This window comes from Stenotrophomonas sp. CC22-02 (assembly GCF_004365115.1).
GTDB classification, from domain to species: Bacteria; Pseudomonadota; Gammaproteobacteria; order Xanthomonadales; family Xanthomonadaceae; genus Stenotrophomonas; species Stenotrophomonas forensis.
Genome location: NZ_SOCO01000001.1, coordinates 1075782 through 1299245, shown reverse-complemented (window position 1 = coordinate 1299245; position 223464 = coordinate 1075782). Strand labels below are relative to the sequence as shown.

The 223464-nt window shown below is 66.7% G+C and carries 217 protein-coding genes, 7 tRNA genes, 1 other RNA gene and 1 riboswitch (1 of these 226 cut by a window edge); of the genes, 86 read left to right on the top strand and 139 right to left on the bottom strand.

Annotation, left to right across the window (positions count from 1 at the left end):
• Both N440_RS06240 and N440_RS06235 read right to left on the bottom strand, forming a co-directional pair.
• Positions 1-87: the 5' end (the start) of an ATP-binding cassette domain-containing protein gene (locus N440_RS06240; RefSeq protein ID WP_133934434.1), read on the bottom strand. Its footprint begins 1794 nt before the window's first position; the window shows 87 of its 1881 coding nt (coding positions 1-87); it begins with the start codon at positions 85-87; its stop codon lies beyond the left edge, outside the window.
• Between the two features lie 435 nt (positions 88-522).
• Positions 523-1398, bottom strand: coding sequence for a LysR family transcriptional regulator (locus N440_RS06235; protein WP_133934433.1), 876 nt, complete (start codon positions 1396-1398; stop codon positions 523-525).
• 102 nt (positions 1399-1500) lie between these two features.
• On the opposite strand from N440_RS06235, the gene N440_RS06230 reads away from it, so the two are divergent.
• Together N440_RS06230 and dbpA are read left to right on the top strand one after the other, a co-directional pair.
• Positions 1501-2580 (top strand): YeiH family protein, encoded by a 1080-nt coding sequence (locus tag N440_RS06230; RefSeq protein ID WP_133934432.1) that lies wholly within the window; start codon positions 1501-1503, stop codon positions 2578-2580.
• A gap of 84 nt (positions 2581-2664) precedes the next feature.
• Positions 2665-4041, top strand: a complete 1377-nt coding sequence (dbpA, locus tag N440_RS06225; RefSeq protein ID WP_133934431.1) for an ATP-dependent RNA helicase DbpA — start codon at positions 2665-2667, stop codon at positions 4039-4041.
• A gap of 78 nt (positions 4042-4119) precedes the next feature.
• Here the strand turns inward: dbpA and N440_RS06220 are convergent, their stop codons facing one another.
• The 4 genes from N440_RS06220 to N440_RS06205 all read right to left on the bottom strand — a co-directional run bounded on the left by N440_RS06220 (position 4120) and on the right by N440_RS06205 (position 7930).
• Positions 4120-4656 (bottom strand): adenine phosphoribosyltransferase, encoded by a 537-nt coding sequence (locus N440_RS06220; RefSeq protein WP_133934430.1) that lies wholly within the window; start codon positions 4654-4656, stop codon positions 4120-4122.
• A 594-nt stretch (positions 4657-5250) separates the two neighbouring features.
• A complete protein-coding gene (locus N440_RS06215) occupies positions 5251-6816 on the bottom strand; it encodes a YdiU family protein (RefSeq protein WP_133934429.1) in 1566 nt (521 codons plus the stop codon).
• Between the two features lie 32 nt (positions 6817-6848).
• Positions 6849-7538 carry a glutathione S-transferase gene (locus N440_RS06210; protein ID WP_133934428.1) on the bottom strand — a complete coding sequence of 230 codons (690 nt, stop codon included), beginning with the start codon at positions 7536-7538 and terminating at the stop codon, positions 6849-6851.
• Between the two features lie 182 nt (positions 7539-7720).
• Entirely contained in the window at positions 7721-7930 is a 210-nt protein-coding gene (locus N440_RS06205) for a cold-shock protein (protein ID WP_004153307.1), read from the bottom strand.
• Between the two features lie 301 nt (positions 7931-8231).
• Here N440_RS06205 and N440_RS06200 point away from each other — a divergent pair, with 301 nt between their 5' ends.
• A complete protein-coding gene (locus N440_RS06200; RefSeq protein ID WP_049457318.1) occupies positions 8232-8720 on the top strand; it encodes a YaiI/YqxD family protein in 489 nt (162 codons plus the stop codon).
• 6 nt (positions 8721-8726) lie between these two features.
• On the opposite strand, the gene N440_RS06195 is transcribed toward N440_RS06200, so the two are convergent.
• Positions 8727-9605, bottom strand: a complete 879-nt coding sequence (locus N440_RS06195) for a pseudouridine synthase (RefSeq protein WP_133934427.1) — start codon at positions 9603-9605, stop codon at positions 8727-8729.
• Between the two features lie 124 nt (positions 9606-9729).
• On the opposite strand from N440_RS06195, the gene N440_RS06190 reads away from it, so the two are divergent.
• The 3 genes from N440_RS06190 (at position 9730) to N440_RS06180 (ending at position 13617) form a co-directional block, all read left to right on the top strand.
• On the top strand, positions 9730-10278 hold the full coding sequence (locus N440_RS06190; protein ID WP_049457316.1) for a YaeQ family protein: 549 nt from the start codon (positions 9730-9732) through the stop codon (positions 10276-10278).
• Positions 10275-11459 (top strand): NAD(P)/FAD-dependent oxidoreductase, encoded by a 1185-nt coding sequence (locus N440_RS06185; RefSeq protein WP_133934426.1) that lies wholly within the window; start codon positions 10275-10277, stop codon positions 11457-11459. The genes N440_RS06190 and N440_RS06185 overlap by 4 nt, the downstream gene beginning before the upstream one ends.
• Positions 11460-11547: 88 nt before the next feature.
• On the top strand, positions 11548-13617 hold the full coding sequence (locus N440_RS06180) for an EAL domain-containing protein (RefSeq protein WP_040009725.1): 2070 nt from the start codon (positions 11548-11550) through the stop codon (positions 13615-13617).
• A 71-nt stretch (positions 13618-13688) separates the two neighbouring features.
• Here N440_RS06180 and fabV read toward each other — a convergent pair whose 3' ends face one another.
• From fabV to queA, 6 genes are all read right to left on the bottom strand, one after another.
• Complete coding sequence (gene fabV / locus N440_RS06175; protein ID WP_133934425.1) at positions 13689-14948, bottom strand: enoyl-ACP reductase FabV; 1260 nt, start codon at positions 14946-14948, stop codon at positions 13689-13691.
• A 694-nt stretch (positions 14949-15642) separates the two neighbouring features.
• The gene (gene secF / locus N440_RS06170) at positions 15643-16623 is read right to left on the bottom strand and encodes a protein translocase subunit SecF (RefSeq protein WP_049456823.1); all 981 of its coding nucleotides are present in this window, start codon (positions 16621-16623) and stop codon (positions 15643-15645) included.
• Between the two features lie 15 nt (positions 16624-16638).
• Complete coding sequence (gene secD, locus N440_RS06165) at positions 16639-18495, bottom strand: protein translocase subunit SecD (protein ID WP_133934424.1); 1857 nt, start codon at positions 18493-18495, stop codon at positions 16639-16641.
• Between the two features lie 61 nt (positions 18496-18556).
• Positions 18557-18901, bottom strand: coding sequence for a preprotein translocase subunit YajC (gene yajC, locus N440_RS06160; RefSeq protein ID WP_006434333.1), 345 nt, complete (start codon positions 18899-18901; stop codon positions 18557-18559).
• A 133-nt stretch (positions 18902-19034) separates the two neighbouring features.
• Complete coding sequence (gene tgt, locus N440_RS06155) at positions 19035-20165, bottom strand: tRNA guanosine(34) transglycosylase Tgt (protein WP_006434331.1); 1131 nt, start codon at positions 20163-20165, stop codon at positions 19035-19037.
• 139 nt (positions 20166-20304) lie between these two features.
• A complete protein-coding gene (queA, locus tag N440_RS06150) occupies positions 20305-21372 on the bottom strand; it encodes a tRNA preQ1(34) S-adenosylmethionine ribosyltransferase-isomerase QueA (protein WP_133934423.1) in 1068 nt (355 codons plus the stop codon).
• A gap of 211 nt (positions 21373-21583) precedes the next feature.
• Between queA and N440_RS06145 the strand changes: the two genes are divergently transcribed.
• Both N440_RS06145 and N440_RS06140 read left to right on the top strand, forming a co-directional pair.
• Positions 21584-23080 (top strand): aminotransferase class III-fold pyridoxal phosphate-dependent enzyme, encoded by a 1497-nt coding sequence (locus N440_RS06145; protein WP_133934422.1) that lies wholly within the window; start codon positions 21584-21586, stop codon positions 23078-23080.
• Between the two features lie 101 nt (positions 23081-23181).
• On the top strand, positions 23182-23775 hold the full coding sequence (locus tag N440_RS06140; protein ID WP_006434211.1) for a TIGR00730 family Rossman fold protein: 594 nt from the start codon (positions 23182-23184) through the stop codon (positions 23773-23775).
• 20 nt (positions 23776-23795) lie between these two features.
• Here N440_RS06140 and N440_RS06135 read toward each other — a convergent pair whose 3' ends face one another.
• The gene (locus N440_RS06135) at positions 23796-26639 is read right to left on the bottom strand and encodes an EAL domain-containing protein (RefSeq protein WP_133934421.1); all 2844 of its coding nucleotides are present in this window, start codon (positions 26637-26639) and stop codon (positions 23796-23798) included.
• A gap of 247 nt (positions 26640-26886) precedes the next feature.
• On the opposite strand from N440_RS06135, the gene N440_RS06130 reads away from it, so the two are divergent.
• The 5 genes from N440_RS06130 to N440_RS06110 all read left to right on the top strand — a co-directional run bounded on the left by N440_RS06130 (position 26887) and on the right by N440_RS06110 (position 31091).
• Positions 26887-27405, top strand: a complete 519-nt coding sequence (locus tag N440_RS06130; protein ID WP_239684266.1) for an RNA polymerase sigma factor — start codon at positions 26887-26889, stop codon at positions 27403-27405.
• On the top strand, positions 27402-28418 hold the full coding sequence (locus tag N440_RS06125) for a hypothetical protein (protein WP_133934420.1): 1017 nt from the start codon (positions 27402-27404) through the stop codon (positions 28416-28418). The genes N440_RS06130 and N440_RS06125 overlap by 4 nt, the downstream gene beginning before the upstream one ends.
• A gap of 40 nt (positions 28419-28458) precedes the next feature.
• A complete protein-coding gene (locus N440_RS06120) occupies positions 28459-29055 on the top strand; it encodes a YigZ family protein (RefSeq protein WP_133934419.1) in 597 nt (198 codons plus the stop codon).
• Positions 29048-30820 (top strand): ABC transporter transmembrane domain-containing protein, encoded by a 1773-nt coding sequence (locus tag N440_RS06115; RefSeq protein ID WP_133934418.1) that lies wholly within the window; start codon positions 29048-29050, stop codon positions 30818-30820. Before N440_RS06120 ends, N440_RS06115 begins: the two co-directional genes overlap by 8 nt.
• 76 nt (positions 30821-30896) lie before the next feature.
• The gene (locus N440_RS06110) at positions 30897-31091 is read left to right on the top strand and encodes a hypothetical protein (RefSeq protein WP_005416191.1); all 195 of its coding nucleotides are present in this window, start codon (positions 30897-30899) and stop codon (positions 31089-31091) included.
• A 274-nt stretch (positions 31092-31365) separates the two neighbouring features.
• Here N440_RS06110 and N440_RS06105 read toward each other — a convergent pair whose 3' ends face one another.
• The 3 genes from N440_RS06105 to N440_RS06090 all read right to left on the bottom strand — a co-directional run bounded on the left by N440_RS06105 (position 31366) and on the right by N440_RS06090 (position 35130).
• The gene (locus N440_RS06105; protein WP_133934417.1) at positions 31366-32490 is read right to left on the bottom strand and encodes a prephenate dehydrogenase; all 1125 of its coding nucleotides are present in this window, start codon (positions 32488-32490) and stop codon (positions 31366-31368) included.
• On the bottom strand, positions 32487-33395 hold the full coding sequence (gene pdxY, locus N440_RS06100; protein ID WP_133934416.1) for a pyridoxal kinase: 909 nt from the start codon (positions 33393-33395) through the stop codon (positions 32487-32489). Before pdxY ends, N440_RS06105 begins: the two co-directional genes overlap by 4 nt.
• A gap of 538 nt (positions 33396-33933) precedes the next feature.
• Complete coding sequence (locus tag N440_RS06090; protein ID WP_133934415.1) at positions 33934-35130, bottom strand: MFS transporter; 1197 nt, start codon at positions 35128-35130, stop codon at positions 33934-33936.
• Positions 35131-35202: 72 nt separating this feature from the next.
• On the opposite strand from N440_RS06090, the gene N440_RS06085 reads away from it, so the two are divergent.
• The gene (locus tag N440_RS06085; RefSeq protein WP_133934414.1) at positions 35203-36000 is read left to right on the top strand and encodes a helix-turn-helix transcriptional regulator; all 798 of its coding nucleotides are present in this window, start codon (positions 35203-35205) and stop codon (positions 35998-36000) included.
• Between the two features lie 144 nt (positions 36001-36144).
• Positions 36145-36528, top strand: a complete 384-nt coding sequence (locus tag N440_RS06080) for a hypothetical protein (protein WP_133934413.1) — start codon at positions 36145-36147, stop codon at positions 36526-36528.
• A gap of 63 nt (positions 36529-36591) precedes the next feature.
• Here the strand turns inward: N440_RS06080 and dnaJ are convergent, their stop codons facing one another.
• The 4 genes from dnaJ to hrcA all read right to left on the bottom strand — a co-directional run bounded on the left by dnaJ (position 36592) and on the right by hrcA (position 41625).
• On the bottom strand, positions 36592-37719 hold the full coding sequence (dnaJ, locus tag N440_RS06075; RefSeq protein ID WP_133934412.1) for a molecular chaperone DnaJ: 1128 nt from the start codon (positions 37717-37719) through the stop codon (positions 36592-36594).
• A 154-nt stretch (positions 37720-37873) separates the two neighbouring features.
• Positions 37874-39799 (bottom strand): molecular chaperone DnaK, encoded by a 1926-nt coding sequence (dnaK, locus tag N440_RS06070; protein ID WP_006434175.1) that lies wholly within the window; start codon positions 39797-39799, stop codon positions 37874-37876.
• Positions 39800-39981: 182 nt separating this feature from the next.
• Positions 39982-40497 carry a nucleotide exchange factor GrpE gene (gene grpE, locus N440_RS06065; RefSeq protein WP_008267012.1) on the bottom strand — a complete coding sequence of 172 codons (516 nt, stop codon included), beginning with the start codon at positions 40495-40497 and terminating at the stop codon, positions 39982-39984.
• A 63-nt stretch (positions 40498-40560) separates the two neighbouring features.
• A complete protein-coding gene (gene hrcA, locus N440_RS06060) occupies positions 40561-41625 on the bottom strand; it encodes a heat-inducible transcriptional repressor HrcA (protein ID WP_008266321.1) in 1065 nt (354 codons plus the stop codon).
• Positions 41626-41739: 114 nt separating this feature from the next.
• Here hrcA and recN point away from each other — a divergent pair, with 114 nt between their 5' ends.
• Entirely contained in the window at positions 41740-43401 is a 1662-nt protein-coding gene (gene recN, locus N440_RS06055) for a DNA repair protein RecN (protein ID WP_133934411.1), read from the top strand.
• Between the two features lie 131 nt (positions 43402-43532).
• Here the strand turns inward: recN and N440_RS06050 are convergent, their stop codons facing one another.
• Complete coding sequence (locus tag N440_RS06050) at positions 43533-44450, bottom strand: LysR family transcriptional regulator (RefSeq protein WP_133934410.1); 918 nt, start codon at positions 44448-44450, stop codon at positions 43533-43535.
• Between the two features lie 97 nt (positions 44451-44547).
• Here N440_RS06050 and N440_RS06045 point away from each other — a divergent pair, with 97 nt between their 5' ends.
• On the top strand, positions 44548-45792 hold the full coding sequence (locus tag N440_RS06045) for an SGNH/GDSL hydrolase family protein (RefSeq protein WP_133934409.1): 1245 nt from the start codon (positions 44548-44550) through the stop codon (positions 45790-45792).
• Positions 45793-45850: 58 nt separating this feature from the next.
• On the opposite strand, the gene fur is transcribed toward N440_RS06045, so the two are convergent.
• A complete protein-coding gene (gene fur / locus N440_RS06040; protein ID WP_005409235.1) occupies positions 45851-46258 on the bottom strand; it encodes a ferric iron uptake transcriptional regulator in 408 nt (135 codons plus the stop codon).
• A 103-nt stretch (positions 46259-46361) separates the two neighbouring features.
• Between fur and bamE the strand changes: the two genes are divergently transcribed.
• Positions 46362-46754: an outer membrane protein assembly factor BamE gene (gene bamE / locus N440_RS06035; RefSeq protein WP_006434042.1), complete on the top strand. Its 393-nt coding sequence runs from the start codon at positions 46362-46364 to the stop codon at positions 46752-46754.
• A gap of 36 nt (positions 46755-46790) precedes the next feature.
• Here bamE and N440_RS06030 read toward each other — a convergent pair whose 3' ends face one another.
• Entirely contained in the window at positions 46791-47048 is a 258-nt protein-coding gene (locus N440_RS06030) for an RnfH family protein (RefSeq protein WP_008268432.1), read from the bottom strand.
• A 3-nt stretch (positions 47049-47051) separates the two neighbouring features.
• Positions 47052-47477 carry a type II toxin-antitoxin system RatA family toxin gene (locus N440_RS06025; protein WP_032959119.1) on the bottom strand — a complete coding sequence of 142 codons (426 nt, stop codon included), beginning with the start codon at positions 47475-47477 and terminating at the stop codon, positions 47052-47054.
• A 57-nt stretch (positions 47478-47534) separates the two neighbouring features.
• Here N440_RS06025 and smpB point away from each other — a divergent pair, with 57 nt between their 5' ends.
• Complete coding sequence (smpB, locus tag N440_RS06020; protein ID WP_040007975.1) at positions 47535-48038, top strand: SsrA-binding protein SmpB; 504 nt, start codon at positions 47535-47537, stop codon at positions 48036-48038.
• Between the two features lie 117 nt (positions 48039-48155).
• On the opposite strand, the gene N440_RS06015 is transcribed toward smpB, so the two are convergent.
• The 3 genes from N440_RS06015 to N440_RS06005 all read right to left on the bottom strand — a co-directional run bounded on the left by N440_RS06015 (position 48156) and on the right by N440_RS06005 (position 50068).
• Positions 48156-48728, bottom strand: a complete 573-nt coding sequence (locus tag N440_RS06015) for a hypothetical protein (protein WP_133934408.1) — start codon at positions 48726-48728, stop codon at positions 48156-48158.
• A gap of 229 nt (positions 48729-48957) precedes the next feature.
• Positions 48958-49260, bottom strand: coding sequence for a hypothetical protein (locus N440_RS06010; RefSeq protein WP_133934407.1), 303 nt, complete (start codon positions 49258-49260; stop codon positions 48958-48960).
• 7 nt (positions 49261-49267) lie between these two features.
• Positions 49268-50068: a hypothetical protein gene (locus N440_RS06005; protein WP_133934406.1), complete on the bottom strand. Its 801-nt coding sequence runs from the start codon at positions 50066-50068 to the stop codon at positions 49268-49270.
• 1243 nt (positions 50069-51311) lie between these two features.
• Here N440_RS06005 and ssrA point away from each other — a divergent pair.
• From ssrA to N440_RS05965, 8 genes are all read left to right on the top strand, one after another.
• Positions 51312-51704, top strand: a transfer-messenger RNA (tmRNA) gene (gene ssrA / locus N440_RS06000).
• Between the two features lie 303 nt (positions 51705-52007).
• Complete coding sequence (locus N440_RS05995; protein ID WP_133934405.1) at positions 52008-54017, top strand: alpha/beta hydrolase; 2010 nt, start codon at positions 52008-52010, stop codon at positions 54015-54017.
• An 84-nt stretch (positions 54018-54101) separates the two neighbouring features.
• The gene (hchA, locus tag N440_RS05990) at positions 54102-54974 is read left to right on the top strand and encodes a glyoxalase III HchA (protein ID WP_133934404.1); all 873 of its coding nucleotides are present in this window, start codon (positions 54102-54104) and stop codon (positions 54972-54974) included.
• 5 nt (positions 54975-54979) lie between these two features.
• Positions 54980-55684 (top strand): PA1136 family autoinducer-binding transcriptional regulator, encoded by a 705-nt coding sequence (locus N440_RS05985; protein ID WP_133934403.1) that lies wholly within the window; start codon positions 54980-54982, stop codon positions 55682-55684.
• Positions 55685-55771: 87 nt separating this feature from the next.
• Positions 55772-56005 carry a hypothetical protein gene (locus N440_RS05980; protein ID WP_133934402.1) on the top strand — a complete coding sequence of 78 codons (234 nt, stop codon included), beginning with the start codon at positions 55772-55774 and terminating at the stop codon, positions 56003-56005.
• 118 nt (positions 56006-56123) lie between these two features.
• Positions 56124-56363 (top strand): hypothetical protein, encoded by a 240-nt coding sequence (locus tag N440_RS05975; protein ID WP_243831290.1) that lies wholly within the window; start codon positions 56124-56126, stop codon positions 56361-56363.
• A 25-nt stretch (positions 56364-56388) separates the two neighbouring features.
• On the top strand, positions 56389-56634 hold the full coding sequence (locus N440_RS05970) for a hypothetical protein (RefSeq protein WP_133934400.1): 246 nt from the start codon (positions 56389-56391) through the stop codon (positions 56632-56634).
• Between the two features lie 137 nt (positions 56635-56771).
• Positions 56772-57626, top strand: coding sequence for an endonuclease/exonuclease/phosphatase family protein (locus N440_RS05965; protein WP_133934399.1), 855 nt, complete (start codon positions 56772-56774; stop codon positions 57624-57626).
• 18 nt (positions 57627-57644) lie between these two features.
• Here N440_RS05965 and N440_RS05960 read toward each other — a convergent pair whose 3' ends face one another.
• The 7 genes from N440_RS05960 to N440_RS05930 form a co-directional block, all read right to left on the bottom strand.
• Entirely contained in the window at positions 57645-57908 is a 264-nt protein-coding gene (locus N440_RS05960; protein WP_008264756.1) for a hypothetical protein, read from the bottom strand.
• Positions 57909-58156: 248 nt separating this feature from the next.
• Complete coding sequence (locus N440_RS05955) at positions 58157-59578, bottom strand: efflux transporter outer membrane subunit (RefSeq protein ID WP_133934398.1); 1422 nt, start codon at positions 59576-59578, stop codon at positions 58157-58159.
• Positions 59572-60309: an SDR family oxidoreductase gene (locus N440_RS05950; protein ID WP_133934397.1), complete on the bottom strand. Its 738-nt coding sequence runs from the start codon at positions 60307-60309 to the stop codon at positions 59572-59574. Before N440_RS05950 ends, N440_RS05955 begins: the two co-directional genes overlap by 7 nt.
• Positions 60310-60373: 64 nt before the next feature.
• Positions 60374-63544, bottom strand: coding sequence for a multidrug efflux RND transporter permease subunit (locus N440_RS05945; protein ID WP_049456792.1), 3171 nt, complete (start codon positions 63542-63544; stop codon positions 60374-60376).
• Between the two features lie 126 nt (positions 63545-63670).
• Positions 63671-64894, bottom strand: a complete 1224-nt coding sequence (locus N440_RS05940; RefSeq protein ID WP_040008003.1) for an efflux RND transporter periplasmic adaptor subunit — start codon at positions 64892-64894, stop codon at positions 63671-63673.
• A gap of 91 nt (positions 64895-64985) precedes the next feature.
• Positions 64986-65756, bottom strand: a complete 771-nt coding sequence (locus N440_RS05935) for an SDR family NAD(P)-dependent oxidoreductase (protein ID WP_133934396.1) — start codon at positions 65754-65756, stop codon at positions 64986-64988.
• Entirely contained in the window at positions 65753-65980 is a 228-nt protein-coding gene (locus tag N440_RS05930; protein WP_049456214.1) for a hypothetical protein, read from the bottom strand. The genes N440_RS05935 and N440_RS05930 overlap by 4 nt, the downstream gene beginning before the upstream one ends.
• A gap of 147 nt (positions 65981-66127) precedes the next feature.
• Between N440_RS05930 and N440_RS05925 the strand changes: the two genes are divergently transcribed.
• Positions 66128-67159: a LysR family transcriptional regulator gene (locus N440_RS05925; protein WP_005416157.1), complete on the top strand. Its 1032-nt coding sequence runs from the start codon at positions 66128-66130 to the stop codon at positions 67157-67159.
• 91 nt (positions 67160-67250) lie between these two features.
• Here the strand turns inward: N440_RS05925 and N440_RS05920 are convergent, their stop codons facing one another.
• Positions 67251-68141 carry a LysR family transcriptional regulator gene (locus N440_RS05920; protein ID WP_133934395.1) on the bottom strand — a complete coding sequence of 297 codons (891 nt, stop codon included), beginning with the start codon at positions 68139-68141 and terminating at the stop codon, positions 67251-67253.
• 118 nt (positions 68142-68259) lie between these two features.
• Between N440_RS05920 and N440_RS05915 the strand changes: the two genes are divergently transcribed.
• On the top strand, positions 68260-68985 hold the full coding sequence (locus N440_RS05915) for an SDR family oxidoreductase (RefSeq protein ID WP_133934394.1): 726 nt from the start codon (positions 68260-68262) through the stop codon (positions 68983-68985).
• Positions 68986-69340: 355 nt separating this feature from the next.
• On the opposite strand, the gene N440_RS05910 is transcribed toward N440_RS05915, so the two are convergent.
• The 6 genes from N440_RS05910 to N440_RS05885 form a co-directional block, all read right to left on the bottom strand.
• The gene (locus tag N440_RS05910) at positions 69341-70036 is read right to left on the bottom strand and encodes an OmpA family lipoprotein (RefSeq protein ID WP_008267948.1); all 696 of its coding nucleotides are present in this window, start codon (positions 70034-70036) and stop codon (positions 69341-69343) included.
• Between the two features lie 140 nt (positions 70037-70176).
• Positions 70177-71592 carry a deoxyribodipyrimidine photo-lyase gene (locus N440_RS05905; RefSeq protein ID WP_133935980.1) on the bottom strand — a complete coding sequence of 472 codons (1416 nt, stop codon included), beginning with the start codon at positions 71590-71592 and terminating at the stop codon, positions 70177-70179.
• 88 nt (positions 71593-71680) lie between these two features.
• Positions 71681-72295, bottom strand: a complete 615-nt coding sequence (locus N440_RS05900; RefSeq protein ID WP_133934393.1) for an inorganic diphosphatase — start codon at positions 72293-72295, stop codon at positions 71681-71683.
• A 10-nt stretch (positions 72296-72305) separates the two neighbouring features.
• A complete protein-coding gene (locus tag N440_RS05895) occupies positions 72306-73655 on the bottom strand; it encodes a metallophosphoesterase family protein (protein ID WP_243831366.1) in 1350 nt (449 codons plus the stop codon).
• A gap of 11 nt (positions 73656-73666) precedes the next feature.
• Entirely contained in the window at positions 73667-74782 is a 1116-nt protein-coding gene (locus N440_RS05890) for a phytase (protein ID WP_133934391.1), read from the bottom strand.
• On the bottom strand, positions 74782-77343 hold the full coding sequence (locus N440_RS05885; RefSeq protein ID WP_133934390.1) for a TonB-dependent receptor: 2562 nt from the start codon (positions 77341-77343) through the stop codon (positions 74782-74784). The genes N440_RS05890 and N440_RS05885 overlap by 1 nt, the downstream gene beginning before the upstream one ends.
• A gap of 156 nt (positions 77344-77499) precedes the next feature.
• Here N440_RS05885 and upp point away from each other — a divergent pair, with 156 nt between their 5' ends.
• On the top strand, positions 77500-78132 hold the full coding sequence (upp, locus tag N440_RS05880) for a uracil phosphoribosyltransferase (RefSeq protein WP_049457648.1): 633 nt from the start codon (positions 77500-77502) through the stop codon (positions 78130-78132).
• 60 nt (positions 78133-78192) lie between these two features.
• Here the strand turns inward: upp and N440_RS05875 are convergent, their stop codons facing one another.
• Together N440_RS05875 and N440_RS05870 are read right to left on the bottom strand one after the other, a co-directional pair.
• Positions 78193-78672: an SRPBCC family protein gene (locus N440_RS05875; RefSeq protein ID WP_133934389.1), complete on the bottom strand. Its 480-nt coding sequence runs from the start codon at positions 78670-78672 to the stop codon at positions 78193-78195.
• Positions 78653-79012, bottom strand: coding sequence for a metalloregulator ArsR/SmtB family transcription factor (locus tag N440_RS05870; protein WP_133934388.1), 360 nt, complete (start codon positions 79010-79012; stop codon positions 78653-78655). Before N440_RS05870 ends, N440_RS05875 begins: the two co-directional genes overlap by 20 nt.
• Before the next feature lie 126 nt (positions 79013-79138).
• On the opposite strand from N440_RS05870, the gene N440_RS05865 reads away from it, so the two are divergent.
• A complete protein-coding gene (locus tag N440_RS05865) occupies positions 79139-79432 on the top strand; it encodes a PsiF family protein (protein WP_133934387.1) in 294 nt (97 codons plus the stop codon).
• Positions 79433-79504: 72 nt separating this feature from the next.
• Here the strand turns inward: N440_RS05865 and N440_RS05860 are convergent, their stop codons facing one another.
• The 6 genes from N440_RS05860 to rsmD all read right to left on the bottom strand — a co-directional run bounded on the left by N440_RS05860 (position 79505) and on the right by rsmD (position 84349).
• Positions 79505-80392, bottom strand: a complete 888-nt coding sequence (locus N440_RS05860) for an MBL fold metallo-hydrolase (RefSeq protein ID WP_133934386.1) — start codon at positions 80390-80392, stop codon at positions 79505-79507.
• A 120-nt stretch (positions 80393-80512) separates the two neighbouring features.
• The gene (gene ggt, locus N440_RS05855; RefSeq protein WP_133934385.1) at positions 80513-82243 is read right to left on the bottom strand and encodes a gamma-glutamyltransferase; all 1731 of its coding nucleotides are present in this window, start codon (positions 82241-82243) and stop codon (positions 80513-80515) included.
• Positions 82240-82521 (bottom strand): YfhL family 4Fe-4S dicluster ferredoxin, encoded by a 282-nt coding sequence (locus N440_RS05850; RefSeq protein ID WP_004153175.1) that lies wholly within the window; start codon positions 82519-82521, stop codon positions 82240-82242. Before N440_RS05850 ends, ggt begins: the two co-directional genes overlap by 4 nt.
• Before the next feature lie 131 nt (positions 82522-82652).
• Positions 82653-83144, bottom strand: a complete 492-nt coding sequence (locus N440_RS05845; RefSeq protein WP_006433096.1) for a hypothetical protein — start codon at positions 83142-83144, stop codon at positions 82653-82655.
• A gap of 60 nt (positions 83145-83204) precedes the next feature.
• The gene (gene coaD / locus N440_RS05840) at positions 83205-83714 is read right to left on the bottom strand and encodes a pantetheine-phosphate adenylyltransferase (RefSeq protein WP_006433094.1); all 510 of its coding nucleotides are present in this window, start codon (positions 83712-83714) and stop codon (positions 83205-83207) included.
• A 26-nt stretch (positions 83715-83740) separates the two neighbouring features.
• Positions 83741-84349 carry a 16S rRNA (guanine(966)-N(2))-methyltransferase RsmD gene (gene rsmD, locus N440_RS05835; protein WP_343133950.1) on the bottom strand — a complete coding sequence of 203 codons (609 nt, stop codon included), beginning with the start codon at positions 84347-84349 and terminating at the stop codon, positions 83741-83743.
• A 647-nt stretch (positions 84350-84996) separates the two neighbouring features.
• Between rsmD and htpG the strand changes: the two genes are divergently transcribed.
• On the top strand, positions 84997-86889 hold the full coding sequence (gene htpG / locus N440_RS05830) for a molecular chaperone HtpG (protein ID WP_133934383.1): 1893 nt from the start codon (positions 84997-84999) through the stop codon (positions 86887-86889).
• A 232-nt stretch (positions 86890-87121) separates the two neighbouring features.
• On the opposite strand, the gene N440_RS05825 is transcribed toward htpG, so the two are convergent.
• Positions 87122-87421: a hypothetical protein gene (locus N440_RS05825; protein WP_133934382.1), complete on the bottom strand. Its 300-nt coding sequence runs from the start codon at positions 87419-87421 to the stop codon at positions 87122-87124.
• 129 nt (positions 87422-87550) lie between these two features.
• On the opposite strand from N440_RS05825, the gene ftsY reads away from it, so the two are divergent.
• From ftsY to N440_RS05810, 3 genes are all read left to right on the top strand, one after another.
• On the top strand, positions 87551-88852 hold the full coding sequence (gene ftsY, locus N440_RS05820) for a signal recognition particle-docking protein FtsY (RefSeq protein WP_133934381.1): 1302 nt from the start codon (positions 87551-87553) through the stop codon (positions 88850-88852).
• 82 nt (positions 88853-88934) lie between these two features.
• The gene (gene mutY / locus N440_RS05815; protein ID WP_133934380.1) at positions 88935-90059 is read left to right on the top strand and encodes an A/G-specific adenine glycosylase; all 1125 of its coding nucleotides are present in this window, start codon (positions 88935-88937) and stop codon (positions 90057-90059) included.
• Between the two features lie 5 nt (positions 90060-90064).
• On the top strand, positions 90065-90334 hold the full coding sequence (locus N440_RS05810) for an oxidative damage protection protein (protein ID WP_004153160.1): 270 nt from the start codon (positions 90065-90067) through the stop codon (positions 90332-90334).
• 73 nt (positions 90335-90407) lie between these two features.
• On the opposite strand, the gene N440_RS05805 is transcribed toward N440_RS05810, so the two are convergent.
• The 10 genes from N440_RS05805 to N440_RS05760 all read right to left on the bottom strand — a co-directional run bounded on the left by N440_RS05805 (position 90408) and on the right by N440_RS05760 (position 97389).
• The gene (locus tag N440_RS05805) at positions 90408-90866 is read right to left on the bottom strand and encodes a DUF6491 family protein (protein WP_049457522.1); all 459 of its coding nucleotides are present in this window, start codon (positions 90864-90866) and stop codon (positions 90408-90410) included.
• Between the two features lie 153 nt (positions 90867-91019).
• Positions 91020-91733: a lipoprotein-releasing ABC transporter ATP-binding protein LolD gene (lolD, locus tag N440_RS05800; RefSeq protein ID WP_006433035.1), complete on the bottom strand. Its 714-nt coding sequence runs from the start codon at positions 91731-91733 to the stop codon at positions 91020-91022.
• On the bottom strand, positions 91726-92967 hold the full coding sequence (locus N440_RS05795) for a lipoprotein-releasing ABC transporter permease subunit (RefSeq protein ID WP_006433034.1): 1242 nt from the start codon (positions 92965-92967) through the stop codon (positions 91726-91728). Before N440_RS05795 ends, lolD begins: the two co-directional genes overlap by 8 nt.
• 23 nt (positions 92968-92990) lie before the next feature.
• Entirely contained in the window at positions 92991-93440 is a 450-nt protein-coding gene (locus N440_RS05790) for a hypothetical protein (RefSeq protein WP_133934379.1), read from the bottom strand.
• Positions 93391-93639: a succinate dehydrogenase assembly factor 2 gene (locus N440_RS05785; protein ID WP_005409080.1), complete on the bottom strand. Its 249-nt coding sequence runs from the start codon at positions 93637-93639 to the stop codon at positions 93391-93393. Before N440_RS05785 ends, N440_RS05790 begins: the two co-directional genes overlap by 50 nt.
• A gap of 73 nt (positions 93640-93712) precedes the next feature.
• Positions 93713-94498: a succinate dehydrogenase iron-sulfur subunit gene (locus N440_RS05780; protein ID WP_005409079.1), complete on the bottom strand. Its 786-nt coding sequence runs from the start codon at positions 94496-94498 to the stop codon at positions 93713-93715.
• Positions 94499-94564: 66 nt separating this feature from the next.
• Positions 94565-96355, bottom strand: a complete 1791-nt coding sequence (sdhA, locus tag N440_RS05775; RefSeq protein ID WP_053449391.1) for a succinate dehydrogenase flavoprotein subunit — start codon at positions 96353-96355, stop codon at positions 94565-94567.
• Between the two features lie 31 nt (positions 96356-96386).
• On the bottom strand, positions 96387-96773 hold the full coding sequence (sdhD, locus tag N440_RS05770) for a succinate dehydrogenase, hydrophobic membrane anchor protein (protein ID WP_006432981.1): 387 nt from the start codon (positions 96771-96773) through the stop codon (positions 96387-96389).
• On the bottom strand, positions 96770-97162 hold the full coding sequence (gene sdhC / locus N440_RS05765) for a succinate dehydrogenase, cytochrome b556 subunit (protein WP_005409076.1): 393 nt from the start codon (positions 97160-97162) through the stop codon (positions 96770-96772). Before sdhC ends, sdhD begins: the two co-directional genes overlap by 4 nt.
• 56 nt (positions 97163-97218) lie before the next feature.
• Positions 97219-97389: a DUF1674 domain-containing protein gene (locus tag N440_RS05760; protein WP_005409075.1), complete on the bottom strand. Its 171-nt coding sequence runs from the start codon at positions 97387-97389 to the stop codon at positions 97219-97221.
• Between the two features lie 39 nt (positions 97390-97428).
• Here N440_RS05760 and N440_RS05755 point away from each other — a divergent pair, with 39 nt between their 5' ends.
• Positions 97429-98304, top strand: a complete 876-nt coding sequence (locus tag N440_RS05755) for a folate-binding protein YgfZ (RefSeq protein WP_133934378.1) — start codon at positions 97429-97431, stop codon at positions 98302-98304.
• Positions 98305-98394: 90 nt separating this feature from the next.
• Here N440_RS05755 and ugpC read toward each other — a convergent pair whose 3' ends face one another.
• The gene (gene ugpC / locus N440_RS05750; protein WP_133934377.1) at positions 98395-99477 is read right to left on the bottom strand and encodes a sn-glycerol-3-phosphate ABC transporter ATP-binding protein UgpC; all 1083 of its coding nucleotides are present in this window, start codon (positions 99475-99477) and stop codon (positions 98395-98397) included.
• Positions 99478-99830: 353 nt separating this feature from the next.
• On the opposite strand from ugpC, the gene zwf reads away from it, so the two are divergent.
• The 5 genes from zwf to N440_RS05725 all read left to right on the top strand — a co-directional run bounded on the left by zwf (position 99831) and on the right by N440_RS05725 (position 105866).
• Positions 99831-101267: a glucose-6-phosphate dehydrogenase gene (gene zwf, locus N440_RS05745; protein WP_008264947.1), complete on the top strand. Its 1437-nt coding sequence runs from the start codon at positions 99831-99833 to the stop codon at positions 101265-101267.
• Positions 101264-102271 carry a glucokinase gene (gene glk / locus N440_RS05740; RefSeq protein ID WP_006432897.1) on the top strand — a complete coding sequence of 336 codons (1008 nt, stop codon included), beginning with the start codon at positions 101264-101266 and terminating at the stop codon, positions 102269-102271. The genes zwf and glk overlap by 4 nt, the downstream gene beginning before the upstream one ends.
• Positions 102268-102993 carry a 6-phosphogluconolactonase gene (gene pgl, locus N440_RS05735; protein WP_006432894.1) on the top strand — a complete coding sequence of 242 codons (726 nt, stop codon included), beginning with the start codon at positions 102268-102270 and terminating at the stop codon, positions 102991-102993. The genes glk and pgl overlap by 4 nt, the downstream gene beginning before the upstream one ends.
• Before the next feature lie 58 nt (positions 102994-103051).
• Positions 103052-104968 (top strand): phosphogluconate dehydratase, encoded by a 1917-nt coding sequence (edd, locus tag N440_RS05730; protein WP_049457514.1) that lies wholly within the window; start codon positions 103052-103054, stop codon positions 104966-104968.
• Positions 104969-105206: 238 nt separating this feature from the next.
• Positions 105207-105866 (top strand): bifunctional 4-hydroxy-2-oxoglutarate aldolase/2-dehydro-3-deoxy-phosphogluconate aldolase, encoded by a 660-nt coding sequence (locus N440_RS05725; protein WP_133934376.1) that lies wholly within the window; start codon positions 105207-105209, stop codon positions 105864-105866.
• A 334-nt stretch (positions 105867-106200) separates the two neighbouring features.
• Here the strand turns inward: N440_RS05725 and N440_RS05720 are convergent, their stop codons facing one another.
• The 3 genes from N440_RS05720 to ispG all read right to left on the bottom strand — a co-directional run bounded on the left by N440_RS05720 (position 106201) and on the right by ispG (position 109044).
• Entirely contained in the window at positions 106201-106848 is a 648-nt protein-coding gene (locus tag N440_RS05720) for a response regulator (RefSeq protein WP_006432784.1), read from the bottom strand.
• A 200-nt stretch (positions 106849-107048) separates the two neighbouring features.
• Positions 107049-107798, bottom strand: a complete 750-nt coding sequence (locus N440_RS05715; RefSeq protein WP_133934375.1) for a phosphatase PAP2 family protein — start codon at positions 107796-107798, stop codon at positions 107049-107051.
• Positions 107779-109044 carry a flavodoxin-dependent (E)-4-hydroxy-3-methylbut-2-enyl-diphosphate synthase gene (gene ispG, locus N440_RS05710; RefSeq protein WP_040008026.1) on the bottom strand — a complete coding sequence of 422 codons (1266 nt, stop codon included), beginning with the start codon at positions 109042-109044 and terminating at the stop codon, positions 107779-107781. Before ispG ends, N440_RS05715 begins: the two co-directional genes overlap by 20 nt.
• Positions 109045-109158: 114 nt before the next feature.
• Here ispG and N440_RS05705 point away from each other — a divergent pair, with 114 nt between their 5' ends.
• The gene (locus N440_RS05705; RefSeq protein WP_053449382.1) at positions 109159-110385 is read left to right on the top strand and encodes an ATP-binding protein; all 1227 of its coding nucleotides are present in this window, start codon (positions 109159-109161) and stop codon (positions 110383-110385) included.
• Positions 110382-110951: a response regulator transcription factor gene (locus N440_RS05700; RefSeq protein ID WP_008265983.1), complete on the top strand. Its 570-nt coding sequence runs from the start codon at positions 110382-110384 to the stop codon at positions 110949-110951. The genes N440_RS05705 and N440_RS05700 overlap by 4 nt, the downstream gene beginning before the upstream one ends.
• 21 nt (positions 110952-110972) lie before the next feature.
• Here N440_RS05700 and N440_RS05695 read toward each other — a convergent pair whose 3' ends face one another.
• The 9 genes from N440_RS05695 to pcnB all read right to left on the bottom strand — a co-directional run bounded on the left by N440_RS05695 (position 110973) and on the right by pcnB (position 120539).
• A complete protein-coding gene (locus N440_RS05695) occupies positions 110973-113873 on the bottom strand; it encodes a type 2 lanthipeptide synthetase LanM family protein (RefSeq protein WP_133934374.1) in 2901 nt (966 codons plus the stop codon).
• A gap of 80 nt (positions 113874-113953) precedes the next feature.
• Positions 113954-114160 (bottom strand): DUF6229 family protein, encoded by a 207-nt coding sequence (locus N440_RS05690; RefSeq protein WP_049423517.1) that lies wholly within the window; start codon positions 114158-114160, stop codon positions 113954-113956.
• A 281-nt stretch (positions 114161-114441) separates the two neighbouring features.
• Entirely contained in the window at positions 114442-115956 is a 1515-nt protein-coding gene (pgi, locus tag N440_RS05685) for a glucose-6-phosphate isomerase (RefSeq protein WP_133934373.1), read from the bottom strand.
• A complete protein-coding gene (gene panD, locus N440_RS05680; RefSeq protein WP_008268179.1) occupies positions 115953-116333 on the bottom strand; it encodes an aspartate 1-decarboxylase in 381 nt (126 codons plus the stop codon). Before panD ends, pgi begins: the two co-directional genes overlap by 4 nt.
• An 87-nt stretch (positions 116334-116420) precedes the next feature.
• Entirely contained in the window at positions 116421-116918 is a 498-nt protein-coding gene (locus tag N440_RS05675) for a hypothetical protein (RefSeq protein ID WP_133934372.1), read from the bottom strand.
• Positions 116919-116984: 66 nt separating this feature from the next.
• Positions 116985-117824: a pantoate--beta-alanine ligase gene (panC, locus tag N440_RS05670; RefSeq protein ID WP_133934371.1), complete on the bottom strand. Its 840-nt coding sequence runs from the start codon at positions 117822-117824 to the stop codon at positions 116985-116987.
• Positions 117821-118636 carry a 3-methyl-2-oxobutanoate hydroxymethyltransferase gene (panB, locus tag N440_RS05665; RefSeq protein ID WP_004153072.1) on the bottom strand — a complete coding sequence of 272 codons (816 nt, stop codon included), beginning with the start codon at positions 118634-118636 and terminating at the stop codon, positions 117821-117823. The genes panC and panB overlap by 4 nt, the downstream gene beginning before the upstream one ends.
• Before the next feature lie 34 nt (positions 118637-118670).
• The gene (folK, locus tag N440_RS05660; protein WP_133934370.1) at positions 118671-119156 is read right to left on the bottom strand and encodes a 2-amino-4-hydroxy-6-hydroxymethyldihydropteridine diphosphokinase; all 486 of its coding nucleotides are present in this window, start codon (positions 119154-119156) and stop codon (positions 118671-118673) included.
• 3 nt (positions 119157-119159) lie between these two features.
• Positions 119160-120539, bottom strand: coding sequence for a polynucleotide adenylyltransferase PcnB (gene pcnB / locus N440_RS05655; RefSeq protein ID WP_049457499.1), 1380 nt, complete (start codon positions 120537-120539; stop codon positions 119160-119162).
• Positions 120540-120591: 52 nt separating this feature from the next.
• On the opposite strand from pcnB, the gene N440_RS05650 reads away from it, so the two are divergent.
• Positions 120592-120666: transfer RNA gene (locus N440_RS05650), tRNA-Glu, on the top strand.
• 449 nt (positions 120667-121115) lie between these two features.
• On the opposite strand, the gene N440_RS05645 is transcribed toward N440_RS05650, so the two are convergent.
• The gene (locus N440_RS05645; protein WP_133934369.1) at positions 121116-122540 is read right to left on the bottom strand and encodes a sugar porter family MFS transporter; all 1425 of its coding nucleotides are present in this window, start codon (positions 122538-122540) and stop codon (positions 121116-121118) included.
• A 191-nt stretch (positions 122541-122731) separates the two neighbouring features.
• Between N440_RS05645 and fdxA the strand changes: the two genes are divergently transcribed.
• Positions 122732-123055, top strand: a complete 324-nt coding sequence (gene fdxA, locus N440_RS05640) for a ferredoxin FdxA (RefSeq protein ID WP_005409054.1) — start codon at positions 122732-122734, stop codon at positions 123053-123055.
• A gap of 220 nt (positions 123056-123275) precedes the next feature.
• Here the strand turns inward: fdxA and N440_RS05635 are convergent, their stop codons facing one another.
• Complete coding sequence (locus tag N440_RS05635; protein ID WP_006432432.1) at positions 123276-123791, bottom strand: hypothetical protein; 516 nt, start codon at positions 123789-123791, stop codon at positions 123276-123278.
• A gap of 32 nt (positions 123792-123823) precedes the next feature.
• Entirely contained in the window at positions 123824-124717 is an 894-nt protein-coding gene (gene dapA / locus N440_RS05630; RefSeq protein ID WP_133934368.1) for a 4-hydroxy-tetrahydrodipicolinate synthase, read from the bottom strand.
• 164 nt (positions 124718-124881) lie between these two features.
• Here dapA and N440_RS05625 point away from each other — a divergent pair, with 164 nt between their 5' ends.
• The 11 genes from N440_RS05625 to N440_RS05575 all read left to right on the top strand — a co-directional run bounded on the left by N440_RS05625 (position 124882) and on the right by N440_RS05575 (position 130911).
• Positions 124882-125442 carry a glycine cleavage system protein R gene (locus tag N440_RS05625; RefSeq protein ID WP_005409051.1) on the top strand — a complete coding sequence of 187 codons (561 nt, stop codon included), beginning with the start codon at positions 124882-124884 and terminating at the stop codon, positions 125440-125442.
• Positions 125443-125533: 91 nt separating this feature from the next.
• Positions 125534-126013, top strand: a complete 480-nt coding sequence (locus N440_RS05620; RefSeq protein ID WP_133934367.1) for a peroxiredoxin — start codon at positions 125534-125536, stop codon at positions 126011-126013.
• 84 nt (positions 126014-126097) lie between these two features.
• Entirely contained in the window at positions 126098-127498 is a 1401-nt protein-coding gene (locus N440_RS05615; RefSeq protein ID WP_006432428.1) for a PhoH family protein, read from the top strand.
• Positions 127495-128001 (top strand): hypothetical protein, encoded by a 507-nt coding sequence (locus N440_RS05610; protein WP_133934366.1) that lies wholly within the window; start codon positions 127495-127497, stop codon positions 127999-128001. Before N440_RS05615 ends, N440_RS05610 begins: the two co-directional genes overlap by 4 nt.
• Positions 128002-128013: 12 nt before the next feature.
• A complete protein-coding gene (locus N440_RS05605) occupies positions 128014-128682 on the top strand; it encodes a YoaK family protein (protein WP_133934365.1) in 669 nt (222 codons plus the stop codon).
• 65 nt (positions 128683-128747) lie between these two features.
• Positions 128748-129557 (top strand): bifunctional hydroxymethylpyrimidine kinase/phosphomethylpyrimidine kinase, encoded by an 810-nt coding sequence (thiD, locus tag N440_RS05600; RefSeq protein WP_133934364.1) that lies wholly within the window; start codon positions 128748-128750, stop codon positions 129555-129557.
• Entirely contained in the window at positions 129554-130480 is a 927-nt protein-coding gene (locus tag N440_RS05595; protein WP_133934363.1) for an alpha/beta fold hydrolase, read from the top strand. The genes thiD and N440_RS05595 overlap by 4 nt, the downstream gene beginning before the upstream one ends.
• Positions 130471-130547 (top strand) — tRNA-Arg (locus N440_RS05590). Before N440_RS05595 ends, N440_RS05590 begins: the two co-directional genes overlap by 10 nt.
• 69 nt (positions 130548-130616) lie before the next feature.
• A tRNA-Arg gene (locus tag N440_RS05585) sits at positions 130617-130693 on the top strand.
• Between the two features lie 32 nt (positions 130694-130725).
• Positions 130726-130802 (top strand) — tRNA-Arg (locus N440_RS05580).
• Between the two features lie 32 nt (positions 130803-130834).
• Positions 130835-130911: transfer RNA gene (locus N440_RS05575), tRNA-Arg, on the top strand.
• 594 nt (positions 130912-131505) lie between these two features.
• Here N440_RS05575 and N440_RS05565 read toward each other — a convergent pair.
• The gene (locus N440_RS05565; RefSeq protein WP_133934362.1) at positions 131506-132426 is read right to left on the bottom strand and encodes a LysR family transcriptional regulator; all 921 of its coding nucleotides are present in this window, start codon (positions 132424-132426) and stop codon (positions 131506-131508) included.
• Between the two features lie 140 nt (positions 132427-132566).
• On the opposite strand from N440_RS05565, the gene N440_RS05560 reads away from it, so the two are divergent.
• Positions 132567-133268 carry a pirin family protein gene (locus N440_RS05560; protein ID WP_049457850.1) on the top strand — a complete coding sequence of 234 codons (702 nt, stop codon included), beginning with the start codon at positions 132567-132569 and terminating at the stop codon, positions 133266-133268.
• A 56-nt stretch (positions 133269-133324) separates the two neighbouring features.
• Here N440_RS05560 and N440_RS05555 read toward each other — a convergent pair whose 3' ends face one another.
• Positions 133325-135529, bottom strand: coding sequence for a TonB-dependent siderophore receptor (locus N440_RS05555; protein ID WP_133934361.1), 2205 nt, complete (start codon positions 135527-135529; stop codon positions 133325-133327).
• A gap of 145 nt (positions 135530-135674) precedes the next feature.
• Positions 135675-136370 carry an alpha/beta hydrolase gene (locus tag N440_RS05550; RefSeq protein WP_133934360.1) on the bottom strand — a complete coding sequence of 232 codons (696 nt, stop codon included), beginning with the start codon at positions 136368-136370 and terminating at the stop codon, positions 135675-135677.
• A 185-nt stretch (positions 136371-136555) separates the two neighbouring features.
• Here N440_RS05550 and N440_RS05545 point away from each other — a divergent pair, with 185 nt between their 5' ends.
• Entirely contained in the window at positions 136556-137695 is a 1140-nt protein-coding gene (locus N440_RS05545) for an MFS transporter (RefSeq protein WP_133934359.1), read from the top strand.
• An 84-nt stretch (positions 137696-137779) separates the two neighbouring features.
• On the opposite strand, the gene N440_RS05540 is transcribed toward N440_RS05545, so the two are convergent.
• Entirely contained in the window at positions 137780-138931 is a 1152-nt protein-coding gene (locus N440_RS05540) for an alpha/beta fold hydrolase (protein WP_133934358.1), read from the bottom strand.
• Positions 138932-139116: 185 nt separating this feature from the next.
• Between N440_RS05540 and N440_RS05535 the strand changes: the two genes are divergently transcribed.
• Both N440_RS05535 and N440_RS05530 read left to right on the top strand, forming a co-directional pair.
• Complete coding sequence (locus N440_RS05535) at positions 139117-140463, top strand: cytochrome c (protein ID WP_133934357.1); 1347 nt, start codon at positions 139117-139119, stop codon at positions 140461-140463.
• The gene (locus tag N440_RS05530) at positions 140460-141386 is read left to right on the top strand and encodes a c-type cytochrome (RefSeq protein WP_133934356.1); all 927 of its coding nucleotides are present in this window, start codon (positions 140460-140462) and stop codon (positions 141384-141386) included. The genes N440_RS05535 and N440_RS05530 overlap by 4 nt, the downstream gene beginning before the upstream one ends.
• A gap of 12 nt (positions 141387-141398) precedes the next feature.
• Here N440_RS05530 and N440_RS05525 read toward each other — a convergent pair whose 3' ends face one another.
• On the bottom strand, positions 141399-142928 hold the full coding sequence (locus N440_RS05525) for an OmpA family protein (RefSeq protein ID WP_133934355.1): 1530 nt from the start codon (positions 142926-142928) through the stop codon (positions 141399-141401).
• Between the two features lie 150 nt (positions 142929-143078).
• Here N440_RS05525 and N440_RS05520 point away from each other — a divergent pair, with 150 nt between their 5' ends.
• Together N440_RS05520 and N440_RS05515 are read left to right on the top strand one after the other, a co-directional pair.
• A complete protein-coding gene (locus N440_RS05520; RefSeq protein ID WP_133934354.1) occupies positions 143079-145457 on the top strand; it encodes a TonB-dependent receptor in 2379 nt (792 codons plus the stop codon).
• A gap of 8 nt (positions 145458-145465) precedes the next feature.
• On the top strand, positions 145466-147574 hold the full coding sequence (locus N440_RS05515) for a phospholipase C, phosphocholine-specific (RefSeq protein WP_133934353.1): 2109 nt from the start codon (positions 145466-145468) through the stop codon (positions 147572-147574).
• Between the two features lie 102 nt (positions 147575-147676).
• On the opposite strand, the gene N440_RS05510 is transcribed toward N440_RS05515, so the two are convergent.
• The 4 genes from N440_RS05510 to N440_RS05495 form a co-directional block, all read right to left on the bottom strand.
• Positions 147677-149272: an alkaline phosphatase D family protein gene (locus N440_RS05510; protein ID WP_133934352.1), complete on the bottom strand. Its 1596-nt coding sequence runs from the start codon at positions 149270-149272 to the stop codon at positions 147677-147679.
• A 10-nt stretch (positions 149273-149282) separates the two neighbouring features.
• A complete protein-coding gene (locus N440_RS05505; protein WP_133934351.1) occupies positions 149283-152216 on the bottom strand; it encodes a TonB-dependent receptor in 2934 nt (977 codons plus the stop codon).
• Between the two features lie 140 nt (positions 152217-152356).
• A complete protein-coding gene (locus tag N440_RS05500; RefSeq protein ID WP_133934350.1) occupies positions 152357-153382 on the bottom strand; it encodes a FecR domain-containing protein in 1026 nt (341 codons plus the stop codon).
• Positions 153379-153894: a sigma-70 family RNA polymerase sigma factor gene (locus N440_RS05495; protein WP_133934349.1), complete on the bottom strand. Its 516-nt coding sequence runs from the start codon at positions 153892-153894 to the stop codon at positions 153379-153381. Before N440_RS05495 ends, N440_RS05500 begins: the two co-directional genes overlap by 4 nt.
• 274 nt (positions 153895-154168) lie before the next feature.
• Here N440_RS05495 and aceE point away from each other — a divergent pair, with 274 nt between their 5' ends.
• Positions 154169-156844, top strand: a complete 2676-nt coding sequence (gene aceE, locus N440_RS05490; protein ID WP_133934348.1) for a pyruvate dehydrogenase (acetyl-transferring), homodimeric type — start codon at positions 154169-154171, stop codon at positions 156842-156844.
• A gap of 56 nt (positions 156845-156900) precedes the next feature.
• Here aceE and N440_RS05485 read toward each other — a convergent pair whose 3' ends face one another.
• From N440_RS05485 to N440_RS05475, 3 genes are all read right to left on the bottom strand, one after another.
• Positions 156901-157383 carry a LuxR family transcriptional regulator gene (locus N440_RS05485; RefSeq protein WP_133934347.1) on the bottom strand — a complete coding sequence of 161 codons (483 nt, stop codon included), beginning with the start codon at positions 157381-157383 and terminating at the stop codon, positions 156901-156903.
• A 123-nt stretch (positions 157384-157506) separates the two neighbouring features.
• Complete coding sequence (locus tag N440_RS05480; protein ID WP_133934346.1) at positions 157507-159678, bottom strand: TonB-dependent siderophore receptor; 2172 nt, start codon at positions 159676-159678, stop codon at positions 157507-157509.
• A 111-nt stretch (positions 159679-159789) separates the two neighbouring features.
• A complete protein-coding gene (locus N440_RS05475; protein ID WP_133934345.1) occupies positions 159790-160719 on the bottom strand; it encodes a helix-turn-helix transcriptional regulator in 930 nt (309 codons plus the stop codon).
• A gap of 139 nt (positions 160720-160858) precedes the next feature.
• Here N440_RS05475 and N440_RS05470 point away from each other — a divergent pair, with 139 nt between their 5' ends.
• Positions 160859-163189, top strand: a complete 2331-nt coding sequence (locus N440_RS05470; RefSeq protein WP_133934344.1) for a TonB-dependent receptor — start codon at positions 160859-160861, stop codon at positions 163187-163189.
• Between the two features lie 11 nt (positions 163190-163200).
• Positions 163201-163758, top strand: coding sequence for a DUF4189 domain-containing protein (locus N440_RS05465; protein ID WP_243831289.1), 558 nt, complete (start codon positions 163201-163203; stop codon positions 163756-163758).
• A 90-nt stretch (positions 163759-163848) separates the two neighbouring features.
• Here N440_RS05465 and N440_RS05460 read toward each other — a convergent pair.
• The 15 genes from N440_RS05460 to rlmE all read right to left on the bottom strand — a co-directional run bounded on the left by N440_RS05460 (position 163849) and on the right by rlmE (position 179199).
• Positions 163849-163941 (bottom strand) — tRNA-Ser (locus tag N440_RS05460).
• Positions 163942-164019: 78 nt separating this feature from the next.
• Positions 164020-164223, bottom strand: coding sequence for a carbon storage regulator CsrA (csrA, locus tag N440_RS05455; RefSeq protein ID WP_004152909.1), 204 nt, complete (start codon positions 164221-164223; stop codon positions 164020-164022).
• Positions 164224-164371: 148 nt separating this feature from the next.
• Positions 164372-167020, bottom strand: a complete 2649-nt coding sequence (gene alaS / locus N440_RS05450; RefSeq protein WP_133934343.1) for an alanine--tRNA ligase — start codon at positions 167018-167020, stop codon at positions 164372-164374.
• 109 nt (positions 167021-167129) lie between these two features.
• Positions 167130-167621, bottom strand: coding sequence for a recombination regulator RecX (gene recX, locus N440_RS05445; RefSeq protein WP_133934342.1), 492 nt, complete (start codon positions 167619-167621; stop codon positions 167130-167132).
• Between the two features lie 110 nt (positions 167622-167731).
• Positions 167732-168769 (bottom strand): recombinase RecA, encoded by a 1038-nt coding sequence (recA, locus tag N440_RS05440; RefSeq protein ID WP_053449352.1) that lies wholly within the window; start codon positions 168767-168769, stop codon positions 167732-167734.
• Between the two features lie 204 nt (positions 168770-168973).
• Positions 168974-169609, bottom strand: a complete 636-nt coding sequence (lexA, locus tag N440_RS05435) for a transcriptional repressor LexA (protein ID WP_005412936.1) — start codon at positions 169607-169609, stop codon at positions 168974-168976.
• A gap of 208 nt (positions 169610-169817) precedes the next feature.
• Positions 169818-171500 (bottom strand): 2-polyprenylphenol 6-hydroxylase, encoded by a 1683-nt coding sequence (gene ubiB, locus N440_RS05430; protein ID WP_133935978.1) that lies wholly within the window; start codon positions 171498-171500, stop codon positions 169818-169820.
• Positions 171501-171534: 34 nt separating this feature from the next.
• A complete protein-coding gene (locus N440_RS05425; protein ID WP_133934341.1) occupies positions 171535-172029 on the bottom strand; it encodes a nicotinamide-nucleotide amidohydrolase family protein in 495 nt (164 codons plus the stop codon).
• 122 nt (positions 172030-172151) lie between these two features.
• On the bottom strand, positions 172152-173462 hold the full coding sequence (gene hflX, locus N440_RS05420) for a ribosome rescue GTPase HflX (protein ID WP_049457707.1): 1311 nt from the start codon (positions 173460-173462) through the stop codon (positions 172152-172154).
• Between the two features lie 14 nt (positions 173463-173476).
• The gene (hfq, locus tag N440_RS05415) at positions 173477-173752 is read right to left on the bottom strand and encodes an RNA chaperone Hfq (RefSeq protein WP_004152891.1); all 276 of its coding nucleotides are present in this window, start codon (positions 173750-173752) and stop codon (positions 173477-173479) included.
• A 96-nt stretch (positions 173753-173848) separates the two neighbouring features.
• Positions 173849-174802 carry a tRNA (adenosine(37)-N6)-dimethylallyltransferase MiaA gene (miaA, locus tag N440_RS05410; RefSeq protein WP_133934340.1) on the bottom strand — a complete coding sequence of 318 codons (954 nt, stop codon included), beginning with the start codon at positions 174800-174802 and terminating at the stop codon, positions 173849-173851.
• Complete coding sequence (folP, locus tag N440_RS05405) at positions 174802-175698, bottom strand: dihydropteroate synthase (protein ID WP_133934339.1); 897 nt, start codon at positions 175696-175698, stop codon at positions 174802-174804. Before folP ends, miaA begins: the two co-directional genes overlap by 1 nt.
• Before the next feature lie 576 nt (positions 175699-176274).
• Positions 176275-176460 (bottom strand): hypothetical protein, encoded by a 186-nt coding sequence (locus N440_RS05400; protein WP_008265807.1) that lies wholly within the window; start codon positions 176458-176460, stop codon positions 176275-176277.
• 102 nt (positions 176461-176562) lie between these two features.
• Positions 176563-178497: an ATP-dependent zinc metalloprotease FtsH gene (ftsH, locus tag N440_RS05395; RefSeq protein WP_014036751.1), complete on the bottom strand. Its 1935-nt coding sequence runs from the start codon at positions 178495-178497 to the stop codon at positions 176563-176565.
• Positions 178498-178566: 69 nt separating this feature from the next.
• Positions 178567-179199: a 23S rRNA (uridine(2552)-2'-O)-methyltransferase RlmE gene (rlmE, locus tag N440_RS05390; RefSeq protein WP_006431652.1), complete on the bottom strand. Its 633-nt coding sequence runs from the start codon at positions 179197-179199 to the stop codon at positions 178567-178569.
• A 65-nt stretch (positions 179200-179264) separates the two neighbouring features.
• Here rlmE and yhbY point away from each other — a divergent pair, with 65 nt between their 5' ends.
• Both yhbY and N440_RS05380 read left to right on the top strand, forming a co-directional pair.
• The gene (gene yhbY, locus N440_RS05385; protein ID WP_133934338.1) at positions 179265-179570 is read left to right on the top strand and encodes a ribosome assembly RNA-binding protein YhbY; all 306 of its coding nucleotides are present in this window, start codon (positions 179265-179267) and stop codon (positions 179568-179570) included.
• Positions 179571-179583: 13 nt separating this feature from the next.
• Positions 179584-179958, top strand: a complete 375-nt coding sequence (locus tag N440_RS05380) for an Mth938-like domain-containing protein (protein WP_133934337.1) — start codon at positions 179584-179586, stop codon at positions 179956-179958.
• 27 nt (positions 179959-179985) lie between these two features.
• Here N440_RS05380 and N440_RS05375 read toward each other — a convergent pair whose 3' ends face one another.
• The 5 genes from N440_RS05375 to surE form a co-directional block, all read right to left on the bottom strand.
• Entirely contained in the window at positions 179986-180474 is a 489-nt protein-coding gene (locus N440_RS05375) for a hypothetical protein (protein ID WP_133934336.1), read from the bottom strand.
• Between the two features lie 333 nt (positions 180475-180807).
• The gene (locus N440_RS05370; RefSeq protein ID WP_133934335.1) at positions 180808-181596 is read right to left on the bottom strand and encodes a peptidoglycan DD-metalloendopeptidase family protein; all 789 of its coding nucleotides are present in this window, start codon (positions 181594-181596) and stop codon (positions 180808-180810) included.
• A complete protein-coding gene (locus tag N440_RS05365; protein ID WP_133934334.1) occupies positions 181593-182207 on the bottom strand; it encodes a YqaA family protein in 615 nt (204 codons plus the stop codon). Before N440_RS05365 ends, N440_RS05370 begins: the two co-directional genes overlap by 4 nt.
• 18 nt (positions 182208-182225) lie before the next feature.
• Positions 182226-182903: a protein-L-isoaspartate(D-aspartate) O-methyltransferase gene (locus tag N440_RS05360; RefSeq protein ID WP_006431541.1), complete on the bottom strand. Its 678-nt coding sequence runs from the start codon at positions 182901-182903 to the stop codon at positions 182226-182228.
• Positions 182900-183679: a 5'/3'-nucleotidase SurE gene (gene surE / locus N440_RS05355; protein ID WP_008266466.1), complete on the bottom strand. Its 780-nt coding sequence runs from the start codon at positions 183677-183679 to the stop codon at positions 182900-182902. The genes N440_RS05360 and surE overlap by 4 nt, the downstream gene beginning before the upstream one ends.
• A 209-nt stretch (positions 183680-183888) precedes the next feature.
• Here surE and N440_RS05350 point away from each other — a divergent pair, with 209 nt between their 5' ends.
• Together N440_RS05350 and N440_RS05345 are read left to right on the top strand one after the other, a co-directional pair.
• On the top strand, positions 183889-184428 hold the full coding sequence (locus tag N440_RS05350) for a Smr/MutS family protein (RefSeq protein ID WP_049458012.1): 540 nt from the start codon (positions 183889-183891) through the stop codon (positions 184426-184428).
• Positions 184429-184615: 187 nt separating this feature from the next.
• Positions 184616-184939, top strand: a complete 324-nt coding sequence (locus N440_RS05345) for a hypothetical protein (protein WP_133934333.1) — start codon at positions 184616-184618, stop codon at positions 184937-184939.
• Between the two features lie 103 nt (positions 184940-185042).
• Here N440_RS05345 and truD read toward each other — a convergent pair whose 3' ends face one another.
• The 10 genes from truD to N440_RS05295 form a co-directional block, all read right to left on the bottom strand.
• Positions 185043-186077 (bottom strand): tRNA pseudouridine(13) synthase TruD, encoded by a 1035-nt coding sequence (gene truD / locus N440_RS05340; protein ID WP_133934332.1) that lies wholly within the window; start codon positions 186075-186077, stop codon positions 185043-185045.
• The gene (ispF, locus tag N440_RS05335) at positions 186074-186571 is read right to left on the bottom strand and encodes a 2-C-methyl-D-erythritol 2,4-cyclodiphosphate synthase (protein WP_005409005.1); all 498 of its coding nucleotides are present in this window, start codon (positions 186569-186571) and stop codon (positions 186074-186076) included. The genes truD and ispF overlap by 4 nt, the downstream gene beginning before the upstream one ends.
• Positions 186572-186605: 34 nt before the next feature.
• The gene (gene ispD, locus N440_RS05330; RefSeq protein WP_053449344.1) at positions 186606-187304 is read right to left on the bottom strand and encodes a 2-C-methyl-D-erythritol 4-phosphate cytidylyltransferase; all 699 of its coding nucleotides are present in this window, start codon (positions 187302-187304) and stop codon (positions 186606-186608) included.
• Positions 187301-187654, bottom strand: a complete 354-nt coding sequence (gene ftsB, locus N440_RS05325; RefSeq protein WP_133934331.1) for a cell division protein FtsB — start codon at positions 187652-187654, stop codon at positions 187301-187303. The genes ispD and ftsB overlap by 4 nt, the downstream gene beginning before the upstream one ends.
• 4 nt (positions 187655-187658) lie before the next feature.
• The gene (gene eno, locus N440_RS05320; RefSeq protein WP_008266559.1) at positions 187659-188951 is read right to left on the bottom strand and encodes a phosphopyruvate hydratase; all 1293 of its coding nucleotides are present in this window, start codon (positions 188949-188951) and stop codon (positions 187659-187661) included.
• Positions 188952-189047: 96 nt separating this feature from the next.
• Positions 189048-189377, bottom strand: a complete 330-nt coding sequence (locus N440_RS05315) for a hypothetical protein (RefSeq protein ID WP_133934330.1) — start codon at positions 189375-189377, stop codon at positions 189048-189050.
• Complete coding sequence (locus N440_RS05310) at positions 189377-189724, bottom strand: hypothetical protein (RefSeq protein WP_133934329.1); 348 nt, start codon at positions 189722-189724, stop codon at positions 189377-189379. The genes N440_RS05315 and N440_RS05310 overlap by 1 nt, the downstream gene beginning before the upstream one ends.
• Positions 189721-190551 (bottom strand): 3-deoxy-8-phosphooctulonate synthase, encoded by an 831-nt coding sequence (gene kdsA, locus N440_RS05305; RefSeq protein WP_014036736.1) that lies wholly within the window; start codon positions 190549-190551, stop codon positions 189721-189723. Before kdsA ends, N440_RS05310 begins: the two co-directional genes overlap by 4 nt.
• 89 nt (positions 190552-190640) lie before the next feature.
• Positions 190641-192305 (bottom strand): CTP synthase, encoded by a 1665-nt coding sequence (locus N440_RS05300; protein WP_014036735.1) that lies wholly within the window; start codon positions 192303-192305, stop codon positions 190641-190643.
• Positions 192306-192705: 400 nt separating this feature from the next.
• Positions 192706-192939: a hypothetical protein gene (locus N440_RS05295; protein WP_133934328.1), complete on the bottom strand. Its 234-nt coding sequence runs from the start codon at positions 192937-192939 to the stop codon at positions 192706-192708.
• A 171-nt stretch (positions 192940-193110) separates the two neighbouring features.
• Between N440_RS05295 and parE the strand changes: the two genes are divergently transcribed.
• The 3 genes from parE (at position 193111) to N440_RS05280 (ending at position 197339) form a co-directional block, all read left to right on the top strand.
• On the top strand, positions 193111-195000 hold the full coding sequence (gene parE / locus N440_RS05290) for a DNA topoisomerase IV subunit B (protein WP_133934327.1): 1890 nt from the start codon (positions 193111-193113) through the stop codon (positions 194998-195000).
• Between the two features lie 153 nt (positions 195001-195153).
• Entirely contained in the window at positions 195154-195732 is a 579-nt protein-coding gene (locus N440_RS05285; protein WP_133934326.1) for a GNAT family protein, read from the top strand.
• A gap of 110 nt (positions 195733-195842) precedes the next feature.
• Complete coding sequence (locus N440_RS05280; protein WP_049458021.1) at positions 195843-197339, top strand: S10 family peptidase; 1497 nt, start codon at positions 195843-195845, stop codon at positions 197337-197339.
• Positions 197340-197696: 357 nt separating this feature from the next.
• Here the strand turns inward: N440_RS05280 and N440_RS05275 are convergent, their stop codons facing one another.
• Both N440_RS05275 and N440_RS05270 read right to left on the bottom strand, forming a co-directional pair.
• Positions 197697-198818 carry an inorganic phosphate transporter gene (locus tag N440_RS05275; RefSeq protein WP_006431323.1) on the bottom strand — a complete coding sequence of 374 codons (1122 nt, stop codon included), beginning with the start codon at positions 198816-198818 and terminating at the stop codon, positions 197697-197699.
• A gap of 13 nt (positions 198819-198831) precedes the next feature.
• On the bottom strand, positions 198832-199458 hold the full coding sequence (locus N440_RS05270; protein ID WP_004152833.1) for a DUF47 family protein: 627 nt from the start codon (positions 199456-199458) through the stop codon (positions 198832-198834).
• Positions 199459-199750: 292 nt separating this feature from the next.
• Between N440_RS05270 and N440_RS05265 the strand changes: the two genes are divergently transcribed.
• Both N440_RS05265 and N440_RS05260 read left to right on the top strand, forming a co-directional pair.
• On the top strand, positions 199751-201055 hold the full coding sequence (locus N440_RS05265) for a hemolysin family protein (protein ID WP_133934325.1): 1305 nt from the start codon (positions 199751-199753) through the stop codon (positions 201053-201055).
• Positions 201039-201698: an exopolysaccharide biosynthesis protein gene (locus N440_RS05260; RefSeq protein ID WP_133934324.1), complete on the top strand. Its 660-nt coding sequence runs from the start codon at positions 201039-201041 to the stop codon at positions 201696-201698. The genes N440_RS05265 and N440_RS05260 overlap by 17 nt, the downstream gene beginning before the upstream one ends.
• Positions 201699-201790: 92 nt before the next feature.
• Here the strand turns inward: N440_RS05260 and N440_RS05255 are convergent, their stop codons facing one another.
• The 4 genes from N440_RS05255 to N440_RS05240 all read right to left on the bottom strand — a co-directional run bounded on the left by N440_RS05255 (position 201791) and on the right by N440_RS05240 (position 204883).
• Positions 201791-202288, bottom strand: a complete 498-nt coding sequence (locus N440_RS05255; protein WP_006431271.1) for a pyridoxamine 5'-phosphate oxidase family protein — start codon at positions 202286-202288, stop codon at positions 201791-201793.
• A 68-nt stretch (positions 202289-202356) separates the two neighbouring features.
• Positions 202357-203352 carry an LLM class flavin-dependent oxidoreductase gene (locus tag N440_RS05250; protein WP_133934323.1) on the bottom strand — a complete coding sequence of 332 codons (996 nt, stop codon included), beginning with the start codon at positions 203350-203352 and terminating at the stop codon, positions 202357-202359.
• Between the two features lie 127 nt (positions 203353-203479).
• Entirely contained in the window at positions 203480-204247 is a 768-nt protein-coding gene (locus N440_RS05245; RefSeq protein ID WP_133934322.1) for a sulfurtransferase, read from the bottom strand.
• 270 nt (positions 204248-204517) lie between these two features.
• Positions 204518-204883, bottom strand: a complete 366-nt coding sequence (locus N440_RS05240; protein WP_049456388.1) for a DUF6164 family protein — start codon at positions 204881-204883, stop codon at positions 204518-204520.
• A gap of 70 nt (positions 204884-204953) precedes the next feature.
• On the opposite strand from N440_RS05240, the gene N440_RS05235 reads away from it, so the two are divergent.
• Together N440_RS05235 and N440_RS05230 are read left to right on the top strand one after the other, a co-directional pair.
• Positions 204954-205388, top strand: a complete 435-nt coding sequence (locus tag N440_RS05235; protein ID WP_133934321.1) for an FKBP-type peptidyl-prolyl cis-trans isomerase — start codon at positions 204954-204956, stop codon at positions 205386-205388.
• Positions 205375-206622 (top strand): TIGR03862 family flavoprotein, encoded by a 1248-nt coding sequence (locus tag N440_RS05230; RefSeq protein WP_133934320.1) that lies wholly within the window; start codon positions 205375-205377, stop codon positions 206620-206622. Before N440_RS05235 ends, N440_RS05230 begins: the two co-directional genes overlap by 14 nt.
• An 81-nt stretch (positions 206623-206703) precedes the next feature.
• On the opposite strand, the gene N440_RS05225 is transcribed toward N440_RS05230, so the two are convergent.
• The 4 genes from N440_RS05225 to N440_RS05210 form a co-directional block, all read right to left on the bottom strand.
• The gene (locus N440_RS05225; protein ID WP_133934319.1) at positions 206704-207165 is read right to left on the bottom strand and encodes a GNAT family N-acetyltransferase; all 462 of its coding nucleotides are present in this window, start codon (positions 207163-207165) and stop codon (positions 206704-206706) included.
• A gap of 84 nt (positions 207166-207249) precedes the next feature.
• Complete coding sequence (locus N440_RS05220; RefSeq protein ID WP_133934318.1) at positions 207250-208872, bottom strand: FMN-binding glutamate synthase family protein; 1623 nt, start codon at positions 208870-208872, stop codon at positions 207250-207252.
• 55 nt (positions 208873-208927) lie between these two features.
• Positions 208928-210214 carry a nucleotide sugar dehydrogenase gene (locus N440_RS05215; protein WP_133934317.1) on the bottom strand — a complete coding sequence of 429 codons (1287 nt, stop codon included), beginning with the start codon at positions 210212-210214 and terminating at the stop codon, positions 208928-208930.
• 141 nt (positions 210215-210355) lie between these two features.
• The gene (locus tag N440_RS05210) at positions 210356-210790 is read right to left on the bottom strand and encodes a BLUF domain-containing protein (RefSeq protein WP_133934316.1); all 435 of its coding nucleotides are present in this window, start codon (positions 210788-210790) and stop codon (positions 210356-210358) included.
• Between the two features lie 131 nt (positions 210791-210921).
• Between N440_RS05210 and N440_RS05205 the strand changes: the two genes are divergently transcribed.
• Together N440_RS05205 and N440_RS05200 are read left to right on the top strand one after the other, a co-directional pair.
• Positions 210922-211008 (top strand) — tRNA-Leu (locus tag N440_RS05205).
• A 56-nt stretch (positions 211009-211064) separates the two neighbouring features.
• Positions 211065-211532 carry a hypothetical protein gene (locus tag N440_RS05200; protein WP_008267471.1) on the top strand — a complete coding sequence of 156 codons (468 nt, stop codon included), beginning with the start codon at positions 211065-211067 and terminating at the stop codon, positions 211530-211532.
• Between the two features lie 4 nt (positions 211533-211536).
• On the opposite strand, the gene hemN is transcribed toward N440_RS05200, so the two are convergent.
• Both hemN and N440_RS05190 read right to left on the bottom strand, forming a co-directional pair.
• Positions 211537-212946 (bottom strand): oxygen-independent coproporphyrinogen III oxidase, encoded by a 1410-nt coding sequence (gene hemN, locus N440_RS05195; RefSeq protein ID WP_133934315.1) that lies wholly within the window; start codon positions 212944-212946, stop codon positions 211537-211539.
• Positions 212947-212990: 44 nt separating this feature from the next.
• On the bottom strand, positions 212991-213431 hold the full coding sequence (locus N440_RS05190) for a group III truncated hemoglobin (RefSeq protein WP_133934314.1): 441 nt from the start codon (positions 213429-213431) through the stop codon (positions 212991-212993).
• A gap of 178 nt (positions 213432-213609) precedes the next feature.
• Here N440_RS05190 and N440_RS05185 point away from each other — a divergent pair, with 178 nt between their 5' ends.
• Both N440_RS05185 and N440_RS05180 read left to right on the top strand, forming a co-directional pair.
• Positions 213610-213897 (top strand): hypothetical protein, encoded by a 288-nt coding sequence (locus tag N440_RS05185; protein ID WP_133934313.1) that lies wholly within the window; start codon positions 213610-213612, stop codon positions 213895-213897.
• The gene (locus tag N440_RS05180; protein WP_133934312.1) at positions 213894-214943 is read left to right on the top strand and encodes a 4Fe-4S dicluster domain-containing protein; all 1050 of its coding nucleotides are present in this window, start codon (positions 213894-213896) and stop codon (positions 214941-214943) included. Before N440_RS05185 ends, N440_RS05180 begins: the two co-directional genes overlap by 4 nt.
• A gap of 1 nt (position 214944) precedes the next feature.
• Here N440_RS05180 and N440_RS05175 read toward each other — a convergent pair whose 3' ends face one another.
• Together N440_RS05175 and N440_RS05170 are read right to left on the bottom strand one after the other, a co-directional pair.
• Positions 214945-215181: a hypothetical protein gene (locus N440_RS05175; protein WP_008267971.1), complete on the bottom strand. Its 237-nt coding sequence runs from the start codon at positions 215179-215181 to the stop codon at positions 214945-214947.
• Between the two features lie 353 nt (positions 215182-215534).
• Entirely contained in the window at positions 215535-215786 is a 252-nt protein-coding gene (locus tag N440_RS05170; protein WP_133935977.1) for a hypothetical protein, read from the bottom strand.
• Positions 215787-215817: 31 nt separating this feature from the next.
• Between N440_RS05170 and N440_RS05165 the strand changes: the two genes are divergently transcribed.
• Entirely contained in the window at positions 215818-216219 is a 402-nt protein-coding gene (locus N440_RS05165) for an XRE family transcriptional regulator (RefSeq protein ID WP_040008084.1), read from the top strand.
• 22 nt (positions 216220-216241) lie between these two features.
• Positions 216242-216305, top strand: a riboswitch (Fluoride riboswitch).
• Positions 216306-216387: 82 nt separating this feature from the next.
• Positions 216388-216780, top strand: coding sequence for a fluoride efflux transporter CrcB (gene crcB / locus N440_RS05160; RefSeq protein WP_006430497.1), 393 nt, complete (start codon positions 216388-216390; stop codon positions 216778-216780).
• Between the two features lie 3 nt (positions 216781-216783).
• Here the strand turns inward: crcB and N440_RS05155 are convergent, their stop codons facing one another.
• Positions 216784-217617, bottom strand: coding sequence for an AraC family transcriptional regulator (locus N440_RS05155; RefSeq protein ID WP_133934311.1), 834 nt, complete (start codon positions 217615-217617; stop codon positions 216784-216786).
• A gap of 221 nt (positions 217618-217838) precedes the next feature.
• Here N440_RS05155 and N440_RS05150 point away from each other — a divergent pair, with 221 nt between their 5' ends.
• The 3 genes from N440_RS05150 (at position 217839) to N440_RS05140 (ending at position 220089) form a co-directional block, all read left to right on the top strand.
• A complete protein-coding gene (locus N440_RS05150) occupies positions 217839-218915 on the top strand; it encodes a hypothetical protein (RefSeq protein WP_133934310.1) in 1077 nt (358 codons plus the stop codon).
• A 90-nt stretch (positions 218916-219005) separates the two neighbouring features.
• Positions 219006-219206, top strand: coding sequence for a hypothetical protein (locus tag N440_RS05145; RefSeq protein ID WP_040008088.1), 201 nt, complete (start codon positions 219006-219008; stop codon positions 219204-219206).
• Positions 219207-219324: 118 nt separating this feature from the next.
• Positions 219325-220089 (top strand): thioesterase family protein, encoded by a 765-nt coding sequence (locus N440_RS05140; RefSeq protein ID WP_133934309.1) that lies wholly within the window; start codon positions 219325-219327, stop codon positions 220087-220089.
• A 15-nt stretch (positions 220090-220104) separates the two neighbouring features.
• Here N440_RS05140 and N440_RS05135 read toward each other — a convergent pair whose 3' ends face one another.
• Both N440_RS05135 and N440_RS05130 read right to left on the bottom strand, forming a co-directional pair.
• Positions 220105-220374 (bottom strand): hypothetical protein, encoded by a 270-nt coding sequence (locus tag N440_RS05135; protein WP_133934308.1) that lies wholly within the window; start codon positions 220372-220374, stop codon positions 220105-220107.
• Positions 220375-220499: 125 nt separating this feature from the next.
• Positions 220500-221204: a winged helix-turn-helix domain-containing protein gene (locus tag N440_RS05130; RefSeq protein ID WP_133934307.1), complete on the bottom strand. Its 705-nt coding sequence runs from the start codon at positions 221202-221204 to the stop codon at positions 220500-220502.
• 105 nt (positions 221205-221309) lie between these two features.
• On the opposite strand from N440_RS05130, the gene N440_RS05125 reads away from it, so the two are divergent.
• The gene (locus N440_RS05125; protein WP_133934306.1) at positions 221310-221951 is read left to right on the top strand and encodes a flavin reductase; all 642 of its coding nucleotides are present in this window, start codon (positions 221310-221312) and stop codon (positions 221949-221951) included.
• 8 nt (positions 221952-221959) lie between these two features.
• Here N440_RS05125 and N440_RS05120 read toward each other — a convergent pair whose 3' ends face one another.
• The 3 genes from N440_RS05120 to N440_RS20320 form a co-directional block, all read right to left on the bottom strand.
• On the bottom strand, positions 221960-222505 hold the full coding sequence (locus N440_RS05120; RefSeq protein WP_133934305.1) for a DUF4124 domain-containing protein: 546 nt from the start codon (positions 222503-222505) through the stop codon (positions 221960-221962).
• A 110-nt stretch (positions 222506-222615) separates the two neighbouring features.
• Positions 222616-223113, bottom strand: coding sequence for a GNAT family N-acetyltransferase (locus N440_RS05115; RefSeq protein ID WP_133934304.1), 498 nt, complete (start codon positions 223111-223113; stop codon positions 222616-222618).
• A 51-nt stretch (positions 223114-223164) separates the two neighbouring features.
• Complete coding sequence (locus tag N440_RS20320) at positions 223165-223341, bottom strand: hypothetical protein (RefSeq protein WP_166671535.1); 177 nt, start codon at positions 223339-223341, stop codon at positions 223165-223167.
• Positions 223342-223464: the final 123 nt, after the last annotated feature.

The following is a 223464-nucleotide window of genomic DNA, read 5'->3' as shown; positions in this document are numbered from 1 at the left end:
GCCCGGCTCGATCGACAGTTCGGCCTTTTCCAGCAACAACGGGCCGCCGACGCTGAAGTCGACGTTCTGCAGAGTAATCAGAGGCATCCGGATATTGTACGGGTTGGGGGCGTCGGCCGGGTTGCACCCGGCACCCGCAGAGGCAACGGCCGCAGCCAAAGCAACGTCAAAAGCGACTTGCGGTGGCAGGCGGGGCGGTGTGGGGCTGCAGGACACGCCGTAAACCCCGCTCCGCGGTCCGGCCCAGCCGCTGGCGGCTGTGCGTTCGGGCGCTTGCGAAGCAGTGCTTCGCAAGCAAAGCGCCCTCACCCCTGGGGGCTCGATGGCGCCATCCATGGCGCCAACGGTCCTGCAGCCCCACACCGCCCCGCCTCTGACGGTTCATCGCGATCTGTCGGAACGGCATTCTGCTCTGGTGGGTGTCAACCCTGGTCGACACGGTAGATCCACGCCCTGCGTGGATGAGCGCTACAAAAGCTACAAAAAGTGTCGAGGGATGGAATCGGCCGGGCGTCTGATGGCTTACCCCACTTCCCCCAGCAACGCCTGCAAGCCCGGCAACCAGTGCTTGCCCGGGTGGCGTACCAGCCACAGGGTGCGCTGCAGAGTGGGCAGCGGGGTCTCCAGCACGCGCAGGCGGCCGAGAGCCAGCGGCTCTTCCAGCGCGTGGCGCGAGAGGCAGGCCAGGCCGAGGCCGGCGATGGCGGCCTGCTTGATCGCTTCGGTATTGCCCAGCTGCAAGGTCTGGGCGAATCCGCGCAGGTGCGGCAGCAGGGCCTGTTCGACGGCTTCGCGGGTGCCGGAGCCGGGTTCGCGCAGCAGCCAGCGGGCGCTGCGCAGTTCATCCATCGTCCATCGCGCCGGGGCGTCGGCGGCCGCGACAATCACCAACGGATCCTGCTGCCAGGCGGTGACCTGCAGGCCACGCTCGTGGCACGGGCCCTCGATCAGGCCTGCGTCAACGTCCAGCCGCTGCACGGCAGCGACCACGCCGGCACTGTTGTCGATGCGCAGGTCGACCTCGGCCTGTGGCGCCTGCCGCAGCAGCTCGGCGATGCGCGGCGGCAGCAGGTAATTGCCGATGGTGGTACTGGCGGCCAGCACCAGCCGCAGCGGTGCACCCTGCGCCGGGTCGCCGCCCGCGGCCAGCTGTCGCTCCAGGTCGGCGGCATTGACCAGCAACGCGCGCGCCGGCTCCAGCAACGCTCGGCCGTGCCCGTTCAGGGCCAGGCGACGGCCGATGCGGTCGAACAGCGGGGTGCCGAAATGTGCCTCCAGCTCCTGCAGGGCGGCGCTGCTGGCCGACTGCGAGAGCGCGATGGCCTGGCCCGCAGCGGTGGTGCTGCCGTGGTCAGCGATGGCGACGAAGACCTGCAGCTGGCGCAAGGTCAGGCGCATGACAATTACCCGCTTTATAGGTAGCTTTCACCCATATTATTCGTTTTACAGGTCAATCACACAGGCGCACGCTGGCGCCATTACTTCAGCCCCGCCCCCGTCATGAATGCCCCTGCCCTCTCCCCCTGGTCCCTGCCCGCCCTGCGCCAACGCTGGCAACCGCGCCTGCCCGGCCTGTTGCTGGTCGGCCTGATCGCAGCGGCGTCGCTGTACCTGGCCGAGCTGCCCTGGCTGCAGGCGCACGGCCTGAGCGCGCTGACCGTGGCCATCGTCGCCGGCATCGTGGTCGGCAACTCCCTCTACCCACGGCTGGCGCCGAGCAGCGCGGCCGGCGTCGGCTTTTCCAAGCACTGGCTGCTGCGCGCCGGCATCGTGCTGTACGGCCTGCGCCTGACCTTCCAGGACATCGGCCATGTCGGCGTCAGCGGCGTGCTGATGGACGTGCTGGTGGTCGCCAGCACGTTCGGCCTGGCCTGCTGGCTGGGCGTGCGCGTTTTCAGGATGGAGCGCGAGGCGGCAATGCTGATCGGTGCCGGCAGCGCAATCTGCGGCGCGGCGGCGGTGATGGCTGCCGAGCCGGTGGTGCGCGGCCGTGCGGCGCAGGTCACCGTCGCGGTGTCGACGGTGGTGGTGTTCGGCACGCTGGCGATGTTCCTGTACCCCGCCCTGTATGCACTGGTGCAGTCGCATGGCTGGCTGGCCATGGACGCACGCCAGTACGGCCTGTTCGCCGGTGCGACGGTGCACGAAGTGGCCCAGGTGGTGGCCGCGGGCCGCGCGGTCAGCGAAGCGGCGGCCGATACCGCAGTGATCACCAAGATGGTACGGGTAATGCTGCTGGCACCGTTCCTGGTCGCACTGTCGCTGTGGCTGGCGCGCGGCGGCAAGGCCAGCGCCGATGGCAGCAAGGCGCGCATCGTGGTGCCGTGGTTCGCGTTCGGTTTCGTGGCGGTGGCCGGGTTCAACTCGCTGCACCTGCTGCCGGCCCGCCTGCAGGCCGGGCTGGTGCAGCTGGATACCGTGCTGCTGGCGATGGCGATGGCCGCGCTTGGCCTGACCACCCACGTCTCGGCGCTGCGCCAGGCTGGGCTGAAGCCGCTGCTGCTGGCGCTGATCCTGTTCGCCTGGCTGCTGTTCGGTGGGCTGGCGATCCACCAGGGCGTGCTGGCGGTGCTGGGCTGAGCAGGAGCGTGCCGACCCAGGTCGGCACCCACATGGATGAAGGCGCCAGGACGGGAGCTGCCGCGCGGACGGGTACAATGCGCCATGACTGACTTCTCGACCCTGCCGCTGAGCCCGGCCCTGCAGCCCGGCCTGGATGCCCTCGGCTACACCACCCTCACCCCTGTGCAGGCGCAGAGCCTGCCGGCCATCCTCGAAGGCCGTGATGTGATCGCACAGGCGCCGACCGGCAGCGGCAAGACCGCCGCCTTCGGCCTGGGCCTGCTGCAGTCCATCGACCCCAGCCTGATCCGCGTGCAGGCGCTGGTGCTGTGCCCGACCCGCGAACTGGCCGACCAGGTCGGCAAGCAGATCCGCAAGCTGGCCACCGGCATTCCCAACCTGAAGCTGCTGCTGCTGGTGGGCGGTGTGCCGCTGGGCCCGCAGCTGGCGTCGCTGGAAGGCCACGACCCGCACGTGGTGGTCGGCACCCCCGGCCGCGTGCAGGAACTGGCGCGCAAGCGCGCATTGAATCTGGGTGCGGTGCGCACGCTGGTGCTGGACGAGGCCGACCGCATGCTCGACATGGGCTTCGAGGAGCCGATCCGCGAGATCGCCGGCCGCACCCACAAGGACCGCCAGAGCCTGCTGTTCTCGGCCACCTTCCCCGACAGCATCCGCGCCATGGCACGCGACCTGCTGCGCGACGCGGTGGAAGTGACTGTGGAAGGCGCCGACCAGGCACCGGCGATCCGCCACCTGTTCTGCGAGGTGGAACCGGCCCACCGCCAGAAGGCACTGGCCGGCCTGCTGCTGAAGTACACGCCCGAATCGGCGGTGGTGTTCTGCAACACCCGCAAGGACGTGGACGAAGTGGCCAACTCGCTGCAGCAGTTCGGCTTCTCCGCCCTCGCCCTGCACGGCGACATGGAACAGCGCGACCGCGAGGAAGTACTGCTGCTGCTGGCCAACCGCAGCTGCAACGTGCTGGTCGCCAGCGACGTGGCCGCGCGCGGGCTGGACGTGGAAGAGCTTGCGGCGGTGATCAACTACGAACTGCCGACCGACGTGGAGAGCTACCAGCACCGCGTGGGCCGAACCGGCCGTGCCGGTGCCAGTGGCCTGGCGATCAGCCTGGTGGCCGGCCGCGAGAAGACCCGTGCCGAAGCGATCGAAGCGCAAATGGGTCAGCCGCTGGACTGGCAGAAAACGCCGCTGGCAACGTCGCGCCCGGCCGAACTGCCGCAGGCGGCAATGCGCACGCTGCGCATCGATGGTGGCAAGACCGACAAGCTGCGCCCGGGCGATATCCTCGGCGCACTGACCGGTGACGCCGGCCTGTCGAGCAAGTTCATCGGCAAGATCGCGATCTTCCCGACCCGCTCCTACGTGGCGATCGCCCGCGAGCAGGCCAACAAGGCCGTGGCGAAGCTGGAAGCCGGCAAGATCAAGGGCCGTCGATTCCGTGTGCGGATGATGTGATTGAAGCAACGTTGCCAACCACGGTTGGCAACGGCATGACCTGGCAGGTGCCAACCTTGGTTGGCACTCACCCTACGATCAGAACACCAGTTCGGTGTGCAGCGGCAGATCCGCTTCCCAGCGGGCACGGCCACCCAGGCCGTCCAGCTCGACCAGCACGCCGGCACCGACCACGTCGACACCCAGGCGGCGCACCAGCGACAACGCGGCGACCAGCGTGCCGCCGGTCGCCAGCACGTCGTCGATGATCGCGACGCGGGCGCCGGCCGGCAGCGCATCGGCGTGCACTTCGATGCAGTCGCTGCGGTACTCCAGCGTGTACTCCTCGCGCAGCACCTGGCCCGGCAGCTTGCCCGGCTTGCGCACCGGCACGAAGCCCACGCCCAGTTCCAGCGCCATCGCGGCGCCGAGGATGAAACCACGCGATTCAATGCCGACCACCGCGTCCAGCTTCTGGTCGCGCCAACGGTCGGCCATCGCGCTGATCGCACCACGGAAGTCCTCGCCGTGGGCGAGCAGCGGCATGATGTCCTTGAAGAGGATGCCGGGCTTGGGGAAGTCGGCGATGTCGCGCAGGCGGGAGGCCCACTGCGGAGCGACGAGGGCGTCGGTCATGTCACGTTGGCTATCTGATGGCGGCATAGGGTACCTGTTCCGGCCGTTGCCTGCCTGTTGAGGGGTATCGGCCGGGCTGCGCCCGGCACCTGCAGAGGCCACCGCGCAAGCAAAGGCGAAGGCAAAAGCCGCATTCCGAGGGATGGCGGGGTGGGTCAGGTTGCGGGAGACGCCGTAAACCCATCCTTGGGGGCTTGGCCGCGGCATCCATGCCGCGGACACTCCCGCAACCGGACCCACCCCGCCTTCGACAGATTTCTGCGATCTGCAGTAGATCCACGCCATGCGTGGATGAATCTCCGTCGGAATCGAATATTTCGAATTGGAATCGAAAAGCATCCACGCATGGCGTGGATCTACCGTGTCGACCAAGGTCGACACCCACCCACAGCAGCGGGAATCTGTCGGAGGTGGGGCGGTGTGGGGCTGCAGGACCGTTGGCGCCATGGATGGCGCCATCGAGCCCCCATGGATGGGTTTACGGCGTGTCCTGCAGCCCCACACCGCCCCGCCAGACCTTCAGCAATCCAGAGCCGCTTTGGCTTTGGCTGTTGCCTCTGCAGGTGCAGGGCGCAGCCCTGCCAACACCCATCCTCAGGAACTGCAGGACAGCATCGAGCAGCCCGCGCGGTTGTCGGCCCACGCCGGGCGCTTGCCGGCGAAGTATTCAAGCCCCGGGCGTTCGGTGTACGGGTCGCGCAGCACCTCCTGCAGTGCATGCACGCCACCGAGGTCACCCTGCTCCGCGCGGTCGATCGCCTCCTGCGCCAGCCAGTTGCGCAGCACGTACAGCGGATTTGCGGCGCCCATCTTCGCCATGCGTTCGCTGGCCGACAGCGGATCGGCGCGCAACCGCGTCGCGTAGTCCTGCAACCACTGCTGCAACGGCGCCCGCACCGCCTGCTGGCGCGTCTCGTCGTAGTACACCGCGTCCAGCACCGCCGCATCCGGCGCCGCCGGATCGATGCGCATCAGCGCGCGCCAGGCCAGGGTCATGTCCATCGCGCCGTCCTGCATCAGTTGCTGCCAGCGCAGGTAGAGCTGCAGGTCGTCATCGTCGGCCGCGGCCAGGCCGAGCTTGGCGGCGGCGTCGCGACGCGTGCATGCCACGAAGGTGGACTGGTAGGCGGCCAGACCGGCCTGCAGCGGTGCCACATCGGCAAACAGCGGCGACAGCGCCTGCGCCAACCGGCTCAGGTTCCAGTACGCCACCTGTGGCTGCGTACCAAAGCGGTAACGGCGGCCCTGCGCGTCGGTGGTGTTCGGCGTCCAGTCCGGGTCGAAGTCCTCGACCCAACCGTAGGGGCCGTAATCGAGCGTGAGGCCGAGCACGGACAGGTTGTCGGTGTTCATCACGCCATGCACGAAACCCACGCGCATCCAGTGCGCGATCATCTCGGCGGTGCGCACCGCAACCTGCGCGAACCAGTCGCCATGCAGCGCCTCGCCCTGCCCCTCCAGCTCGGGAAAATCGCGGGCGATGCAGGCATCGACCAGCTGCTGCAGCAACGCGGTTTCACCGCGCGAAGCCGGCAGTTCGAACGAACCGAAGCGCAGGAACGAGGGCGACACGCGGCACACGATGGCGCCAGGCTCGGCACGCGGGTGGCCGTCATAGAACATGTCGCGCACCACGTCTTCGCCGGTGCCGACCAGCGACAATGCACGCGTGGTCGGCACCCCGAGGTGGTGCATCGCTTCGCTGCACAGGAATTCGCGGATCGACGAGCGCAGTACCGCGCGACCATCGGCACCGCGCGAATACGGCGTCGGGCCCGCGCCCTTCAGCTGCAGCTCCCAGTGGCGTCCATCCGGCGCCACCAGTTCACCCAGTGAGATCGCACGGCCATCGCCCAGCTGCCCGGCCCAGTGGCCGAACTGATGCCCGCCGTAGTTGGCCGCCCACGGCTGCATGCCGGCGTACAGCGCATTGCCGCCGAACACGCGGGCGAAGCCTTCGCCCTCGACTTCAGCGGCATCGAAACCCAGCATCCTGGCCACCTCCGGCGACCACGCCAGCAGAGCGGGCGCTGCCACCGGCGTGGGCATTACCGGTGACCAGGCCGCGCCCAGCACTTCACGGCGGCGCGGGCCGGATTCGGAGTCACCCGGCAGACTGTGCAGCAAACGGTTGTCGAAACGGGGGGAGTCGGTATCCATGACCTTGAAGATGGGGGCGACCGCCGCCCGCCTCAATTGCCGCTGAGCGCCTGAAGATGGCCGCCGTGGGCCTCGGCGCGCTGGTAGGCCGGCCGCTCGCCGATGCGCTTGAGGAAGCCACGCAGCGCAGGTTTGTCATCGAGACCGCCGCCGCGCGCGGCCGCAGCCTGGATCGGGAAGCTCATCTGGATGTCGGCCGCACTGAACCGCTCACCCGCGAACCACGGGCTTTCGGTCAGGCGGCGCTCCATCCAGTCCAGGTGCAGGCGCCGCTGCGGGCCGATGAAACCCCGCTCGGCCTTGTCGGCAATGCTGCGCGCGATCGGGCGCGCGAAGAACGGCATCGGCGCGTTGCGGATGCGCCCCATCACCAGCGTCAGCAGCAACGGCGGCATTGCCGAGCCTTCGGCGTAGTGCAGCCAGTAGCGGTAGGCGATGCGCTCGGCGCCCTCGGCCGGCATCGGTGACGGCGACAGCTGGCGCTGGCTGTCGTAGCGGTCGGCAAGGTAGTCGAGGATCGCGCCGGACTCGGCCAGCACCAGCTCACCGTCCTGCAGCACCGGCGACTTGCCGAGTGGATGCACGTTGCGCAGCTCGGGCGGCGCCAGCAGCGTTTTCGGGTCGCGCGGATAGCGGCGCAGTTCGTAGTCCAGCCCCAACTCTTCCAGCATCCACAGCACGCGCAGCGAGCGGGAGTTTTCCAGGTGGTGGACGATGCGCATGAGGATGATCCTTGGAAAGACCTGCATCGTACCGCGCGGGGTGCATGCCGCTTGTAGAGTCGAGCTTGCTCGACTGCCGCTGAAAACAGTCGAGCAAGCTCGACTCTACAAAACGGCGGGCAATAAAAAACGCCGGAAGCTTTCGCTTCCGGCGTTCTGGCTACCTAACGGTAGCAGACGGATTAGACCGCCTGCACCTGGTCAGCCTGCATACCCTTCTGACCCTGGACGGCGATGAAGGTAACCTTCTGGCCTTCCTGCAGGGTCTTGAAGCCGGTGCCCTGGATGGCACGGAAGTGCACAAACAGGTCCGGGCCGCTTTCCGGGGTGATGAAGCCGAAGCCCTTGGCGTCGTTGAACCACTTGACGGTGCCGGTCTGACGATCAGACATTTGACTAACTCCTGAAACACATGTTGATAAAATCGCAGCCACCGGGTATCGGGGCCGAGACTGAGTTGCAGGCGTTGGTAAAGCGGATCGATGAGCGGATCGTGAGATCAACTGCACCAGGCCACGATTCACGGTGACCCTAGCAAACACAGTGGGACCAACGATACGCGTGTTTTCTGCAAAAAGCGATAGCCCGGACGTTCATGGGCAGGCCCTGCCCGCTAGGCGTGACAAGGGCTGGCAGCCGATCGTGGCTAACTCCGAGTCCCCATTCAGGTTTTTCCTACCCTACACTGGGTAAATGACTGAAGCTGAAACCCAAGCTGAACCCGCCCTCCCTCGCATCTGGGTGGATGCGGACGCCTGCCCCGGCGTCATTCGCGACATCCTGTTCCGGGCCGCTGAACGGGTCGGGATCGAGCTGACCCTGGTCGCCAACCAGTGGATCCGCACCCCGCCGTCGCGCTGGTTGCGTTCGATCCAGGTGCCACAGGGCCTGGATGTGGCCGACAGCGCCATCGTCGAGCGGGTTGCCGCCGGCGACCTGGTGGTCACCCAGGACATCCCGCTGGCCGCGCTGGTGCTGGAGAAGAAGGCCGTCGCGCTGAACCCGCGCGGCCAGCTGTACACCCCGAACAACATGGCCGAGCGGCTGTCGATGCGCAATTTCATGGAAGAACTGCGCGGCGCCGGGGTCCAGACCGGGGGCCCGCCGCCCCTCGGCCCACGCGACCGGCAGCTGTTCGCCGCCGAACTGGACCGTTGGCTGGCCCGGCGTCCCGGCCGCTGAACGGCGCTACTCCGCCTGATCCGGCAGGCACAGGCGGCGCTGGCTGCTGAACTGCCGCCGTTCCCCGCTGAGCGGATCATCGAAGGCCAGCCCCTGTGCCAGCAGCTGCAGCGGCGGCTCGACCGCCCCCTCCGGGCGCGACCTCAGTTGCGGATACAGGTCATCGCCCTCGATCGGCGCGCCCAGCGCGGCCATGTGCACGCGCAGCTGGTGCTTGCGGCCGGTCTCGGGCCGCAGCCGGTAGTGCCAGATCGATCCCTCCGCCTCGATCAGTTCGATCCGGCTCCGCGCATTGGGCTCGCCCGGCGCTTCGACCATGCGGAAGAACGGCTCGCCCGGCACCAGCCGGCTATGCCGCTGCAGTGGGAACGCCACGCCCGGCAGGGCCGGTGCCAGCGCCTCGTAGGTCTTCTCGATGCGCCGTTCGCGGAACAGCCGCTGGTAGGCATCGCGTGAGGCCGGCTGCGTGGAGAACAGCACCAGCCCGGCCGTCAGCCGATCCAGCCGGTGCAGCGGCACCAGCTCGGCGTTGCCGGTGCGGGTGATCAGACGCGCCAGCAGGGTTTCGCGCACGTGCCGGCCGGCCGGCGTCACCGGCAGGAAGTGCGGCTTGTCGGCCACCAGCAGGTGCGCATCCAGATGAACGATGGTCTCGGCGAACGGAATCACCGGCTCGTCGGCCACCTCGCGGAAGTACTGGATCTCCAGCCCCACCTGCCAGGGCAGGTCCGGCGCCAGCGCCCTGCCCTGCGCGTCCTGCACGCGACCACGGGCGAAGCGGTCCTGCCATTGCGCGCGGTCGATGCGCGGGAAACGCGCGCACAGGCCATCGAGCAGGCTGGGCCAGTGTCCGGGCGGCAGCTGCAACCGGCTGGGCGGGGTCATCGCGTCCATTCCTGCGGTGGATAGAGCGTGCAAGCGTGCCACGTTGACGCTTTGCCGACAGCCCGGCAACGGACACCCCTGGAGCAAACCTCTATCATTGTCCTCTTTAGTCCACGGATCCCCCATGGCTCTTACCGCCACCATCCGCAAGGCCGAACTGCAGATCAGCGACATGGATCGCGGCTACTACGCGACCCACAACCTGACCCTGGCCCAGCACCCGTCCGAGACCGACGAGCGCCTGATGGTGCGCCTGCTCGCCTTCGCCCTCAATGCTGGCGACCGCCTGGAATTTGGCCGCGGCCTGAGCACCGACGATGAGCCGGACCTGTGGGAACACGATTACACCGGCGACATCCTGCAGTGGATCGACCTGGGCCATCCGGACGAATCGCGCATCCGCAAGGCCAGCAATCGCAGCCGCCAGGTGCAGGTGGTGAACTACGGTGGCAACGCCTCCGAGATCTGGTGGACCAAGCAGGGCAAGGGCCTGGCGCGTTTTGACAACCTGTCGGTGGTCGACCTCGACGGTGCCTTCGTCGAGCAGTGGGGCCAGCAGATCCAGCGCGCCATGCGCTTCAGCGTGCTGATCCAGGATGACGAAGTGCAGATTCTCAATGATCAGATCCAGCTCGACATCATCCCGAACTGGCGCAAGCGCGCCAAGGCATGAGCACGATCCGCTGCGATGTGGTGGTCATCGGCGCCGGCGCGGCCGGGCTGATGACCGCGATCACCGCCGGCCAGCGCGGCCGCCAGGTGCAGGTGATCGACCATGCCAACAAGATCGGCAAGAAGATCCTGATGTCCGGCGGTGGCCGCTGCAACTTCACCAACACCGGTACTACCCCGGCCAACTTCCTGTCGGCCAATCCGCACTTCTGCAAGTCGGCGCTGGCCCGCTACACGCCCTGGCATTTCATCGAACTGGTCAGCAAGCACGGCATCGCCTACCACGAGAAGGAACTGGGCCAGCTGTTCTGCGATGTCTCATCCAAGCAGATCGTGAAGATGCTGGTGGACGAATGCCAGGCGGCCGGCGTGCAGGTCCGTACCGACTGCGGCGTGCAGCGCATCGAGCACGGCAGCGACGGTTTCCGCGTACACACCAGCCACGGCCTGTTCCACTGTGCCTCGCTGGTGGTCGCGACCGGCGGGCTGTCCATTCCCAGCATGGGTGCCACTGGTTTCGGCTATGAGATCGCACGCCAGTTCGGCCACGCGGTGCTGCCGACCCGCGCCGGGCTGGTGCCGCTGACGCTCAGCGGCAAGCATCAGGAGCGGCTGGCCGAGCTCAGCGGGGTCGCCCTGCCGATCGAGGCGCGCTGCAACGGAAAGAGCTTCCAGAACTTCATGCTGCTGACTCACCGCGGCGTCAGCGGCCCGGCAATCCTGCAGATTTCGTCCTTCTGGCAACCCGGCGACACGCTGGAGCTGGACCTGCTGCCCGACCACGATGCCGGCGAATGGCTGCGCCAGATGAAGCGCGAGCGGCCGGCCGCCGAGCTGCGCACGGTGCTGGGCGAGGTACTGCCCAAACGGCTTGCGCAGCGCCTGTGCGAACACTGGCTGCCCGACCGCCCGGTGCGCCAGCTGGACGAGCCGGTGCTGCGCCAGGCCGCGCAGCTGCTGGGCGCGTTCCCGTTGGTGGCCAGCGGCACCGAAGGCTATCGCACCGCCGAGGTCACCCTGGGCGGCGTGGACACCGCCGAGGTTTCGTCCTCGACGATGGAATCCAGGCGCGTGCCTGGCCTGCACTTCGTTGGCGAGGTACTGGACGTGACCGGCTGGCTGGGCGGCTACAACTTCCAGTGGGCCTGGGCCAGCGGCCACGCGGCCGGCGGCGTGGTGTGAACCACATCGCCGTTCGATGCGAAGGGGTGCGCGCATGGACGGTTCGGCGCGCATCGTGTATCTAGATTTGCAGATTGGGGAGCAGTGCATGCAGAACGCGAACGACATCACCATCCGCCTGCTGATCGTCGATGACAGCGGCGAGAATGCCGAAGCCATCGTCAGCGCCCTGCGCAACAGTGGCATCGCGGTGCGCCCGTGGCGCCCGCAGGATGCGGCCGAGCTGGCCCAGGTGCTGGACAGCCAGGCCATCGACCTGGTGCTGGCCTCGCCGTCGCCGGGCATTCCTCTGCCGCTGGTGGCCCAGCACATCGCCGCCAGCGGCAAGGATATTCCGCTGGTGCTGCTGGCCGAGCGCATCGATGAGGACGAGCTGGTGCAGGCCAGCAGCCATGGCATCCGCGCCCTCGCCCTGCGCCAGCGCCCCGAACATCTGCTGGCCGTGGTCCGCGACCAGTGGGTGGACCTGCAGGCCCGCCGTGGCCTGCGCCGCATCGAGGCGCAGATGCGCGAAACCGAGCGCCGCTGCGACGCGCTGATCGCCTCCTCGCGCGACCCCATCGCCTACGTGCATGAAGGCATGCATATCCGGGCCAACGACGCCTATCTGGAGATGTTCGGCTACGAGCACTTCGACGACATCGAAGGCATTTCACTGCTGGACATGGTCGCCGCGCAGCACGTGGAAGGCTTCAAGCAGCTGCTGAAAGGCCTCAGCCGTGGCGAAGCGCCGCCGCCGCAGTACCAGCTCGACGCCCGTCACGAAGATGGCAGCGCGTTCCCGGCAACGATGGAATTCACGGCAGCGACCTACGAGGGCGAATCCTGCCTGCAGGTGGTGCTCCGCCGCCGCATGGAATTCGATCCGGAGCTGGCACGCGAAGTCGAGGACCTGCGCCAGCGTGACCAGGTCACCGGCCTGCTCAACCGCCCGACCTTCATGCTGCAGCTGGAAAGCGCGGTGGCCCAGGCAGGTCGCAGCGAAGGCCAGTTCGGCCTGCTGTTGATCGAACCGGACCATTACGCGCGCCTGCTCCCGGACATCGGCCTGGCCTCGGCCGACGCGCTGATCGGCGCGCTCGCCGCCCTGCTGGCCGAGGTTGTCGGCGAGGACGCGCAGCTGGCCCGCTTCGGCGAACACAATTTCGCCGTGCTGCAGGCGGGGCCTTATGCGCAGACCGTCGCGTTGGCCGAGCGCATCCGCGAAGCCTACGCCGCGCACGTCTTCAGCATCGGCGCACGCTCGGCCACGGTGACGGTCAGCATCGGTGGCGTGCAGGTGGGCGAGAAGATCGCCAGCATCGGCCAGGTGCTGGCACGTGCCAGCGAATGCACGCAGGCCGCTGCCGAGCTGGGCAACACCTGCCGCATCTTCGACCCCGCAGCTGCCGACCGCGTGGAGGAAGAGCGCGTGCTGCGCTGGGTGGCACGCATCCGCGAAGCGCTGGCCGGCGACGGCTTCCAGCTGCACTACCAGCCGGTGCTGAATCTGCAGGGCGAGCCGCTGGAACTGTACGAGGCCTACCTGCGCCTGGAGCACAACGGCGAGCTGCTGAGCCCGACCGCGTTCCTGGGCATTGCCGAGGAGCACGGGCTGCTGGCCGATATCAACCGCTGGGTGGTTTCGCGGGCCATTGCGGTGCTGGGCCAACGCGCGCGCGAAGGCCACGCCACCCAGGTGCTGGTGAAGGTCACCCCGGAATCGTTCGACGATCCGCAGATGATCGCCACCCTGCGCCGCGAACTGCAGGCACAGGGCGTGCCGGGCGAACGGCTGTGGCTGCACGCACCGGAAGCGAAGGTGTTCACCCATCTGCGCAGCGCGCAGCAGTTCCTTGCCGAGGTCGCGCCCCTGGGCTGCCGCATCGGCCTGGAGCAGTTCGGTTCGGGGCTGGATTCGTTCCAGTTGCTGGCCCACTTCCAGCCGCAGTTCCTCAAGCTGGACCGCGGTTTCACCAGCGATCTGGCCGCCACCCGCGAGAACATCGACCGCATCAGCCAGATCACCGCGCGTGCGCAGGAAGCCGGTATCCGCACCATCGCCGAGTTCGTCAGCGACGCCAATTCGATGACCCTGCTGTTCAGTGCCGGCGTGGATTACGTGCAGGGCGACTTCGTCGGCCCGGCCTTGCCGGAGATGGGGTTCGAGTTTGGTTGACCCACGGGGCTGCCGGCCAGCGGCCGGCACTACCCAACGAAAAGGCCGGCTTTCGCCGGCCTTTTCATTGATCAGGTCATGTCGACCAGATTCTTGATCCTGACGTCCGGATTGACGTCGGCTTCGTAGTCGACACCGTCCACACCGAAACCGAACAGGCACAGGAAGTCGGCCTTGTAGCCGGCCAGATCGCTGATCTCGTACAGGTTCTCGTTGGTCACCTGCGGCCACAGCTTCAACACCTCTCCCTGCACCTCCGGGGCCATCTCCTTGTAGTCGGCACGCAGGCGGCCTTCCTCGTCCACCAGGGCGACAGTGCGGCCCTGGCCATCGACAAGGTCGTGGCGCAGGCGATCGATCGCCGCGCCGTCGGCCTTGCCGCCGTAGAGGATGTCGTACAGCACGTCGAGCTGCTCGATGCAGCCTTCGTGCGTGCCCTTTTCCTTCATCACCTTGAACAGCAGCGACAGGTACAGCGGCATGGTCGGAATGGCCGAGCTGGCCTGGGTGACCACGGCCTTCAGCACCGACACGCGCGCATCGCCACCGATCTTTGCCAGCTTCTCGCGCAGGCCCAGCACCTTGGTGTCCAGGTCCTTCTTGGCGGCACCGATCGAGCCGTTCCAGTAAATGGCCTGGGTGATCTCTTCGCCCACGTAGGTGAAGGCGGTGGTGGTGCAGCCATTGGCCAGCACACCGGCGTCGGCCAGCGCATCGATCCACATCTGCCAGTCTTCGCCACCCATGACCGCAACGGTTCCGGCGATTTCTTCGGCGGTAGCCGGCTGCAGGTGGGTCTCGGTCAGCACTTCCTTGTCGGTATCCAGGCCACGCAGGGTGATCGGCTCGCCGATCGGCTTCAGCGTGGAGCTGATGATCTCGCCGGTCTTCGGGTGCTTGCGGCGCGGTGCAGCCAGGCTGTAGACCACCTGGTCGACCTGGCCGAGATCGGCCTTGATCATCTCGATGGCCTTGGCCTTCACCTCATCGGAGAAGGCATCGCCGTTGATGCTCTTGGCGTACAGGCCGGCTTCGTCGGCGTACTTGTGGAACGCGGCCGAGTTGTACCAGCCGGCGGTGCCCGGCTTGGACTCGCTGCCCGGACGCTCGAAGAAGATGCCCAGGGTCGCCGCGCCGCTACCGAACGCAGCGGTGATGCGCGCCGCCAGGCCGTAGCCGGTGGAGGCACCAATGACCAGCACGCGCTTGGGGCCGTTCTGGATCGGCGGACGCGCGCGGATGTAGTCGATCTGCTGCTTGACCGCGGCCTCGCAGCCGGTCGGGTGGGTGGTGACGCAGATGAAGCCGCGGACGCGCGGTTTGATGACCATGGATACCTCGGGTTGGCAGATGCGGCGCACGGGGCGCTCAGCAGGAATACGGGTGCGCGCCTGCGCGCGCGAACCGCAGGATCGTAGTGCGCGGGGGAAGATTGCACAACCGACGCTGGCGTAGGGTGGGGGTTTCTTTCTGCAGGGCTTGCAGCCCTGCACCCGCTGCAATCAACGTCAACGTCAACGTCAAAGGCCGGCTATCCGGGGGTTGGCGGGGCGGGTCCGGTTGAGGGGGACGCCGTGAACCCGTCCATGGGGGCTTGGTCGCGGCATCCATGCCGCTCACACCCCCTCAACCGGACCCACCCCGCCTTCGACAGATTCCCTCGATCTGCCGGAACGGCACCCTGTTCTGGTAGGTGTCGACCTTGGTCGACACGGATGAATTCATTCGATATCTGACAGATGTGTCGACCAAGGTCGACACCTACCGACAGCGCGCGGTCCAACAGCCGCGTGAACCTGTCGAAGGTGGGGCGGTGTCGGAGTGCGGGGTGTCAGCCGCATGGATGCGGCTGCCAAGCCCCCAGGGATGGGTTCACGGCGTCCCCGCACTCCGACACCGCCCCGCCATCCCACGGAATGCTGCTCTGGCTTTGGCTTTGGCTTCTGCAGGTGCAGGGCTGCAAGCCCTGCAACACAAAAAACCCCGCTTGCGCGGGGTTCTCTGTGTACTGCGTGCAATCGGTGATTACGGGCGACGGGCCAGGGCCTCGACGTCCTTCGCCTTCGGCAGCAGGTCCTGCTTGCTGACGCGCAGGAAGCCGATCGTCAGCATCGGCACCGCCACCAGGATCGAGGACAGCACCACGATCACCGCACCGATCATGTGCGTCTCGGCCAGGCCTTCCATCGAGCTGCCGCCATACATGTACAGGGCAAGCGCCGACAGGAAGAACATCACCGCCGTGATCACCGTACGCGACAGCGTCTGGTTGATCGAACGGTTCAGCACTTCCATCGAGTCCACGCGCAGGCTGCGGAAGTTCTCGCGGACGCGGTCGAACACCACGATGATGTCGTTGATCGCAAAACCCATCACCGACAGCAGGCCGGCCAGCACGGTCAGGTCGAACTCACGGCCCAGCAGGGACACGTAAGCCACCGTCACGATCAGGTCGAACATCGCCACGATGCTGGCGGTGACCGCGAACTTCCATTCGAAGCGCACCGCGATGTAGATCAGGAAGCCGGCCAGCATGAAGATGGTGGCGTACAGGCCATTCATCGCCAGGTCCTTGCCGATCTGCGGGCCAACGAACTCGTTGCGCAGCACGGTGGCCTGGTTGTCGGCGGTGGACAGCGCCTTCACCACGGCCGCGGCGGTGGCCTTGTCCTCGGCAGCGGCATCACCGGTACCCGGAGCATGCTCGCCGTGCGGGGCCAGGCGGATCAGCAGATCGGTGTTGCCACCGACACTCTGCACCTGCGCGCCGTCAAAGCCGTTTTCCTCGAGCTTGGTACGCACCTGCTCGACGTCCACCGCCTTGTCGAAGCGGGCTTCGATCAGCGTGCCGCCGGTGAAATCCAGCGCATAGTTGAAGCCCTTGAAGCCGATGATGGCGACCGAGGCCAGGAACACCACGATGGTGACCGCCATGGCGACATGGCGCCAGCGCATGAAGTCGATCTTGGTGTCGTTCGGGAGGATGTGCAGCGGAAACAGTTTCATGTGCGTGTCGTCCCGTCAGATGGCCACGTTCTGGAGCTTCTTGCGGCTGCCGTAGATCAGCGTCGCCAGCGCACGCGACACGGTGATCGCGGTGAACATGGAGGCGAAAATACCGATGATCATGGTCAGTGCGAAGCCCTTCAGCGGACCGGTACCGAATGCGAACAGCGCCACACCGACGATCAGGCCGGTCAGGTTGGCGTCGAGGATGGTGCCCGAGGCACGCTCGTAACCGGTCACGATCGCGGTCTTGCCGGGCACGCCGGCACGCAGTTCTTCACGGATACGCTCGTTGATCAGCACGTTGGCGTCCACCGACAGGCCGACCGACAACGCCAGGCCGGCGAAGCCCGGCAGGGTCATGGTCGCGCCGAACATCGACATCACCGCCACCACGATCAGCAGGTTGAACAGCATCGCGATCGAGGTGATCACGCCGAACATGCGGTAGTAGATGCTGAAGAACACCAGGGTGAACAGGAACGCGAACACCACTGCGCGCATACCGTTCTTGACGTTCTCGGCGCCCAGGCTCGGGCCGACCACGCGCTCTTCGACGAAGTCCATCGGCGCGGCCAGCGAGCCGGACTTCAGCAGCTTGGCCAGGTCTTCGGCTTCCTTCTTCTGCAGGCCGGTGGTCTGGAAGTTCTTGCCGAACACGCCGTTGATGTTGGCCACCGAGATCACTTCCTCATTGACCTTGAAGCCACGCACTTCCTGGCCGTCGACGACGGTCACGGTCGGCACGCGCTCGGTGTAGACCACCGCCATCGGCTTGTTCACGTTGGCGCTGGTGAAGTCGAACATGCGCTGGCCACCGACATTGTTCAGCGTGACGCTGACCGCCGGCGAGCCGCTGTTCGAATCGGTCACCGCCTGCGCACCGACCATCTGGTCACCGGTGACGATCACGCGCTTGTTCAGCAGCACCGGGCCACCGCCATCACGGCGCTGGTAGACCTTCGCTTCCGGCGGGATGCGGCCAGAGGCGATCGCGTCCTGCGCATTGCCATCGACCACCGCACGGTATTCCAGCGTGGCGGTGGCGCCGATCATGCGCTTGGCTTCGGCGGTGTCCTGCACACCCGGCAGCTGCACGACCACGCGGTCGGCACCCTGGCGCTGGATGATCGGCTCGGCCACGCCCAGCTGGTTCACGCGGTTGCGCAGGGTGTTGATGTTCTGCTCGATGGCACCGTTGGCGATCTGGGTGATCTCGGCCTCGGGAATGGTCACCGTGATGCGGCTGCCGCTGACGTCGTAACCGAGGGTCGGCTGCGCCTTGACCAGCGCGGTACGGGCGAGCTGTGCAGCATCCTCACCAGCCGACGGGCTCAGGTTGGCCACGATGCTGTTGTCGGCACGACGCTCCACCGACTGGTAGGCGATGCGGGCGTCACGCAGCGTGCTGCGCACGTCTTCGGTGTAGGCGTCCAGGCGCTTGTCCAGGGCGGCCTTCTGGTCGACCTGCAGCACGAAGTGCACGCCGCCCTGCAGGTCCAGGCCCAGCACCATCGGACGACCGCCGAGGTTGGCCAGCCAGTCCGGCACGGTCGAGGCCAGGTTCAGCGCCACGGTGTACTGCTCGCCGATGGTGTCACGCAGGGCGTCGCTGGCAGCGGACTGCGCCTTCAGGTCCGGCAGGCGGACGATCAGGCTCTCCCCTTCCTTCTCGGCGCCGATGGGGGTGACACCGGCCTTGTTCAGGTCGGCCAGCACACGGTCGCGCAGCGCATCGTCGACCTGCCCGCCACGGTTGGCGGTGATCTGGATGGCCGGGTCCTTCTGGTAGATGTTGGGCAGCGCGTACAGCGCGCTGAGCGCCAGTACGATCAGGATGACGACGTACTTCCAGCGTGGAAATTCGAGCATTGCTTGGGTCCCGCGCGGCGCCATCCCCGGCGCCGCGGTTGTGCTTCGGAAAGGGAGTGGCTTACTGGGCCGACTTCAGGGTACCGGCCGGCAGCACGTTGCCGACAGCGCCCTTCTGCACGCGGATGCGCACGTTGTCAGCCACTTCGATGGTGATGAAGTTGTCGCCGATGTCGGTGACGATGCCGGCGATGCCGCCATTGGTCAGCACTTCGTCGCCACGCTTGATCTTCTCCAGCATGGCCTTGTGCTCCTTCTGCCGCTTCATCTGCGGGCGGATCATCAGGAAGTACATGATGGCGATCAGGATGATCGGGAACAGCAGCGTGGTCAGGCCCATGCCCTGCGGTTGGCCGCCGGCGGCCTGGGCGTGGGCGGCGGGAATCAGGAAGGCAAGCAGGTTCATCGTTGGTCCTTTGGTTGGGCGGCGCTTCGGCCCTTTCACGGGCACGAGGTGTCGACCGCGGATCTGGGTCAGCCTTGAAGTATGCCACGGCCCCGGGCGTTCGTCCTTGGGCCGTTTGGCAGGGGGTGTCCGGTTACAGGGGCGGCGCGACCGCCCCCCGTGCCGCGTAGAAGGACTCACGGAAGGCCAGGAAGGTTCCCGCCTCGATCGCCGCACGGATGTCGGCCATCAGCTTTTCGTAATAGAACAGGTTGTGCAGGGTGCCCAGCATCGGCGCCAGCATCTCGTTGCAGCGGTCCAGGTGGCGCAGGTAGGAGCGGGTGTAGCCGCCGGTGCAGGCCACGCAGCCGCAGCCCGGCTCGATCGGGTCCATGTCGCGCGCGTACTGGGAGTTGCGGATGCGGACGGTGCCGAACGAGGTGAAATAGTGGCCGTTGCGGGCGTTTCGGGTCGGCATCACGCAATCGAACATGTCCACGCCGCGTGCGACACCCTCGACCAGATCCTCCGGCCGGCCCACGCCCATCAGGTAGCGCGGGCGGTCGCCCGGCAGTTCCGGGTCCAGGTGGTCCAGCATGGCATTGCGCTCATGCTCCGGCTCGCCCACGGCCAGGCCGCCGATGGCGTAGCCGTCGAAGCCGATCGCCTGCAGGGCCTCGGCCGAGCGGCTGCGCAGGTCGGTGTGCACGCCGCCCTGGACGATGCCGAACAGGGCCGCGTCGTTGCCCAGCTCGTCATGCGCGTTGCGGCTGCGCTGGGCCCAGCGCAGGCTCAGCTCCATCGAGCGGCGGGCGACATCTTCGGTGGCCGGGTACGGGGTGCACTCGTCGAAGATCATCACCACGTCCGAATCGAGCACTTTCTGGATCTTCATGCTCTCTTCCGGGCCCAGAAACACCCGGGCACCATCAGTCGGCGAGGCGAAAGTGACACCCTGCTCGGTGATCTTGCGGCGGTGGGCCAGCGAGAACACCTGGAAACCACCGGAATCGGTCAGGATCGGGCCATCCCAGCGGCAGAAGCCGTGCAGGCCGCCGTGGTCGGCGATGATGTCCAGGCCCGGGCGCAGGTACAGGTGGAAGGTGTTGCCGAGGATGATCTCGGCGCCCAGCGCGCGCACCTGGTCCGGCAGGATGCCCTTGACCGAGCCATAGGTTCCCACCGGCATGAAGGCCGGCGTTTCCACCGTGCCACGCGGGAAGGTCAGGCGGCCACGGCGGGCACGGCCGTCGCGGGTCTTGAGCTGGAACTGCAGTCGGGACATGGAGCGGTCATTCAGGCAAATAGTCGCCCATTGTCTCCCAAGAAGGCGTGCGCACCAAGGTGCGCACCCACAGGGGCCTTGCCTTCCGAGGCTGCCCTCCTTCACAGAGCACCCTACCCTCCCAGGGTGCCCTGCCTCCTCAGCCCGCCTGCGGGAACAGCAGCATCGCGTCGCCGTAGCTGAAGAACCGGTAGCGCTGCTCGATCGCGTGCTGGTAGGCCTCGAACACGCGTTCTTTGCCGGCGAACGCGGAGATCATCATCAGCAGCGTGCTTTCCGGCAGGTGGAAGTTGGTCACCATCGCGTCGACGCTGCGGATGCGGTAGCCCGGGGTGATGAAGATCTGCGTCTCGCCGGCGAACGGCAGCAGCTCGCCATCGCGCATCGCGCTTTCCAGCGCACGCACCACGGTGGTGCCGACGCCGATCACCCGGCCACCGGCCGCACGCGTGCGCCGCACCTGCTGCACCAGTTCGGCACCGACATTCAGCCACTCGCGGTGCATCACGTGGTCCTTCAGGTCATCGGCACGCACCGGCTGGAAGGTGCCCGCGCCCACGTGCAGGGTGACGTGGCCGAAGTCCACGCCCTTCTCCTTCAGCGCGGCCAGCAGCGGTTCGTCGAAATGCAGGCCGGCAGTCGGCGCGGCCACCGCGCCCACTTCACGCGCGAACACGGTCTGGTAGCGCTCGCGGTCGTCCACGCCTGGCTCGCGCTGGATGTACGGCGGCAACGGCAGGCGGCCGGCGTGCAGCAGCCACTGCTCCAGTGACTCGGGCACATGGAACTGCAGCACGTAGAACTCGCCGTCGCGGCCCAGCACCTCGGCTTCGCCGCCGGCATCCAGCGCGATGCGGCTGCCGGACTTCGGCGACTTGCTGGCGCCCACCTGCGCACGCGCCTGCTGGCCGCCGAGCAGGCGCTCGATCAGGATCTCGACGCGGCCACCGCTGGCCTTCTGCCCGAACAGGCGGGCCGGAATCACCCGGGTGTCGTTGAACACCAGCAGGTCGCCCGGCTGCAGCTGCGACGGCAGGTCACGCACCTGCAGGTCGGTGAAGGCTGCCGGAGCGGGTGGCACCAGCAGCAGGCGGCTGGCGGAACGCTCGGCCAGGGGTGCCTGCGCGATCAGTTCGGCCGGCAGGTCGTAGTTGAAATCGGACTTCTTCAAGGCAGTGGGCGGCAACAGGTCGACAATGGCGCGCATTGTACGTCCAGCGTCTGCGAGCCGGCGCGCTTCGCGGCGAACGTCGCGCAAAATGCTGCTATGCAGCAGGTTTCTGCGGGGTTATCGCGCAAAAAAACAAGTGCTAGCATCGAGCCGGAAGTCCGCTGCACGAGCCTGCCCCCAAGCGCGCGTGATGACGCGCGTTTTGCTTTTGAAGACCCGTGCGACCCATTGTTTCAGGAGATCTGCAATGAGCTTCATCGAACGCCTCGCCCCCCTGCGCAACCAGCCCGGCACCCGCCTCACCACTGGCCTGGACGACGCCACCCTGACCGCCCTGTCCGCCCGCCATCCGCAGCTTGTCGCCGCGGTGGAGGCTGCCGCCGAGGAATTCGCGCGCGTGCAGGCCGACCTCGGGCCGCTGCTGGCGCAGGACGAGCAGGCCCAGATTGATGCCATGCAGGACGGCTTCGTCAATTTCTATGCCGATGATGCGGTGACCCCGTATGTGGCGCTGGCCGCGCGCGGCCCGTGGGTGGTCACCCTGAAGGGTGCCGTGCTGTACGACGCTGGCGGCTACGGCATGCTCGGCTTCGGCCATACCCCGGATGCCGTACTGGAGGCGATGGCCCGTCCGCAGGTGATGGCCAACATCATGACCCCGAGCCTGTCGCAGCAGCGTTTCATCACGGCCCTGCGCGCCGAGATCGGCCATCGCCGTGGCGGCTGCCCGTTCGCCCGGTTCATGTGCCTGAACTCCGGCTCCGAGGCGGTCGGCCTGGCGGCCCGCATCGCCGACGTCAACGCCAAGCTGCAGACCGACCCGGGCGCCCGCCACGCTGGCGCGGCGATCAAGCGCGTAGTGGTCAAGGGCAGCTTCCACGGCCGCACCGACCGCCCGGCGCTGTATTCCGATTCCAGCCGCAAGAGCTACATGCAGCACCTGGCCAGCTATCGCGGCGAAGACTCGGTGATCACCGTGGCGCCCTACGATGAGGCCGGCCTGCGCAAGGTGTTCGAAGACGCCGCACGCAACCACTGGTTCGTCGAGGCCGTGTTCCTGGAACCGGTGATGGGCGAAGGTGACCCGGGCCGTTCGGTGCCGCCGTCGTTCTATGACGTTGCCCGCGAGCTGACCCGTGCGCACGGCAGCCTGCTGCTGCTCGATTCGATCCAGGCTGGCCTGCGTGCGCATGGCGTGCTGTCGGTGGTCGACTATCCAGGCTTCGAAGGCCTGGACCCGCCGGACATGGAAACCTACTCCAAGGCACTCAACGCTGCGCAGTACCCGCTGTCGGTGCTGGCGGTGACCGAGCATGCCGCGCAGCTGTACCGCAAGGGCATCTATGGCAACACCATGACCAGCAACCCGCGTGCACTGGATGTGGCCTGCGCCACCCTCGCCCAGCTGACCCCGCAGGTGCGTGCCAACATCGCCGAACGGGGTGCCGAAGCGGTGCGCAAGCTGGAGCAGCTGAAGGGCGAACTGGGCGGGCTGATCACCAAGGTGCAGGGCACCGGCCTGCTGTTCTCCTGCGAGCTGGCCCCGCAGTTCAAGTGCTACGGTGCCAATTCCACCGAGGAGTGGCTGCGCCAGCACGGCATCAACGTGATCCACGGTGGCGAGAACTCGCTGCGCTTCACCCCGCACTTCGGCATGGACAGCGAGGAACTGGACCTGCTGGTGGGCATGGTCGGCCGCGCCCTGCGCGAAGGCCCGCGCCGCGAGCAGGCCGCCGCAGCGTAACGCCGCCCAACGCGTCATACTCCATGGACACCCCGCCCGCAACCGCTGATCCGGTTGCCGGCGGGGCGTTTTCGTTTCCGCACCAAGAGACAGGAACCCCCATGAAGTCCATCTGCGTCTACTGTGGCTCCAACGCTGGCAGCAAGCCGGCCTATACCGAGCGCGCCATTGCCCTGGGTGACCGCATCGCCCGCGACGGCCTGCGCCTGGTGTACGGCGGCGGCAACGTCGGCCTGATGGGAACCGTGGCCAACGCCGTACTTGCCGCCGGCGGTGAAGTAACCGGCGTGATCCCGCGCCAGCTGGCCGACTGGGAAGTGGCCCATCGCGGCCTGACCGAACTGGAGATCGTCGGCTCGATGCACGAGCGCAAGTCGCGCATGTTCGACCTGGCCGATGGCTTCGTTGCCCTGCCCGGCGGCTTCGGGACAATGGAAGAAATCTTCGAGATGCTGACCTGGCGCCAGCTGGGCATCGGCAACAAGCCCTGCGCGTTCCTCGATGTGGATGGCTTCTATGCACCGCTGATCGGCATGATCGATCGCATGGTGGAGGAGCGCTTCCTGCATCCGGACCAGCGCCAGGACCTGTGGTACGGCTCGGACATCGAAGAGATGCTGACCTGGATGCAGAACTACCAGCCGGCACAGGCCTCGAAGTGGATCGACGAGAAACGGCGCGCCGCGCTGCGTTGATGCCCCTTGCACGCGGCGGCTCAGGCCCCCGCGTGCACCCGGGGTGCAGGCCGGCCCAGCAGGTAGCCCTGGCCGTAATCACAGCCGAGTTCGCGCAGGGTCTGCCGCTGCGCCTCGGTCTCGATGCCTTCACCGATGGTCTCGATGCCCAGCGTGCGCGCCAGCGACAGCACGCCTTCCACCAGCGCGCGCGTGCTCTGCACTTCCGGACCGTGCAGGCCGGCGATGAAGCTCTGGTCGATCTTCAACGTGCTGATCGGGAAGCGGTGCAGGTAGGACAGTGCCGAGAAACCGGTACCGAAATCGTCCAGCTGCACCTGGATGCCACGCTCGCGCAGGCCCTGCAGGATGCGCAGCGTATGCGGGCCATCGTCCAGCAGCGCCACCTCGGTGATCTCCAGGCGCAGCCTGCGCGGATCGGCACCGCAGGTGTCGAGCAGGCCGAACAGGCGATCACTGAATTCCGCCGAACGGAAATGGCGCGGCGACACGTTCACCGAGACGTAGCCCTGGCCGCCCTTGCCCAGGCCAGCGATGACCTGCTCGTAGATCAGCCAGTCGACCTGTTCGATCAGGCCGCTTTCCTCGCCCAGCTCCAGGAACGCGCCCGGCAGCAGCAGGCCACGGCGCTCGTGCTGCCAGCGCAGCAGCGCTTCGTGCCCGACCACCTCGCCATCGGACAGGCGCACGATCGGCTGGTAGAAGGGAACGAAATCGCGGTTGTTGATCGCGCGGCGCAGATCGGCTTCCAGGTCGAGGCTGCGCATCGCCTGTTCGCGCATGTCCTCGTCGAAGATCGAGCAACGATCGTGGCCCTGCGCCTTGGCCCGGTACATTGCCGCGTCGGCATCGCGCAGCAGTTCTTCACCGGTGCGATAGCGCGGGTTCCACAAGGCGATGCCCAGGCTGCCCGACGGGAACAGCTCGCGCCCGGCGATCCACATCGATTCCTGCAGCGCCAGCAGCAACCGCTGACCGAAGTCCAAGGCCTGTGCCAGGCCCTGCGGGCACTGCAGCAGCACGGCAAACTCGTCGCCGCCCAGCCGTGCCACAACATCCTCGGGGCCGGCCATCGACACGATGCGCTTGGCCACTTCCACCAGCATGCGGTCGCCGGCGGCATGGCCGATGCTGTCGTTGACCAGCTTGAAACGGTCCAGGTCGAGGAACAGCACGGCGAACACCGGGCCGCCCTCACGCTTGGCCAGCGCCAGCGCATCCTGCAGGCGGTCGAGCAGGTGCAACCGGTTGGGCAGGCCGGTCAACGCGTCATGCATGGCCTGGTGGGTCAGGCGCTGTTCCGCGCGCAGGCGCTCGCCGATCTGGCCGAGTAGCTTTTCATTCACCTCGGCCAGTTCACGGGTGCGCTCCTCCACCCGTTTTTCCAGTTCGGCATGCGCCGAACGCAGACGCTGCTGGTCACGCTGGCGGGCCAGCCCGGTGCCGATGTTCTGCGCGACGAAGGTCAGCAGGCGCTGGTCGTGCACGCTGAACGTGCTGCTCTCGCTGTAGCTCTGCACCACGATCGCGCCCACCACTTCATCGTCGCGCAGCAGGGGCACACCCAGCCAGCAATGCGAGCGGGCGCCGGATTCGCGCACTTCGCCGGTGGCCAGCAGCGCGTCGATCTGCGCACGCGAGGCCAGCAGCGGGCGCCGGTTGCGCACCACGTACTCGGTCAGGCCGCGGCTGAACGGTCGCGGCGCACGACTGGCATTGTGCTCGTCCACCGAATAGACGAAATCCAGTCCGTTGCCTGCCGGGTTGACCAGCGCGATGTAGAAGTTGCGCGCATCAAGCAGGCGCCCGACCACGCCATGCACCTGCCCGTAGAACTGGGCCAGGCTGTCGGCCGACATCGCCATCTCGGCAATGTTGTACAGCGCGGTCTGCAGCTGTTCGGCGCGACGGCGCTCGGTCACTTCATCCTGCAGGCTGTGGTTGGCGCGCTGCAGTTCCTGCGTGCGCCGTTCCACCTGATGCTCCAGCCGTACCTGCGCCTGGCGCCGGTCCATGGCGGTCTGCACGTGCTGGGCCACGAACCCCAGCAGGGCCCGCTCGGCCTCACCATAGCGGGCAGCCTGTTCATAGCTCTGTACCACGATGGCGCCACATACGCGGCCATCGCGCAGCATCGGCACGCCCAGCCAGTCCAGGCTTTCCGGCCCGCGCTGCGGGTCGTGCTCCTGCTCCATCACCCGTGCCAGCAGCTCGCGCGATGGGCCACTGAGCGGCCTGCCATGGCGCAGCAGCGCCACGGTCAGGCTGCGTGGCATCTCGCTGGCGGCGTGGCTCTGCGATGGATCGGCGACGAAATCATCAACCTGGTCGGCGAAGTACAGGAAGCGGATCTGGTCCCGCACATCGTCGTACTCGACGATGTAGCAGTTCTCCGCGTACATCAGCGTGCCCAGCACGCCGTGCACGTGGCGCAGCATCTCGCCCATCTCAAGGTCGGCACCGGCCAGGTCGGCGATCTGGAACAACGCCTGCTGCAGGCGCTCGGCCTCTTCCAGCGCCTTGATCTGCCCGGCCTGGCGGCCACGCTGCAGGGCCAGCTCCATCGCCTGCCGGGCCAGCCCCCACCACGCGGGCGAGGGCGCCGCGCCGGCCACCGACAGCAGCAGACGCGCACCGTCGTACTCCCAGCCGTGCTGGCCGTCGCCGATGCCGGGCTTCCCGGATGCGCAATCCGTCACCGCCAGCAAGGGCCATCCGCCCTGGCCACAGCCCAGCTGCGGGTCGTCCCAACCCACGCGGACCACCGCCGACTCCGGCAACAGCGCATGCAGCGCGCGCACCAGCGCCGTGCTCAGCACGACCTCGTGTGGTGGCTCTTCCGCCGGTTCAGCATACGTGGACAAATGACAATCTCTTGGCGCCGTCTGTGCGTCGCCTCCCCTGAGCCGTCGAGCATAGCGCGCCACCCGGGGGGCAATGGAAGCCCGCAAACCCCGAATCGTGCGCCCGTACGTTTTTCCTGCTGTCCGTAGCCCCTTGCGCGCCATGAACCCTGCCCTGCCCGCCCTCGCCACCGGCTATGCGCCATCGCCTGCAGGCCTTACCCTGTACGCCGTGGAAGCCAGCGCATTGCCAACCGATGAAGCCTTGATGCTGGCCTGGGCCGGTGGCGATCTGCGTGCGTTCGAAAGCCTGTATGCGCGCCATCGCAAGCGACTGTTCGGCTTCCTGCTGCGGCAACTGCGCGACAGTGCGCTGGCCGAAGAGATCTTCCAGGACGTCTGGCAGCGGGTGATCAGCGCCCGCGCCGGCTGGCAGCCCGAGGCGGCATTCAGCACCTGGCTGTTCCGCATCGCCCATAACCGCTTGAACGATCACTGGCGTGCCGCCCGCCATCGTCCCGCCGCTCCGGCCGACGCCGACCTGCGCCTGGCCGCGATCGAGGATGGGCAGACCCCGGAGGCCGAACTGTCCGAATTCGAACAACGTCGCCGCATCCAGCTGGCGATGGAACAACTGCCGCCCGAGCAGCGCGAAGTGCTGCAGCTGCGGCTGGATCAGGAACTGAGCCTGGAGGAGATCGGCCAGATCACCGGCGTAGGCCGGGAAACAGTGAAATCGCGGCTGCGCTATGCGATGGACAAGCTGCGTGCGGGATTGAACGCATGAACCGAGACGAACCGCTGACGCCGGAAGAACGCGAGCTGGCCCGCCTGCTCGGCCGTCGCGCCGAACAGGCGCCGCCGGCCGCGCTCGACGCCGCCATCCTGGCCGCGGCGCGCGCCGCCGTGGACGCACCGGCCGCCGCAACCGCCGCCTCCCCGGAAGCACCCCGCGCACGGCGCTCACGCTCGCGCTGGCCGGCCGTGTTCGGTATCGCCGCCTCGATGGTGTTCGCCATCGGCATCGCCTGGCAGCTGCGCCCGGAACCACCACCGGTCCCGGCAGGTGAAGCAGCCGTCGCTGCCGCGCCTGCTGCTGCCGAGATCGCAGCCGACGCGCCGCCTGCTGCGGACGGTGCCGCGGACAGCATGGCGGCAACCGCAGAACCGGCCGCACCGCCGGCAACGCTCGAGGCTGCTCCGATGGCTGCTCCGATGGCCGCCCCCACGCCCGCAGCGGCTCCCGCCGCGCGTGCACCTGCAATGGCGGCAGCGCCCAAGCCTGCACCCGTGGACGCACAGGAACGCACCGCGCGCTCAAGGGCGGCAGAGGCCGCCGCCGATACGGCTTTTGCCACACCGTCGGCCGCTCCTGCAGCGGCGCCGCCTGCGCCCCCCGCCCCGGCGGCCTACTCGGCACCTGCTCCGGCATTCGCGCCCGCTCCGGCAGCGGCGCTCAAGGCACGCACGGCCGAAGCGGCCATGGACGACGCCGCAGCCAACGCCGAACCGGCGCAGGCACTGGATCGGGTACAGATCACCTCGATGAAGCGCGAGGCCGCCAGCCGTTCAGCCGCAGGCGTCATGCGCCGCAGCAGCGATGCCAGCCTGAGCGCCGATGCGGTGCAGGCCGAAGTCGGCGCCGACGCGCGCCTGCCACGCCGGCAATGGCTGGAAAAAATCCGTGACCGCCGCGATGCGGGCCAGCGCGACCTTGCCCGCGCCAGCCTGGAACGCTACATCGAGCAGTATCCGGAATCGCGCCTGCCGCGCGACCTGCGCCCGTTGCTGGACGACTGAGGCCCACGGAGGCCGGGCCCAACACCGTAGAATGGTGGAGATGCCCGATACCCTCGCCCAGCCGGTCAGCCACACGCTGGAAGTCAAACACAGCCGCTTCATTGCCCATGCCACGCCGATTGATGGCGCCGCGGCAGCGATGGCGTTCCTGCAGCAGGTTGCAGTGGCCGATGCCACGCACAACTGCTGGGCTTACCGCCATGGGCAGGACTACCGTTCCAGCGACGATGGCGAACCCGCAGGCACCGCCGGGCGCCCGATCCTGGCCGCCATCGACGGCCAGGGTTTCGACCGGGTGATGGTGGTGGTGACGCGCTGGTTCGGCGGCATCAAGCTCGGTGCCGGCGGCCTGGTCCGCGCCTACGGCGGTGCCGCCGCCGAGTGCCTGCGTACCGCGCCACGCCTGCCATTGGTCACCATGGCCCGCCTGCAGCTGCAGGCCGGCTTCGAGGACCTGGGCAGCCTGCACGCCACCCTGCCCGCCTTTGGTGCCGGGAAACGTGATGAACAGTTCGATGCCAATGGCGTGTGCCTGCGGGTCGAATTGCCTGCCGATCAGGTCGACGCATTGAAAATCCGCCTGCGCGACGCCACCCGTGACCGTATCCGCATACAAGACGACGACCAGGATGACTGACAAGGACGACGCCCCCGCTTCGACCCCGCCGCTGCGCCGCCTTGGCAGCCTGCGCACGTTATGGCCGTTCGTGCGCCGCCACAGTGGCCTGTTCACGGCCTGGCTGCTGGCCCTGGCTGTGTCTTCGGCAGCCACACTGAGCCTGCCACCGGCGGTGAAGCAGATGATCGACCACGGCTTCAGCAGCGGCGGCCAGATCAACCGCGCCTTCGCCCTGCTGATGCTGGTGGCGGTGGTGATGGCGCTGGGTACCGCGGCGCGCTTCTACTTCGTGTCGCTGCTGGGCGAAAAGGTCGTCGCCGACCTGCGCAGCCAGTTGTACGCGCATCTGATCCAGCTGGGCGCCGGCTTCCACGACCGCAGCCGCAGCGGTGAGCTGGTCTCGCGCCTGACCGCCGACACCGAACTGCTGCGCAGCGTGGTCGGTTCAACGATGTCGGTCGCCCTGCGCAGCAGCGTGACCGTGGTCGGCAGCCTGGCGATGCTGTTCGTCACCAGCCCGAGGCTGGCAGCGTGGTCGCTGCTCGGCATCCCGCTGGCGGTGCTGCCGATCATCATCGGCGCGCGCAAGTTGCGCACCGTCGCGCGCAACAGCCAGGACCGCATCGCCGATGCCAACAGCCTGGCCAGCGAGACCCTCGGTGCGGTGCGTACGGTGCAGGCCCATGCCCGTGAGCCTTACGAACGCGGCCGCTTCGACCATGCGCTTGGCGATGCGATCAAGGCCGCACGCCGCCGCATCGGCGCGCAGTCGCTGGTCACCGCCAGCGCCATCCTGCTGGTGTTCGGCGCCATCGTCGGGGTGCTCTGGCTGGGTGCACACGACGTGATCGACGGGCGCCTGAGCGCCGGCACGCTGGGTCAGTTCGTGCTGTATGCGCTGATCGGCGGTGGCTCGGTCGGCGCGCTGGCCGAAGTCTGGAACGAACTGCAGCGTGCGGCCGGTGGCATGGGCCGCATCGGTGAACTGCTGCAGGAAGACATCGAGATCCGTGCGCCGGCACAGCCGCACGCGCTGCCGCAGCCGCTGCGTGGCGAAATCCAGTTCGACGATGTGGTGTTCCATTACCCGCAGCGGCCGGACCAGGCCGCGCTGGATCATTTCAGCCTGCATGTGCGGCCCGGCGAGACCGTCGCCCTGGTCGGCCCGTCCGGCGCCGGCAAGAGCACGGTGCTGTCGATGCTGCTGCGTTTCCACGATCCGGCCAGTGGCCGCATCTGCGTGGATGGCGTCGACGTGCGCCGGGCCGACCCGGCCGAACTGCGCGCGCAGCTGGCGCTGGTACCGCAGCAGCCGACGTTGTTCGCGGCCAGTGCGCGCGAGAACATCCGTTATGGCCGCCTGCAGGCCAGCGACGACGAGGTCGAGCAGGCCGCGCGCGCGGCCGAGGCCGATGGCTTCCTGCGTGCGTTGCCGCAGGGCTACGACAGTGAACTCGGTGAGCGCGGCGCCCGCCTCTCCGGCGGCCAGCAGCAGCGCGTGGCGATTGCCCGTGCCCTGCTGAAGGACGCACCGATCCTGCTGCTGGACGAAGCCACCAGCGCGCTGGACGCGCAGAGCGAGTACAGCGTGCAGCAGGCGCTGGAGCGGTTGATGGCCGGCCGCACGACGCTGGTGATCGCCCACCGCCTGGCCACCGTACTCAAGGCCGACCGCATCGTGGTGATGGATCAGGGCCGTATCGTAGCCGAGGGCACGCACGCACAGTTACTGGCCGAAGGCGGTCTGTACGCTGAACTGGCTAGGCTGCAGTTCATCGATTGATGACGGTCGCCTAACATCGGCCGGACCAAGCTGGCGACCAAAAGCAGCGTTCGCAGTCCCTAGAAGGAGGTGCACGATGTCGTTCCGTCAGTTTCCCGCCGTCGACAGCAATGGCGAAAGCCACATCATCATCGAGTTCAAGCCCGAGGCGAATGGCAGCGGGCACCACTCCGAGGCCACGCCGCGCTACGAGCTGGATGATGGCCGCCAGCTGGTGCGCAACGGCCGCGAGTTCACCACCAGCGGCGGCGAACTGCGGTTGACGATCTGAGGTTTGCCGGGCATGGCCCGGCGCCACCGGATTCCGCATCGCCCTGCTCCGGGGATTCCGCATCGCCCCGCTCTGGGGATTCCGCATCGCCTCGCTCTGGTAGGTGTCGACCTTGGTCGACACGCTTTCTGCCAAGGGCAGTCGAGCATCGCTCGACGCTGCAAGAGGCGTGATCAATTTATCGCCAATCGTCTTGACAGCCTTGGCTGCCAAGGCCTGCGCGCGGTTATCCACACGTTTGCTCAGAAATCATCCACACTGCCTGTGGATGAATTCAGCCGAGCACCCGGCCGATGCCGCTGGCGTCCACCTCGGCCGCCGACGCAGCGATCGCCATCGGGTCGCTGCCCGCAACGAAACCGATTCGGAAATGCACTTCGCCGCCGGGCGTTCGCGAGGAGTGGATCGAGGCCAGGCTGATGCCGTGCTGCTCGAACACATTCAGCAGCTCACGCAGCGAACCGGGCCGGTCTTCCGGCAGATGCACCGACAGCGCATTGCGCTCGGTCAGGTCCGCCAGCAGGTAGCCCACGCGCTCGAAAGTGTAGTTGCCGTCGGCCAGTGCCCGCTCGCCGAAGGCAGCGCGGTTGGCCGACAACAGCTGCTCACGAAATGCCCCGCGTGCACCGTCGTCGCCCTGCCCGACCTGTGCCTGCAGGGCCTGCAACTGGCCGATCAGCCGCTCCAGCATCGGCGCCACGTACGGGTTGCCGAACTGGATGTCTTCGTAGATGGCCGGATTCAACGACAGAATGCGCGAAATGATCGCGGTATCCAGCTCGAACGACGCCGAACGATACGGCATCATCGCAGCCAGGTCGCCCAGCTGCGGCTGGTACTGGCGCAGCACGCCGGCCTGGGCCAGGTGGCTGGCATGCACCATCGCCTGTACCAGCGCCATCATCTGGTCGTGGTGCTGCGGGGTGGCGCGCACGCACTCGGCCTGCAGCGCCGCGCACAGCGCGTCGACCCACGGCTGCCAGTGCTGCAGCCGCGATTCGCAGACCACCATCACCCGGCCTTTCAGCGTCGGTGCCTTGGGCGGTGCGGTCATCGGATGCAGGCCGACCACTTCAGCCTGCGAGGCCAGCATCGCCTGCACCGGCGCTTCCTTCACCGACGTCACGTCCAGCCACAGGCGGTCTTGCTCGCGCCCCGCCGACTGCTGCACGTACTGGGCGATCAGCGCGGGCGTGTGCCGGATCGGTGCCGAGAACACCAGCACATCGGCCTGCGCCAGCAACTGCTCCGGCGTATGCGAGGCCGGGTCCGCGGGATCGTGGCCGATCACCTGCAGCTGCATGTGCTGCTGGAAGAATCGGCTCAGCCAGCGCCCGTAGGCGCCCGCGCTGCCGACAATGCCGACCGTGCGCGGCGTGCGTTCGTGCAGACCGCTCATGCCACGCGTTCGGCGCGGAAGCGCGTACCTTCGGCCAGCGCAGCTGGCGCCGCGGCGATCACGTCGAACTCTTCAAAGCCGTTGTCCAGGGTCGCCTCCAGCGCCGCATGGGTACCGGCAATGGCGCGCGAGATCGCCTGCTGCATCGATTCGCCGCGCAGCAGGAACGACACCACCAGTGACATCAGCACATCGCCGGTGCCGGCCACATCCACCGGCAGCAGCGGCGAGGTCCAGCGCCAGGTTTCCGTGCGGCCGACCGCCAGGGTCACCAGCTCGCCGGGGTTGCCGCCTACGCTGTGCGCGATCACCCACTGCGGACCACGGTCGAGCAACGTACGGGCGGCGGCGATGGCATCGGCCTCGGCCAGTGCGGGCATGCCGGTGAGGCGATTCAGTTCGAATGCGTTCGGCGTGACCAGCCACGCATGCGGCAGCAGGCGCTCGGCGAAGATGGCTTCCAGGCCAGGCTCGACATAGGGCCCGGTATGGGTATCGCCGATCACCGGGTCCAGGCAGTAGCGCAGCTGCGGGCAGGCCGGCAGGATCTTGTCCAGCCAGTCGGCGAACGCCGCACCGTTGGCGGTACTGCCGAAGTAACCGGACACCAGCATCCTGGCCCGCTGCGGCAGGCCGCGTTCGTAGGTACCGAGCAGCAGGTCGGCGAACCAGTCGGCGGGCAGCACGCGGCCGCGGGTGGTGTCGTAGAACGGCGCGTTGCTGAGCAGCACGGTCGGGATTTCCGCCACGCGCACGCCGAGCGCGCGCATCGGCGGGACGGCGGCGCTGTTGCCGGCGTGGCCGTAGACAAGTTGCGACTGGACCGAGATGACATCGATCGGCGACGGGCCGTCGGGCCGCTGGCGGCGGCCGTGGACCAGGTGGTTGTCAATGGATTCGCTCATGCCAGCATTCTACGCCCGGTGGAGGGTTCGGCAGGGCTTGCAGCCCTGCACCTGCTTGCAAGCCAGGTCAACGTCAACGTCAAAAGCGGGCATTCCGTGGGGTGGCGGGGCGGTGTCGGAGTGCGGGGACGCCGCAAGTACGTCCTTGTAGGCTTGGCAGCCGCATCCATGCGGCTGACACCCCGCACTCCGACACCGCCCCACCTCTGACAGATTCCGTGTGCTGTTGGTAGGTGTCGACCTTGGTCGACACATCTGTCAGATATCGAAATTCAAAATTGGATCCGACGCTGTGCCGACCAACGGTCGGCACCCACCATCAGCAGCAGGTCCCGACAGATCGCGAAAAACTGTCGAAGGCGGGGTGGGTCCGGTTGAGGGGGTGTGAGCGGCATGGATGCCGCGACCAAGCCCCCATGGACGGGTTTACGGCGTCCCCCTCAACCGGACCCACCCCGCCAACCCACGGAATGCAGGCTGTTGCTGTTGCTCTGGATTCTGCAGGTGCAGGGCTGCAAGCCCTGCAAAGCAAAACCCCTCAGTGCGCAGGCCGCGACGGCGGCAGCCAGGCCGCCACGATGCCAAGCAGCGGCAGGAACGCGGTCAGCTGGTAGACGTACTCAATGCTGGTCTTGTCTGCCAGCAGGCCGAGCACGGCCGCGCCCAGTCCGCCCATGCCGAACGCAAAGCCGAAGAACAGACCCGACACCATGCCGATGCGGTGCGGCATCATCTCCTGCGCGTAGACCACGATCGCCGAGAACGCCGAGGACAGCACGAAGCCGATCAGCACCGCCAGCACCGTCGTCCAGAACAGATCCGCATGCGGCAACATCAGCGCGAACGGCGCCACACCCAGGATCGACGTCCAGATGATCGGCTTGCGACCGATGCGATCACCCAGCGGGCCGCCGAGGAAACCACCTGCGGCTGACGCCACCAGGAATGCGAACAGGTGCAGCTGCGCCTGTGCCACCGGAATGCCGAAATGGTGGATCAGGTAGAAGGTGAAGTAGCTGCCGATGCTGGCCATGTAGAAGTACTTGCTGAAGATCAGCACCAGCAGGATCGCCAGCACCTTGGCCACGGTGCGCGGCGGATGCCGCGGCGCCATCGACGCGGTGCTGGCCGGACGCGGCGTGCCCAGGTGCAGCGCGTACCAGCGGCCGACATAGGTCAGCAGCGCAATGCCGATCAGGGCGGCACCGGCGAACCACGAGGCGGCGTGCTGGCCATACGGCACAATCACCGCAGCGGCGATCAGCGGGCCGAGCGCGGTGCCGAAATTGCCGCCGACCTGGAACACCGACTGCGCGAAGCCATGACGGCCGCCCGAGGCCAGCCGCGCGATGCGCGAGGCCTCGGGGTGGAAGATCGCCGAACCGATGCCGACCATCGCCGCGGCCAGCAGCACCACGGCGTAGCTCGACGCGAAGCCGAGCAGCAGCATGCCGCACAGGGTCGAGGCCATGCCGATCGGCAGCGAGTACGGCGCCGGGCGCCGGTCGGTGGCCATGCCGACCAACGGCTGGAAGATCGAGGCGGTGAGCTGGTAGGTCAGCGTGATCAGGCCGATCTGGGTGAAGCTGAGATTGAAGCCACCCTTGATCACCGGATAGATGGCCAGGATCAACGACTGCATCATGTCGTTGACCACGTGCGAGGTGGAAATGGCAGCCAGCACGCCGGGAGCCACCGGGCGTGAGGTCGTTGCGGGAGAAGCCAGGGCGGACATGGACGCAGTCAGGTTGGGGGCGAGCCACGCATGCTACGGTTGCCCTCCCCTCCCTTCTGCCGCGTTCGGGTCATGGCCTATCGCAAAAAGGACATTGCCAGCGACGTCGATCCGGCGGCGCCCTGGCGCGACGTCCCCCAGCATCGCCCGGTCACCTATCGGGTCACCCAGTACCCGGCCGGTAGCCACATCGCAGGCCACAAGCACCAGCGCCACCAGCTGGTCTATGCCATCTCGGGGCTGATGGTGGTGCGCTCGGAAGTGGGCCGCTGGGTGGTGCCCTCGACCCGTGCGATCTGGATGCCGGCCGGCATGGTGCACGCGGTGGACTGCATCGCCGCCGTGCACATGCGCAGCCTGTACATCGACCCGTTGTTCGCGCCGCAGCTGCCGGCCGAACCGTTCGCGGTACAGGTAGCCCCCTTGCTGCGCGAGCTGCTGCAGGCCGCCACGCTGATCAAGGGCGAGCACATCGAAGACAGCCGCGATGGCCGCGTGGTGCGCCTGCTGCTGGACGAACTGCATCGCATGGACGTGCTGCCACTGCATCTGCCTGCCGCGACCGACCCGCGCCTGCAGCGGATCTGCCAGCACATCCAGAAGCATCCCGGCGATGACGCCACGCTGCAGGACTGGGCGCAGGCGCTGGAGGTGGACGTGAAGACCATCCAGCGGCATTTCGGCAGCGAACTGGGCATGACCTTCGGCCAGTGGCGGCAACAGGCGCGGCTGCTGGCTGCGATGGAACGGCTGGCAGTGGGTGACAAGGTCATCGATGTGGCGCTGGCGATGGGCTATGACAGCCCCAGCGCGTTCACCAGCATGTTCAAGCGACAGCTGGGGCAGACGCCGGCGGCATTCTTCCGCTGATTCCTTGAACGACATCCACGCATGGCGTGGATCTACTGCCGTATCCGGGTAGTACTTTTGCCATTCGGCCGGAAACCGCGCACGTCGTCGCGGTTCTGCCGCGCAGGAGCATGTTCCGATGGTCTCCCCGAAAAGGAGACCGCCGTGAACAAGGCATGGATCGTCGCATCAGGATTCGCAGTTGCCGTAGTACTGGCGCTGGCTGCCATCAGCCTGCCCGCGCAGGCATCCGGCACACAGTTCAGCTTCTACTCGGACCAACAGAAGGACGGATTCCAGTTCTCCCTTGAAATCCAAGGACGCAACGACGATGGCTACATTCATGCGACCTGGACGGGAAAGGTGGACAAGGCACCACCACGTAATCCGTACTACGTCGAAATGAACCGGGACCAGAAACGGTTCTACGTCCGTCCACGCAAGCGCGATGGCCAGCCCTGGTTCGAGCTGGACGTCGTAGGTGATCGCGGGACGTTGCTGTTCCAGGGCCGCCGCATCCACGGCACTGCCGACTGGGAAATCAGGTAGCCGCCCGCAAACGAAAACGCCGGGCAGAGCCCGGCGTCATCGTTCAACATGCGCCTGGAGAACTCAGGACGTCATGCGGTCCCAGAAGCCCTTTACGCCATCCATGAAGGTGGCCGACTTCGGCGAGTGCTTGCGCGCTTCCTCGCCAACGAAGGTGGCTTCGAACTGCTCCAGCAGCTTGCGCTGATCGTTGGTGAGGTTGACCGGGGTCTCCACCACCACGCGGCAATACAGATCACCTTCGCTGCGGCTGCGCACCGAACGCACGCCCTTGCCGCGCAGACGGAACAGCTTGCCGGTCTGGGTCTCGGCCGGGATGCGGATCTCCGCCTCGCCACCCAGGGTGGCCACGCGCACGGTGTCGCCCAATGCGGCCTGCGAGATGCGGATCGGCACTTCGCAGTGCAGGTCGTCGCCATCGCGCTGGAAGATGGCGTGCTCGCGCACGCGCACTTCCACGTACAGGTCACCCGGCGGCGTACCAGCCGGGCCGGCCTCGCCCTCGCCCTGCAGGCGGATGCGGTCGCCGGTATCGACGCCGGCCGGCACCTTCACCGACAGCACCTTGTCTTCCTCGACACGGCCGTTGCCGTGGCAGGTCTTGCAGGGCTTGGCGATGATCTGGCCGCGGCCGCCGCAGTTGTGGCAGGCCTGCTGCATGGCGAAGATGCCGCGCTGGATGCGCACCTGGCCACGGCCATGGCAGACGTTGCAGGTCTCGACCTTGCCGTCTTCGGAGCCACTGCCATCGCAGTCGCCGCATTCGGCCAGGGTCGGGATCTCGATGCGGCGTTCGACGCCACGCACCGCTTCCTCCAGGTCCAGCTCCATCACGTAGCCGATGTCGGCACCGCGACGGGCCTGGCGCGGGCCGCCGCCTGCACCACCAAAGATGTTGCCGAAGATATCGCCGAAGATATCGTTCATGTCCGGGCCACCCGGACCGCCACCACCGCCCATGCCGTGCTCGAACGCAGCATGGCCGTGGCTGTCGTACATGCGGCGCTTGTTGCCGTCGGACAGCACTTCGTAGGCTTCCTTGCACTCCTTGAAGGAGGCTTCGGCCGCCGCATCACCCGGGTTGCGGTCCGGGTGGAACTTCATCGCGCAGCGACGGTAGGCCTTCTTCAGCTCGTCGTCGGTAGCGGTGCGGGCAACGCCCAGCACTTCGTAGTAATCGCGCTTGCTCATATCGTGGATCGCATTCCGGAAAGTCGGGATTCGTCAAAGCGGAAGAGCGGAACCAGGTCCGCTCTTGCGTCGGGCGCCCCGACACGCCAGAGGGCGGTCAGGACCCTGATACGACAACGGGACGCTGCCAGGCAGCGTCCCGCGTCGGTCCGGATCAGGACTTCTTGTCGTCCTTGACTTCGGTGAACTCGGCATCGACCACATCGTCGTTGCCCTTGCCAGCGTTGCCGGCGTCGGCGCCCGGGGCGGCACCGCCCTGGTCGGCCGAAGCCGCAGCGAACAGCGACTGGCCCGCTTCTTCCAGCACCTTCGACTTGGCTTCGATCTGTGCCTTGTCGTCACCCTTCATCGCGGTTTCCAGGTCAGCCAGGGCCGCCTCGACCTTGCCGATCACTTCGCCGCCGACCTTGCTGCCGTGCTCGGTGATCGCGCTGCGGGTGCCGTGGATCAGGGCGTCGGCCTGGTTGCGGGCCTGCACCAGCTCCTGGAACTTCTTGTCTTCTTCGCGGTTGGCTTCCGCGTCGGCGACCATGCGTGCGATCTCTTCCTCGGACAGGCCCGAACCGGCCTTGATCTCGACCTTCTGTTCCTTGTTGGTCTTCTTGTCCTTGGCCGACACGTGCAGGATGCCGTTGGCGTCGATGTCGAAGGACACTTCCACCTGCGGCAGGCCGCGCGGGGCCGGCTCGATGCCGGACAGGTCGAACTTGGCCAGCGACTTGTTGAAGCGGGCCTGTTCGCGCTCACCCTGCAGCACGTGCACGGTCACGGCCGACTGGTTGTCCTCGGCGGTGGAGAACACCTGCGAGGCCTTGGTCGGGATGGTGGTGTTCTTCTCGATGATCTTGGTGAACACGCCACCCATGGTCTCGATGCCCAGCGACAGCGGGGTCACGTCCAGCAGCAGCACGTCCTTGACGTCGCCGCCGAGCACGCCGCCCTGGATCGCCGCACCCAGTGCCACGGCTTCGTCCGGATTGACGTCCTTGCGCGGTTCCTTGCCGAAGAACTCGGTCACCGCCTGCTGCACCTTCGGCATGCGGGTCTGACCACCGACCAGGATCACTTCGCTGATATCGCTCGAACGCAGGCCGGCATCGTTCAGGGCGACGCGGCACGGCTCGATCGACTTCTTGATCAGGTCTTCCACCAGCGCTTCCAGCTTGGCGCGGGTCAGCTTGATGTTCAGGTGCTTCGGACCCGAGGCGTCAGCGGTGACGTAGGGCAGGTTCACTTCGGTCTGCTGGGCGCTGGACAGCTCGATCTTGGCACGCTCGGCGGCGTCCTTCAGGCGCTGCAGGGCCAGCGGATCCTTGCGCAGGTCGATACCCTGGTCCTTGTTGAACTCTTCAACCAGGTACTCGATGACGCGGTTGTCGAAGTCTTCGCCGCCCAGGAAGGTGTCACCGTTGGTGGCCAGCACTTCGAACTGCTTCTCGCCATCGACGTTGGCGATCTCGATCACCGACACGTCGAAGGTACCACCGCCCAGGTCGTACACCACGATCTTGCGATCCTTGTTGTCGCCCTTGTCCAGGCCATAGGCCAGCGCGGCCGCGGTCGGCTCGTTGATGATGCGCTTGACGTCCAGGCCGGCGATGCGGCCGGCGTCCTTGGTCGCCTGGCGCTGGCTGTCGTTGAAGTAGGCCGGCACGGTGATGACCGCTTCGGTGACCTTCTCACCGAGGAAGTCCTCGGCGGTCTTCTTCATCTTTTCCAGCACCTTGGCCGAGATTTCCTGCGGCGCCATCTTCTTGCCGTCGCTGGTCGACACCCAGGCATCGCCATTGTCATGGGCCAGGATGCCGTACGGGACGTGCGCGATGTCCTTCTGCACTTCGGCGTCGGTGAACTTGCGGCCGATCAGGCGCTTCACCGCGTAGAAGGTGTTCTTCGGGTTGGTCACGGCCTGGCGCTTGGCCGAGGCGCCGACCAGGACTTCGCCGTCCTTGGTGTAGGCGACGATCGACGGGGTGGTCCGATCGCCTTCCGAATTCTCGATGACGCGGGCCTTGCCGCCGTCCATGATCGCCACGCACGAGTTGGTGGTGCCGAGGTCGATACCAATGATCTTGCCCATGGGGGAGACTCCTGAGGATGCTTGTTGGGGTCAGTCCGGCCGTTCGGCCGGTGGATGAATACGATGTGGGGGAGGCTCGTGGAACATTCAAGCCATCTCCCGAACGCTGTGTTTCCGGTCGCCCGGCGCGTTCAGCGTCGGGCCGGGTCGCGGGTCATTCCCGCCTCCCGGCCCGGCACGGGTCAGTCGGCCGCCACGACCACCAGCGCCGGCCGCAGCAGGCGCTCGTTGAGCAGGTAGCCCTTCTGGAACACGGTCACCACGGTGCCGGGGGCGGCGCCCGGGGTCGGCACCTGGCTGATCGCCTGGTGGTGTTCCGGGTTGAACGGCTGGCCGGTCGGGTCCAGCAGGACCAGGCCGTTGTCGGCGGCGACCTTCAGCAGCTGCTTGTAGGTCAGCTCCAGGCCTTCGCGCAGCGGGTGCGGGTCATCGCCGGCAGCCTTCAGGCCGGCATCCAGGCTGTCGAACACCGGCAGCAGCTCGCCCAGCAGCTTTTCGTTGGCGAACTTGCGGGCCTGCTCGATGTCACGGGCCACGCGCTTGCGCTGGTTCTCCAGGTCGGCGCGCTCACGCAGCGCATCGGCCTTGATCTGCTCGACTTCGGCGCGCAGGCGCTCCACTTCGTCATTGACGCCGGCGGCGGCGGCCGCATCGGCGGCACTCTGCTGGGATTCGATATCTGGATGTTCGTGGTTCATGTCTGGGTCCCTGGCGGTCAGTCTCCGCCTCCACCCACCCTAGTGTGGGCGGGATGCTGCGTTTCAAGCGTCGGATGTTCCCGGCGTGCGCCCGGCCGGCGAAAAGGCCGCGCCCAGCACATCAGCGGTGGCCTGGACCAGCGGGATCATGCGGTCGTAGGCCATGCGCTTGGGCCCGATCACGCCCAGCACGCCCAGCACCTGGCCGTTGGCGGTATAGGGCGCCGTGACCAGCGAAACGCCCTGCAGCGGCATCATTCCGGTTTCCTCGCCGATGAAGATGCGCACGCCCGGCGCCTGGATGGTCCGCTCCAGCAGCTGCAGGATCTCGCGCTTGCTGGAGAACAGTTCGAACAGCTCGCGCAGGCGCTCCAGGTCGGACAGGTCCTGCACGCCCATCAGCCGGGTCTGGCCGGCCACCAGCATGTCGTCGGCCGCCGGCTGCAGGGCCTGCTCGGCCAGCTCGATGCTGTGCGCCAGCAGCTGTTCCAGCTCGGAGCGGGCGTCGCGCAGCTCCAGCAGCAGGCGGGTGCGGATCTCGGCCATCGGCAGCCCGGCGAAATGGGCGTTGAGGTAGTTGGCGACCTGCTCCAGCTGCCCCGGCGCGAATTCCTGGCGGGTCTCGATGACCCGGTTCTGCACCTCGTTGTCGGCGAACACCAGGATCGCCAGCACCCGGCGCCCGTCCAGCGCCACGAAATCGATCTGGCGGAAGGCGAACTGCTCGCGCCGTGGCGCGCTGACCACGCCGACGAAGTGGCTCATCGCCGACAGCAGCTCCGAGGCGCTGCCCAGCAGGGCCTGGGTGCTGCCGCCGCCGGCCAGCTCCTGGCGCAGGCGGGCCAGTTCGCCCTCGCCCGGCGGCTGCATCTGCAGCAGGCTGTCGACGAACACCCGGTAGCCATGCGCGGTCGGGATGCGCCCGGCCGAGGTATGCGGCGAGGCCAGCAGCCCCAGGTCCTCCAGGTCACCGAGGATGTTGCGGATGGTGGCCGGGCTGACCTCCAGGCCGGCCACGCGCGCCAGCGTCTGCGAGCCGACCGGCTCACCGTCCTGGATGTAGCGCGCGATCAGCGTGCGCAGCAGATGGCGCGCACGCGGGGCAAGCTGGTCGGGAGAACCGTGCATGGAATCAACCTGTGAGACACGAACACTAGATAATGGCGGCGCATTCCCTTGGCAAGTCATTGGACCTCCCTCGCCCGCGTGCTAGCGTTGCGCGGCTGCTGATACCTCTTACCCATGCTCAGACATCTTTCGATCAAGGATTTCGCCGTCGTCCGCGCCACCGAACTGGAGTTCGGGCCCGGCATGACCGTGGTTTCAGGCGAGACCGGCGCCGGCAAGTCGCTGATGGTCGACGCGCTGGGCTTCCTGTCCGGCCTGCGCGCCGACAGTGGCGTGGTCCGCCATGGCGCGGCCCGCGCAGAGCTTTCCGCCGAGTTCGCGCTGGACCAGCTGCAGGCCGCGCGCCAGTGGCTGGCCGACAACGAGCTGGACGATGAAGAGCAGTGCCAGCTGCGCCGGGTGATCCGCGCCGACGGCGGCTCGCGGTCCTGGATCAATGGCCGTCCGGTGACCCTCGCACAGCTGGCCGACCTGGCCGCACTGCTGGTGGAGATCCATGGCCAGCATGAACAACAGGCGCTGCTGACTCGTCCGTCGCAGCTGGCCCTCCTCGACGCCTATGCCGGCAACGAGGTGGAGCGCCGCCAGGTGCGCCGCGCCGCCGCCGCGTGGCAGGCGCTGGTCGACGAATCGCTGGCGCTGTCGCAACAGGGCGACGTCAGTGACCGGATCGGCTTCCTGGAGCACCAGCTGCGCGAACTGGACCGCGAGGACCTGGAACCGGAGTCGATCGCCGCGCTCGGCGCCAGCCACCGCCGCCAGGCCCATGCCAGTGCCCTGCTGAGCGCCTGCCAGGCGGCCAGCAACCAGCTCAACGGCGACGACGGCAGTTCCGCGCTGGACCTGCTGCAGCAGGTGCGCCACGAGCTGTCGCGCCTGATCGAACATGACCCGCGCCTGGGCGAGGTGGACGGCCTGATCGAGAACGCCTCGATCCAGCTGCACGAAGCCCTTTCACTGCTGGACCGCGTGCATGACGACCTCGACGCCGACCCCGAGCAGTTCGAAGAGAACGAGCGGCGCCTGGGCCGCCTGCACGACCTGGCGCGCAAGCATCGCGTGCCGATGGACGAGCTGGGCGCGCAGCGCGAACGCATGCATGCCGAAGTGGAGCAGCTGCGCGGCGCCGACGAGCGCCTGCAGCGCCTGGCCAGCGAGATCGACAAGGCCGCCGCCGCATGGCGCGTACAGGCCGAAGTGCTGACCGCGAGCCGTCGCAATGCCGCCGCCGAACTGTCGGCCACCACCACCGGCATCATCGCCGAGCTGGGCATGGGCGGCGGCCAGTTCCTGATCGAACTGGAGCCGCAGGACAACGGCAAGCCCGATCCGCAGGGTGCCGAACGCGTGGAGTTCCTGGTCGCGGCCAACGCCGGCCAGCCGCCGCGCGCCCTGCGCAAGGTCGCCTCGGGCGGTGAGCTGTCGCGCATCTCGCTGGCCATCGAAGTGGCGGCACTGGACCTGGATGCGGTGCCGACCATGGTGTTCGACGAAGTCGACTCCGGCATCGGCGGCGCGGTGGCCGACATCGTCGGCCAGAAGCTGCGCGCGCTGGGCGAGAAGCGCCAGGTGTTGTGCGTGACCCACCTGCCGCAGGTCGCCTCCAAGGGCCACGCGCATTACCGGGTCAGCAAGGCGCCGGTGGAAGGCATGACCCAGAGCGCGGTGGAGAAGCTGGACAGCAAGGCACGCGAGGAAGAACTGGCGCGCATGCTGGGCGGCGTGGAAGTGAGCAAGGAAGCGCGCGCCGCCGCGCGCAAGCTGCTGCAGGTCTGATGCCCGCACGCGTTCATCCACGCATGGCGTGGATCTACAACGCACCGTTTTTGTAGAGTCGAGCCATGCTCGACTGCTTCTGGCATCCGGCCAAAGGCAGTCGAGCATGGCTCGACTCTACAATCGCCGTTTCACCCCCGTGGCTGCGTCAGATCGACGTTCTCCACCAGGAAATCGAGGAAGGCGCGCACCCGCAGCGGCAGATAGCCACCCTGCCCCAGGAACACCGCGTGCACCTCCTCCAGGTCACCGGGATTGGCCTCTTCCAGTACCGGCAGCAGGCGCCCGTCGGCGATGTCGGCCTGCACCTGGAACGCGGCCAACCGCGCCATGCCCAGCCCGCCCAGCACCAGCTGGCGCAGCGCATCGCCATTGCTGGCACGGGCGTTGCCGCTGGGCAGCAGCATGCGCTCACGACCGTCCTGCAGCAGCGGCCAGCCCTGCATCGCCCGCGCATGCCCGATGTCCAGCCGGTTATGCGACTGCAGCTCCTCAGGATCGCGCGGCAGGCCGTGCCGCTGCGCGTAGGCCGGTGCGGCCACGATCATCATCCGCGTCGCGCCCAATCGCCGTGCCACCAGGCTGGAACTCTTCAGCGGGCCGGCGCGCACCGCCACGTCGGTGCGCTGCTCAAGCAGGTCGATCACCTCGTCGTTGAGGGTCAGGTCCACCCCCACCTGCGGGTTGCGCTCGAGGAACGCCGGCAGCAGCGGCAACAGGAAGTGCTGGCCGAACGGCACGTTGGAATTGACCCGCAGCCGCCCGCGCGGCTCGGCGTGGGCGCTGGCACAGCGTTCGGCTTCCTCCAGGTCGGCCAGCACGCGCAGGCCGCGCTCATAGAACGCGCAGCCTTCCGGGGTCAGCTGCAGCTGGCGGGTGGACCGCTGCAGCAGGCGGGTGCCCAGCCGCTGTTCCAGCCGCGCCACCAGCTTGCTGACTGCCGACGGGGTCATGTCCAGGGTGCGGGCGGCGGCGGAAAAGCCACCGGTCTCGATCACCCGCACGAAGACTTCCAGTTCGCCGGATCGGTTGATGTCGGGTCGCGCCATGGCGATGAATCCAGTTCACAGATGATTGTCCATGCGCAGTCTAGTTCACAGATGAGGGCGGAATCACCATGGCGGCTCCTTTCCCCGGAATCGCTCCATGGACCGCCTCCGCACGCTCACTGCCAGCGCCCTGCTCGCCCTGTCCGGCGCCGCCAGCGCCGCCCCTGCCCCGCACTGGGTGGCCAGCTGGCAGGCCAGCCCGCAACCGGTGTGGGGCGCAGACTTCCTGTTCCCGGCCCTGATCCCGGCATCGCTGCACGACCAGACCTTCCGCCAGACCGCGCGCATCAGCCTGGGCGGCCCGCGCCTGCGGGTAAGGTTGAGCAATGCCTACGGCACGCACCCCCTGCGGATAGGAGCGGCCAGCGTGGCCGCACGACCGGGCGCGACACCACAGCCGCTCCACTTCGACGGCCAGCCCGCCGTGCTGATTGGCCCGGGCCAGGAACGGCTGAGCGATCCGCTGGCCCTGCCCACCGGCAATCAGCAGGCCCTGCAGGTCAGCGTCTTCGTGCCGGGGCCGACACCGCTGCAGACCTTCCACTGGGACGGCCGCCAGACCAGCTGGATCGCCGGCGGCGACCAGAGCCAGACGCGCGACCTGGATCGGGCCACCCCCACCACCGCACGCCTGTTCCTGACCGGGATCGAGGTCGAAGCCGCCGCCAGCGCACGCAGCGTGGTGGTGATCGGCGATTCGATCACCGACGGCGCCACCGCCAGCCTCGACCAGGACCAGCGCTGGACCGACCATCTGGCCGCGCGGCTGGCACCCCGGGGCGTCGCTGTGGTCAACGCAGGCATCTCCGGCGGCCGGCTGCTGCGTGACGGCATGGGCGAGTCGGTTCTGGCCCGCCTGCAGCGCGATGTACTGGAACAGCCCGGCGTGGCCAGCGTGATCGTGCTGATCGGCATCAACGACATCAGCTGGCCCGGCACCGCCTTCGCCCGGCAGCAGGCACGTCCTACGCTGGCCGAACTGCAGGACGGCTATCGGGCGCTGGCCGAACAGGTCCATCGGCGGGGTCTACGCATCCTGGGCGCCACCCTGCCGCCCTTCGCCGACGCCCTGCCCGGCACGCCGCTGGACGACTACTACCAGCCTGACAAGGAGGCGCTGCGCCAACAGCTCAACACCTGGCTGCGCACGGACAGCCCCTTCGACGCGGTGATCGATCTGGACGCGGCCCTGCGCGACCCGGCCGATCCGTCACGGATGGCGCCGGCCTACGACTCCGGCGACCACCTGCATCCGGGCGATGCCGGCAACCAGGCAATGGCCGAGGCGGTGGATCTGGAGGTATTGATGGCGCCATCCACGCATGGCGCGGATCTACCGTGAACAACGAAAAACCCCGGGCAAGCCCGGGGTTCTGTCGCGTCCGGCTGGCCGGGACGGTTTACTTGCGCTTCTTGCGCACGTACAGCACCAGCGAGTGCTCTTCCAGCTCGTAGCCGTGATCGGCCGCGATCTTGCGCTGCAGCTCTTCGATCTCGTGGCTTTCGAACTCGATGATCTTGCCGCTGTCCACGTCGACCATGTGGTCATGGTGGCCGCCGCGGTCCAGCTCGTAGACGGCCTGGCCGCCTTCGAAATTGTGCTTGAGCACGAGGCCGGCAGCCTCGAACTGGGTCAGCACCCGGTAGACCGTGGCCAGGCCGATCTCGTCGCCATGCTCCAGCAGCTGGCGGTAGATGTCTTCGGCGGTCATGTGGTGCTGGGCATTGCGCTGCTCGAGCAGCGCCAGGATCCGCATCCGCGGATGGGTCACCTTCAGGCCGACTTTACGCAGGTCGTGGGTTTCCATAGGTCTCCGTTCATTGGCGATTTAGCGCCAGCTGCCTCGGATTGGGTCGCGGTGGCACGCCGGGAGTGTATCATCGGTTTGATTTCCCCAACCGCCAGTCCCGATGCGCAATCTCCTGTTGGTCGCCGCCGTCGCCCTGTCCACCACCGGGTGCGGCATCATCTACAAGCAACCCATCTATCAGGGCAACCTGATCCGGGAAGATGCCGTGGCCAAGCTGCAGGTCGGGCAGAGCAAGCAGCAGGTCACCGCGCTGCTGGGCACCCCGTCCATCCCCGACCCGTTCCACGCCCAGCGCTGGGACTACACCTCCAGCCAGCGCGTGAACCGCCTGGGCCGTACCGAGGTGAAGAATTTCGTCGTGTTCTTCGACAACGACACCGTGACCCGCTGGGAAGGCGACTACTTCCCGGGCAACGACAAGGCCCTGGCCCAGCAGACCGTGCGCCAGTTCGGCCGCAACCTGCCGAAGGACAAGAAGAAGAAGGGCCGCTGAGGCGCCCTGCCCGTCCACTCGGACGGGGCGCGGGCATCAACCGCCGAGCGCTCGCCGCCGGCGGTTGTCCTTGGGGTCGGCCAGCAACGGGCGTAGCAGCTCGATGCGGTCGCCTTCCTGCAACACCTGCTGCGGGCGCGCCAGCACGCCATGCACCGCCACCGCCGGGCATCCGGCAGTGCCGTCCAGCGCGGCGGCGGCGATGGCATCGGCCACGGTCGCGCCCTCTTCCAGCTGCAGCCGGCGCGACAGCACCCGCTGCGGCCAGGCCAGCACCACCTCGACCTCGATCATCGCTCAGCCCTCGTCGGCGACGCGGACGAAATCGTTGACCATCCGATCGGCCAGCCCCTGGAAGCCGATCGCCAGGGCCGGGCCCAGCAGGCGCGAACTGGGCTCGAACTCCAGGGTCAGGGTGACCTTGCAGGCATCTTCGGCCAGCGCATGGAATTCCCAGCGGCCGTGCAGTTGCTTGAACGGGCCATCGCGCAGCTGCATGTCGATGCTGTGCGGGCGTTGCAGGGTGTTTTCGGTCTGGAACCAGGTGCTGAACGAGCCCAGGCCCAGGTCCAGGCGCGCCACCAGCCGGTCTTCGCCCTGCTCCAGGATCTGGGCGGCCGAACACCAGCGGAAACGGCGCGGATAGGCCTGGACATCGTTGACCAGGTCGAACATGCGCGCGGCCGAATGTTCGACCAGGGCGCTACGGCGGATAGTAGGCATGAATACAGGACGTTTCGGCAATCGACCGGGCGGGCCCGAATCGGAGACAATACGGAAATGAGCAAGAACAGCGGCAAGGATAAAGCAAAGAGCGCGACGGCCAACAAGACCATCGCGCTGAACAAGCGTGCCCGCCACGAGTACCACATCGAGGATCGCTTCGAAGCCGGCCTGGCCCTGCAGGGCTGGGAGGTGAAATCGATCCGTGCGGGCCGCGGCAACATCGTCGACGCCTACGCCTACGTCAAGGATGGAGAGATCTTCCTGATCGGCGCGCAGATCACCCCGTTGATCCAGGCCTCGACCCATGTGGTGGCCAACGACCGGCGCGAGCGCAAGCTGCTGCTGCACCGGAGCGAGATCGACAAGCTGGTCGGCAAGGTCGAGCGCGATGGCTACACGATCGTGCCCACCGCGATGTACTGGAGCAAGAACAAGATCAAGCTCGAAGTCGCGCTGGCCAAGGGCAAGCAGACCCACGACAAGCGCGATGCCGCCAAGGACCGCGACTGGGCGATCGAGAAGCAGCGCGTGATGCGTCGCGGCAACCGCGACGCGTAAGCGGTTGCGCATGCCCCTGTAGAGTCGAGCTTGCTCGACTGCTTTGGCCTTCTGTAGAGCCGGGCCATGCTCGGCTTGGAGAAGAATCAGTCGAGCAAGCTCGACTCTACAAGCCGGTCAACCGGCCAGCGCGCCCAGCTTCCGCATTCGCGGGGCCAGCGCCGCGTGCATTACCGCCAGGTGCATCACCACCGCCAGTTCAGGCGCGTGGCGGTCATCGCCCGCGCGCCACTGCTGGGCGAGCCGGGCCGCATCATCCGGCAGCAGTGCCAGCAGCTGGTTATCGTCCAGCGCATCGGCCGCGCCCTGCAGCTGCCTGGCGACCTGCCGCGACTGCCACACATGCACGCCGATGCTCAGGCTGGCCAGCGACATCAGCACCACGGCCAGGCCGTGCTCGAACCACTGCGACAACACCTCCGGCCCCCACAGCAGGGCCGCCAGCACCGCCAGGCCCGGCAGTCGCCACCCCAACCAATGAGTGCGGCCGCGCTGCGCCCAGTGCACCACCACCGCACTGGCCACCAGCGCCGCCGCTGCCGTTGCCGGCAGTTCGGTCAGCCAGGTGGCTGCGAGCAGCAGCGCCAGCAGCGCCCAGACCCAGCCGGGGGGCAGCGCGCGCCGCTGGTAATCGGCACCGACCGGTCCGACCAGCTGTCGCAGGCTGCGTTGTTGGCTTGCCTCGGTCACCCACCGTCTCCGTGTCTGTCATGGCTCGGATGTTCGTTGCCAGTGTGTCGCAAATTCGTGCCAATGACGTTACCAATCCGCTATGGCCGCAGCACTACAACGCCCTGTGGATGGCCAAGGTGACTGTTCAGCTGTTCTGCCGTAGCGAGGAAGGCATTGGATTGGCGTGCTCTGGCCACAGCAGTGCCTGGCCGTTTCCCATCGATACCTTCCTGCGCCACCGACGGCACTACTGCTCCGGCCGACAAGCAGGGCGGCGAGCTTGCCTGGAATAGATGAGAACGGATATCACCGACGCAAGGAAACTGGCCACGTAGAGCAATCCAGCCAGAACTGCAACAGGAACATGCCGATTAAAATATGGCACGCCACTCACAACAAAAAACGCTGAAAAAACGGGAGCCAAAGACAGCAATACCAGCGCCGCGACGCCAGCAGAATACGCCCACCCGTGCCAATGACGAACGAGGGCGGGCATCGACATTATCACCACTGCCAAATGGAAAATAATCAGCACCACGAAGATCTGCATGTGCGCCTCACTTCAAGCCCGCGGTATTCCGCATACTTTTATAGCTGCTCATTACAGCATCTGAATCCATTGCCCCGACCTTGTTCGAATAAGCCTGAAGCAATGCAGCCGACCGGGCATCCCCCAAGTCACCGGCCACTGCAATCGCAGCAGCATAGGGGAACTGCATCCCACCAATCACTGCACTAGTATGCCCATACAAGTACGCAGCGAATGGACTGGGTTGGAACTTGAGAATCCCCGCAGCGGCGACCTGTGTATCGACAACCAACTGCTGGTACTCGCCCCGAGCGGCGGGCGAAGCTTGAAATACTTCACTGAGACTTTCAGCCCCGGAAGATGACAGCAGGTCCTCAAGCCTTGCTACGTTTCTGTCAACATAAAACGCCTTCGCCTTGACATCTCCACGCCGGGCCCTATCGAGTAGTTCGTCGTCCGTAAGATTCCTTGCATCCAGCCATTCCTCGGCAGTTGGGAACCCCAAAGCATCAACCTCGGCCTGCGGCTTTCCTTCCAGGCCGGTAAAGATATTGCTGTATCGGATCGAGAGATTGGCCAGATATCCACGCTGCTCAATGGTCAACGAAGAGCCATCACCCTCCCACTTGAACGTTGATCGCTTGCCCTCTTCGCTCCCCTTTTCAGGGGCCGCCTTTCCAGGAATCCCGCCTCCAGACCCGCGATCAGAGTCACTGGAACTCAGCTCCGGCTGGCTGCCCAATTGCTCCGGGGGCTGCCTGCAAGCAACCAGAAAAATTGAGGAAACTGCAATAGAAACAACCAATCCTACGCCAACCTTTGCTTTCATGGCGCACACCCATTAGCTTTCATGCCATAAACCCAAGCGGCGCACGAATTCTCATTAACGGCCCTTGCGTAAGCTTCATTTGACCCATTCGTAGTTGAAACGGCGCCGTGATACATCCCCGCATAACCCACACATACGTTATAGGATTCCGGAGTGGCCTGTCCCGAACAAGCGGAAGTCAGTGCTTCGCCGAATTGGATATCACATGAAGCTCGATGCATCGCGCTCCCCCAACAGGCGTCATGGCTATTGCATGCCGCCAGAAAACTCACGCCCGCGAACGGCGCGTTTAGATCTCCCGAATAGCTTGACGAATTAGACTGAGAAAGCGCGCGATCCAGAAACCAGTTCGCTCGAGGCCCAGTACCACACCCGTTCGGCACCCACCCAGGGCTGAATCCGGGCACAGATGGAGGGGATCCATAATCGCAGTTTGAAGGGCGGCTTGTGCGCATGGCTCTGCAGACTCGATCCTGATCTAGCTCTGGCGGCTCATCGGGATACCGTGCGTTCTCCTCAAGAAACCGCTGATGGGCAGCGAACGACTCCTGATTGACTGCGCTAGAACACGCAGTTCCGTGACAACTGAACTGACCACCACCCATTCGTGGCGCAGTCACCTTGACCGGCAGCAGAGTGACAGCCTGGGAGTAAGCCGAGAAAGACGTCACGCCAATCGCCACTGCCCGCAGGGCAATCCTTCCCTTCATTTGCATTCCTTATGCTTTGGCTGGAACTCATCGGCAAGGGGACTCCAAAAACTCTCCCTGCACTCCTTGCGACCTTGAATCCACCTCCCTTGACCCCTGCCCACCTTTACCAGCCCCAGGATGGCAGCGTCAATCGGTGAACGACCCGACTCTCGAACTGGCCCGCGCGCTTTCACCTCTGAAGCGGATCGAACATGAAAATCATGGGCCGGCAATTGGCACTGATAGTGCCGTAAGCGCCCAGGAGTGCTGATGCCAACGGGTTCGCACAACCGTACGCATGTCACCGATTGGCCGGGCGACACCGTCCAGCACTCACCAGATCTTGTCCGGGTTGAGGCGGCCCCCAACCTTGGCGGTGACACTGGCCCCGACCATCACCTCCTGCCCCCCTCCGACGCATGAGCTGCCGGCTGAATCGCCGCCGCGTGACTGTTCAGGAAGATTGCCGTACCATTCGCATCGTTAGGCGGGTTCTTGGTCGATCCATGATCAACCAAGGGCCTGAAAGCCTTGCAAGACTTGAAGAAACCGGGGGTGCATTGGTTTCGACGGGGGTTGTGAAGTCGCCTGGCGCATGCCGAGGGGGTAGCTTTCCTCGTAAATCCAGCTGCAAAACTCTAGTTGCCAACGACGACAACTACGCTCCGGTCGCTCTCGCAGCCTAAAAACTGCGGTGCGTGACCTTCTGCCGACTTAGGCGGAGCCTCGAAACTGCTTGTGTCCATGCTCGCAGCGTAGAGTCATTATCATGGAATCGCGCTGGGCGGCTGCCTGTCAGTCCGGCACTAGAACACAACAGGCTGGTTCCCGGATGCGCTTTGCACGCCGTGCTGTTCGGGGACGAGATTTAACGGCGAGCTAAGCATGTAGTGCTGGGGATGGAGTGCCTTCGGACGGCGGTTCAATTCCGCCCACCTCCACCATCTGTATGGCCTGTCGAGGCCGCAAGAAGCCGGATCTTCCATCAACGGGGTTCCGGCTTTTTTGTGCCTGTTTTTCATGCAGGCAGTGTGGCTGCATGATCCGGATGACGCACCCTCTCCTTTACCACGGCATAGCCGATGCCAACGCATCGCCGTCCTTGCATGCCTGCATTCACCGCAGTGTCACACGCGAATGCCTGAATCGCTTGCATGGCGGTGGTTTCAAGGCACAAACCGACCGCCCGGTATCTTCCGCTTTGACAGGCCGGACGCTAGAGTGGCGCCACCGCGCAGGAGGATCGTATGGCTACCACGGGCTTGGGCTTCATCGGCCGCACGACCCTCATCATCACCGTGCTGCTCAGCTTGGGCGGTTGCGCGACGCTGCGCCAGTTCGGGCCGTCGGTACAGGTGGCCTCGGTCACACCGGGGCAGTACATCGCCCTCAAGCGCGGCGACATCCTCACCTCCGGCAAGCTCAGCGCAGCGACCACCGAGACCCTGCGCGTGGCGGGCCTCGATGAGGGCGTCTGTGCCAAGCCCGGCCTGCCCTGCATCGAGGCGATGGAAGGCAGCATCGTGGTGCGCGAGGAAGACAAGCGTTCGAGCCTGGCCGAACTGTGGCTGCAGTACGCGATGACCCTGCCTGCCCCCAAGCGCGAGTACTCCGCGTCGGGCCGCGCCAAGACCGCGATCACCGAACTGGACGCCGACTTCCAACCTCGCCTGGATGCGTGGATGCAGGTCGCACGCCAGGCCTATGCCTATCTGTTCTTCACCGAACGCACCGCCAACCAGCGCGGCTTCGAAGACCGCCAGACGCAGGTGCGCGACTACTACAACCTGGCCGTGCAGGAAGCCTCGGTGCAGTTGTACAACGCCTACGCGACCGGCCGCGTGCACAGTGAGGCCAGTCATTTCCAGCTGGGCCGCTGGACCTTCGTGCTGGCGCCTTCCACCGAGGCGTCGCCGCTGGACACACGCACGCCGACCGAGCTGGTGCCGGCCGCTTCGCTGTCATTCACCGGCACGCTGCGCAGCGTGCACCGCCGCGACGGCTTCGGCGCCGAGCTGGTGGCGGTGATGGATGATCCGGCAGGCACCACAGCCACTTCGGCACCCGCCACGCACGCCGCCACTGCGACCACGCAGAGCTGGAGCGAGATGCCTTCGCCGTCGATGACGGTGCTGCTGCGCTTCTCCGGAAAGAATCTATGGGAAGTGCTGCACGACGACGAGCCGGAACTGGAGATCCACGACCCCTACCAGGTCACTGAAGTCACCCTGCACGGGCAGGAGGTACCGCTGGCGGCGAACTTCACCGCCGGCTACGCGCTGTGGCTGGCGAGATCCAACTTCAGCCACCAGTCGCTGCGCTCGCTGTTCGGCGGCAAGGGCGGCATCGACACGCCGCACCTGTACATGATGCAGCCTTATGATCCCAACCGCCGCGTGCTGTTGATGATCCATGGCCTGGCCAGCAGCCCGGAAGCCTGGGTCAACGTTGCCAACGAGCTGATGCGCGACGACGAGATCCGCCAGGATTTCCAGATCTGGCAGTTCTACTACCCGACCAACATGCCCATCGCGATGAGCCACGATGCGATGCGCCACACGCTGGCCGATGTGTTCAATCACTTCGACCCCAGCGGCAAGGCGCAGGCCTCGCATGACATGGTGCTGGTCGGGCACAGCATGGGCGGGGTGATCGCGCGGCTGATGGTCTCGTCGTCCGGCGACCACCTGGTCGATACCCTGCTGGCCACTGCGCAGATGACACCGGCGCAGCGCGAACTGCTGCGCACCCGCGGGGCGCCGGTACTGACCTTCCTGCCAGAACCGGAAGTATCACGGGTGGTGTTCATCGCCACGCCGCACCGTGGCACCGACGTCGCCGGCACCCGCCTGGGCCGCTGGATCGGTCGCCTGGTGCGGCTGCCGCTGACCGTGCTGGAAGACGTCGCCACCATCGCCAACGATGGCCAGGTCGACCGCAACGATGGCAAGCACGGCTACCAGATGAACAGCATCCAGAACCTGGACAAGGACGACGCGTTCGTCCGCGCCGTGGCTGACCTGCCGATGGCGCCCAAGGTGCAGTACCACTCGATCATCGCCCGCGCCAAGGCCGACGGGCCGTTGGAAAAGACCGATGACGGGCTGGTGCCGTACTGGAGCTCGCACCTGCCCAACGCCGTGTCGGAGAAGGTGATCGTGTCCGGGCACAGCGTGCAGGAAGCCACGCCCGCCATCATCGAGCTGCGGCGGATCCTGCACGAGGACATGCAGCAGCACGAGGCAGCCGCCAGATAGCCTCGGGCGACTGAGGGAAATCCCTCATCGCGCGTGCGCATCCGCGCTTCTATGCTGGCCTTACGTATCCCGCAGGAGGTCCGCATGAACACGCAAGAGCCCAGCCGCCAGCCCAGCCCCGATCCGGCCGAGCGCGATGCCTTCTTCCCGTCGCCGTACTCGCTGTCGCAGTTCACGTCGCCGAAGAGCAACCTCTCCGGTGCCGACTATCCGGACGCACGCCGCGATGGTCGCTGGAAGGTGCTGATGATCGCCGCCGACGAGCGCTACCTGCCTACCGCCAACGGCCATCTGTTCTCCACCGGCAACCATCCGGTGGAAACCCTGCTGCCGATGTATCACCTGGACAAGGCCGGCTTCGACATCGACGTGGCCACGCTGTCGGGCAACGCCGCCAAGTTCGAGTGGTGGGCCTTCCCGCACGAGGACAAGGAGATCGGCGGGCTGTACGAACGCTATGAAGAACGCTTCCGCCAGCCGCTGGCGCTGGACGACGTCGTGGCCGCACTGGGGGCCGGTTCGGACTATGCGGCGGTGTTCATTCCCGGCGGCCACGGCGCGCTGATCGGGCTGCCGCAGAGCCGCGCGGTGAAGGCAGTGCTGCATTGGGCGATGGCCGAGCAACGCCACATCATCACCCTCTGCCACGGCCCTGCGGCATTGCTGGCCGCAGGCGTCGACGAAGCCGATGGCGATTCGATGTTCCGCGGCTACCGCATCTGCGCCTTCCCCGATGCGATGGACCGGCAGACACCGGAGATCGGCTACATGCCGGGACAGCTGCAGTGGTTCTTCGGTGAGCGGCTGGCACAGCAGGGTGTGCAGATCGTCAACGAGGGCATCGATGGCAGCGTGCTGCAGGATCGCCTGCTGCTGACCGGTGACAGCCCGCTGGCAGGCAACGCGCTCGGCAAGCTTGCCGCACGCAAGCTGCTCGACGCACTGGCCGGGCGCTGATCGGGATGACCACACTGGTGCAGGCGCTGCTCGAGCTGGAACGCGCCCGCTCGCTGGACGCGGTGGGCGCGGTACTGCACAGCATCGCCGCACCACTCGGCTACGACCGCGTGCTGGTGTTCGCCACCGGCACCGGACTGGAGCGCGGCACGCAGCGCGTGTACTGGATCCACGGCGACTGGCTCGGCGAGAGCGGCGATGCCGACCTCGCCCGCTATCTGCATGCCTGCCCGGTCAATCGCCATGTGCTGGACAGCGACGCGCCGTTCTTCTGGAGCAAACGCCAAGGGCTGCGCGGTGAGCGCTACCAGGTGGTGAAGCAACCGCGTGGCGAAGGCCTGCATGGCCTGCAGGTGCCGGTGTTCGGTACCACCGGGCTGGAGGGTGCGATCAGTTTCGCAGGCACCTCCATCGATGCATCCGCCGGCGCACGCCTGCAGCTGGAGGCTGCTGCAACCGCAGCATTCCGCGCCGCACGCCGTCTGGCTGAAGTTCCCGCAGCGCTTTCCGGAAGCCTGCTGAGCACGCGCGAGCGCGAGGTGCTGCGCTGGGTCGCTGCCGGGCGTCGCCAGGCGGAGATCGCCGCCACGCTCGGGCTTTCCGCGCGCACCGTGGAAAACCACCTGCGCCATGCACGCCAGCGCCTGGGTGTGGCGACTACCGCGCAGGCGGTACGCGCTGCAACTCGTCGCGGCGAGATCGAGGACTGATCGTAGCGAGGCACTTCCGGTGGTCGGGTATCGCGTGATACACACCCCGTGCGCATGTGCGCGATTGCAGAAGCAAGGATGATGCTTATGAAACTGCAACTGGCCGCGATGGCCGCGTTGGTGGTGGCAAGTGCAACCCTGGCTCCGGTGGCGGACGCCAACACAGGGGTCCCGAGAGAGAATGTTTCCTGTGTGCCAGTGAATGTGGACCGCAACCGCGTCCACCACCATTGCACGGAAACGTACACCGATGAATTCGGCAACGTCTACACAGCCGAATATTGGATCGACGAGTACGGCAACCCTTACCTGCGCGACTGAGCCGGGGAAATGCGCCGGGTCGCCCATCGGGCCGGCGCGCATGCAGCAACTCCCACACGTCGCGGGACGTTGCACGACAACGCGCAGATGCGCGATTGCAGACACAAGGATGATGACCATGAAACTGCACCTGGCCTCGATGGCCGCACTGACCGTGGCGTTCGCCGGAATGATGTCGACTGGCAACGCCATTGCCGGGGTAACCAGCCCGCCGGGCAGCGTGACGCGCTGCGAACCGTTTGAAGTGGAGCGCTATCGCATCCACCAGCATTGCATCGTGACCCTGCCCGATGCGGACGGCGACATCTTCCTCACCGAATACTGGATCGACGAGTACGGCAATCCGTACCTGATGTAATCCATCATTGACAAGGAGCGTATGCATGAAGCTGCAGAAGATTCTGTCGGTCGGTTCATGGGTGGCCCTGCTGGCTCTGGCTTCGCTGGCCCCCGTCGCCACCACGACGGCCGCCGAAGTCGTCGAGGTCCAGGAAGAATGCGTGCCCTTCCGCTTCGCAGGCAACGTGTACCACCAGCGCTGTACGTCGTACGTGGTCTACGACGACGGCACCCGCGAGGCAACCGGGCATTACAACCGTGACGAGAACGGGATGATCTACGATCCCTGATCGCGCTCACGCGATCCGCCGGGCGGGGCCTTCAGCGCCCGCCCGGCATTGCCAGCCGCCCATCCCGGCATACCGCTGCCCTCGCCTTCCATGGCATGCTCTGTGAAACCGTTTTCATGGAATGGAGGGATTCCACGATGTTGCCGCGTTTCCACCGCCGGGCGCTGTGCGCGCTGCTGGCACTTGCTCTGCCTGCCTTCGCCTGGGCGGCCACGCCCGCGCCGCTGAAAGTGATGTCGTTCAATGTCCGCACCCCGGCCGATACCGAGCCTGGCAAGCGCTGGCCGGACCGTCGCGATGCGATGGTCAAGGTCATCCTCGATGCGCATCCGGCGGTGATCGGCACCCAGGAACTGGTGAAGGAACAGGCCGATTACCTGTCCGAGCACCTGCCCGGCTACCGCTGGTTCGGCGAAGGCCGCCGTGGCGGCAACGGCGACGAGCACATGGGCGTGTTCTACGACAGCAAGGTGCTGGCCATCGAGGCATCCGGCAATTTCTGGTTGTCCGATACGCCGGACGTACCCGGCAGCATCACCTGGGGCAACCTGTATCCGCGCATGGTCACCTGGGCGCTGTTCCGGCGCCTGGAGGATGGTCGTCGCTTCTACTTCATGGATACCCACCTGCCCTACCGAGACGAGGACGAGCCACGCCGGGTAAAGGGTGCCGAGCTGATCGGCAAGCGCCTGGCCACCCTGCCGGCCGACCTGCCGGTGGTGCTGACCGGCGACTTCAACAGCGAACCCGGCGGTGATACCTACAAGGCGTTCACCCGCGTGCTGCAGGACACCCGCACCCAGGTGAAGGCACCACAAGGCCCGCGCCTGACCTTCCATGATTTCACCGGCAAGGCCAGCGTGCAGCTGGACTGGGTGCTGGTGCGCGGCTTCCATGCACGCAGCTTCCTCACCGACGACCGCCGCATCGACGGCGTGCTGCCGTCGGATCATTTCCCGCTGGTGGTCGAGCTGGACTGGCCGAAGTCCTGAACCTGCACGGCAGCCGCGCTACGGTGGCGGCTGCCGTGACAACAGGCGGTACAGCGCCTGATGCTGGTCGCGTGCCTGGCAGATGCGAGCGCCGACGGCGAGAAACACGGCCACGCCGATCAGTCCCAGGCCGAGCAGCGGATCCGGCAGCCGGATGAATCCGATCGCTGCCGCCATCGCCGCCAGCACCATCAGCACCACCACTGCCACCGAAAGCCCTGCGCCGGGTGGCCCCGGATCTCCGAACAACATGCGCTGGGTATCCCGTTTGCCATCGGTCATCACCTGTCCTCCCAAGAGCCTGCCCCACTAGTTACACGGCGGACACGGCTTCCGGCAGAGTCAGAAACGTCATGACTGTGACAACGTCCACAGCCTGCATCGCGCTACCCGGCCCCGGTTGCCGAACTGCGGATTCAGCGGCGACGGCCAGCACCTGATCGCCGAAGACATCGGCCCCCTTCCCGGCTGTCGTTCACTGGCCCTGAACCAGGAAGGGGACGGACGCTACCGCCTCCGTCCCCTCGGGGTTACTGCAGCTGCGCCACGCTGGGCGCCTGCGGCGACTGTCCCCAGCCGCCCAATGCCTTGTACACACCCACCACGCTGACATTCACCTCTGCCTCGGCCGCAGCCAATGCATCGTCGGCGGCCAGCTGCGTGCGCTGCGCGTCCAGCAGGGTCAGGAAGTCTTCCGAGCCCTCGCGATAGCGGATCTGCGCCAGCGATTCAGCACGCCGCGCCGCCTGCGCCTGCTCGACCACGATCGCCAGCCGCGCCTGCTGCTTGGAGTAGCGGGTCAGTGCGTTCTCGGTGTCTTCCAGCGCCAGCAGCACCGCCTGCTCATACTGCGCGGCCACACCTTCGGCCTCGGCCTTGCTGGCACGCAGGCGTGCACGCACGGTGCCGAAATCGAACGCCGCCCAGCTCAGCGACGGGGTCAGCGACCAGGCCTTGTTGTTGCCGTTGACCAGACCGCTGGCATCGCCACCCAGGAAGCCGACGAAACCGGACAGCGACAGCCGCGGGAACAGATCGGCGGTGGCCACGCCGACACGTGCGGTCGCCGCCGCCAGTCGACGTTCGGCCACGCGCACGTCAGCACGCTGGCGCAGCAGTTCGCGGGTATCGCCCAGCGGCAATGCCTTGGCGAACGCCGGCACCTCGTGCGGAGCGAGCATCGCGGTGAGCACTTCCGGGCGCTGCCCCAGCAGCACCGCCAAGCGGTTGCGCGACTGTGTCTCGGCCACTTCCAGCAGCGGAATGTCGGCCTCGATCGCCTTCAGGCGGGCACGGCTGCTCTGCACGTCCAGTTCGCTGCCGGCACCCAGCTCCCAGCGCGCCTCGGTCAGCTTCTGCGTGTCGCGCAGATTGACCAGGGTGTGCTGGGCCACCGCAATGCGCTTCTGCGTACCGCGCAGCTCGAAGTAGTTGCGTGCTACCTCGGCGGCGACCAGCACCTGCGCGTCGGCCAGGTTGGCCTGCTCGGCATCGAGGTCGGCACGCGCGGCTTCTGCAGCGCGGCGCTTGCGGCCGAACAGATCCAGCTCCCAGCCGGCGTCGAAGCCAAGCTGGTAGCTTTCACTGAACACCCGCTGCCCACCCAGCTGCGGATCGGGTTGCTTGCGGCGGTCGTAGCTGCCGCCTGCGGTGATGTGCGGGGCCTGGTCGAAACGGCTTTCGACGAACACCGCGCGGGCCTGGCTGACGCGGGCCACGGCCACGCGCAGGTCGAGGTTGTCCGACAGTGCGCCATGCACCAGTTCTTCCAGCACCGGATCATCGAACTGCGCCCACCAGCTGGCCACCGGCGACGTGCTGGTGAACACCGGCTGCTGTGCGCCCTGCAGGACGACCGGTTCCTGCACCGGCGCCTTGTAGTTCGGGCCGACGCTGACACAGCCTGCCAGCACCAGGCTGGAGACGGCCATCGCCAACGTGCGGATCACCATGGCAGCACCTCGCCCAGGTAGGTGAAGCTGCCGCTGGCACCGGATTCGCCGATCAGCGCCATTTCCACGCTGGAGCGTGCGCCTTCGCTGATTTCGATTTCGCCGTTGCCACCGTTCATGTCGGTCTTCACGTAACCCGGATGCACGGTGTTGACCTTGATCGGCGTGTTGCGCAGTTCGTAGGCCAGGCTCAGCGTCCAGCTGTTCACCGCCGCCTTGGAGGCGTTGTAGGCCGGAATCTTGAAGTCGTAGATGCCCGACGCCGGGTCGGCGTGCAGGGTCTGCGAGCCGAGCATGCTGGACACGTTGACGATGCGACCGGACTTGGCCTGCCTGACCAGTGGCAGGAACGCCTGGGTCACGGCCACCAGCGCATACACATTGGTATCGAAGGTGCGCTTCCAGGTATCGAGCGACTGTTCCGAGGGAGCCTGCGCCGGGTTCTCGATCATGATGCCGGCGTTGTTGACCAGGATATCGAGGCGGCCATGGCGCTGGCGCACCTGCTCGACCGCCTCGGCGATGCTCTCTGCATCGGTCACGTCCAGCTGGATGGCTTCCACCGGCAGGCCTTCGGCCTGCAGCTTCAGCGCCTGCTCCACGGCGGTCTCGCGCTTGCGGCCGGCCAGCAGGGTGTGCACGCCGGCCTGCGCCAGCTGGCGCACGGTCTCGGCACCGATGCCACGGGTAGCGCCGGTAACCAGCGCGATCTTGTTCTGATGGGTGTTCATGGATGCATGCCTTGTGAGGGGAAAGCCGCCGCCGGCCTGTAACCGGCGGCGACGGGGTTCCATGTCAGTGATGGATGGTCGGCTCGCCGTGCTGCACCAGCTGGCCACCGCCGTTGCGGGTGACGAACTTGCGCAGGGCGACGTAGAACACCGGAGTGAGGAACAGGCCGAACAGGGTCACGCCCAGCATGCCGGCGAACACGGTGATACCGGTCACCGAGCGCACTTCGGCGCCTGCACCGTGCGACAGCACCAGCGGCACGGTGCCGGCGATGAACGCGATGGAGGTCATCACGATCGGGCGCAGACGCAGGCGGCAGGCTTCCAGCGCGGCTTCAACGATGCCCTTGCCGCCCATCTCCAGCTCTCTGGCGAATTCGACGATCAGGATCGCGTTCTTGCACGCCAGGCCCATCAGCACCACCAGGCCGACCTGCACGAACACGTTGTTGTCACCACCGGTCAGCCACACGCCGAACAGCGCCGACAGCAGGGTCATCGGCACGATCAGGATCACTGCCAGCGGCAGCGACCAGCTCTCGTACAGCGCGGCCAGCACCAGGAAGGCCAGCATGATCGCCACCGGGAACACGATGAAGGCCGCCTTGCCCTGGGTTGCCTGCTGGTAGCTCAGGTCGGTCCATTCGGTGGTCATGCCCACCGGCAGCACCTTGCCGGCAATTTCGGTCAGCTTGTTCATCGCCTCGGCCGACGACAGCAGGCGCGGGTCGGCTTCACCGGCCAGGTCCGCTGCCGGATAGCCATTGAAGCGCAGCACCGGGTCCGGGCCGAAGGTCTGCTTGATGGTGACCATCGAACCGATCGGCACCATCTCGCCACGGTCGTTGCGGGTACGCAGCTTGCCGATGTCCTCGACCGTCTCGCGGAACGGACCGTCGGCCTGGGCGATCACCTGCCAGGTACGACCGAACTGGTTGAAGTCGTTGACATAGGCCGAACCCAGGTAGGTCTGCAGGGTGTCAAACAGCTCGGTGAGCTGCACGCCCTGCGCCTTGGCCTTGACGCGGTCCACTTCCGCATCCAGCTGCGGCACGTTGGCCTGGTAGCTGGAAATCGGGAAGGCCATGCCCGGCGTCTGCGCAACGGTGCCCTGCATCGCCTGCACGGCATTCTGCAGTGCGCCGTAACCCAGGTTGCCGCGGTCCTCGATGAACATCTGGTAGCCGTTGCCGTTGCCCAGGCCGAGGATCGGCGGCGGCATCATCGCGAACGCGAAGCCCTCCTGCAGCCCAGCGATCTTCTGGTTGATCTCGGCATTGATCTGCGCGGCGGTACGGCCATGACGCTCGGCGAACGGCTTGAGCGGAATGAATGCCACACCGGTGTTCGGCGTGTTGGTGAACTGCAGCGCGTTCAGGCCCGGGAACGAAATGGTGTGGGCCACGCCGTCGGTTTCCTGGGCGATCTTGGCGACCTTGCGCAGCATTTCATCGGTGCGCGCGATCGACGAGCCTTCCGGCAGCTTCACACCGGCGATCAGGTACAGCTTGTCCTGGGTCGGGATGAAGCCCGGCGGCACCAGCTTGAAGATCACGCCGGTACCGACCAGCAGGATCGCGTAGACGACGAACACCGCGCCGCGACGGCCGAGGATGCGGGCCACGCCACGCTCATACTTCTCCGAGCTGGACTTGAAGAAGCGGTTGAACGGACGGAACACCCAGCCGAACAGGCGGTCGATCAGGCGGCTCGGGCCGTCCTTCGGCGCACCGTGGGCCTTCAGCAGGCGCGCGGCCAGGGCCGGCGACAGGGTCAGCGAGTTGATCGCCGAGATCACCGTGGAAATGGCGATGGTGACCGCGAACTGCTTGTAGAACTGGCCAGTGACACCGGACAGGAAGGCCATCGGCACGAACACGGCACACAGCACCAGCGCGATCGCCACGATCGGGCCGGACACTTCACGCATGGCCTGGTGGGCCGCCGCGGTGGGCGACAGGCCTTCCTCGATGTTGCGCTCGACGTTCTCCACCACCACGATAGCGTCGTCGACCACGATGCCGATCGCCAGCACCAGGCCGAACAGGCTCAGCGTGTTGATCGAGAAGCCCAGCAGGTACAGCGCGGCGAAGGTACCCACCACCGACACCGGCACCGCGATCAACGGGATGATCGAGGCACGCCAGGTCTGCAGGAACAGGATCACCACCAGCACCACCAGCGCGATGGCTTCCAGCAGCGTGGAGACCACGGCCTTGATCGAGTCGCGCACGAAGATGGTGGTGTCGTACACCGCTTCGTACTTCACGTCGGCCGGCATGGTCTTCTGCATCTCGTCCATCGTCGAGATGACCTGGTCACGGATCTCCAGTGCATTGGCACCCGGCGACTGGAAGATACCGATACCGACCGCGTTCTTGCCGTCCAGCTGCGAGCGCAGCGTGTAGTCGCCGGCACCCAGTTCCAGGCGGGCCACGTCGGCCAGGCGCACGATCTCGCCATCGACGCCGCTCTTGAGCACGATGTCGCCGAATTCCTTTTCGGTCTTCAGTCGGCCCTGGGCGTTGATCAGGGTCAGGAACTGGCTGTTCGGCAGCGGTTCGGCGCCGAGCTGGCCGGCCGAGACCTGCACGTTCTGCTCGCGCATGGCGCGCACCACGTCACTGGCGGTCAGGCCGCGCGACGCCACCTTGTCCGGGTCCAGCCAGGCGCGCATGGCGTAGTCGCCGCCACCGAAGATCTGCGCGTCACCCACGCCCGGAATACGCGCCAGCGCATCCTTGACGTGCAGGCGTGCGTAGTTGCGCAGGTACAGGGTGTCGTACTTGCCTTGCGGCGAGGTCAGGTGCACCACCATCAGGAAGGTCGGCGACTGCTTCTGCGTGGTCACGCCCTGCCGGCGCACGTCCTCGGGCAGGCGCGCCTGCGCCTGCGCCACGCGGTTCTGCACCTTCACCGCCGCCGCGTCCGGGTCGGTGCCCGGGCGGAAGGTGACGGTCATCTGCAGCACGCCATCGGAGCCGGCGACCGACTTCAGGTACATCATGCCTTCGACGCCGTTGATCGCTTCTTCAAGCGGCGTGGCAACAGTCTCGGCAATGACCTTGGGGTTGGCGCCCGGATACACCGTGCGCACCACCACCGACGGCGGCACCACTTCGGGGTACTCGCTGATCGGCAGGATTGGAATCGTGATCAGGCCTGCGGCGAAGATCACGATCGACAGCACCGCCGCGAAGATCGGCCTGTCGATGAAGAAACGGGAAAAGTCCATGGAGGAATTCCTGGGAAATGCCGTCGGCGGGCAACAGCCATCCTGCCCCTCGCCGATATGACGAAGGCAGGGAAGGCTGCCGCTGGCGCCGGCAGCTAAGCGGGGACGCGGATCAGGAGACGCGGATCAGTGGTTCAGTGCGGCGGTGGCATCGCGGCCCGGTGCCGGCGCGGCCTGTGGCTGCATCGCCACGGCCTTGGCCTGCACCGGCATGCCCGGCATGAAGACCTTCTGCACGCCGTCGATGATCACCTTGTCACCGGCAGCCAGCCCGTGCTCGACGATGCGCAGGCCTTCGGCGGTACGGCCGAGCTGGATGTCGCGGCGCTGCGCCTTGCCATCCTTGTCGACCACGTAGACGTACTTGCGGTCCTGGTCGGTCAGTACGGCCTTGTCATCGATCAGCATGGCCTGGAACTGGCCGCTGCCGAGCAGCTGCACGCGGGCGAACAGGCCCGGCGTGAACTGGCGGTCGGCATTGTCCAGCAGCGCGCGGACGCGGATGGTGCCGGTGCTGCGGGCCACCTGGTTGTCGAGGAAGTCGACCTTGCCCGAATGCGGGTAGCCTTCTTCACCGGACAGGCCGACCTTCACCGGCAGATCGCTGTCGCGCTCGCTCGGGCGCTCGCCCTTGCGTGCCATCTGTGCGTAACGCAGGAAGGTGCTTTCGTCGGCATCGAAGTAGACGAACACGGTATCCAGCGAGACCAGCGTGGTCAGCACACTGGCGCTGTCGCCGGCGGTGACCAGGTTGCCGGCGGTGACCATCGCGCGGCCGGCACGGCCGTCGATCGGGGCACGCACCTTGGTGAACTCCAGGTTGAGGCGGGCAGCGTCCAGCGCGGCCTGCGCCGCCTGCACGGCGGCACCGGACTGGTCGGCGGCAGCGCGACGCTGCTCGGCGGTCTCGGTGGAGATCGCCTGCTGCTCGGACAACCGCTTGGCACGCTCGGACTCGCTGCGGGCCAGCGTGGCCTGGGTGCGGGCGCGGGCCAGTTCGGCGGCGGCACGATCGTACTCGGCCTGGTAGCTGCGTGCGTCGATGGTGAAGAGCACTTCGCCCTTCTTCACTTCCTGGCCTTCGACATAGTTGACCTTGTCGATGTAGCCGGACACGCGCGGACGCAGTTCAACGCTCTGCACCGCTTCGACGCGGCCGCTGAACTCGTCCCACTGGCTGACCTGCTTGACCAGCACCGGCGCGGCACTGACCTGCGGCGGCGGCGGTGCACCGGCTTCTTCGGCATGGCCGCCGCTGCAGGCCGCAAGCACGGCCGCGGCGAGGATCGACACGCCGACCATCGCGATGCGATGGCCGAAACGATGTGGGGTGGTATTGGGGGAAGTCATGGCATGCATCCGTACGGAGGGGTGGTACAGCTATATGAAAAGGTGTTGCGAAAATCGGCGGCGCATACTGCAACCTCAACCATGGTCGAGGTCAAGCGACGCCTGCGGTATCGCGCCAGAGCGGGGGAACTTCCAGGTGCAGCAGGCCGCGCGGCAGTTCGGCATCGCTGCTGTCGCAACGAACGATGGCGCGGTTGTCGCGGCACCCGTCGAGCAGCGAGACCACGCGACGGCCAACCAGCAGCGAGCTGGGCCACTCGATGCAGGCGTTGGCCGCGTTGGCCGGGGTACAGACCGGGCTGCAGACTTCCAGCATCTGCGCACGCACGCCCAGCGCCTGCGCTTCCTGATGCACCACCTGCGCATACATGCGCAGCGCGGCGGTGGTGATCGAGGTCTCGCCGTAGCCCGCCCACGGCTTGGCATTGGCCGGGCTGCCGATCATCACGTAGCGGCGCGCGTGCACGTTGTCCTGCAGCAGCGGCAGCAGGTGGCGCACCGCATGCACGTGCGGCATCAGGTCGGCCTGCATTGCGCCCATCAGCTCGTCACCGTTGCGATCGGTCACGCGGCCACGGCGGTAGGGGCCGCCCATCGCAGCGATGACCGCTGCCAACGGACGCGGCCGCTGCGCGATGCGCTCGGCCAGCACCCGTGCCGAGCCGTCATCACTGAGCGAACCCAGCAGCGTTTCCAGGCCCGGCTCATCGGCGAACTGTTCGTGCAGTGCCGCCAGCCGGCCCGGATCGCGACCGACCACCAGCACCGGGCTGCCGGCTTCCAGCAATGCACCGACCACGCCCTGGCCTACGGCGCCGGTGCCGCCGAGGACCAGGACTTCGGGCGTCAGCATCCCATTCACGGGACATTTCCTCCCAAATCCGGGATAGTCCCAATTCGACGCAGTCGATCACCCTTGTGCGGGGCCAGGCGGATGACGCCGCCACGCTGCTGACGCATGGGCGCGGTAAACTCCCGGAAATCCTTGTGTACCAAGGAACTCGGACGGGCTTCAACGGTCATCGCCAGGTCCAGGGTGTTCTGGCCGGCGTTCCGGAGACGGGCAAGAATGTTGCGCAGGCTCATGGCGGACGGGCTCCAAATAACGAATGGCGCCACGATAGACCTCAAACCTTTACTTGATTAGTCCTGATTAAGGGGAATAATCATCCCGTTCCCGGTCCAATCGTTCTGTCACGATTGTCCCATCCCCGACGTCCAGGACCCCCGACCATGTCCCACGATCTCAACGAGACGCTGATCTTCGTCAAGGTGGTCGAGCAAGGCAGCTTCATTGCCGCTGCCAAATCGCTCGGCCTGCCCAAGACCACGGTCAGCCGCAAAGTGCAGGAACTGGAAACGCGCCTGGGCGCGCGCCTGCTGCACCGGACCACGCGCCGCCTCGGGCTGACCGAAGCCGGTTCGATCTACCACGAGCATTGCCAGCGCATCGCGCGCGAGCTTGAAGAAGCCGAGAGCGCGGTGAGCCAGCTGCAGTCCGGCCCGCGCGGCTGGCTGCGCTTCACGGTGCCCTATTCGATCGGCATTACCTGGATCGCCCCGCTGCTGGGCCAGTTTCATGCGCAGTATCCGGAGATCCGCCTGGACATGCACATGGGCAACGAGAAGCTGGACCTGATTGCCGGCGAAGCGGATCTTGCACTGCGCGTCGGCGCCTTGCCCGATTCCAACCTGGTCGCGCGCAAACTTGGCAGCCTGCGCACGCAGGTGTTCGCCAGCCCGGCCTACATCGAACGCTATGGCGAGCCGCTGCATCCGGAAGAGCTGCAGTTCCACCGCATCCTGGCGATGCGCAAGCCGTATCACACCGGCAACTCGCCGCGCTTTACCTGGCAGCTGGGCGAGAACGGCGGCGAACTGCGTGACTTCCCGGTCACGCCGCTGATGACCGCCAATGACATGTCCGCACTGAACGGCGCACTGGTGTGCGGCGAAGGCCTGCTGCTGACTGGCGATGTGATGGCCAAACCGTTCGTCGAGTCCGGTATGGTTCGCCGCGTGCTGGCCGGCTGGACCGGCCCGGAGGTGGACTTCAACGCCGTGTTCGCCGGCGGCCGCCTGGTCTCGCCGAAGGTGCGTGCGTTCGTCGACTTCCTGGTCGAGAAGCTCAACTTCGACGCCAACTACATGCTGGCGCAGTGCCCGGGCGCGAAGCTGGCACAGCAGCAGAAGGCGCAGGAAGACGCCGCGCTGGAAAGCAGCGGCAAGCGGATCCTGGAGAAGGTTGCCGCGTCGGCGGCATGATGCCGTCTGTAGAGTCGAGCCGTGCTCGACTGCGCCTATGTAGAGTCGAGCCATGCTCGACTTCCGGAAAGCAGTCGAGCATGGCTCGACTCTACAGTTCGGACAGCACGTGCTCGACCAGCGCGCGTAGTTTCGGCTCGGCCTGCCGACGGCTGGGGTAGTACAGAAAGAATCCGGCAAACCGCGGGCAATACGCGTCCAGCACGGACACCAGTTCTCCCCGTTGCAGCCAAGGCCGCCAGGTCTCTTCCATGCCGATGGCGAGGCCTGCGCCGGCCAAGGCCAGCCTGACCATCACCCCCATGTCGTTGCTGGTGATTTCCGGCTGCACATCGACACTGAACTCACGGCCCCATTCTTCGAACTCCCAGCGATACGGCGCCCTGCCCGGCGCACTGCGCCAGCCGATGCAGCGATGGCTGGCCAGTTCCCGTGGGTGCACCGGCAGCGCATGGGCATCACGATAGCCCGGCGAGCACACCACCAATTGGCGCTGCCGCGCCGATACCGGCACCGCGACCATGTCCTGGGCAATGACCTCGCCCAGACGCACGCCTGCATCGAATCCCGCGCCGACGATATCGAACGCTTCATCGGTCACGGTGATGTCCAGCTGCAGCGCGGGATAGCGCGCGGCGAATGCCGCCAGCATCGGGCCGGCCAGGAACGCCTCCGCAATGGAAGACACGGCAAGCCGCAGTTGCCCAGAGACGACGGCCTGGCGGCGCAGGCTGGCCTCGAGCGCATCGCCCAGTTCCGCCAGCGCAGGGCTGACCGAGACCAGCAGTGCCTGCCCGGCATCGGTGAGGCTGACGCTGCGGGTCGTGCGCAGCACCAGGGCGATGCCCAGCGACTGCTCCAGCTTGGCGATGGTCTGGCTGACCGCCGAACGGGTCACGCCGAGTTGATCGGCCGCGGCGGTGAAGCTGCGGCAGTCGGCCACCCGCTGGAACACGGCCAGAGCGTTGAGATCGACGGCCATTGGTTAGCAACTCTGAACAAGGTGATCAGCAGTCGCCATCTTATCGCGACAAGGTGCGCCGTCTACCGTGGCAACACCGGGCACACCCCGGCACTCCCTCCCCTTCAGAGACACCGCCATGGCCCTTTCCCGAACCATCCTCATCACCGGCGCCTCCAGCGGCATCGGCGCCGGCATCGCCCGCTCCCTCGCGCAACCGGGGGCACGCCTGGTACTGGGTGCCCGCCGCCTGGACCGTCTGCAGGCGCTGGCCGACGAGCTGCGCCAGCAGGGGACCGAGGTACTCGTGCATGCCCTGGACGTGACCCGGCGCGCGCAGGTGGAGGCCTTCGCCGAAGCCGCCCGGCAACGCTTCGGCGCAATCGACGTGATCGTCAACAATGCCGGTGTGATGCCACTGTCCCTGATGGGCTCGCTGAAAGTGGAGGAATGGGACCGGATGATCGACGTGAACATCCGTGGCGTGCTGTACGGCATTGCCGCCGTGCTGCCCGGCATGATCGCCCAGCGCAGCGGCCAGATCATCAACATCGCCTCGGTCGGCGCGCTGTCGGTCGTGCCGACCGCAGCGGTCTACTGCGCGACCAAGTATGCGGTGCGCGCGATTTCCGACGGCCTGCGGCAGGAGCACCGCGAGCTGCGGGTGACCTGCATCCATCCGGGCGTGGTGGAAAGCGAGCTGGCCGACAGCATCACCGATCCGGCCGCGGCCGAGATGATGGTCGGCTACCGCGCGATCGCCCTGCAACCGGATGCGATCGGCCGCGCCGTAAGATTTGCGATCGAGCAGCCTGCGGACGTGGACGTGAATGAGATCGTGGTGCGGCCGACGGCGACGGTGTGAGCCGAGCATTCCGCTCTGGTAGAGGTCGAGCTTGCTCGACCGCCTTCTGTAGAGTCGAGCCATGCTCGACTCCATACAAGCAGTCGAGCATGGCTCGACTCTACAAAAGCGAAAAGGCACGCGGTCATGCGGTGTTCCGAGCAAGCTCGGCACCTGCGGAAAATGCCGCCTGCAAGGGCGGCATTTTCGTTCCGGCGGGCAGACTTCGGTAGGTGCCGACCTTGGTCGGCGCTGCACGCACACGCAGCGACCGGATACGCTGTCGGTGTGCCGAGCAAGCTCGGCACCTACGGAAAATGCCGCCTGCAAGGGCGGCATTTTCGTTCCGGCTACGCCGGAACCGTAACGCTGCGCGTTACTGCTTGAGCGGAATCACGCGGATCTCGACGCGGCGGTTCTTGGCGCGGCCGGCATCGGTGCTGTTGTCGGCAATCGGGTACGACTTGCCGGCGCCCAGCGTTTCAATGCGCACGCTCTGCACGCCCTGGCCGATGAGGTACTGCGCGACCGAGTCGGCACGCTCCTTCGACAGGCGGTTGTTCACTGCGTCACTGCCGATGCTGTCGGTGTGGCCGACCACTTCGATCATGGTCTGGTTGTAGTCACGCAGCGTACCAGCCACGCCATTGAGCGAACCATAGAACTGCGGCTTCAGGGTTGCCTTGCCGAAGTCGAAGGTGATGCCGTCCGGCAGGTTCAGCATGATGTTGTCGCCCTGGCGTTGCACATCGATGCCGGTGTTGGCGGTGCGCTCGCGCAGTGCGCGTTCCTGGCGATCCTGGTACTGGCCGACAGCGGCGCCACTGAGTGCGCCGATACCGGCGCCGATCAGCGCATGCTGGCGGCGCTCGGTGGCACTGTCACCGGTCAGCAGGCCGGCGGCCACGCCGATGGCGGTACCGATCAGCGCGTTGCGGCCGGTGCGGTTCTGCTGCTCGGTCGGGTTGCCGTACTGGTCACTCTGCACATAGGAGCCGCCGGTGGCGCAGGCCGACAGGACGGCCGCACTCATCAGGGCCAGTGCGACGTTGCGGGTGGTGTTGCGGATCATGGGGTTCTCCTTGGTTTCCGGTCGGGCCGGCGGCTTGCGGGCGCAAAGAGAATAAACAGGCAAATGCGATGTCGGGATGATGATGCAGCCCGCCGACAGGGCCGCGTTCAGCTATCTGACCGGATCGCTCAGCTCGCGCTTTACGCTGCGCCGGACTGGCGGTAGGCCTGAAGCGCGGCGTCCCGGCCCACCGCCAGGTCCACCAGCGGCGTGCGTGGATAGCCCGGCGCATGCGCTGCCAACAGCAGCGGATGTTGCCACGGTGCGAAGCGGGCCTTCACCGGCAGTGCCGCCAGTTCGGGAACCCAGCGGCTGATATAGCGCGCCTGTGGATCGAACTTCTCGGCCTGGGTGACCGGATTGAACACACGGAAGTACGGCGCGGCATCGGCACCGGTTCCGGCCACCCACTGCCAGCCCATCGTGTTGTTGGCCAGGTCGGCATCGACCAGGGTGTCCCAGAACCAGCGCGCGCCGTGCAGCCAGTGTGCGCGCAGGTGCTTGCACAGGTAGCTGGCAACGATCATGCGTACCCGGTTGTGCATGTAGCCGGTGTGCCACAGCTCGCGAAGGCCCGCGTCGACGATCGGCACGCCGGTGTTGCCGCGCTGCCAGTCATGCAGTTGCGCCGCGCTGGGCGTGGCCCACGGGAAGCGGTCAAAGCGCGGGTTGAGATTGTCGGTGGGCGTCTTCGGGAAGTGGTGCAGCAGGTGGTAGGCGAAGTCGCGCCAGCCCAGCTGGCGCAGGTAGCCGTCGATGTCCGCGTCGGTGCCGGCACTGCGCAGGGCCTCCAGCGCATGGGCGATGCGCCACGGCGCGATCTCGCCGAAGTGCAGGTGCGGCGACATCCGCGACGTTCCGACGCGATCCGGCAGGTCGCGCTGCTCGCGATAGCCGCGCAACGCACCGTCCTCGAACACGGACAGCGCCTCCAGCGCACCGGCCTCGCCCGGCTGCCAGTGCTCCCAGAAACCGGCATCCCAGTCGAGCGTGGGTGCAAGCCGCAGCTCATCCAGCGCGAGGCTGTCGACCTTGTGCGCTGCCAGTGCCTTCGGTGCGGCCGTCAGCGCCGGCAGGCGCCAATGACTGAGCACGTTGCGCCAGTACGGAGTGAACACCTTGTACGGCTGGCCTTGCTGGGTCGCGATGTCCCAGGGTTCGAACAGCAGGCTGCCATTGCAGCTCTGCGCATCGATGCCCTGCTCGCGCAGCGTGCGCTTGATCTCCGCGTCGCGCGGCTGGGTGGCCGGTTCGTACTTGCGGTTCCAGTACACCGCCTCGGCGCCGGTCTGTTCGACCAGCGCCTGCAGCGTGGCCAGGCTGCCGCCGCGGCGCAGTACCAACGAAGAACCGCGCGAACGCAGGTCGGCATCCAGCGCCGCCAGCGAATGCTGGCGCCATGCATCGGAGGCGGCACCGGGAACCCAGTCGCCTTCCTCGTGCGGCGCGTGGATGTAGACCGGCACCACCTCGTGGCTTGCGTCCAGCGCGGCCTGCAGGGCCGGATTGTCCTGCAGCCGCAGATCACGACGGAACCACACCAACGCTACCGACACGTGCATCGCCTTCATTCTGGATGGCGCACATGATAGCCAGCGGCAGTGAAGGTGATGCGTGGGCGGGGCACCCACCCATGGCGTGGCTCTACCGGTTGAAGCGCTGCATCGCCTCGCTGATCAATGCCTGTGCTTCGGCAGCGTTGCCCCAGCCATTGAGCTGCACCGGGTTGCGGCCGGCCGGCAGGTCCTTGTAGACCCGGAAGAACGCCTCGATGCGCTGCCGTTCGATCTCCGGCAGATCGGCCAGATCGCGGATGTTCGCGTAGGTCGGGTCGACCTTGTCGGTGGGCACGCCGATGATCTTCTCGTCGTGCTCGCCGCCATCGATCATCTTCAGGTAGCCGATCGGCCGGAAACGCACGATCACCCCCGGGTGCAGTGGCTCGCGGGTCAGCACCAGCGCATCCAGCGGGTCGTTGTCACCGGCCAGGGTACGCGGCATCGAACCGTAGTTGGCCGGATAGGCGACCGGCATCGACTGGAAGCGGTCCACATGCACGAGGCCATCTTCCTTGATCTCGTACTTGGTGAAGCTGCCGGCCGGAATCTCCACCGCCAGGTTCACTTCCTGCGGGGCCTGCTTCGGCTGGGCCACCAGGAACGGGTGCAGCACGGCATCGGCGGCGGTCACCGCACTGGCCAGCAACAGCAGTGCGGTACCGATGGCAGCAAGGGGGAGGATACGAGAGCGAGTGGTCATCGGCGTGTGCTCATTCCCAGCAACGGTCCGCGCGACCCTTGGCGGTCTGCGAACGGGGGCAGTCGCGCGGCGTGATGCGGCCGTCGATCAGTTCCGTTCGCGTCTTGCTGCCCTTGGCGTCACGCTGCAGTTCGAAGGCATCGTAGAGACGGCCCGTCACCGTGCGCGCTTCATAGTGCAGGCGCTGCGGGTCGACGTTCAGGACCTGGAACAACTGGGTGTCCTCGGCCACCGGATCCATCGTCCTGCGTGCTTCGTCGGAAAGGCGGTACTGCTTCGGCCCGGCCACGGTCACCACGTACTGGGGCGTTGCGGCCTGTCCTTCACCACGGCGGCCGTAGGTGTGATCGTGCCCCTGCAGCACCAGATCGACATTGTGGCGACGTACCACCGGCAGCAGCACGTCACGCAGCGCGGCATTCTCGCGGCCTTCGCGCGGCGAGTAGAACGGTTGGTGCAGCAGCACGATGGTCCACGGCTGCGGATTGCCGGTCAGCACCTTGTCCAGCCACTGCGCCTGCGCCTTGGCCGTACCCAGGTCGAGTGCCGAGGTGCCATCGACCACGGCCACGCGCACGCCCTGCGCATCGAACCAGTAGCTGGTCTGCTGTGCGGCGGCAGCGCCATTGCCCGGCAACGCGAAGGTTACCGGCCAGTGCTTGCCCAGCACGCGGCGCTCCTGCGGGGTGTCCTCGAACTCCTCGAAGTACTCGTGATTGCCGATCGCCGGCGCCACCAGCGTCTCCTGCGCCAGCCAGCCGGTGGCGGCAAACCACTCGCCCCACTCGCTGTCGTCCATGTTGTCGCCGCCGCTGACCAGGTCGCCAGCGAACAGACTCATGCGCGCCTGCGGTGCCGCCTTCTGCGCGGCACGCACGACCCGGCTGACGTGGCTCACGTTCTTGTTCTGGGTGTCACCGAAGTACAGCAGGGTCAACGGCTGGTCGGCGGCCGCCAGCGTGCGCAGCTGGTTCCACGCGCTCCAGCTGCCATTACCCTGCACGCGGTAGACATACTGGGTATCCGGCTGCAGGCCGCCGATGTCGGCACGATGGTGATGCGACAGCCCGTTCTCGGTCTGCAGCGCACGGGTCGTCGCGCGTACCTGGCGGATGCCTTCAATGGCCGGTGAATCACCGGCCACGGCGATTTCCAGCAGCGGCGCCTGCACACTGCCATCGGTCCGCCAGGCCACCGCAAAGCCGTGGCTGGGATCGGCCGCAGGCGAGGCGACGATGCGGTCCGGCACCGTCGTCGCTGCGTAGTGGTGGCTGCCTGCCGGTACCTGGGTGTTCGGTTCCGCGGCGGCAAAGCCCAGCGCAGGGACGACCAGCAGCAGGCCCAATGCCAGGGCGCTCATGCAACGACGGCTCATGCGCCACACTCCAGCGGCAACGCCAATTGCTTGGCGATGCTCTCCCAGTCAAACGCCACCACACCCTGGTCGTCATGCACTGCATACAGCGCACCGTGCGGGAAGCGCGCGCTGGGCTGCTGCATCATCCAGATGCCATCGGTGTTGGCCACGGTGTTGCCCTGGAACGCGCCCACCGGCTTCAGCGTGTGACGATCGAACAGGTGGAACACGCTGCGCTGCTTGCCCTGCTCGGTGGTGATCCACCAGCCGCCCTTGCCACAGGTGCGTAGGGTCACGCCTTCGGCCTGCGCCTTGAACACGTCGCGGCCGAAGGTGGTGCCGGTGAAGCGGCCGGCCAGGGTGTAGACCTTGAACTCGCTGGCATAGCTTTCGTCCTCTTCGGCAATCAGCAGGCGATCGTTCTCGGGGTCGCCCCAGATCGATTCGACCACGCGCAGCGCGCCGGCCTCGGTGGTATCACCGATGCTGGCTACAAGCTTCGCTTCGACCTTCGCACCGTCGCGGGTCACGTGGTACTGGCGCACGCGCTTGTCCAGTTCAGCCAGCGGCGGCAGGATGTCACGCCCCTGCGCATCCTCGCCGTTGTCCCAGGAGTCGGTGACGTAGACGCTGTAGCCATCGGCCCGGCGGTCGACCCACAGGCCGTACGGCTTGCGCAGGTCGTCCGCAGCGAACGTCGCCAGCGGGGTGAAGTCCGGCAGGCCCAGCACCTGCACGCGGTGATTGTCGCGCTCCACGATCCACAGCAGGTCGTCGGTCACCGCGATGCCGTTTGGGCGGTCGAACTGCCCCGGCGCGGTACCGCTGCTGCCAACGTCACGAAGATGCTGGCCGGTGCTGCCATCGTAGACCACCAGCTTGTCGGTAGCCTTGGCGGTGGCGATCAGCCACAGCGTTCCGTCCGGCGCACGCCAGGCCGCCGGCGAATCGATGTTGTCGGCCGGCGTCATCGGCGACAGGAACGCCTCGGCGATGGTGGCCACCGCACGCTCGCTGGTGGCCTTCGCTGCCGTCGCGGCCGCCGCCGGATCATTGCCTGTGGCCGGCGTGCAGCCAGCCGCCAGGCTGGCCATCAGTGCGGCAGCCAGGACGGTGATGCCACGCCCCATCACAGTGCCACCTTCAGGCCCAGCGCGTAGGTGCGGCCGTACTCTTCCATCTGCAGGGTGCGCGAACGCGTGCCCTGGTACAGCTCCAGCGGCTTGTCCAGCAGGTTCTGCGCTTCGAAGTACATGCTCACGCGCGGGGTGAACTTGTAGTCCAGCGAGAAGTCGAGCTGGGTGTTGGGCGCCACATAGATGTCGAAGGCACGGCCCTTGCCGATGCTGTCCAGGTACTCGCTGCGGTACACCGCGGCCAGTCGCGTGCTCAGGCCGTACTTTTCATAACCGACGTGCGCGCTGTAGACGTGCTTGGAGGCGCGCGGCAGGGTGAAGTCTTCGCCCGCACGATCCTTGATGCCGGCATCGAACGTGGTGTCGAGCCAGGTGCCACTGGCACCGACCAGCAACCCGTCCAGGCCGGCCGGCAGGAACGCCAGCTGCTGCTGCCAGTTGAACTCCGCACCGCGCACGGTGGCCTTGCGGCCGTTGATCGGCTGAGTCACGTCGAAGCCGCCGTAGTCCGGGTCATTGGTGCGCACGGTCTCCACGATGTAGCCATCGATCGACTTGTGGAACAGGCCCAGCGACACGATGCCGGTGCTGCCGATGTACTTCTCGACGGACAGATCGACGTTCTTCGATTCGTACGGATCCAGCTCGGGGTTGCCCAGCCGCACTTCCTCGTCACCGCGGCTGTAGCCCACGCGCGGCGAAATGTCACCGAACGACGGGCGCGAGACGGTCTTGTTGGCCGAAGCGCGCAGCACCCAGTCGTCTGCGGCGTCGTAGCGCAGGTGCAGGCCCGGCAGCACGTTGGTGTAGCTGCTGTTGGCCACGCGCGGGGTGACGGTGAAGCTGCGGCCATTGGCCGCCACGTCCACCTGGTTGCCGGTAGCCTTGAACTGGGTGTTCTCCACGCGCACGCCGCCGATGATGCGCAGCGCGCCGATGTCCCAGGTACCCATCGCGTAGCTGGCGAAGATGTCCTCGCTGGCCACGTAGTCTTCTTCCAGCGAGGTCATTGCATTGCCGCCAACATCCTGCGGCCGCGCACTGTACTGGCTGCCATTGGCCGCCCAGAACGCGCGCATCGCGGCCGAATCCATACCGTCCCCCATGTTGCCGTGGCGATGCTCCGGCGAGGAGGTGGTCCAGCTCGACAGCGCCACCTTCGGGCCGACACGCAGCTCGTTCTCGTCGACATTGACGTCACGGTCGCGCCAGCGGCCCAGCAGGCCGATCTTGATGCTGCCGCTGTCGCCGTCGAAGCGCACGTTGACCTGCGCGCTGTGTTCCTTGTCATTGACCTGCTTGGGCGAAAGCACGAAGCGGTCGAACGCGTAGCTGCCGTTGTCCAGCCACTGCGGGTTGTCGAAGCTGTAGCTGGGAAGGCGGCTGCGCTGGTCCAGGGTGCCGTTGAATGCCTTGCCGTTGAGCTTGAAGCGGGCCTCCATCTCGTCGTTCACACGCTCTTCGGTGCGGGTGTAGCCGACCTTGTAATCGACCACGGCATGGGTCAGCTTGTTCTCGCCGCCCAGGCTTGCCGCAAAGGTGTTTTCCTTCTTGGTGCGGTAGCGCATGCGCTTGTCGATCGAATCCTTCGGCATGCCATCCAGGCGGTACTGATCGGTGCCGGTCTTGACCATCTTCGCATCGTCGAAGTTGAAGATCACCCGCTGGCGGGTTTCGGCGTCGTCGAACTGGCTGTACAGCGTGCGCAGGTAGTACTTGCTGTCTTCGTTCGGGCGCCAGTCGAGGTTGAGGTTGGCACCGATGCGCTTGCGCTCGATCTCGTACTTGCGGTGCTGCAGGTTGATCGCAGTGACGTCGCCCGGCGCGGCATCATCCTCGCCGTCGTATTCCACTTCGGTGTTGTCCGACTCGAACTTGCGCTTCTGGTAGTTCACGCCCAGCGCCACGCCGAAGGTGTCGTTGAACACTTCGCTGTAGTTGAATGCGGCCTTGGGGCTGGTCTCGCCGGACAGCTGCTGATGGCTGCCCTCGATCTTGGCGCGCAGGCTGCGGCCGTCGCGGTCGAAGGCCGAGGCCGACTCCACCAGCACCGCGCCACCAATGGCATCGCCCGGCATGTCCGGGGTCGGCGACTTGACCACGCGCAGGCGCTCGGTGGAATCGGAGGGAATCACGTCCAGCGGCGCAGCGCGGCTGGAATCTTCCGGCGTGCCGATGGCGATGCCATCGACGCTGACACTGTTGAGGCTGGCGTCCAGGCCGCGGATGACCACGAAACGGCCCTCACCCTGGTCACGCGTCACGCTGACGCCCGGCAAGCGCTGCAACGACTCGGCCACGTTCTTGTCCGGGTACTGGCCCAGCGCATCGGAGGACACGGCGTCCTCGATGGCATCGCTGCTGCGCTTGAGGTCGACCGCGCGGATCTGCGATTCGAGCTGCGCACGCACTTCGATGCGGTCGAGGTCGACCGCGTCGGCGGCCACCGCGCCGGTGGCGGCAACCGCCTGCTGCCCGGCGGCCTGCAGCGGTGCAGCCGCCCCCATCGCCAGGGTCAGGGTGATGGCAACGGCCAACGGAGTCTTGATATGCACTGGGAATCCCCATTCCTGTTAAGAATGGGTCTGCACGGTATGTCCGCAAGGTTGCATGGCCATGACATGGATCTGCACATTTGACGAAGCGCGGGTTTGGGTTCGGCCCACCGATCCGGCAAAATGGCGTCCTCTCTCTTTTTCCCCTTCCCGACCATGAAGATCGTCGAAGTGCGCCACCCGCTGGTGCAGCACAAGATCGGCCTGATGCGCAACGCCGCACTCAGCACCAAGGATTTCCGCGAGCTGGCCAACGAGCTGGGCACGCTGCTGGCCTACGAGGCCACCGCCGACCTGGACACCGAGCCGCACACCCTGCCCGGCTGGGCCGGCCCGGTGACCGTGCAGCGCATCGCCGGCGCCAAGATCACCGTGGTGCCGATCCTGCGCGCCGGCCTGGGCATGCTCAGCGGCGTGCTGTCGCTGATCCCGGCCGCGCGCGTCAGCGTGGTCGGCCTGCAGCGCGATGAGGAAACCCTGCAGCCGGTGCCCTACTTCGAGCGCCTGACCGGTCGCCTGGAAGAGCGCGATGCGCTGATCCTGGACCCGATGCTGGCCACCGGCGGCACCCTGATCGCCACCATCGACATGCTCAAGCGCGCCGGCGCGCGCCGCATCAAGGGCATCTTCCTGGTGGCCGCGCCGGAGGGCATCGACGCGGTCAAGGCCGTGCACCCGGACGTGGAGATCTACACCGCGGCCATCGATGCCCAGCTCAACGACAAGGGCTACATCCTGCCGGGCCTGGGCGATGCCGGCGACCGCATCTTCGGTACCCGCGTCGGTTGATCCGCTGAACCGGGGTCAGAACCCTTTCGCTGCGAAGGGGATCTGACCCCAGGCACGGCATTACAAGTTGGCCGCGAAGTCTTCCAGCTGGCCGATGGCAGTGTTCCAGCCGTCGAAGAAGCCCAGCTGCTCATGCTGGTCACGCAGTGCCTTGTCCGGGTGCATCACCCGCGCGGTGTAACGGCAGCCCTGGCCCTCGTCCTCCATCGTGATGATGGCGGTGAAGCCCAGCCACGGCGACTGCGGGCGCCAGCCCGCGCCCAGCATCGAGGTGAACACCAGGCGCTGCTGCGGCACCACCTCCAGGAAGCTGCCCGGATTGTCACTGCTGCCGCCATCGGGGCCCTGCATGAAGGTGTGGAAGGCCCCGCCAGGGCGCAGGTCGAACGCACGCACCTCGGTGGTCCATGGCTTCGGGCACCACCACTGGCGCAGCAGTTCGGGGTCTGTCCAGGCCCGCCAGAGTGCCGCGCGCGGTGCGTTCAATACGCGACTGATGACCAGATCGGTGTCGGGGTTGCTACCTGCGTCCACGGCCATGGGCCTGCTCCTGTCGGTGAAGGGTCTCAACAAACGCGGCCATGCGGTCGGCGCGTGCCTCCCACACAGCACGCTGCGCGGCCAGCCATTGCTCGGCCTGCTCCATCCGCGCCGGCACCAGTTCGCAGGTGCGTATGCGCCCCTGCTTGTGGCTGCGCACCACGCCGCTGCGTTCCAGAACGGCCAGATGCTTCATCAGCGAGGGCAAGGCCATCTCGAACGGCTCGGCCAGCATCGACACGGTGCACGGTCCCTGCCCCAGCGTCGCCACGATCGCGCAGCGCGTCGGGTCGGCCAGCGCATGGAAGACGGCCTGGAGGCCTGGCTCATACTTACCCATATGGCTAAGTAATACGCCGATCTGAATGCCGATGCAAGCAAGTACGGCCAGGGCGGTTTTTCTTCACGTAGCCTTCCCGCCCAGAAGCCAATGCTCCGCGCACCCGCCACCGCTTGGAGCCCCCCGATGAAAGCGTCTTTCCTGCTGGCCGCTGTCCTGCTGGTCGGCCTGCCACTGGCCGCCAACGCCACCACCCCGCAGCAGCAGCGCATGGCCGACTGCTCGGCCAAGAACAAGGGATTGAAGGGCGACGCCTACAAGACCGCGCAGAGTTCGTGCCTCAGTGGCCATGCCACCGAAACCAAGGCCGCGACCACGCCACAGGAACGCATGAAGAAGTGCAACGCCGATGCGGGCACCAAGAAGCTGGCCGGTGATGCGCGCAAGACCTTCATGAGCAGCTGCCTGAAGGCGTCGTAACGGTCACCCGGCATCCACGCCTGGCGTGGATCCGACGATCCGTGGAAGGCCGGGCAGTGCCCGGCCTTTTCATTACCCCAACGCGCGCGCCTTCAGTTCTCCCTGCTCGTGCAGGGTGACGAAACGCCCCTTGTCATCGCGACCGAGCTGCGCCAGCGCTACCTGCGGATCGTGGGTGAAGAACAGATGCACGTTGCGCGCCAGTTTGTCTTCAAGGAACTGCCGCTTCTCGTCGATCAGCAGCTCGGCATTGCGGTCGTAGCCCATGGTGATCGGCACGTGCACCCATGAACGGCCCGGGATCAGGTCGGCGCAGAACACCACGCCGCCGTGCGCACGCTCGCCGGCATGCGCATGGCCGACAATCTCGGCCAGCATCAGCCCCGGCGTATGCCCATCGCTGTAGCTGAAACGCACGCTGCGTCCCAGCGCCCTGGAGTATTCCCCGTCCACCACTTCCAGGCGGCCACTGGCCTGCAGCAGGCCGGGCAGTTCCGGAATGAAGCTGGCCCGATCCCGCGGATGCGGCTGCACGGCGCGCTGCCAATGCTGTGCGCCCACCACATAGGTCGCGTTGGGGAACAGCAGCTCGGGCTCGCGCCCTTCGCTCCATGCCGCCAGCAGGCCACCGGCATGATCGAAGTGCAGGTGGCTGAGCACCACCACATCGATGTCCTCGTGTTCGAAACCGGCTTCGCGCAGCGAATCGATCAGCACGTGCTGGCTTTCCTGCACGCCATAGCGCTCGCGCATGCGCGGATCGAAGAACGCACCAATACCGGTTTCGAACAGCACCGTCTTGCCTTCCAGCGGGCTGGCAAGCAGCGCACGGCAGGCCAGCTCGATGCGGTTGAGCTCGTCCGGCGCTGCCCATTTTTCCCATAACGCGCGCGGCGCGTTGCCGAACATCGCACCACCATCGAGGCGCTGCGAGTTTCCACGAATAGACCAGAGTTTCATGGGACGATTATCGGCGCCGGCTCGTTAAATAATCGCTAGAAAGGAAACGAAAAACCCCGCCGGCAAAGGCGGGGTTTCGACGATCCAGCAGATTGCCGGCCCGCGGCCGGCACGACCGGATCAGCGCGCTGGCACGACCTGGGCGCTGCCCACCGGGTTGCGCGGGTCACTGCCGCCAAACAGCGTGTTGGACGTGCGGTCCCATTCCACCGTTTGCAGGTTGCCCCAGACGTGACTGGAACCGCGGCCACCTGCGGCGACATCGCCCGGCAGGTCGATCTTATGGCCCATCGCCTGCAGCTGCTTCACCGTCGCCGCGTCGAACGCATCGTCCTCGGCTTCGATCAGGTCCGGCAACCACTGGTGGTGGTAGCGCGGCAACGCGGCCACCTGCTGCGCATCCAGCCCGGCGTCGTAGCCGAGGATGCCCAGCAGCACCATGGTGATGATGCGGCTGCCACCCGGGGTGCCCAGCACCACCACCTTGTCGGCGTTCTCCATGAAGGTCGGCGTCATCGAGCTGAGCATGCGCTTGCCCGCCTTCGGCGCATTGGCTTCATAGCCCATCACGCCGAACGCGTTGGGCGTGCCCGGCTTCAGCGCGAAGTCATCCATCTCGTTGTTCAGCAGCACGCCGGTGCCCTTCGGAATCAGCCCCGAGCCGTACAGCAGGTTGACGGTCTGGGTGGCGCCAACACGGTTGCCGTCGCGGTCGATGATCGAGAAGTGGGTGGTCTCGTCATCTTCCAGCGGCGTCGGGTTGCCCGACAGCAGGTCGCTGGGCGTGGCCTTCTCTGGATGGATGGTGGCCCGCAGGCCCTGCGCGTAATCCTTGCTGGTCAGCACCTTCTGCGGGATCTGCACGAAGTCCGGATCGCCGAGGAAGAAGGTGCGGTCACGGTAGGCGCGGCGCATCGACTCCACCACCAGGTGGGTGCGGTGGGCCGGGTCCATCTTCCTGATATCCCAGCCTTCGAGGATCTGCAGCATGCTGGCCAGCGCGATGCCGCCGGACGACGGCGGCGGCGCCGTGGTGATCTTCCAGCCGTTGTAGTTGAAGACGATCGGTTCGCGCTGCTTCACCCGGTATCCGGCCAGTTCCTCGGCGGTCCACTTGCCTCCGGCCTGCTTCACGCCTTCCAGCAGCAGTTTGCCGGTCTGGCCCCTGTAGAAGCCGTCGAAGCCACCGGAGGCGAGGCGTTCCAGCGTCTGTGCCAGTTCCGGCTGCTTGAACAGATCGCCGGTGGCAATCGGCTTGCCGTTGCGCAGGTAGACCTCGCGGGTACCGGGGAAGCGCTCCATCACTTCACGGCGCGAGGCATAGCCCTTGGCCATGCGCTCGTACACCGGGAAGCCTTCGCGGGCGATGCGGATGGCCGGCTGCAGCGACGCCGACAGCGGCAGCTTGCCGTGCTTGGCCGACAGTTCGACCAGCGCCGCAGGCAGGCCCGGAATCCCCGCCGACCAGGCGCCGTTGACCGAGCGGTCACGGTCGAGGTTGCCCTGCTTGTCGAGGAACGCCTGGGGCGTTGCCGCAGCCGGTGCAGTCTCGCGCGCATCCAGCATCACATCCTTGCCGGTGGCCGCGTCGTGCAGCAGGAAAAAGCCACCGCCGCCCAGCCCGGAACTGATCGGTTCGACCACCGCCAGCGTGGACGACACCGCCACCGCGGCGTCGAAGGCATTGCCGCCCTGCGCCAGGATGTCGATGCCGGCCTGGGTGGCCAGCGCATGGCCGCTGGCAATGGCGGCGCCGTCGGGGCGTTCGGCACGGACAGGGCTGTCGGCCCAGGCGATCGGGCTCAGCAGCAGGCCGAGCAGCAACAGCGGACGGACGATCAGCGTCTTCATTCGGATGGGGGCTCCGCGTAGAGTTCGGGGTGATCGTGCTGCAGCTGGCGCAGCTTGGCCAGCAGCTGGTCTTCCGTTTCCACGATCTCCGGGTCCGGATCGATGCATTCGACCGGGCAGACGACCACGCACTGTGGCTCGTCGAAATGACCCACGCATTCGGTGCAGCGCGCAGGGTCGATCACGTAGATGGTTTCACCCATCGCAATGGCCTGGTTCGGGCAGGCCGGCTCGCATACGTCGCAGTTGACGCAGAGCTCGTTGATTTTCAGCGACATGGCGATACTCCTCGCCCGCGCCTTGGGACAAGGACCGGCCAGCGCGGGCGCGCGGGCCGGTCAGGTCATCAGCGGCGCCCTCGCGGAGCGCCGCCCGGGCCATGCCGGAGCATGGCCGCCATGGCTCGGTCTTACTTGGCTTCGACGAAAATGTACTCGGCACCGGTCGGCTGGATCGCAGCCTGCACGCGGGCGTTGTCGGCCGACTGGCCGATGAAGACCACGCGCACGCCCTTCATCGAATCCGGCCCCACGTCCTTGAACACGGCCTGGATCATGTCAGCCATCTTGCCCGAGGCCGACGAACCGAAGGCCAGCATGTTGCCCGGCTGCACGCCGCGGGCCACGGCCTGGGTCGCGCTCTCGGTCTGGCGCTCGTACTTGGCCTGGAAGTCCGGGTCCGATTCCGGCGAGAGGTAGTACAGGAACGGGCTGTTGGTGATGTTGCCCATGTTCTGGATCGCCACTTCCTGCAGGTACTTCTTCCAGCCTGCATCGTCGTCCTTGGACGGCGCGACCAGCGCCTGCTTGGCCTCGTCGACCGGAGCGGCCTCTTCCTTCTTGCAGGCGGTGAAGGCCAGGGCCAACGAAGCGATCAGCATCGCGCGCATGGTGGTGTTCATGGGTTTCCTCCCGGAATGGTGCGTGGTGGTGTACGTAATGGGGTGCGGGTACAGCGGGACTTACGACTGTGCCGACTTCGCTTCGCGGACCTTGCGCAGGGCTTCGAGCACCGCGGCCGGCACGAAACCGGACACGTCACCGCCCAGGCGCGCGATCTCGCGGACCAGCGAGGACGAAATGAAGCTGTGCTGCTCGGCCGGGGTCAGGAACAGGGTCTCGACCTCGGGAATCAGGTGGCGGTTCATGCTGGCCATCTGGAACTCGTATTCGAAGTCGGACACCGCGCGCAGGCCGCGCAGCAGCACCCCACCCTGGACCGAACGGACGAAATGGGCCAGCAGCGTATCGAAGCCGATGACCTCGACATTGCCGTGGTGGCCCAATGCACCGCGGGCCAGCTGCACACGCTGTTCCAGCGGCAGCGCCGGGCCTTTGGACGGGCTCTGCGCCACGCCCACCACGACCTTTTCGAACAACGGCGCGGCCCGGCTCACCAGATCGATATGACCATTGGTGATCGGATCGAACGTGCCGGGATAGACGGCAATGCGGCGGTTGGCCACGGTCATGGGCGGATGCAGATGTTCAGATGAAGTCAAAGTGTAGCAGTGGCGCGGCGGTACAGGGCAAAGCGCACCTCGCGGGTGCCGCCCTCGCGGTGCAGCAGCCATTCGGCCGGCAGTGCCGGGACGTGGCCGGCCGGCGATTCCAGGTACAGCCAGGCATCGGCGGCCAGGTGCCGCGGCAGCTGGGCCAGCACGTCCTGCCACAGGCCATCGGCGAACGGCGGGTCGATGAACACCAGATCGGCCTGCTGCGCCGGGGCGCTTTGCAGCCAGCGCAGGGCATCGGCCTGGACCACGGTGACCTGGTCGGTGGCCTGCAGCTTGGCGACGGCGGCGGACAGGTTGCGCCCGAGCTGGGCATCGCGCTCGACCAGGGTGGCGTGGGCGGCGCCGCGCGAGACGGCCTCCAGGCCCAGCGCGCCGCTGCCGGCGAACAGGTCGAGCACCCGCGCCCCGCCCAGCCGGGGCATCAGCCAGTTGAACAGCGTTTCGCGAACGCGGTCGCTGCTCGGCCGCAGGCCCGGCAGGGTCGGTACCGGCAGGCGGGTATTGCGCCAGCGGCCACCGATGATGCGGACCTGGCCGTCATTGCCACCGCGGCCGCTCACCGGCGCCCCCGGCGGGGGTTGTTCGAGAATTTCAGCATGAGCGGGATTGTAGTTCGGCCGGGCGGTGCCCGGCACCCGCAGAGGCCGGAGCAACAGCCGAAGCAAAGGCAAAAACCGGCTATCCGTGGGTTGGCGGGGTGGGTCCGGTTGAGGGGGACGCCGTAAACCCGTCCTTGGGGGCTTGGTCGCGGCATCCATGCCGCTCACACCCCCTCACCCGGCCCCACCCCGCCTTCGACAGTTTCCCGCGATCTGCCGGACATGCTCTTGGGTTCAGATCCGTTTTCCGCAGGAAAACGGATCTGAACCCATTTGATGTATCGATATCTGACAGATGTGTCGACCAAGGTCGACACCTACCAACAGCCGCGTGAACCTGTCAGAGGTGGGGCGGTGTGGGTTGGCAGGACCGTTGGCGCCATGGATGGCGCCATCGAGCCCCCATGGACGGGTTTACGGCGTGTCCTGCCAACCCACACCGCCCCGCCAAGCAAGCAGACAATCCAGAGCCGCTTTGGCTTTGGCTTTGGCTTTGGCTTTGGCTTTGGCTTTGGCTTTGGCCTCTGCGGGTGCAGGGTGCAACCCTGCCAGACCAACCCCTTGATTTCGGGACAATCAGCCATACCCCTTGGCGAGGCCGCACGCGCTGGCGCGGCATTGCACACGGAGCCTTATCGATGACCGAGACCCCCCAGACCGAAACCCTTGGCTTCCAGACCGAAGTCAAGCAGCTGCTGCAGCTGATGATCCACTCGCTGTATTCCAACAAGGAAATCTTCCTCCGCGAGCTGGTCTCCAACGCCGCCGACGCCGCCGACAAGCTGCGCTTCGAGGCCCTGACCCAGCCGGCCCTGCTGGAAGGCGACAGCGAACTGCGCGTGCGCGTCAGCTTCGACCCCGCCGCCCACACCATCACCATCGAAGACAACGGCATCGGCATGAGCCGCGCCGAAGCCATCGCCCATCTCGGCACCATCGCCAAGTCGGGTACCGGTGACTTCCTGCGCCAGCTGTCCGGCGACCAGAAGAAGGATTCGCAGCTGATCGGCCAGTTCGGCGTCGGCTTCTACAGCGCCTTCATTGTTGCCGACGAAGTGGAAGTCACCTCGCGCCGCGCCGGCCTGGCTGCCGGCGAAGGCGTGCGCTGGAGCTCGCGCGGCGAAGGTGACTTCGACGTCGCCACCGTCGACAAGGCCGAGCGCGGCACCCGCATCGTGCTGCACCTGAAGGACGGCGAGCACGACTTCGCCGACGGCTGGCGCCTGCGCAGCATCCTCAAGAAGTACTCGGACCACATCGGCCTGCCGATCCAGATGCCGAAGGAAGGGGGCGAAGAAGGTGCGGCCGTCGAATGGGAAACCGTCAACCGCGCCAGCGCGCTGTGGACCCGCCCGCGCACCGAGATCAGCGACGCCGAGTACACCGAGTTCTACAAGCACGTGGCGCACGACCACAGCGACCCGCTGGCCTGGAGCCACAACAAGGTTGAAGGCAAGCTTGAGTACACCTCGCTGCTGTACGTGCCTGGCCGCGCGCCGTTCGACCTGTACCACCGCGATGCGCCCAAGGGCCTGAAGCTGTACGTGCAGCGCGTGTTCGTGATGGACCAGGCCGAGCAGTTCCTGCCGCTGTACCTGCGCTTCATCAAGGGCGTGGTCGATTCCAACGACCTGTCGCTGAACGTCTCGCGTGAGATCCTGCAGTCCGGCCCGGTCATCGATTCGATGAAGGCCGCGCTCACCAAGCGCTCGCTGGACATGCTGGAAAAGCTGGCCGCCGACAAGCCCGAGCAGTACGCCACGTTCTGGAAGGAATTCGGCCAGGTGCTGAAGGAAGGCCCGGCCGAGGACTACAACAACCGCGAGAAGGTGGCCGGCCTGCTGCGCTTCGCCTCCACCCGTGGCGACGGCGACGCGCAGAGCGTGTCGCTGGCCGACTACCTCGGCCGCATGACCGAAGGCCAGGACAAGATCTACTACCTGACCGGCGAGAGCTACAGCCAGGTCCGCAACAGCCCGCACCTGGAAGTGTTCCGCAAGAAGGGCGTGGAAGTGCTGCTGCTGACCGACCGCATCGACGAGTGGCTGATGGGCTACCTGACCGATTTCGACGGCAAGGGCTTCGTCGACATCGCCCGTGGCGACCTCGACCTGGGCGCACTGGAAACCGAAGCGGACAAGCAGGAGCAGGAAGCGGCGGCCAAGGACAAGCAGGGCCTGGTGGAGCGCCTGAAGACGGTGCTGGGCGACGACGTGGCCGAAGTGCGCGTCTCGCATCGCCTGACCGATTCGCCGGCGGTGCTGGCCATCGGCGAACAGGACCTGGGCCTGCAGATGCGCCAGATCCTGGAAGCCAGCGGGCAGAAGGTGCCGGACAGCAAGCCTGTGCTGGAAATCAACCCCGGCCACCCGCTGATCGCCAAGCTGGATGCCGAAGCCGATGGCGCGCGCTTCGACGACCTCGGTCGCGTGCTGTTCGACCAGGCCGCACTGGCCGCCGGTGACAGCCTGAAGGACCCGGGTGCCTATGTGGCGCGCCTGAACAAGCTGCTGCTGGAGCTGTCGGCCTGACCGACAGGACGGTCGCCGGGCATGGCCCGGCGCTACCGGGTGCGGGTGGATGCCAACCTTGGTTGGCATTCCTGCTCTGGTGGATGCCAACCTTGGTTGGCGCTCTAAAGGCGTGTCAACCAAGGTTGACACCTACCTACCAAGGCGGGTCGAGCGTGCCAACCAAGGTTGGCACCCACCAAGGCGGGTCGAGCGTGTCAACCAAGGTTGACACCCACCAAGGCCGGGCGGCTCAGGCGTCCCGGTCCAGCAACGAGCCCAGCATCTGGTCCTCGCGGCGGATCACCGAGGCGTTGGCGGCGAACGTCAGCACTTCGGCCCGGGCCGCCAGCAGGTCGCCGAGCGGCGCGCCGGATTCGGTGCCGGTAGCCGTCACCACAGCCTGCACCCCGCCCTGCTCCGCAGCACCACGCTGCAGCTGCAGGCGCTGGGCATCGGGGGTCGCCAGATTGGCCACGTTGTGCGCGGCCACCTGTACGCCCTGCTGGGCCGCACGCATTCCGCCGAGGGCGACTCCCATCACGTTGTTCATGGCGGTCTCCGGGCCACCCTGCGCAGCCCTCCGGACCGGTTAACGGCCGGCAGGCCGCGTCCTTGAGTCCACATCGGCCCGACAGGCCCGAGTGGTAGCATATCCCTCTGATTTCAGCGCCTTTTGCCAATGCTCAGTTTTTTCCGCCGCAAGAAGCCCCAGGATGCCCCCGCAACCGAGGCGCCCAAGACCCAGCACTACTCGGCTGAAGAGCTGGCGGCGGCATTCCCGTCCGCTGCCCCGGTCGACGAAGCCCCGGCCGTTCCGGTAGCCGCGCCGAACACGCCCGAGGCTGCCACGCCCGCGCCAACGCCTGCACCTGAGCCCGTCGCGGCGCCCGAAGCGCCGGCACCGCCGGCTGCGGAACGCATCATCGCCGCAGAAGACTTCGAAGCCGAAGCCCTGGCCGCTGCAGCCGTACTCGCACCGCTGGCGCCGGTCACCCCGGCCGAAGCACCGGCTGCGCCGGCCGCTGATCTGCCGGTGCTGGTCGACGCGGCCCCGGCTCCGGCCGGCAAGCCCGGCTGGCGCGAACGCCTGCGCAACAGCGTCATCGCACGCAGCTTCGGCGGCCTGTTCTCGCGCAATCCCAAGCTCGACGACGATTTGCTGGACGAGCTGGAAACCGCGCTGATCACCGCCGATGTCGGCGTGGGTGCCACCACCGACCTGGTGGAAGGCCTGCGCAAGCGCATGAAGTCGCGCGAATTCGCCGACGCCAATGCGCTGCTGGCCGCGCTGCGCAGCGAACTGATCGCGATCCTGCAGCCGGTGGCCAAGCCGCTGGTGATCGACCGCACTGCCAAGCCCTTCGTGGTGCTCACCGTCGGTGTCAACGGCGTCGGCAAGACCACCACCATCGGCAAGCTGGCCAAGCGCTTCAAGGACGAGGGCCACAGCCTGATGCTGGCCGCCGGCGATACCTTCCGCGCCGCCGCCGTGGCCCAGCTGCAGGCTTGGGGCGAGCGCAACGGCGTGGCCGTGGTCGCGCAGGGTCAGAACGCCGATGCTGCGTCGGTGGCGTTCGACGCGCTGCAGGCCGGCAAGGCCCGCGGCACCTCGGTGCTGATCGCCGATACCGCCGGGCGCCTGCACACCCAGTCCGGCCTGATGAACGAACTGGGCAAGATCCGCCGCGTGCTCGGCAAGATCGACCCCACCGCCCCGCACGAAGTGCTGATGGTGATCGATGGCACCACCGGCCAGAACGCGCTGTCGCAGCTGCGACAGTTCAATGCCGCGGTGAACGTGACCGGCCTGGTGGTGACCAAGCTGGATGGCACGGCCAAGGGCGGCGTGGTGTTCGCGCTGGCCCGCGAGTTCGGCATTCCGATCCGCTTCGCCGGCATCGGCGAGCGCCCGGAAGACCTGCGCGTGTTCGATCCGGAAGCCTTCGTCGACGCCCTGCTGCCTGAAGCGCTGGGCGCCTGATATACCGCGCAGCCACCCGTGGGGTGGTTCTACTGGAACCGGTAGAGCCACCCCATGGTGGCTGCCCTCCTCCGGAACAGCCATGCCACGCCAGCCGCACGCCAGCGCCAACACTGCCCAGCAAGACGGCTTCGTCCGCCGCCTGCTGCGCTGGTTCGACGGCCACGGCCGCCACGACCTGCCCTGGCAGCACCCGCGCAGCCCGTACCGGGTCTGGCTGTCGGAGATCATGCTGCAGCAGACCCAGGTGGCCACGGTCATCCCGTATTTCCAACGGTTCCTGCAGCACTTCCCGACCCTGCCCGACCTTGCCGCGGCCAGCAACGACGCGGTGATGGCGCAGTGGGCCGGGCTCGGCTACTACGCCCGTGCGCGCAACCTGCACGCCGCAGCCAAGCGCTGCGTGGAACTGCACGACGGCGAACTGCCGCGCGATTTCGATGCACTGCACGCGCTGCCCGGCATCGGCCGCAGCACCGCCGGCGCGATCCTCAGCCAGGCCTGGAACGACCCATTCGCGATCCTCGACGGCAACGTCAAGCGCGTACTCAGCCGCTACCACGGCATCGACGGCTTCCCCGGCCTGCCGGCCATCGAGAAGCAGCTGTGGACGATCGCCGAGGCACATGTGGCGCAGGTCCCAGCCGGGCGCATGGCCGACTACACCCAGGCGCAGATGGATCTGGGCGCGACCGTCTGCAGCCGCGCGAAACCGGCCTGCGTGATCTGCCCGCTGCACGACGACTGCGTGGCACGCCGCGAAGGCCGCACTGCCGAACTACCCACGCCCAAGCCCGGCAAGACGCTGCCCGAACGCGAAGCGGTGGCGCTGCTGCTGCGCGACGCCCGGCAGCGCGTACTGCTGCAGAAGCGGCCGGACACCGGCATCTGGGCACAGCTGTGGACCCTGCCACAGGCGGAGGCCGGCAGCGTGCTGCAGGACTGGTTCGATGCGCACGTCGACGGCTCACTGGAAGATGCCGAGGAACTGCCGGTGCTGCAGCACACCTTCAGCCACTACAAGCTGCATCTGCAGATACTGTCGCGGCAGGTACACGGACTGCGCGTGGAGGAACCTACGCTGCGCTGGGTCGCCGCTGACGAACTGCCCGCGCTGGGCCTGCCCGCGCCGATCCGCAAGCTGCTCGATGGCACCACCATCAAAGCGCCAAAACGAAATTCCAAGAAACCCCGCAACCACGAGTGAGTGCCATGTCCCGAACCGTCTTCTGCCAGTACGAACAACGCGATGCCGAGGGCTTGGACTTCGTGCCCTACCCCGGCGAACTGGGCCAGCGCATCTTCAATAACATAGGCAAGCAGGCCTGGGCGGCGTGGCTGGCACACCAGACCATGCTGATCAACGAAAACCGCCTTTCGCCCCGCACACCCGAACACCGCGCGTTCCTGGAAGGCGAACTGGTCAAGTTCCTGTTCGAGAAGGACGCGGAGAAGCCGGCCGGCTTCACCCCGGAAGCCTGACGGCAAAAAGGGGACGGAGGGGATTAAGTCGTTTGTGGCACAAACGACTTAATCCCCTCCGTCCCCTTTTTGATCATTTGGCTGGGGCGGTTTCCGCCTCGCGTTCCTGCACCTGGGCCTGGCGCAGCTCCTGCTCGGACGCGCGCAACGCCTTCACATCCAGCTTGCGGATGCTCTTGATGAAGCACGGCATGCGTGGGCCGCCCGTGGGGTCGCGCACCAGCACCTTGTCGAAGCGCGTCGAAACGCGATTCATCTGGCTGGTCAGGCCGATGGCGGTGGCAAACGTCAGGTCCTGGCAGGGGCCGTTCAACTCCAGCAGATAGGCTTCGCTGGGGCGGGTCCATACCGCCAGCGCGCTGTCTCCCAGTTCGGTCCAGCCATTGAGGCTGCCGAAGAACTGCATGTCGTTCTGCGGCGCACCGGCATGCGCACGGTACAGGTCCAGCTTCTCGGCGCTGCTGAGCCGGCCGGTGGTCGCACAGGCGGCCAGGGCCAGGCAGAGGCCGGCCATCAGGATCGGGGTCTTCATGGCGATCTCCTCGGGGTACTGTCGCCATCATGCGCCTGCCAGGGTGGCGTCCGTGCGACGACCGGGACCCCATTCAGCCGCCGGTCGGCGGCTCCCCGGCCGGGCAGACGCCAACCTTGGTTGGCGCCCGTCCCGCAGAGCTGGGCTATCGCCTCAGACGTCGGCGTGGGCCAATGCGTGCAGCCGCCCTTCGCGCAGTTCCAGCACCCGATCGAGGCGACGCGCCAGGCTGCGGTCGTGGGTGACCAGCACCAGGCTGGTGTGGCGGGCACGGTTGAGTTCGAGCATCAGGTCGAACACGGTGCCGGCGGTGCGGTCGTCCAGGTTGCCGGTCGGCTCGTCGCCAAGCACGCAGGCCGGATGGTTGACCAGCGCACGCGCCACCGCGGCGCGCTGGCGTTCGCCACCGGACAGCTCGCCCGGCTTGTGGTCCAGGCGATGGCCGAGGCCGACCGCTTCCAGCAGGGCCGTTGCGCGGCTGGACGCCTCGGCCACGGCGGTACCGGCCAGCAGCACCGGCATCATCACGTTTTCCAGCGCGGTGAATTCCGGCAGCAGGTGATGGAACTGGTAGACGAAGCCCAGCGCCTGGTTGCGCAGCAGGCCGCGCGCGGTATCCGACAGCGCCGACATGCGTTGGCCGGTCACATAGACCTCGCCAGCGGTCGGAACATCCAAGCCGCCCAGCAGGTGCAGCAGCGTGCTCTTGCCGGCGCCGGACGCACCGATGATCGCCACCGTCTCGCCGGCGGTCACGGTCAGGTCCAGGCCATCGAACACCGGGGTCTGCATGCGCCCTTCGGCGTAGGTCTTGCCCAGTGCTTCGGCGCGGATCACTTCATCGCCGCGGTTGAAGACCTTATTCATAGCGCAGGGCCTCCGCCGGCTGGGTGCGTGCTGCCCGCCAGGCGGGATACAGGGTGGCCAGGAAGCTCATCAGCAGCGCGACCACGGTGATCGCCACCACGTCGCCGGTCTGCATGTCGGTCGGCAGGCCGGTGATGTAATACACGTCTTCAGGCATCAGCTTGACGTTGAACACCGCCTCGATGGCACCGAGGATGCGTTCCAGGTTGAGGGTCAGGGTGATGCCACCGATCAGCCCGGCCAGGGTGCCGAAGATGCCGATCAGCGAACCCTGCACCATGAACACCTGCATCACCCCGCCCGGGGTCAGGCCAAGGGTGCGCAGGATCGCGATATCGGCCTGCTTGTCGGTGACCAGCATCACCTGCGAAGACACCAGGTTGAACGCACCCATCGCGATGATCAGCGACAGCAGGATGCCCATCACCACCTTCTCCATGCGCAGCGAGTGGTAGAGGTTGGCGTTCTGCTGGGTCCAGTCACTCACGCGGTAGGCGCCGCCGAGGCTCTGCGCCAGGTCCACGCCCACCTCCAGCGAGCGGTCCATGTCGTGCAGTTTCAGCCGCACGCCGGTGGCGCCGTCGCTGCGCAGCACGCGCTCCAGGTCCTGCATGTTGGCGAAGCCGACGCCACGGTCGACCTCGTTGTAGCCGGCCTCGAAGATGCCGCTGACGGTGAAGCGCTTCATCCGCGGCACTGCACCGGCAGGCGTACCCTGCACTTCAGCGAAGGTCACCAGCACCTGGTCGCCGACGTCCACGCCCAGCCAGATCGCCAGCTCCTTGCCCAGCAGCAGGTTGAAGCTGCCCGGCTTGAGGCTGTCGTAGCTGCCCTTGGTGACCTTCTTGTCGATCACCGACACCTTCGGCTCCAGCGCCGGGTCGATGCCCTGGATGATCGCGCCCTGTACGCGCGGGCCGCTGATCATCGACTGGATCTCGATGTACGGCGCGGCACCCGCCACGCGCGGATCCTTGCTGGCGATGTCGACCACACGCATCCAGTCCGGCATCGGCTCGCCGTCGCGGCTGATGGTGGTGTGCGCGGTCATCTGCAGCAGGCGGCTGCGGATTTCCTTCTGGAAACCGCTCATCACGGCCAGGGTGGTGATCAGCACCGTGACGCCGAGCGCGATGCCCAGGATCGATGCCATCGAGATGAAGGAGATGAAGCCGTTGCGGCGCTTGGCGCGCAGATAGCGCAGGCCGATCGCCACGGGGATGGGTTTGAACATGCAGGCACGCCAGTCAATTCAGCTTATGGTGCCATCGTACGCGGCCGACGGGAAACGGCACGTGCGGCCACGGCCAGTCGCAGTTCACGTCGCTGGCCGGAATCGAGCAGATCCGGCCAGAACAACAGGTGCCGACGGCGTCGGCCCTCACGCCAGGACAACAACAGCCAGGCACCACGTACCACCAGCCGTGGCACCTCGATGTCCTGCCCGGCCACCTGCAGCGGCTCCGGAAGCGGCAGCAGCCGCACCTGCAGGCGCGGCCTGCGCAGCCGCCAGGCCAGCTCGGCCAGGCCAACGACCCAGGCCAGCAGCACGGCGGGCATCAGCAGGCGTGGCGGCAGCTCCGAGGCGCGCAGCAGCCAGGGCGCGGCCAGCAGCACTGCCAGCTGGGCGGCGGCCTGCAGCCGCGAGGGACGCCACTCAAGGCTTGAGGGCGAGGATCTTCTGCATGAGAGGGATCGCGTGCGCATGCGGGCAGGCCTCATAGCCCATGAACCAGCGCCACAACTTATCGTCCTCGCAATCGAGCAGGAACAGGAAAACCTCGCGCTCTTCGGTCGGCGCAGTGCTCCATTCGTGGTCCAGGTAACGGCCGAACAACTGGTCCAGTTCGCGCATGCCGCGGCGGCAACGCCAACGCAGCTTCTTCAGCAGAACATCTTCTTCCATCGTGCTTCTCCAGATACAGCAAAGCCACGCATGGCGTGGCTCTGCTGGGGTCATGCAACCACCCGGCGCCGTATCAGGCGCGGCGTTCCATCATCAGCTTCTTGATCTCGGCAATCGCCAGCGCCGGGTTCAGGCCCTTCGGGCAGGTCCGGGCGCAGTTCATGATGGTGTGGCAGCGGTACAGCTTGAACGGATCTTCCAGATCGTCCAGGCGCGCACCGGTGTCCTCATCGCGCGAGTCGATGATCCAGCGGTAGGCCTGCAGCAGGATCGCCGGGCCCAGGTAACGCTCGCCGTTCCACCAGTAGCTCGGGCAGCTGGTCGAGCAGCAGGCGCACAGGATGCACTCGTAGAGGCCGTCCAGCTTCTTGCGGTCTTCCGGCGACTGCAGGCGCTCACGGTCCGGCGGTGCCGGGGTCTGGGTGCGGATCCACGGCTTGATCGACGCGTACTGCGCGTAGAAGTGGGTCAGGTCCGGAACCAGGTCCTTGACCACGTTCATGTGCGGCAGCGGATAGATCGGCACTTCCTTCTTGCCGCAGTCCGAGATGGCTCGGGTGCAGGCCAGGGTGTTGGTGCCGTCGATGTTCATCGCGCACGAGCCACAGATACCTTCGCGGCAGGAGCGGCGGAAGGTCAGGGTCGGGTCGATCTCGTTCTTGATCTTGATCAGGGCGTCCAGGACCATCGGGCCACAGGCGTCCAGATCGACTTCATAGGTATCGGTGCGCGGGTTGCTGTCGTCGTCCGGACTCCAGCGGTAGATCTTGAAGGTGCGCACGTTCTTGCCGCCGTTCTTGACGGGGAAGTGCTTGCCCTTCGTGATCTTGGAATTCTTGGGGAGTGAAAACTCGGCCATGGCTGCTCTCGTTGGCTCAGGCGGCCCGCGCCCGTGGGCGCGGATTGCATGGTAGGCGGGGTCGGATCAGTACACGCGCGGCTTCGGCGGCACTACGGACACGTCGTCGGTCAACGTGTACATGTGCACCGGACGGTAGTCGAAGCTGCACTTGCCCTTCTCGTCGACGCTGACCAGGGTGTGCTTCTGCCAGTTGACGTCGTCGCGGTCCGGGAAGTCCTCGTGCGCATGCGCGCCGCGGCTTTCCTTGCGCTGTTCGGCCGAGTTGATCGTCGCCACCGCGTTGAGCAGCAGGTTGTTCAGCTCGTAGGTCTCGATCAGGTCCGAGTTCCACACCAGCGAACGGTCGGAGACCTTCACGTCCTGGAACGAGTCGAAGATCTTGTCCATCTTCTCGCAGCCTTCCTTCAGCGTCTGGCTGGTGCGGAAGACCGCCGCGTCGGCCTGCATGGTGCGCTGCATGCGATCGCGGATGACCGAGGTCGGGGTATCGCCGTTGGCGTGGCGCAGCTTGTCCAGCAGGCCCAGCGCCTTGTCGCAGGCATCGGCCGGCAGCGGCTTGTGCGATGCGCCCGGCTTGATGGTCTCGGCGCAGCGGTTGGCCACCGCACGACCGAACACCACCAGGTCCAGCAGCGAGTTCGAACCCAGGCGGTTGGCGCCGTGCACGGACACGCAGGCCGCTTCGCCGATGGCGTACAGGCCCGGCACCACCGCATCGGGGTTGTCGCCGACCTTGCGCACGACTTCGCCGTGGTAGTTGGTCGGGATGCCGCCCATGTTGTAGTGCACGGTCGGGATGACCGGGATCGGCTGCTTGTGCACGTCGACGCCGGCGAAGATGCGGGCGCTCTCGGCGATGCCCGGCAGCTTCTCGTCGATCACGCCCGGGCCGAGGTGGGTCAGGTCGAGCAGGATGTGGTCCTTGTGCTCGCCGACGCCGCGGCCTTCGCGGATCTCGATGGTCATCGAACGGCTGACCACGTCGCGCGAGGCCAGGTCCTTGTAGTGCGGTGCATAGCGCTCCATGAAGCGCTCGCCGCTGCTGTTGCGCAGGATGCCGCCTTCACCGCGGACACCCTCGGTGATCAGGCAGCCGGCGCCGTAGATGCCGGTCGGGTGGAACTGCACGAACTCCATGTCCTGCATGGCGATGCCGGCACGCATGGCCAGGCCGCCACCGTCGCCGGTGCAGGTGTGCGCCGAGGTGGCGCTGAAGTAGGCACGGCCGTAACCGCCGGTGGCCAGCACCACGCCCTGGGCGCGGAACAGGTGCAGGGTGCCATCGGACATGTCCAGGGCCAGCACACCGCGGCAGGCGCCCTCTTCATCGAAGATCAGGTCGAGCGCGAAGTACTCGATCATGAAGCGCGCGTCGTGCTTCAGCGACTGCTGGTACAGGGTGTGCAGCATCGCGTGGCCGGTACGGTCGGCCGCCGCGCAGGTACGCTGCGCCGCCGGGCCTTCGCCGTACTTGGTGGTCATGCCACCGAACGGACGCTGGTAGATCTTGCCTTCGGCGGTGCGCGAGAACGGCACACCGTAGTGTTCGAGCTCGATGATGGCCGGGATGGCCTCACGGCACATGTATTCGATGGCGTCCTGGTCGCCCAGCCAGTCCGAACCCTTGATGGTGTCGAAGAAGTGGTAGCGCCAGTCGTCCTCGCCCATGTTGGCGAGTGCGGCCGAGATACCGCCCTGGGCGGCAACGGTGTGCGAACGGGTCGGGAAGACCTTGGTCAGGCACACGGTCTGCAGGCCCTTGGCGGCCAGGCCGAACGTGGCGCGCAGGCCGGCGCCGCCGGCGCCGACCACGACCATGTCGTACTTGTGTTCGGTGATCTTGTAAGCGGACATCTAATCTGGATTCCTGTGTTGGTGCCTGGGCTCAGGCAACGCCGAGGGCGATGCGGCCCACCGCAAACACACTGACGATCATGCCGAGCACGGCGACGAACTTCACCGCGGTCTGCAGCACCAGGGCCAGCAGCGATTCGTGGATGTAATCTTCCAGCACGACCTGCATGCCGAGCTGCGCGTGCCAGAACATGGCGATCAGCAGGCCGATCAGCGGCACGGCATTCCACGGCTTGGCCACGGCGGCGGCGGCGGTCGCGTAGTCCGAACCCAGCAGGCTCAGCACGAAGACCAGGAACCAGATGCCGAGCACCACCAGGGCGGCGGCAGTCAGGCGCTGGTGCACGAAGTGTTCGGTGCCGGTCTTGGCCGAACCAAGGCCGCGCACGCTCTTCAACGGGGTACGGAACCTGCTCACGCGGCACCTCCGAACATCACATAGGCCCACACCAGCAGGGTGATCACCAGGCTGCCGGTGACCGACAGCCAGCTGCTGCGGATGAAGGCGGGAATGCTGAAGCCGATGGCGAAGTCCTGCACCACATGGCGGATGCCATTGCACAGGTGATAGGCGAACGACCATGTCCACGCGAACAGGAACACGCGGCCATACCAGGCCCCGGCATGGCCGGTGAAGCAGTTCCAGGACTCGGGCCCCATCATCAGGGCCAGCAGGCCCGCGGCGATGATGAGGGCACCAACAGACAGAAAGACGCCAGTGGCTCGATGCAGGATCGAGGTGGCCATCTGAATCTGCCAGCGATACACCTGAAGGTGCGGGGAAAGTGGGCGTTGTCTGGTCGCCATTCGCTGGGCTCGTTGTCTCGGCTGGGCGGCACACGGCCGCGTTGGCTCAATGCTGATCAGAAATCGATGCAGCGTCCGTTTTTCTCCCAATCGCCGTACCGCACCGGATCAAGTCCGCCGCGGCCGCCGAATTCTTCTGCTTTTTCCTGTTCCACGGGCACGGGTGCCGCGGGGACCAGCGGGGCTTCAGATTCGTCGTCGGGAGTGGGGGTTGTTTGGCCTATCATGTTCGGTCTCGCAACGCACAAATTTTAGACCTCGTTCACGTGCCTGACAACCTGCCCCCTGCTTTCGTCGGATATCCGCGCCTTCCCGGCCACCAGCTGCTGAGCCTGCAGGGTGTCGATGCGGCCGTTTTCGCCCACGCCCAGTTCAGCAGCGATGTCACTGCCCTGCCCCTGCTGCACTGGCAGTGGAGTGCCTGGCTGAGTGCCAAGGGCCGCACCCTGGCGGTGTTCCAGCTGCTTCGGCTGGCCGAAGACCATGTGATGCTGGTGCTGGCCGACGGCGATGCCGATGCGATTGCGTCGCAACTGCAGCGCTTCGTGTTCCGCCGCAAGGTGAAGGTGCTGGTGCGCAGCGACCTGGCGGTGGCCGGCGCCTTCACTGCGCCCGAGGCCGCCAGTGGCGCGGCCATTGCGCACGCCGCAGGTGACGGCTGGGAACTGGACCTGGGCAGCGATGCCCTGCCGCGCACCCTGCGCATCGGCGCTGCCGACGCCTTCGCCGCCGGCAGCGAGGCCGATGAGGCGGCCTTCGCCCTGGCCTGGCGCCAGGCCGACCTGCGCTACGGCCTGCCCCGGCTTGAGGAAAGCCAGCGCGAGGTATGGACTCCTCAGCAACTGGGGCTGGATCGCCTGAACGGCTACAGCGTGAAGAAGGGCTGCTACCCGGGCCAGGAGATCGTCGCCCGTACCCACTTCCTCGGCAAGGCCAAGCGCGCGGTGCAGCTGCTGCATACCGCGGCGCCGGCGCGGGCCGGTGATGGCGTGCAGCAGGACGGCGCGGCGCTGGGCACGATCGCCAGCGTGGCCGGTGACCTGGCGCTGGCGGTGTTGCCGTTGGAGGCCAGTGACGCCGATCTGCAGGTCGGCGACGCCATCGCGCAGCGCATGCCATTGCTGGACGGATTGGCGCGCTGAATCCACCCGCCGCTTCGGTGGGTGCGGACCATTGGGCCGCACGCCTTCAGCGAATGAATGGTAGTGCCGGCCGCTGGCCGGCACTCCCGGTTACAGGCGCTCGCCGGTTTCCGGGTTGAAGAAATGCAGCCCCTGCGGGTGGATCGCCACGCGGATCTGCTCACCCACCGCCGGCAGCGCCTGCGGCGCCACGCGCATGGTCAGCGCATGCTGGCCACTGCTCAGGTTGACGAAGATCTCGTTGCCGACCGGTTCGATGCCTTCGATGCGCGCGTTGAACGCATGTGCATCATCGGCGGTCGCCGGCTGCAGGTGCTCCGGGCGCACGCCCACCGCGATCGGCTTCTGCAGCCACGCCGGATCGATCGTGGCCTGGCCCAGCGGCGCGCGCCAGTCGCCATCAACCACGGTCACGCCACCGGCATCACCCTGCAGCGTGCCACGCAGCACGTTCATCGCCGGGCTGCCGAGGAAGCCGGCCACGAACAGATTGGCCGGGCGGTCGTACAGCGCCATCGGCGTGTCGATCTGCTGGATGACGCCGTCCTTCAGCACCACGATGCGCTGGCCCAGGGTCATCGCTTCGACCTGGTCGTGCGTCACGTAGATCATGGTGGTGCCCAGCTTGCGGTGCAGCTGCGCGATTTCGGTGCGCACGCTGTGGCGCAGCTTGGCATCGAGGTTGGACAGCGGCTCGTCCAGCAGGAACACCGCCGGCTCGCGCACCAGCGCGCGACCCAGCGCAACGCGCTGGCGCTGGCCACCGGACATCGCCTTGGGCAGCTTGTCCATCATCTCGGTCAGGCCCAGCGTCTGCGCCGCCTCGGCGATGCGCCTGTCGATGGTGGCCTTGTCGTGGCCGCGCAGCTTCAGGCCGAAGGCCAGGTTCTCGGCCACGGTCATGTGCGGGTACAGCGCGTAGCTCTGGAACACCATCGCGATGTCGCGATCCTTCGGCGCCACGTCGTTGACCACGCGATCGCCGATGGTCAGGGTGCCGCCGCTGATCTCTTCCAGCCCAGCCACCATCCGCAGCAGGGTCGACTTGCCACAGCCCGACGGGCCGACCAGCACCATCAGCTCGCCATCGGCAACCTCGAAGCTGGCGTCCTTCACCGCGACCTGGCCGTTGTCATAGACCTTGCGCACACCCTGCAACTGCACTTTTGCCATATCACCTAATCCGGTCCGCCCGAAGCCGGGCTGTCTTTTGGGACTGCCTCGGCCCTCCCGATGGCAGTGATGATTGCGCGCCCACCGCATGGCGGCGAGCACTGCAATCGAATACAGTTGCCCATTCTGCCATGTAAACGTTTTCACGTGGCACTATCCGATGATCGGTGCGCACCGATCTGCGTCGGCGATTGAACGAAGGTTCCGCCGAGGTAGTGGTTTCGATTGGAACGGTCTTCCGGAGCCCCGGGAAACCCGCCCGACGAACCTCGGACAGGCAGTTGCGCGGATGTCCCCCGAACCCAGCCATGAAGCGATTGACAACGATGTCACCCGGATCTGAAACTCGAGCGATGCACGACACCCTCTTCCTGTTCGGTGCCACAGGTGATCTGGCCCAGCGCTACCTGTTCCCTTCGCTGCTTCGCCTGCTTGGCGACGGCCTGCTGCCGGAGGACTTCCGCATCCGCGCACTGGCGCTGTCCGGGCATGACACCGAAGCCTTCCATGACATCCTGCGGCCGCGCCTGCAGCAGGCCATGCCGATGGCCACACAGGACGACATCGCCGGGCTACTGCGCCGCATCGACTACCGCTCGGTGGACCTGCGCGACGTCGACTCGGTGGCCGCCGCGGTCGCCGACCTGGTGCACCGCAAGTGCGTCAGCTACCTGGCCATCCCGCCGGGCCTGTACATCTCCACCTGCGAAGGCCTGGCCAAGGGCGGCGCCCTCGCCGCGCCGGCACGGCTGATGCTGGAGAAGCCGATCGGCAGCGACAGCGAAAGCGCTGAAGAGATCATCTCCACCATCGGCCAGTGGATCGACGAGGACCGCGTGTTCCGCCTCGACCACTACCTGGGCAAGGCCGCGGTGCAGAACCTGATCGCACTGCGCTTCGGCAACACGCTGCTGGAAGCGGTGTGGAACCGCAACTACATCGAATCGGTGCACATCCTGGTCGCCGAAAGCGAAGGCGTGGATGGCCGCGACGCCTACTACGCCCGTTCCGGTGCGCTGCGTGACATGGTCCAGAGCCATATCCTGCAGCTGCTGTGCATGGTGGCGATGGAACCGCCGGCGTCGCTGGAAGCCGACCGCATCCGCGACGAGAAGGTCAAGGTGCTGCGCGCACTGCGCCCGCTCGATGCCAAGCACGCCGCACGTGACAGCATCCGCGGCCGCTACACCGCCGGCACCATCAACGGCCAGCCGGCCCAGGCCTACCAGCCGCCGGAAGGCAGCGACGTGGAAACCTTCGCCGGCGTCACCGCGCATATCGACAACTGGCGCTGGAGCGGCGTGCCGTTCCACCTGGTCACCGGCAAGCGTCTGCCCGAACGCACCACCCGCGTGGTGGTCACCCTCAAGCCGGTCACTCATTGGCTGTTCGAGCGCCCGCAGCGTGCGCAGGCCGCGCCGAACCGCCTGGTGTTCCAGCTGCAGCCGCAGGAGAACATCGAACTGGGCCTGATGAGCAGCCTGGCCGGCCCGGAATGGGGCGCGCTGGAACTGCACCCGCTGGAACTGGAACTGTCGGTGCCGACCGGCCTGCACCGCCGTATCGCCTACGAACGCCTGTTCCTGGATGCCTTCAACGGCAACCACACGCTGTTCGTGCGCGACGACGAAGTCCGCGCGGCCTGGGCCTGGATCGACAGCGTCGCCGATGCCTGGAAGGAAGCCAGGCTGCCGCTGGAACCCTACCCCGCCGGCCAGTGGGGCCCGGGCAACGCAACGGAGTTCCTGCCGCAGGGCGTGGATGCGCCGGACAGTGGAGCCTCGGCATGAGTGTCGGCTCGCAGCCGGTGCTGGTCGCCGACATCGGGGGCACCAACGCCCGTTTCGCACTGGCCGATACCTCGCTGGACGCGCCGCTGCTGAAGGACAGCATCCGCGAATACGCGGTGGCGGAGTTCCCGTCGCTGGGCGACGCCGCACGTCATCACCTCGAACAGATCGGTGCCAGCGCGGGCCGTGGCGTGTTCGCGGTGGCGGGCCGCGTCGACGGTGACGAGGCGCGCATCACCAACCACCCATGGGTGATCTCGCGCAGCCGCACCGCGGCGATGCTCGGCTTCGACGAACTGCACCTGATCAACGACTTTGCCGCACAGGCGATGGCGATCTCGCTGCTGCAGCCGGAAGACGTGATCCAGGTCGGTGGCGCGGCATGGGTACCGGGCAAGCCCGGACAGCCGCGCAACTACGCGGTGATCGGACCCGGCACCGGACTCGGCGTCGGCGGCCTGATCCTGCGTCACGGCCGCTGCTATCCGCTGGAAACCGAAGGCGGCCATGTCAGTTTCCCGCCGGGAACGCCGGAGGAGATCCGCATCCTGGAGATCCTGTCCGAGCAGTTCGGGCGCGTCTCCAACGAACGGCTGATCTGCGGCCCCGGCCTGGTCAACATCCATCGCGCCGTGTGCGAGATGGCCGGCATCGATCCGGGACAGCTGCAGCCGGTGGACGTGACTGCCCGTGCGCTGCATGGCGACCCGCAGGCGATGCGCACCGTGGACGTGTTCTGCGCCGTGTTCGGCGCCATCGCCGGTGACCTGGTGCTGACCCAGGGCGCCTGGGATGGCGTGTTCCTGACCGGCGGCCTGACCCCGAAGATGCTCGATTCGCTGCAGCACTCCGGGTTCCGCCAGCGCTTCGAGCACAAGGGCCGCTTCTCTTCGATCATGGCGCGGGTGCCGTCGCTGGCGGTGATGCATCCCCACGCCGGGCTGCTGGGCGCCGCCGCCTATGCCGCCGACGCCGAACGTGACGCACCTGGAGTTGCCGCATGAGTCCCACCACCTTCCACGACGACCGCATCGAGTTCATCCAGCACGGCGACGCCGATGGCTGGATCGAGGCGGTCGCTGCCGAGATGGCACAGACCCTCAACCACGACATCAACGAAGTGGGCCGTGCCCGCATCCTGCTGTCTGGCGGCACCACGCCGGCGCCGGTCTACCAGGCACTGGCCGAGCTTGACGTGCACTGGGACCGGGTTGAAGTCAGCCTGGCCGACGAACGCTGGCTGTCGCCGCAGGATCGCGACAGCAACGCCTGGCTGGTGCGCGAACACCTGCTCAAGCGTGCCGAAGGTGCGCATTTCGACCCGCTGGTGCGCGTGGGCAAGCCGCTGCCGGAATGCGTCTACACCGCCAACCTGCAGGCCCAGCACAGCCAGCCGCCGAGCCTGGTGGCGCTGGGCATGGGCAATGACGGCCACACCGCCTCGCTGTTCCCCGGCTCGAAGGACCTGGCCCGCGCGCTGGAAAGTACCCTGCCCTACGCCGCGCTCGATGCCACCGGCTGCCCCGGTGCGAACCAGTGGCCGCTGCGCATCACGCTCACCCCGCATGGCCTGCGCCAGTGCCGCCAGCGCCTGCTGCTGCTGCGTGGCAAGCAGAAACTGCAGGTGCTGCGCCAGGCGCTGGACAGCAACAACGCCCAGCAGTATCCGATCCTCAACGCGATCAACCTGGACGGCGCGCGCCTGCGCGTCCACTGGGCTGATTGAAGTCGGCGGCGGCGCACTGCCGCCGCTTGCCTCTCGCCACCACGAACGCCGGTAGCCAATGAGCCTCCATCCGCAACTGCACGCCATCACTGAGCGCGTCATCCGCCGCAGCGCCGCCTCGCGCGCCGCCTACCTGGCCGCGATCGACGCCGCCCTGCGCGATGGCCCGTTCCGCAGCCGCCTGAGCTGCGGCAACCTCGCCCATGGCTTCGCCGCCTGCGGCGGGACCGACAAGAGCCGACTGCGCGGCGGCGTGACGCCGAACCTCGGCATCATCACCGCCTACAACGACATGCTGTCGGCGCACCAGCCGTTCGAGACCTATCCGGAGCAGATCCGGCAGATCGCCCGCGAGCTGGGCGCCACCGCACAGGTGGCCGGCGCGGTGCCGGCGATGTGTGACGGCGTGACCCAGGGCCGTGGCGGCATGGAACTGTCGCTGTTCTCGCGCGATGTGATCGCCCAGGCGACGGCCATCGGCCTCAGCCATGACATGTTCGACACCACGATCCACCTCGGCGTGTGCGACAAGATCGTGCCGGGCCTGCTGATCGGTGCGCTGGCCTTCGGTCACCTGCCGGCCGTGTTCGTGCCGGCAGGCCCGATGACCCCGGGCATTCCGAACAAGCAGAAGGCCGAAGTGCGCGAGCGCTACGCCGCCGGTGAAGCCACCCGCGAAGAGCTGCTGGAGGCCGAGTCCGCCTCGTACCATGGCGCCGGCACCTGCACCTTCTATGGCACCGCCAATTCCAACCAGGTATTGCTGGAAGCAATGGGCGTACAGCTGCCGGGTGCGTCGTTCGTCAACCCGGACACCGCCCTGCGCGATGCACTGACCCGCGAAGCCACCGAGCGCGCACTGGACATCACCGCGCTGGGCGACGATTTCCGTCCGCTCGGCCGGATCATCGACGAGCGCGCGATCATCAACGCGGTCATCGCGCTGATGGCCACCGGCGGCTCGACCAACCACACCATCCACTGGATCGCAGTGGCGCGGGCCGCTGGTATCGTGCTGACCTGGGACGATTTCGACGAGCTCTCGCAGCTGATTCCGCTGCTGGCCCGCGTGTACCCGAACGGCGAAGCCGACGTGAACCGCTTCGCTGCCGCCGGTGGCCCGGCATTCGTGTTCGGCGAACTGATCAAGGCCGGCCTGATGCACGGCGATCTGGTCAGCGTGGCGCGCGGCGGCATGGCCGACTACGCCCGCGAGCCGCAGCTGCGCGAAGGCAAGCTGGTCTACCTGCCGGGCCTGGAACGCAGCGCCGATGAAGAAGTGGTGCGCGGCGTCGACAACCCGTTCGAACGCCAGGGTGGCCTGCGCCTGCTGCGCGGCAACCTGGGCAAGTCACTGATCAAGCTGTCGGCGGTGAAGGCGCAGTACCGCAGCATCGAGGCACCTGCGGTGGTGGTCGATGCGCCGCAGGTGCTGAACAAGCTGCACGCCGGCGGCCTGCTGCCCGAGCATTTCGTGGCGGTGGTGCGTTACCAGGGCCCGCGCGCGAACGGCATGCCGGAACTGCATTCGCTGGCGCCGCTGCTGGGCCTGCTGCAGAACCAGGGGCGGCGCGTGGCGCTGGTCACCGACGGCCGCCTGTCCGGTGCCTCCGGCAAGATTCCGGCGGCCATCCACGTAACGCCGGAAGCGGCGCGCGGTGGCCCGCTGGCGAAGGTCCGCGAAGGCGACATGATCCGCCTGGATGGTGAAGCCGGCACGCTGGAAGTGCTGGTGGACGCCGCCGAATGGGCGGCGCGGTCGTTGGCGCCGAACACGGCTCCGGCGGCGCATGACCTGGGCCGCAATCTGTTCGCGATCAACCGTCGCGTGGTGGGCCCGGCCGACCAGGGCGCGATTTCGATTTCGTGCGGGCCGGCAGCGGCTGATGGTGGGCCGTGGGATTACGACGCGGAATATGAGCTGGGGCACGATGCGGCGGCTGCGGCGGCGCCGCATGAGGCGAAGGACGCCTGAGGGTTTGAAGGCGTTGCGGGTATGCGCCGGCGGTGAGGTTCCTGGGGGCGGTGGAGCGCAAGCCGTCGCCAGGACACGCCGTGAACCCATCCATGGGGGCTCGGTCGCGCCATCCATGGCGCGAACGGTCCTGGCGACGGCCTGCGCTCCACCGCATCACAGTTTCCGGCGCCGATACGCCGCGAAGTGGTCACTGAAAATCAAATTCAAACGCAGAAGCAAAGGCAGAAGCAGAGCTATGGGTATCGAACAACATCAGGTGAAGGCGGCGGAGCTGTTGCATGCGGCGGGCATCCTGCCGGTGGTGACGATTCATACGCTGGACCAGGCGCGTGCGGTCAGTGCGGCGCTGCTGGAAGGGGGCTTGCCGGCGATCGAGCTGACCCTGCGTACGCCGGTGGCGATGGAAGCGCTGGCGATGCTCAAGCGGGAGCTGCCCGATGTGGTGGTGGGCGCGGGTACAGTGCTGACCGTGCAGCAGATGCAGCAGTCCATCGATGCGGGTACGGATTTCCTGGTGACCCCGGGTACGCCGCCGGCACTGGCCGATTCCCTGGCCGCCGCCCCGCTGCCGGTGGTGCCAGGTGCGGCGACGCCGACCGAGCTGCTGTCGCTGTATGCGCGCGGCTTCCGCGTGTGCAAGCTGTTCCCGGCCACCGCCGTTGGCGGGCTGGCGATGATCAAGGGCCTGGCCGGCCCGGTCGCCGATCTCAAGCTGTGCCCGACCGGTGGCATCACCGAAAACACCGCCGCCGAATACCTCGAGCAGAAGAACGTGGTCTGCATCGGTGGTTCGTGGATGGTACCGGGCAACTGGATCGCCGACGGCGAGTGGGACAAGGTGCGCGCCAGCGCCGCCGACGCGGCGAAGATCATCAAGCGCGTGCGCGGCCACTGAGCCCGACAAAGGCGTAGAGCCGAGCCCACGCTCGGCTCCGGCATCATCAGGGGTCAGAGCCCTTTCCCACCGGGAAAGGGATCCGACCCCGGGCGACGAGCGCGCAAAGCGCGCGACCCGCTCCTGCTCTTCCTTCTTCATTCCGCGGTGGACGCGCACGGAACCTGTTCGTGGCCGGGCGGATGGGTTGTGCAGGGGCGTGAGCCGCATGGATGCGGCGACCGAGCTTACATGGACGTACTTGCAGCGTCCCCTGCACAGCCCATCCGCCCGGCCAACCACCACAGTCCAACCGCACTACCACCGCGAGGGGCTCAGCCGTTGGCCGAAACCCTCACAACGGCCGTGCCGGATCCACCAGCCCGTACTGGCTGGCCATGCGCGCCAGCGCGATGTTGTCGTGGATCCCCATCTTCTCGAACAACCGCGCCTTGTGCGTGTTCACCGTCTTCGCGCTCAGGCTCAGGCGCCGCGCAATGTCTTCCTGGCGCAGGCCCTGGGTCAGCAGCAGCGCCACTTCCAGTTCACGCGGCGACAGGCTGTCGAACGGCGAACCGTTGCCCTCCACCGTCGACAGCGCCAGGTTCTGCGCGATGCTGGTGCCCAGGTAGCGACGACCGGCCGCCACGTCGCGCACCGCACGCAACAGTTCCTGCGCGTCGCAGCCCTTGCCGATGTAGCCGGCAGCCCCCGCTTCAAGCAGGCGCTTCGGCAGCGGGCCATCCTCCAGCACCGACACGATCACCACGCGGGTATTGCGGTGGCTGCGGACGATGCGCTCGGTCACTTCCATGCCACTGACACCCGGCAGGTGCAGATCGCACAGCACCACGTCCGGCAGCAACTGGCGCACTTCACGCAGCGCGTCTTCGCCGGTCTCGGCTTCGCCCACCACCTCGATGTCGGTTTCCCCCGACAGAATCATCTTCATCCCGGTGCGGACCAGTGCGTGGTCATCCACCAGGTAGACTCGAATCGTCATTCACGTACCTCTTCGAATGCGGCCATTGCAGGTCAAGCTAGGCAGGGTGCCGTAACCCTGCAAGCGCGTTCGTAATGCGGCAATGGCAATCTGCCTTGCGCATCACAGTACCGCGCCTGGTGCTTGCCCCCTGTCTTGCAGAACCTGCTGCAACGAAACAACTGATCTATCACGTAGACGTCCCCGAAGGGTCATCCACGTCAAGCCCCCTGTGATGATGCTTCGCTGGCCTTCGCTGGCGGCGAGCCGTGACGTCGCCATGGGTGCCGGCAACTGAACATGACCAGATAGCACCCTACCACCCAAACCAGCGCGGCACACCATCCGGCCAGGATATCGGAGGGGTAATGCACCCCCAGATAGACCCGGGATACGCTGACCAGCAGGCTGAACGCCGGGGCCAGCACCAGCACCGGCCAGCGCCAGCGGGTGTTCCAGGCCAGCAGTACCAGGGTCACCGCCAGGGTCATCGACCCCATCGCGTGACCACTGGGGAAACTGAACGTCGATTCCGGCGCGATCGATTCCCACAGGCTGGGGCGCTGGCGCTGGAAGAAATGCTTGCTGCCCATGTTCAGCAGCGCCGAGCCGACGAAGCTTACGGCGACGAAGGTGGCCTCGCGCCAGCGCCGGTAGCCCAGCAGCACGCCGATGATCAACACATCGGCCGGAATCAGGAACCATTCGTAGCCCAGCCTGGAAATGAGCACGAAGAAGCGGTCCAGCAGCGGCGAATGCAGGCCATGCATCTGCCACAGCAGGGGTGCGTCGAAATGGAACGATTCAAACTCGTGCACTTCATCGGCCAGGGCGACGAAGCCGGCCAATGGCAACAGCACGCCACCGAACAGCAGCAGCAGGCGCCAGGCGTTGCGCGCCATCCAGTGGCGGAAACCGGAGGCCGACTCCGGTGCAGCGAGGATCGCAGGCTTATCCGGCGCTTCGGACATAGTTGTGTTCGACGTAATCGTCGATCAGGGCGACGAACTCCTGGGCGATGTTGTCGCCACGCAGGGTCACCTTCTTCTCGCCATCGACGAAGACCGGCGCCGCCGGCGTCTCACCGGTACCCGGCAGGGAGATGCCGATGTTGGCGTGGCGCGACTCACCGGGCCCGTTGACGATGCAGCCCATCACCGCCAGCGTCATGTTTTCCGCCCCCGGATGGTGGATCTTCCAGAGCGGCATCTTCTCGCGCACGTGGTTCTGCACCACCTTGGCCAGTTCCTGGAAGAATTCGGACGTGGTGCGGCCGCAGCCCGGGCAGGCCGTGACCAGCGGCGTGAAGGCGCGCTGGCCGGTGGTCTGCAGCAGCTCCTGGGCGACGATCACTTCCTGCGTACGCGACTGGCCCGGTTCCGGGGTCAGCGAAATGCGGATGGTGTCGCCGATACCTTCCTGCAGCAGCACGCTCAGCGCCGCCGACGACGCGACGATGCCCTTGCTGCCGATCCCTGCCTCGGTCAGGCCCAGGTGCAGGGCGAAGTCGGAACGCTGGGCCAGGTCGCGGTACACCGCGATCAACTCCTGCACGCCACTGACCTTGGCCGACAACACGATGCGATCGCGCGGCAGGCCGAGCTCCACCGCCTGCTCGGCCGAATCCAGCGCCGAACGGATCAGCGCCTCGCGCAGCACGCGGCCGGCATCCCAGGGCTGTTCGCGCAGGTTGTTCTCGTCCATCAGCTTCGCCGCCAGGGCCTGGTCCAGCGAGCCCCAGTTGGCGCCGATGCGCACCGGCTTGTTGTAACGGATCGCAAACTCGATCAGCTGGGCGAACTGCAGATCCTTCTTCTTGCCGAAGCCGACGTTGCCCGGGTTGATACGGTACTTGGCCAGTGCTTCGGCACAGGCGGGCTCGGCGGTCAGCAGCTGGTGGCCGTTGTAATGGAAGTCACCGATCAGCGGCACATCGATGCCCATCATCGCCAGCTTGTCGACGATGCGCGGAATCGCGGCAGCGGCTTCAACGGTGTTGACGGTCAATCGCACCATTTCCGAACCGGCACGCCACAACTCGGCCACCTGCTTCACGCTGGAGGCCACGTCGGCAGTGTCGGTGTTGGTCATCGACTGCACCACCACTGGCTTGCCTCCGCCTACGGTGACCCCGCCGATCTGCACGGCATGGGTCTGGCGGCGCGGCCAGGAGGTGGCATCGGAGGGAGGAGTCGGGCGGGTGACGGCGTCGTGCATGGGCGCATTCTACCGCCCGCCCCCGCATTCCGGGTGACTCGCATTCAGCCGGCGGCACGGCTGCGGCCTATTGTCGCAGGCACCGGCGCCCGCGAACGCATACGATGGGCATGAATGACCGGTCCCGACGCTCCGTTTCTCCGTACCCTGTGCAGCCTGCGCTGGCTTGCCGTGGGCGGCCAGGCCGCGACCATCCTGGTGGCCACCTGGGTGCTGGGCCTGCCCTTGCCGCAGCTGCCGTTGTGGGCCGGCGTGGCGGTGCTGGCCCTGTTCAACGTCTACACCCAGCTGCGCCCGGAAGCGGCCGATACCGCGCCCCTCACCGCTTTCGGCCACATCCTCGTGGACGTGATCATCCTGACCTGGATGGTGGGCTGGAGCGGCGGCATGGCCAACCCGTTCAGCTCGCTGTTCCTGATCCTGATCGCACTGGCCGCATTCGCCCTGCCCCTGCGCTGGGCGCTGGCGGTCGCGCTGGCCTGCCTGCTTGGCTACGCCAGCAGCGGCATCTTCGGGCAACCCCTGCCGGACGGCTACTTCCGCGCACAGGACCTCAACCGCTGGGGCGTGGTGGCCAACTTCCTGATCTCCGCCGCAGTGGTGCTGGCGTTCTCGACCCGGCTGGCATTGGCACTGCGCCAGCGCGAGCTGGAGCTGTCGGCGCTGCGCGAGCGCTTCGCACGCAACGAAGGCATCGTCGCGCTCGCCACCCATGCCGCCTCGGTGGCGCATGAACTGAACACCCCGCTGGCGACGATGACCCTGCTCGCCGACGACGTCGCCGAGCGCAGCGAAGAGCCGGAAGTACGCGAGGACATGGAAACCCTGCGCGAACTGCTGGTGCAGTGCCGCGAACGGGTACTGGCACTGGCCGCACCCGCGTCGGCCGATGCGCCGGGCCGCAGCCACTCCAGCGCCCAGCAGGTGCTGGAGCAATGGCGACTGGTGCGGCCGACCATCGACCTGCACCGCAACGACGATGCGCCGCTGCGGCTGCCGCTCGACCCGGGCGTGGGCCATCTGCTGATGGTCCTGCTCAACAACGCCGCCGATGCCGGCGAGAAGGCCGGCCGGCCGCGCGTGGACCTGGACCTGCGCATCGAAGGCGACGACCTGATCGGCGAAGTCCGCGACTACGGCCACGGCTTCGATGCCCGCGCCGCCGTGCTGCCGGGCAAGCTGTTCGGCAGCAGCAAGAGCGAGGGCATGGGCGTCGGCCTGGCCCTGTCCCATGCCACCATCGAACGCCTCGACGGCGAGATGTGGATGCGCCCGGCCCAGGGGGCCGGCAGCCGCGTCGGCTTCCGCCTGCCGCTGGCCCCACGCGAGGACACCCCATGAGCCTTCACCACTCCACCCTGGGCCTGCTGGTCGACGACGACGAGCTGTACCTGCGCACCCTGCAGCGCAGCCTGGCCCGCAAGGGGCTTGAAACGCAGACCGCACAGGATGCCGCCAGTGCGCTGGCACTGGCCCGCCAGCATCCGCCAGCGTTCGCGCTGATCGACCTGAAGCTGGGCAGCGATTCGGGCCTGGCCCTGATCCAGCCGCTGCGCGCCCTGCGTGCCGACATGCGGATCCTGCTGGTGACCGGCTACGCCAGCATCGCCACCGCGGTGGAAGCCATCAAGCTCGGTGCCGACGACTACCTGCCCAAGCCGGCGACCGTACCGATGATCCTGCGCGCATTGGGCGAGGAAGACGACGGCCCGGCTGACGATGGCGAAATGGAAGTGCCCGACGCGATGACGCCGATCAGCCGCCTGCAGTGGGAACACATCCAGCAGGCGATGCACGAGACCGGTGGCAATGTCTCGGCAGCCGCACGCCTGCTCGGCATGCACCGACGCTCGCTGCAGCGCAAGCTGGCCAAGCGGCCGAGCCCGGAACGCGACCCGACCCGTTGACCGCTGCGGGACGTTCCCGGCTCAGGCCTCCGCCAGCGCTGCCGGTGCGGCCTGCCCGCTGCTGAAACGTGGCTCCATTGCGCCCGCCCTCGCGGCCGCCGTCTCCTGCAGCAGCGGCGACGGCAGCACGCAGGCCGGATGCATGCGCAGGAATCCATAGATCGCGCCGGCCAGCCCGATCATCAGGCCCGGGGTGAAGGCCGCACGGGTCAGCCCGCCGACCATGCCCTGGTGCTCCTCGATCGAAGACACGATCTCGATGGCTGCATCATCCCGCGCATAGGGGCAGCCCTCCGGGTCCAGCGCGGCGGCCAGCACCAGCAGCTCCCGGGTCGACACGTCGCCGTGGCACAGGGTATGGCTGAAACCCCATTTGCCGCGTGCATCGGCCACCGCCCGGCGCATGTCGCGCAGCTGTGCCGGATCACCCGTACGCGCATAGAGGTCGGCGGCCGCCAGTCCGATGCCGACGCTGCCATGGCACCAGGTCGGGAAATTCTTCTGCCCGTCCTGCAGATGGATGTCACGCCAGTGGCCGGTGTGCGGCTCGAACAATGCCGCCTGGAACGCGAAGGCCTCTTCTGCCAGTTGCCGCCAGGCAGTGCGCTCTGTCGCACTGCCCGCCTGCGAACGTGCCAGCCGTGCCAGCGCCCACCCCATGCCCATCGCACCATGGCCAAAGCCACCGATTGGCTCCCGGAACTGCGGCGTCGGCCAGCGCGCGCCATCGGCATCGACGATCGCCGCGTCCTGCATCCGGCGTCCCGCTGCGGCCGCCAGATCCAGCCAGCGCGCGCTGCCGGTGGCCTCAGCCAACGCCAGCAGCGGCAGGATCATGCCGGACACGCCATCAATCAGTTCGAACTTCACCGGCCCCTGGAAACCACGGCGTTCCGCAGCTTCCGCGCAGTGTTCTGCCAGCGCCAGCAGTGCTGGCCGCTGCAACAGATCGTGCAACGCCAGCAGTGTCCAGATCTGCGAGCCGGTGCCGACGAATCCACCATCGATCTCGGCGGGATGGCGCTCGCACATGGTCTGGAACACTGCGATGGCGCCCTCGATGGCTGGCTCCAGGCCGGCCACCGGATCTGCACGCCCCTGCTCTGCTTCACGGCGGTAAGCCGCCAGCGCGAAGGCAATGCCCCCCAGGCCGAAGTACAGGTCGGGCTGCACCGGTTGAACCGTCCAGCCGCTACGGGTCACCTCGGGCGTGATCCAGGTCATCGAACCGTCTTCACCGTGCACGGCCAGCCGCAGCAGGTTCTCCACCGCCCGCGCGGCGAGTGCGCGCCGACGCGCCTCCAGCGCGTCGGCATGCGGCTGCCGTGCCGCGTAGCTGTAGCCGGAGCGGGCCTCTGCACGTGCCAGCGCATGCTGGTTCAGGTCGGTGGCCACCAGCGTGCTGCGGATGGTCACGTCTTCCAGATCGATGCGCATCGCGCGCCAGTTGGCAACGATCGAATGGATGCGTGGCGCATCCAGCAGCGATGCGAAGATCGGAATGTCTCCGTAGCGCAGGTCATCCACCTCGCCGCGCACGGTATCCAGGTCCGAAGGTGCAGCCGGTGATACCGCCGCGTTCCTTACCAGCAGGTCGACGGCACGTTCGACTGCCTGGGCTTCATTGTGCAGGGACGCCGGATGCCAGAGCATCCGCCCGAGCTCGGCATAGGCCATGGTCGGCCGCCGCACATCCCGCACCTGGCACCCTTCGAACCCCGCCAGCAACGGCATCAGCTCGCCCTTCGCATCCAGCGCGCGCAGGCGCCCACTGGCGTCGACGAAGCCTTCGCTGATGTGGTCCCAGTACAGCGAGACATCCGGCTGCGGGCTCGGATGGTTCTGTGCGATGGCGACCTCTGCTTCAACCAGGCCCAGCCGCGCCGGCGCGGTCCCGTCTTCGATGATCACCGGCACCTGCACCCGTGGCTGCTCGCCCGGCAGCGCGCCGGCGGCGGACAGGTCCACGCCTTCCATGCCGAGGCCGGTGGTGCGGAACGGCACGATACCGGTGCGCAGCACGGAATTGCGCATCAGTTTGACGGCCGTGTCGTAGGCATCGCCCAAGCCTGAGGGTTCGACGTCGATGACGCGCGAAAACACACTTTCGGCGTCGACCACCACCGGCACCGGCCCGACTGCAATCAGGTTCTCAAGATGGATGTCGGTACCACCGACCAGTCGCAGGATGGCCAGCCAGTGACCGAGGCCGCGGTAATAGGCTCGCAGCTCTTCATCACCGGAACAATAGCGGTGCGCGGCGAATGCGGCCCAGCCGTGGCTGCCACGATCAACCACGCGGGGCACGCGTACCCGGTCCGCGCCTTCGCCGAAGACTGCGGCAAGCAGGCCATCGAGCGTGGCATCGATGCGCAGCGAGCGCGGCTTGTACATCAGCGTGCCGCCGTCGAACTGCAGCCGCGCCACGGTGCGGCCGCCGCCATGCAGGTCACCCCGCCCCAGCGAGACGGCACGCAACGCGCCTGCCGGCCGGTCGAGCAGCTCCGTCAGCAGCGCGCGATCACTGCCGATGCGCGCGGCCAGCTCAACCACGGCCGCACATTGCCCTTCGAGCATGCGCGACAGCCGCGGCAACAGCACCGGGTAGCGTCGCTGCAGATGCTCCTGGAAGCCCTCGCTGGTGGCGAGCGCCATGAATTCATCCAGCGCCCCGGCGCTGTCAAGCGGGCCGATGTCACCGCCACGTGCGGCGGCATGCAGTTCCAGCAGCAGCACGCGATTGAGCTTGAGCTGGGCATGCTCACGAAGCGCCGCATCGCCTTGCTCGTGCAGCAGCGCGCGTTCGTCCGGCCGCAGGTCGAGAACGGGGTCATGCAGGCCAGCCGCCAACGCGGCGCGCGCATCGGCAAGGAAATGTTCGGTGATGCGCGCAAACGCGGCCGCAGCCGGAGAAGCGGTCATTACGCCCCCTGCAAAGTGTCCAGAGTCTGTTCCAGTGGCCGGCACGCAGCGCAAGCCGCTACGTGCCGGCTCGGGCTACATCAACAGCACAGGCAGTGATTGACCACCGACATCGTGGTGGTGCACTCGGTACCACCACCGGTGATCAGGGTGTCGGAGGCCGACGTGAGCGCGGACTCGGTGGCCGCAGCGCCATAGATGAACAGCGAACCGGCGGGGTTGGCGCACCCATCCACATCGTCCGAGCCGTTGAGCCAGCCGGACACAACATCGTCATTCAGATCCATTCGCAATCTCCTGTCATTCACAACATGAGGCGTTGAGAACGTGGATCGATTCCACGTTCCTTCGGATACGGCCAGTCCCTGGCATCAACTTCATGCTGCGAGCGATACTGGATGACAGGTACTGCCGCCCGTGCACACTGCATCGGCATTCAATGCGGCGTCAAGCTGCGCTGCGGCAGGCACGCGGATGCACGGCACGCGCAACACGGAAGGACGCGTGCATGGCCGGGATGTGAGATGCAGGGATGGCCGGCCGGTGGCCGGCACCTCCAGGGACAGGCTCAGCGCTTCAGCTGCGCAAGAATCTCGCGGGTCATCGGATCGGCGATCGCCACGTCCTCACCCTGCAACGCCGGCAGCAGGCCACTGGCCAGCTGCTTGCCCAGCTCGACACCGAACTGGTCGAAGGCGTTGATGTTCCAGATCACCGATTGCACGTACACGGCGTGCTCGTACATCGAGATCAGCGCACCCAATGCCTGCGGGGTAAGTGCATCAAGCAGGATCAGCGTGCTCGGACGGCCGCCCGGGTAATCGCGGTGCGGATCGTCGCTGCCCTGGCCATTGGCCAGCGCCTCGGTCTGCGCCAGCAGGTTGGCCAGCAGGGCCTGATGATTGATCGTGTAGGGATCATCGTTATGCACGCAGCCGATGAAATCGGCCGGCACGATGCTGGTGCCCTGGTGCAGCGCCTGGAAGAAGCTGTGCTGCACATCGGTGCCCGCCCCGCCCCACCACACCGGAACGGTGTCGGTGGTGACCGGCTGTCCATCGCGCTGCACGCGCTTGCCCAGGCTCTCCATCACCAGCTGCTGCAGGTAGGCCGGCAGCAGCGCCAGGCGCTGGTCGTAGGTCATCACCGCATGCGTGGCACAGCCCAGCAGGTTGCGGTTCCAGATGTCGGTCAGGCCGTGCAGCACCGGCAGGTTGCGCTCCAGCGGCGCGTCCAGCGCATGCGCATCCATCTGCGCCGCGCCTTCCAGCAGCTGCTCGAAACGCTCGAAGCCGATCGCCAGCGCGATCGGGAAACCGACCGCCGACCACAGCGAATAACGCCCCCCCACCCAGTCCCACATCGGCAGCACGCGATCGGCAGCGATCGCGAACGCCTTGGCGGCACGTTCCGGATTGGCGCTGACGGCATACAGGCGCTCGCTGCCACCGAGCCAGTCGTGCAGGATCTGGCCGTTGAGCAGGGTTTCCTGGGTACCGAAGGTCTTGGAGATCAGGATGCCGGCGGTCTTTGCCGGATCCAGCGTGGCCAGCGTGCGCTGCATGGCGGCGCCGTCCACGTTCGACACGAAATGCACGCGCAGGCGCGCGCCGCTGACCGGGCGCAGCGCATCGGCCACCAGGCGCGGGCCGAGATCGGAACCGCCGATGCCGACGCTGACCACGTCGGTCACGCCGCTGTCTTCCAGCGCGCGCACCAGCACGCCCATGCGCTGGCGGATTTCGCGCGCAGTGGCATAGGCCTCGGCCGCCACCGGCGCATCGACCACATCGCCACGCAGTGCGGTATGCAGCGCAGCGCGGCCTTCGGTCAGGTTGACCTGCTCGCCACGGAACAGGCGGTTGATGGCACCGCCGACATCACGGTCGGCGGCCAGTGCCAGCAACGCCTGCAGCGCCGCGGCATCGTATTTCTGCCGGGCGAAGTTGACATACAACGGACCGACCCGCAGCGCCAGGTCCTGGACGCGGCCGGGTTCGGCAGCGAGCAGGCTGGGAATGCTTGCGCCCTTCAGGCGCTGGGCGTGGGAATGCAGCGAGTCGAATCCGTTGTTCGTTGTCATGCGGCCTGGGTGGGGATCGTGTCGTTGGTGTGGGTGATCTGGTTGCTGCCATCAACGTACACCAGCTTCGGCTTGAAGCTGTCGGCTTCCTGCTCGGTCATGCTGGCGAACGCGGCGATGATGATGATGTCACCGACCTGCACGTGGCGCGCGGCGCCACCGTTGAGCGAGACAACGCCGCTGCCGGCTTCGGCGCGGATGGCATAGGTCGAGAAGCGCGCACCGTTGGTCACGTCCCAGATGTGCACCTGCTCGAACTCGCGGATGCCGGTGGCAGCCAGCAGGTTGTCGTCGATGGCGATCGAGCCTTCGTAGTTCAGCTCGGAATGGGTGACGGTGGCGCGGTGGATCTTGGTCTTGAGCAGGGACAGGTGCATGGGGGCGCTGCAACGGCAAAGGAAAGAGCGGATTCTAACACCCGCTTGGGCGTCGTCAGGGGCCTGCGGCAGGACGCTGAAGGCCGTTCAGGCGTCCTCGCCCGGCGGGGCTGCCGGGATCGCACTGGCGGTGCCGTCCATGGACAGGCGGAACACGCTGTGGAAGGCCAGCCCGGCGACCCCGCCGAAGCCCCCTGCAGCCAGCACCAGCAGGCCATAGCCAACCACATCGAAGGTGTCGACGTAACGCAGGCGCTGCAGCAGCGGACCGCTGTCCTCACCTGGCCAGGTACAGATGGCCATGGCCAGCGCCGCCAGCCCGAAGCCGACCCACACGAAGCGGCCCCGGCGCAGGCGATGCTGAGACTGCTGGAGCAGCGCCATCGGCAGCAGCACCACAACGGCACCGCAGGCGGCCAGCACGAACATCAGACCGCCGCCGTTGAGCGCCGGTAGCGGTGTGCGCCTGAATTCGAGTGTAAACAACAGGCCGCCCAGCAGCTCGGCCGGCAGCATGCCGGCAGCCAGCACCGCCAGGATCGAGGCCTGGGCGAGGCGGCCGGCATCAGTGGCAGGGATCTTCATGTGCTGTCTCCCGTCCGTGGGAAGGTGGGAGGCGCCCGTTGCGGGCGCCCCGGAGCCGCATGCGGCTCAGAACTCCAGATTGTCGATCAACCGGGTGCTGCCCAGGCGCGCGGCAATCAGTGCCACGCGGCCACCGCCGTCGAAGGTCGGCTCGGCCAGCTCCGGAGTGCGCAGCACCGCGTAGTCGACCTGGAAACCGGCCGCCTGCAGCGCGGCGGTTGCATCGGCCTCGATCTGCGCACGCGACTGGCCAGCCACATAGCCTTCGCGCATGCCCAGCAGGGTGCGGTGAAGGGTCGTCGCGACCGGGCGCTGTTCGGCGCTCAGGTACTGGTTGCGCGAACTCTTGGCCAGGCCATCCTCGTCGCGCACGATCTCCGCGCCGACGATCTGGATCGGGAACGACAACTCCGCCACCATCTGCCTGATCACGGCCAGCTGCTGGTAGTCCTTGCGGCCGAACACCGCCACGTCCGGCTGCACCTGCAGGAACAGGCGCGCCACCACCGTGCACACGCCATCGAAGTGGCCCGGGCGGCTGGCACCCTCCAGCACTTCGCTCACGCCCGGGGCGTGCATCTGCGTGGTCTTGTCCACGCCCAGCGGGTACATCGCCTCCACGCTGGGCAGCCACACGGCGTCGCAGCCGACCTGCTCCAGCCCGGACACATCGGCCTCGGGCGTGCGCGGGTAGCGACTGAAGTCTTCATTGGGGCCGAACTGGGTCGGATTGACGAAGATGCTCGCCACCACCTTGTCGGCGTACTGCCGCGCCAGGGTCACCAGCGAATGATGGCCGCCATGCAGGTTGCCCATGGTCGGCACCAATGCCACGCGCAGGCCTTCGCGCTTCCACTGGCCGATCTGCTCGCGCAGTGCGCCAAGCTCGTTGAAGGTCTGGATCATTGGGCGTAGGCGTGCTGTTCGTCAGGGAAGCTGCCGTCGCGCACGGCGTCGGCATAGGCGCGGGTGGCACCGGCCACCGAACCGCCTTCGGCAAGGAAATCCTTGACGAACTTCGGGCGGCGATGACCGCTGTCCAGGCCGAGGAAATCATGCAGCACCAGCACCTGGCCATCGCACTGCGGGCCGGCGCCGATGCCGATGGTCGGCACGTCCACCGCCGCCGTGACCTCGGCAGCGACCGGGGTCGGTACGCATTCGAGCACCATGATGCTGGCACCTGCGGCGGCCACGGCCCTGGCATCTTCCACCAGCTGGCGCGCGGCATCGCCACGGCCCTGGATCTTGAAGCCGCCCAGGCGCAGCACCGACTGCGGGGTCAGGCCCAGATGCGCGCAGACCGGGATCTCACGCTCGACCAGATAGCGGATGATGTCGACCTTGAAGCCGGCACCTTCGATCTTGACCATCTCGGCACCGGCCTGCAGCAGCTGCAGCGAGGCATCCAGCGCGCGTTCCGGGGTGGCATCGGCGCCAAACGGCAGATCGGCCACCAGCAGTGCACGCTGCAGCACGCGGGCCACGGCGCGGGTGTGGTAGACCATGTCGGCCACGGTCACCGGCAGGGTCGAGTCATGGCCCTGCACGACCATGCCCAGCGAGTCGCCGATCAGAATCAGGTCAACGCCGTTTGCGTCGAAAGTGCGGGCAAAGCCGGCGTCGTAGGCGGTCAACATGACCAGCTTCTGGCCATTGCGCTTGGCCTCGGCCAGGGCGGGAACGGTCCAGGGCTTGCTGTCTGCGTGGGTGCTCATGTGCTGATAACCGGGGGAGATAACCCGGGCATTATCACTCTATCGGCGCGATCCCGCAGGCATCCACCCGCATCACTGCATCCCGCACGCGTCCATGGCCAGGAATTGTCAGTTCCGGCGCGATTTCGGCCAGTGGCACCAGCACGAAGGCACGCTCGTGCAGGTACGGATGCGGCACCTGCAGCCCGGGCTGGTCGAGTTCCTGCGCGCCGTACAGCAGCAGGTCGAGATCCAGCGCGCGCGGGCCCCAGTGCACCGCCGGATCACGCACGCGGCCGAAGCGCTGCTCCAGTGCCAGCATCGCCTGCAGCAGCTCATCGGCTGGCAGCACGGTATCGACCGCCGCCACCGCATTGACGAACGGCGGCTGGTCCTGGTTGCCCCAGGCCGGCGTGGCATACAGGCGCGAGGCCTGCCGCAGGCGGGTCCCGGGCAGCCCGTCCAGCGCGGCCATCGCCGCGCCGACGGTCCCAGCCGCGTCGCCGAGGTTGGCGCCGAGGCCGATCCAGGCAAGGGTCATCGCTTACTCGCCCGCCGCACCGGCCGGCGCACCCGGGCGACGGCGGCGACGGCGGCGCTTGCGCGGCGCCCCGCTCTCGTCGTCACCCTCTTCGCTGTGCATCGCATCCAGCGACGATTCCAGTTCGCGGCCGGACTGCGCCTGCGCCTCGCGCCAGAACTCGACATCGGCGGCGTGCTCGGCCGAAGCCACCTGGCGCAGGCTGAGGAAATCGAACGCAGCACGGAAGCGCGGATGGGTCAGGGTGCGGAACACGCGCTTGCGCTGGCGCGAGCCGAAACGCGACTGCAGCAGCCAGATCTCCTGCATTGGCAGCGAGAAGCGGCGCGGCAGCGCGATGGTGCTCAGCTGCTGCACGGTCACACGGTCGGCGGCACGCCGCTGTGCCTCTTCCGGTGCCACGCCCTGCTTGAGCAGGGTCGCCTGCGCGCGGCAGTAGGCCGGCCACAGCAGCAGCGCGAACAGGAACGCCGGCGAGACCGGTTCGTCATTGGCAACGCGCGCATCGGTGTTGGCCAGGCCCTCGACCAGCATGCGGCGCAGCGCGCCGGTGCGGTTGGACTTGAGCGCCTTGGCGCTTTCCGGGAACAGCACATCCAACAGGCCGTAGCGCTCCAGGCCTTCGAAGCTGGCCACGCCATGCCCGGACAGGAACAGCTTGAGCACCTCCTCGAACAGGCGCGCTGGCGCGGCTTCGTTGAGCAGGCCAGCCAGATGCGGGATCGGCGCGGCGGTGCCCTCTTCGATCTGGAAACCGAGCTTGGCCGCCAGGCGCACCGCACGCAGCATGCGCACCGGGTCTTCGCGGTAGCGCTGCTCTGGGTCGCCGATCAGTTTCATCAGGCGTGCCTGCACGTCTTCGAAGCCGCCGGTGTAGTCACGTACCGAGAAATCCTCGATGGCGTAGTACAGGGCGTTGCAGGTGAAGTCGCGGCGGACGGCATCGTCTTCGATGGAGCCGTACACGTTGTCGCGCACGAGCATGCCGTTTTCCATCTCGCGGTCGCCGCTGCCGTCATCGCTGTTGGCACGGAAGGTGGCGACTTCGATGATCTCGCGGCCGAATACCACGTGGGCCAGGCGGAAGCGGCGGCCGATCAGGCGGCAGTTGCGGAACAGCTGCTTGACCTGTTCGGGCGTGGCGTCGGTGGCCACGTCGAAATCCTTGGGTTGGCCATTGACCAGCAGGTCACGCACCGCGCCGCCGACAAGGTAGGCGCCGAAGCCGGCATCGCGCAGGCGATAAAGCACGCGCAGGGCGTTCGGGCTGATGTCCTTGCGGGAGATCGTGTGCTGGTCGCGCGGGATGACGCGCAGGCTGAACGGTGATGTAGCAGAGGAAATGATGTTGGCGCTTCCGGTTGAAGTTTCGGGATTGCCCAATGGCATCGAGGTGCATATACTAGCGCTCCTGCCTCGGCAGCGACACAGTTACGCTCCCTTCGTCTAGTGGTTAGGACGTGGCCCTCTCAAGGCTAAAACAGGGGTTCGAGTCCCCTAGGGAGCGCCAGTCGCCGCAGCAGGAACCGAAAAAGCCCGCCTCGCGCGGGCTTTTCTGTTTTCCGGGATTGCCGATGGTTGCGGTCGGGTTGGTCGCGTTGGCGCTTCCCTGCAATCGGCTTGAGCCGGTGGGGTCACCCAGGGCAGGACACGCCGTGAACCCATCCATGGGGGCTCGATGGCGCCATCCATGGCGCCAACGGTCCCGCCCTGGGTGACCCCACCGCCTCTGGACGGTTTCCCGCGAACCCCGGCAACAACCGACCAGCGCTTCGCCGCGTCCGCACGCACCATGAAACTGTCAGGAGGGGGCAGGCCGCCCTCTCCAGGACCGTTGGCGCCATGGATGGCGCCATCGAGCACCATGGATGGGCTTTTGCGTGTCCTGGAGAGGGCGGCCTGCCCCCTCAAACTCGGGACAACCAGGCGCCAACGGAATGCAACCGAAGCCAGGCGGCGTCAGCCTTCCATCTGCTCCAGTTCCTTGCCCTTGGTCTCGCGCACATGGCGGACGACGAAGAAGATCGAGAGGATCGCTGCGACCGTATAGATGCCGTAGGCCCCGGCCAGGCCGATACCGGCCAGCAGCATCGGGAAGGTTACGGTGATCGCGAAGTTCGAGGTCCACTGCGCCGCGCCGGCCACCGCCAGTGCCGGGCCGCGGATCTGGTTCGGGAACATCTCGCCCAGCATCACCCACATCACCGGGCCCCACGACATGTTGAAGAACACCACGTAGACGTTGGCCGCCACCAGCGCCAGCCGGCCCATGCCGTCGGACAACTGCAGGCGGCCCTCGGCCAGGCTGCCACTGGCAAAGGCCACCACCATCAGCACCAGCGCCACCGACATGCCAACCGAACCGATCCACAGCAGCGGCTTGCGACCGATGCGGTCGATCAGCAGCACGGTCAGCAGGCAGGCCCCGATGCTCAGTGCACCCGACAGCACGTTGATCAGCAGCGCATCGCTTTCCGAGAAACCGACCGCCTGCCACAGCACTGCCCCGTAGTAGAACACCACGTTGATGCCGACCAGCTGCTGGAACATGGCCAGACCGATGCCGACCCAGAGGATCGGGCGCAGCCGGCCGGTGGCCTTGTCACGCAGATCACCAAAGCGCGGCTTGTGCTGGTCCTGCGCCAGGCTGGCTTCGATCTCGGCCTGCTTGGCTGCCGCCGCGCCGTCGCCGTACAGCCGCGACAGCACCGCCCTCGCCTGCGCCTGCCGCCCCTTCAGCACCAGGAAGCGCGGGCTTTCGGGAATCACCAGCAACAGCAGCAGGAACAGCCCGGACGGCAGCGCCTGCATCCAGAACATCCAGCGCCAGGCCTCGTGGCCCAGCCACAGGGGCTCGGTTGACGCGCCGGCTGCGCGGGCCAGCAGGTAGTTGCTGAGGAAGGCGGCGAACAGCCCGCAGATGATCGCCATCTGCTGCACCGTGGCCAGGCGGCCGCGATAGCGTGCCGAGGCCACTTCGGCAATGTAGGCCGGCGACATCACGCTGGCTGCACCCACGGCAAAGCCGCCGAGCACGCGCGCGGCGATGAACAGCCAGGAGGCATGGGCGGCGCCGGCGCCCAGCGCCGAGACCAGGAACATCAATGCCGAGACGATCAGTACGCCGCGGCGCCCCAGGCGATCCCCCAGCCAGCCGGCCAGGAAGGCGCCGATCGCGCAGCCCAGCAGCATCGAAGCAACTTCGAAACCCAGTGCCGCTTCACTGGAGTTGAAGGCCTGGCGCAGGCCATCGACCGTGCCATTGATGACACCACTGTCGAAACCGAACAGGAATCCACCGAGGGTGGCCACGCAACTGATCAGGACGATGAACGCGGTGTTCTCACCGCCGTGCGGGGCGGTGCCGGTCTGGGCTTGGGACATGGACGATCCTGCTGGAAAGGGAATTCGGCCACCCCTGCGGCCGATGGCCCGCAGCGTCGCACAGGCTCGGCCGTGCCGCCAATGGCCGCAGTGGTCGCGCCTGCCAGACGCCCGTTTTCCGTCCCGCGCCGACACCGGGGGCCAACCTGTTCTAGAATTGTCAGGTTCAGGAATCGATCCACCCCCAGCCCATGCCCTTTGTCGTCACCGAAAACTGCATCAAGTGCAAACACACCGATTGCGTGGAAGTGTGCCCCGTGGATTGCTTCCACGAGGGCCCGAACTTCCTGGTGATCGACCCGGATGAGTGCATCGACTGCACCCTCTGCGAGCCGGAGTGCCCGGTCAACGCGATCTTCCCGGAGGACGATGTCCCCGCCGGGCAGGAAGGCTTCGTCGCCCTCAATGCCGAACTGGCAAAGGAGTGGCCGGTGCTGACCGTGCGCAAGGACCCGCCCGCCGACGCTGGCGAATGGGACGGCAAGCCGGACAAGCTGAAGCTGCTGGAGCGCTGAGAAGCGCTCACTGCGGCAACGGAAAAGGGCGCCGAGGGCGCCCTTTTCTGTTCTTCGGCAGATGCCAACCGCGGTTGGCACAGAAGCGTCGACCAAGGTCGACCTCCACCAGGGCACGTCATCCGGTAGGTGCCAACCTTGGTTGGCACAGAAGCGCCGACCAAGGTCGGCCCCTACCCGGGCACGTGCGGACCTGGGCCCGCACCCACCCGACCGGCGCTTACTGGGCCAGCTTCGCCTTCAGCGCGGCAATCAGCTTGACCGGCGCTTCGGCCGTGGCCGGCAGGCCACGCGGGTCGACCGCGGAGATGTAGGCGCCGGCGTCGACCGCAACCACGCGGACCAGGAAGTTGCTGCCTTCGTAGGCCACGTCGTACGAGCCCAGCAGCTGCGCGCGGCTGGCGATGGTCACGCCTTCCACGCCTTCCAGCGCGGTGCCGACCTTGGCGAAGGCTTCATCCTTGCCGCCGGCGATGGTGAAACCGGTGTTGCCCACGGCCGGGGCCGCAGCCACCGGCGCCGCCGGCTTGGTCGCCGAAGCCAGCGTCGGCACCTTGTTGTCGGAGGTGGCGTTGGGCAGGTTCAGGTCCGGCGGCACTTCCAGCGGACGCATTTCCGGGGCCAGGGCGTAGTCGCCCTTGACGCCACGCTTGAAGCAACCAGTGGTGCCGGCCGCGACAGCTACAGCAAGCAGGGCGTAGGACAGCACGCGGACGGTGGAAACGGATTGACGCATGTGAATCTCCTGGGTCAGACCAAGACGAAAGGTCAGTGGCTGGAAAGGGCTTCGAGGGCGGCGATGTCGCCGGCAAGATGGTCGGCAGCCGCATGATGCGCCGCCGACAGCGGCAGCAGCGGCAGGCGCAGGTCGTGGCCGATGCCGATGCGGCGCAGCAGCGCCTTGACCGGAATCGGGTTCGGCTCGACACCGCAGAAGTCGTGGAATGGCTGCAGGCGCGCATCCCACGACCCGGTGGCTTCGTGGTCATGGGCGGCGGCCAGCTCGCACATGCGGCGGTAGGCGCCGGGCAGCACGTTGGAACCGACCGAGACCAGGCCGTCGATACCGGCCTGGATCGAGCGCGCGGCCGTGCCGTCATCGCCACTGAGCACCGCGAACTGCGGGCTGCGCAGCGCCAGCAGCGCCTGCACCCGGCCGGTGTCGCCCACCGCTTCCTTGATGCCGACGATATTGGGATGGCCGGCCAGTTCGGCCACGGTCTCCGGCTGCATGTCGCAACCGGTGCGGCCGGGCACGTTGTACAGCACGACCGGCAGCCCGCCCTGGTCGGCAACCGCGCGGTAGTGTGCGATCAGGCCGGCCTGGGTCGGCCGCACGTACGGCGGGGTGACCACCAGCGCGTGGCTGGCACCCAGCGCGGCGGCGCGGCGGGTCTGTTCGATGGTTTTGGCCGTACCCGACAGGCCGGTACCGGCCATGACCGGGATGCGGCCGCCGATGCGCTCGACCGCGCTGGCCAGCAGCAGGTCGTACTCGGCATCGGTGAGGGTCGCCGCTTCACCGGTCGAGCCGGCTACGACAACGCCATGGACGCCACCTTCCAGTTGCAGGTGCAGCAGGCGCTGCCAACCGTCGGGATCGAGGGCGCCGTCGGCCCGGAACGGGGTCGCCAGCGCGGTGATGAGGCCGGAAAGGGACAAGGACGTGCTGCTCTTGGCTGGGAAGGGAAAACGCCCGCCACGAAAGGCCGGGGGCGACCTGAATGTTACTTGCGGCGCGAAAGCACGGGCAAGTATGCTGGACACCGGTGGATCCCCGCCTCTGGCGGGCATTCAGACTAACGCATGCATTACCCGGAATCGCCTTGACCGACACCACCCCGCGCCCCGCGCCGAGCGAAAACCACCTCCTGATCAACGCCTATACGACGCATCCGGAGTCTCCCCTGCTGTCCGTCACCCGCCGCATTGCCGACAGCGGCTGCAATCTGGTGGACGCGCGCCTGGCCACGGTCGGCCGCGATGTCTCGGTCACCGCCCTGGCCACCGGCTCCTGGGACTCGGTGGCCAAGCTGGAAGCGATGCTGACCCGGCTGGAGCGCGAGGAAGGCCTGAAGCTGGTCTGGTACCGCACCGCTGCCAAGCAGGCGCAGTCCAACCTCCTGCCCTACATCGTCGAAGTGATCGCCGCCGACAAGCCGGGCATCCTGTTCCAGCTGGCCGATTTCTTCGACCGCCAGGGCATCACCATCGAGAACCTGCAGAGCACGCGCTACCGCGCCATGCAGACCGGTGCGGAAATGTTCAGTGCGCAGGTCACCATCGGCGTGCCGGCCAACATGCACATCGCCGCGCTGCGCGACGATTTCCTTGAATTCTGCGACCACCTGAACCTGGACGCGATCATGGACCCGATGAAGTTCTGAATGAATTCCTGATTTTTCGCGCGTCCCTCACGGGCGCGTGGCGTTTCATGCAATTGTCGTAGAAAGAACCCAGGCTCGACAGAAGGACCTCATGAACAACGGCGACACCCTGGACAGCACCATCCTCTCCCTGCCGCTGGCCCTGTCCGGTGGCGACCAGGCCACTCTCGGCGATTACGCCGGCCACTGGCTGGTGCTGTACTTCTATCCCAAGGACAGCACCCCCGGCTGCACCACCGAAGGCATCGACTTCAACGCGCTGCTGCCGAAGTTCCGCAAGGCCGGTGCGGTCGTGCTCGGTGTCTCGCGCGATTCGGTGAAGTCGCACGACAACTTCTGCGCCAGGCAGGGCTTCAACTTCCCGCTGGTCAGTGATGGCGACGAAGCGCTGTGCAGCGCCTTCGACGTGATCAAGATGAAGAACATGTACGGCAAGCAGGTACGTGGCATCGAGCGCAGCACCTTCCTGATTTCCCCCGACAGCCGCATCGTGCAGTCCTGGCGCAAGGTCAAGGTTGCCGGCCATGCCGATGCCGTTCTCGCCGAACTGAAGGCCTCCCAGTCCAAGTGAGTCCCACTGCCTACTGTGTCTGCCATCACCCTGCCCTGCGGCAGGCCGTGATGGTTTTTCCCTGTCCGTAACCAGGAATCGACGATGACCCGAGGCAAGCGCATCTACGTGCTGGATACCAACGTGCTGATGCACGATCCCACCGCGCTGTTCAAATTCGAGGAGCACGACGTTTACCTGCCCATGCAGGTGATCGAGGAGCTGGACAACGGCAAGAAGGGCACCTCCGAAGCGAGCCGCAATGCCCGCCAGGTGAGCCGCTTCCTCAACGAGCTGGTGCAGGCGTCCGGCCTGGACAACCTGGCCGACGGCATTCCGCTGCAGCGTCCCAATGGGCTGCAGCTGCGCGGCAAGCAGAGCGCCGGCAAGCTGCGCTTCCAGACCAGCCATTTCGACGCCGGGAAGAGCTTCGGCCAGGTGATCCCGGACAACGCCATTCTCGGCGCGATCCTGGCGCTGAAGGAAGAAACCCCGGACCTGCCGGTGGTGTTCGTTTCCAAGGACATCAACCTGCGGATCAAGGCGGCGATCGCCGGCATCGTGTCCGAGGACTACGAGAACGATCGCGCGCTGGACGATTTCAGCCTGCTCTACACCGGCGCCACCGAGCTGCCGGAAGACTTCTGGAAGCGCCACGGCGAAGACCTGCGCAGCTGGAGCGACAAGGGCCGTACCCATTACGAAATCCAGGCCCAGGACGGCGAGGAGTGGTACCCGAACCAGTACGTCTACCTGCCCGGCGAAGATGAAGTCGAGCTGCGCGTCAGCCGCGTGGTCGGCGACGGCAAGGTGGTGCTGTCGCTGGTCGACGATTTCCGCCATGGCAGCCATGCCGTGTGGGGCATCAGCGCACGCAACCGCGAGCAGAACTTCGCGCTCAACGCGCTGATGGATCCGGAGATCGACTTCGTTACCCTGCTCGGCACCGCCGGCACCGGCAAGACCCTGCTGGCACTGGCTGCCGGCCTGGCGCAGACGATGGACCAGCAGCGCTACCGCGAGATCATCATGACCCGCGCCACGGTCAGCGTCGGCGAGGACATCGGCTTCCTGCCCGGCACCGAGGAAGAGAAGATGACACCGTGGATGGGCGCGCTGACCGACAACCTGGAAGTGCTGACGCACAACCAGGAAGGCGGCACCTGGGGCCGCCAGGCGACCAACGACCTGCTCGCCAGCCGCATCAAGATCCGCTCGATGAACTTCATGCGCGGCCGCACCTTCCTGTCGCGCTACCTGATCCTGGACGAGGCGCAGAACCTCACCCCGAAGCAGATGAAGACACTGATCACCCGTGCCGGCCCCGGCACCAAGATCGTCTGCCTGGGCAACGTCGAGCAGATCGACACCCCGTACCTGACCGAGACCACCTCGGGCCTGACCTACGCGGTGGATCGCTTCAAGAACTGGCCGCACAGCGCGCATATCACCCTGCGCCGAGGCGAGCGCTCGCGCCTGGCCGATTACGCTTCGGAGGTATTGTGAGCCGCTGCGCCCGACTGCTGCTGCCCACGGCTGCGATCGCCCTCGCAGCCGCGCTGGGTGCCTGCACCACCACGCGCGGCCCGGCCAGCGTGCCGACCGCCGAACGTACCGGACAGTCCTGGGTGGTCACCCGCCCGATCATCGCCGCGCAGGTGCTCGACACCTGCTCGCGCCCCAGCCCCGGCCGCGAGGCCGGGCGGGTCAGCGGCTACTGGGCGCCCAGCCGGCAACAGATCGATCAGCTGGAAGCGAAGCTGTCCTCGCTTGAGGCGCAGGTGCCGAAGGTGCTGGACTTTGATCGCCAGTACGTCGGCATCGAAAGTGCCGGCAAGCGGCTGATCTACATCAACGCCTTCCACCTGCCCGACGACAGCGGCATCAATCCGGCCCGTGAAGCGATCCGCGTCTGCGATGGCGGCGCACAGTTCTGGGGCGCCGTGTTCGATCCGACCGGCAACACCTTCAGCGAGCTGCAGTTCAACGGCGGCTTCGGCGGGCCCTGAGCGGCCCCGTCGATGGGAATACGTCTACCCACGTGGGTCTGGATCGGTGCGGTTGCGCTCTCGTGCGTGGCCGGCATGGTCAACGTGGTTGGTTTTCTGGGTTTTGAGCACCAGGCGGTCAGCCACATGACCGGCAGCACCAGCCAGCTGGGCATGGCGCTGGCCCAGGGCGACTGGCGTGCGGTCGGGCACCTGTGGGGGCTGTTGATCGCCTTCTCGCTGGGCGCGATGCTCAGTGGTCTGTTGATCCAGGACAGCGCCCTGCAGCTGGGGCGTCGTTACGGCGTCGCGCTGGCGCTGGAATCGGCGCTGCTGCTGGTGGCCATTCCGCTGTTTGAACAGCACCAGATCTGGGGCGCGCTGGCCGCCGCCATGGCCTGCGGCCTGCAGAATGCGATGGCCACCACCTTCAGCGGCGCGGTAGTGCGCACAACCCACCTCAGCGGCATGTTCACCGACCTCGGCATCGGCCTCGGACACCTGCTGCGCGGCCTGCCACTGCAGATTCGCCGCCTGACCCTCAGTGGCCTGATCATCAGCGGCTTCCTCGCCGGCGGCATCCTCGGCGCCTGGCTGTTCGTACGCTGGCAGTACGACGCCCTGCTCGCCCCCGCCCTGCTGACCGGCCTGACCGGGCTGGGCTATGTGCTGTACCAGCAGTGGGCGCGCTGGCGGCATTGAGTTGAAGCGCATCCACGCATGGCGTGGATCTACCTTCCCCAGCGGGACCACGGCACAATCGCTGGATGAGCCCGACCACTCCCGTATCCGCCCTCACCATCGCCGGCTCCGACTCCGGCGGTGGTGCTGGAATCCAGGCCGACCTGAAGGCGTTCGCTGCACATCGCGTGCATGGCCTCTCGGCGATCGCCGCGCTGACCGCACAGAACACCCGCGGCGTGACCGCCGTGCACGTGCCGCCGATCGACTTCCTGCGTGCGCAGCTGGAGGCCTGCTTCGACGATTTCGATATCCACGCGGTGAAGCTCGGCATGCTGGCCAACGCGGAGGTGATCAACGTCGTTGCCGACGCACTGCAGCGCCATCGCCCGCCACACGTGGTGCTGGACCCGGTGATGGTCGCCACCAGCGGCGCACGCCTGCTGGAGGACAGCGCATTGCAGGCCATGCGTGAGCGGTTGATCCCGCTGGCCACGCTGATCACCCCGAACACACCGGAAGCAGAGCTGCTGGTTGGCCGGAAAATCAGCAACGGCAATGATGCCGAGCAGGCCGCCAGCGCCCTGCTCGACCTCGGTGCGGGTGCTGTTCTACTCAAAGGCGGCCATCTGCAGGAGGGCAACCGTGTGATCGACCGCTATTTCGATGGCGTCAGCAGCGAAGAGTTCATCCACGCCCGCCTGCCGCTGGATGCGCACGGCACCGGCTGCACGCTGGCCTCGGCCATCGCCGCGCAGCTGTGCAACGGGCTGAGCCTGGCCAATGCCTGCGAGGCCGGCATCGACTATGTCGCGCGCGGGCTGCAGAGGGGCTACGCCCCCGGCCGCAGCGAAGTGCTGGTGCTCGATCACTTCGGCGCGGCACCGCACGCATGAGCCTCACACCGGACACGCTTGCCGTGCAGTGCGACGATGGCCATCGCTACGAGGTGATTGCCTGCGTGCCTGAACAGCCCATCGCGCGCCTGCTGTGGCTGCCGGCACTGGGCGTGGCCGCACGCCACTACCTGCCGCTGGCACAGGCACTGGCGGCCAGGGGCGTGGCGGTCTACCTGCATGAGTGGCGCGGCAACGGCAGCAGCTCGCTGCGCCCGTCACGCGCGCGGGACTGGGGCTATCGCGAGGTACTCGAACAGGATCTGCCGGCCAGCCAGGCCGTGCTGGCTACAGCGGATGACGAAGCTGGCCCCCTGCCGTGGATCATCGGTGGCCACAGCCTGGGCGGGCAGCTGGCCTGCGTGCATGCCGGCCGTACTCCGCAGCATTTCAACCGGCTTTGGCTGGCGGCCAGTGGCTCGCCGTTCTGGCGCGGCTTTCCGCCACCGCGTGGCTGGCTTCTGCCGTTGGTCTACCGCTTCCTGCCGTGGATCGCGCAGCGCCAGGGCGTGCTGCATGGCCGGCGCCTCGGCTTCGGTGGCACCGAAGCGCGCGGACTGATCGCCGACTGGGCGCGCGTCGGCCTGAACAACCACTACGCCGCCGTCGGCATGAGCGAAGACCTCGATGCGCAGATGGCGCGCGTGCATGGCAGCGCGCAGGCGGTGCTGATGGAACACGACTGGTTGGCACCGACCGGATCGATGCAGACGCTGCTGGCGAAGCTGCCGAATGTGGACGCGCAGCTGCGCGTGCTGTCCGCGCAGGAACTGGGCACGCATGCCGATCATTTCGCATGGCTGAAAGCCCCGGACGCCGTGGCTGACTGCTTTTTCATTCAGTTGGGTGAAAATTTTCACAAAACTGTTGACGGTGCGCGCCGACATCCGCATAATTCCGCTCCTGTCGCAGGGCGCCCGTAGCTCAGTTGGATAGAGTACCTGGCTACGAACCAGGCGGTCGGGAGTTCGAATCTCTCCGGGCGCACCACTCGACAGGTTTCCAGCATCCGCCGCTGGAAATGCAGTAAAATCTGGCAGTAAGTTGATTGTGTACCGCGCGCCCGTAGCTCAGTTGGATAGAGTACCTGGCTACGAACCAGGCGGTCGGGAGTTCGAATCTCTCCGGGCGCACCATACACAGTCAGCACAACAAGTTTATGTAATTGGCGCCCGTAGCTCAGTTGGATAGAGTACCTGGCTACGAACCAGGCGGTCGGGAGTTCGAATCTCTCCGGGCGCACCATACACAGTCAGCACAACAAGTTTATGTAATTGGCGCCCGTAGCTCAGTTGGATAGAGTACCTGGCTACGAACCAGGCGGTCGGGAGTTCGAATCTCTCCGGGCGCACCATTACACCGAAACAGCAGGCCTCGGCCTGCTGTTTTTTTATGCGTGTTTTTCGGCAGGGCTGCGCCCTGCACCTGCAGATGCTCCAAGCCAAAGCAACGGCAACAGCAACGGCAAAAGCTGGCATTCCGTGGGTTGGCGGGGCGGTGCCGGAGTGCGGGGACGCCGCAAGTACGTCCATGTAGGCTTGGCAGCCGCATCCATGCGGCTGACACCCCGCACTCCGACACCGCCCCACCTTCGACAGGTTCACGCGGCTGTTGGTAGGTGTCGACCTTGGTCGACACATCTGTCAGATATCGAATGAATTCATCCACGCATGGCGTGGATCTACCGTATCGACCAAGGTCGACACCTACCAGAGCAGTACGCCGTTCCGACAGATCGCGGAAAACTGTCGAAGGCGGGGTGGGTCCGGTTGCGGGGGCGTGAGCCGCATGGATGCGGCGACCGAGCTTACATGGACGTACTTGCAGCGGCCCCCGCAACCGGACCCACCCCGCCATCCATCAGGAAACCTGCTTTTGCTTTTGCTTTTGAGGTTGCCGGCCAGCGGCCGGCACTACCAGGGGTGCAGGGCGCAGCCCTGCCGTACACCTACCCCCCGGCCATGGCCTGCCACCACTGCGACAGCAGCTCCGGCCTGCGCAGGCGCTCTCGCCACCAGCGCAGTGCCGCGCCATCCTCACCCGTGCGCCAGGCCAGCCAGAAGGTCTCTTCCGGCTTGTGTTCCTCCACCTCGCGGATCACCAGCTGGCCGCGGGCCACCGCCGCGCGCGCGCACGGCTCGGGCAGGAAACCGAAGCCCACGCCTTCGCATTGCAGCTTCAGCTTGCTGGCCATGTCCGGCACGGTCAGCATCTCCTGCCCCATCAACAGGCCCACCGTGCGCGGCAGCAGCCGGCGCGCCGAATCGGAAACGGCAATCGCGCAGTGCTCGACCAGCTGCTCGCGACCGAGCACGCCCGGCACGTTGGCCAACGGATGATCCGGCGCGACCGCGAACACGAACGCCACCGTACCCAGCGGCTCGACCACATAACCACCGCCACTGGGGCCCTCGCCCGGTGCGCCCACCAGCAGGTCGGCACGTCTGTCGAGCAGGGCCTCCCAGGTGCCGGACAGGGCCTCGCCGATCAGCCGCAGCCGGGTCGGCGCCTCCGCCTCACGAAACGCGGCGATATCCGGACCCAGCAGCCAGGTCGGGAACACCGAGTCCACCGCCAGGGTCAGTTCGGTCTCCCAGCCCGATGCCACCCGGCGCACCCGCAGCTCCAGCTCGCGGGCCGCGCGCAGCAGGTGCCGCCCCTCGTCCAGCAACGCGCGGCCGGCCTCGGTCGGCTCGGCACGCGGCCCGACCCGGTCGAACAGCTGCACGCCCAGGTCCTCCTCCAGCTTGGCCACGGTGTAGGAGATGGTCGAGGGCACCTTGTGCAGGGCCTTGCCGGCGCCGGCGAACGAGCCGCGGCGGTCGATGGCATCGAGGATCTGCAGGGCATCGAGGCTGAGCTTGAGCATTCGAATTTTTCGATGATGGCTGTCAAAACTATCCGTTTTTCAAACCCCGGGCGCAAGCGGATACTTCTCTCCAACGGGAAAACACGGCGACTACCGCCCCACCCCGCCCAATCGAAACCATCGAACAAGGAGATTCCATCATGCTGCAGATCCGCAAGAGCGCTACCCGTGGCCTGGCCGAGCATGGCTGGCTGTCCTCGCGCCATACCTTCTCCTTCGCCAACTACTACGACCCCCGCTACGTCAGCTTCGGCCCGCTGCGGGTGATCAACGAAGACAAGGTGATCGGCGGCCAGGGCTTCGGCACCCACAGCCACAGCAACATGGAGATCGTTTCCTATGTGCTGGGCGGCGCGCTGGAGCACAAGGACTCGATGGGCACCGGTTCGGTGCTGCGCTACGGCGACGTGCAGCGCATGAGCGCCGGCAGCGGTGTCAGCCACAGCGAGTTCAACCACTCGGCCGACGAGACCGTGCATTTCCTGCAGATCTGGATCTTCCCGGATGCGGAGAACATCACCCCGTCCTACGAGGAGACCCACTTCACGCCGGACAGCAAGCGCGGCCAGCTGCGCCTGATCGCTTCGCCGGACGGTGCCGACGGTTCGCTGCGCATCCACCAGGATGCCCGCATCTTCGCCACCATCCTCGATGGCGGCCAGAAGCTGCACCATGCGCTCGGCAACGGTCGTGGCGCCTACGTGCAGGTGGCCCGTGGCCAGTTGCAGGTGAACGGCATCACCCTTGAAGCCGGTGATGCGCTGCAGGTCAGCGACGAAGCGCAGCTGACCCTGGAAAACGGCAACGACGCCGAAGTGCTGGTGTTCGACCTGCCGCTGTAACCATGGCGCCCGCGATGCCATGACGCATCGCGGGCGTTCTCGCGCAACGGCGGGTGTCAGAACCTGTACGTCATCGCCAGACGTACATTGCGCGGCTCACCCCAGGTGTACGTGCTGTACCAGCTGAAGATGGTGTAATAGCGCTTGTCGAGCAGGTTGTTGACGTTGAGCGTGGCCGACAGGCGATCGTTGAATTCATAGCGCGCCATCGCATCCAGCAACCAGTATGGCTGGGTGCGATGCACCACCTTGGCCTGCGTGGCCGGGTTGGTGATCTCGCCGAAGGTGGAATCCTGCCAGCGCGCGCCACCGCCCAGCGTCAGCCCCTTCCAGTCGCCACGCAGGCGATAGCTGGTGTGCAGGCTGAACTGGTTTTCCGGCTCCAGCGTGGTCACCTTGCCACCGGCCTGGCGCGCGATCTTGTGCGAGAACCCACCCTGCACCTGCCAGCCCTCGGCCAGCTGGCCCGACATTTCCAGCTCGTAGCCCTTGGTCCGCACGCCCATCAAGGCACGATAGGCATCCTGTCCATCCGGTGTCTTGCCGCCGGTGGGCTGGGCGAAGTTGTCCTGGTCAAGCTGGAACAGCGCTGCACTGGCGTTGAACCGGCCATCGAGGAACTCGGCCTTCAGGCCCATCTCGTAGCTGCGGCCTTCCAGCGGATCCAGCGCCTTGCCCTGCTCGTCACGCTCGCCCTGTGGCTTGAAGATGGTGCTGTAGCTGGCGTACACCGAATAGTGCTCGCCGAGGTCGTAGACCACGCCGGCATACGGCACGAACACGCCGGTCTCGCGGGTCTGCGGCGAGCGGTAGCTGGCCAGGCGGCTGCCAACGATCAGCTTCAGCGGATCGGCCAGGTCAAAACGGCCGACCACATACAGGCCGTTCTCACGGGTCACCTCATTGTTGTCGTAGCTGCGCTGCCATTGCGGCTCGGCGATGTCGCCCCGCCATGCACGGTAGTCCGGCACCTCGGTCGGATAGCCGGGCTGCGGCGAATAACCGGTATTGGTCCAGCGCTTGCGCGAGGCACTACCGCCCACCACCAGCTCATGCTCGCGGCCGAACAGGCCGAAATGACCGCTCAGGTAGAAGTCGGCAGCGTTGCTGACGGTCTTGCCGACATACTTGCCCAGCCACAACGACACGCCTTCACCAGTGACCGGATCAGGATTTCCACCCGCCGCCCCGGCCAGCGCGGCGTCATAGCCGTTGACCTGGTGGTTGAGCTGCAGCTTGGCGACCCAGTCGTTGGCGAAGGTGTGTTCCAGCGTGGCAAAGCCGGTACGCACGTACTGGCGCCAGCCGCTCCAGCGGGTGCCGTTGTTGAACGAGCGCGGCATGTCATTGAAGTTGCCGGCACTGTCCAGCAGCGGAATACCGCCCCAGGTCGAACCCTTCGGATCGCTGTCCATCGCATCGCCACCCACGGTCAGCAGAGTGCGCTCGCCCAGATCGGCTTCCAGCACTGCGTAGCCGACCTTGCTGGTGCGCTGGTAGTGGTCGAGGTTGGAATGCTTGTCCTGCCACGCACCGACCGCGCGGCCGCGCACGCGCCCATCGGCGGTCAATGGGCCACCCACATCGAGCTCGGCACGGTAGTCGTCCCAGCGACCGAGGCCCAGCGTCGCGCTGCCGGCGAAGTCCTTGCCCGGCTTCTTGCGCACCAGGTTGATGGTCGCGCCGGGATCGCCCATGCCGGTCAACAGGCCGGTAGCGCCCTTGAGCACTTCGATGCGGTCGTAGATGGCGGTGTCGCTGAGCGTGTTGCCGGCCGAATAGGCCGAGTCACGCGACATCGGGATACCGTCGTACTGGAAGTTCTGCACGGCGAAACCACGTGCGTAGTACTCGGTGCGCTCGCTGTCGTAGGTGACGATGCTGATGCCCGGGGTCACCCGCATCACGTCATCGATGCCGTGCAGGCCAAAGTCATCCATCTCCGCACGGGTGATCACGCTGATGGTCTGCGGTGTCTGTCGCGGGGTCAGCACCAGGCGGGTGGCGGTAGCGATGGTGCCAGGTGTGTAGGCGCCGCTGCCTTCGGTGATGGTACCCAGCTGGTTGGCGGTGACCTGTACGGTCTGCAGGGTCTGCGAGGCGGGCGACTGCGTGGCCTTGTCGCCGTCATCGGTGGACTGAGCGCCGGCGCTGCCGCTGCCGGCCAGTGCAGCGATCAGCAGGCTCTGTGCGAGCGCCTGCGGCAGCGGGCGGCGGCGCAACAGCGAAGACGGGATACGGGCAACGGGTACGGACAGCACGACTGGACCTCCACGATCGGGTGGGATCCTCTGGCGACGGCTGGAGGGGATGGGGATTCGGCCGGGTGGCCGCAGGCGCAGGAGTGTACTCCCCTGCGCCCCGGCTGTCGTGCGATGTGCTGTCGTGCGTCGCGCTGCCGCGGGATCAGCTGCCGATGGCGGCGCAGGCCTCCAGGATCAGCGCGGTTACTTCCTTCGGCTGCGAGGCCAGCGAGGCATGGCTGGCATCCAGCTCCAGCAGTCGCTTGGGCTGCATGCGGGTGGCCATGGCTTTCTGGTTTTCCGGCGCGATCATGCGGTCATGGCGGGACAACTGGTACCAGCTGGGCCGGTGCTTCCACGCCGGGTCACTGACCGCATCGCCGAAGGTGCTGGCCAGCGGCGCCTTCTGGGTCACTGCCATCACCCGGCCTTCGTCGTCGCTCAGGTCCTGGCAGAAACTCTCATGGAACTTGTCCGCACGCAGCCACAGGTAGCCATCGCTGTCCGGTGCGAGGTTCGGCGCCGCCTCCGGCAGGTGCTGCTGGGTGATGCCGCCCGGGCTCTCGCCGGCATCCGGGGCAAAGGCCGCGATATAGACCAGCCCCTTCACGTTGGCCTCGTTGCCGGCCTGGCTGATCACTGCGCCACCATAGGAATGGCCGACCAGCAGCACCGGCCCGTCGATCTGCCGGATCATCTTCTGGGTGCGTCCTGCATCGTCGGCCAGCGAGGTGAGTGGCAGTTCCACCGCCTGCACGCGGTCATGGCCGTTGCGATGCAGTTCCAGGATCACCTTGGCCCAGTGTGCGGCCCCGCCCCAGAATCCATGGACGAGGAGGATGGTCGGTGTCGTGCTCATGTACGGATCTCCGGCAGCGGCCGGCGGAATGCCGACCGTGCAGCCACTGTCCGTGGGCGGCGTTAACCACTGGTGACGCAATCGGGTCACTGCAATCGTATGCGTCGTCCAATGTCATGCATGGCACTTGCCGATCCCGTCTGAAACCGTTTCCATGGACGTTCCTCTGGAGCTTCACGTCGCGCATGACGCCTTCATCCCCGCTTGCCCAGCAGCACGCGACCCGTGCCGCCTTCTTCATTCCCGGATTCGCCACCGCCGCGTGGGCGCCGATGGTGCCCTACGCCAAGGCCAAGGCCGGGCTGTCCGACGCCAGCCTTGGCGCGGTGCTGCTGTGCCTGGGCCTGGGCTCGCTGCTGGCGATGCCATTGGCGGGCGCACTGACCGGGCGACTGGGCTGCCGTCGGGTGATGGTCATCACCTGCGCGATGATGTTGTGCGCGCTGCCCCTGCTGGTACTGGCCCCTTCACCCATGGCACTGGGCGCGGCGCTGTTCGTGTTCGGCGCCGGCGTAGGGGCACTGGACTGTGCGATGAACATGCAGGCGGTGGCCGTCGAGCGTGATGCCGGGCGCGCGATGATGTCCGGCTTCCACGCCTTCTACAGCATCGGCGGCTTCGTTGGTGCCGGCTGCATGACCGGCCTGCTGATCCTGGGGACGCCGCTGTGGCTGGCGGCGCTGGTGTCGGTTGCCGCCCTGCTGCTGGTCGCAGTCCTGTCGGCGCCGCACTGGCGACCGCAGCGCATCCTGCATGAAGGCCCCCTGCTGGCGTTGCCGCATGGCGTGGTGCTGTTCATCGGTGTGCTGGCGTTCGTGGTGTTCCTTGCCGAGGGCTCAATGCTGGACTGGAGCGCGGTGTTCCTGGCGGAAGTGCGGCAGGTGCCGCGCGACCAGGCCGGCGCGGGCTTCGCGGTGTTCACGCTGGCGATGACCGCGATGCGCCTGTTCGGCGATGGCATCGTCGAGCGCCTCGGGCGAACCCGCACGATCGTCATCGGTGGCATCACTGCGGCCGCCGGTTTCGGCCTGGCCACGCTGGTACCGTCGTTCCCGGTGGCGCTGGCCGGCTACGTCCTGGTCGGGCTGGGCTGCGCCAACATCGTGCCGGCGCTGTTCTCGATGGCCGGCCAGCAACGTGTGATGCCGGAGAGCATCGCCATCACCGCGGTGACCACGCTGGGCTACGCCGGCATCCTCGCCGGCCCGGCTGCGATCGGTGCGCTCGCGCATGTGACCAGCCTCGGCTTCGCCTTCCTGTGCGTGGCCGCGTTGCTGCTCGGCGTGGCCGCGTCCGCACGCTCACTGGCACGCCGCCTGCCCTGACAGAAAAAGGGGACGGAGGGGATTAAGTCGTATCTGCCTCGGGTGTGCTGCAAACGACTTAATCCCCTCCGTCCCCTTTTTTGTTCAACCGCGCGTTGGAGACTTCGGCGAAGTATCGGCGTCGTGCACCAGCCACTCGGCCTGCGCCGGCAGCTGCGGGGCCGGGCACGCGCTCTTCGGGTGGTGCTCGTCGCGCGCCATCCAGTCATCGACCACGCCGGCCAGCAGGTCCAGCCGCAGCGGCAGGGTGATGTGGTCCTCGCCACGCATCTCGATGTAGTGCGCGCGCGGATTGGCCTGTGCCAGCTCGCGGCCCTGGCTGACCGGAATGTGCTGGTCGCCCTGCCCGTGCAGCAGCAGCACGCAGGCACGGGTATCGGCCAGCGCGCGCGCCACGTCCACCCTATCCAGATCGACATCGATGCGGCGGCTGGCTGCAGCGATCACCTGGTTGATGTCCTGGCCGCCGTAGCGCCAGCGCGCGTAGGACGCCACCGCCTGCGCCTTCAGGCCTTCCGGTTGCAACCCCATCAGGTGCGGGATCATGGTACGGATCGCCACCCCGGCATTGGCGAACGACTCCATCGCCACCACGCCGGCCACCTGGTCACCCAGCTTGTCGGCGGTGAACACCGCGGTGGCGGCACCGTAGGAGACTCCGAACAGGTACAGCGGTCCAGTGATCTCGCCGCGCGCGCGCAGTTCGCCGATCACATCGACGACGTCGTCGGATTCATAGGTGCCATAGCCGGACGGACCTGCACCGGACTGGCCGTGGTTGCGCAGATCCAGGGTGACCACGCGGTAGCCTGATTCGGCCAGCTGCAGCGACCACGGCAGCATCGAATCACCGTTCATCATCCAGCCGTGCAGCAGCACCACGGTGCCGCGTGGCGCCTGCGCGCGGAACGGCTGCGGCACGGCCAGGCTCAGCCCGGTATCCAGCGGCAGGCCGTTCTCGTGACGCTGCGGCAGGTAGTCGTAGCGCGCGCCATAGTCACCGGCATCGAACACGCGCCAGAAGATCGGCACGCCATCGCGGCCCGGTGCGAAGCCATGGCGGTTGGGCAGTTCGGCGATGGCCGCGGCGATGCGCGGGCGATCAAGCAGGGTCGACACGCCACCTGGCGCGATCAGCCTGTCGGCAAGCGAGGTGGATGAGGCATTGATCGAGGAAGAGCATGCAGCCAGCCACAGGCCGGCGCACGCCAGCAACAGCAGCAGCAGGCGCTTCATATCACGTCGTAGGGGTAAATCAGACAGGCTGCGACGTTAACGCCTCAATCGCCCGGCCATCTATCGCGCGCGGATGACGGCTTGATGACAACGCAGGAACGATTCAGCTTGGTGTACAAGCTGTATCCGTTCAGTCATTGATCCGGATCAATGAACGCGACGGCCGGATTGCCCACAGTGCCGCCATGCGCACCTCGCTCAAGCTCGCCATTGCCCTGGCCGCCACGCTGGCCGCCGCCTACGGCATCGCCCGCACCACGCCCTACTGGTTCGCACCGCGACAGACGGCGCAGGTCGACATCCACGATCCAGCCCTCATCGCGCAGGGACAATACCTGTCGCGCGCCGCCGACTGCGCGGCCTGCCATACCGCGCCGGGCGGCAAGCCGTTCGCCGGTGGCCTCGGCATGCAGACGCCGATGGGCACGATCTACTCGACCAACATCACGCCCGACCCGGACACTGGCATCGGCGCCTACGACTACGCCGACTTCGAACGCGCCGTACGCCGCGGCATCCGCCACGATGGTCAGCCGCTGTATCCGGCGATGCCGTATGCCTCGTACGTGATCGCCAGCGACGCCGAGATCAAGGCGCTGTACGCCTATTTCATGGGCTCGGTGCAGCCGGTGAGGCAGGACAACGCCGACAGCACGATTCCATGGCCGGCCAACATGCGCTGGCCGCTGTCGTGGTGGCAGCTGCTGTTCGCGCGCCCGCGCAGTTTCAGCCCGGACCCGTCGCTGGATGCCGGCCAGCAGCGCGGTGCCGAACTGGTGGAAGGCCTGGCCCATTGCGGTGCCTGTCACACCCCACGCGGCCTGGCGTTCCAGGAAAAGGCGATGGCCGACGATGGCAGCCGCCAGTTCCTGTCCGGCTCGGTGCTGGAAGGCTGGTACGCGAAGAACCTGCGCAACGAGTCGACCGGCCTGGCCAGCTGGAGTGAAGGTGAGATCGTCGACTTCCTGCGCACCGGCCGCACCGATCGCTCGGCGGCCTTCGGCGGCATGGCCGACGTGGTCGAACACAGCACGCAGTACCTGTCCGACGCCGACCTGCTGGCGATGGCGCGCTATCTGAAACAGCTGCCGGCGCGCGAGGGTCGCAGCGCACAGGGGTCGGCCGGCACCGACACCACCACCGCCGCGCTGCGCAATGGCGACTACCGCGTGGCCGGCTCGCTGGCCTATGCCGAGCACTGCCAGGCCTGCCACCGCGCAGATGGCCGCGGCATGCCACGCGTATACCCGGCGCTGGCCGGCAACTCGATCGTATTCGCCGATGATCCGAGCTCGCTGGTGCAGGTGACCCTGATCGGCGGTCGCACGCCGCACACCCCGCATGACCGCATGGCATTCACCATGCCGGGCTTCGAGCAGCTGCCGAACGCACAGCTGGCACAGATCCTGACCTTCATCCGCAGCAGCTGGGGAAACCAGGCCAGCGCGGTCAGCGAGGTCGACGTGGCACGCATGCGCCGGGTGGTGCGCGACAAGCCGGTGCACCACGTTCCGCAGGAGGCCGCACGATGAAGCGCTCGCGCAAGCATTCCCGCCTGCTGTTTGGCAGTGCGATCGCCGCCCTGGTGCTGGCGGGTGCCGGCACCCTCGCCTATCGCCATCTCTACCCGGATCTGGATGCCGCTGCGGCCAGCACGATCGACATGCTCGATGCGCAGGGCAAGGTGGTCGGCCACTACCAGCCGCCCAGCGCCGAAGAGATCGCCGCGCTCGGCAACGCCGAGTCGGTGATGCTCGGGCGCCGCCTTCTCAATGAGACCGCGCGGCTGCTGCCGGACAATGTCGGCAACGATCTGAACTGCAATTCGTGCCACATGGCCGAGGGCAAGCGCCCCTTCGGCAACCACTACTTCAATACCGGTGGGGGTGCCTATCCGCGCTACATGCCGCGCCCGGGCAAGGTGATCGGGCTGACCGAGCGCATCAACGGCTGCCTGCAGCGTTCGATGAACGGCAAGCCGCTACCGAAGGACTCGCCGCAGATGCGCGCGATGCTCGACTACATGGCATGGCTGAGCAGTCCGGTGCCCGAGGGCGCCCGCGTCGCTGCGCCCAGTGAAGGGCCGATCGACAGCACGCTGACCCCGGACCCGATCCGCGGCCAGGCACTGTACGCCGCCCAGTGTGCGGCCTGCCATGGCGACAACGGCGAAGGCCGGCGTGATGCCAGCGGTGACATCGCCTTCCCGCCGCTGTGGGGCGAACACAGCTTCAACATCGGCGCTGGCATGGCCCGGCTGTACAAGGCCGCCGGCTTCGTCAAGCACAACATGCCACCGGCGGTAACCCGCGAGCTGCCGCTGGGGCAGCAGGTGATGCCCGACCAGGATGCGGTGGACATCGCCAGCTACTTCATCAACCAGCCGCGGCCGGACTTCGCCAACAAGAGCAAGGACTGGCCGCGCGACCCGAAACCCAGGGACGCGCGGTACTGAGCAGGCGCCCGCTCAGCGCTTGACCAGCTCCACGCGGCGATTGCGTGCCTTGCCTTCCTCGCTGCCATTGTCGGCCACCGGCTTGTCCGCACCGAAGCCGGCCGCCTGCAGGCGATCGGCGGCGATGCCCCTGGCGGTCAGCGCGGCCACCACCGACCGTGCGCGATCCTCTGACAGGCTGCGGTTATGCGCCACGGCGCCGCTGTTGTCGGTGTGGCCTTCAATCGACAGCTTCAACGCAGGATCTCCCTGCAGAAGCTGCAGCACCTGCGCCAGCTGCGGTTCGGAGGCCGGCAGGATCTGCGCCTTGTCGGTGGCGAAGTTGACCTGGATCGCCACCCGGCCGTCGCTGTCCAGCTTCTTCTTCAACGCATCGGCCGGCAGCAGCGCCGCGGTCTGGGTGAAGCCCTTGCGTTCGGCCACCACCCAGCCAGCACTGAGGTATTCCAGCCGCGCGTGCACCCACACCTGGCGGCCATCGGCCAGATCGACGCGGTAGACCACGCTGTCGTAGTTGTTCCAGTTGTAGCTGGCTGCATTGCTGTAGGCCGACTGCACCGGCTTTGGCACCCCCTCGGCCGCCTCGCGCGGGATGCGCCCCTCGAACACCTTGGTGCCGTTGACCTGGGCCATCATCGCTTCCAGGTTGCGGCGCACTTCGTGCATCGAGTACTCGCGCTCGCCCTTGTCGAAATCGACGGCGAAGGTACGACCCTCGACCTGCTCGAAGTGATCGCCGGTCCAGAACGGGAACGCATCGAAATCACGTTGCTGGGCCTTGTTGCGGTCGCCATAGCCGGCCGGCAGGGACAGGTGCGGGAAACTGTGCGACCACTGCGCAGTGGCCTTGAACGGCACTTCATCCACCACCACCAGGCCTGCGCTGTTGCTGTCCACCGCCAGCTGCAGCCAGACGGTTCGGTTGGCCTGGCGCAGCACGTAGACCGTGGTGGGCGCGTCCTGTTCGCCGTTCACCGCATCGATGAAGCCGCCACCGATCTCGCCTTCCAGCTGCGGGCCATAGTAGATATCGCGCAGCAGCGCGCCTTCAAACACCTTGCGCCCACCGGCGGCCGTGATCACACCGTCGAAATTGCGCTGCACTTCCAGTGCGGAGAACGCCTTGCCGGGTGCCGCTTCACTGTCGGCCACGATGCGTGCCGACCAGCTCGGGCCTTCCACCCAATGCACGCCCTCGCTCATGCGGAACGGAAAGCGTGCCCACGCGCGCGGGTGCGGTGCGTTCTGCGGCGCATAGCCCTGCGGCAGGCTGAAGAACGGCAGTTCGCCCAGCGCGGCCGTGCTCAGCGGCACGCTGCCGGTGTCGAACGGCACCAGCGGCACCGGCTTGCCATCGCGGTCGGTAAGTGCGGCGCCATCGGCCGCAGTGGAGGAAGCCGGCGGCGCTGCCTCGGGTGCGGCGTTCTCACCGGCGGTGGGCGGCGGCTGTGCGCCCGCCTGTTCGCCTGAAGGCGCCCGGTTGCACCCTGCCAGCAGCACCAGTGCTGCGCCCCCCAGCCAGATCTTCGACCGCTTCCGCATCGCCAGCACCTCAGCTCCATTGAAGCGCCGAGCATACCCGAAGGCCGTGACCGGCCCCACAGTGCCATCGTAGTTGCGTGGCCACGTCATGCCGATGTCATTGGCGCTGCCGACACTCCGGGGCTTCCCTCCCTTGCAGGTCCGGTTTCGATGCGAACGATTGCGCGCTTTCCCCGTATTTCGCTGCTTGCCCTGCTGATCGCCCCCGCACTGGACGCCCTGGCCGAAGCACCGCAGGGCGACACGGCCGAAGCGCGCGGCAGCGACGCCCGTACGCTGGACCAGGTCCAGGTGATCGGTCAGGCCACCAGCTACGCCAAGACCTCGGTACGCGCGGAGACGCTGAACCGGCAGACGGTGATGAGCAGTGTCAACGACGCGCTCAATGAAGTGCCAGGCGTGGTGGTCAGCGAGGCCGACGCCACCGGCTCGTCGGTGTGGGGTACGCAGATCAGCATGCGTGGCTTCGTCACCAATCGCGACACCCAGCAGATCGGCACCACCATCGACGGCCTGCCCAATGGCGGCTCGGGCTACGGCGGCGGTTCGCTGGCCAACCGCTACATCGACACCCTCGACCTGGAAACGGTGGAAGTCAGCCAGGGCACCGCCGACATCTCCTCGCGTTCCAACGAGGCGCTGGGCGGTACGTTGAATTTTCTCACCAGCGACCCGCTGCAGGACAGCCGCCTGCGCTTCGTGATCGGCGCCGGTGACAACGACGCACGCAAGTACTACGTGCGCTATGACACCGGCCTGCTCGGCGGCCACACCCGCGCCTGGGTCAGCGCGTCCTCGTCCAAGGTGCACGACTGGATCGATGGCACCAGCCACGCCAGCAACGACCATATCGCCGGCAAGTTCATCACCGAACTGGACCGCTGGACGCTGACCGGCTACCTGTCCTACAACGATGCCGACGAGCCTGAGTACACCAGTGTCTCGCCCGCCGGTTTCGCCACCAACCCGGACCGTGACAATCTGGTGGGCACGCTCACCGGCATTCCTTACCTGGACCAGAACTACCGCTCCGGCTCGCGTGCGCTGCGCGAGAACACCTTCGGCTACCTGCGCGCCGCCTTCGACGGCGGCAACGGCTTCAAGGCCTCGGTGGCGGCCTACGGGCACCGCATGAAAGGGCGCGGCGACTGGCTGCCGCCGTACCTGGCGCAGGTCAGCGATGACGGCGCCGGTCGCCCGGAGTCGGAATACATCGGCGGCAAGACGATCTACGGCGGCAGCAATCGCGGCCAGATCTACTTCGTCAATCCCGATGGCAGCGCCGCGCAGCGCCTGGCCAGCTGCACCCCGCGGCTGGGCTTCAGCGCCGAGTACGACCCGAACTGCTACGCCGGCAACGTACTGGGCGCGCAGTCCTACCGCCACACCCACTACGACAACGACCGCATGGGCGTGACCGCCGACGTTGAATGGCGGCAGAGCTTCGGCGCGGTCGACAACACGATCCGCGGCGGCCTGTGGGTGGAGAAGCTGGACCGTTCGGCGCGCCGCGACTGGCACCGCCTGCTCAATGTCGGCCAGAGCATCGCCTTCGATCACCAGCCCTACTGGGTGCAGTTCGAGGACAAGTACAAGGTTGACGAGCAGATGTACTACGTCGAGGACGTCGCGCGCTTCGGCCCGTTCAGTGCGCGCCTGGGCGTGAAGCAGTTCTTCGTCGACCAGTCACGCCGTCGCGTGATCGGTGCCAGCGAGCACGTGAAATCCGATTCCAAGTCCGACCCGCTGCTGTCCACCGGCTTCACCTGGGCACCGGGCGTGGAAGGCATGGAGCTGTTCGCCGGCTTCTCGCAGAACTTCGCCGCCATCCCTTCCGGGGTGCTGGGCGAGACCGACCCGCAGCGCTTCCGCAATGTCGAGCCGGAAACCGCCGACAACATCGAAGTGGGCATGCGCATCAGCCGCTGGCCGCTGACCGCCTCGGTCACGCTGTACAACATCAAGTTCGACAACCGCATCGTCTACCTGCCGGCCGGCTTCGTCAGCGGCATCGACTACCTGGGCGAGACCGACGGCGTCTACGAGAACTTCGGCGGCGTGGAAAGCAACGGTCTGGAAGCCGCCTTCGGCTACGGCTGGGACAACGGCTGGCGGATCAATGCGGCCTACACCTACAACCGCTCCAAGTACCTCGGCAGCGGCAATGCCGCACGCGATACCCAGCTGGGCATCGTCGACGGCGCCAAGGTGATCGGCCAGCCGGAGAACACCCTGGTGCTGTCGGCTGACTGGCAGGGTGCGAACTGGAACTTCGGCCTGTCCGGTCGCTACCTGGGCACCCGCTACCTGGACGCCGCCAACGCCAACAAACTGCCGTCGGCCACCGTGTTCAATGCCAACATCGGCTTCGACCTGCAGGGCCTGTCCCCGCGCCTGAAGGGCATGGGCGCCAACCTGGTGGTGAGCAATCTGACCGACAAGCGGTATCTTGCAGGGGTGGACGGCCGCGACAACGCCTTCATCGGCGCCCCGCGCACCGTCGGCATCTCCTTCCGTGTGGACCTGTGAGTGAGCCCGTGACCGATATCGGCCGACGCCGGTTGTTGCAGGCCGGCGTTGCCGCCGGCCTTTCCCCGCTGCTGCCCAGCATCGCCCGGGCCGCAGCGATTGCCCCTGCCGCGCAGACCCGCAGCCTCGAAGACCTGCAACACATCGTGGTCTTGATGCAGGAAAACCGCTCGTTCGACCACTACTTCGGCACCCTGCCCGGCGTGCGTGGCTTCGGCGATCGCTTCGTCGCGCCGGCCGCTGCACTACAGGCCGGTGGCCGCACCCGCAGCGTGTGGCTGCAACCCGACGCCAGCGGCAAGCGCGCGATCGCGCCGTTCCCGCTGGATACCGCCGCGCACTTCGGCTACATGCGCGTGGAAGGCACCCCACACACCTGGCCCGATGCCCAGCGCGCATGGGACCACGGCCGCATGGGGCAATGGCCGAAGGCCAAGCAGAATCACTCGATGGGCTACTTCCAGCGCAGCGACCTGCCGTTCCAGTTCGCGCTGGCCGATGCCTTCACGATCTGCGACGCCTACCACTGCGCGATGCAGGCCGGCACCAACCCGAACCGGGTGTTCCTGTGGACCGGGCACAACGATGCCGCCGCGCGCGCCGGTGGCCCGGTGATCGCCAACTCGCACGACAACTTCCCCGAATACGGCGGGCATCCGGCGTCGTACCGCTGGACCAGCTATGTCGAACGCCTGCAGCAGGCGGGCGTGTCCTGGCAGATCTACCAGGACATGGCCGACAACTTCACCGACAACCCTCTGGCCGGCTTCGAGGCGTTCCGTCGCGCCTACAGCGCTGCACCCGGGCACGACCCACAGCTGCGCGCGCGCGGCGTCAGCACGCGTGGGCTGGCGCAGCTGCGCCAGGATGTACTGGACGGGCGCCTGCCGCAGGTCAGTTTCATCATCGCCGACGCCGCTGGCAGCGAACATCCCGGCCCGTCCAGTCCCGCCCAGGGCGCGGCCTATACCGCGCGCGTGCTGGACGCGCTGACTGCCGACCCGGAGGTCTGGAGTCGTACGGCACTGCTGCTGATGTTCGACGAGAACGACGGCTTCTTCGACCACATGCCGCCACCGGCACCGCCTTCGCCCGTGGACGGCGGCTGGGCCGGTGCCTCATCGGTCAGTACCGACGGCGAGTATCACCGTCATCCGGCACCGGGCGATGAAAAATACGATGCCGCCGAACTGCGCGGCCGCCCGTATGGGCTCGGCCCGCGCGTGCCGCTGTACGTGATTTCGCCGTGGAGCCGCGGCGGCTGGGTCGATTCACAGGTGTACGACCACACCTCGGTCATACGCCTGATCGAACGCCGCTTTGGCGTGGCCGCGCCGGACATCTCGCCGTGGCGCCGTGCGGTCTGCGGAGACCTGACGGGCGCCTTCGACTTCGCCCAGCGCGATACCCGCCCGTTCGTGCGCGGCCTGCCCGACGTCAGCGCGGTGGCCGCACGTGCCGCTGCGCTGCCGGGACGCACCGTGCCGGCGTTGCCGGGGGGGCTGAACCCGGCGAAGCAGGAAAGCGGCATACGCCCGGCGCGGGCCCTGCCCTATCGGCCGCAGGCGTCGATTGCCCGCCTGGATGCAACGGGCGTGGATCTGGTGCTGTCCTGTGGCGGTGCGGCGGCGGTAGTGCATGTCTACGACCGCCTGCGGCTCGGGGCCATTCCGCGCCGCTACACGCTGGTACCGGGGATGCCGCTGCAGGAGCGCTGGCCATTGGATGCCCAGGGGCGCTACGACCTGTGGCTGCTCGGCCCGAATGGCTTCCACCGCCACTTCCAGGGCGCGGCAAAGACGCCGGCCCTGCAGACGACGGTCGAGCGCGCGGACGGCCAACTGCGGTTGCAGCTGCGCAATCTCGGCGACAGCGCGCTGCAACTGCGTGTGCAGGCCGGCGCCTATGCCGGGCACATGCCCGAGCAGGCGCTGGCGCTGCCGGCGCGTGCGGAAACCTCATTGGCATGGGACGCGACGCCTACCGCTGGCTGGTATGACCTGCAGGTCAGCGCGGGCGAGAGCACCCTGCGCCTGGCCGGGCGCGCCGAGGATGGACGCCCCGGCACCAGCGACCCGGCGATGGGCAGCGAACCGCTGCGCTTCGAGCACGATTGAGCCACTCCGCCGTTGTAGAGTCGAGCCATGCTCGACTGCCTTTCGATCATCTACCGGGAAAAGCAGTCGAGCATGGCTCGACTCTACAATGGACTGGCCTGATCAGGCCTCCTGCAACCCCGGCCGACCGTGCTCCACCGCGTAGCGCTTCCAGCTCTGCACGGTGCCATTGGGCTGCATCACCGAATCCAGCGTCTTCATGTCACCGATCCATGCATGGCGGGTGACATCGCACAGCACATAGCCACGCTTGTCGGTGGTCGCCTTCAGGTGCGGGCTGTGCCGCAGCTGGTTTTCGGCGTAGGCGTCCACGCCCTGGCCATCGGCACCGGAGGTGATCGAGGTGGCGAGGAATTCGCTGGAGACCACGCCCGAATCGCGATGATCCTGCACCAGGTCGCTGGCGTAGTGGCGATGCGCGTCGCCACAGGCAGTGACCACGTTGCCGAAGCCGACCTTCTGGATCTGGTCGAGCAGGCGCCGGCGGCTGTCCAGATAGCCCGACCACTGGTCGTCGGACGACTGCACCACCCCGTCCTTCTCGCGCATGTAATTGCCCAGTGCCACCTGGTGGGCGATGGTGTGCCAGCGCGGTGCGGCATCGGCCAGGCCATCGAACAGCCAGCGCTCCTGCTTCGCCCCCACGATGCTGCGCTTCGGCGATTCGACCTCCTCGCGCAGTGCCATGTTCACCTGCTTGCTGCGGTACTGGCGGGTGTCGAGCAGGTGCAGGTCCATCAGCGTGCCGTAGCGCGCGCGCCGGTACAGCTGCATGTGGCCCTCGCGCGGAAATGCCGAACGCCGCAGCGGCATGTTCTCGTAGTAGGCCTGGAACGCCTGTGCGCGACGCAGCAGGAAGACTTCGCTGGGCGTATCGTCCTGGTCTTCGGCACCGGCCCAGTTGTTGTCCACTTCGTGGTCATCGAAGGTGACGAACCAGGGCGCCGACGCATGTGCGGCCTGCAGGTCGGCATCGCTCTTGTACTGGGCGTAGCGGCGGCGGTAGCCGTCCAGCGTATAGGTCTGCGGCCCGACATGATTTCGCAGGTTGGTGAATGGCTGGCCGTTCATCCTGCGCCGGCCCGGCTGGCTTTCACCCTCGTAGATGTAGTCACCGTAGTGGAAGACGAAATCCAGCGGCTCCTCGGCGATCCGCCGCCATGCGGTGTAGTGGCCTTCCTCGTAGTGCTGGCAACCCGCCACCGCAAAGCGCACCCGATCCACCGCGGCCGTGGCTGCGGGCAAGGTGCGGGTGCAGCCCACCGCGCTGGCGTGGCCACCCACCGTGAAGCGGTACCAGTAGGGGCGACCGGGTGCCAGCCCTTCCAGCTCCACGTGCACGGCGTGGCCCAGCTCGGGATGGGCCATCGCCGAGCCCTGGCGCACGACCTTGCGCATGCCATCGTCCGCAGCCAGCTGCCACTCGACCACCATCGGCCGCGTCGGCATGCCGCCGCCGAACACCAGCGGTTCGGTCGCCAGCCGCGTCCACAGCACCATGCCGTCGGCCGAGGGATCACCCGAGGCCACGCCCAGGGTGAACGGCGTGCTGGCAAAGTGCGGCGAGGCCAGCAGGTTGCGCGGGTTCAGCGCGGTGGCATCGGTCTGCGCGGCCAGTGCATGTGCCGTGCCCATCCACGCACCGGCTGCGGACAGGCCGGCCAGTGCCAGGAATCGCCTGCGATTGATCGTCTCCACGGCTGCGCCCTCAGTTGTAGATGATGTGGAAGTAGAAGAAGCGGCCGTATTCGTCGATCTCGGTACGGAAGCGCCCGTTCGGACCGGTGCTGTAGGTGGGCTGGGTATTGAACAGGTTCTTGGCTTCGTACTTCAGTGTCACGTGCCTGCTGACCTTGTGGCTGAAGGCCATGTTGAAGGTCATGTAGGGGTCGTAGTATGAATCCAGCCATTCGGTATCACCGAAATCAACCAGCATCCGGCTGCGATAGGTACCAGACAGGCGCAGCTGCGCACTCTTCCATGGCATGCGCCAGATCACCGAACCGTTGAGCGACCAGTCCGGCTGGTACAGCAGACGGTCGAGGCGGCGCTCGGTGCCATCGCTGATGCGGTAGTTGGTCTGGCCCTCCAGCCGGGTCGCGTTGAAGTACATGTCGAAACGGTGGCGGCCCCGCTGCAGGTTGCGGTTGGCCACCGCGAATTCGATGCCACGCAGCTTCGACTCATCCGTGTTCATCGGCTGGGTCACCCGGTAGCGGGTATCACCCACGTTCTCGAAGGTGGTCAGGGTGTAGATGTCATCCTTGATCACCTTGTCGAACAGCGCCACCGAGACAAGGCCGTTGTTGCCGTTGAAGTACAGGTCCCACGCCAGGTCGATGTTGGTGGAACGGCGCGGCTGCAGGTTGGCGTTGCCCTGCTTGATGGTGCAGAAGCCCCTGCCTTCCTCGTCATCGCCACAGCTGGTGCTCGTGGCCTGGGCGATGTTGCTCGGCGTCGGCCGGCCCAGGGTACGGCTGGCGGAGAAGCGCAGGCGCTGGTCATCACTCAGCTTGAATGTGGCGTTCAATGACGGCAGCAGGTTGTTGTAGCCGCCGCCGCTCTTGCGGAAGGCCGAGGTATAGGTGGTGCCGCCATCGTTGCTGAACGGACTGAACGCATCGAAGCTGGTGTGGTCATAGCGCAGGCCGCCGATCAGCAGCAGGCGGTCCCAGGCGTAATGGGCAGACACATACGCGTTGCCGATGTCTTCCACGTACTTGTAGTCGCTGGTGAAGTTGGCATTGGGATACGCCGCGTTGTTGCTGCCCAGCTTCGGAAACAGTTCGTCGTTCCACTTGCGGTTGTCGATCAGCGGGAAGCCCGGCACGCTGCCCAGCAGGGTCGAACCCGGGTACAGGTAGTCGTTCAACGTCGCGCTGCTCTTGTAGTAGTCGAAATCTATGTCCTGCCAGATCTTCAGGTGACGGTATTCGGCACCCGCAGCCAGGCCGAAACCGCGCGCGTCGGCATCGATGTTGTAGCTGAAGTCGGCGCGCAGGTTGTCAATGGTCTCCTTGGCATCGCGCGGCGAAACATAGGCCTGTGCCGGATTGAGCTTGAACGCCGAACTGGTCAGCAGGCTGGAGTCGGAGACGCCCACCGCGTTGGGAAAACCATGGCTGTCGTTCTCGTAGTCGACGAACAGGTTGCTCGGATAGGCGCGCACGCCCCAGTAGACCTGGCTGTTGTGGAAGGTCTCCTGGGTGTGGCCGCCGCGCAGGGTCAGCCGCGAGCGATCACCGATATCCCAGTTGAAGCTGGCGATGGCGCCACGGTTGTTGCGGTCCCAGCGGTCGTGGCGATTCTTGATGTAGATGCTGTTGATCTGGGTGGTGCCGCTGTCTTCGGTCTGGTTGCGGATCGGAAACTTGGCATTGCCATACAGATCGGTCTTGTTCATCGTCGAGTTCTCGTAGAACCGGTACGAGTACAGCAGCAAGGACGCATAGAACGGATCATCCGATGGTTTCCATTCCAGTTTGGCCGAGCCACCGAAATTGGTGATGAAGTTGGTGTAGGTACCGGTACTGAAGTTGCCGGGTGCACGCAGCCCGTTCCAGCCCTTGGCCTCGTCCGGCCCGGTGGTGCCGTCGGTAAGGTACTTGCCGGCATCGTTGTAGTAGTAGTTCGACTCCACCCAGCGCTTGACGCTGTTGCGCGAACGCTGCTCGTAGCGGGCCACGGCAACGATGCCGAATTGCTGGTCGGCACCGAACTGGTTGGAGAACACCATCTTGGCGCTCTTGCCGAAGTGGCCCAGCGTCTCGTGGTTGCCGCCGGCGCTGCGCTCGACATGGGTCTCGGCCGTGGAATGGATACCGGCGACGTCGGCGAACACGTACTTGCCGGATCGATCGAACGCGCTGCGGCTGATGATGTCGATCACGCCGCCAATCGCGTCCGGCGCCTGTTCGGCGCTGAAGCTCTTGTAGATGTCGGTGCGGGTGCCGATGTCGCTGGGAATCAGCTGCAGGTTGTTCATGCGCTCGCCGGAGCCACTGCCCCCCACGCTGGCAATCGCGATGCCATCGATGGTGGTGTAGTTGAGGTTGGCCTGCACGCCACGCACGGTCACGTAGCGTGGTTCACCGGCATCCTCGACCGCGCTCAGGCCCGGCGCAGCCATCAGGCTTTCGGCCAGGGTTTCGTCACCGTAGCTGTCCATCTCGTCGTAGACCACCGAATCCTTGATCACCGGCGAGGCCTTCTTCTGGTCGATCACCTCGTGCGCGGCGATCACCTTCACCGTATCCAGCGTTGGCGCCACCACGGCCTCGGCCTCGCGCGGCTTCGGTGCGTCCGGCTTCGGTGCGGTGCGCGCGGGTGCAGGATCGATGGCGATGACGTTGCCATCGACCACGGTATAGCCCAGGCCGGTGCCGGCCAGCAGAGCGTCCAGCGCCTGCCTGACGGTGGCCCCTCGTGGCACCGCGCCCGCCATGTGTGCATCACCGCCCGCCGAGTACAGGAACTGAACGCCGGAGCTGCGCGACAACTGTTCCAGCGCACGCGACAGCGGCTGCGCTGCGATCGGGGCCGATACAGGCGCTTCGAGGCCATCGGCGCCGGCCGCGAGGGCCACCGGCATGCTGCAGGGAGACAGGGCGAGGACGATCGACAGGTAGAGCGTGTTCCGCATCACGGGTCCTTGGAAGAGAGAGACAACAGGTGCCGCAGCGTGATCCGACAGCGGCTTCTCCCAAGTAAGAGCCCGCGTCCGCCGAAGTGGAGAACGCGGATTCGATGAATTTTTTCTGACAGCCCGCGGCCACGCCGGCTTCAACGACTTCCGACCCGCACCGTATCGCCTTCGCGACGGACGACAAAGCGCGGATCGCGTTCGAGGAACGCCTGCAACGCACCGATGCGATGCGCATCCAGGCTGCCGGACAACCGCGCCGACGCGGCGCCTTCGTCCAGCACCCGCACCTGCACCTGGTTGTGGCGATTGAAGGCCGCAGCCACCTCGTCCAACCGCTCGTCCAGGAACGATACCTTGCGCTGCTGCCAGTCCAGCAGCATCGACAGTGGCATGTCCAACGATTCAACGGCATGGCTGCGCGTGTCGACCTGCACCACGCGCCCTCCGTCCACCTGTGCAAGGCGGCGGGCGCCTGCTCCCTGGCTCCAGACCTCGACCTCGCCGGAAACCACGCCGATGCGCGTGCCCTGCAGCCGCCGCGACACATCGAACACCGTGCCGATGTCTCGGATCTCCAGGCCGTTCACCTGCACCTTGAACGGTCGCCGGTCGTGGGCGATATCGAATGTGGCCTCGCCCTGCAGGAGTTCCACCTTGCGGCTGAACCAGCCCATCCGCACGCGCAGGCGGCTGTCGGCGTTGAGCTGCACCTGGGTCTGATCGGCCAGCACCAGGTCGAGCAGTTCACCGTGGTCGGCGCTGTACATCTGTTCGGTGGGCATCAGCAACGGAAGCAGGCCAATGCCCAGCAGGGCAGCACAGGCTGCGGCGGCCAGGCCCAGCCAGCGCGCGCGGTGGCGCCTGGGCACACTGCGCAGCGGCTCCGGCACGCTGCCGAACAGCGGCACCACCTTCGCCGAGGCGGCCTTCAGTGGCGGCGCCAGCACCTCCTCGGGCAGCGGCGATTGCAGTGCCTCGTCGACCTGACGGTACAGCGCGAGCGTCCGCATGTAGGCGCGCACGTGCTCGGGCGAACGCTTCATCCATTCCAGGAAGGCAGCGCGCTCGGCCTCGCTCAACGTGCCCTCGCGATTGCACAGGAACCAGTCCATGGCCTCGCGGGAAATGCCATCGTCGACTACGTCGGATGGATGCCGGTTCATGTGCGCTCCCTGACGCCAAGCGCCTTCCTGCAGGCCTCCAGGCCCTTGCCGATATGCTTGCGCACCATGTGCACCGACACCTGCAGCTGCTGGCTGATTCCCGGGCAGTCCAGCCCGTCGCGATAGTGCAGCTCCATCACCCGCCGCGTGGTCGTCGGCAACTGTGCGATGGCACTGCGGATATCGTTCCAGCGCTGCGCGCGCTCGAACTCACCTTCAATGTCTTCTTCACTCTTCAGCACTTCAGCCAGCAGATCGACGTCTTCCAGGGGCGGCAACGTGGAACGCGAGCGTGCGTGCTCGCGCGCCAGATTGGCCGCAACAGTGAACAGGTAGGCTTCCGGGTTCTCGATCGCCGCCGCATCCTCGCCAGTCGTGCGCAGCAGCCGCAGGTACACCTCCTGGGCGAGATCCTCGGCATCCTCGCTGGCCGAGCCGCGACGCAGGAAGAAGCCACGCAGCAGCCTGCGCCGCAGTTCGTAGCTCTTTTCCCAGATCCTCACGCTGTTCACGGCCGACCAACCACCCCGAGGCTGGAAAACCCAGCAGGGTGACGGCCCTCGGTGACAGCGGTGTTGCAGCAGCATGCCAACGCCTGCTTGCCAGAGACCCAAGCCGGGCCCGCCTATCGATGCCAGCAGGCCCGGCCTACGCTTGTCGTCCCGGTGACCGCGACGGTCGCCCTTCGCGTCCCGGCCCCGCCGTGGCAACCCCGCTCCAGTGCTGTGCGCCCTGCCGGTGTTGTCGCCCCGGCAGGCGGCCGGCCGGCGCCCTCTGGAGACCGCCATGAACCAAGCCCTCATCCCCTTCGATACCGACCCGCTGGAAACGCGGGAGTGGCGTGAATCGCTGGAGGCGGTGATGCAGGCCGGTGGCCGGCCACGCGCGCATTACCTGATCGACCAGCTCAGCGAGCTCGATGCCCAGCAGCACGGCGACCTGCACACCCGCGCCTGGACCGCCTACGTCAACACCATTCCGCCCGAGCGCCAACCTGCCTATCCGGGCGACCTGGCCATCGAGCGCCGCTTGAATGCGATGATCCGCTGGAACGCGATGGTGATGGTGCTGCGCGCCGGAAGGCATTCCAACGTCGGTGGCCACATCGCCACCTACCAGTCGGCCGCCGTGCTGTACGACGTGGGCTTCGACCACTTCTTCCGTGGCCGTACCGACACCTTCGACGGCGACATGATCTACATCCAGGGCCATTCCGCGCCGGGCATCTATGGCCGTGCCTATGTGGAAGGCCGCATCGAATCGCAGCGGATGGACAACTTCCGCCGCGAAGCCGGGCGCGAAGGACTGTCCTCCTACCCGCACCCGCGCCTGATGCCGGAGTTCTGGCAGTTCCCCACCGTGTCGATGGGGCTGGGCCCGCTCACCGCCGCCTACCAGGCGCGCTACATGCGCTACCTCGAGTACCGTGGCCTGAAGGAACACCAGGGTCGCAAGGTATGGGCCTTCCTCGGTGACGGCGAGATGGACCAGCCCGAATCACTGGCTGCGATCTCGCTGGCCGGCCGCGAGCGGATGGACAACCTCGTGTTCGTGGTCAACTGCAACCTGCAGCGCCTGGACGGACCGGTGCGCGGCAACGCCAAGGTCATCCAGGAGCTGGAAGGTACCTTCCGCGCCGCCGGCTGGAACGTGATCAAGCTGATCTGGGGCAGTGGCTGGGACGATCTGCTGGCCCGCGACCACAGCGGCCTGCTGCGCCAGCGCATGATGGAATGCGTGGACGGCGACTACCAGACCTTCAGGTCGCAGAACGGCGCGTATGTGCGCGAGCACTTCTTCGGCCGCTATCCCGAACTGCTGGAGCTGGTCGCGCACATGAGCGACGACGACATCTGGGCGCTGGCGCGTGGTGGCCATGATCCGCAGAAGGTGTACGCCGCCTACCAGCAGGCAGTGAACACCAGCGGCCGGCCCACCGTGATCCTGGCCAAGACGGTCAAGGGCTTCGGCATGGGTGAAGCCGGCGAAGGCCAGAACATCAACCACCAGCTGAAGAAGATGAGCGCCGACGCGGTGCGTGCGTTCCGCGACCGCTTCAACCTGCCGGTCAGCGACGAACAACTGGAAGAGATGCCCTACCTGCGCCCGGAACCGGGCAGCGCCGAAGCGCTCTACTTCGCCGAGCGCCGCCGCATCCAGGGTGGGCAGCTGCCGGCGCGCCTGGCCCGGGTCGATCCGCTGCCGCTGCCACCGTTGTCGATCTTCAACAGCCAGCTGCAGGGCAGCGGCGATCGTGGCCAGTCCACCACGATGGGCTTCGTGCGCATCCTCACCAGCCTGCTGAAGGACCCGGAACTGGGCAGGCTGGTGATTCCGATCGTGCCCGATGAATCGCGCACCTTCGGCATGGAGGGGTTGTTCCGCCAGATCGGCATCCATTCGTACCTGGGCCAGCTGTATACCCCGCAGGACGCCGGCCAGTTGAGCTACTACAAGGAAGCCAGGGACGGGCAGATCCTGCAGGAAGGCATCAACGAATCCGGTGCGATCTGTTCGTGGATCGCCGCCGGTACCGCCTACAGCAACCATGGCCTGGCCACGATTCCGTTCTACATCTTCTATTCGATGTTCGGCCTGCAGCGCGTCGGCGACCTGGCATGGGCCGCCGCCGATGCGCGTACGCGCGGTTTCCTGCTCGGCGCCACCTCCGGCCGCACCACGCTGATGGGCGAGGGTCTGCAGCACGACGATGGCCACAGCCACGTGCTCTCGTCGGTGATTCCCAGTTGCGTGTCCTACGACCCGACCTTCAACTACGAACTGGCGGTGATCATCCACGACGGCCTGCGCCGCATGTATGTCGACCAGGAAGACATCTACTACTACATCACCGTACTCAACGAGAACTACCCGCATCCTGCCCTGCCCGAGGGCGTCGAGGCCGGCATCCTGAAGGGACTGTACCTGCTGCACCCCGCGCCCTCCGAACGAGGGACCTCGCAGCCACGCGTGCAGCTGATGGGCAGTGGCTCGATCCTGCGCGAAGTGGAGGCCGCGGCCGAGTTGCTGCAACAGGACTTCGGCATCGCCAGTGACGTCTGGAGCGCGACCAGCCTGACCGAACTGCGCCGCGACGGACTGGCTGCCGAACGCTGGAACCTGCTGCATCCGGCCGCGGAACCCCGTGTGCCGTACGTGCAGCAGTGCCTGCAGGACTATGAAGGGCCGCTGGTGGTGGCCACCGACTACATGAAGATCGTCGGCGACCAGATCCGTCCCTTCATCAATGACCGCCGTTTCACTGCATTGGGCACCGACGGCTTCGGCCGCTCGGACACGCGTGAATCACTGCGCACGTTCTTCGAAGTGGATCGCCACTTCATCGTGCTGGCGGCCCTGAAGGCGCTGGCCGATGAGGGCCGCATCGAGCGCTCGCGGGTGCAGGAAGCCATCGACCGATACGGCATCGATAGTGGCAAGCCCGATCCGGCCGCGGTGTAGGGCGGCAGGCGTCACGCCCGCGGGCCCTCCCCGCGGGCGCGGCGCACGCAGTGCCGCTACGGCAGCCGCTTGAACAGGTTGGTCTGCAGGATCGGCGTACCGTCATGGCCGTAGAACGCCTTGGTCTCGGTCATCGTCGCGCGGTCGTCGGCCACGGTATAGATGCGGGTCGAGGCGGGCGTGCCATGGTCCACCAGCTGCATCACCAGCGTGTTCGGCGCCGGCAGCTTCAGGTTGGCCTTGTCCGCACCATAGGTGCCGGACAAGGCGCCCGGCGTGCCGTCCAGGGCCAGCGTGCCATCGGATTTCATGGTCTTGCCGTCATGCAGGACGATATCCACGTGCGAACTCCAGCGACCGCTGCCGGCGTCCTTGAACTCCAGCACCACCTGCTTCGGGCGCTGCGCTTCGGGCAGCGCCGAGGTGGCGATATCCAGTGACCAACGCCCCAGCAGCGGTGAGGGTGAGGCCTCCATCGCCAGCGCCGACGCAACCGGCAGTGACAGCGCGGACAACAACACAGCGGACAACAGCTTCATACGATGCTCCGTTCGAGTGAAGAAGGCTCTGCGTAGGACATTGTGGGGCGCAGCGTTTCGGATCGTGCCCGTCACCCGTGCCGGGTACAAGCCGAAGCGCTGAACACAGGGCAACGTCGCGCCTTAATAGCCGACCTTCACGGTGAACATCACGTTGCGCGGCGCGCCGTACCAGCCCTGGTTGTAGAAGCCGATCTGCGAATAGTAGTGGCGGTCGAACAGGTTGTTGATGTTGACCGCCGCGGACAGGTTGGAACTGAACTGGTAGCGCGCCATCAGGTTGACCAGCGCATAGCCGGGCTGCTCTACCGGCACCCGGCGGTTTCCGGGTGCCGTGGCGGTCTGGTACATGCGGTTCTGCCAGTCCACGCCACCGCCAAGGGTGAGCCGGTCCCATGTACCGGGCAGGCGCCAGGTAGTGAACAGCTTGAACAGGCTGCGTGGCTTGGCGGTATTGATGGCCCTGCCCTGCGCGTCCTGCGCGATGAACGTGGTGAAGCTGGTGCCCAGGCTCCAGCCCGGCAATGGCTCACCGGCCAGTTCAAGTTCCAGTCCATCCACCGTTGCACCCTTCACTGCGCGGTACGCCGCCTGCGTACTGCCCTCGACCAGCCCGCCGGTGGCTTCGGCCAGGTTGTCCTGCCGGGTACGGAACAGCGCGGCTGAAGCATTCAAGCGCTCCTGCAGCCAGCTGCCCTTGAGGCCCAGCTCATAGCTGCGGCCGCTGACCGGGTCGAGGATCTGCCCGGATGCATCGCGATTGTTCTGCGGCTTGAAGATGCCGGTGTAGCTGGCGTAGACGCTGCTGTAGCCGTTGAGGTCCCAGACCAAGCCGGCATACGGCACGAACTCGTTGCGATAGCGGTACTTGCGCTTGCTGCCGAAGTAGACCTGGTCCGTCTCCCAATTGCTCAGGCGAGCACCGACGACCGCATGCAGCGGGTCAGCCAGCGACAGCCGCGCCACCGCGTAGGCGCCGCTCTGATGGTTGTCCAGATCATCGGCCTGGGTCTTGCTGCTGGCCCACACCGGCTCCGGCGTGCCTGGCCCGTGCCAGTCGAGGTAGCTGGCCAACGGCGGCAGCGGCGCAAGCGCGCGGTACTGCCCCAGCGCGATCTCGTCGCGCGACCGCGACCAGCCGATCGACGCTGTGTGCTGGCGACCGAACAGCTGGAACGGACCCGACAGGCTGGCACTGAGCGCCTCGCGTCGCACGGGTCCATCGTAGCGGGTGAAGCTGTTGCCATTGGGCATGGCACCGGTGACCGGATCGGGATAGCCGCCGCGATAGAGGTGCTTCATCTCCATGTCGGTATGCGAACGGCTGTAGGACACCCGCGCCTGCCACTCGTTACCGAAGCGGTGGTTGAAATCGAAGAAGCCGTTGCGGGTATCGGTGCTCATCCGCGCCCACGGGGCCGTGGCCGATACCGAGCGATCGAAGGCGGTGCGCGTGCCATCGGCGTTGAACAGCGCGAAGCCACTGCCAAAGCCACGGTTGTCATTGCCCTGGTAGGAGATGCCGGCGATCAGCCCGGTGTCCTCTCCCAGATCCACGCTGACCACGCCGTAAAGTGTCTTTGCGGTGCTATCCAGGCCGGCGGTGTAGCTGTCGCCCTCTGCTTTCGCCGCCACCAGGCGACCGCGTACGCGTCCTTCCCTGCTCAACGGGCTGGACACATCCGCCCATGCGCGCCGTGCGTTCCAGCGGCCGAGGCTGAGCCCGGCACTGGCGGCGAACTCGCGCAGCGGGCGCTTGCGCACGTAATTCACCGCCGCCGAAGGATTGCCGGCGCCGGTCATCAGGCCGTTGGCACCACGCACGATCTCGATGCGGTCATACACCACCATGTCCAGGTTGTTCTCGCCAAAATTCCACGGCGACAGCACCGGCATCACCACGCCATCGAACTGGTAGTTGTCGATCTCGAAACCCCGCGCCGAGAACGAGTAGCGGTTGGCATCGCTGCGCGTGACCGAGATGCCTGGCGCGGTGGCCAGCGCATCGGCCGTACTCAGCAGCGCGCGGTCCTCGATCTGCTGGTGGGTGACGACGCTGACCGACTGCGGTGTCTGCCGCGAGGTCAGCGACAGGCCGGTCGCCGTGCCCATGGAATCGGTGGTGTAGGAGCGAGACGATTCGGTGCTGCCGTCGAGATCGGCGGTGACCTGCACGGTGGGCAGTTGCGAGGCCGTGGCGGCAGGTGCGCGTTCGGCGGCATGGGCAGCATTGAACAGCGCCAGGGTCGTGCCGATGGCGGTTGCCAGGGCACACGGGCGGAAACAGGCAGGCATGGGAGGTCCAGCGGGAAGGAAAGGCTGGATGAGAATTATTGTCATTTGAACGTGAGCGCACGTATGCGCGGACGCAGCAGGTGTTTGCGCGCTGCCGACGATGATCGAGTGTCAGCGGAACCGGCTCGGTGCGATGCCATAGCGCGCACGGAACGCGGTCGCGAAATTGGTGGCATGCCGGTAGCCGGCGAAATGCGCGGCCTGCTGCACGCTGAAGCCCTGCCGGAGCTGCTCGCAGGCCCGCTGCAACCGATGCTCGCGCAGCCAGGCAAATACCGAGCATCGATACACCTGCAGGAACTTCAGGCGCAGGCTGCTGGCGCTCATGCAGGCCACGCGCGCCAGATCGTCCAGGCTGTGATCGGCGGCCGGCGCTGCCTGCAGGCAATCGATCACCCGCTGCAGCATGCGGCGATCGCGCGCGGACACGCGCAGCTCCAATACGGCATCGCGTACGGGCGCCCCCAGGGACAGTGCCAGCATCTGCAGGCCCACGCCCTCGCACATCAGCGCATGCATCGCGCCGTCCCATACACCCGACAGCAGCTGGTCGGCAGCGTGCCCGAGATGCGCGGGTACCTGCCAGCTGTGCAATGGCCGGCCGTCGGAGCGGTGCGCGGACAGCAGTTCGTTGATCACCGGGTCATCCAGCGGCGCCGATGCGTCCAACGAGACATTCAGGCTGCGCATGCGCTGCCCGGCGGGGTGGATCGCGGTCATGGGCGCCGCATCGGCCAGTATCCTCGCGCCCGCGCCCGGGCGCATTCCGATCTGCGCCTGCCCTGACAGCCTCGCGCCGGCGCGCCCCTCCAGCATCACGATGGCCGAGAACGCCGGGGGCACTTCCGAAGTTGCCTCGAAGGTCTGGTGCGCAACCACATCCGACAGCGCCAGGGTCAAGCCCGGGCGCAGGCAGCGCTGCTCCACCCTGCCCTCGACCACGCAGGATTCGCCAGCAACGGCAAGCGGCTCCGGCAGTCGGTAGCGGAAGCCGCTGCGGCGGCCGAGATAGTCCAGGTCGGCAAGGGTGAGGGCGTGCATGGCGTCGCCTGCAGGGGAATGCCAGCTATTTTCATATGAGATCCATTCTCATCTCCAGCCCCGAGGCAAGGCCCATTCGCCCCTTGCCGACACAAATAGTTACGTTATAACATTTCACACTATTTTCACGGAGCGTGTCATGCGTCGCCATCTGCTTGCTGCCGCCATTCTGTTCGCCGTCCACACCGCCCACGCCGCGGACGAACCCACCCTTCCCACGCTTCAGGTCGAGGCCTCGAAGCCCTCGCGAATCGACAGCCGGGTCACCGTGGACAATCCACAGGCGCAGAACCGCACCCTGGGTGGGCTGCTTGAGCATGTCTCCGGCGTGCAGAACAGTGCTTTCGGACCGAACGCGGGCGCCCCGGTCATCCGCAGTCTCAGCGGCAACCGGGTTCAGATCCTGCAGGATGGCCAGTCCATCCTTGGCATGAATGCGATCAGCGGTGACATCAACATTCCCTTCGACCCACTGTTCGTGCGCAGCGTTACCGTCAACAAGTCCTCCGACACGGTGCGCTATGGCGGCAACGCGATCGGCGGCAGCGTGGAGATCGACTCGGGCCTGATCTCGCGCAGCATGGAAGACAAGGACCAGTCGATGGAACTGGTCCTGCGCAAGGGCTTCAACGCCGCCGACGCGCAGGGCTTCCGCATGAACTTCAACAACCAGCGCAACATCTCCACCAACCTGCAGGTCTCGCGCCAGCGCATCTCCCACTACGACATCCCCGGCAACAGCAAGGCCAGCGTCTGCAACACCGCGCTGTTCCCCGCCACCGGCGGCGTCAACTCGGCGCTGGCCGACAGCTGCCAGAAGGAGGCACGCGTCCAGCAGATCTACAACAAGGCCTCGCAGCCCTATATCGACCAGTTCATGACCGAGAACCCGGACTGGGCCGACGGTGATTTCTCCTTCTTCACCAACAACCCGACCTCGGTCTGGCAGCGCCGCACCTACATCAATCCGGTCAACCCGGCCTATGTGCCCGGCACCCCGTCGTACGTGCAGAAGCAGATCAACAATGACGTAACCCCCGATTACCACCACCGGCTGGGCAACAGCTACTCACGCAATTCGCAGGTGGCCGCCGGCTCGACCCTGTTCTTCGACCGCGGCTACGTCGGTGTCAGCATCGATGCCAAGGACAGCGAATACGGCGTGCCCGGCTTCTCGATGCAGAACCTGTCGTTCGGCTCGAACTACGCCGATGGCCTTCCGGTGGGCGTGGTGATCAAGCAGCAGCGCTACGCGCTGGAGGCGCTGCTGCGCGATCCGCTGCCGTATTTCGAGCGCGCCGAACTGCGTGTCTCCAAGCTGGACAACACCTCGGGCGAACGACTCGGTGCCACCCGGGCCAACGACTATGACTTCGAAAGCACCCAGGCCGAGCTGCTGCTCAGCCACCAGCGCGTCGGCCCGCTCAGCGGCATGCTCGGCCTCAGCCACCAGTCGCGTGATGTCACCGGCAGCGGCTCGCTGCGCTACCTGCCCGATGTCGATACCCGCAGCAATGCGGTGTTCCTGAAAGAGACGCTGGACTTTGGCTGGGCCACCTTCGATGCCGGCCTCCGTCATGAGCGTGTCGACCACACGCTGCAGCCCAGCCGCTTCAAGACCGCGCGCAATGCTGCCAACACGAAACTGCAGGACCGCGACTACCGGCTCAACAGCTACAGCCTCGGCTCGTACGTCGAGCTCGGCCCCATGTTTGCCGCCAAGGTGCGCTACTCATCCTCGCAGCGCGCACCGGAGATCAACGAGCTGTATGCCAGCAACGCGCACTATTCGGTGATGACCCAGGAAGAAGGCAACCAGAACCTGGAGCCGGAGCGTGCGAAGAACCTAGAGCTGACCGGCCTGTTCCACCTCGGCGGTTTCGAGCTGTCGGCCACCGCGTACCGGATGAAGTACGAGAACTACCTCTACCTTGGCTACTCGGGCCTGCAGACCGCCAACCGCCTGCCGCTGAAGTACTGGAAGCAGACCGACACCACGGTGAAGGGCTTCGAGATCGACGCTTCACAGGCGCTGGATCTCGGCCGCTATGGCACGTTGAACATCTCGGCCTTCGCCGACCTGGTCAAGAACAAGGCCGACCACCCGGACGCGCTGCGCGCCCACAATGATGGCGAGTACCTGCCCAACATGCCGACCAACCGCTACGGCGCCAACCTGCAATGGCAACGCCAGGGCTGGAAGGCGCAGCTGTCCAGTACCTACTACGGCACGCAGAAGTACCTCGGCCGCAACGTCAGCGAGGAAATTCCACTGGACGCGTTCAACCTGGTCGATCTGCAGGTCAGCCGCGAACTGCCGGTGCGCAACAGCTACATCGCCGGCATGGAAGTGTTCGTCAACGGCAGCAACCTGCTCAACGAGGAAGCGCGCCCGCACAACTCGCCGTTGAAGTACATCGCCCCGCTGCCGGGGCGTGGCTTCCAGGTGGGTGTGACGGTCAGGCTCTGAGCCCCGGCGGAATGAGAACCGGCCTGCAGGCGGATTACCTGCAGGCACCCGGCACGGCGACGTGCCGGGTTGCGTCGCGGACCCGGGTTGATCCACCATCCGTCGAAAAGGAGATGGCCATGAACTGGAAGCAAGCGATTTCCCTTGGGATGTTGTTGACCATCACCTCGGGGGCAGGTGCCGCATCTGCGATCACCTACGACAGGGATGGCCGCTACGGCTACTCGATGAACCAGCACTCCCTGACCACCGCGATGCAGCAGTCGCTGCACTACTGCGCGTTGCGATCGCGCAATTGTGGCCAGTCTGCCAGCACGACCCGCGAAGGCTATTCGGCCATCGCGACGGGCACGGTGGCGTTGGGCTTTGCACTGGGTGAGAAGACGGCGGACGCCGCGCAGCGCAAGGCCGAAAGGATGTGCAGGGAACGTGCCAACGACTGCACGCTTGCCTTGCTGTGGCGCGAAACCCCACCGCGTGATCTCGAGCCGCCACAGCTTCCTGCTGCCGGCGCTCCGGCACCTGCAACGACGCCTGCTGCAGTACCTGCCACCGGTACCGATCACTAAGGACGTACAGCCCCGCGCAGGCTGCACGTCCCAACACCCCACAAAGAAAAACGCCTGCAGATCGAGGATCTGCAGGCGCTTCTTTGTATCTGGCGGAGTGAGAGGGATTCGAACCCTCGATAGAGCTTTTGACCCTATACTCCCTTAGCAGGGGAGCCCCTTCGGCCACTCGGGCATCACTCCGGGGTATTCACCGCGTCTGGTGCGTTGCACCTCAGCGGGGCGTGAATCATAACGTTAATCGAGTGCGAAGGTAAAGCGTTATTCGGCAGAATTTTCGCTACCGGTGCCACCGGCTTCGTCACCGCGCTGGATGCGCTGATAGATCTCTTCGCGATGCACAGCGACGTCCTTCGGCGCGGTGATGCCGATACGCACCTGGTTACCCTTGACGCCAAGCACGGTGACGCTCACCGAGTCACCGATCATCAGGGTTTCGCCGACGCGGCGAGTCAGGATCAACATTTTTGCAAGTCTCCATGGAACCGTGTGGAAGGGTATCCCCCACCGGCTTGACGCTCCGTCAAGAAGCGCTACCACGACAAAGGGAAAAGATTTCGCAATGGTACCGTCAGCCGTCCCGCTCCTACAAGGAGGGGGACGGCGGGGATCATCACAGGCGGGGGCTGACCCATTCGACAACTGCAGCCAGCGCAGTGGCAAGGGCGGGCCCGTCCTCGCCACCACCCTGGGCGAGGTCCGGGCGTCCGCCGCCCTTGCCCCCGATCTGACCGGCGATATGGGACAACAGTTCCCCGGCCTTGACCTTGCCCGTTGCGCTGCCGTTCACGCCTGCGACCAGGGCGGCTTTGCCGTCCTGGGCACCGGCCAGCACGATCACCGCGTCACCCAGCTGCTGCTTCAGGCGATCCATGGCGTCACGCAGGGCCTTGGCGTCGAAGCCTTCCAGGCGGGCAGCCAGGACCTTCACCCCGGCGACCTCGACAGCCTGGCCGGACAGATCGGCCGTGGCACCGGCGGCGACCTTGGCCTTCACGGCCTCCAGTTCGCGCTCCAGCTGCTTCTGGCGCTGGCCGAGGGCGCGGATCTTCTCGACCACGTCGCCGGCGCTGCCACCGAGCAGCTCGGCGGCTTCGGCCAGGCGGGCCTCTTCGGCGTCCACATAGTCCAGGGCGCCCTGGCCGGTGACCGCCTCGATGCGGCGCACGCCGGCGGAAACACCGCCCTCGGAGGTGATCTTGAACAGGCCGATATCACCGGTACGGTTGACGTGGGTACCGCCGCACAGCTCGGTGGAATAGTCACCCATCTTCAGCACGCGCACATGCTCGCCGTACTTTTCGCCGAACAGGGCCATTGCGCCGAAGTCCAGCGCCTCCTGCATGGCCATGGTGTGCACTTCGGCGGCATTGTTGGCGCGCACCTGCTGGTTGACCTTGCGCTCGATCACCGCCAGCTCTTCCGCGCTGATCGGCTGGAAGTGCGAGAAGTCGAAACGCAGGCGGTCCGGCGCGACCAGCGAGCCCTTCTGCTGCACATGGGTGCCCAGTACTTCACGCAGGGCCGCGTGCAGCAGATGGGTGGCGGAGTGGTTGAGGATGGTGGCGCCGCGGCGCTCGCCGTCAACCTGGCCGGACAGCACGTCGCCGACCTTCAGGCCGCCTTCGGACAAGGTGCCGACATGGCCATGGAACTGGCCGGCGAACTTCTGGGTATCTTCCACCGCCAGGCACACACCGTTGCCGGTCAGCACGCCGGTGTCGCCGACCTGACCGCCGGATTCGGCGTAGAACGGGGTCTGATCGGTAATCACGATGACCGCATCACCCGCATCGGCCGACTGCACCGGACGGCCGTCCTTCAGTACGGCCAGTACGGTCAGGCCATCGGCCTGCAGGCGGTCGTAGCCCAGGAAACGGGTCGGGCTGAGCGTGGCCACCAGCTCCGCCGGCAGGGTCACGCCGCCGCCGAACTTGCCGGCCGCCCGTGCGGTCTCGCGCTGCTGCTCCATCGCGGCATCGAAGCCGGCGATGTCGACCGTCAGGTCACGCTCGCGGGCGATGTCCTGGGTCAGGTCGAGCGGGAAGCCATAGGTGTCATACAGGCGGAAAGCGTCAACGCCCGGGATCACGCCGTTGCTGGCCCTGGCGGCGACGTCCTCGAAGATCTTCATGCCGGCGTCGAGGGTTTCAGCGAAACGCTCTTCCTCGGCCTGCAGCGCACGGGTAACGGTGTCCACCGCCGCCGGCAGTTCCGGATAGGCCTCGCCCATCTGCTCGACCAGGGTCGGCACCAGCTTGCTGAAGAACGGCTGGCGCACGCCCAGCATCCAGCCGTGGCGCAGGGCGCGGCGGATGATACGGCGCAGCACGTAGCCGCGGCCTTCGTTGGACGGCAGTACACCGTCGACGATCAGGAACGAACAGGCGCGGATGTGATCGGCGATCACGCGCAGCGACTTGTTCTCCAGGTCGGCCGTACCGGTCAGCTCCGACGCCTTGCGGATCAGCGCCTGGAACAGGTCGATCTCATAGTTGGTATGCACGTGCTGCAGGATCGCCGCCAGGCGCTCCAGGCCCATGCCGGTATCCACGCACGGCGCCGGCAGCGGCACCAGGGTGCCGTCGGGCTGGCGGTCGAACTGCATGAACACCAGGTTCCAGATTTCGATGAAGCGGTCGCCGTCCTCATCCGGGGAGCCCGGGGGGCCGCCGGCGATATGGTCACCGTGGTCGTAGAAGATCTCGGTGCACGGGCCGCACGGACCCGTGTCGGCCATCTGCCAGAAGTTGTCCGACGCGAACGGCGCGCCCTTGTTGTCACCAATGCGCACGATGCGCTCTTCCGGCACACCGACCATGTCGCGCCACAGCGCGTAGGCTTCGTCGTCGGTCTGGTAGACGGTGACCAGCAGGCGCTCGGCCGGCAGCTTCCAGACCTGGGTCAGCAGTTCCCAGGCCCAGGCGATCGCGTCCTTCTTGAAATAGTCGCCGAACGACCAGTTGCCCAGCATCTCGAAGAAGGTGTGGTGGCGTGCGGTGTAACCCACCTGGTCGAGGTCGTTGTGCTTGCCGCCCGCCCGCAGGCAGCGCTGGACGTCGGCCGCGCGCACGTAGCTGCGCTTCTCCGCGCCAAGGAACACGTCCTTGAACTGCACCATGCCGGAGTTGGTGAACAGCAGGGTCGGATCGTTGCCCGGCACCAGCGGCGCCGACGGCACGATGGTGTGGCCTTTGCCCTTGAAGAATTCAAGGAAATCGCTGCGGATCTGGGAAGTCGTGAATTTGGCGGATGCGTTCATTGAGGGCTGGCAGTCTGCGGGCCGGCGGACCCGGACCACCGGCCACATTGGCCAGGGTCGCAAGGGACCGCCGAAAACCTAAAGGGTATCAGGCCCGGCGCCGCCAGTCTCAGTCATCCGGGTCGTAGCGGGTCGCGCGCCGAATGCTATCGCCGTCAAAGCCACGTCTAGCCAGCAGATCGGCGGCCTTGCGCCGCTGCGTCAGGTCCTGCGGGCCGGCCTCGCCGAAGCGGCGGCAGACCAGGTCACGGGCGTTTTCCTGCCAATCGCCCTCGTAGCTGTCCATCGCCGCCGCAATCGCAGCACTGTCCAGTCCATGGGTGCCCAGCTCGGCGCGGACATGGATCGGCCCGTAGCCGGTGTTGGCGCGCATCCGCACCAGGTTCTCGGCAAAACGGGTGTCGTCCTGCCAGCCCGCCTCGGTCAGCTTGGCCACGGCCGCCTGCGCGGCTTCGTCTTCGATGCCACGGGCGGTCAGCTTGCGGGTCAGCTCCCTCCGCGAATGCTCACGGCGGACCAGCAGGCCCAGCGCGCGTTGCACGGGCGTCTGCTCACGTGGCCGGCGCTTGCGGCCGGTGGGAATATCGTCGGAGTCGGACATCGGTGCTCCAAGGGTGGCGCCGTCCGTGGCGCCCTGCCCATCCCTGGGCGATTCGAACCTGCGAGGCAGGGCGACGTCACTGACGGCGCCGCCCTGCCCCACAGCAAGCCTTACTCGTCGTCGCCGTCGTCGTCGCCTTCCTCGCGGGCGGCTTCAGTCGGCTGGAACTTCTCGCGCAGCTCGGCTTCGAGCTTGGCGGCGACGGTCGGGTTGTCACGCAGGTAACCGCGGGCGTTGTCCTTGCCCTGGCCGATGCGTTCCTCACCGTAGCTGTACCAGGCGCCTGCCTTCTCGACCAGCTTGGCCTCCACGCCCATGTCGATCAGTTCGCCTTCACGGCTGATGCCCTCGCCGTACAGGATCTCGGTGATGACCTGCTTGAACGGCGGCGCCAGCTTGTTCTTGACGACCTTGATCTTGGTCTGGTTGCCGATGATCTCGTCGCCCTTCTTGATCGCGCCGATGCGGCGGATGTCCAGGCGGACCGAGGCATAGAACTTCAGCGCGTTACCACCGGTGGTGGTTTCCGGGCTCTGGCCCGGCATCATCACGCCGATCTTCATGCGCAGCTGGTTGATGAAGATCACCAGCGTGTTGGAGCGCTTGATGTTGCCGGTCAGCTTGCGCAGCGCCTGGCTCATCAGTCGGGCCTGCAGGCCCGGCAGCTGGTCGCCCATCTCGCCTTCGATTTCGGCCTTCGGGGTCAGCGCGGCGACCGAGTCGATCACCAGGATGTCCACCGAGCCCGAACGGACCAGCATGTCGGCGATTTCCAGCGCCTGCTCACCGGTATCCGGCTGCGACAGCAGCAGGTCATCCACGTTCACGCCCAGCTTGCCGGCGTAGATCGGGTCCAGTGCATGCTCGGCGTCGATGAAGGCCGCAGTGCCGCCCAGCTTCTGGCATTCGGCGATGGCCTGCAGGGTCAGGGTGGTCTTGCCCGAGGATTCCGGCCCGTAGATCTCAACGACACGGCCCTTCGGCAGGCCGCCAATGCCCAGTGCGATGTCGAGCATCAGCGAACCGGTCGGGATGGCTTCAACGGGCTCGACCACGCGGTCGCCCATGCGCATCACCGAGCCCTTGCCGAACTGCTTCTCGATCTGGCCCAGAGCTGCAGCGAGGGCGCGCTTCTTGTTCTCGTCCATCGGTTGGGTCCTTGCAGAGGTGATGTCGTTGGAGGTGCTGTCTTTGGGGGTCTTCTTTGCCATGGGCTCACTTTAAGTCGGACGTATCGCACAGGCTGAGATTCTGCCCGGCGCTCTGAAAAGAATTATCGGACATCCGTACCAACCTCAGTGGAACCAGAGAATCGCCACAAAAGACCGCGGAAAAATGCACTGTGGAGCAGGTCAACGGTTGGGTCGCAGCAGACCGCAATAGAGCCCTTCGATCGCGAAGTCCTGATCCGGCAGCACCTCGATCGGCTTGTAATCGGGGTTGCGCGGCAGCAGGCGGATGCGGTCCTTGGCGATCTTCAGCAGCTTGACGGTGATCTCGTCATCGATGCGGGCCACCACGATCTGCCCGGAATGGGCATCACGGGTACGGTGCACGCCGATCAGGTCACCGTCGAAGATGCCCTCGTCGATCATCGAATCGCCCTGCACCTTCAGCAGGTAGTCCGGCGCCGGCGAGAAGAACACCCGGTCCAGCACCACGAAATCGTCCGAGCCGATATCGGCACCGATCGGCAGGCCGGCCGCCACCCGGCCCAGCACCGGCAGACGCAGCACGCTGTCGGGCAGGCCCGGCTCGGCCAGCTTCTCGACCGGCGGGGCCTGCACCAGGCGGATGCCGCGAGCCTGGCCAGGGATGCGACGGATCGCACCGGCCTGCTCCAGGGCTTCCAGGTGGTACTGGGCCGCGCGCACGCCCTTGAAGCCGAACGCACGTGCGATTTCAGTCTGCGACGGCGGTGCGCCTTCGCTCTCGATACGCTCGGCGATCAACTGCAGGATCGCCTGCTGGGTGTCGGTCAGGTCCATGGTTAGTAGTATTACTACTAACATCCGGATCTGCAAGTGCCTGGTGCGACAGGGGGTGACACCTACCTATGGGGCCGAGGCATGGTCGGCAACCGTCGCCGTGCATGGCCCGGCTGGTAAAGGCAAAAGCAACCGACCAGCGGTCGGCTCTACAGGAATCGCTGCGCGATTCCGCGGTTCCCGGCGGGAACCGCTGCGGTAAACACACTCACGTGTGTTTACCGCTTCTCCATATCGAAAACAGGATCCAGACGCCACAGAAGCCGGCGCCGATGAAGCCGCATACGCCCAGCGCCAGCAGCCAGCGGCTGGAAACGCCGCCGACGCTGTGCATCACGATCGACGAGCCGATGATCAGGGCGGCGGTAACGATGCCCATCACCAGCCGGTTTGCCGCGCGGTTCACCTGTTCGCCGAAACCCTGCAGCGCCGTGGTTTCCACCTTCAGCTGGAGGCGACCACGGCGCGCGGCCTGCACCAGCTTGCGCAGGTCGCGCGGCAGCTCACCGGCGAAATCGACCAGGCCCAGCAGGCTGCGCCGGCCGCGCTTGAGCAGCGCCTTCGGCGCATAGCGTTGCAGTACCACCCGCTCCAGGAACGGGCGCGCGGCGCTGGCCATGTCGAAATCCGGGTCCAACTGGCGACCCATGCCTTCCAGGGTCAGGAACGCCTTGATCATCAGCGCCAGGTCGGCCGGCAGGGTCAGGCTGTAGCTGCGCAGCAACTGGGTGATGTCGCCCAGCATCAGCCCGATGCGCAGGTCCTTCAACGGCACACCGCGGTACTGGTCGACGAACTGGCTGATGTCATGCTGCAGCCGGTTCTCATCCACCTCCACCCCACCAGCCCAGTCCAGCAGCACGTCGGCCACGCTCTGCGGGTCCTGCTCGACCAGCCCGTGCAGCAACTGTGCGACCTGGAAGCGACGCACTTCCGACAGCGCGCCGACCATGCCGAAATCGATCACGCCGATGCGCCCGTCGCGCAGGTAGATGATGTTGCCGGGGTGCGGGTCGGCGTGGAAGCTTCCGTCCTCCAGCACCATCTTCAACACAATGTCGGCGCCGCGCCGTGCGAGTTCGCGGCGGTCGAGCCCCGCTGCATCGACGCCGGCGAGGTCGCGGCCGGGGATGCCGTCAACGAAGTCCTGCACGTTCAGGCTCTCGCAGGTCCACTGCCAGTGCACGCTGGGAATCAGGATGTCGCCGCGGCCCTTGAAGTTGCGCGCGATGCGCTCGGCGCTGCGGCATTCGGCGGCGAAATCGAGCTCGCGGCGCAGTGACACGGTGAACTGCTGCACCACCTCGGCCGGACGATAGCGGCGCAGGTCCGGCAGGCGGGCTTCGACGATCTCGGCCAGGCGTGCCAGCAGCCGCAGGTCGGCCTCGACCACATCGCGGATGCCGGGGCGACGCACCTTCAACACCACCTCGCGACCGTCATGCAGGCGCGCACGATGGGCCTGCGCCAGCGAGGCGGCGGCCATCGGGGTTTCATCAAGGAAAGCGAATACCTCCGTGGGCGACGCGCCAAGGTCGGCCTCGAGCTGCTCGCGGATGTCCGCGTACGGCAACGCCGGCACTGCGTTCTGCAGCTCGGAGAGCTCGGCAATCCATTCCGGAGGCAGCAGGTCGACACGGGTCGCCAGCACCTGGCCGAGCTTGACGAAGGTCGGGCCGAGATCCTGCATCGCGCTGCGCACGCGCACCGGCGCGGTCATCCGCAGCAGTTCCTGCCGCTCCTCGTTCCAGTGCAGCAGGCGCCCTGCCCGTTCAAGCGTCGTGGCCAGGCCGATGCGCCGCACCACGTCGCCGAAGCCATAACGGATCAGGACAACGGCAATTTCCTGCAGTCGGCCCAGGTCACGGACTGTGCCCAGCGTTTCCCACATCATGCGTGCTCCGGACGATTACCGGAGCAGCATGTCACAGCTGGGCGTCGATGCCGCGCAATGCCGCCGCCACGGTTTGCCGACGGATGGCTTCGCGGTCGCCGTCGAACTGGAACAGCTCGGCGCGGGCGTAGCCGCCACGGCGCTTCCAGCCGATCCAGACACAGCCGACCGGCTTGTCCGGGCTGCCGCCGCCGGGGCCGGCGATCCCGGTCACCGCCACCGCAATGCCGGCACCGGAATTGACCAGTGCACCGGAGACCATTTCCAGCACGGTTTCGCGGCTGACCGCGCCGAACTGCTCCAGGGTCTGCGCGCGCACGCCCAGCAGGCGCTGCTTGGCTTCGTAGCTGTAGACCACCATGCCGCAGTCGAAGAACGCCGAGGACCCGGCGATGTCGGTCATGCATTTGGCGATCCAGCCACCGCTGCAGCTTTCAGCGGTCACCAGCTGCAGCGAGGCCTGCTGCAGGCGCTGCCCGAGCGCGGCGGACTGGGCGTTGAGATCGGCGTCGGTGGGGATGGACATCGGCATGACGGTGGGGTGAAGAACCTGCACGTTGTACCGCAGATGACAGGTTGATGTCGCGGGCCGGCGGCACGGTTGCGCTGCCGGCCCACGGCCGGCACTACCGGGCCTTGGTCGCTACCTCACCACTCGGGCAGCTTTTCCGGCAACAGGGCGCGGATCGGCGCGCCGTCGGCACTGGCAGCCAGCTTCTCGGCTTCGGCGATCGGCAGGTCAACCTGCAGCAGCCAGCCCTCTTCATCGGCCTGTTCGCTGCGGATCACTTCCAGCTGGTGCAGGCGCGCGCGCAGGCGGCCGGCATCGGGCGGCAGGCGCAGTTCACCGGTCACGTGCTGCAGGCCCAGGCGCTTGCCCAGCACCGCCTGCAGCAGGTCCAGGCCCCGCCCGTCACGCGCGGAAATCCATACCCGCTCGCGTCGCGATTCATCAGGAATGCCGTCCTGGCCATCGTGGCGGACGTCGGCACCGTCGATGCGGTCGATCTTGTTGAACACCAGCAGCTGCGGCAGATCGCCAGCGCCGACCGCGGTCAGCACCTCGTCGACCTGGGCGATGCGCTCCTCGCGATGCGGATCGGCAGCGTCGACCACGTGCAGCAGGAAGTCCGCTTCGCGCGCCTCTGACAGGGTCGAACGGAACGCGGCAACCAGGTCATGCGGCAGATCACGGACAAAGCCGACGGTATCGGCCAGCACCACGTTGCCGCCAGGGACCGCAATGCGGCGCACGGTCGGGTCCAGCGTGGCAAACAGCTGGTCGGCGGCGTAGGCCTCGGCACCGGTCATGGCATTGAACAGGGTCGACTTGCCGGCGTTGGTGTAGCCCACCAGGGCCACGCGCGGCAGTTCGCTGCGCACGCGCGCACGGCGCATCTGGGTACGCTGCACTTCAACTTTTTCCAGCCGCTTCTGCAGCTGCTCGACCCGCTTCTGCAACAGGCGTCGGTCGGTTTCCAGCTGGGTTTCACCCGGGCCACGCAGGCCGATCGAGCCGCCGCGCTGGCGCTCAAGGTGGGTCCAGCCGCGCACCAGCCGCGTCGCCAGGTGACGCAGCTGCGCCAGCTCGACCTGCAGCTTGCCTTCGTGGCTGTGCGCACGCTGGGCAAAGATGTCCAGGATCAGGCCGGTACGGTCGATCACCCGGCGCTCCAGGAAGCGTTCCAGGTTGCGCTCCTGACCGGGGCTCAACGCATGGTTGACCAGGATCAGGTCTGCGCCGCTGGCATCGGCCGCCGCCTTGATCTCGTCCAGCTTGCCGCTGCCGATCAGGGTCGACGGGTTGGGACGGTCAAGGCGCGCGGTGATCGTCGCGGCGATGCTGGCCCCAGCCGAGCGGGCCAGATCACCGAACTCTTCCAGCACATCGTCTTCCAGCTTGCCGAAATGCGGCTGGATCAACAGGGCGTGTTCGCCCTTTTTCGAGCGGTCAAACATTCACCGCTCCGGTATTACTCGTCTGCTTCATCACCTGCCTGACCACCTTCACCCGATTGCACGTAACCACCGCCCGGACCGACCTTCACGTTGCGTGCCGGGACGACCGTGGAAATGGCGTGCTTGTAGACCATCTGGCTGACCGTGTTGCGTAGCAGGACCACGAACTGGTCAAACGACTCGATCGTGCCCTGCAGCTTGATGCCGTTCACCAGGTACACCGAAACCGGCACGCGTTCGCGCCGCAGTGCGTTCAAGAAAGGATCCTGCAGCGATTGCCCCTTGGACATTGCACACTCCTGATTATTGTTCTTATTGGGTTGCCGACGGTTGCCACGGCCCCCGAGCCGCCCGCCGTCCAATGATGTTACACGGCTGGCGGGGGTTCAGCGTGCGACGAAGGTCGACACCGCGCCGGCCAGGCGCTCGTGGTCGATATGGGGGTCGAACCAGCGCGCATCAAGCTCGCCGCGCAACCAGGTCAGCTGGCGCTTGGCCAGCTGGCGGGTGGCGAAGATCGCCTTGTCACGGAATCGAGCGGCATCCCCCTCCCCGTCCAGGTATTCCCAGGCCTGGCGGTAGCCGACCGCACGCACCGCGGGCAGGTCCAGTGGCGCCTCCACCGCGGCCATTTCCGGCATCGCACGCAACGCCCGCACCTCGTCGAGGAAGCCCTGCGCCAGCATGAGATCGAAGCGGGCCTCGATGCGCCGGTGCAGGACGGCGCGGTCACGCGGGGCCAGGATCAGCTTGAGAGTACGCACCGGCAATGGCGCCACGCCCGGTCGGCGCTGCCATTCACTGATCGGGGTGCCGGTGAGGCGGTAGACCTCCAGCGCCCGCTGGATGCGCTGCGGGTCGGTGGCATGGATGCGCGCAGCGGCGGACGGATCGACCTCCGCCAGTTCCGCGTGCAATGCCGCCCAGCCACGTTCGGCGGCTTCGGCGGCCAATGCAGCACGCAGCGCCGGGGCGGCCTCCGGCATCGGCGACAGGCCCTGCAGCAGGGCGCGGAAGTACAGGCCGGTGCCACCAGCCAGGATCGGCGTTTTGCCGCGCCCCACGATGTCGGCCACGACGCGGCCGGCATCGGCGGCAAACTCGGCCGCCGAATAGGTCTGCCAGGGTTCGCGCAGATCCAGCAGGTGATGCGGGGCCTGCGCACGTTCGGTGGCATCGGGCTTGGCCGAACCGATGTCCAGATGGCGGTAGACCAGCGCCGAATCGACACTGACGATCTCGCCATCCAGCTGCTGTGCCAGGGCAATGGCCGTGGCGGTCTTGCCACTGGCCGTCGGCCCCATCACGGCGATCGCCAATGGCCGCCGGTCGATGCCCATCAGTCTTCGTCCGGCCAGCGGATCGACGGCGCGGCGTCGGTACGCGGCGTCGGCACGGCTTCCACTGCCTGCCAGATCTTCAGCGCATCGACGGTGGCCGCCACGTCGTGCACGCGCACGATGCGCGCGCCGCGCTGGACCGCGATCAGGTGCGCAGCCACCGAAGCGGCCACCCGTTCGGACGGCGTGTCGCGGCCAGTCAGTTCACCGAGACTGCGCTTGCGCGACAGCCCCGCCAGCATCGGCACCCCCAGTTCCAGAAAGCGCTCCGAGCGCGCCAGCAGGGTCATGTTGTGGGCGGTGGTCTTGCCGAAACCAAAGCCGAGATCGACCAGCAGGTTTTTCTTGGCGATGCCGGCCATTTCCGCAGCGAACAGGCGCTGCACGAGGAACCCGTGCACCTCGGCAACGACGTCGTCGTAGTGCGGATCAGCCTGCATGTGGCCGGGCTCGCCCTGCATGTGCATCAACACCACCGGCACGCCGGCTTCAGCGGCGGCGTCCAGCGCACCCTCCTGGCGCAGGCCATAGATGTCATTGATCATGCCCGCGCCGGCGGCCACGGCCGCACGCATCACCTCCGGCTTGAAGGTGTCGATGCTGATCGGCACCGCGGTGCGGGCGGCCAACTGCTCGACTACCGGAATCACGCGCCGCAGCTCCTCCTCGACCGACACCGATGCAGCGCCCGGACGGGTGGATTCGCCGCCGATATCGAGCAGGTCGGCGCCTTCCTCGACCAGCTTCAGGCCATGTGCAACCGCGGCCTCGGTGGTGTCGTGCGCGCCGCCGTCGGAGAACGAGTCCGGAGTGACGTTGACGATGCCCATGACCCGGGCACGGTCCAGGCGCAGGATGCTGCCGGCGCAATCGAGCTGGGGCGAGGTATCGAACATGGGCAATCCTGCAGGGACAACGGCGGGTAGTTTAGTTCGGCAGGGCGGCGCCCTGCACCCGCAGAGGCCAGAGCGACAGCAACAGCCAGAGCAACAGCGGGTCTGCTGGGGAATGGCGGGGTGGGTCCGGTTGCGGGGGGCGCTGCAAGTACGTCCATGTAAGCTCGGTCGCCGCATCCATGCGGCTCACGCCCCCGCAACCGGACCCACCCCGCCTTCGACAGATTTCCGCAATCTGCCCGCACTTCTGTAGAGCCGAGCCATGCTCGGCTCAAATCTCACAGATATCGAGATATTCGATTTAGATGGAAAGTCATCCACGCATCGCGTGGATCTACGTGTCGACCAAGGTCGACACCTACCAACAGCGACCAGGATCTGTCAGAGGTGGGGCGGTGTCGGAGTGCGGGGTGTCAGCCGCATGGATGCGGCTGCCAAGCCCCCATGGACGGGTTCACGGCGTCCCCGCACTCCGACACCGCCCCGCCATCCCACGGAATGCCGCTGTCGCTGTTGCTGTTGCTGTGCTGTTGCTCCGGCTCGAAGCGGGTGCAGGGCGCAGCCCTGCCGCCACCCTCAACGGCGGCGGCGCTTGCGGTCCACGTACAGGGTCTTGGCGATGCTCAGCACGATGCCGACCGCGATACCCACCACGCAGCCCAGCAGCAGGTTGTCGGCACCCAGGCCTACCCCCACGCCCACCACGGTGGCGATGACCATCTCGACGGTGTGGGAAATCGGTTCGGGCTTCGGGGCGGACATGCGGGCTCCAGCGTCAGTTCGGTGCTTCGGAAGGGGCCGATGGCCCGGAAACGACGAAGCCGGGTTGCCCCGGCCTCGTCTGGTGTCACGTGCAGCGGACCGTCAGTGCGATTCGGCCGGACCTGCGATCGGCGGCAGCGGACGGGCGTCGCCACCCTTGTCGTTGCCACCATCCTTGTTCGACTTGTTCCAGCCGGCCGGCGGCGGCGGATCGCGACCTTCCATGATGGCGTCGATCTGCGGCGCGTCGATGGTCTCGTACTGCAGCAGCAGCTGCGACATGGCGTGCAGCTTGTCCAGGTTGGCCGTCATCAGCTCGGTGGTGCGTGCGTAGGCCTCGTCGAGGATGTTGCGCACTTCCTCGTCGATGCGGCGCGCGGTGTCGTTGGACACGCTCTTGTGCTGGGTGACCGAGCGGCCCAGGAACACCTCGTCGTCCTCTTCGCCATAGGCGATCGGACCGAGCTGGTCGGACAGGCCCCACTTGGTGACCATGTTGCGGGCCATCTTGGTGGCGCGCTCGATATCGTTGGAGGCGCCCGTGGTGACCTTGTCGGCACCGAAGATCAATTCCTCGGCAACGCGGCCACCGTACAGCGAGCACAGCTGCGACTTGATCGCGACGCGGTTCATCGAGTACTTGTCGCCTTCCGGCAGGTACATGGTCACACCCAGCGCACGACCGCGCGGAATGATGGTGACCTTGTAGACCGGGTCATGCTCGGGCACCAGGCGGCCGACGATGGCGTGGCCCGCTTCGTGGTAGGCGGTGAGGGTCTTCTCCTCCTCGCTCATGGCCATCGAGCGGCGCTCGGCACCCATCAGGATCTTGTCGCGGGCACGGTCGAAGTGGTCCATGCGGACTTCCTTCTCGTTGCCACGCGCGGCGAACAGCGCCGCCTCGTTGCAGAGGTTGGCCAGATCGGCACCGGAGAAGCCCGGGGTACCGCGCGCGATCACCATCGGCTCGACGTCGTCGGCCAGCGGCAGCTTGCGCATGTGCACCTTCAGGATGTGCTCGCGGCCCTTCACGTCCGGCAGGCCCACCACGACCTGGCGGTCGAAACGGCCCGGACGCAGCAGCGCCGGGTCCAGCACGTCCGGACGGTTGGTCGCGGCGATCACGATCACGCCCTCGCCACCCTCGAAGCCGTCCATCTCGACCAGCAACTGGTTCAGGGTCTGCTCGCGCTCGTCATGACCGCCGCCCAGGCCGGCACCACGGTGGCGACCGACGGCGTCGATTTCGTCGATGAAGATGATGCACGGGGCATGCTTCTTGGCCTGCTCGAACATGTCGCGCACGCGGCTGGCGCCGACGCCGACGAACATTTCCACGAAGTCCGAACCGGAGATCGAGAAGAACGGCACCTTGGCTTCGCCGGCGATGGCCTTGGCCAGCAGCGTCTTGCCGGTACCCGGCGGGCCCACCATCAGCACGCCGCGCGGAATCTTGCCGCCCAGCTTGGTGAACTTGGACGGGTCGCGCAGGAAGTCGACCAGCTCGCCTACTTCTTCCTTGGCCTCGTCGCAGCCGGCGACGTCGGCGAAGGTGACCTTGATCTGGTCTTCGCCCTGCAGCTTGGCGCGCGACTTGCCGAAGGACATCGCGCCCTTGGCCCCGCCGCCACCGCCCTGCATCTGGCGCATGATGAACAACCAGAAGCCGATGATCAGGATGACCGGCAGGAAATTCATCAGGATCGCGCCCAGGGAGATGCCGCTGGACGGCTCTTCCTGCACGATCTCCACGTTCTTGGTACGCAGCACGTTGATCAGGTCACGATCAAACGGTGCGGTGATGGTGGACGACTGCCCACCGCGGGTGGTGTAGGTCAGCTGGCTGGTGCCGCCGCGCATGTCGCCGCCGAAGGCGACCTTCTGCACGTTGCCGCTGTCCACCTGGTCCAGGAACTGCGAGTACGACGCACCCTGCGCCCCGGCCCCGGAGGTCTTGGGCGAGAAGCTCTGGAAGACCACCATCAGCACGACGGCGACGACCACCCATAGCAGGAGGTTCTTGGTCAAGTCGTTCATCCTCATTGGCTCCGGTGTTCCTCTTAGTGCTGGCGTTGCGTTGGGGTCGAACTTGCGTACGTTGCGAGCTTACTTCATGTGGGCGCGTTTTCCCTGACCCAAGGCATACACCTCGGGAGAGCGCTTGCGCGAGGCTTCCGGCTTGCGGATGGAGACCTTGTCGTACCTGCGGCGCATTTCGCGCACATAGTCGTCAAAGCCTTCGCCCTGGAACAGCTTGATCAGGAATGCCCCACCGGTCTTCAGGTGGTTGTCGGCAAAATCCAGGGCCAGCTCCGCCAGGTGCATCATCCGCGGCTGGTCGACCGCGCCCACACCACTCTTATTGGGGGCCATGTCCGACAGCACAAGGTCTACCGGCTGATCCCCGAGCATGGCTTCAAACTGAGATAGGACGGCTTCTTCCCTGAAGTCACCATGAAGGAACTCCACGCCGGCCAGCGGCGGCATGTCCAGGATGTCCAGCGCCAGCACACGGCCGGTGTCGCCGATCTGTCTCCTGACCTGCTGAGACCAGCCCCCCGGGGCCGCCCCCAGGTCGACCACCACCATGTGCGGCTTCAGCAACCGGTCACGTTCGAGCAGTTCTTCGAGCTTGTAGGCGGCGCGCGAGCGCATGCCTTCGGCCTGCGCCTTCTTCACGAAGGGGTCGGAGAAGTGTTCCTTGAGCCAGCGCTGGCTGCTTTTGCTGCGGGTTGCCATTGAAAATAGGGGCTGATGGGGTCCTCATGATACCCTGATCGCCCCATTCAACCGTGTTTTCCTGCATGTCCATCGCCCTGACCGCCTCCCAGACCCGTTTCCTGCGCGGCCAAGCCCACGACCTGAAGGCCCTGCTGCAGACCGGCGGCAAGGGTGTGACCCCGGCCTTCATCGCTGAGCTGAACGAAGTGCTGGAGCGCCATGAGCTGGTCAAGGTGAAGGTCGCTGCCGAGGACCGCGACGCCCGTGACGCGATGATCAGCGAGATCGTCGCAGCCACCGAAAGCGCGCTTGTGCAGCGCATCGGCCACGTTGCCGTGCTGTACCGCCCGAGCAAGGAACAGCGCCAGATCGTGCTGCCGCGCGGCTGATCGCCCTACTGCCATGCAGCTGAACCACGAACCGCCTGATTACGCCTACAGCCTGCGCGCCGCCGACGGCCGCTCGGCGCGGGTCAACGACCAGGCGCTGGGCAGCAGCTTCTTCCTGACCCCGGACCAGCTGGTCGAGCACTGGCCGGTGAAGCAGGCCGCCGAACTGCAGCTGGCCGACCTGGAGCCGATCCTGGCACTGAACCCGGCGCTGATCGTGCTTGGCACCGGCGACCGCCAGGTGTTCCCGCCGGCCGTGGTGATGGCCGCGTGCCTGTCGCGCGGCATCGGCCTGGAAGTGATGAACAATGCGGCCGCCGCACGCACCTTCAATATCCTGGCCGCCGAAGGCCGCAAGGTCGCCGCCGCCTTCATCCTGGAAGGCTGAGTTCGAGTCGCCGGGTGCGCCCCGGCGCTAGCTGCCCGAAGCTGTGCAGCGGAAGGCCGAGAATTCCTTGAGCCGGCCAATCAGGTTGCCACCCCGCCCCCAGCGGATATCCATGACCTTCCAGTCGCGGTCCTGGCGCTGCAGCAGGACCCGGTCGGTCCAGCGATAGTCGCCTACGGCCATGTCAACGCGGATCCAGGTGGCGTCACCGCTCGATGCGGGCATTCCTACGGATATCGTTTCCGGTCGATCCGGTGCCAGCAGATATGGGCTCTGGTCGAGCATGTGCGGCTTTTCGTCGCGCGCGGCCAGCGCGCTGCAGGCCCGTTCGTAAGCGCGCTGGGCATCAACGGCTGCGCGCAGGGCATTGCCCAGCAGTGGCGGAATGGCTGTTTCGTTCGACGCCGGCGCCTGGATGGTGTCATAGAGACGGGTGACCACGTCACGCGGATCGCTGGCTGCTGCGGCCAGCGGCGCGACGATGAGCAGTACGAGAGCGGAAGCAATGCGGAACATGCGGCACCGGGGCGGATGGGAGCACTCGAGAATGCCGGGTATTCCATCCGCCGTGAAGGTGAGCCTGCGACACACAAGATCGCAAGCGACGGCATCTCTGCGGCACCCGCCGAGTCGAGCGTGGCTTGACGCTACAGGTCAGGAGGGCCGGGCATGGCCCGGCGCTACCCGATCCAACGGCCATCAGCGTGCCGGCAGGTACTGCTGCGGGTCGACCGGCTTGCCGTTGTAGCGGGTGAGCCGACGGCGTTTGCGGCCCATGGGCCGCGCCGTCGGCGAACGCCCGGCGCGCTGCGCCGGGCCGGGGATCCGCCCGTAGGTCGAATCCGCCTATCAGCGTGCCGGCAGGTACTGCTGCGGGTCGACCGGCTTGCCGTTGTAGCGGATCTCGAAGTGGACCATGTCGCGGTTCGCTCCGGTGCGGCCCATCTCGGCGATCTGCTCACCCGCCTTCACGCTCTGGCCTTCATTCACCAGGCGCTTGCGGTTGTGGCCATAGGCCGACAGCCATTGATCACTGTGCTTGATGATGATCAGCTCGCCATAACCGACCAGGCCGGCACCGGAATACACCACCACGCCATTGGCCGTGGCCTTCACCGCCTGGCCGCTGGTGCCGGCGATGTCCACGCCCTGCTTGGTCGCGTCGCCAGCCACGTAACGGCCAACGATCGCGCCATCGGCCGGCCAGCGCCAGGCGATATTGCTCTTCACCGGACCCGCCGGTGCAGTGGTCGGCGCGGTGCTGCCGGCACTGCTGCCACCGGAACGCGGCGCGGTGACCACCGTGGTCGGCGCGCGGCCGCCACTGGCACCGGCCGGATACAGCCGGATCACCTGGCCCGGATGGATCGTCGAGGGGTTGTCCAAGCTGTTCCAGGCGATCAGATCGGCCGGAGTGATGTCATGGATGCGGGCCAGCGCATAGATGGTGTCACCCTTGCGCACCACCACGGTCTGCCCGGGCTTGGGCACCGAGGTCTTCGGCGTGGTCACGCCCCCGCCGCTGCTGCCGCCGCCACCGGGGCGGACCACAGTCGCGGTGCCACAGGCGGCCAGGGTGGAAACCAGCAACGCCAGCGCGCCGATGCGCACTCCCTTGCTCAGACGATCAGGACTCATGCGAACTTCGACCTCCATACAAGCCAGGCGATCAGCACCACCACCAACGCAGTGGCGATCCAGCCCAGCGGTTCAATCCAGCGGCGCAGCGCCGCTTCGGCACGCGCACCACCGATCCGGATGACCGCGGCCAGCACATACACGCGCTTGCCACGACCGATCAGCATGCTCAGCAGGTACTGCGGCATCGGTACGCCGACGATACCCGATGCCCACGTGAAGACCTTCATCGGGATCGGCATGAAGCCGCCCAGCACCAGGAAGGTGAACACCGCCCACGGCGATTCGGCCATCTTTGCCTGCACGGTGGTGATGCCCTGCTCGATCGCCGGCAGCATGCCCATCGCCTCGAACAGTGGCTTGATCGCCTCGAAGGCGAAATGGCCCAGTGCGTAGCCGATCAGCGCGCCGGCCATCGAACCGGCCAGGCTGAGGGTGGCAAACCACCAGCCCCGCTTGGGCTGGGCCACGCACATCGGCGCCAGCATCACCTCCGGCATCACCGGGAAGATGATCGCCTCGAAGAAGCTCAACACCGTCAGGTAGGTCGGCGCGCGTTCGTGCGCCGCCCACTTCATCGCCCGCTCGTACAGCGGCCCGAAAATCTTCATGCAACCCTGCTCCGTGGATTAGTCGAGCATGCCAGACAGCAGCGGCACGAAGGTGACCGGCGCCAGCACGCGTTGTTCGATGCTGCCGTCGGCCTTGCGGTCCAGCTGTACCAGCGACTGCGCTCCGGGGCCGCCGACCGGCGCCACCAACCGGCCGCCTTCGGCCAGCTGTTCGACCAGTGCGTCGACCAGCGCCGGCGCCGCAGCGGTGACCACGATGGCATCGAACGGGCCGTGCTCGGCCCAGCCGACGCGACCGTCGTCATGCTTGGTGCGGATGTTCATGCCCAGCGCCCGGAAGCGCTTGCGCGCCTGCCGCAGCAGATCACCGATGCGCTCCACGGTGTAGACCTCCAGCCCCAGCGCGCCGAGGATGGCCGCCTGGTAGCCGGAACCCGTGCCAACCTCCAGCACCCGCTTCGGCGCACCCTGCAGCACCGCCTCGGTCATCCGCGCCACGACCCACGGCTGCGAAATGGTCTGCCCGTGGCCGATGGGCAGCGCGGTGTCTTCGTAGGCGCGCGAGGCCAGCGCCTCGTCGATGAACAGATGGCGCGGCACCACCCGGATCGCATTCAAGGTGGGCTCGTCGACGATGCCGGCCTCGCGCAGGCGATCGACCAGGCGATCACGCACGCGCTGCGAGGTCATGCCGATGCCGACAGCTTCCGGCTGCAGGCGCAGGCGCGGACTCATGCCGGCCGGTCCAGTGCGGCGCTGAGGCCGCCGACCCAGCTGGCCACCTTCTCCAGCGCCTGGTAGCGGGTCAGGTCGACCTGGATCGGGGTGATCGAGATATGCCCGGTGCGCACCGCGTGGAAGTCGGTGCCGGGGCCGGAGTCCTGCTCACGGCCAGCCGGGCCGATCCAGTACACCTCGTTGCCGCGCGGGTCCTTCTGCGCGATGCAGCCTTCTGCGCGATGGCGGTTGCCGAGCCGGGTGACTTCAAAACCCTTGACCTCGTTCCACGGGAGGTCCGGCACATTGACGTTGAGGATGGTGTCGGCCGGCAGCGGATCGGCCTTGAGCCGGGCGACGATTTCCACGGCGGCACGCGCAGCGGTCTCGAAGTGCTTCGGATCGTGGTTGCGGCTGACCAGCGAGACCGCCACTGCCGGCAGGCCGAGGAAGCGACCTTCCATTGCCGCCGAGACGGTGCCGGAATAGATCACGTCATCGCCCAGGTTGGCGGCGTTGTTGATGCCGGACACGACAATGTCGGGCTCGAACTCCAGCAGGCCGGTCAGCGCCAGATGCACGCAGTCGGTGGGCGTACCGGCTACCGAAACGGTGTAATGGTCGATGCGCTTGAGGCGGATCGGCAGGTCCAGGGTGAGCGAGTTGCTGGCGCCGGAGCGGTCGCGGTCGGGTGCGACCACCGTGACTTCGTGGCCTGCCTCGCGCAGGACCGAGGCCAGCATCCGGATGCCTGCGGCGTCAACGCCGTCGTCGTTACTGACCAGGATTCGCATCTTCGATTTAACCGCTTGATTTTCCAAGAATTCGATTCCGTCACCGTGCAGTGTGGGCGGGACCGCCGTACTCCCCTGCGGAAGCCGTCGACCCTGCAAGGGCATCGTCTATTGTGCCGCATGCGAGCCGCGGGTCCTACCCTGCCGGCGGTCACGGCCGACATCGAACCGTCATAGGCAGACCTGCGCCGGCGGTTTACCCTGTGCGCATGTCGCACCCTGAAGACGAAGATCCGGCCGCCCTGTTCCGTGCGGCCATCGGCGAAGTGACGCCGCTGCGCAAGGATGCCGAGCCGGCCCCGGCCGCGCCGCGGCCCAAGCCGCGCGCGCGCATGGCCGAACGTGACGAGGCCGAAGCGGCTGGCGAATTCGCCCGGCTGCTGCGCGACAGCTCGCCACTGGAAGCCGGCGACGTGGCCAGCTATCGGCGCGACAATCTGCCGCCGCGCCTGTTCCAGCGGCTGAAGCGTGGACAGTATTCGGTGCAGGACGAACTGGACCTGCATGGCGCCACCGCCGCGCAGGCCGAATCGCTGCTGCGTCAGTTCCTGCTGGAAGCGCATGCCCACGAATATGGCTGCGTACGCATCATCCACGGCAAGGGCCTGCAGTCCGATGGCGGCGCGCCGGTGCTGAAGAACCTGGTCGATCGCCATCTGCGCCTGCGCAACGATGTGCTGGCGTTCCATTCGGCACCGACCGGGCAAGGCGGTACCGGCGCGGTGCTGGTGCTGCTGGCGCGGCGCTGAAGAAGAGCACGCACGACGGGAATGGCGTAGACCACGCTTACAGACTGTGATGCCGCGCGGGAATCAAGCGATTCGCGCAGCAGGTTGCAAGCATTCTGATAGCCGGCTGGAAAACGGATGCCGTTCAATCCGTGTGTCCCCTGACCTGAGGTTGCGGGACACCTACATTCCTCAAGGAGTTCGGCTGATGAACAAGATCCCCGTTTTGATCGGCAGCACCCTGCTCGCCCTGATCGTCGCGCTGCCCGCTGGCGCACGCCCACAGGGTTCGATGAGCGGATTTTCACCAAAGGCAACCGATGCGGAATGCGAGCAGGCCTTCAGGCAGTCATCAGCCGCACGCAGTTGCAGCCTTCACTACATGGTGGCGATTGGTGCCAACCTGTGCGAGTTCAGGGCCGAATGCCTGCGCGACGATGGCCGGACGATTTCTGCGACCTACAAGCTACCGGTGAGCTCACTACCGTCTCTCCGGAACTGCAACGGCTGGCTGCAGCAGGGTTCCTGCTGAGCCTGGCATGGCGTGGATCCATCAGGATCCACGCCATGCACGCGATGCGAAGCCCACCGATGGTCAGAGCCTCCCACGGCATCCGCACTTTGGTCACCGATGGTTAGGCCCCGTGGCTCGCGTCTTCGACCGGGCCGAGTTCGTGCAGCACGGCGGTGGCGTAGCAGCCCGGCGGCAGTGCGAATGACAGTTCCAGCACGTCATCGGCCAGCCACTCATGCTGCAGCAAGGCCGGTCGCAGGCGCAGCGCGCGGCGCTCCTGCTTCAGGCGTGCGTCTTCCAGGCCGGCCCGCAGCGCTTTCGATTCCTCATCGTCCAGCGCGCCCAATTCGAGCTCACGTGCAGCATCGGTGCTGCGCAGCTCGCCCTCGCCCCACAGCGGTGCGCTGGGATGGATGTCGAAGCGCGCCAGGCGCTCGGCCAGTACATCGGTATAGGGCTCGGGTCCGAACACGCTGCGGCTGCCGTCCAGCATCCACACTTCCCCGTCCAGCGGCTGGTCCCAGCTGCCCTGCTCCACCCGCGCGGCCAGCACGCGGTTGAACAGTGCGGAACGGGCGGCCGACAGCAGCAGCGAACGCTGGTCCTTGCGCATGCGGCGTCCACCGAACATCGCCAGGGCCGCAGGCACGTTGCCGCCGTCGCGGCCGAAGCGCTGCTCACCGAACCAGTTCGGCAGGCCGCGCTCGGCAATCTGCTGCAGGCGCTCGCTGATCGCTGCGCGATCCCCCTTCACGTCGCGCAGCACCAGCTTGAAGCGATTGCCTGCCAATGCGCCGCGCTGCAGCTTGCGGTTGTGCCAGGTGGCGTCGAGCACTTCGATCTCATCACTGGCCAGCGCAGCGAGATCCGGCGCGATGCGCTTGGGCAGGTGCACGCTGAAGCGCTGGGTGGTGATCGCGTGGCGGTCCTTCATGCCGGCATAGCTGACCGCCATTTCCGGCAAACCGGCCCACGCCGCCAGCAGCTTGGCCACGTGCACGGTATTGGCACCGCGCTTGCGGATGTGCAGCAGCAGGTGCTCGCCTTCGCCGGTGGCCTCGAAGGCCGGCAGTTCGTCGACCTGGAAATCTTCAGGGGTGCTGCGGATGCGTGCGGTGAGCAGCGGCGCACCGAACGCCAGCGGTACCGGAATCATGCCGCCACCAGCAGCACCACCGCCTGCGCGGCGATGCCCTCACCACGGCCGGTGAAGCCAAGCTTTTCCGAGGTGGTGGCCTTGACGCTGACCGCGTCCAGCGGCAGCTGCAGCAGCCCGCCGATGCGCTCGCGCATCGCCAGCGCATGCGGTCCGACCTTCGGCCGCTCGCAGATCACGGTGATGTCGGTGTTGCCGACGCGCCAGCCGCGCTCACGCAGCAGACTGTCACAGTGGCGCACGAAATCGCTGCTGTCGGCGCCCTTCCAGCGGTCGTCACTGGGCGGGAAATGCTGGCCGATGTCACCCAGCGCCAGCGCGCCGAGCATGGCATCGCACAGGGCATGCAGGATCACGTCGCCGTCGCTGTGCGCGAGCACGCCGCAGCTGTGTGGCACGTTCACGCCGCCAAGCATGATGTGGTCGCCTTCGCCGAAGGCATGGACGTCGTAGCCCTGGCCGATGCGGACGGGCGGGAACGGTGCGGTGCTCATGGATGCAACCCTTGCTGCAGGGCCGCGCGGGCAATCAGCCGGCGCGGCGGGAAAGTACGAATTCGAACCGGTCCAGATCGGCCGGGGTGGTGACCTTGAAGTTGTCCTCGCTGCCTTCCACCAGCAACGGGCGCTGGCCCTGGCGCTCCATGGCCATGGCCTCGTCGGTGACCTCGACACCGGCCGCCGCAGCCTCGGACAACGCACGGCTGAGCTGGTGACGACGGAACAGCTGCGGGGTCAGCGCACGCCACAGCCGTTCGCGCGGCTCGGTGCCATCGATGCCACCATCGTCGCCCGCACGCTTGAGCGTATCGCGCACCGGCGCGGCCAGGATCGCGCCGACCGGATCGGCACGACCCACCTCAAGCAGGCGACCGAGATCGGCCAGCGACAGGTTCGGCCGCGCGGCGTCGTGGACCAGCACGAACTCATCGGCGCGCACCGACTCCGGCAGCGCCTGCAACCCGGCCAGTACCGAAGCAGCGCGGGTCGCGCCGCCGATGCAGGTCAGCACCGGCTTGCCCGCCCACTCGGTCCAGCCCGGCCAGTCGGCGTCGTCCTGCCCGACCACCACCATCGCTCCGGCCACGGCCGGATGCGCCAGCAGCGCGTCCAGGGTGTGGGCGAGCAGGATCTGCCCGCCGGCCTGCAGGTACTGCTTGGGCAGTGGCGCGCCAAAGCGGGTGCCTCGGCCGGCGGCCGGAACCACCACCCAGATCGCCGCGCTCACGGCACGTCCGCCGGATGTTCGGCGGCCTGGGCATTGGCGCTTGCTGCCGACTGCGCCGGGGCAACCGGCGCATCTTCGACCACGCGGTAGAACTTCTCGCCGGGCTTGATCATGCCCAGCTCGCTGCGTGCGCGCTCCTCGATGGCGGACTGGCCTTCCTTGAGGTCCTTCACTTCGGCAGCAAGCGCATCGTTGCGCTGCTGCAGGCCCTCATTGTCCCGCTCCTGGTTGGCGACCTGTGCTTCGAGCATCATCACTTCGCCCGAATTGCCCGGACCGAACCAGAAGCGGTACTGCAGCCAGCCCAGCAGCAGGGCCAGCACCAGCAGCATCCAGCGCCAGTCGCGCATCGGCTCAGCGCTTCAGCGAAACGAACGCGTCACGACCGGCGTAACGCGCGCCGGCGCCGAGGGCTTCCTCGATACGCAGCAGCTGGTTGTACTTGGCCACGCGATCGCTGCGGCACAGCGAGCCGGTCTTGATCTGGGTGGCGGTGGTGGCCACCGAGATGTCGGCGATGGTGGTGTCTTCGGTTTCGCCCGAACGGTGCGAGACCACGGCGGCATAGCCGGCACGGTCGGCCATGGCGATCGCTTCCAGGGTTTCGCTGAGGGTGCCGATCTGGTTGACCTTGATCAGGATCGCGTTGGCGGTGCCCGAGTCGATGCCTTCCTGGAAGATCTTCGGGTTGGTCACGAACAGATCGTCACCGACCAGCTGCACCTTCTTGCCGATGCGATCGGTCAGCAGCTTCCAGCCGGCCCAGTCGTTCTCGGCCAGGCCGTCTTCGATGGTGATGATCGGGTACTGCGCGGCCCAGTCGGCAAGGAAGTCGACGAACTGCTCGGAAGTCAGGCGCTTGTTCTCGCCGACCAGGTTGTACTTGCCGTTCTCGAAGAATTCGCTGGAGGCCACGTCCAGGCCCAGCAGCACGTCTTCACCGGCGGTGTAGCCGGCCTTGCCGATGGCTTCGAGGATGGTGTCCAGCGCTTCGACGTTGCTGCGGAAGTCCGGTGCGAAGCCGCCTTCATCGCCGACCGCCGTGCTCAGGCCGTGGCCCTTCAGCACCGACTTCAGCGAATGGAAGATCTCGGTGCCGGCACGCAGCGCTTCGGAGAACGAGGTGAAGCCCACCGGCAGCACCATGAATTCCTGGAAGTCGACGTTGTTGTCGGCATGTGCGCCGCCGTTGATGATGTTCATCATCGGCACCGGCAGCGACGGGGTCACGCCGGTCTTGGCAGCCAGGTACTGCCACAGCGCCTGCTTGTTCGAAGCGGCGGCAGCGTGCGCGGCAGCCATCGAAACACCCAGCAGCGCGTTGGCGCCCAGGCGGCCCTTGTTCTCGGTGCCGTCGAGGTCGATCAGGCGACGGTCGAGGCCAGCCTGGTCGGTGGCTTCAAAACCCTTCAGCGCGTTGGCAATGGCGCCGTTGACGTTGTCGACGGCCTTGCGCACGCCCTTGCCCAGGTAACGGGTCTTGTCGCCGTCACGCAGCTCGACCGCTTCCTTGGTGCCGGTCGAGGCGCCGGAGGGAACCGCGGCACGACCGAACGAACCGTCCTCCAGGATGACTTCGGCTTCCAGCGTGGGGTTGCCACGGCTGTCGAGGATTTCACGGGCGTGGATGCTGCGGATCGTACTCATGGTCGGGCCGGTTACCTGTATGGAGAGGGGGCGACAAAACGAATGCCGCGTGATTATCCCCGGCTGCCCGCCACTTGCCAAATGGCCTGATCGACTTCAACCCCAGCTGGACCCGATCACGATCAGGACCAGCGACAGCAGCACCACCAGCAGCGCACCGGCAATGGCTGCCCAGATCGGTCCACGCTGCCGTCGCCAGGCCAGCACCAACGCCACCAGACTGCCGACGGACGACAGGCCGAGCATGACCAGAGCGGCCAGAATCCAGTACTGCATGGCGCGCATGCCGTGGTTGCCGTCACCTGGCGAGCCGAAGCTGGCCGCAAAGGCCAGTACGCCCAGCAGGAGGGACGCCCACGCAAGCACCGACAGCCCCAGCGCGATCAGGCCCCAGGGCCAACCGCGCGCCGACGCGCTCGTATTCATCAAAGAAGACCGTATGACAGGGCGCCCAGCCACAGCGACAGCAGGATGATCGCCAGGCCCGCCGCCACCTTGCCGCGATTCAGCCGCCAGGCCAGTACGGCAGACGTGGCGCAGCCCACGGCAGCCAGCAGCTCTGCCACCATCAATGCCATGAAATATGCGCGCAGATTGATTGCGCTGCCGCCATCACCGGGCGGCCGCACCGACGCGGCGCCGATCAGCACCAGGCCGAACATGCCCACCGTGAACAGCACCGCCAGGCCGAGTGCGATCAAGCCCCACGGCCATTGCTTCCAGTGCCGGCGGTGGCGCTGGGTTTCCAGCGCCACCCACGGGTCGCGGCTCACGCGAAGCGCGAGAAGCCGTGCTTCTTGGTGACTGCGTCAAGCTCCATCAGGGTCTCGAGCAGGGCTTCCATCTGATCCAGCGGCCACGCATTGGGGCCATCGGACAGGGCCTTGGACGGATCCGGATGGGTCTCGGCGAACAGGCCGGAGATGCCCACCGCCACTGCGGCACGGGCCAGCACCGGCACGTGCTCGCGCTGGCCGCCCGAACTGGTGCCCTGCCCGCCCGGCAGCTGCACCGAATGGGTGGCATCGAACACCACCGGGCAACCGGTATCGCGCATCACCGCCAGCGAACGCATGTCGCTGACCAGGTTGTTGTAGCCGAAGCTGGCACCGCGCTCGCAGACCATGATCTGCTCGTTGCCGGTAGCCTTGGCCTTCTCCACGACCGGCTTCATGTCCCACGGCGCCAGGAACTGGCCCTTCTTGATGTTGACCGGCTTGCCGGCCGAGCACACCTTGCGGATGAAGTCGGTCTGGCGGACCAGGAACGCCGGGGTCTGCAGCACGTCCACCACCGAAGCCACTTCGTCCATCGGGGTGTATTCGTGGACGTCGGTCAGCACCGGCACGCCGATCTGCTTCTTGACCTCGGCCAGGACCTTCAGGCCCTCTTCCATGCCCGGGCCACGGAACGCGGTGCCCGAGGTGCGGTTGGCCTTGTCGAAGCTGGACTTGAAGATGAAGTTGACGCCGAGCTTGTCGGTGACCTCCTTCAGCTTGCCGGCGGTATCGAGCTGCAGCTGCATCGACTCGATCACGCAGGGGCCGGCGATCAGGAACAGGGGCTGGTCCAGCCCGACCTCGAATCCACACAGTTTCATGGCGTTTCCTTGTTGTCCGCGGCACCGGCCGGGCCGGTGCGCTGGGGGTTGAAGCGTGCAAGATGGGGGCCGGCGGCCCCCATCACAAGTCAGGCGCGGGCTTCCTGCAGCAGCTTGCCGCCCGCCTTGCGCTCGCGTGCGGCACGGATGAAACCGATGAACAGCGGGTGGCCATCACGCGGCGTGGACAGGAATTCCGGATGCGCCTGGCAGGCCAGGAACCACGGATGTGCATCGCGCGGCAGCTCGACCACCTCCACCAGGGTGTCGTCCATCGACTTGCCGGCGATCACCAGGCCCGCATCTTCCAGCTGGGTGCGGTAGCGGTTGTTGAACTCATAACGGTGGCGGTGGCGCTCGGCGACCACGTCCTTGCCGTACAGCTCACGGGCCAGCGTGCCCGGCTTCAGGCGCTGCTCCTGCAGGCCCAGGCGCATGGTGCCACCCAGGTCGCTCTTGTCGTCACGCTTCTCGACATCGCCGGTGGCAGTGCGCCACTCGGTGATCAGGCCGATCACCGGGTTCGGCGACTGGCGGTCGTTCTCGGTGCTGTTGGCGCCTTCCAGGCCGACCACGTTGCGCGCGTAATCGACGACGGCCGCCTGCATGCCGTAGCAGATGCCGAAGTACGGCACGTGCTGCTCGCGGGCGAACTTCGAGGTCAGCACCTTGCCTTCAAAACCACGGTCACCGAAGCCACCCGGCACCAGGATGCCGTCGACGTCGGCCAGTGCAGCCATGTCGGTGCCTTCCAGGTCCTGCGCTTCCAGCCACTTCAGGTTGACCTTGGTGCGCTGGCGCAGGCCGCCGTGCTTGAGTGCTTCGCCGACCGACTTGTAGGCGTCCTGGTGGTCGACGTACTTGCCGACCACGGCGATGGTCACTTCGTCCAGCGGGTGCAGGGTCGCATCGACCGCGTCTTCCCACATCGACAGATCGACCGGGCCGGCCTTGTCGGCCAGCTTCAGCTGGTTGACCACGATCTCGTCCAGGCCCTGCGCGTGCAGGCCGGACGGAATGCGGTACAGCACGTCCACGTCCGGCACGCTGATCACCGCGCGCTCGGAAACGTTGGTGAACTGGGCGATCTTGCGGCGCTCCGAATCCGGCACCGCCTGCTCGGAACGGCACAGCAGCACGTCCGGCTGGATGCCGATCGAACGCAGTTCCTTCACCGAGTGCTGGGTCGGCTTGGTCTTCAGCTCGCCGGCGGCGCCGATGTACGGCACCAGGGTGAGGTGCATGAACAGTGCCTTCTCCGGGCCACGCTCGGTGCGCACCTGGCGGATCGCTTCCAGGAACGGCAGCGACTCGATGTCGCCGACAGTACCGCCGATCTCGACCAGCGCCACGTCGTAGCCTTCGGTGGCTTCGTCGATGCAGCGGCGGATCTCGTCGGTGATGTGCGGAATGACCTGCACGGTCGCGCCCAGGTAGTCGCCGCGGCGCTCCTTGCGGATCACGTTCTCGTAGATGCGGCCGGTGGTGACCGAGTTCTTGCGGCTCAGGCGAGTGCGCACGAAGCGCTCGTAGTGGCCCAGGTCGAGGTCGGTCTCGGCGCCGTCGTCGGTGACATAGACCTCACCGTGCTGGAACGGGCTCATGGTGCCCGGGTCGACGTTGATGTACGGGTCGAGCTTCATCATCGTGACCTTCAGGCCACGGGCTTCGAGAATGGCGGCCAGCGACGCGGCGGCAATGCCTTTGCCGAGCGAGGACACCACGCCGCCGGTTACGAAAATCAAGGGAGTCATGGCTGCAAGCATCCTGTCTGGAAATGGAAAACGGCAGCACCACGCGCACCCGGAGGGCGGGCATGGTGCTCGGAGGGGGTTTTCCGGTTCGCTGGGACAGCGAGGGAGGTGCGGGTCCGTGCGGCGGCACGCGCCGGACGGGGACCATCGTGCGAGGTCGGGGTGGCCGTGCCGGTCAAATCGACCGTCACCTGCGACCCGCCATGCTGGAAGCCACGCTTGGCCGCTCCAGCCCATTCGCAAATGGTGGACACGCACTTACTCCCGGAAAGCCATAGTTTACAGATTGATGGCCGCCAACCCAAGGGGCTTGTGCGGCCGATCCAACAAAAAACGCCCCGCTGGGCGGGGCGTTCCGGTGCGCAACCCTTGTCGCAAGGGCGCTTGGCAGGTTGCGGGATCAGCGCTTCTTCCGCGCCTCTTCCTCTTCTTCCTTCTGCGGGGCCGGCTGGCCCTGCGCCTTCATTTCGGCAGTGGCCTGCGCGCGACGCTTGGCCTTGGCATCCGCCTCGGCCTGCGCCTTGTCGGCCTGGTCACCCTGCTGCGGGGCCGGCTGGCCGGCGTTCTGTGCCACCACCAGCGGCACTGCAACAGCGGCAGCGGCCAGGATTGCAATGGTCAGCAACTTCTTCATGAGGTCCTCCTCGCGGTATGGCTTGGACGTTTCGACCCAACCGGGGTCGCCGGCGTTCAGATTCCAGCGGCTGCCATTTTACCCCCTCCCCGGCGCCGAGGCTGAACCGCAGGCGTGCAAATTCCCCGTCCACACCGCACACTTGCGCGTCGCTCCGCGCTTTGAAGATAGATGAACGCACGCTATAACGCCGCCGATATTGAAGTCCTGTCCGGCCTTGACCCGGTCAAGCGCCGTCCTGGCATGTATACCGACACCGCGCGCCCGAATCACCTGGCGCAGGAAGTGATCGACAACTCGGTGGACGAGGCCCTCGCCGGCCACGCCCGTTCGATCGAGATCACCCTGTACAAGGACGGCAGCGTGGAGGTCAGTGATGACGGCCGCGGCATGCCGGTGGACATCCACCCGGAAGAGAAGATTCCGGGCGTCGAACTGATCCTGACCCGCCTGCATGCGGGCGGCAAGTTCAGCAACAACAACTACACCTTCTCCGGCGGCCTGCACGGCGTCGGCGTCAGCGTGGTCAACGCGCTGTCGACCCTGGTGGAAGTGCACATCAAGCGCGAAGGCGCCGAACACCGCATCACCTTCCGCAACGGCGACCGCGCCACGCCGCTGGAAGTGGTCGGCAGCGTCGGCAAGAAGAACACCGGTACCCGCGTGCGCTTCTGGCCGGACCCGAAGTACTTCGACACCCCCAAGTTCGCCGTGCGCGCACTCAAGCACCTGCTGCGCGCCAAGGCGGTGCTGTGCCCGGGCCTGACCGTCAAGCTGACCGACGAAGCCACCGGTGAAGTCGATACCTGGTACTACGAAGACGGCCTGCGCGATTACCTGAAGCTGGAACTGGGCGAGCGCGAATCGCTGCCGGCCGACCTGTTCGTAGGCAACCTGAAGAAGGACACCGAGGTGGTGGACTGGGCCGTGGCCTGGCTGCCGGAAGGTGAACTGGTACAGGAAAGCTACGTCAACCTGATTCCCACCGCGCAGCACGGTACCCACGTCAACGGCCTGCGTACCGGCCTGACCGAGGCGCTGCGCGAGTTCTGCGACTTCCGCAACCTGCTCCCGCGCGGCGTCAAGCTGGCCCCGGAAGACGTGTGGGACCGCGTGTCGTTCGTGCTGTCGCTGAAGATGACCGACCCGCAGTTCAGCGGACAGACCAAGGAACGCCTGTCTTCGCGCCAGGCCGCCGGCTTCGTCGAAGGCGCGGCCCACGATGCCTTCAGCCTGCTGCTGAACCAGAACGTGGAGCTGGGCGAGAAGATCGCGCAGATCGCCATCGAACGCGCCAGCGCGCGCCTGAAGACCGAAAAGCTGATCGTCCGCAAGAAGGTCACCCAGGGCCCGGCGCTGCCCGGCAAGCTGGCCGACTGCATCAGCCAGGACCTGTCGCGCACCGAGCTGTTCCTGGTGGAAGGTGACTCGGCAGGCGGCAGTGCCAAGCAGGCCCGCGACAAGGACTTCCAGGCGATCATGCCGTTGCGCGGCAAGATCCTGAACACCTGGGAGGTTTCCTCCAACAGCGTGCTGGCCTCGGAAGAAGTGCACAACCTGGCCATCGCCATCGGTTGCGACCCCGGCAAGGATGACATCAGCGGCCTGCGTTACGGCAAGGTCATCATCCTTGCCGACGCGGACTCGGACGGCCTGCACATCGCCACGCTGCTCACCGCGCTGTTCCTGAAGCACTTCCCGGCGCTGGTCGACGCGGGCCACGTGTTCGTGGCGATGCCGCCGCTGTTCCGCATCGACGTGGGCAAGCAGGTGTTCTACGCCCTGGACGAGGAAGAAAAGCGCTCGATGCTGGACAAGATCGAACGCGAGAAGATCAAGGGCGCCATCAACGTGACCCGCTTCAAGGGCCTGGGCGAGATGAATCCGCCGCAGCTGCGTGAATCCACCATCCACCCGGATACGCGTCGCCTGGTGCAGCTGACCGTGGACGATCGCGAGCAGACGAGTTCGCTGATGGACATGCTGCTGGCCAAGAAGCGTGCGTCCGACCGCAAGGGCTGGCTGGAGAGCAAGGGCGACCTGGCTTCGCTGGAAGTCTGATCCTGGCACCCCCGGTAGTGCCGGCCGCTGGCCGGCAACCTCGACTGCCGGCCAGCGGCCGGCACTACCGCTTGATGCGCTCCCCTGGCAATACGCCCCCATCGGCAAACCCGGCGGCGCCATAATGCGCGTCCATCCGCGTGGACCACCGTATTGGCCAGCCACTCGCTGCTGTTCCCCGGCCTGCCGCTGCACAGCGCGCGGCTGGTCCTGAGCCCGATCCGCCGCGACGACGCTGCCGCGTTGTTCGTACTGCAGTCGGACCCGGACGTGATGCGCTGGTGGAACCACCCGGCCTGGACACGACCGGCCGAGGCGCGCGAACAGATCGATGACGATCTTGCCGCCCATGCCATCGGCACCCAGCTGAAGCTGGCCGTGCGCGAATCCATGGACGGCCCGCTGCTCGGCATCTGCGTGGTGTTCGCCGTGGACCGTGACGCCGCGCGCGCCGAGATCGGCTACCTGCTGGCGCCCGACCAGCAGGGCCAGGGCTACATGCACGAGGCGCTGCAGCAGGTGCTGGCCTATCTGTTCCGCACGCTGCACCTGCATCGGGTCGAGGCCGAGATAGACCCGCGCAATGCGCCTTCCGCACACGTGCTGGAACGGCTGGGCTTCCACCGCGAGGGCGTGCTGCGCCAGCGCTGGCGCATCCAGGGCGAACTTTCGGACTCGGCCGTCTACGGCCTGCTGGCCGACGACGACGCGGCCGCCACCCTGCCCGCTTGACCCAATCTGGCTGCTGGAGGCTGCAGCATGCGGCCATGTCTTTGGACACATACGGCGCGGCCCTCCTCCGGCCTAGCATCGGAACCCCCTTCCGCTGCCGATACGGTGCCATGAAGTCCCTGCTGCACACTGCCGCGCTCTGCGTCGGCCTGCTCATTGCCCCTGCCAGCGTGCTGGCCGCACCCGACGCCGAGGCCAAGCCCGATCCGAAAGACGACAAGACCGAAGCGCCTGCGCTGCCGGCCGATGCGTCGGCGCGCCAGAGCATGCGCCTGGCCGGCCGCACCCTGGACTACACCGCCACCGTCGGCACCCTGCCGGTGCGCGATGCCAAGGGCAAGGTGATCGCCGACGTGGTGTTCACCGCCTACACGATGCCGGGCAAGGACCGGCCGGTGACCTTCGCGCTCAATGGCGGGCCCGGCGCGTCGTCGGTCTACCTCAATATGGGCGCGATCGGGCCCAAGGTGGTGACCTTCGGTTCGGAAGGTGACAGCGCCTCGGCGCCGGCCACCCTGCATGACAACCCGGGTACCTGGCTGGACTTCACCGACCTGGTGTTCATCGATCCGGTCGGCACCGGCTTCAGCCGCGCGCGTATCGGCGATGACGAAGCGAAGAAGCAGCTGTACAACCCCGGCGCCGACATCGAATACCTGTCGCGCTCGATCTACGACTGGCTGCTGCGCAACCAGCGCATGGCCTCGCGCAAGTACCTGACCGGCGAGAGCTATGGCGGTTATCGCGGCCCGCGCATCACCCACTTCCTGCAGACCCGGCTGGGCGTGGCGATGAACGGTCTGGTGCTGGTCTCGCCGTACCTGAGCCCGACCCTGGAAGACAACGCCGATGTCTCGCCGATGGCGTGGATGCAGACGCTGCCGTCGATTGCCGCAGCGCACCTGGAACGCCAGGGCAGGCTGACCGATGCAGCGATGCGCGAAGTGGTCGAATACACGCGTGGCGACTACGCGACCGCATTGATGAAGGGCCGCAGCGATCCGCAGGCGACCGAAGCGATGCTGCGCCGGGTGACCGAGCTGACCGGGCTTGACCCGCAGTTCGTGCGTCGCGCCGGCGGCCGCCTGGAGACCCAGGCCTACCTGCGCGAAGTGTTCCGCGACAAGGGCACGCTGGGCAGTCGCTACGATTCCAACGTGACCGCATTCGATCCGTTCCCGAACGATCCGGAGCAGCGCGCCAACGATCCGCTGCTGGACAGCATCATCGCGCCAACCACCACGGCGATGGTCGACTTCGTGACCCGCGTGGTCGGCTGGAAGGTGGACGCGCGCTACCAGGCACTGAACTACGACGTGAACCGGCTGTGGGACCGCAATGGCGAGCTGCGCCAGGGTGCGGTGACCCAGCTGCGGCAGGCGGTGGCGATCGATCCGCACCTGCAGGTGCTGATCGTGCATGGCTGGAACGACCTGTCGTGCCCGTTCATGGGATCGATCCTGACCGTGGACCAGATGCCGGCGATGGGCAGCAACCCGGATCGCGTGCAGGTGCGCAGCTATCCGGGCGGGCACATGTTCTACAGCCGGGCGGACAGCCAGGCGGCGTTCCGCAGGGATGTGCAGGCGATGTTCCAGCGTAATTGAGGGAGTTCCCGGCCGGGCCTGCGGCCCGGCACCCGCTGACTGCAACGGCAACGTCAAAAGCCGGGTTCCAGTGGGTTGGCGGGATGGATCCGGTTGCGGGGGACGCCGTGAACCCGTCCATGAGGGCTTGGCCGCGGCATCCATGCCGCGGACACCCCCGCAACCGGACCCACCCGGCCTTCGACAGTTTCCGGGCGCTGTTGGTGGGTGCCGACCGTTGGTCGGCACGGAATCTGACCCTGTTTCTGCTCTGGTGGGTGTCGACCTTGGTCGACACGCTGGATGCGGAAAACTCTTCTCCCATGAAAAAAGCCCGCCGGAATCCGGCGGGCTTTTTCGTTTATCGGGCCGCTGGCATCAGGTCCAGCCGAACAGCTCGAACAGCTTCAGGATCAGGTACGCACAGCCACCGGCTGCCGGGATGGTCAGGATCCAGGCCCAGACGATGCGTTCAATCACGCCGAACTTCAGCGAACGCGGGTTCTTGGCGAAGCCGACGCCCATGATCGCGGTGGAGATGCTGTGGGTGGTCGAGACCGGCATGCCGAAGTGGGCGGCCAGGGTCAGGATGGTGGCCGAGCTGGTTTCCGCGGCGAAGCCGTGGATCGGATGCAGCTTGACCATCTTGTGGCCCAGGGTCTTGATGATCTTCCAGCCGCCCGAGGCGGTACCGGCGGCCATCACCACCGCGCAGGTCAGTACGATCCACATCGCGATGCCGTCGCCGGCATGCGCGTCCGGGTGCATGAAGGCCAGCCATGACGGCAGGTCGTTCAGTGCGCCGGTGGCTTCGGCACCAATCAGCGTCATCGCGATGATGCCCATGGTCTTCTGCGCGTCGTTGTGGCCGTGGGCAAAGCCCATGTAGGCCGCCGAAGCGATCTGCGCCTTGCCGAAGAACGCATTGACGATGCGCGGACGGGCCAGGCGGCCGATGGCACCACCGATCTTGGCCAGGCCGGCGATCAGCCCCCACAGCAGCACCATCACCACGATGCCGAGCAGGAAGCCGGCAATCGGCGAGGTGATCATCGGCACAAACACCTTCCACAGCAGGCCCTTGTTCTGCGCCCAGCTGCCCAGGCGCTCGGACCAGATCAGCGCGTCCCAGTTGTTGTGCGCAGCGGCCAGGCCGGCGCCGCAGAGGCCGCCGATCAGCGCGTGCGAGGACGAGGACGGCAGGCCCTTCCACCAGGTGATGAGGTTCCAGATGATGCCGCCCAGCAGCGCGCACAGGATCACCTGCGGAGTGACGTCGACTACGTTGGTGTTGAGCAGGCCCGAAGCGATGGTCAGCGCCACCGCAGTACCGGTCAGTGCACCGATGAGGTTCATGAAGGCGGCCAGCATCACCGCCCAGCCGGGCGAGAGCACCTTGGTCGCCACCACGGTGGCAATGGAGTTGGCAGTGTCGTGGAAGCCGTTGATGAACTCGAAGACGAGCGCGGCCAGGATCACCACCAGGACAAGGGTCAACATGCGGCGGCGTCCGTCAGCTGTTCTTCAACACGATCTGGTACGCCACCACGCCGGCCTCGCGGCAACGGTCGATGGCCTTTTCCAGGATCTCGAAGAATTCCTTCAGCAGGAACATCTGCAGGTTGTCCAGGCGGCCGGAATAGATGTCGCGGTACAGCTCGAGCATCAGCCGGTCGGCCTCGTTCTCCAGCGAGCGCAGCTTCTCGTTGAGCGCGGTCATCCGGTCCAGGTTCATGTGGCGCAGGTCGGCCACCATCTCCACCACAACCCCGGCAGCCTGTTCCAGCATCGCCGCGCGCGGCGCGAAGTCGATGTGCTCCAGGTGGGTCGTGGCCAGCGAATAGCGATCGGCGAACTTCTCGATCTGCTTGGGAATCTTGTACAGCGCCGAACCCAGCGCTTCGATGTCTTCGCGCTCGATCGGGGTCATGAAGCTGTCCACCAGCGCCTGGCTGATCTTGTCCGAGGCCGCGCGTTCGCGCAGGCGGGCCAGCTTGAAAGCGTCCAGCGCCGGCTGGCGGTCGGCCTCGCGCAGCATGGAATGCAGCGCCTTGGCGGCGTCGGAAGCCGCGACGGCAGCCTCATCGAGCAGGGTGTAGAACTGTTTGCCGGAACCGAAAATGGTCTGCAGAGAGAACATTGAGAAACCTGTCAGCCGTCGCGGGAAGGACGGCACCAGACGGAATTATGACGGCTAGATGACCATCTCGGGTATCCCTGCCCCCTTTCCGGGCCTTGGCCCACCCAACCTGAACAGGCAGTTGCCACCCTGCCACGCCCCTTTGCTAAGATGCCAGCGCGCCTTCGGGCGCACCTTATGGACGACGACCCTTATCCCCCAGCGCCGCGCCGGACCCCGCTCCTGAGCGCCAGCCGCCATCGCAAGCACCCGCCCTCCCTGCCACCAACCGGGGACGACGCCCGTGTTTGAAATGATCCTGATTGTCTTCGCGCTCGTTCTGCTGAACGGCTTCTTCGCCATGTCCGAGATGTCGGTCATGACTTCGCGCAAGAGCCGCCTGAAGCAGATGGCCGCCACCTCCAAGCGGGCCGCCAAGGCACTGGAGCTGTCGGAAAAGCCGGAGAGCTTCCTGTCCACCGTGCAGATCGGCATCACCGTGATCGGCGTGTTGACCGGCTACCTCGGTGGTGAAGCGCTGGGCGAGGCCTTCGCCGGCTGGATCCAGGGCCTGATGCCGGGCTTTGCGTACGCTGGCAACGTCGGTACCGCACTGGCGGTCAGCCTGATCACCTTCATCACGCTGATCTTCGGCGAGCTGGTCCCCAAGCGCCTGGCGCTGACCCGCTCGGAAGCCATTGCCGGCCTGGTGGCGATGCCGATGAGCTGGCTGGCCAAGCTGGCCCTGCCTTTCGTCTGGCTGCTGTCCAGGACCACCCAGCTGGTGCTGCGCCTGTTCGGCCTGGGCAAGGATGAAGTGGCCTCGGTAACCGAAGAAGAAATCCGCATGCTGGTGGCCGAAAGCCACGAGGCCGGCGTGATCGACGCCCACGAGCGCGACATGATGAACCGTGTCATGCGCCTGGGCGACCGCACCGCCGACAGCCTGATGACCCCGCGCAACCGCATTGCCTGGCTCGACACCCAGGGCGGGCTGGAGCGCAACCTGGAAATCATGGCCGAGCACGAGTTCTCGCGGTATCCGGTGTACCGCGACAACGACATGGACGTGGTCGGCGTGCTCGAGCTGAAGTCGCTGGCCACGCGCATGGCGCGCGGCGACACCGCGCTGTTCCAGACCCTGCGCGAGCCGCTGTACGTTTCCGAATCGACCCATGCAATGAAGCTGCTGGAGATCTTCCGCGAGGAACAGCAGTCGATGGCGCTGGTGGTGGACGAGTACGGCGAGATCCAGGGCCTGGTGACCATCAGTGACCTCATGGGGGCGGTGGTCGGCCGCCTGCAGGCGGTGGAGAACGCCGACGAGGATGCGCTGGTGGTGACCCGCGAGGATGGCTCGCTGCTGGTGGATGGCTCGCTGCCGATCGAGGACCTGCGTGAGCTGATCGGCAGCAACGACCTGCCCGATGCCGAGGACGGCGACTACTACACGCTGGCCGGCATGTGCATCCACTACTTCGGCCGCATCCCGCATGCGGGCGAGTATTTCGACTGGGCCGGCTGGCGCTTCGAAGTCGTCGACCTGGACGGTGCACGGGTGGACAAGCTGCTGCTGCGCACGCTGTCCGACGAGCAGGCCGATGAGCTCACCGCCTGAGGCCGGCCAGGGTCCGGGTGCCGAGCGCCCGGCCTACCGCAACGAGGGCATCCGTACCCTGCTGGAGATGTTCGCCTCCGGCGACCCGGCCGAGCACATGCCGCTCGGCCAGATCCTGTGCAACCTGCAACAGAGCGCGTTCGGCGTGTTCCTGTTCGTGGCGATCCTGCCGTCGTTCATCCCGATCCCGGGCATGGGCGGTGCGGTCAGCGGCCCGCTGGTGATCCTGATCGGCCTGCAGATGCTGTGCTGCCTGCGGCGCCCCTGGCTGCCCGGCTTCATCGCCCGGCGCGGGCCGAAGCGCGGCACCATGCACCGCTTCCTCGACCGCATCGACCGCCCGCTGCGGCGCCTGGACAAGATGCTGAAACCGCGCTTGTCGCAGCTGCTGACCCCGCTGCCGGCGCACGCGTTTACCGGCCTGCTGCTGGTGCTGCTGGGCGTTCTGCTGTCGCTGCCGATTCCGTTCACCAACTTCCTGTTCGGCTTCCAGCTGCTGCTGTTCGCGCTGGCATTGCTCGAACGCGATGGCGCGCTGATGCTGTTCAACTGGATTGCTGCGCTGGCGGCCATCGCGTTCTTTGGTTTCAGTTCCGGGCAACTGGTGGGCTACACGGTGGAGCTGTTCCAGCGCTGGTTCTGAACCGGAACCCGGTAGAGCCGGCCGCTGGCCGGCTGCCACGTTTGCAGGATTGCCAGCCAGCGGCCGGCACTACCGGTACCGGACATCGGTCATCAGCGCAGGTCGATGAACCCGTTGTCGGCCAACTGTCCCGGCTCGTCCTGCACCGCCGACAACACGAACGTCAGCGCCTTGCCCAACAGCGTACCCGGGCCATCCCAGTACTCGGCCGAATCGGCCCGCACATGGATCAGGCGCAGGTTGGGATCCTCCTTGCCGCCGGGGAAGAACAGCTTCATCGCCGGCGACCACAGTTCCTCGATCTTCGCGCGATCATCCACCACCCGAGCGCGACCGGACACCGACACATACGTGTTCTTCGAGGGCGAGGCATAGGCCACGTTCACCCGCGGATCGAGTGCGATCTCGGCCACCTTCGGGCTGTCGGCGGTGATGACGAACCACAGGTCACCACCGAACGCGACCTGCTGGGTGGCCAGCGGCCGGCTGTAGAGGCGGCCATCAACCCCGGTGGTGGTGAACATCGCCACCTCCACGTCCTTGATCAGTTCGGCCAGCTGGGCGATGTGTTCGGCGCGGGTGTCGGCCATGGGGGGGCTCCATTGGGATGAGCCCCCATCAGACGCGGTGTGGCTGCAACGGCCCGTGACGCAAGTGTTCAGCCCGCGTGGCGAGCGTGCCAGGCGTGCATCGCCAGTTCGAACGAACGCAGGCGCGAACCGTGGTCATACAGGTTGGCGGTGAGCATCAGTTCGTCGGGCTTGTGGCGCTCGACAAACGCGGCGATGCCCTCGGCCACCTGCTGCGGATCACCCAGCACGGTGCAGGCCAATGCCCGCTCCACGCCCAGCTTTTCATGCGGTTCCCAGAAGGATTCGATGTCATCGATCGGTGCCGGGATCTTGCCGGGGCGACCGCGCCGCAGGTTGACGAAACTCTGCTGCTGGCTGGTGAACAGGCGGCGCGACTCGGCTTCGCTGTCGCTGGCGACGACATTCAGCGCCAGCATCGCATGCGGCTGCTTCAGCGTGGCCGAGGGGCGGAACTCGCGGCGATAGACCGCCAGCGCTTCGTCCATCACGTCCGGGGCGAAGTGCGAGGCGAACGCGTACGGCAGGCCCATCGAAGCGGCCATGCGCGCCCCGAACAGGCTCGAACCCAGGATCCAGGTCGGTACGCGCAGGCCGCCGCCGGGAACCGCCTGCACGGCCTGGCCGGGTTGCACCGGCTCGAAGTAGTGCAACAGCTCGCGCACGTCCTGCGGGAACTGGTCGGCACTGTCGAAGTAGCGGCGCAGGGCGCGTGCGGTGGGCTGGTCGGTGCCGGGCGCCCGGCCCAGGCCGAGGTCGATGCGGTCGGGGTACAGCGAGGCCAGCGTGCCGAACTGCTCGGCCACCTGCAGTGGCGCGTGGTTGGGCAGCATGATGCCGCCGGCGCCGACGCGGATGCGCTTGGTGCCACCGGCCACATGGCCGATCAGCACGGCCGTGGCCGCGCTGGCGATGCCGGGCATGTTGTGGTGTTCGGCCAGCCAGTAGCGGCGGTAGCCCAGCGCATCGGCGTGCTGGGCCAGTTCCAGCATGTTGGCGAAGGCGGCGGTGGTGTCACTGCCCTCGCAGACCGGGGCCAGGTCGAGAATCGACAACGGGATCATCAGCGGTTTTCCGTCACAGGATTCCCCATGGATGGGGTCGGCCAAGCGCGGCGGCCAGTGACGGTGGCGGGATGCTGATTCCTGCGGAGGCGGGTCCGGAGCCCGCCGGACATGGCCCGGGGCGCGGTCAGAACGCGCTGGGGCGCGGTTCGGGCAGTGGCTGGTCGACCATCGGCTTCAGCTCGGCATCCAGCGCCACGCGCTCGTCGAACACGAAACAGCGGCCTTCGTAGCCCTCGCCACCGACGTCCTCGAAATAACCCAGGATGCCGCCGTCCAGCTGCAGCACGTTGTCCATGCCGTCGTTGACCATCCACAGTGCGGCCTTCTCGCAGCGGATACCGCCGGTGCAGAAGCTGACCACGGTGCTGTCCTTCAACGCCTCGCGGTGCGGCGCCAGCGCCTCGGGCAGGTCGGTGAACTTGTGGATGGGCAGCACCAGAGCATCCTTGAAGGTGCCGTACTCCACTTCCTGCAGGTTGCGGGTGTCGAGCATCACCACCGGCTTGCCGGCGTCGTCGTGACCCTGCCGCAGCCAGCGCTGCACCGTGGCCGGATCGACCGCCGGAGCACGCGGGTACTCCAGCGGCTGGCCATCATCGCGGCGGAAGCTGATGATCTCGTCCTTCACCTTGGCCTTCAGCCGCGCAAACGGCTGGTACTCGCTGAGGCTGGTCTTGACCCGCATATCGGCAAAACGCGCATCGGCGTGCAGCGCCGCGTAGAAGCCCTCGACCGACGTCGGCACACCGGCGAGGAACAGGTTCAGCCCCTCGCCCGCCACCAGGATCGTGCCCCGCAGCCCAGCCGCCTCGGCACGCGCCAGCAGCTGGTCGCACAGGACCTGGGGAGCGTCGATGACGGCGAAATGGTAGGCAGCGGTATTGGCGATCATCCCGCCATTTTAGCGCCAGACCGCCCCGGGATCAGATTTACCGTTCATCCACGCATGGCGTGGATCTACAAAGCTCATGAACCTGTCAGAGGCGGGGCGGTGTGGGCAGGCGGGGGCGCAGAGCGCCATGGATGGCGCTCTACGAGGCACGCAGGAGCAGTTTTTGCCGTCCCCCGCCTGCCCACACCGCCGCGCCATCCCACGGAATCCAGCTTTTGCCGTTGCCGTTGCCTCTGCGGGTGCCGGGTGCAACCCGGCCGGAAGCCCCCTTTACCCCCGCAACAGCATGAACGGCAGCAGCACCAGCGCCGCCGCGCCCGCCATCCCCAGCAGCACCAGCACCACGAACACCGGCCGCCGCCGCAACAGGCTGCCGAACGTCTCCGCCGTGCCGTCACGCAGCGCCTGCTCGCGTTCTGCACGCACGCGCTCGCCGCGCGCGGCCTGATACTCGGCCATCAGCGCCTTCGCACGCGGATGATCGGCATCCTCGCGCAGCCACAGGCCGCCGTTGGAGATACCCCAGGGGCTGGGTTCGGTGCGATACCAGGCGATGCCGTGCTGATCCAGCAGCGTGCAGACATCGGCATATTCGTCGTCGCCGACGTTGCGCAGATTGAGCAGAAGTTTTGCCATGCCCCCATGATACCCGGCACCGATGCGCTACCCTTGCCGCCCTCGCCCTGCGCCCTTCCGGAGACGCCCGATGCGCCGCCTGCTGCTTCCCCTGCTGCTGTCCCTCGCCGCCGCTGGCTGTTCGACCGAGCCCTCCGGCCCGCCGCCGGGTGGCACCCTGACCTCCTTCGAGCGCATCGACAGCGTACCCGGCACCGGTGCCGAGGCCGTCGCCGGCAGCAAGGTCACCGTGCACTACACCGGCTGGATCTACGACAACCGCACCGAGACCAGGCACGGCAAGACCTTCGACAGCTCGGTCAGCCGCGGCGAACCGTTCACCTTCGCACTCGGCGCCGGCCAGGTCATCCGTGGCTGGGATGAAGGCGTGGCCGGCATGAAGGTCGGCGGCAAGCGCACGTTGATGATCCCGCCGGACTACGGCTACGGCGACCGCCGGGTCGGCCCGATTCCGGCCGGCTCGTCGCTGGTGTTCGACGTCGAGCTGCTCGATGTCAAACCGTAATACCGCAGCGCAGCGTCGGGTCGCCGTGATCGGCGGTGGCCCGGCCGGCCTGTTCGCCGCCGAGCGCCTGCGCGCCGCCGGGCTGGACGTCGACCTGTACGAGGCCAAGGGTTCGCCGGGCCGCAAGTTCCTGATCGCCGGCAAGGGCGGGCTCAACCTCACCCATTCCGATCCGCGGCCGCTGTTCGACAGCCGTTACCGCGAGCAGGCGGCTGCCGTGGGCCAGTGGCTGGACGGCTTCGACGCACAGGCACTGCGTGACTGGGCCACCGGTTTCGGTGTGGAGACCTACGTGGGCAGCTCCGGCCGCGTGTTCCCGGTCGACCGCAAGGCCGCGCCACTGCTGCGCGGCTGGGTGCGCCGGCTGAAGGAACAAGGCGTACGCCTGCATGCCAACCATCGCTGGATCGGCTGGAGCGACGACGGCGCGCTGCGCTTCGCCACCGAAGCGGGCGAAATCGATGTCCACGCCGATGCCACCGTGCTGGCGATGGGCGGCGGCAGCTGGCCGCAGCTGGGCAGTGATGGCGCCTGGGTAGCGCCTCTGCAGGCGCGTGGCGTGGACATTGCGCCCCTGCAGTCGGCCAATTGCGGTTTCGACGTGGATTGGACGCCGTTCTTCGCCCAGCGCAATGCCGGCGCACCATTGAAACCGGTGGTCGCGCACTGGCTCGACCTGGCCGGCCAGCCGCAGTCACTGCAGGGCGAATGCGTGGCCAGCGAATACGGTATCGAAGGCAGCCTGGTCTACGCGCTGGCGGCTGACCTGCGCGAGACCATCAACCGCGATGGCCACGCCATGCTCTGGCTGGATCTGGTGCCGGGCCGCGACGAGGCACGCCTGCTGGCCGACCTGTCGCGCCCGCGCAAGGGCCGCAGCTTCGGCGAGCACCTGCGCCGGCAGGCCGGCCTGGATGCAGTGAAGGCCGCGCTGGTGTTCGAGATCCTCGGCAAGGAGGCCGGCAACGATCTGACTGCCGTGGCCTCCACGCTCAAGCGGCTGCCGTTGCGCCTGCTGCGGCCACGACCGATGGCCGAAGTGATCAGCACGGCCGGTGGCGTACGCCTGGATGCACTGGATGATGGCCTGATGCTGCGGGCCTTGCCCGGCGTGTTCTGTGCCGGCGAGATGCTCGATTGGGAGGCCCCGACCGGCGGCTATCTTCTTACTGCCTGTTACGCCAGCGGCCTGCGTGCGGCGGAAGGTGTGATCGGATGGTTGGCCGGGCGGTAAAACCTGCCCTGTAGAGTCGAGCCATGCTCGACTGGATGGAAAAGCAGTCGAGCATGGCTCGACTCTACAATCGCCGGGCGGTCACCACGGCCGGCGCATGCTCACCGAGGCCAGCGCCACGCCGCTGGGATGCGGGTAGGCTTCCTCACGCACGGTAATGAAGCCCTGCCGTTGGTAGAACGGCACGGCATTGAGCGAGGCCGACAGCACCACTTCACGCTCACGGTCGGCCATCGCCAGCAGGCGCTGCATCAAGGCCTGGCCGATCCCCTTGCCGCCCCGGTCCGGATCAACGAACAACGCATCGACTTCATTGGCATCGGTGTCGAACACGCCGAAGCCGAGCAGGGTGCCCTGCGCATCCTCGGCCACCACGCAACCGCCCTGCCCCAGCAGCCGCGCGTACTGCGACGGCGGTGGCGAGGCCGACCAGGGCGCGATCACTTCCGGCGGGTAATGGCTGCTGCAGGTCTCGCGCACACACCGCGTGCGCAGCGCCCACAGCGTGGCTACATCATCGGCCGTGCCTGTTCTGAACTGCATGACATCTCCTTGTAGAGTCGAGCTTGCTCGACTGTTCTTCGTTCCAGGCACGCAGTCGAGCATGGCTCGACTCTACAACGGCAGCTACCGCGACTTGCTGGCGCGCAGTGCCTGGATCTTCGGCGGCGGCTGGAACGAGTCGCTGCGCGCATCGGCCCAGAACGCATGGAACACCGCGTGGTCGGGCACCTTGTGCAGCAGCTCGCCCGGTTCCAGGTAGCGGTACAAGGAGGCCAGCGAGCGGATCTCGACCGGCGAAACGCGACGCAGGATGTGCTCAGGCCCCAGTTCGGCCGGATCGTTCAGGCCGGCCGCACACAGCAGTTCCTTCAAGGCATGCAGGGTGTGCTCGTGGTAGCTGTGCACGCGCGTGGCCTTGTCTGGTGCGTCCAGATGCTTCCAGCGCGCCGGATTCTGGGTGGCGATGCCGGTCGGGCACTTGTCGGTGTGGCAGCTCAACGACTGGATGCAACCCAGCGCGAACATGAAGCCACGCCCGGCATTGCACCAGTCGGCGCCCAGTGCGATGGTGCGCGCGATGTCGAATGCACTGGTGATCTTGCCGGCCGCGCCGATGCGGATGCGCTCACGCAGATCCAGGCCGACCAGCGTGTTGTGCACCAGCAGCAGCGCTTCGTGCATCGGCACGCCGACGTGGTCGACGAACTCGGCCGGTGCCGCACCGGTGCCGCCCTCGGCACCGTCGACCACGATGAAGTCGGGAAGCAGACCGGTTTCCTGCATCGCCTTGGCGATACCAAACCATTCCCAGGGGTGGCCGATGGCCAGCTTGAAACCCACCGGTTTGCCACCGGACAACTCGCGCAGGCGCGCGACGAACTGCAGCAGTTCGACAGGCGTCGAGAACGCCGAGTGACGCGACGGCGACACGCAGTCCACGCCCATCGGCACGCCACGGGTCACCGAGATCTCGGCGGTCACCTTCGGTGCCGGCAGCACGCCACCGTGGCCCGGCTTGGCACCCTGCGACAGCTTGATCTCGACCATCCTGACCTGATCGTGGGTGGCGTTGGCGACGAAGCGCTCTTCGCTGAAGGCACCCTTTTCGTCACGGCAACCGAAATAGCCCGAGCCGATTTCCCAGACCAGATCGCCGCCCATCTCGCGGTGGTAGGGCGAGATCGAGCCTTCGCCGGTGTCGTGGTAGAAGCCACCGCGGCGCGCGCCTTCATTCAACGCTCGGATCGCATTGGCCGACAGCGAGCCGAAGCTCATCGCCGAGATGTTGAACACGCTGGCCGAATAGGGCTTTGCGCAGTTGGCGCCGATCAGCACGCGGAAATCATGCTTGGCGATGGAGGTGGGTGCCAGCGAATGGTTGATCCACTCGTAGTCCACCGCATAGGTGCTGCGCAGGGTACCGAACGGCACTGTGTCCATCTCGTTCTTGGCGCGCTGGTAGATCAACGCCCGCTGTTGCCGCGAGAACGGCACATCTTCCAGGTCGCTCTGCACGAAGTACTGGCGGATCTCCGGGCCGATCGATTCCAGGCCGTAGCGGAAATGCGCCATCACCGGATAGTTGCGGCGCAGCGTGCTGCGCTTCTGCAGCAGATCCCAGGTCCCCAGCGCCACCATCGCGGCAGTCAGGCCGACGCCCCAGTACCAGGCCGGCCAGATCGTGGCCAGCCACAGGCATATCGGGAACATCAGGATGGCGAGCAGGTAGACGATATACCGGTGCATGGCTTTCCTCGGTTGCAACTGTCCCCGAGTCTACCGCGCTGCCCGTCCGCCGGGTTTACAGGCGATCGTCAACCACGTTGCGCGGCCAGGCCGATTTCACGTCGTAGACCAGTCCCCCGGGGGCCAGCAGGCCCCGGATCTGGGCTTCATCCATCGCCTTGAAACGGGCATGGGCCACTGCCAGCACCACTGCGTCATAGCTTCCCGCCACGGGTTCGGCCAGCCAGTGCACACCTTCATCGGCCAGCGCCGCCGGGCCGACCCACGGGTCACTGACTTCAACCCGCGCACCGGCATCACGCAGGCGCTGCGCAAGCTCCAGCGCGCGGCTGTTGCGCAGGTCAGGGCAATCCTCCTTGAAGGTCACGCCCAGCACCAGGATCCGCGCCTGTGCCGGCGCACGGCCACGCTCGGCCAGCATCGCCAGCACCCGCGCCGCCACGTGCTCGCCGACACGGTTGTTGACCTGCCGCGCGGTGTGGATCAGGTCAGGGTGGTAGCCCACACTCTCGGATTTATGCAGCAGGTAGTATGGGTCCACGCCAATGCAGTGGCCACCGACCAGGCCCGGCCGGAACGGCAGGAAGTTCCACTTGCTGCCCGCCGCATCGAGCACATCCTGGGTATCGATGCCGAGCCGGTCGAAGATCAGCGCCAGTTCGTTGACCAGCGCGATGTTGACATCACGCTGGATGTTCTCGACCACCTTGGCCGCTTCGGCCACGCGCATCGACGGCGCCGGATACGTACCGGCCGCGATGATGCGCTGGTACAGGCCATCGATCACCGCAGCGGCTTCTGGCGTCGAACCGGAGGTGATCTTGCGGATGTCGGACAGGCGCCGCTGGCGATCGCCGGGGCTGACCCGTTCCGGGCTGTAGCCGCAGAAGAAATCCTGGTTGAAGCGCAGGCCCGAGCCCTGCTCCAGCAGCGGTACGCAGACTTCCTCCGTGGTGCCCGGATACACCGTGGATTCGTAGATCACCAGATCGCCCTCGCGCAGATGGCTGGCGATCAGGCGGGTGGCCGAACGCAGCGGCTCCAGATCGGGCTGCTCGTAGGCATCGATCGGGGTCGGCACGGTCACGATGTAGACATTGCAGGCATCCAGCAGGGCCGGATCGCTGCCGTACTGCAGCTGATGCGCGCTGGCCAGCTCATCAGCCTCCACTTCCAGCGTGTGGTCATGGCCGCTGCGCAGCTCGGCGATGCGGCCGGCATCGATATCGAAACCCAGCGTCGGCCAGTGGCGGCCAAAGGACACCGCCAGTGGCAGGCCGACGTAACCCAGGCCGATCACTGCCAGGCGCGCCGCCACGGCCGCCGCGACCGGCGCGCTCATCGGCGCATTTCCTGCAACGGATGCAATCGCGCTCGCGTTGCCATGGCTTCGGCCCACACACTCATTCGCTGTACCACTCCGGGAAACCCACACCAGAAAGGCTACAGCCTAAGGCCCCGGCGCGCCGCCGCCAAGGCGGGCTCAGGAGCCCAGCGCGACCGCCGCCGGCTCCAGCTCGCCGTCTGCGCCGGTCCAGGCCTGCAGCAGGCGTTCGAAGCCGCAACTGCCGAGCAGGAAACCCGGCCATGCCGCCTCGACGATCTGCGATAGCAGGTCCGCCTCGATCCTGCGGGTACCCATCGACCAGCGCGGAAACGCCCGCTGCAGCACCGGTGCACGGCACAGCATCTTCACCTGTCCATGGCTGCGCGCATTGACGATGCGCTGGAACACCGAATCGATGCCATCTTCCGGGCCTTCCAGATACTGCAGGAAACGCGTCCCATCGAACATCAGGACACCGGTGACACCCGCTACGCGATTGAATGCCGTGGCATCGGCCAACAGGCGATCAAGATCGGTTGTCTGCAGATCGGCACGGGCCTCACTGGCATAGGCAATCGCGTGTAGCGACATCAGGTGGCTCCCCCCCTGGGAACGATGGCTGGGACTATGACATGAATAGGAACGACAGTTAAGCACGCCACTCCCCCTGGAGGATCAGGCCACGGCGCGGTGGGTGGGCTACAATCGGCGCCGCGCTGCAGGCCCGGATGGCGAAACTGGTAGACGCATCGGACTTAAAATCCGCCGGGGGCAACCCCATGCCGGTTCGATTCCGGCTCCGGGCACCAACATCGCAGCGCAGGATGGCGTCCGCCCTTCGGGGCATTGCACAAGGAACCCGCACATGAAGCTTTCTGCCCTGATGCTTGCCCTGCTCTGCACCGCCAGTCTTCCGGCGTTGGCGCAGTCGCACTCCGATACCCGTCGCAATCGCGATGGCAGCATGGACATCCGCCACAGCGATGGTTCGTCCACCCGCATTACCCGTGATCTGTCCAAACGCGTGATCGCCGAGCACAGCAACGGCAGCCGCTCGGTCACCACGACCGATCTCAGCGGACGCAAGCGCACCACCTACAGCGACGGCAGCTACTCCGACACCACCACCGATCTGAGCGGCAGGATCATCACCCAGTACAGCAACGGTGCCCGCTCGACCAGCACACGCGACCTGAGTGGCAGGTGGCGCACCGAGTACAGCGATGGTTCGTACTCGACCAGCGTGCAGGACCTGAGCGGCAACTGGCGCACCACCGCAAGCGGCGGCATGGCGGCCCGGCATCCGGAGCGCGGCTTCGGCAAGAAACGCTGAGCGTTCAGATCGCACGCGAGTAGCGCGGCTGCTCATGCGCCGCGCGCAGGTACGGATCGAAGCACATCGCCAGCAGCCGCAGCAGCGGCCGTCCCGGCTCGCTGGCACGCACCACGCCCTCGCGGTACTCCGCCAGTCCGTCCTCCTGCAGCCGCTGCACCGACCGCAGGTCTTCGGCGAAGTACCGCTCGAAATCCACGCCGTGGCGCTGGCCCAGCACAGCGCCATCCACCTCGCCCTGGCACATCAGCTGCTGGATCAGTTCCGCGCGCAGCTGGTCGTCGGCGCTCAATGCCACGCCGCGCCAGACCGGCAGCTGGCCCTGGTCCACTGCGTCCTCCCACGACGGCAGGTCGCGCGGATTCTGGCTGTAGGTGGCACCAATGTGGCTGATCGCACTCACGCCCAGGCCCAGCAGATCGGTATCGGCGTGGGTGGTGTACCCCATGAAATTGCGATGCAGCTGGCCTGCGCGCTGCGCGCGTGACAGATCCTCTTCCGGCAACGCGAAGTGATCCATGCCGATGTACTGGTAGCCAGCCGCGGAGAGCTTCTCGACCGCCAGGCCCAGCAGCGCCAGCTTGTCTTCCGGCGAGGGCAAGCGGCGTTCGTCGATCTGCTTCTGTGCGCGGAACAGGTGCGGCAGATGTGCGTAGCCATACACCGCCAGGCGATCCGGGCGCAGGGCCAGCACCCGCTCAAGGGTACGGCCGAACCCCTCCAGGCTCTGCCCGGGAAGGCCATAGATCAGGTCAACGTTGACCGAGCGCATGCCGCTGTCGCGGCAGGCCTGCAGGATATCCAGCGTCTGCTGCACGCCCTGTATGCGGTTGATCGACTCCTGTACGTGCGGATCAAAGTCCTGCACACCCAGGCTGGCGCGGTTGAAACCCAGCCGCGCCAGCAGGGCGACGTCGTGGGAATCGATGAAGCGCGGGTCCAGTTCGATCGAGAAATCACGCTGTGGCGAATCGCTGAAATCGAAGCGGCGGCGCAGGCCTTCCACCAGGGTGGTCATCGCCTCGGCATCGAGGAAGTTCGGCGTGCCCCCGCCCAGGTGCAGCTGGATGACCTCACGGCCGTCCTCGAACTGCGGCGCCAGCAGGTCGGCCTCGGCCAGCACGCGCGAGACGTAGCTGTGGCCACGGCCGCGATCGCGGGTGATCACCCGGTTGCAGCCGCAGTAGAAGCACGGGCTGGAGCAGAACGGCACGTGCACATACAGCGACAGCGCGCGGGCCAGCTGGTTGCTGTCGGCGATCGCCTGACGCAGTGCCGGCGCGTCGAAGCCGTCGTGGAAATGCGGCGCGGTCGGGTACGAGGTGTAGCGCGGCCCGGGCCGATCGTGGCGGCGCAACAGGTCGGGGTCGAAGGTCCAGGCCAGGCCGCCGGCAGCGGGAGAGAACGTGTCCATGGCGCCAGCATCGCGCCGGGCGGACGTCGCCGCCTTGACCCAGATCAATCCTTGGCGGGGATGCCCAGCACCGGCAGGCCGACCTGCGGCCAACGCAGCATCTGGTAGCGCTTCCAGAAGGTGTCACCGATGCGTGCGGCCACGTCGTTGGCCAGCGCCTGCATCGGCGGGTTGTTGCATTCGGCGGTGGTGATGCGGAACAGCACCAGCCAGCGGTTGAACAGGTCCTTGTCCAGCTCGATGGCCATGTGCTTGGACATCGGCGAGCCCTTGAAGCGGCGGGTAGCGCGCAGCATCGCCGACCAGAAGTCGACCAGCTGCGCCAGGTGCTCCGGCCAGTCGTGGACATGCGCCTCGAACACCGGCCCCAACCGCTCCTCTTCACGCACGCGGCCATAGAAGTCGTGGACCAGGCGGGTGACTTCCTGCTCGGTACACAACTCGGGCGAGGCAACGGGGATGACAGGCGGAGGCGTAGCGTTCATCGGGTACCCAAAGCGTGCCGGCAGTGTGCCGCAGCCGGCCGGCACCGCCGTTGATCCAGATCAATGTCGGCGCAGTTCGCTGCCCCTAGGCTGGCACGCTTGCAGGAAGCATGCCCTGCGGATGCTGCGCCGGACCAGGCGAAGTATACGCGCCGCCCCCTTTCCGATCCGGGACAGCATGAACAGACCCTCCCTCAGCCGTCGCCAGCAGTTGATCCAGCAATGGGGCGCGATCCTCTGGCCCAGTTTCATCGCTGCCGGCGTGGCCAGCGTGGTGTTCTTCGCCTTCGTCGATCCGTTGCGCCTGCAGGCCATCAGCTTCCCGGGAACCACCATCAGCCGCGAGCTGGGCTATACCGCAGGCTTTTTCATGTTCTGGACGGTGACGGCGCTGTCCAGCGCGGTTACCTGGTACCTGCAACGGCCGATGCCGAGCGACGACGACGACGAGCTGCCACTGGGATGAGTACGCCCTGCTCCACGACGCCGCGCCCACGGCACTGGCGCGGCATCCTCAGCGCAGGCCTGCTTGCACTGTTCTATGCGCTGCCCTGGTTGCGCTGGGACGGTCATCAGGCCGTGTTGCTGGACATCAATGCCCGGCGCTTCGACCTGTTCGGCTGGACGCTGTGGCCGGGTGATGTGGGAGTGCTGATCGGTCTGCTGGCGGTGCTGGCGGTGAGCCTTGCGCTGCTCACTCATCTGGCCGGACGCATCTGGTGCGGCCATGCCTGTCCGCAGACGTTGTGGCGACGTGCCTTCGACTGGATCGGCCGCACCGTGTCCCGGGCACTGCCGCCGGCACTGGCCCGGCCGGCCGCGCAGCTTGCATGGGGCCTGCTGTCGCTGTGGACCGGAATCACCTTTGTCGGCCTGTTCAGCCCGATCGTCGGGCTGGTGGCCGCCGCGCCGCACGCTGCCTGGAGCGGCTGGGAGACGTTCTGGATTCTGTTCTACGCCGCTGCCACCTGGGGCAATGCCGGTTTCCTGCGTGAGCAGGTCTGCCGTTCGCTGTGCCCGTTCGCACGCCTGCAGCCATTGCTGACCGATCCACACACACCACGCGTGCTGTATGACGCCCGTCGCGGCGAGCCACGCGGACCGCGCCCCTATGGCCAGGGCGGTGTGCTCGGTCGCGGCCGTGGCCTGCTCGACCCGACCACCGCGCAGGACTACGTGTTCCGTGCCGCGCATCCGCTGCTGGCAGGTCCGATGCCAACCTTCAGCGCAGACCGCCTGGGTGACTGTACCGACTGCACCGCGTGTGTCAGCGCCTGCCCGATGCAGCTGGACATCCGCCAGGGGCCGCAGGCCGATTGCCTGGCCTGCGGCGCCTGCCTGGACGCCTGCGCACAGCAGCAGCACCGGGCCGGTTTCGGCCGGGGGCTGCTGCGCTACTGCAGTCCACAGGTGATGACCTGCCAGCCGCGGCGCTGGTGGCGACCGCGGACCCTGGCCCTGTTGTCTTTGCTGCTGGCGCTGCTTGCCTGTGGCGCCTGGCGCCTGCTCTGAATCAGCGCGGTCCGTCGGCGTGCGGCGGAACCAGCTGCGCACGGCGGACGATGCCCAGCTGCTCGATGATCAGCGCCATTTCATTGGTGACTTCGGTACGCTCGGTGCCCTGCGGGACCAGGCGATCGAGCACCTGCTGGTAGGTATCCCAGAACGCCGGACCGCATCCGTGTTTGTGATAGCTGGCTTCCAGTTCGCGGCGTACCCGTTCAGCCAAGCCATGCATGCCGTATTCCATACGACCTCCGTTGGACTTGTTCTGCATCGTTGACGGTCTACCGACTCACTTGCGTGCTACTGAAAGACTCCCGGGCTTCACGCCCGGTTGATGCCAATTAGTCATAGATTTCACGACAGGTCAATTACATGCATCGACTTTCGTGATCGAAATTATTAATCGTTCACAAAACTACATACGGTGCCCCGGCCCTGCCGGATGGGTTGAACCCGACGTGCCGCCTGCCCGGCAGACGACAACCTTCTATTGACCACACTGATCGAGTTCTCTGGAACCATCGAATTTTCCCATTTTGCTAAGTCTGCTTAGCAAATAGCGCTTAGTGTGCTAGATGCGACAAAAGACGGCGCAGATCAGATGGATTCGCTGCCTGGCGCGTCGGTTGCAGGGAACAGATGCGGGTAGCGCTGACGCAGGATGTACTGCCGCAGGGCAGGAATCGGAAGGTCCTTAGGCCATTGCGACACTGCGGATCGGCTTATGCCAAAGAAGCGGGCCAGTTCGGCATCGGTCCTCAGTCCCAGCCGGGTACGCACCTGCCGTTTGCTCCAGAATTCGCGGCAAGGTTTCTTGGCATTCCACGCGTTAAGCTGGCTTGCATAGATGAATACTCTCGGCCAACGACTCGCCGCCGCCATGAAGAAAGCCGGGCACCCTCGCCCGGCCGATCTGGCCCGCGCCGCAAAATCCACAACGGCAACCATCAGCAACTGGCTCAATGACCATGTGAGCGCCTCCCATGTGAAGGCCGCACAGCTGTTCCGCATTGCAGACGCAGCCAAGCTGGACGCGCGCGAGCTGCTGTACGGGGTGACCGGGCGCGGCGTAGGCGAACCCGGCAATGCCTACATCCCCAGCCAGGCCCATCTGGATGTCTGGCAGGACGCCTACGAGCTGGTCAGCCACCTGGTGGCCGAGAACGGGCTGGAGATCGACCACCGCCGCCATGCCGCGCTGGACCTGCTTGCGTTCGAGCTGTTGATGGATGGCTTCAGCCGCAGCAAGGTCGCCCGCGTACTGACGACCTCGATGACGTAAACGCACTGCCGCTGGTAGCATGGCCCGCGATGGGGATGGAGCTCCCCCGATAACCGCCTGCAAGGGCTGATGGCTCCTGCCAAGACGAACCCGGTGTTCGTCGGCGGCAGGCCGTGCCTGCCCTCGGCGTTCGCCATCGGACCTGCGAACCCGTACTCGAGGCACACGATGCAAGCATTGAACAATTATTTCCTAGTCTTCATCGGAGGCGGCCTGGGTGCCTGCCTGCGCCACGCCTGCAACCTGATCGGCGCCCGCGTGGCGGTCGGCAGTCCCTGGCCCTGGTCGACCTTCCTGATCAACATCAGCGGCGCGCTGCTGATGGGCGTGGTGGTCGAGGCTTTCGCCCTGCGCAACGGCGCTTCACCCCAGCTGCGACTGCTGCTGGCCACCGGCATTCTGGGCGGTTACACCACGTTCTCGACCTATGCGCTGGAGATCGGCCTGCTGCTGCAACGCGGCCAGCATGGGCTGGCAGCGCTGTACGCCGGGGGCTCGGTGGCCCTGGGCCTGGCGGGCCTGTTCGGCGGCATGAAGCTGGCCCGGCTGGTGCTGGGCTGACGATCAGGCCGCGCTGGCGCGCGCCTGCATACGCCACTCCCGGGGCGACTGCCCGGTGTGTGCCTTGAACGCCCGCGACAGGGCGGCCTCGCTGCCATAACCGACGTCGTCGGCGATCCGCTTCAAAGGCCGGCCTTGGCGCAGTGCCTGCTGGGCCAACCCCACGCGCCAGCCCTGCAGGTAGTGGCCCGGCGTGGTACCCATCGCCTCGCGGAAACTGGCCGCGAACACGCTGCGCGACATGCCCGCCACATCGGCCAGGTCTTCCAGCGTCCACGCCTGTGCGGGCGCTTCGTGCATCGCCACCAGCGCCAACCGCAGGCGTGGATGACCGAGCCCGGCGAACAGGCCACCGCGCATCTCGCCGCCTTCCATCAGCTGGCGCAGTACCTGGATCATCACCACCTCGAACAGCCGGTTGACCATTGCCGCCCGCCCGCAGCGCTGCTCGAAGGCCTCTTCGAACAGCAGCTCCAGCGCGGCATGGCCACCGTACAGATCGGCCAGCGGCAGGCAGATGAAATCGGGCAGCGCGGCGCTGATCGGATTGAGCCGCCCCCCTTCGAAATACAGGTTGGCGCAGGCCATGTCGGCGCCCTGCTGCGGGTCGGTGATGAACCGGTGCGGCATCGGCCGGGGGTACAGCAGCAGGCTGGGGGCGTCGACCTGCACCGTCTGCGGGCCATGGCTGACCTGCAGCGGCCCGCGCCGCACCAGATGCAGCTGGCCGGCCTCATCCTCGCCTTCCAGCGTGTTGATGCCGCACAACGCGCCGGCATGGAACACCGAGGCGGTGACCGAGAAGCGTTCGAGCAGGATGGCGAGGCGGTCGACCATGACAGGACTCCAGATCAAACGGAATTACTTCAATACGACAGATCGTATCGGATTCACCACGGCACTGGGCGAACCGGCCGGCGGCTCTACCTGAAAGTGCCGCGCCGGCTGCATGGCCGTGACGACCGCGCGACCGACCGGCACTTCCCTGCGGCAATGCAGCGCGCGCAACATTCCCGGGGCATCTATGCTCGGCGCCATTCCCGGATGGAACGACCACGATGCGCTGCTTGCTTCGTTGCGCCCTCGCTCTCGGCCTGCTGCTGCCGTCGACATCGTTGCTGGCCGCGCCAGCCACTGCACCACGCGCACTCAGTGGCGAACTGCAGGGAGCGCCGTGGCGCCTGGACGTGCCGGCCGGCTGGAACGGCGACCTGGTGATGCTGGCGCATGGCTATGAGCCGGTGGGCGTGCCGCGCACCACGCCGATGACCGCCAACGACAGCACCGCAACACTGCTGGCCGCCGGTTACGCAGTCGCGCAGAGCGCGTATTCCAGCCAGGGTTGGGCCGTAGCCGATGCGATCACCGACATGGAGCGCCTGCGCCGGCACGCGCTGGACGAAATCAAGCGCGTGCGCCACACCTGGCTGCTCGGGTTCTCGATGGGCGGCGCGGTGGCCATCGCCAGCCTCGAGCGGTATCCGCAGCACTACGCCGGGGGCGCCTCGCTATGCGGCGCCAACCTCAGTGGCGAGCAGATCGCCGCCGACCTGCTGACCACGCTGGTCGCGTTCGATTACTTCTTCCCCAACGCAGACAGCTTGCCGACCACCGGGCTGGCCTCGCCGGAAGCGGCCGCGCTGCCACAGGCAGCCCTGTATCAAGGCATTGCCAATGCGCTGCAGCGGAACCCGGAACATGCCGCCTTGCTGGCCAGGCAGTTGCAGGTCTCTACGGATGCACTGGCCGGTACGATCAGCCTGCACGCACTGGTCCTGCACGAACTGGCCACGCGCAGTGGCGGCATGCCGGTGGGCAACAGGGGCGTGATCTACCGCAGCTTCGGTGACGATACGGCGTTCAATGCCGGTGTACGGCGTGTCGACGCCGTGCCTGCCGCGCAGGCCGATGTCCGCAGGACACTGGCACTGAGCGGTGCATTGAAGCGACCGCTGGTGATCCAGTTCAACCACAACGATCCCACCATCGTGCCGCGCATGCAGTCGGTGTATCCGCAGCTGGCCGCGCGTGCTGGCGCACGGCCCTTGCCGCGTGTGTTGCCTGCGGCGGGCGACGGGCATTGCGGTTTCTCTGAAGCCGACGTGCTCGAGGCGTTGAAGGCTGCACAGCGGTGAGAACAACGCGTGTCGCGGTGCGTCAAGGCCGCTCTGGAAGGACTGCTATGGTAGCCCCGCCCATTGATGGGCAGACAAAGGACTGACGTGATGATCAAGACGACCTTGAAGACCGTGATGCTCCTTGGCATGGCCGTGACCGGCCTGGCCTTCGCCGCAGGACCCTGTGAATTCTGCAGCCAGCAGTACGAGTACTGTCTGCGCGCAAACTCAGGCCCACTGGCCAAGACACCCGCGGAGTGCCTGGCCCAGTACAAGATGTGCCGCGAAATGGATTGCCAGTCGTCCTGACCGGCATCCGGCCGGCTCCTGCGGGAGCCGGCGCCGCCCAGCGCGGTGCCGAACGCTTACGATGCAGAGACCGGCGGAGTTCCTGCTGCCTCCCTTCCCTGCTGAAGCAACACACCCGATGGCCTTCTTCGAACGACTGAGCGAGACCCGCTACCTGCCGACCGAACATACCGGCGGCGCCTGGAACATCCGCGAGCAGCACATCGCGCCGGCGATCGGCCTTCTCGCCCACCACCTGGAGCGTGATGCCGCGGCGCGTGGCCATGGCTTCCTGATCGCGCGCCTGTCCTACGACATCCTCGGCACCATTCCGATCGAAGCGATGGAGGCCGACGTACAAGTGCTGCGAGGTGGCCGCACCATCGAACTGGTCGAGGCCACGCTGCGGCATGACGATCGCCCGGCTCTGCGCGCGCGCGCCTGGTTGATGCGCCCGAACGACACTGCGACCATCGCCGGCACGCCGATTCCAGGCATTGCTCCACCGGAATCGATGCCGGCGTGGGACCCGGGCACGGTCTGGCCCGGCGGCTTCATCCAGAGCATCGAGATCCGTCGCCACGACCAGGGCCCCGGCCGCGCAACCTACTGGGCACGCGCAACACAGCCGCTGCTGGATAGCGAGACGGTCAGCCCATTGGCCCGCGCCGCGACGCTGTTCGACCTGTCCAACGGCATGGCGGTACGTGCCGATCCGAAGGAGGTGGCATTCCCGAACCTGGATCTCACCGCTCACCTGTTCGGCGTGCCCGAAGGCGAGTGGCTGGGCTTCGACACGTCGGTGTCGTTCGGCCGCCAGGGCATCGGCCTGACCAGCACCGTGCTGCATGATGCACGCGGCCCGATCGGAACACTCGGCCAGGCGCTGACGGTGCGCCCGTAAACGCAACGGGCGGCGTCAGCCGCCCAGCGTACCCATGGTGAAGGTGTAGCCCGAACTCATCAGGAACTCGCGCATGCGCATTTCCGCGCGGCGCGGTGAGGCCAGATTGGCCGGTGCATACAGCGCGTAGACCACGCCCGCGCCCTCGATGGCCTCGCGGCGCACGCCGCAGTGTCGGGTCTCCGAAGCGATCACCCATCCATCCTTCAACCGGTCGGGACCGATCGACTGGCCGTTCATCAGCCGGAACGTCAACCAGCGTACTTCCGCAGCGGATTTATTCATTGCCGGCGACCCGGCTGCGTATTGCGATTCATCGTGTCCTTGCTCGCCATTGCAGCTCCCTAAGACTTGGAACCCGACCATAGCGCCTCGCCATGTCGCGGGCGGATGAGACTGACCAGCGCCGCTCAGGTTGGCAGGCCAAACCGCTTCCACAGCGCCTCGCGCCCGGGCGGTGTCAGTCGCAGTTCGCGCCGGCCGTCCACGCGCCGCAGCCAATCATTCTTCACGAAGCTGTCCAGCATCGCCTCACCGACCAGCCCGGCCAGATGCGGGCGCCGCTCGGTGCAATCCAGGCAACCGCGGCAATAGCGTGCGGGCTTGCTAATTGCGGGGCGCTGCAGCACCTCGGCCAGCGGCTCGCCGAGCGCCTTCAGGAACTCGGCGCCCTCCAGAGTCACTTGCCAATAGCCAACACGCGGCAAAAGGTGCCCGGCCTGCAGCAGGCGATCGGTGATGGCCACGGCATGCACCCCCGCCAGATGCCGGTAGCACGAGCGCGCCTCGCGCAACGCCGGCATGCTGCGCGACGCAGCCGCGGTGCAGGACGGCGTGCGGTCGGCAACCCGCAGGATACCTTCCAGCATGTCCGCGACCTCGGTGGACGCCAGTCGATGGTAGCGGTGGCGGCCCTGCGGGATGGCGACCAGCAGATCGCCCTCGATCAGGCGACGCAGATGCGTGCTCGCCGTCTGCGGCGTCACCCCGGCCACACGTGCCAGTTCCATCGCGGTGTAGGCGCGGCCATCCATCAGCTGCAGCAGCATCGCGGCGCGTGCCTGGTCACCGACCAGGGCGCCGACACTGACAAGGGAACCGGAGGTGTGGACCATGCCGGCATTGTGGCATGCAAGGCCCGGCCGACAGTTCGATGCAGGCCGAAGCATTGCCGGCCGGCCTCAGCGCACAGTCACCACCCCGCTCTTCCGAGAACCGCAGTGACGAATCCTTCGATCCCGCGTCGGCGCATCACCCCTTCGGTCCTGTACCCGGGCACGCCGGTACTGCTGATGACCACGCTCAATCCAGACGGCAGCAGCAACATCAGCCCGCTCTCATCGTTCTGGGCACTGGGCAACCGGGTCGTGCTGGGGCTCGGCACGCAGGGCCAGGGTTATCGCAACCTGCAGCTGCGCAACGAGTGCGTGCTGAACTTTCCTTCCTCTGCACAGGCGGCCCAGGTCGAAGCCATCGCGCGCGCAACCGGACGCGATCCGGTGCCCGATGCCAAGCAGGCGATAGGCTATGTGCATGTACGCGACAAATTCGCGCTGGGCGGATTCAGCGCCGTGCCGTCCGCCCAGGTGGCACCTGCCACGATTGCCGAATGCCCGCTGCAGGTGGAAGTCACCGTGATGGCAATGCACGCACCCAGTGAGGACGATGGCCAGCACTTCGTGATTGCCGAGGGGCGGATCCGCTGCGTGCATGCCCATGAGGACATCACCCAGGCCGGCACGCAGCACATTGACGTGGCACGCTGGAAACCGCTGATCTATCTGTTCCGGCACTACCTGGGCGTCGGCGAACCCGTCGCGCGCAACTTCCGGGCGCAGACGCCGGAGCGGGCTCGGGCGTAGCGGGCAGATCAGCGCGAGGTCGCGGGCGTGTTGCTGAACGTGTCGCGCACCGAGCGCTCCCGCTCGCGGCGGGTCGCAGCGCACTGCTCGCGTGCGTTCGACATCTGGGTGTCTGCGGCAACCCGCTCCGCACTCATCGACTGCTGCAGGCTGGAGATCTGTGCGCGAATGCCGGAATCCTGGGTGGCACCGGCCAGTTGGGTGCCCGCCGTAGCCAGTTGCCGGTTCAGTTCAGCAATCTGGCGGCCCACCTGTTGGCTGCGTGACTCCAACGGGCCGTAGATGCGGGAGCGCTCGCCCTGCACGCAGTTGCGCTCGGCGATACCGGCGTCGGCGAGCGCGGTGTTCTGGTACACGGCGGCGCGGTTCGACGCCTCCCCCGCCGATTCGGTCGAGGGACGGGTGGAGCGCAGCTTCATGGGCTCAGCACCGGCGGCGCACGGATTCTGGCTGTACACCGTTTCCCCGGATGCGCCCTTGCATTTGTAGACCTGGGCCGAGGCCAGCGGCGCGCTACCCGCCATCAGGGCTACCGCAAGCAGAATTCCCTTCATCCCTCACCTCTCCCTGGTTCGCAATGGACCACCAGCGCACGATACGGCGGATCGGGGATGCCTGCACGTGCCGCCGGGCTGTCCTGGCATTTCGCAGGCCCCCTCGGCCGTCAGGCCAGTGCAATCCAGTACGACACCATGTCCACGTAGCGGCCATCGCGCTTCACCGCGCGCGGCTCGGTGCCGGATTCGATGAATCCCAACGACGCGTACAGTCCGCGCGCGGCGGTGTTGTCTGCCAGCACCGTGAGGGTGAGCGACTCGATGTCCTCCGCGCGTGCGGCGGCAAACGCACCAAGGAACAGCTGCCGGGCGATTCCCTGCCCACGATGGGCAGCGCCGACGTGCACGCTGTGGATCTCCGCCGTGTGCCGCCGTGACAAACGTACAGGTCGCACATAGCGCAGGAAGCCAACCAGCTGTGCCTGGTCAAAGGCGCCGAAGTAACGGGTATGGGCGTCATCGAGTTGAGTCTGCATCACCTGTGCGGTCTCACCGCTGGCCTCGGCCAGCGTGGAAAGGAACGCAGCGGGTGATTCACGCAGCGCCTGCAGGCGGGCCGCCCAGAGCGTGTCCGCGTCGTCGTGTTGCAGTGGCCGGATCAGCATCCCGCGTGCCTGTAGGCGTTCGTGCGCAGTGGCCAGCGTAGCAGTCCGACCTCAGCGACGTGCATGCACCCGGCGCAGTTCCAGCGCAGCGAAGGTGTACCAGCCGAACGCCGGCAGCAACGCGATGCGCTGGGTCAGGCCCCGGTACGGCGGCGGATCAAACCCGGACATCATCAGCCACAGGTAGGCCATGCCCAGCAGCGACGTCGCCGGCGCCACCCAGGCCATGCGCGGGGATGCGTCGGCACCGAGTGCCACCTAGAACAGCAGCGGGGTCAGGATCGAGAAGATGCCGATGGCATACAGGCCGTGCAATGGGCTGCCGGTGGTGAAGGCGCCGTTGCTGAACAT

Bases quoted from the DNA above. Each gene is read 5' to 3' on its own strand.
- N440_RS05960 (WP_008264756.1), bottom strand. From the start codon at position 57,908: ATGACCGATGGCAAACGGGATACCCAGCGCATGTTGTTCGGAGATCCG.
- N440_RS05845 (WP_006433096.1), bottom strand. From the start codon at position 83,144: ATGAACACCACCATGCGCGCGATGCTGATCGCTTCGTTGGCCCTGGCC.
- N440_RS06030 (WP_008268432.1), bottom strand. From the start codon at position 47,048: ATGATCGAGGTCGAGGTGGTGCTGGCCTGGCCGCAGCGGGTGCTGTCG.
- aceE (WP_133934348.1), top strand. From the start codon at position 154,169: ATGAACCAAGCCCTCATCCCCTTCGATACCGACCCGCTGGAAACGCGG.
- ftsB (WP_133934331.1), bottom strand. From the start codon at position 187,654: ATGCGCGACTGGCGCTGGATGCTGCTGGTGCTGGCCCTGCTGCTGGGC.
- N440_RS05465 (WP_243831289.1), top strand. From the start codon at position 163,201: ATGAGAACCGGCCTGCAGGCGGATTACCTGCAGGCACCCGGCACGGCG.
- N440_RS05200 (WP_008267471.1), top strand. From the start codon at position 211,065: ATGAAGCTTTCTGCCCTGATGCTTGCCCTGCTCTGCACCGCCAGTCTT.
- ispF (WP_005409005.1), bottom strand. From the start codon at position 186,571: ATGAGCACCGCACCGTTCCCGCCCGTCCGCATCGGCCAGGGCTACGAC.
- bamE (WP_006434042.1), top strand. From the start codon at position 46,362: ATGCGCAATCTCCTGTTGGTCGCCGCCGTCGCCCTGTCCACCACCGGG.
- N440_RS05215 (WP_133934317.1), bottom strand. From the start codon at position 210,214: ATGAGCGCGCCGGTCGCGGCGGCCGTGGCGGCGCGCCTGGCAGTGATC.
- fur (WP_005409235.1), bottom strand. From the start codon at position 46,258: ATGGAAACCCACGACCTGCGTAAAGTCGGCCTGAAGGTGACCCATCCG.
- glk (WP_006432897.1), top strand. From the start codon at position 101,264: ATGAGTGTCGGCTCGCAGCCGGTGCTGGTCGCCGACATCGGGGGCACC.
- N440_RS06230 (WP_133934432.1), top strand. From the start codon at position 1,501: ATGAATGCCCCTGCCCTCTCCCCCTGGTCCCTGCCCGCCCTGCGCCAA.
- N440_RS05715 (WP_133934375.1), bottom strand. From the start codon at position 107,798: ATGTCCGAAGCGCCGGATAAGCCTGCGATCCTCGCTGCACCGGAGTCG.
- N440_RS05470 (WP_133934344.1), top strand. From the start codon at position 160,859: ATGCGTCGCCATCTGCTTGCTGCCGCCATTCTGTTCGCCGTCCACACC.
- N440_RS05220 (WP_133934318.1), bottom strand. From the start codon at position 208,872: ATGCACCGGTATATCGTCTACCTGCTCGCCATCCTGATGTTCCCGATA.
- N440_RS05350 (WP_049458012.1), top strand. From the start codon at position 183,889: ATGTCGCACCCTGAAGACGAAGATCCGGCCGCCCTGTTCCGTGCGGCC.
- N440_RS05185 (WP_133934313.1), top strand. From the start codon at position 213,610: ATGAACAGACCCTCCCTCAGCCGTCGCCAGCAGTTGATCCAGCAATGG.
- N440_RS05485 (WP_133934347.1), bottom strand. From the start codon at position 157,383: ATGAAGCTGTTGTCCGCTGTGTTGTTGTCCGCGCTGTCACTGCCGGTT.
- N440_RS05235 (WP_133934321.1), top strand. From the start codon at position 204,954: ATGCGCCGCCTGCTGCTTCCCCTGCTGCTGTCCCTCGCCGCCGCTGGC.
- upp (WP_049457648.1), top strand. From the start codon at position 77,500: ATGAAGATCGTCGAAGTGCGCCACCCGCTGGTGCAGCACAAGATCGGC.
- edd (WP_049457514.1), top strand. From the start codon at position 103,052: ATGAGCCTCCATCCGCAACTGCACGCCATCACTGAGCGCGTCATCCGC.
- kdsA (WP_014036736.1), bottom strand. From the start codon at position 190,551: ATGAAACTGTGTGGATTCGAGGTCGGGCTGGACCAGCCCCTGTTCCTG.
- N440_RS05190 (WP_133934314.1), bottom strand. From the start codon at position 213,431: ATGAACGCTACGCCTCCGCCTGTCATCCCCGTTGCCTCGCCCGAGTTG.
- N440_RS06120 (WP_133934419.1), top strand. From the start codon at position 28,459: ATGCCCGATACCCTCGCCCAGCCGGTCAGCCACACGCTGGAAGTCAAA.
- N440_RS06005 (WP_133934406.1), bottom strand. From the start codon at position 50,068: ATGAAAGCAAAGGTTGGCGTAGGATTGGTTGTTTCTATTGCAGTTTCC.
- csrA (WP_004152909.1), bottom strand. From the start codon at position 164,223: ATGTTGATCCTGACTCGCCGCGTCGGCGAAACCCTGATGATCGGTGAC.
- N440_RS06025 (WP_032959119.1), bottom strand. From the start codon at position 47,477: ATGCCTACTATCCGCCGTAGCGCCCTGGTCGAACATTCGGCCGCGCGC.
- surE (WP_008266466.1), bottom strand. From the start codon at position 183,679: ATGCGAATCCTGGTCAGTAACGACGACGGCGTTGACGCCGCAGGCATC.
- N440_RS05760 (WP_005409075.1), bottom strand. From the start codon at position 97,389: ATGATAGGCCAAACAACCCCCACTCCCGACGACGAATCTGAAGCCCCG.
- hemN (WP_133934315.1), bottom strand. From the start codon at position 212,946: ATGGACACGTTCTCTCCCGCTGCCGGCGGCCTGGCCTGGACCTTCGAC.
- N440_RS05475 (WP_133934345.1), bottom strand. From the start codon at position 160,719: ATGCACGCCCTCACCCTTGCCGACCTGGACTATCTCGGCCGCCGCAGC.
- N440_RS05920 (WP_133934395.1), bottom strand. From the start codon at position 68,141: ATGGCCGTCGATCTCAACGCTCTGGCCGTGTTCCAGCGGGTGGCCGAC.
- N440_RS06115 (WP_133934418.1), top strand. From the start codon at position 29,048: ATGACTGACAAGGACGACGCCCCCGCTTCGACCCCGCCGCTGCGCCGC.
- N440_RS06205 (WP_004153307.1), bottom strand. From the start codon at position 7,930: ATGTCTGATCGTCAGACCGGCACCGTCAAGTGGTTCAACGACGCCAAG.
- N440_RS06110 (WP_005416191.1), top strand. From the start codon at position 30,897: ATGTCGTTCCGTCAGTTTCCCGCCGTCGACAGCAATGGCGAAAGCCAC.
- N440_RS05925 (WP_005416157.1), top strand. From the start codon at position 66,128: ATGTCCCACGATCTCAACGAGACGCTGATCTTCGTCAAGGTGGTCGAG.
- N440_RS05950 (WP_133934397.1), bottom strand. From the start codon at position 60,309: ATGAACACCCATCAGAACAAGATCGCGCTGGTTACCGGCGCTACCCGT.
- N440_RS06195 (WP_133934427.1), bottom strand. From the start codon at position 9,605: ATGACCCCGCCCAGCCGGTTGCAGCTGCCGCCCGGACACTGGCCCAGC.
- N440_RS05900 (WP_133934393.1), bottom strand. From the start codon at position 72,295: ATGACCACTCGCTCTCGTATCCTCCCCCTTGCTGCCATCGGTACCGCA.
- N440_RS06145 (WP_133934422.1), top strand. From the start codon at position 21,584: ATGAGCTTCATCGAACGCCTCGCCCCCCTGCGCAACCAGCCCGGCACC.
- grpE (WP_008267012.1), bottom strand. From the start codon at position 40,497: ATGAACCACGAACATCCAGATATCGAATCCCAGCAGAGTGCCGCCGAT.
- N440_RS06185 (WP_133934426.1), top strand. From the start codon at position 10,275: ATGAGCACGATCCGCTGCGATGTGGTGGTCATCGGCGCCGGCGCGGCC.
- ispG (WP_040008026.1), bottom strand. From the start codon at position 109,044: ATGCACGACGCCGTCACCCGCCCGACTCCTCCCTCCGATGCCACCTCC.
- N440_RS05260 (WP_133934324.1), top strand. From the start codon at position 201,039: ATGAGCTCACCGCCTGAGGCCGGCCAGGGTCCGGGTGCCGAGCGCCCG.
- N440_RS05565 (WP_133934362.1), bottom strand. From the start codon at position 132,426: ATGCTCAAGCTCAGCCTCGATGCCCTGCAGATCCTCGATGCCATCGAC.
- htpG (WP_133934383.1), top strand. From the start codon at position 84,997: ATGACCGAGACCCCCCAGACCGAAACCCTTGGCTTCCAGACCGAAGTC.
- hfq (WP_004152891.1), bottom strand. From the start codon at position 173,752: ATGTCCAAGGGGCAATCGCTGCAGGATCCTTTCTTGAACGCACTGCGG.
- N440_RS05965 (WP_133934399.1), top strand. From the start codon at position 56,772: ATGTTGCCGCGTTTCCACCGCCGGGCGCTGTGCGCGCTGCTGGCACTT.
- N440_RS05970 (WP_133934400.1), top strand. From the start codon at position 56,389: ATGAAGCTGCAGAAGATTCTGTCGGTCGGTTCATGGGTGGCCCTGCTG.
- N440_RS05980 (WP_133934402.1), top strand. From the start codon at position 55,772: ATGAAACTGCAACTGGCCGCGATGGCCGCGTTGGTGGTGGCAAGTGCA.
- N440_RS05615 (WP_006432428.1), top strand. From the start codon at position 126,098: ATGACCCGAGGCAAGCGCATCTACGTGCTGGATACCAACGTGCTGATG.
- N440_RS05365 (WP_133934334.1), bottom strand. From the start codon at position 182,207: ATGAAGATTTTCGGGCCGCTGTACGAGCGGGCGATGAAGTGGGCGGCG.
- pdxY (WP_133934416.1), bottom strand. From the start codon at position 33,395: ATGAGCGAATCCATTGACAACCACCTGGTCCACGGCCGCCGCCAGCGG.
- N440_RS05695 (WP_133934374.1), bottom strand. From the start codon at position 113,873: ATGACCGCTTCTCCGGCTGCGGCCGCGTTTGCGCGCATCACCGAACAT.
- N440_RS05525 (WP_133934355.1), bottom strand. From the start codon at position 142,928: ATGCGGAAGCGGTCGAAGATCTGGCTGGGGGGCGCAGCACTGGTGCTG.
- tgt (WP_006434331.1), bottom strand. From the start codon at position 20,165: ATGTCCCGACTGCAGTTCCAGCTCAAGACCCGCGACGGCCGTGCCCGC.
- coaD (WP_006433094.1), bottom strand. From the start codon at position 83,714: ATGACCGTGGCCAACCGCCGCATTGCCGTCTATCCCGGCACGTTCGAT.
- N440_RS06215 (WP_133934429.1), bottom strand. From the start codon at position 6,816: ATGGATACCGACTCCCCCCGTTTCGACAACCGTTTGCTGCACAGTCTG.
- N440_RS05500 (WP_133934350.1), bottom strand. From the start codon at position 153,382: ATGAACCGGCATCCATCCGACGTAGTCGACGATGGCATTTCCCGCGAG.
- secD (WP_133934424.1), bottom strand. From the start codon at position 18,495: ATGCTCGAATTTCCACGCTGGAAGTACGTCGTCATCCTGATCGTACTG.
- N440_RS06180 (WP_040009725.1), top strand. From the start codon at position 11,548: ATGCAGAACGCGAACGACATCACCATCCGCCTGCTGATCGTCGATGAC.
- recX (WP_133934342.1), bottom strand. From the start codon at position 167,621: ATGTCCGACTCCGACGATATTCCCACCGGCCGCAAGCGCCGGCCACGT.
- N440_RS06125 (WP_133934420.1), top strand. From the start codon at position 27,402: ATGAACCGAGACGAACCGCTGACGCCGGAAGAACGCGAGCTGGCCCGC.
- N440_RS05375 (WP_133934336.1), bottom strand. From the start codon at position 180,474: ATGTTCCGCATTGCTTCCGCTCTCGTACTGCTCATCGTCGCGCCGCTG.
- N440_RS05545 (WP_133934359.1), top strand. From the start codon at position 136,556: ATGACGCCTTCATCCCCGCTTGCCCAGCAGCACGCGACCCGTGCCGCC.
- N440_RS05150 (WP_133934310.1), top strand. From the start codon at position 217,839: ATGCGCTGCTTGCTTCGTTGCGCCCTCGCTCTCGGCCTGCTGCTGCCG.
- alaS (WP_133934343.1), bottom strand. From the start codon at position 167,020: ATGAACGCATCCGCCAAATTCACGACTTCCCAGATCCGCAGCGATTTC.
- N440_RS05230 (WP_133934320.1), top strand. From the start codon at position 205,375: ATGTCAAACCGTAATACCGCAGCGCAGCGTCGGGTCGCCGTGATCGGC.
- N440_RS06130 (WP_239684266.1), top strand. From the start codon at position 26,887: ATGCTGGCCTGGGCCGGTGGCGATCTGCGTGCGTTCGAAAGCCTGTAT.
- ggt (WP_133934385.1), bottom strand. From the start codon at position 82,243: ATGAAGACGCTGATCGTCCGTCCGCTGTTGCTGCTCGGCCTGCTGCTG.
- N440_RS05530 (WP_133934356.1), top strand. From the start codon at position 140,460: ATGAAGCGCTCGCGCAAGCATTCCCGCCTGCTGTTTGGCAGTGCGATC.
- N440_RS05675 (WP_133934372.1), bottom strand. From the start codon at position 116,918: ATGAAGATCCCTGCCACTGATGCCGGCCGCCTCGCCCAGGCCTCGATC.
- pgi (WP_133934373.1), bottom strand. From the start codon at position 115,956: ATGACAACGAACAACGGATTCGACTCGCTGCATTCCCACGCCCAGCGC.
- N440_RS05895 (WP_243831366.1), bottom strand. From the start codon at position 73,655: ATGAGCGCCCTGGCATTGGGCCTGCTGCTGGTCGTCCCTGCGCTGGGC.
- eno (WP_008266559.1), bottom strand. From the start codon at position 188,951: ATGAGTACGATCCGCAGCATCCACGCCCGTGAAATCCTCGACAGCCGT.
- N440_RS05975 (WP_243831290.1), top strand. From the start codon at position 56,124: ATGAAACTGCACCTGGCCTCGATGGCCGCACTGACCGTGGCGTTCGCC.
- N440_RS05875 (WP_133934389.1), bottom strand. From the start codon at position 78,672: ATGGCCGTGGACGCAGGTAGCAACCCCGACACCGATCTGGTCATCAGT.
- fabV (WP_133934425.1), bottom strand. From the start codon at position 14,948: ATGGTCATCAAACCGCGCGTCCGCGGCTTCATCTGCGTCACCACCCAC.
- lolD (WP_006433035.1), bottom strand. From the start codon at position 91,733: ATGAATAAGGTCTTCAACCGCGGCGATGAAGTGATCCGCGCCGAAGCA.
- N440_RS06050 (WP_133934410.1), bottom strand. From the start codon at position 44,450: ATGGCGCGACCCGACATCAACCGATCCGGCGAACTGGAAGTCTTCGTG.
- sdhC (WP_005409076.1), bottom strand. From the start codon at position 97,162: ATGGCGACCAGACAACGCCCACTTTCCCCGCACCTTCAGGTGTATCGC.
- N440_RS05225 (WP_133934319.1), bottom strand. From the start codon at position 207,165: ATGCAGTTCAGAACAGGCACGGCCGATGATGTAGCCACGCTGTGGGCG.
- N440_RS06235 (WP_133934433.1), bottom strand. From the start codon at position 1,398: ATGCGCCTGACCTTGCGCCAGCTGCAGGTCTTCGTCGCCATCGCTGAC.
- N440_RS05915 (WP_133934394.1), top strand. From the start codon at position 68,260: ATGGCCCTTTCCCGAACCATCCTCATCACCGGCGCCTCCAGCGGCATC.
- truD (WP_133934332.1), bottom strand. From the start codon at position 186,077: ATGATTCCGGTACCGCTGGCGTTCGGTGCGCCGCTGCTCACCGCACGC.
- hflX (WP_049457707.1), bottom strand. From the start codon at position 173,462: ATGTTTGACCGCTCGAAAAAGGGCGAACACGCCCTGTTGATCCAGCCG.
- N440_RS05790 (WP_133934379.1), bottom strand. From the start codon at position 93,440: ATGCGCACGCGATCCCTCTCATGCAGAAGATCCTCGCCCTCAAGCCTT.
- N440_RS05995 (WP_133934405.1), top strand. From the start codon at position 52,008: ATGGCTACCACGGGCTTGGGCTTCATCGGCCGCACGACCCTCATCATC.
- N440_RS05605 (WP_133934365.1), top strand. From the start codon at position 128,014: ATGGGAATACGTCTACCCACGTGGGTCTGGATCGGTGCGGTTGCGCTC.
- N440_RS05370 (WP_133934335.1), bottom strand. From the start codon at position 181,596: ATGAGTCCTGATCGTCTGAGCAAGGGAGTGCGCATCGGCGCGCTGGCG.
- N440_RS05635 (WP_006432432.1), bottom strand. From the start codon at position 123,791: ATGCGTCAATCCGTTTCCACCGTCCGCGTGCTGTCCTACGCCCTGCTT.
- N440_RS06210 (WP_133934428.1), bottom strand. From the start codon at position 7,538: ATGCGCATCGTCCACCACCTGGAAAACTCCCGCTCGCTGCGCGTGCTG.
- dnaK (WP_006434175.1), bottom strand. From the start codon at position 39,799: ATGGGCAAGATCATTGGTATCGACCTCGGCACCACCAACTCGTGCGTG.
- N440_RS05115 (WP_133934304.1), bottom strand. From the start codon at position 223,113: ATGCTGATCCGGCCACTGCAACACGACGACGCGGACACGCTCTGGGCG.
- lexA (WP_005412936.1), bottom strand. From the start codon at position 169,609: ATGGACCTGACCGACACCCAGCAGGCGATCCTGCAGTTGATCGCCGAG.
- N440_RS05380 (WP_133934337.1), top strand. From the start codon at position 179,584: ATGCAGCTGAACCACGAACCGCCTGATTACGCCTACAGCCTGCGCGCC.
- rlmE (WP_006431652.1), bottom strand. From the start codon at position 179,199: ATGGCAACCCGCAGCAAAAGCAGCCAGCGCTGGCTCAAGGAACACTTC.
- N440_RS05270 (WP_004152833.1), bottom strand. From the start codon at position 199,458: ATGTTCTCTCTGCAGACCATTTTCGGTTCCGGCAAACAGTTCTACACC.
- ftsY (WP_133934381.1), top strand. From the start codon at position 87,551: ATGCTCAGTTTTTTCCGCCGCAAGAAGCCCCAGGATGCCCCCGCAACC.
- N440_RS05140 (WP_133934309.1), top strand. From the start codon at position 219,325: ATGGCCTTCTTCGAACGACTGAGCGAGACCCGCTACCTGCCGACCGAA.
- N440_RS05535 (WP_133934357.1), top strand. From the start codon at position 139,117: ATGCGCACCTCGCTCAAGCTCGCCATTGCCCTGGCCGCCACGCTGGCC.
- ugpC (WP_133934377.1), bottom strand. From the start codon at position 99,477: ATGGCAAAAGTGCAGTTGCAGGGTGTGCGCAAGGTCTATGACAACGGC.
- N440_RS05120 (WP_133934305.1), bottom strand. From the start codon at position 222,505: ATGAAGGGAATTCTGCTTGCGGTAGCCCTGATGGCGGGTAGCGCGCCG.
- N440_RS05690 (WP_049423517.1), bottom strand. From the start codon at position 114,160: ATGGATCTGAATGACGATGTTGTGTCCGGCTGGCTCAACGGCTCGGAC.
- N440_RS05860 (WP_133934386.1), bottom strand. From the start codon at position 80,392: ATGAAACTCTGGTCTATTCGTGGAAACTCGCAGCGCCTCGATGGTGGT.
- N440_RS05165 (WP_040008084.1), top strand. From the start codon at position 215,818: ATGAAGAAAGCCGGGCACCCTCGCCCGGCCGATCTGGCCCGCGCCGCA.
- mutY (WP_133934380.1), top strand. From the start codon at position 88,935: ATGCCACGCCAGCCGCACGCCAGCGCCAACACTGCCCAGCAAGACGGC.
- N440_RS05780 (WP_005409079.1), bottom strand. From the start codon at position 94,498: ATGGCCGAGTTTTCACTCCCCAAGAATTCCAAGATCACGAAGGGCAAG.
- panB (WP_004153072.1), bottom strand. From the start codon at position 118,636: ATGAGCACCCACGCAGACAGCAAGCCCTGGACCGTTCCCGCCCTGGCC.
- N440_RS05265 (WP_133934325.1), top strand. From the start codon at position 199,751: ATGATCCTGATTGTCTTCGCGCTCGTTCTGCTGAACGGCTTCTTCGCC.
- N440_RS05725 (WP_133934376.1), top strand. From the start codon at position 105,207: ATGGGTATCGAACAACATCAGGTGAAGGCGGCGGAGCTGTTGCATGCG.
- N440_RS05130 (WP_133934307.1), bottom strand. From the start codon at position 221,204: ATGGTCCACACCTCCGGTTCCCTTGTCAGTGTCGGCGCCCTGGTCGGT.
- folP (WP_133934339.1), bottom strand. From the start codon at position 175,698: ATGTTCGATACCTCGCCCCAGCTCGATTGCGCCGGCAGCATCCTGCGC.
- N440_RS06140 (WP_006434211.1), top strand. From the start codon at position 23,182: ATGAAGTCCATCTGCGTCTACTGTGGCTCCAACGCTGGCAGCAAGCCG.
- N440_RS05135 (WP_133934308.1), bottom strand. From the start codon at position 220,374: ATGAATAAATCCGCTGCGGAAGTACGCTGGTTGACGTTCCGGCTGATG.
- crcB (WP_006430497.1), top strand. From the start codon at position 216,388: ATGCAAGCATTGAACAATTATTTCCTAGTCTTCATCGGAGGCGGCCTG.
- yajC (WP_006434333.1), bottom strand. From the start codon at position 18,901: ATGAACCTGCTTGCCTTCCTGATTCCCGCCGCCCACGCCCAGGCCGCC.
- miaA (WP_133934340.1), bottom strand. From the start codon at position 174,802: ATGGGCATCGACCGGCGGCCATTGGCGATCGCCGTGATGGGGCCGACG.
- N440_RS05850 (WP_004153175.1), bottom strand. From the start codon at position 82,521: ATGTCGCTGAAAATCAACGAGCTCTGCGTCAACTGCGACGTATGCGAG.
- N440_RS05930 (WP_049456214.1), bottom strand. From the start codon at position 65,980: ATGAGCCTGCGCAACATTCTTGCCCGTCTCCGGAACGCCGGCCAGAAC.
- panC (WP_133934371.1), bottom strand. From the start codon at position 117,824: ATGATCCAGACCTTCAACGAGCTTGGCGCACTGCGCGAGCAGATCGGC.
- folK (WP_133934370.1), bottom strand. From the start codon at position 119,156: ATGACCCTTGCCTGGATCGGCCTCGGCGCCAACCTCGGCGACGCGGCT.
- sdhA (WP_053449391.1), bottom strand. From the start codon at position 96,355: ATGTCCGCTTACAAGATCACCGAACACAAGTACGACATGGTCGTGGTC.
- N440_RS06085 (WP_133934414.1), top strand. From the start codon at position 35,203: ATGGCCTATCGCAAAAAGGACATTGCCAGCGACGTCGATCCGGCGGCG.
- N440_RS05620 (WP_133934367.1), top strand. From the start codon at position 125,534: ATGAACAACGGCGACACCCTGGACAGCACCATCCTCTCCCTGCCGCTG.
- N440_RS05825 (WP_133934382.1), bottom strand. From the start codon at position 87,421: ATGAACAACGTGATGGGAGTCGCCCTCGGCGGAATGCGTGCGGCCCAG.
- N440_RS05480 (WP_133934346.1), bottom strand. From the start codon at position 159,678: ATGCCTGCCTGTTTCCGCCCGTGTGCCCTGGCAACCGCCATCGGCACG.
- N440_RS05720 (WP_006432784.1), bottom strand. From the start codon at position 106,848: ATGACGATTCGAGTCTACCTGGTGGATGACCACGCACTGGTCCGCACC.
- N440_RS05210 (WP_133934316.1), bottom strand. From the start codon at position 210,790: ATGTCGCTACACGCGATTGCCTATGCCAGTGAGGCCCGTGCCGATCTG.
- N440_RS05890 (WP_133934391.1), bottom strand. From the start codon at position 74,782: ATGGGGCGTGGCATCACCGTCCTGGCTGCCGCACTGATGGCCAGCCTG.
- parE (WP_133934327.1), top strand. From the start codon at position 193,111: ATGAACGCACGCTATAACGCCGCCGATATTGAAGTCCTGTCCGGCCTT.
- N440_RS05175 (WP_008267971.1), bottom strand. From the start codon at position 215,181: ATGGAATACGGCATGCATGGCTTGGCTGAACGGGTACGCCGCGAACTG.
- N440_RS05595 (WP_133934363.1), top strand. From the start codon at position 129,554: ATGAGCCTCACACCGGACACGCTTGCCGTGCAGTGCGACGATGGCCAT.
- N440_RS05280 (WP_049458021.1), top strand. From the start codon at position 195,843: ATGAAGTCCCTGCTGCACACTGCCGCGCTCTGCGTCGGCCTGCTCATT.
- N440_RS05795 (WP_006433034.1), bottom strand. From the start codon at position 92,967: ATGTTCAAACCCATCCCCGTGGCGATCGGCCTGCGCTATCTGCGCGCC.
- N440_RS06090 (WP_133934415.1), bottom strand. From the start codon at position 35,130: ATGTCCGCCCTGGCTTCTCCCGCAACGACCTCACGCCCGGTGGCTCCC.
- N440_RS05255 (WP_006431271.1), bottom strand. From the start codon at position 202,288: ATGGCCGACACCCGCGCCGAACACATCGCCCAGCTGGCCGAACTGATC.
- queA (WP_133934423.1), bottom strand. From the start codon at position 21,372: ATGCGCGCCATTGTCGACCTGTTGCCGCCCACTGCCTTGAAGAAGTCC.
- N440_RS05505 (WP_133934351.1), bottom strand. From the start codon at position 152,216: ATGCGGAACACGCTCTACCTGTCGATCGTCCTCGCCCTGTCTCCCTGC.
- N440_RS05240 (WP_049456388.1), bottom strand. From the start codon at position 204,883: ATGGCAAAACTTCTGCTCAATCTGCGCAACGTCGGCGACGACGAATAT.
- panD (WP_008268179.1), bottom strand. From the start codon at position 116,333: ATGCACCTGTCCCTGCTCAAGACCAAGATCCACCGCGCCACCGTCACC.
- recA (WP_053449352.1), bottom strand. From the start codon at position 168,769: ATGGACGAGAACAAGAAGCGCGCCCTCGCTGCAGCTCTGGGCCAGATC.
- N440_RS05315 (WP_133934330.1), bottom strand. From the start codon at position 189,377: ATGAATACGAGCGCGTCGGCGCGCGGTTGGCCCTGGGGCCTGATCGCG.
- smpB (WP_040007975.1), top strand. From the start codon at position 47,535: ATGAGCAAGAACAGCGGCAAGGATAAAGCAAAGAGCGCGACGGCCAAC.
- N440_RS05910 (WP_008267948.1), bottom strand. From the start codon at position 70,036: ATGATCCGCAACACCACCCGCAACGTCGCACTGGCCCTGATGAGTGCG.
- yhbY (WP_133934338.1), top strand. From the start codon at position 179,265: ATGTCCATCGCCCTGACCGCCTCCCAGACCCGTTTCCTGCGCGGCCAA.
- N440_RS05940 (WP_040008003.1), bottom strand. From the start codon at position 64,894: ATGACTTCCCCCAATACCACCCCACATCGTTTCGGCCATCGCATCGCG.
- N440_RS05155 (WP_133934311.1), bottom strand. From the start codon at position 217,617: ATGGTCGACCGCCTCGCCATCCTGCTCGAACGCTTCTCGGTCACCGCC.
- N440_RS05550 (WP_133934360.1), bottom strand. From the start codon at position 136,370: ATGAGCACGACACCGACCATCCTCCTCGTCCATGGATTCTGGGGCGGG.
- N440_RS05985 (WP_133934403.1), top strand. From the start codon at position 54,980: ATGACCACACTGGTGCAGGCGCTGCTCGAGCTGGAACGCGCCCGCTCG.
- N440_RS06045 (WP_133934409.1), top strand. From the start codon at position 44,548: ATGGACCGCCTCCGCACGCTCACTGCCAGCGCCCTGCTCGCCCTGTCC.
- N440_RS05345 (WP_133934333.1), top strand. From the start codon at position 184,616: ATGAACAAGATCCCCGTTTTGATCGGCAGCACCCTGCTCGCCCTGATC.
- pgl (WP_006432894.1), top strand. From the start codon at position 102,268: ATGAGTCCCACCACCTTCCACGACGACCGCATCGAGTTCATCCAGCAC.
- N440_RS05250 (WP_133934323.1), bottom strand. From the start codon at position 203,352: ATGATCCCGTTGTCGATTCTCGACCTGGCCCCGGTCTGCGAGGGCAGT.
- N440_RS06200 (WP_049457318.1), top strand. From the start codon at position 8,232: ATGACTGAAGCTGAAACCCAAGCTGAACCCGCCCTCCCTCGCATCTGG.
- N440_RS05870 (WP_133934388.1), bottom strand. From the start codon at position 79,012: ATGGGTAAGTATGAGCCAGGCCTCCAGGCCGTCTTCCATGCGCTGGCC.
- ftsH (WP_014036751.1), bottom strand. From the start codon at position 178,497: ATGAACGACTTGACCAAGAACCTCCTGCTATGGGTGGTCGTCGCCGTC.
- N440_RS05245 (WP_133934322.1), bottom strand. From the start codon at position 204,247: ATGATCGCCAATACCGCTGCCTACCATTTCGCCGTCATCGACGCTCCC.
- N440_RS05705 (WP_053449382.1), top strand. From the start codon at position 109,159: ATGACCGGTCCCGACGCTCCGTTTCTCCGTACCCTGTGCAGCCTGCGC.
- zwf (WP_008264947.1), top strand. From the start codon at position 99,831: ATGCACGACACCCTCTTCCTGTTCGGTGCCACAGGTGATCTGGCCCAG.
- N440_RS05645 (WP_133934369.1), bottom strand. From the start codon at position 122,540: ATGTCCCAAGCCCAGACCGGCACCGCCCCGCACGGCGGTGAGAACACC.
- N440_RS05360 (WP_006431541.1), bottom strand. From the start codon at position 182,903: ATGAGTCCGCGCCTGCGCCTGCAGCCGGAAGCTGTCGGCATCGGCATG.
- N440_RS06010 (WP_133934407.1), bottom strand. From the start codon at position 49,260: ATGCAGATCTTCGTGGTGCTGATTATTTTCCATTTGGCAGTGGTGATA.
- dbpA (WP_133934431.1), top strand. From the start codon at position 2,665: ATGACTGACTTCTCGACCCTGCCGCTGAGCCCGGCCCTGCAGCCCGGC.
- N440_RS06220 (WP_133934430.1), bottom strand. From the start codon at position 4,656: ATGACCGACGCCCTCGTCGCTCCGCAGTGGGCCTCCCGCCTGCGCGAC.
- N440_RS05400 (WP_008265807.1), bottom strand. From the start codon at position 176,460: ATGTCCGCCCCGAAGCCCGAACCGATTTCCCACACCGTCGAGATGGTC.
- N440_RS05145 (WP_040008088.1), top strand. From the start codon at position 219,006: ATGATCAAGACGACCTTGAAGACCGTGATGCTCCTTGGCATGGCCGTG.
- N440_RS20320 (WP_166671535.1), bottom strand. From the start codon at position 223,341: ATGGCCTGGGTGGCGCCGGCGACGTCGCTGCTGGGCATGGCCTACCTG.
- N440_RS05180 (WP_133934312.1), top strand. From the start codon at position 213,894: ATGAGTACGCCCTGCTCCACGACGCCGCGCCCACGGCACTGGCGCGGC.
- N440_RS05865 (WP_133934387.1), top strand. From the start codon at position 79,139: ATGAAAGCGTCTTTCCTGCTGGCCGCTGTCCTGCTGGTCGGCCTGCCA.
- hrcA (WP_008266321.1), bottom strand. From the start codon at position 41,625: ATGCACGGTTCTCCCGACCAGCTTGCCCCGCGTGCGCGCCATCTGCTG.
- N440_RS05785 (WP_005409080.1), bottom strand. From the start codon at position 93,639: ATGGAAGAAGATGTTCTGCTGAAGAAGCTGCGTTGGCGTTGCCGCCGC.
- thiD (WP_133934364.1), top strand. From the start codon at position 128,748: ATGAGCCCGACCACTCCCGTATCCGCCCTCACCATCGCCGGCTCCGAC.
- N440_RS05300 (WP_014036735.1), bottom strand. From the start codon at position 192,305: ATGACTCCCTTGATTTTCGTAACCGGCGGCGTGGTGTCCTCGCTCGGC.
- fdxA (WP_005409054.1), top strand. From the start codon at position 122,732: ATGCCCTTTGTCGTCACCGAAAACTGCATCAAGTGCAAACACACCGAT.
- dnaJ (WP_133934412.1), bottom strand. From the start codon at position 37,719: ATGAGCAAGCGCGATTACTACGAAGTGCTGGGCGTTGCCCGCACCGCT.
- N440_RS05955 (WP_133934398.1), bottom strand. From the start codon at position 59,578: ATGGTGATCCGCACGTTGGCGATGGCCGTCTCCAGCCTGGTGCTGGCA.
- recN (WP_133934411.1), top strand. From the start codon at position 41,740: ATGCTCAGACATCTTTCGATCAAGGATTTCGCCGTCGTCCGCGCCACC.
- secF (WP_049456823.1), bottom strand. From the start codon at position 16,623: ATGAAACTGTTTCCGCTGCACATCCTCCCGAACGACACCAAGATCGAC.
- N440_RS05945 (WP_049456792.1), bottom strand. From the start codon at position 63,544: ATGGACTTTTCCCGTTTCTTCATCGACAGGCCGATCTTCGCGGCGGTG.
- N440_RS05520 (WP_133934354.1), top strand. From the start codon at position 143,079: ATGCGAACGATTGCGCGCTTTCCCCGTATTTCGCTGCTTGCCCTGCTG.
- hchA (WP_133934404.1), top strand. From the start codon at position 54,102: ATGAACACGCAAGAGCCCAGCCGCCAGCCCAGCCCCGATCCGGCCGAG.
- N440_RS05540 (WP_133934358.1), bottom strand. From the start codon at position 138,931: ATGAAGCGCCTGCTGCTGCTGTTGCTGGCGTGCGCCGGCCTGTGGCTG.
- N440_RS05805 (WP_049457522.1), bottom strand. From the start codon at position 90,866: ATGAAGACCCCGATCCTGATGGCCGGCCTCTGCCTGGCCCTGGCCGCC.
- N440_RS06105 (WP_133934417.1), bottom strand. From the start codon at position 32,490: ATGAGCGGTCTGCACGAACGCACGCCGCGCACGGTCGGCATTGTCGGC.
- N440_RS05810 (WP_004153160.1), top strand. From the start codon at position 90,065: ATGTCCCGAACCGTCTTCTGCCAGTACGAACAACGCGATGCCGAGGGC.
- N440_RS05560 (WP_049457850.1), top strand. From the start codon at position 132,567: ATGCTGCAGATCCGCAAGAGCGCTACCCGTGGCCTGGCCGAGCATGGC.
- N440_RS06190 (WP_049457316.1), top strand. From the start codon at position 9,730: ATGGCTCTTACCGCCACCATCCGCAAGGCCGAACTGCAGATCAGCGAC.
- ubiB (WP_133935978.1), bottom strand. From the start codon at position 171,500: ATGTGGGAAACGCTGGGCACAGTCCGTGACCTGGGCCGACTGCAGGAA.
- N440_RS05700 (WP_008265983.1), top strand. From the start codon at position 110,382: ATGAGCCTTCACCACTCCACCCTGGGCCTGCTGGTCGACGACGACGAG.
- N440_RS05275 (WP_006431323.1), bottom strand. From the start codon at position 198,818: ATGTTGACCCTTGTCCTGGTGGTGATCCTGGCCGCGCTCGTCTTCGAG.
- N440_RS05295 (WP_133934328.1), bottom strand. From the start codon at position 192,939: ATGAAGAAGTTGCTGACCATTGCAATCCTGGCCGCTGCCGCTGTTGCA.
- N440_RS05425 (WP_133934341.1), bottom strand. From the start codon at position 172,029: ATGTCCATCCCCACCGACGCCGATCTCAACGCCCAGTCCGCCGCGCTC.